The sequence below is a fragment of the Janthinobacterium saanense genome (assembly GCF_014200675.1).
GTDB lineage: Bacteria > Pseudomonadota > Gammaproteobacteria > Burkholderiales > Burkholderiaceae_D > Janthinobacterium.
The window spans coordinates 1-223,644 of the sequence record NZ_JACHCI010000007.1; the positions used below are offsets into that span (position 1 = coordinate 1).

The window sequence follows — 223,644 nt, forward strand, 5'->3', positions numbered from 1 at the left end:
AGTTACCCTCCCGCAGTTGCGCTTCACTTCGCTCACTGTGGTCAGCTCGCGGCGGGACTTGCACCCGCAGGAGTGCGCCCATGCTGGGCGCACCAAAAAAATGGCCCCGCAAGCGGAGCCATTCATATCACATCAGCAGCTATTACGCGTAGCTGCGCAGGCGCAATGAGAAGTCTTGCAGCGACTTGATGCCCGACGCTTCGGCGCGCGTGCACCAGTCTTGCAGCTTGTGCAGCAACTGTTCACGCGTAAAGTGCGAGCGCTCCCAGATGGCGCCCAGCTCCACGCGCATATGGTGCATGGTTTCCAGCGCCTTGCTGTGCTGGAACAGTTCCGACAATTGCTCATGGTGCGCATCGGCCAGCTTGGCCGGTTCGCGCTGCATCAGCTTGCGCGAGGATTTCAGGAAGCGCTTTTCCAGCTGGGCCTTGTCTTTCAGGTGGTCCAGCTCTTCTTTCCAGGCATGCTTGATCGATTTTGCATACTTGGCCATCACGTCATAGCGGTTGGCGATGACTGATTGCAAGGTCTCGAAATCCGCTTCGCTCTTGCCATGAGAAAACTTCGGCTCGGGCGCCAACTTCTTCACCTTGGCCAGGCGCAGTGTTTCCAGGATACGGATATAGCCCCAGCCAATATCGAACTCATACCATTTTGACGACAGTTTAGCCGACGTTGCATACGTATGGTGGTTGTTATGCAGTTCTTCTCCACCGATCAGGATGCCGAAGGGAATGATGTTGGTGGCTGCATCGGCGCAATCGTAGTTGCGATAACCCCAATAGTGACCAATACCGTTGATGATGCCGGCCGCCGTCACGGGAATCCAGATCATTTGCACGGCCCACACGGAAATGCCGATCACGCCAAACAGGATGAAGTTGACCACGAACAGGATGACCACGCCCAGCCAGCTGTACTTGGTGTACAGATTGCGCTCGATCCAGTCGGTTGGCGTGCCATGGCCGTATTTCGCCATGGTTTCCAGGTTTTTGGACTCGGCGCGGTACAGCTCGGCGCCTTCCCAGAAGACTTTCTTGATGCCGCGCGTGACCGGGCTATGCGGATCTTCTTCCGTATCGCACTTGGCGTGATGTTTGCGGTGGATGGCAGCCCATTCCTTGGTGACCTGGCCGGTCGTCAACCACAGCCAGAAACGGAAGAAATGGCTGGGAATGGCATGCAATTCCAGCGCGCGGTGCGCCTGGTGGCGATGCAGGTAAATCGTCACGCTGGCGATGGTGATGTGGGTCACCACCATGGTGTACAGAAAAACTTGCCATGCGGACAAATCGGTAATACCCGTTGCCATGAACTGCAATACTGCGTGTAAAACGGAACTCAATGTCATTACTACTCCAAGTGGACGGGGCGTGTTCACGGTCGCTCCAGTCGGGCTGGAGGTCCGGTAGTGTGATTTTAGGCGTAATTGTACGCGCTAATAGGGACGATCAGGCGAAATTGCGCCTCAAACCTGCTTATGATCAGGTCCTGCTGCGGGCTCGGCAGCTTCTGCCAGCGCGACGGCCGGCATGCCGATAATGCGCAATTCGCGCTGCGGGAACGGTACGGAGACCTTATGTTCCTGCAAGGTACGCCAAATGGCGCGATTGACGTTCGATTTTACCCCGCCCGTGCCATTTTCAGGGTCGGCGATCCAGAAACCGATCTGCAGATCGAGTCCATCGGCGCCAAAGCGCACCAGGGTGGCCGATGGCGGTTTGGTTTGCGACACGCGCGGCACGCTGGCTGCGGCCGCTTCCAGCAAGGGGAAGATAGTATCGATATCGGTGTCGTAGCCCACCGATACGGTGGCAGCCAGCCATACCATGCTGTTCGACAAGGACATATTCTGCACGCCGCCAGAAATCAGCATTTCATTGGGCACGATGGATTCGACGCCATCTCCGCCCAACAGTACGGTATAACGCGTATTAATCTGCGTTACCTTGCCATTGAATTGACCAACGGTAATGACGTCGCCGATGGTCAGGCTGCGGTCGAGCAAAATGATAAAGCCGGAAACAAAGTTGGCGGCAATCTTTTGCAGGCCAAAACCCAGGGCCACGCCAAACGCGCCGCCAAACACCGAGAGCACGGTCAGGTCGATGCCTACCAGCGACAGGCTGACCAGCACGGAAACAAGAATCAGCACGGCGCGTCCTAGGCGCGACATGACCACGCGCAGCGAGGAATGCAAGCCTTGCATTTTCATCAAGCGGTCATCGAGCGCCGTGGCCGCCCACATGGCCAGCACCATCAGCACGGCAACCGAAATACCGGCCTGCAAAATGGCGGCTACCGACACCTTGTTGCGGCCCAGCGGCACCACGATGCCTTCCAGGAAAGCATGCAGGTCTGGCCACAGTCCCGTGATATACAGGGCCATGCCCAGCCACACGACGATGGTGAATACTTTCTCAAGCAACAACATCGTCGGGCTGATCTCGCCATTGCGGGCAAAAATGCGCCGCAGCACATAAAAGCCGAAACGCACCAGCGCCATCGAAGTGCACAGGGGAATCGCAATACCTAGCAGGTGCACGGTCTGGAACCTGGACAGGACATGCTGCGTCACGCCCAGCAGCAATGCCGCCAGCACAGGCGTCAGGATGCGGATAAAACTATGCGTGCGCCGCAAGGCTTCGACACTGACGGGCGCTGATGTGTTCGCTGCGCTTTCGGCGCGCTGGTTCAGGAACTGGCGCAACTGGCGCACCAGCACCCAGCTCAAGGCCAGGCAGGACGCGATCGCCAGCACCTGCCACAGAATGGCTGGCTGACGGAAATCGTCAATAAAATCAGTGATCAGGTTCAGCAGCGGCGTATCGTTCATGGCTGGGGCACTCAGGGTAGTGGAACGGCATGGGCCGCTGGCCCCTGCCATGCGCCAGGCGGGCTGGCTGGATAGTCTTGATGGCAGCCCCTGCCGTTAGCAAGGGCCGCTTGCAGCGTTTACTCGGCTTGCTCGGTTTGCTCGTCGTCGGCCGGTTTTTCATCGGCAAAGACTTTTTTCGGCATCACTTTGCGCTCGAACACGGCGGCGAAGAAACCATCGGTCTGATGCTGGTGCGGCAACAGTTTCAAATAATCGCCCATGTCCAGTTCGATCTTTTGCTCGGCCAGCACCTTGTTCATCGGCACCAGGAAGAAATCGGGATGGGCAGCCAGGAATTGCTCGGCGATCACATCGTTTTCTTCGTTGAGGAAACTGCAGGTAGCGTACACCAGGCGGCCGCCGCCCTTGACCAGGCGCGCCGCGCCCGCCAGGATGGCTGCCTGCTTGACTTGCAGTTCGCCGATCGACGTCGGTTGCTGACGCCATTTCACGTCCGGATTGCGGCGCAGGGTGCCCAGGCCACTACATGGTGCATCGACCAGCACGCGGTCGATCTTGCCAGCCAGACGCTTGATCTTGGCGTCGCGCTCGTGCGCGATCTGCACCGGATGCACGTTCGACAAGCCGCTGCGGGCCATGCGCGGTTTCAGCTTGGCCAGGCGTTTTTCAGAGACGTCGAAGGCATACAAACGGCCCGTGTTGCGCATCAGCGCGCCCAGCGCCAGGGTCTTGCCGCCGGCGCCGGCACAGAAATCGACCACCATCTCGCCACGCTTGGCGCCGACGATCTGCGACAGGATCTGGCTGCCTTCGTCCTGCACTTCGATGGCGCCGCTCTGGAACAAAGGCATGTTTTGCAGTGATGGCTTTTTGACCACGCGCAAGCCCAGCGGTGCGTACGGCGTCGGGGTGCTCAGGATCGGTGCTTCGGCCAGGGCCAGCATCACGTCTTCACGGGTGGCTTTGAGCGAATTGACGCGCAGGTCCAGCGGCGCTGGCGCATTCAAGGCATCGGCCAGCAACATGGTTTCCGCTTCGCCGAACTGGTCGATCAGCTTGTCAAACAACCATTTCGGCATATTGGCGCGCATGGTGGCCGGCATCAGGTTGCGGTCGATCTGCTTGATGCGCTCCAGCCATTCCACTTCTTCTTCCGTCAGGCCGCCCAGCGAATCGGCGCCCATCGCTTCGGCCAGGCCGAGGATGGTCAGCCGGCGCATGGTCGGGCCATTGCCCGCTTCGGCGAAGTCGGTAAAGAACGATTTGTTGCGCAGCACGGCATAAATGCCTTCGGCGATGGCGCCGCGTTCGCGCGAACCGAGGCGCGGATGGTCGCGGAAATAGCGCGACAAGGTGGTGTCGGCTGGCGCCGTAAAACGTAAAATTTCGCGCAATACTTCTTCAGCATTCGCAAGTATCGCTGGTGGCAATCTCATTGTTATTCTTCCTGTAATATTTTATTGAGGGTCCACGCGGACCTGGCCATGCTCGACAGACAGTTTATCGTCGATGAACAGGCGGATGGCGCGCGGGTAAAGCAAATGTTCCTGTACCAGCACGCGCGCCGATAAGCTTTCTTCTGTGTCGCCTGGCAAGACAGGCACCACCGCACGGGCCACGGCCGGGCCATGATCGAGCTCGGCTGTGACGAAATGCACGGTCGCGCCGTGTTCCGTCACGCCCGCCTCGATGGCCTTGCGATGGGTTGCCATGCCCGGAAACAGGGGCAGCAGCGATGGGTGGATATTGAGCATGCGCCCCGCGTAATGATCCACGAATGGCGCTGTCAATATGCGCATGAAACCGGCCAGCACGACCAGGTCGGGCGCAAAGCTGTCGACCACGGCTTGCAGCGCCGCATCAAATGCATCACGGCTGGCATAATCCTTGTTGGCAACGACTGCGGTCGCTATCCCGTGTTCCGCAGCAAACACCAGTCCCTGGGCATCGGCCCGGTTACTGATGACGGCGGCAATACGGGCAGGCCATTGCTCGGCTTGCGCCGCGCGCACGACCGCTTCCATGTTGCTGCCGCGTCCGGAAATGAGGATAACGATATTTTTCATAGCGCGCATTGTACCCGCTATGACGATGCGAATCTAGAAAGGCCGGCATTATTGTTGCGGCGCAGCATACACCAGATCACGCTGGCGCGGTGCGCCGTGCCAGATTTTTACCTCTGCCAGCGCCCTGTTTCAGGGCCGCGTGGGAAGAGTGGGTATTTACTCGAACGAGTAGAAGACGCGGAACGGGACTTTTTTCTCGGCCCAGTAGTCGGCCGCGTCGCGAAACACGTCGAGCAGGGTCTCGCGTGCTTCCTTGTCAAATTTTTGCGTATTCGGCAATTGCTCGAGCACGACCAGGAAACCGGTCTGCTCGCCTGCCTTATGCATGGTGTCCGTCAGGCAGACGCGCAGGGCCTCGAAATTCTTGGACAGACTTTTTGGAAACAGGAATGCTTCTGCGATAATGCCGATCACTTGCTGCTTGGTCAGGCCGGCGTTGCAGTGGGCATATAAAAAGTGCTGCCCGAGACGAATCGCCTCGTCTTGTAATTCGGTCACACGAAAGGCGCGGATGGATTGGACAAGGTTGGGCGGCACGGTTAGTAACAAACTCATTTTTCCCTCAAATCGACCTGTTATGTATGGATCTCTTCAAACTGCGGCAGTTCTTATTCCATCCCGCACGCGGGTCAATGCGCACGCGGTGATTCGATCTGTATCAATTAAGCTAATTTAATTAAACGATTCAGTACGATTTTATAAGCCATACGCGTATTAGGGTAACGTGTTGTTCTGCATGAATCAACCCGAATATGATGTCGAACGCAAGATTTGTTACAAAGCGCCCTATCCAGGGAATCGAACATCGTGTATCGAATGAAAGTGCATGTTACAGACTGTGGGGAGAAGGGCCTTTGCTGTTACATTTTGTTGCCATGTACATCACTACGTCACGAATAGCCGGACTACTATAGCTTCAGGTTAAAAAAATGCCCTGAAAGATACTCTACATAACGAGGTAAGAAATGAACTTGCAAGCCAAATTGTTGATGTCAGCCCTTTGTATCGGTGCTTTGCCACTCGCCCAGGCCGCCGACTTTGAAGATTTCGGCCGCGTCACGCGCGTCGTGCCACAAGTGGAACAGATCAACCGTCCACGCCAGGAATGCCGCACAGAGTACGTGCAGGTTCAGGCGCCGCCGCAACAGCGCAGCGCTGGCGGCTCCATCGTCGGCGGTATCGCCGGCGCCCTGCTCGGCAGCCAGGTTGGTGGCGGTAATGGCCGTACGGCCGCCGCTGCGGCTGGCGCCATCGCTGGCGCCGTGGTCGGTGACCGCGTCGATAACCAGAATAACTACCAGGGTGGCGTGCAGCAACAAGCCGTCCAGCAATGCCGCCAGGTCGATCACTGGGAATCGCGCAACAACGGTTACCAGGTGACGTATGACTATCGTGGCCGTAACTACACGAGCGTCATGTCCTACGATCCAGGCGAGCGTGTACGTTTGCGTGTGTCGATCGAGCCTGCACAACAGTAACTTGCTGTGTGACGGGCAATAAAATGCCGGCCCCGTGAGGCCGGCATTTTTTATGGCGCCCCGGCGCGGGCTATAATGCGGCACACTTTCAGGCCGCCTTATGCTTATCAAACGAAAATCCATCGAACAAGTCGAATCTTCCCGTCCCGCCACGCGCAAGCCGCGCTACGCGCCCGTTACCCTGTCGGAAATGGATGGCGTGCGCTATCTGCATTTCGGCACCGAGTGGGTGCAGGGCGCCATGCGCATCCGCAAGCCGGACTGGCTGGAACTGGAATACGCGCAACAGATGATGGCGTGGATGTTGTGGATCAAGCAACCGCAACGCCTGGCCCAGCTGGGCCTGGGTACGGCCGCGCTGACCAAGTTTTGCTACCGCCAGTTTCCAGAGGCACAGGTCGATGCGATCGAGCTGAACCCTTCCGTGATCGCCATCTGCGCCTCGATGTTCAAGCTGCCGCCCAATGACGAGCAGCTGCATGTGCGCGAAATGGATGCGCTGGATTACGTCAACGACGAAGCCAACCATGGCACGCTCGACGCGCTGCAAGTGGACTTGTATGACGCCACGGCGCGCGGCCCCGTGCTCGACAGCGCCGATTTCTATAGCGCCTGCTGCGCCTGCCTGGCGCCGCACGGCATCATGACGGTCAATCTGTTCGGCGACCACCCCAGCTATGCAAAAAACATCAAGGCGATGAAATTTGCGTTCGAACAGGTGATCTGCCTGCCTGAAGTCCATGATGGGAACGTGGTGGCCATCGCTTTCAAGACCAAAGTCGCGCTCGATGCCGAAGCGCAAGCTGCCTTGCTTGAACGGGCAAAACAGATCGTCACCGACACCAAGCTGCCTGCCAAATCCTGGCTCAAGGGCATACAAAGCACGCTCTCAGCCGGCTAGCCCTCAGGCCGGCGCCCTGAAAGGTTGCCGGCCATGTCTTCTTCCGCTCCCCTGGAGCTAGCACAACTGCTTTCCTGGCTGCAGGAAGATGCGCTGCTGGATATCCAGCAGGCGGCGCTGGTGCGTACTCACGCCGCCGCCCAGCAATCTCTACCGCTACACCCGCTATGCAGCGTGGCCGATTGCAAATTACCCTCCTTAACGCTCGACAGCCTGTGCGCCTGGCTGGCGCGTCGCTCCCACCTGCCGTACTTGCGCATCGATCCTTTGAGCATCGATTTCAGCCAGGTGGCGAACGTGATGACAGCCAGCTATGCGGCCCGTTTCAATATCCTGCCCGTGGAAAGCACGCTGGATCGCATCGTGATCGCCACCGCCCAGCCGTATGCGCTGGCCTGGCAAGCGGGCCTCGGTTCATTGGCGCCACGCAAGCTGAGCCTGGTGATTGCCAACCCGCTGCAGATCGCCGACTATATCGCGCAGTTTTTCAGCCTGGCCGGCTCCGTCAAGGTGGCGCGGCAAGTCTCTACGCAAGACGTGGCGCTGCGCCATAATTTCGAACAACTGGTGGAAATGGGGCGCAATAAAAGCAGCCTCGACGCCAACGACCAGCACGTGGTGCGCATCGTCGACTGGCTATGGCAATACGCGTTTGCCCAGCGCGCCTCGGACATCCATCTGGAACCGAAACGCGATGCAGGCTATGTGCGCCTGCGCATCGACGGCCTGTTGCACCAGGCCTATCAGGTGCCGCCGGTGGTGATGCTGGCGATGACGGCGCGCATCAAATTGCTGGGACGCATGGACGTGGTAGAAAAACGCCGGCCACAAGATGGCCGCATCAAGACACGCAATGCCCAAGGGCAAGAAATCGAGCTGCGCCTGTCCACCCTCCCTACCGCGTTCGGTGAAAAACTCGTGATGCGCATCTTCGATCCCGAGATCGCCATCAAAAGCCTGGCCGAACTGGGCTTTCCACCCATCGACGCCGAGCGCTGGCGGCAATTGACGGCGCACACGCATGGCATCGTGCTGGTGACGGGGCCCACAGGTTCAGGCAAGACAACCACCCTGTACAGCACGCTCAAGGCGCTGGCCAGCAGCGAAGTCAATGTGTGCACGGTGGAAGACCCCATCGAAATGGTCGAGCCCGCCTTCAACCAGATGCAGGTGCAGACGCAGGCAGGCATGGACCTGTCGTTCGCCGACGGCGTGCGGGCGCTGATGCGGCAAGATCCCGACATCATCATGGTGGGGGAGATACGCGACCTGGCCACGGCCGAGATGGCGATCCAGGCCGCGCTGACGGGCCACCTGGTGCTGTCGACCCTGCACACCAACGATGCGCCGTCCGCCGTGATGCGCCTGCTGGAACTGGGCGTGCCGGCCTATCTGCTCGAAGCTTGCCTGATCGGCGTGCTGGCCCAGCGCTTGCTGCGCTGCCTGTGTCCCGATTGCAAACAGCCTGAACCGGCGCCAAGTGTCGCGTTATGGCAGCAACTGACCGGCGGCCAGCTTGAGCGGCCAGACGCCATCTTCGTCCCAGTCGGTTGCCCCTTGTGCCGGCAAAGCGGCTACCGGGGCCGTGCCGGCATTTATGAATTGCTGGGCGTGACAGAACGCTTCAGTCAACTGATCAAGGCCGGCGCCGACCTGCACGCCTTAAGGCGCCAAAGCATACTGGACGGCATGACGCCGCTGCGCATCGCCGGGGCACGCAAAATCATCGACGGCAGCACCAGCATCAGCGAAGTCTTCAAGATCACGGCAGCGCTGCAAGACTAAACTGTTTCCGGATGAAACAAGAAGGCTTTGCATTCCTTGGCAAGTCATATATAATTCGGCCTCTTTCGGGTCGTTAGCTCAGCTGGTAGAGCAGCGGACTTTTAATCCGTTGGTCGCAGGTTCGAATCCCGCACGGCCTACCACGAATGCGCAGTATTAAAAAGCCAATCCACAGGATTGGCTTTTTTCATTTCCAGTGCCTGCAAGTCCCCTTACCAGGGAAGCTTGCAAGTGTTTCAGCCAAGATTAATAACGCGCATCCTTGGGTTTGCCCCCTTTCGGCCAATCATGGATTTTTCCCGGGAAATCGGGACGCGGCATGTGCGTGAAATACTCGGCCACGTCGACGGCGTCCTGGTCGGACAAGTTGCCCTGCCCCAAGGGAAATTTCTGGCCATGGCCCATCACCATATTGGCTTTGACGAAACCGGCCGCCGTGTAAGTCCTGGCCATGCCCGCGCCGATATTGAAGGAACGCTCGCCCCATAACGGCGGGAAGGCCAGCACACCATCGGCGCCCTTGACGCCTTCGCCATAGTCGCCATGACACACTGCACATTGCTGGGCGAAAATTTTCTTGCCGTTCACGGCATTGGGCGCCAGGCTACGGTCGATCCTGGCGATGCCGCGCCCTGGCACATTGTCGCCGGCCTGGGTGGCGCCCTTCATCCAGTCGATATACGCGACCATCGCTTGCATATCGGGCGTGCTCACCGGCAAGGGCGAACCGTGCATGGAACGCTTGAAGCAGCCATTGATGCGCTCCGCCAGGCTGATCACCCGCCCGGCGCGCGGCGCTTCCGATGGGAAAAACGCTGAAATGCCCAGGAAGGGCGAGCCCTTGGCTACCGTACCGCCGTTCAAGTGGCAACTGCTGCAGTTCAAGTCATTGCCCACATTTTTCGGCAAGCGGGCCCTGGTTTCCGTCATCAGCTGCATGCCGCGTATCAATTGCCCGGCGTTGGTCTCTGCCATCAAGGCAGCAAATCGGGGCGTAGAAAAATCGGAAGGCGCAGTCTTGAGCTTTAACTCCTTGCGTACCCTGGCAATCTGCGATGCGCTAACAGCCTCGCCCTGATTGCCCCAGTTGCTGCGCACAAAGCTGAGGATTTCCGCCAGCTCCACATTCGACAGGCTGTCGTAGGCCGGCATGCCGAACGAGCGCGGCGAGTGCTGGGTGACGGCCGATTGCCAGCCCGTCAGCGCGATATGGATCAACGAAGTGGGATCTTTCGATTGCACGGAATGGTTTTGCGCCAGCGGCGGAAAGATATGCTCCACGCCGCGCCCATCGCGCCGGTGGCAGGTGGCGCAAAACTGCGTGTAGCCCAGACCTCCACGGGTGTTGTACAGCGCCGCCTCGGTGGCTTGCGCCACGACCAGCGGTTTTTTCGGCGCAGGGCCGCCAATCTTGTTCGGCGGCAAGCCATGCAGGTATTCCGCCAGCGCTGCCAGGTCGCCATCCGTAAAATACTGCGTGCTGTGCGTGATGACTTCCGTCATGCTGCCGGCCGCCGTGCCGAAACTGTTGCGCCCCGTCTTGAGCAGTTGCACGATGTCGTCAGGCGTCCACAGATTGCGCAAGTTGACGGCGTGCCAGGCATCAAAAGTAAACCCTGCCAGGTATTGATACCCCTTGGGACCATCTTGCCCCATGGTTTTTTCCTGGAAGGCCACGCCACGCGGCGTGTGGCAGGAACCGCAATGGCCCAGGCCCTGGGCCAGATAACTGCCGCGATTCCAGGTGGCCGATTGGCTGGCGTCCGGCTTGAATGGCTCATCCTTGAGGAACAGCGCATTCCAGAAGTACAAGCCCCAACGCATGCTGAAGGGCCACTTCATGTCATTGTCGCGGTTCTGTTGCACCACGGGCGCCACGCCAAGCTGCAAGTACAGGTACAGCGCCTGCATGTCCTCAGGCGTGATCCTGGCGTAGGACGGATATGGCATCGCCGGGTACAGATGGTGGCCATCGGCCGCCACGCCCTTGCGCATGGCACGATTGAATTGCTCGAAGGAATACTTGCCGATGCCCGTCACCGGGTCGGGCGTGATATTGGTGCTGTAGATGGTGCCGAAAGGCGTCTTCAATGCCAGGCCGCCAGCCATGGCCGCGCCTTGTCCATTGGTATGGCAGGCGAAACAATCGCCGAGGCGGGCCACATATGCGCCGCGCTTGATTTGCGCCGCATCAGGTGCGGCAGACCAGGCTGGCCCGGCAAAGCCCAGCATGCCAAACAAGAGGAATGTGCAGAGAATGGTAAAAACAGTAAATAATGATGGTGCAGCAACTGACTTGGCGTTCATCTTAACCCTTTTATTAACAGGGATAAGTTTACGCATACAGGGCCAGTGCCGAAATAAGGTGTTTCATGTGGGTATCTAAGGCATTTCACCTAGATACCCCATAAAAAAATGCGGCCATACACATGGCCGCATTTTCAGTACTGCACTAGAACATCAGTTGAAACTCAGGCCCGTGGCATTGGCATTGCTCAATTTCTTGGCCTTGAAATCGATCACAAAATGATCGCTGGGCTTGGCCGAACCGAGGCCTTTAAAAATGGCAAACACTTGCTTGAACTGCGACTGGAACAGCACGTTGACCGGGTTCTGGTCCGAAGGCAGGTCACCGACCTTGATGATGGCCGCCGGATTGGCCGGGAAAGCGCCCATCAGCACCTTGTAGGCATTGACGCGGGTAGCCCCCATGTCGCGCAGGGCCAGTTCGCCTGCATACACGGTACGGTGGAAGTCGCCGTAGAACTCATACGCGGAAATCGCCGCAAAGTCGTCCAGCTTCAAGCCGGCCGCCGTGGCCAGCGCCGTGGCCTTGACGGTCGCTGCCGCCCAGTCCGCCGTCAACTGGCTTGCCGGCACCACCGTGCCGCTGGCCGTGCCCTTGGCTGCGCAATTGGCCGTCAAGGGCAGCACGCCGGGCACTTGCGCCAGTTGCGCCAGCGTCACCTGGGTTTGCAGCTGCGACAGGATCAGCATTTGCTTCGCATCGAGCGCCATGGCCGCTTCCTTCATTTCACATGGCCAGTATTCATCCATGAAACGCAGGCGCGACAGTTCACCGAAATAGAAGCGCGTGAAGGCGCCATACGAAGTCGTGTCGAGCACGGCACGGTTCCAGCGCTTCTTGATATCGTCTGCTTGCGTGCTGCCTTGCAGGTAATCGTATTCCACCTGGTAGTGCGGGAACAGCTCGTTGAAACGCGGCACCGAATTCAGGGCGACGGTTTGCACGTCGACCGTATCGGCATCCTTGTAATTGACGATCTTGTAGGACGCGCCATACACGGCCAAGGATGGCGACTGCACGTTGACCAGGTAATTGCCAGCGCTATCCTGGTAGTCGTTGGTGCCATTGAAATGCATGTGGCCGCCGATATGCAGGCGCAAGCCCGTGGCCGCCAGTGCCGCCGTGGTGGCTGATTCAGGCACGCGCGCCGTCTGGAAGGCGCCCGGCTTGAACACCGCTTTCATGGCGCCGGTCTGGTTCGCATAAAAATCCATGGTCGGATAATGCGAGAAAGCCATCAGCTGCTTGCCCTGCGCCTTGGCGCGCTCGACCACCGACTTGATCCATTCCATCTGGTGTTTCTTATGCGTCAGCACCTTGTTCCAGCCTGCATTGCCGGCGCCATCGAAACCCTTGAACGATTTCGGATTGGCAGGATCGAAATTGCCGTTCGGAATGTACACATTGGCGTCGATCGACAACAGCCACAGGCCTTTCACCGGCTCCACCAGATAGCTGGCGTCGATGATGCTGCTGCACTTGGTGTACGCCTTGCCCAGCGCTTTTTCGCCGGCCGCCTTGTAGCTGCCGCCTTCGCCTTCGGCGCACATTTCAAACTGGCGGTTCTTCAGGTCGCCCTTCACCACGGCCGCGTCATAGCTGTATTTGTTATCGGCATACTGGCCGAACGGGGTTTCCCAATACAGGTCGTTCTTGTTCGGCATGAAGCCGAAATCGCCCAGCTTGCCGATCAGGCTTTCATAGCCCTGCTCTTTCAGCTGGTCGGTACAGACCACGGCAGGGTCTTTCGATTTGCAGGCTGCATTGCCGGTCGCATAGACCTTCTGTTCCTTGCCATCCTTGCTCAGGAAATCGTTCTTGCCCGCTTCGTCGTCGTCGTACGGCTCGTTAGGGTCGTGGTTGCCCGGCGCGATAAAGAAGCGCATGCCCTTGGCCTGGTATTCACGCAGGATATCATTGATGCCATCGATATTGATCGGCTGGGCATCATCGGAATAATCGCCAGGCAAGGCGACCATGCGGATGCCCTTGCCGTAGGCATCGTCGAGCGCCGAGCGGAAAGCGAAATAGTTTTCGTTGAACAGACGGGTCGACGTCAGTTGCGCATACATGGTGCGGATGGTCGCGTTCTTGCCATCCTTGGTCGGGATGCCGGCAAATTGCGCACTCTTGAAATCGCCATACACGTTTTCAAAGTGCACATCGGTCATGAAAGCAACGCTGGGATTGGCGGGCGCTACCGGCGGTGGCGGCGCCTCGTCGTTGTGGTGGCTGCTGCCGCAGCCAGCCAACAACGCGGCGAACACCAGCGCGCCCGCCGATACCGGGCGCAAGGGGAACTTCTCTATCATGCATTCTCTCCAGAAAACCTGGCATGCTGGGCAAGCATGCCGGCCTGTTAATTTATAAGGAGGTGCAATAATGCCAATAGGAAATTACCTGTTGATGACATGACCATAACTTACAGAAGAAAAAACCGTTAAATACAATTTAGGGCTGCAATAATTCTTCCAATTGCGCATTGCGCCGCGCTGTCAGCAGCGCCAGCCAGGTATCGGCAGAAACCGATGGGTAACGGATAGCGCCATAACGCAGCCAGGCATCGCGGTACACCAGCCACAAACGCTGGGTGGCGCGGATGCCGTCCTTGCTCACGGCGCCAGGGTAGTCCGCCTGCGTCTGCTTCATCACCTTGCCGTACAGCACGTTAAGCTGCTTGTCGAGCGCGGCCGCCCCCACCTTGCCCGGCTGCGGCAACTGGCCTTGCTCATACTGGCGCAAATCATGGGCCAGCAATTCCATCTGCTCCGTATGGGTGTTGATGGCAACAGAGGAACCGATGGTGCCGCCCAGGTCCATTTCGCGCGTCGCGTGGGAAGCTGAAAATTTGTCCGTCGCTTGCTGCAAGGCGTCCAGGGCAGCACGGGCGGCTGGCGGCAATGTGTTATTGAGCTTGCTGCTTGCTGCCACACGCACACGCTGCTTTTGCCGCGAATCAATGCCACTGCAGACACCGATCATGTAGCCGCTGGTAATGTCGTCGCACAAGTCGATCTCGCCATGGGCACCACTGGCATTGAGCTTTTGCAGATGCGCGACACGGCCTTCCATCTCGGCCGGCGCGGCGTCGATGCTGCACGCATGCTTCAACGCCAGCGCCGGGTTGCGCGTGACGCCCAGTCCATTCTGGTACAACATCATCAGCACCGCACTATTCTTTTGCACAAAAGCACATTGCCGTACCGGCTGCCAATCGGCGGCCTTGGGGGCGGACATACTCTTGGTATCGTAATACATATCGATCGGCTCACAACGTTGCAAACCCGCCACGGCAGATGATGGCGGCAAGTCGGCCGCAGGCGGCGCAGCGTTGGCCACCTTCATGCACGCACCATACCAGGCCGACGACTCCGCCTGGCCGACGCCCATGGCGACCACATTCGGATAGGAAGACTGCGCCATAGCTGACTGCGCGGCCAGCAAGGCGAACAGGCCCGGCAACAAAGACTTATTTGAAAATACATGAAGTGACATGGACGGTACGCGACGAAAAAAATGAAAGGCCGAGTGTAACGTAACAAACCACCGCAAGCCCGTCCGCATGACGGGCAAAACCAGCGGTAAATAACGGTTACGGGCGGCCATGGCAGCTTGGCATGCAATGGATCGATGGGCAATAATGTTGCTCGCTATAACTTTTTCAATTCTTTGGACCACGCTCATGACCTCTCCCCGTCTTCGCCGTTCCATCGGCTCCCTGCTGATCGCAGCGGCCTGCGCCTCGCTCGCCTGCGCCGCCGCCGCCCATGCTGCCGACACCACGGCTGCCGCGCCAGCCGCCGCTACCCAACAAGCCAGGCACGCCATCACGCATGAAGACGTGTGGCTGATGAAAAGAGTCGGTGCGCCCATCGCCAGCCCGGACGGCAAGTGGGCCGTGTTTTCCGTGGTCGACAGCGCCTACGACAGCAAGGAGCTATGGTCGGACCTGTGGCTCAAATCGCTGACGGACGAGAGCGCGCCGCGCCGCCTGACTTTCAGCAAGGGTGGCGAAAGCGCTGTCGCCTGGTCGCCAGACAGCCGCCAGCTGGTTTTCGTGGCCAAACGCGAAGGCGATGAGGCCGGCCAGATCTACCGCCTCGACGTGGCAGCCGGTGGCGAAGCCCAGCGTTTGACCTCGCTCACCCTGGGCGCGCGCATGCCGAAATGGAGCCCGGACGGCAAACAATTGCTGTTCATCAGCGACATCTATCCAGGTAACAAGACGGAAGCGGACGTCAAGCAAAGCGCGAAAGAGCGCAAGGAGCGCAAGTACAGCGCGCGCTCGTATGAAACGACGGCGCCCCGCTATTTCGATAAATGGCTGACGGACAAGCAGGTGCGCCTGTTTATCGTCGATGCCCAAGCAGATGCGACACCGCGCGATATTCTGTCGGGCTCGCAACTGGCGGCCTTGCCGGGCTTCGGCGGCGGCCAGGGCGATGAAGGACAAACGCTGGACGCGATCTGGACGCCGGACGGCAAGGGCGTGGTCTTCAATGCCGCCACCAACCGCGATGCGGCCCAGCGTGAAGCAATCCATTCGCAGCTGTACCTGGTGGCGGCAACAGGCGGCGAACCGCAGCGTTTGACGCAAGACCAGCACAGCTACAACAACCTGAAATTTGCCGCCGATGGCAAGACGCTGTTCGCCCTGTCCGATGCCGATACGCCGGGCAAGGTTTACGACGTGAACCGCCTGGCCAGCTTCGCCTGGCCGCTGGTCAGCCCAGCGCCGACCATCCTGACGGCAAAACTGGACCGCTCGATCTCGCGTTATGTGCTGCCGGAAGGCGGCAAACGCATCCTCTTCAGCTACGAACACGCGGGCCTGGAAAAGCTGTACTCGATCGACGTCAAGGGCGGCGAAGTGCGCGACGAGCCATCATTGCCAACCGGCAGCATCAGCTCGCTGAGCAGTGGTGGCAAATCGCTGGTGGGCGTGTGGGAATCGAGCATCAACCCGCCGGAAATCTATGCCTTCAACGGCAAGCAACCGAAGCGTCTGACCTCGTTCAATACGGAAAAAGCCGACAAGATCGACTGGCAGGCGCCTGAACATTTCTGGTTCAAGACGGCCGATGGCCGCCAGATCCACAATATGATCGTCAAGCCCGCCAACTTTGACCCGAACAAGAAATACCCCTTGTTTACCGTCATCCACGGCGGCGCGGCCAGCATGTGGCGCGACCAGTTCGTGCTACGCTGGAACTACCACTTGCTGGCCAAGCCAGGCTATGTCGTGCTGCTGACGGACTACAAGGGCTCGACCGGTTACGGCGAGGAATTTGCCCGCTCCATTCAGTTCGATCCATTGAAGGGTCCGGGCGACGAGCTCAACCAGGGTGTCGATGAAGCGATCAAGAAATACCCGTTCATCGATGCAACGAAACTGGCTGCCGGCGGCGCCAGCTATGGCGGCCATCTGGCCAACTGGCTGCAGGCAACCACCACGCGCTACAAGGCCATCGTGTCGCATGCGGGTGAAATGGACTTGATCATGCAGTGGGGCACCAGCGATGGCGGCTTTGGCCGTGAAACCAATGCCGGCGGTCCGGTCTGGTCCAACCTGCCCGTCTGGCGCGATCAAAGCCCGGTCATGCAAGCAGGCAATCACGAAAAAGGCACAGGTTTTACGACGCCTATTCTGATCACCGTGGGCGAACTGGACTACCGCGTGCCCGCCAACAATGCGCTGATGAACTTTGCCGTGCAACAGCGCCTGAACGTGCCGGCGAAACTGATCGTCTTCCCGGATGAAAACCACTGGATATTGAAGGGCGAGAACAGCCGCTTCTTCTATAATCAAGTGGAAGAGTGGCTGGCAAAATACCTGAAATAATCGCGTCGTTTCTCTCGAAAAGCCAGGCTCCGCTCACGCGGGCCTGGCTTTTTTCATGCCGCCTGCACAGCAGCCTTCTGGCGCCGTATCGCCAGCACCAGCAAGGCGGCCAGCAGGCAGGCAGCGCCGGCGGCAAACAGGGCAGGATTGTAGGTCAGCATCAGGGTACGGATGCGGCCTGCGCCGTAGGCAGCCACGGCGGCGCCCAGTTGATGGCCGGCAAAGATCCAGCCAAACACCATGCCCGCCCTCTCCTTGCCAAAGGTGGCGCCCACCAGTTTCACGGTCGGCGGCACGGTGGCGATCCAGTCCAGGCCATAAAACATGGCGAACAGCGACAAACCGTACAGGGTGAATTCGGAATACGGCAGCCAGAACAGCGACAGGCCGCGCAAACCGTAATACCAGAACAGCAGCTTGCGGTTGTCATAACGGTCCGACAGCCAGCCCGACATGATAGTGCCGAACAGGTCGAAAGCACCCATCATGGCCAGCACCGATGCGGCCGGCACGGCGGACAGGCCCGAGTCGCCGCACAGGGAAATGAAGTGGGTCTGTATCAGGCCATTGGTGCTCAGGCCGCAAATGAAGAAGGTGCCGAACAATATCCAGAAGGTGCGGTTCGTCGCCACGCTGCGCAAGACCAGAAATGGCGTGGCAAAGGTGATTTTTGGCCCTGGCGGCACGGCCAGCGGCGAGGTCGGATCGGCGCCGTAAGCGCGCAAGCCCACGTCTTGCGGCCGGTTGCGCATGCAAAAGAAGGCCAGCACGGCAACGATGGCGCAACTGGCGAAGATGGGCATCACGGCCAGGCGCCAGCCGAAATGTTCGATCAGCCAGGCGCCGACGGGCAGGAACAGCAGCTGGCCGGTGGCGGAACTGGCCGTCAGCACGCCGATCACCAGGCCGCGGTGGGTTTCAAACCAGCGATTGGCGACGACGGCGCTCAATACCAGGGCCGTCATGCCTGAGCCCACGCCCAGCAAGATGCCCCACAACACCACCAATTGCCAGAACTGCGTCATGCGGGTGGCCAGCAACATGCCGGCGGCGATCAGCGACAGCGCCACGCAGATGACGTTGCGCAAGCCAAAGCGTTCCATCAGGATGGCGGCAAACGGTCCCATCAATCCAAACAGTACGAAGCGCACGGCCAGCGCCGAGGAAATCTGCTCGGCATCCCAGCCGAACTCGCGGCTCAGCGGCTGCATCAGGGCACCAGGCAAGCCCAGCGCTGCCGACGATGTCAAGGCAGTTAAAAAGGTGATGATGACGATGACCCAGGCGAAATGTATCCCGCGCCGGTCCAGCCATTGTGATACGGGAAGGGAAAGCATGCTGTCCTCATAAGAAAAATAAGATCGCCTGCTGGCGGTTTTTCCTCATGATATATGATGATCGTAATTTATACAATCGCGATGTTTTTCATGACAAACAAAAAAGGCCGTTGACGGATCTCACTGATCCATCAACGGCCTTGCCTGGCGTGCTAACAAGAAAAGTTATTTGACCTTCAAGCCATTCTTGACATCCGTTACGCCTTCCACGCCACGGGCCAGATCGGCGGCTTTTTGCACTTGTGCCTGCGATGGCACGAAACCGCTCAGCATGACGACGCCGTTGACGGTTTCCACATGCACATCGAGCGCTTTCAAGTCATTGTCCTTGACCAGGTCAGCCTTGATCTTGGTGGTAATCACGGTATCGGCCACCGCTACTTTGGTGCTGCCGGCGGCATTGCGCGTCACGCAAGCGGCCTTGGCTGTCGCATCCATGGCGTCGCAGTTTTCTTTGGCCATAGGGGCAGGATTTTGCGCCACGTTGGTGCCATCGCGGGCACCTGTATTCGCGTCGGCCAGGGCGGCCGTTTTCGCGGCCTTGGCATCATTCATGCAAGTAGTTTTATTGGCGCCTGAACTGTCACCGCACTTGGCCTTGGCCAGGTCATATTCGGCATTGGCGACATCCTTGCGGGCCTTGCCCAATTCGCGCGGCGTGTTGCGGTATTGGGCGACAGCATCTGAATCAGCCTTGGTCCGTGCCACCTTGGCTTCTTCCACGCAGACTTTCTTGGCGTTGCCCGATTGGCTGTCGCAAGCGGCCTTGGCCTGTTTATAGTCGGCCGTAGCCTTATCGGTCATGCTCTTGTAGGTGGCATCCTGTGCATAGGCCGGCGCGGCGGCCAACAGGGCGCTGGCACTGGCGGCCAGTATGAGCGCAATTATTTTATTCATGATGGAGTCTCCATGGGTGAGGTTGATGCCATGATTAGACGCCTGCCGCGCTCAAAGCTCTGTGCGACAACACACCTTGCCCCGCCATCCATCCCACCTGTCCATCATCCTTTGTCGCCGCTCAAGCCTTTTCTCCACAAAACTTGCGCCTGTTCAAATAGCGAGGCAGCACCATCAAATGCATGCTCGCCGCCTGCCAGGACCAGCCACGCTTGCGTGGCGTGCGAACCACCCGCCGCACCCTCCTGCTCCCGTACCGAACCCATCCATGCCAGCACGGCGCCGTAGTCAGCCAGATGACGGCTGTGCATCCATGCCAGCGCCACCAGGTCCGCATAGCCTTCTTCACGGCGCGTTTCACGCAGCTCTGCTGCGCCCATCGACTTGGCAGCAAGATCGACAAAACCGGCCGGCAAAACATGCCAGTTGCCCTGCGCATAACGCTGGCAATGGCCGATCTCATGCGCCGTCATGGCTTCTATCATCAAGCCCCGTTGCTCGACCGGCACACCCTGCAAGACCGCTTCGGCCTGGGCATTGCCGCGCATGGACAGCACCAGCTTGCAGCGCCCGCCATCGAAACCCAGCGCCAGCGGCACGGCATTCGGCGCATCTTGCGGCTGGACAACGATATCGATAGGCAAACCTTGCTCGCGCGCATAGGCGATCACGGGACTACCCGCTTGCAGCCAGCGCGTTTCCAGCGGGGTCAGGCCGGACTGGGCCATGACAGGCAAGGCGATACACAGCATGAGCAGGGGAAGCAATTTCAACATGGAGTCAACACGGAAAACAGAAAACACGGGAAGTTTGCAACTGCAGAGTAAGCGGACAAAATATTTCCACAAGGAAAAACTGGCAACTTTCCAGAGAAAAGACGAAAAAAAAACCGGCGCCGCAGCACCGGTTTTCTAAATTGGCAATCATTGCCCCTTAAAACGTTTATTTCTTGGCTGCCTGCACCTGGTCCAGCGCACGCGCCGTGACGAATTCCGGGCGGATATCGTTCGGCACGGCCTTCATCTTGTCGAGCGCCAGTTGCACTTCCGGGCGGATCACCACGTATTTGGCCATCAGCTCCTTGGCGCGCGCATAATCACCGGTCGCTTCAATGGTCAAAAATTCGCGGTCCAGGTCCATCACGGCCTGCTTGATCCTGGAAAAATCCACGCCAAACTTGCCATCGCCCAGCGACACGAAACCGCCCTTGTCCAGGATGTAATTGAGCTGGATCGCCATGCCGCGCGCATGCGAATCGGTCAGGCCGAAATGCAGGGTGCGAAAGCCCGAGGCGAGGAAGGTGTTGTACAGCTTGCGCTCGGCCGCGTCGCCCTGGCCCAGGGTGTCGTTCAACTGGCCCTTGTCCATCATGTAGCGCAGCGCGTACAGGCCGGTGATGTCGGCCTTGGCTTCTTCGATGGTGGAATAGGTTTCCTTCAAGTCCTGGCGCGGCGTCGAAGCCTTGCCATCGATCTGCGTGGCGTGCGGGCCCAGGCCATGCATGATTTCATGCGCGAGGATGTGCGTGAAGAAGGAATTGAAATCGACGTCCTGCTGCGCTTCCGGCGTCAGCACCAATTTCGAAATCGGCGTCAGGGTGGCCTTGAATTTGGCTTCCTGCACGTTTTTCAGCATCACGCGCTTGGAGCCGCGCGCGCTGATGATGCGCTCGTCGTTGGGCAGGTTGTAGGCCGCCGTCTGCACCGCCATATTGCCGTCACCGGCGCCATACACCTGGTTCACCACCACCATCGGCGCCAGCGCGCCCACTTTCGGATTGCGGTATTGCGCGTCCAGCGGCAGGTTGTCTTCCAGTTCCTGCATATGCCTGGCGAAGAAGTTCAGCTTTTGCGTTTCAGCCTGGTCGCGGATATTCACGTAGGCTTCAAACGCCGCCTTGTAGCCGAACAGTTCATCGTTATACGTTTCGTATGGGCCGATGGTGATATCGACCGGCGCATCGAGGTCCATCCAGGCGAAGTCGGACGGCAGGTAATCGTTGTCGAGGAAAGCCTGGGCGCGCAGGCCGAGGAATTTCTTCAGCGAGGCGTTGTCGGTGGCGGCCGCCGCTTCATTGAGCAGTTTGGCCAGCTGCGTCAATTCCTTTTTGTATTCGTCCGAATACTTGACGGTGCGGTACTGACCGTTCTTATCCGCGCGAATGGTGGTAAAAAACCATTGTGCCTGCTGTTTATCGACTTCCGGCAGACGGTTCATCCAGCTTTCCAGGCTGGCCTTGCTGGCGCCTTGCGGATAAAAATTGCCCGCTTCCGGCTTTTTCTCGGGGATGGCAATACCGGCATACGTGGCGGGCATGAACGATGCATGGCCGTCGAGTACCGACCAGGGGCCCTTGTTGATCCAGAAGTAGTTCAGGCGCGCCTTGCCCAGCGCCGACTTGTCTTTTTTCAGGGCTGCCCACAGCGCCTCATTGCCAGCCCAGCGCTGGCGCAGCTGCAGCACGTCGACCAGCTTGGCCGCTTCGACCAGCTTGGCGATGGCCTTGCGGTCGCCGGCCGACAGCTGCGAGGTATCGGCAGTCAGTGCAACGGGCGCATAACGGGCGCTCATGGCGTTCAATTGCGCTACGGTGGCTGGCGCGCTGGTGGCGGCGCAGGCGCTGCCGACGGCGGCGGCCATCAGCAGGGGGAACAGGATTTTTTTCATGGTGTCTCGGCTGGAACCGCTATCTGAACGGTATTGGATAAACAGCCTCGCATTGTAATCCACGCTGCGCCACCACACCCTGTGCTCTTACCAGACCTTATACACTTGCCCTGTCTGCACGCCTTCCACGCTGCGGCTGTACGCCAGCGCCACGCGGCTGGCCGGCGCCGGTTCGAAACCGTGGAAAAAGGCGCCGTAAGCGTCCAGCGATTCGGTCAAGACGGTCGGGCTGACCACGTTGATGCGCAAGCCGCGCGCCAGTTCGACGGCGGCGCCGCGTACAAAACCTTCGACAGCCGAGTTGGTCATGCTGGCGGCCGTGCCGTAGCGGATAGGCTGGTCCGCCACGATGCCGCTGGTGAGCGTGATCGAGCCGCCATCGTTCAGGTATTCCTGGGCCACCAGGGCCACGTTGACCTGGCCCATCAACTTGCTGTTCAGCCCCACCTGGAATTGCTCAGGTGTAAATTCAGCCAGCGGACCGAAGTGCAGGTTACCGGCCGTGACGATCACGGCGTCAACCTTGCCGATGCGGTGGAACAAGGCACGCACCTGAGCGATATCGCTCATGTCGGCCTGGTGGGCGCCGCTGCGGCTGCCCACTTCGATGATCTCGTGGCGCTGTGCCAATTCCGTATTGACGGCCTTGCCGATGGTGCCGCTGGCGCCGATGATGACGATTTTCATGGTGTTTTCCTGTGTAGTGTTGAACGATGGAGCCAGTATGCGCCCGTATTCAAAAGGAATAAATACGCTAGAATTCACAAGATTACTAACCCATAGTTTGGAATAGAACCGCATGGACAAGCTGCGCAGCATGGAAATCTTTGTCGCCGTGGTTGACCAGGGCAGTTTCACGGCGGCCGCCGACAGCTTCCGCATTTCGCCCGTGATGGTCGGCAAGCACGTGAAATACCTGGAACAGCGGCTGGGCACGCGTTTGCTGACGCGTACCACGCGCCGGCAAAACCTGACGGAAATCGGCCAGCAATATGTGGAACAGTGCCGCCAGATTCTGCTCCAGATCGCGGCCGCTGAAACGGGCGCCGAAGCGATGCGGGCCACGCCGCGCGGCAAGCTGAAGATTTCTGCGCCCGTGTCCTTCGGCAGCGAACGCATCGCGCCACTGATGGCCGACTATCTGACGGCGTATCCTGACGTGAGCCTGGAACTCAATCTGAATGACCGGATGGTGGACCTGGTGGAGGAAGGATACGATGCGGCCATCCGTATCGGCGCGCTGGAAGATTCGAGCATGGTGGCGCGGCCCTTGCGGCCCTACGCGATGGTGATTTGCGCCTCGCCCGATTATCTGGCCAGACATGGTACGCCGCGCACGCCAGGCGACCTGCTTGACCATGAATGCGTGGATTTCATGCAGTGGTCGCGCCATATGCGCTGGCGCCTGTCCGACAAGGAAGCGCGCCACGATGGCGCACCGGCCGAGAGCCGCTTCCGTTCCAACAATGGCCAGGCGCTGCGCATGGCGGCACTGCACGGTTTCGGCATCGTGATGCAGGCCGAAATTCTGCTGGCCGACGATATCGCCGCAGGCACGCTGGTGCCGATATTGCAGGACTATGTGCCGGCGCCGCGCCTGATGCATTTGCTGTATCCGCGCGACCGCCAGCCCACGCCCAAGCTGACGACCTTTATCGACTTCATCATGGAACGCTACGGGCCGGTAGTGAGACCACTACCGGCCACGCTCACGTAACTGGGGCTGTCAGTTCGCCTTGGCCAGTTTGGCCAACTCGCCTTCCGGCTGCCAGCCGGCGCCCAGCGAGCGGGCCACGGCCACCGTCGCCAGCAGGCGCTGGGTCTTGATCTGCACGGCCGCGCGGTCCGCTGCCAGCGAGCTGCGCTGGGCGTCGGTGACGTCCAGGTAGTTCGAGATGCCGCGCTCGTAGCGGGTGCGCGCCACCAGATAGGCGCGCGCCGCCGCTTCCTGCGACACGGCTTGTGCGTCGCCCTGCAACTTGCGCTGCTCCACGTCGGACAAGGCGTCTTCCACTTCGCGCAAGGCGGTCAGCAGCTTGCCTTCATGGTTGGCCACCGCTTCCGCGTAACGGGCTTTCGACAGATCCAGATTCGCCTGATTGCGGCCACCATCGAAGATCGGCAGCGACAACGCCAGCGGACCGACGCTGAACTGGCGCGAACCGCCTTGCGCCAGGTCGCGCAGTTTTTCCGAGGCATAGCCAAAACTGCCCGTCAATTGCAGCGATGGGTAAAACGCGCCTTCGGCCACGCCCACCTGGGCATTGGCCGCGCGCACGCCGGCCACGCTGGAAATGAGGTCAGGACGATGGGCCAGCAGGCTGGCCGGCAAACCGACGGGAATCGACGGCGGCAGCGGCAGCGCGGCCGGATCGGTCACCACCGGCAGCTGCATGGCGGCCGGCGATTTGCCAATCAAGGTGGCCAGGCTGTTTTCCAGCAGGTTGCGCTGGCGTTTGACTTCGTACAGGTCCGCTTGCGCATTGGCCAGTTCAACCTTGGCGCGCGCCAGGTCCAGCTCATTGGTCAAGCCGCCGTTAAAGCGCGCCTCGACCAGTTGCAGCGATACACTGCGCGTATCGAGCGCACCGTTCAGTATCGCCATTTCCGCATCCAGGCCGCGCAACTGCCAGTAAGTATTGGCTACTTGGGAAGACAGGATCAGCAGCACGCCATCGAGGTCGGCTTGCGCACCCAGCGCTTGCGCATCGGACGCTTCGACCAGGCGTTTGACACGGCCCATCAGATCGATTTCATACGACATCGATACGCCAACTTCCACGTCGTTACCGCTGATGGACTGGCCGCCGAAAGCCATGCCCTGGGCAGTCTTGGCCGAGCTGTGCGAATTCGACACCGAGGTGCTGGCATCGAAGCGTGGCCGTTGGCTGGCGCGCGCCGTATTCGTTTGCGCCAGCGCCTGCAGCAGGCGCTCGCCCGCTGCCTTCACGCTGGGGTTGTCACGCAAGGCGCTTTGTTCCAGGCGGTTCAGGGTCTCGTCGTGGTAGATGCTCCACCAGTCAACCGGCAGCTGCGCTTCGCTGGCGGCGCCGGCCGCGTGGCGGAAGCCCGTGTCAGCCACATTCGCGGGCGCCTTGAAATCCTGGCCCACGGTGGTGCAGGCGCTGAGCGCCAGGGCCAGCGAAACGGCCAGCGCAATTTTCGTCATGTTCGTGTATGCGGTTTGCATGATATTTACCTCTTGTTTTTTTTCAGGGACGGTCAATGACCGCCGCCACCGCCACCAGGGGCTTTGAGTTTGTCGGCCAGCCACAGGGGCACGATGCAGGCCAGCAGGATGGCGCCGACGATCAGGAAGCCATCGTTGTACGCCATCACATAGGCTTCGCGGCGCACGATGCTGTCGATCGCCTGCAAGGCCTGGTTGCCGGCCGTGACCGCATCGGCGCCCTTGTCCATGAAGGACGCCGTCAACTGGTCGATGCGCAATTGCGTGGCGCTGGAAAAGGAATTGATTGCCTCGCCCAGACGCTGCGAATGGAAATGTTCACGCGTGCTCAGGGCCGTCGCCAGCAGGGCGATGCCGATCGAACCGCCCAGGTTGCGCGTCATGTTGAACAGGCTCGATGCCGATGGCATGTCTTTCGGCGCCACGCCCTTCATGGCGAAGTTCGACAGGGTCAGCATCACGAAAGGCTGGCCCAGCGCCCGCACCACCTGCGACCACAGCAGCTGATCGTAGCCGGTGGAAGCGTCCATATACGCGTTCATCAGACAGGAACCGCCAAACAGCAGCAGGCCGAACGAACACAAAATACGGTTATCCACCGTCGACGACAGCTTGGCCACGAAGGGCATGATGAATAGCTGCGGCAAGCCCACCCACATGATGACTTCACCAATCTGCATCGGCGAGTAGCCGGCGATCTGGCCCAGGAACAGCGGCAGCAAAAAGGCCGAGCCATACAAGCCCATGCCCATCACGGCCGACAGCACGGTCGCCACCAGGAAGTTGCGCTGGCCGTACAGGGCCAGGTTGACGAACGGTTCGGCGCGCGTGGCGCTGGTCACCACCCAACCCAAAATACCGGCCAGCGCCATCGCGGCAAAGGTGATGATGAAAACGGAATCGAACCAGTCCTTCGAATTGCCCTCTTCCAAGAAAATGGTCAGGCTACCGAGGCCCACGGCCATGCAGAAGATGCCCAGCCAGTCGGCTTTCCATAAGGCCTTCAGGTTCATCGGTTCGCGGTCCAGGCCATAGATCATGCCGAGGATCAGCAGCACGCCGGGCACCCAGTTGATGTAAAAGATCGATGGCCAGCCATACAGTTCGCTCAGGTAGCCACCCAGGGTCGGGCCCATGGCTGGCGCCAGGGTAGCCGTCAAACCAAAGATGGCCATGCCGGTGGATCGCTTCGACGGTGGCAGCTTGAGCATCACCAGGGTGAACGCCATCGGAATCAGCGCGCCGCCCGTAAAGCCTTGCAGCATACGGAAGACGATCATGCTTTCCAGGTTCCAGGCCGTGCCGCACAGGGTGGAGAACAGCAGGAACAAGGTGGTCGTGCCTATCATGTAGGCGCGCAGGCTGAACACGCGCACCATCAGCGCGGTGAGGGGGATGACGATAATTTCAGCCACCAGGTAGGCCGTGGAAATCCACGAGCCCTCTTCCTGGGTGGCCGACAGCGAGCCAAGGATATCCTTGAGCGATGAGTTGGTGATCTGGATGTCGAGCACCGCCATGAAGGCGCCCAGCATGCCGGCGGCGACCGCCAGCCAGGTACGCCCGGAGACTTTCTCGCTGATCACGGGAAACGCTGGCGGTTTCGCCAGTGTGTTGGAGGAGCTGCTCATGGCACGTTAGCGGGCGGCGGTCTGGGCAGGAGCAGCCTGGCCGGCGGTCTTGTCGATACCAGGCTGGTTGATTTCCACTTCGGCGATCACCGACATGCCGGGCACCAGGCGGCCGTTGAGGGCCTTGATGTCTTCCGGCTTGAAGACGATTTTCACAGGCACGCGCTGCACGATCTTGGTGAAGTTACCGGTGGCGTTATCGGCTGGCAGCAGGGCGAATTGCGCGCCTGACGCCGGTGCAAAGCTGTCGACGGTGCCGATCAGTTTTTTACCGGGCATGGCGTCGATGCTCACGTGCACGCTCTGGCCGCGATGCAGGTCGGCCAGTTGCGTTTCCTTGAAGTTGGCCGTGACCCAGACATTGTCTTGCACGATGGCCGTCAATTGCTGGCCAGGCTGCACGCGCATACCCGTTTCCACGTTACGCTTGCCGATACGGCCCGAGACTGGCGCCAGGATGCGGTTGTATTGCAGTTGCTGTTCTGCGTCTTTCAATTGCACGCGCAGCACGGCCACTTGCGCCTTGGCCACGTCGCGCGCAGCCAGGGAGGCGCCGATCTGGGCCTTGGCGGCAACAGCGCTGTCACGGCGGGCGGCCAGGTCAGCCACGGCGCTCGAGCGGGCCGCATTGGCTGCGTCCACTTCCGCTTTCGAGACGGCTTTCATCTGGCCCGTGTACAACTGGCCATAACGGTCGGCATCCTGTTTCGCGCGCAGCAATTGCGCATCGGCCTGGGCGATCTGGGCCTGGGCGCCGCTCGCTTGCGCTTGCGCTTGTGCGATCTGTGCATCGGCCTGCATCACTTGCTGTTCCGCGCTGGCGATCTGCGCAGTGATTTGCTCGGTCTTCACGCGCTGGTCGAATGGATCGAGTTCGGCAATCACGTCGCCCTCTTTCACCATTTGATTATCGTCAATAAATACCTTGGTGACAACGCCGGAAATGCGCGCCGAAACGGGATGCACGTGACCGGAAACGTAGGCGTTTTCCGTTTCCACGAAATAATGGCTGCGATACCACATGCGTGCGCCGGCACCCAGCGCGACCAGCACGATCAGGCCGGCAATGATTTTCACGCGGTTATTCGGTGCAGGGCTGGCAGCAGCGGCGGGCGCGGACGGTGCGGCGGGGGCTGTGGTTGGGGCCGCGGGAGGAATGGCGCTAAGCGCCTTTTGTTCTGCTTGGCCAGGCTGGTTGGACATACTGCGCTCCGAAAATGAAATGATGTAGGTTCATTATTGGACAAAGGAAAGCGCTTGTCAAGAAATGAAACGGTTGCATTTCATTTTAATTTGCACTACAGTGCTAGTCATCACTCACCAACCAAGAGACCCCGAACATGCCTGATCCCGGCCTCAGCGACACCTTGCCCATGCCAACTGATACTGAATACGATAGCGCCGCCATGGAGATGTTTTTCTGCGGCAAGTCTGCGGGGCGTCCACGCGAGGCCGACAAGGAAGCGCGCGCCGAAAACCTGCTGTACACGGCCGGCTGTTTGTTCCTGGAAAAGGGTTATGGCAAAGTGAGCCTGGAAATGATCGCGCGCCAGGCCCATGTGGCGGTACGCACGATTTATGTGAAGTTTGGCGGCAAGTCGGGCTTGTTCAATGCCGTAGTGGAACAACGCCGCGACGCCTACTTTTCCACCATGCCCGCGCTGGAAACAGATATGCGCCCCCTGCCCGCCATCCTGGGCGAGTTCGGCATGCTGTTCCTGCAATTAATCACGATGCCGGCAGCGGTACGCCTTAACCGCATGGTGGTCGCCGAAGCCGCCAGCCACCCGGAACTGGCCGAGACGTTTCACAAAGTGGGGCCAGGACGCACGCGCGACATGCTGACGCGCTTCTTCAGCCGTCCCGAGATCGCTATCCAATTCCGCGCGAAATTGACGCCAGAACAACTGGCCATACATTTACTGAACTGTCTGCTGGACGACCAGATGTCGCGCCTGCTCTTCCCACCGCTGACACAGCCAGACCCGGCGCAACTGCGCAAGCTGCTCGATCACCGTCTCGATCTGTTCTTGCGGGCAACCTTGCGCGCGCCGCTGGCGGCCTGAAAAATCTATTGATCTGCTTGGGGCGCCAAGGGTAGCGCCTGGCTCACCCGGGCATCCACGCCAGCATTGACGGCATTCAGCTTCCCATAGCCATAGGCAATCAGGGCAACCAGGATAATCGTCAGGAAGTTGGTGATCAGGGCGGCGCCGACTTCGGCCAGCCAGCCGTAAATACCACGCTTGGCGGCCAGTTCGCTGCGGTCATGGAACATCCCGCATTCAGCCACCGTCGGATCCGGGCCACCATTTTCCGCCTGCAGATTGATGATCCACTCGACCTTGGTTTGCTTGTACAGTGAATATGCCAAGGCCCCAATAAAATCATTGGGGCCTTTCACCAGCTAATCATAAACGTGCGTCATGACGCATTAAACTCAGGCGGCCAGCAGCTCGCGCGCCTTGGTCATGGCGTCATTCATCTCTTTGACTGAGAATGGGATGGTCGCGCCTTTGATACGCGTTGGAGCAGAGTCAGGATCGGACACAGCATTGCTGGCAATTTCCGCGCCAGCCATCTGCGCCATCAGTTTTTTGTTAATTTGCAGCGCATCGGCAGCGCTAAAAAAATGTCGCATGATTTGCCTCCCGAGTTCATGACCACTGAATTTACACAGGATAGCGCGTTCAACAGGGCCACTCTTAAGCGGCGACAAGCTATCCCTGTTTTACTGCGCGGGCATACCCACGCCGGACGCCTGTGGCGCAGTCGTCTCGCTGCGCTCGTCACTCAAGCCCAGTGCACGCAGGAAAGGCCGGGCTGCCGATGGGCCCTCGACGCCAAACACCGTTTCGCTGCCATCGCGCCGCTCGGGACCGTAACGCATCAGGTCGAATGAGGTTTCAAAGCGCTGCGCCAGGAAATAAGTACGGAAGTAATCGAAGGCAAACACGACCTGGCCATCGGTGCGCGCCAGCAAGCCCTGGGCGTACAGCGGCGACAGCCATTGCTCGGCGGATACGTCCCAGCCTTTGACGGCGCAATAATCGCCGGCAAAGCAGTCCAGCTCATCCTGCAGCAAGAATAGCGTCTTGGCCTCGAACAACACAAAGGCCAGCTCGATCAGGAATTCACGCGCATCGGCCGCTATGCCGACGTCGCTGCGCTTGCCCATCAAACCATCGAAATAGTCGCGTTCACCGGCCAGTTGCGGCAGCAAGGTGGCGAACACATATTCGGCATCGCGCTGGCCCGCATCTCGGCCATCGGGTGTGTACAGCACCGACAAGGCAAAAGCCTTGCTGACTTCATCAAACTCGCGCAACGCTACCGTCCACGGCGTCAGCGGCGCCTTGTCACCGGCGCTTCCCACATCAAATTCCAGCACGGCATACGCGGCCATCTGGCCATGCGGGCTGTAGAGGCTGCCAGGATTACTCTTGAATAAAATGCCCAGCGCTTTCATCAGCGAACTGGCTTCGCCCGTGTGCTGATGGCCATGAAAGACGGCGTGGATATTCTTGTACAGCGCGCGCTGCTCGGCACCCGCATGCTCGTCGGCCGAAAAGAAACTGAAACCCGCGTTGCCCAGCACGCCAGCTGGCGCACCTTGCGTCCGGCTTCCCGGCACCAGATAAAAGCGCGCGCCAGGCAGGCTGGCTGCCTGCAGCAAGGGACGCAGGAAATATTCGTAGACATAGGTGGGGGTCGTGCGGCTATCGGCATCAGCCGCCAGCAGCTGGCCCGTGAAGAAAATCGCATCGATCTGCTTGCCCGCATCGCGGAAGGCGGCCACATCCTGGAACAAAGAGTGCAGCATGAGCGCTTGCTCTTGCTCATCCGCATGGCGCAGGCGTACGTCAGAAATATGGAGGGCGGTAAATTTTTTCATTGTTGCAATACTTTCTCAGCACAGCCAAACTTGACCGAACAATAGCAACTTCATGGCAAAAAGCACACGCCCCAGGTCAAGCATAAGCGAAACATAGTTACAGAGCGATATTGTCCCACTTTTTCCACAGGGAAATACTCACCAATATTCACACTGCGGCGTATAAGTCACAGCGATGGGTATCGAACAGAAACCAACAATAAAAAAACCGGGAACATGTCCCGGTTTTTTGTACTGAAAGTCAATATTGCATCAGCGCTTGCGTGGTGGCGGCAAGTCCGTGCATGTCCCTTCGTAGACTTCCGCCGCCATGCCGATCGATTCGCCCAGGGTTGGGTGAGGATGGATGGTCTTGCCGATGTCGGTGCCGTCGCAACCCATTTCGATGGCCAGCGCGATTTCACCGATCATGTCGCCGGCATGCGTGCCGACGATGGTGCCGCCGATGATGCGATGCGTTTCCGCGTCGAACAGCAGCTTGGTGAAACCTTCAGCGCGGCCATTGGCCACGGCGCGGCCCGAAGCGGCCCATGGGAAGTGGCCCTTCTCGACCTTGATGCCCTTGGCTTTTGCTTCGTCTTCGGTGATGCCGGCCCATGCCACTTCCGGATCCGTGTAGGCGACCGATGGAATCACCTTGACGTCGAAGTGCGACTTCTGGCCTGCTGCCGCTTCGGCGGCCACGTGGGCTTCGTGCACGGCTTTATGCGCCAGCATCGGCTGGCCGACCAGGTCGCCGATGGCGAAGATGTTCGGCACGTTAGTGCGCATCTGGCTGTCGACGTTGATGAAGCCACGGTCGGTCACTTGCACGCCAGCCTTGTCGGCGGCCAGCTTTTTACCGTTCGGGCTACGGCCAACGGCCACCAGCACCAGGTCGTAGATTTGCGGCGCAGGCGCGGTGGCGCCCGCTTCGGCGGCTTCAAACGTGACCTTGATGCCTTCCGGCAGCGCCTCGACGGCCACCGTCTTGGTCTTGGTCATGATGTTGTCGAAGCGTTTTTCATTGAACTTCTGCCAGACTTTGACCGCATCGCGGTCAGCGCCCTGCATCAGGCCGTCCATCATTTCAACCACGTCGATGCGCGCACCGAAGGTCGAATACACGGTCGCCATTTCCAGCCCGATGATGCCGCCGCCAATCACCAGCATGCGTTTCGGGATCTGGCGCAGTTCCAGCGCACCGGTCGAATCGACGATGCGTGGATCTTCCGGCACGAAGGGCAGTTTGACGACCGACGAACCGGCAGCGATGATGGCCTGCTTGAACTGCACGACTTTTTTCGTACCGTCAGCAGCCGTCACTTCGATGTGGTTGGCGGAGAGGAACTGGCCCACGCCCGTGACCACCTGGGTCTTGCGTGCCTTGGCCATGCCGGCCAGACCGCCGGTCATGTTCTTGATAACGCCTTCCTTGTAAGCGCGTACCTGGTCGATGTCGATGGTCGGCTTGGCAAACGTCACGCCCGTGTTCGACATGTGCGCCGTTTCATCGATCACCGACGCCACGTGCAGCAGCGCTTTCGACGGGATGCAGCCGACGTTCAGGCACACGCCGCCCAGCGTTGCATAACGCTCGACGATGACGGTGCTCAGCCCCAGGTCGGCCGCGCGGAACGCCGCCGAGTAACCGCCAGGACCGCCACCCAGTACCATCATGTCGACATCGATATCGACCTGGCCGCTGTAATTGCCGGCCGGGACGATTGCTGCAGCAGGTGCTGCAGCCGGTGCCGCGGCTGGGGCAGGAGCGGCGGCTGGTGCAGCAGCAGCAGCAGGCGCCGGGGCAGCTGCATCAGCTGCCGCATCGACCACCAGCAGCACGCTGCCTTCAGCGATCTTGTCGCCGACCTTGACTTTCAATTCCTTCACCACGCCGGCGTGGGTCGAAGGAATTTCCATGCTGGCCTTGTCCGATTCCACGGTGATCAAGGACTGGTCCAGCTTGATGGTGTCACCCACCTTGACCATCAGTTCGATGACTTCGACTTCCTTGAAGTCGCCGATATTCGGTACTTTTACCTCTACTGTGCTCATCAATCGCTCCTTACAGCAGAATTTTGCGCATGTCGGCCAGGACTTCGCCGAGGTACACGGAGAATCGCGCGCCCATCGCACCGTCGACCACGCGGTGGTCGTAGGACAGCGAGGTGCCCATCATCAAACGTGGCTGGAAGGCCTTGCCATCCCATACCGGCTTGATCGAGGCTTTCGACAAGCCCAGGATGGCGACTTCCGGCGCGTTCACGATCGGCGTGAAGTGCGTGCCGCCGATGCCGCCCAGCGACGAAATGGTGAAGCTGGCGCCCTGCATGTCGGCTGGTTTCAGCTTGCCTTCGCGCGCTTGCAGCGACAGTTCGGTCATTTCCCTGGCGATTTGCGTGACGCTCTTCTGGTCCGCGTTTTTGATCACGGGAACCACCAGGCCGTTCGGCGTATCGGCCGCGAAGCCAACGTTGTAGTACTGCTTGAGGATCAGGTTTTCGCCCTTGGCGTCCAGCGAAGCATTAAATGCCGGGAATTTCTTCAGCGCGGCAACCGAAGCCTTGATGACGAAAGCGAGCATGGTCAGCTTGGCGGCATCCTTGTTCTTCGCGTTGGCAGCATTGGTCTCGACGCGGAACGCTTCCAGGTCGGTCACGTCCGCTTCGTCGAATTGCGTGACGTGCGGGATCATGACCCAGTTGCGGTGCAGGTTAGGACCCGAAATTTTCTTGATGCGCGACAGCGGCAGCAATTCGGTAGCGCCGAATTTGGCAAAATCGAGCGATGGCCATGGCAGCAAGTCAAGGCCCACGCCCGAACCAGCCTTGGCGACCGGCGCCGCATTGGCAGCACCTGGCGCAGCGACCGCGCCCGACATCACGCCCTTGACGAAGTTTTGCACGTCTTCCTGGGTGATGCGGCCCTTAGGACCGGAACCGGCCACGCGGCCCAGTTCCACGCCCAGTTCGCGCGCGAACTTGCGGATCGATGGCGATGCATGCGCCAGCTTGCCATTGACGACGGGCGTAGCTGCAGGGGCGGCAGCAGGCGCTGGAGCGGTGGCCACCGGAGCGCTGGCAACAGCGGCAACTGGTGCGGCAGCTGCTTGCGCCGGCGCTGGCGCAGCGGCGGCAGCAGGAGCGGCGGCTGGAGCAGCACCGGTCGTTTCCACGACCAGCACCAGCGAACCCTTGGCAACCTTGTCGCCGACCTTGACTTTCAATTCCTTGACGATACCGGCGTGGCTCGATGGAATTTCCATGCTGGCCTTGTCCGATTCCACCGTCAACAGCGACTGGTCGACCTTGATCGCATCGCCAACCTTGACCATCAGTTCGATGACTTCGACTTCCTTGAAGTCGCCGATATCGGGCACGGTCACTTCAACCAGCGCAGGCGCGCCGGCAGCGGCGGCCGGTGCAGGTGCAGCAGCGGCAACTGGTGCTGGCGCAGCCACGGCGGCGGCAGGTGCAGGAGCTGCGGCTGGCGCAGGAGCCGAAGCGCTGTCCGCTACTTCCAGCAGCAGGACCAGCGAACCTTCGGCGATCTTGTCGCCCACGTTGACTTTCAATTCCTTGACGACACCGGCGTGGCTCGATGGAATTTCCATGCTGGCCTTGTCCGATTCGACCGTGATCAGCGACTGGTCTACCTTGACCGTATCGCCTGGCTTGACCATCAGTTCAATGATCTCGACTTCCTTGAAATCGCCGATATCCGGGACTTTGACTTCCACAATGCTCATAGCTTGCTCCGTTATTTTATTTGTCAGATGGACTCGCAAACGCGCCAAGGACGTACTTGCGTACGGCCTTGGCGCTATCGAATCCGCACAACGATTACTGGGTCACCGGATTTGGTTTGTTCGCGTCGATGCCGTACTTGGCAATCGCCTGCTCCACCACCGACACGTCGATCTTGCCTTCGTCAGCCAGCGATTTCAACGCGGCCACGGTCACATAATAACGGTTCACTTCGAAGAACTCGCGCAGTTTGGCGCGGCTGTCCGAGCGGCCGAAGCCATCGGTGCCCAGCACTTTGTAGGTGCGGCCCTTAGGCATGAAGGCGCGGATCTGTTCTGCGAAGGCGCGCATGTAGTCGGTCGTGGCGACGATCGGGCCGTCGGTTTCCTGCAACAGCGACGTCACGTACGGCACGCGCTGCTGTTTCGACGGGTTGACCATGTTCCAGCGTTCTGCGTCCTGGCCATCGCGGGCCACCAGCGTCAGCGACGGCGCCGACCAGACGTCTGCAGCCACGCCCCAGTCGTTTTGCAACAGTTCGGCAGCGAAGATCGATTCGCGCAGGATGGTGCCGCAACCGATCAGTTGCACGCGCAGCTTGGCGTCAGCCTGGCCTTCCTGCAGCTTGTACATGCCTTTCAGGATGCCTTCTTCCTGGCCTGGCTTGATGCCTGGCTGGGCGTAGTTCTCGTTCATGATCGTGATGTAGTAGAACACATCTTCCTGATTGGCGATCATGCGGCGCAGGCCGTCCTGCACGATGACGGCGACCTCATGGCTGAAGGTCGGGTCATATGGCATACAGGTCGGAATCGTCGCGGCGAAGATATGGCTGTGGCCATCTTCGTGCTGCAAGCCTTCGCCGTTCAAGGTGGTACGGCCAGCGGTGCCGCCCATCAGGAAGCCGCGTGCGCGCATGTCGCTCGCTGCCCATACCTGGTCGCCGATGCGCTGGAAGCCGAACATCGAGTAGAAGGTGTAGAACGGGATCATGATGCGGTCGTTGGTCGAGTACGACGTCGCCGCAGCGATCCACGAGCTCATGCCGCCTGCTTCGTTGATGCCTTCTTGCAGTATCTGTCCAGCCTTGTCTTCGCGGTAGTACATGACCTGGTCTTTATCGACTGGCTCGTACAACTGGCCGCGTGGGTTGTAGATACCGATCTGGCGGAACAGGCCTTCCATGCCGAAGGTACGCGATTCATCGACCAGGATAGGCACGATGCGCTGACCCAGGCTAGGGTCTTTCAACAGGGTCGAAATAACGCGCACGAATGCTTGCGTGGTCGAGATTTCACGGCCTTCAGGGGTCGCTTCCAGCACGTTCTTGAACGCGTCCAGGGCCGGCACCGGCAGGGTTTCTTCGGCTTTCCGACGGCGCTGCGGCAGGTAGCCGCCCAGGGCCTTGCGGCGCTCGTGCAGGTAGACCATTTCCGGCGCATCGTCGGCAGGCTTGAAGAATGGAATATCAACCAGCTTGTCGTCAGGGATAGGCAGTGAGAAGCGGTCGCGCATTTCGCGCACGGCTTCGTCGTCCAGTTTCTTGGTCTGGTGAGCGGTGTTGCGCGCTTCGCCGGACTTGCCCATGCCGTAGCCCTTGATGGTTTTCACCAGCAGCACGGTAGGCTGGCCCTTGTGTTCCTGGGCGACCTTGAAGGCAGCGTAAATCTTGTGTGGATCGTGGCCGCCACGGGTCAGACGCCAGATGTCGTCGTCGCTCATGTTGGCAACCATTTCCAGCAGCTTGGGATGCTTGCCGAAGAAGTGCTTGCGCACGTAGGCGCCATCCTTGGCCTTGAAGTTCTGGTACTCGCCGTCGACGGTGTCCATCATCACTTGCTGCAGGATGCCATCCTTGTCTTGCGCCAGCAGCGCGTCCCAGCCCGGGCCCCAGATGACCTTGACGACGTTCCAGCCGGCGCCACGGAATTCGCCTTCCAGTTCCTGGATGATCTTGGTGTTGCCGCGTACCGGGCCGTCCAGGCGCTGCAGGTTGCAGTTGACCACGATGACCAGGTTGTCGAGCATGTCGCGTGCGGCCAGGCCGATTGCGCCCAGCGATTCCGGCTCGTCCATCTCGCCGTCGCCGCAGAATGCCCACACCTTGCGGTTGTCGGTCTTGGCGATGCCGCGTGCGTGCAGGTACTTCAGGAAGCGTGCCTGATAAATTGCCATGTGCGGGCCCAGGCCCATCGACACGGTCGGGAACTGCCAGAAGTCAGGCATCAGTTTTGGATGCGGGTACGACGACAGGCCCTTGCCATCGACTTCCTTGCGGAAGTTCAGCAACTGCTCTTCCGACAGACGGCCTTCGAGGAAGGCGCGCGCGTAGACGCCAGGCGAGGAGTGGCCCTGGATGTACAGCAGGTCGCCGCCGTGGTCTTCGGTCGGTGCGTGCCAAAAATGATTAAAACCAATACCCAGCATGTTCGCCAGCGAGGCAAACGAGGACAAGTGGCCACCGAGGTCGCCGTCGGCGCGGTTGGCCTTGACCACCATGGCCATGGCGTTCCAGCGCATCCACGAACGCAGACGCTCTTCGTATTCCAGGTTGCCCGGGCAGTGTGCTTCTTGTTTGGTGGGGATGGTGTTGACGTAGGCGGTGGTGCTGGAGAACGGAATTTGCGAGCCATTGCGGCGGGCCAGGTCGACCAGGCGCTCCATCAAATACTGTGCGCGCTCGGGGCCTTCATTTTCGAGCACGGCTTCGAGTGCGTCCAGCCACTCTTTGGTTTCCTGCAAATCCGGGTCGGTGCCGATCTGCGTCGTTACCTGATTCAGTTGAGCTGACATCTGTTGAGTCTCCTGTTGTGATCGCCCCACCCCGATTTTCCGGATCGCTGTCGGACGGTATTTCGCTGATTATTTACTATTAAGATCAATTAGTGGGGCGATTCTAACAGCGTATTTAGTATTTTTCAAATGGCGATACATGATTTCATATTGTGAAATACCCCTATAGAATTTATGCTGCACCGCCGCAAATTCTGACCGGAAATTAATACTGAAAGAACGTCAATCGCGCCGGTTTCATTCCCACGGCTTTATAATCTGGTTTTCCCTCCCACCAGCCTCTCAGCTCTCATACCATGCCAGCACAACTGATCGACGGAATTGCCCTCTCCCAAAAACTGCGCGCAGAAATCGCCACCCGCGCCGCCGCCCTGACCGCCAAGGGCACGCAGCCCGGCCTGGCCGTGATCCTCGTCGGCGAAGATCCGGCAAGCCAGGTTTATGTGCGCAACAAGGTCAAGGCTTGCGGCGACGTGGGTTTCCACTCGGTGCTGGAAAAGTACGAAGCCGACCTGTCGGAAGCAGCCTTGCTCGCACGCATAGCCAGCCTGAACGCCGATCCGGCCATCCACGGCATCCTGGTGCAAATGCCTTTGCCTAAACACATCAATCCGCACAAGGTGATCGAAGCCATCGCCACCACCAAGGATGTGGACGGCTACTCGGTGCTGAGCGCCGGCGAACTGATGACGGGCTTGCCAGGCTTTCGCCCTTGCACGCCTTATGGTTGCATGAAACTGATCGAAAGCACGGGCGTCGACCTGCGCGGCAAGCACGCCGTCGTCATCGGCCGCAGCAACACGGTGGGCAAACCGATGGCACTGCTGCTCTTGCAAGCGAACGCTACCGTCACCATCTGCCATAGTGCAACACCGGACCTGGGCCACCACACGCGCAACGCCGACATCGTCGTCGCCGCCGTGGGCCGCCGCAACACCCTGACGGCCGACATGGTCCGTCCGGGCGCCATCGTGATCGACGTGGGCATGAACCGCGACGACAACGGCAAGCTGTGCGGCGACGTGGACTTTGCCGGTGTGAAAGAAATCGCTTCGCATATCACCCCGGTGCCGGGTGGCGTGGGTCCGATGACGATTACGATGTTGTTGATGAATACGGTGGAAGCAGCAGAGCGCATTTAAAGAGCATCTGAAAAACGCTCAGGGCAAGGTGCGGTGCCGAAGACAGTACAAATAGTACGGCGAGGCGCTGCAACGCAGCCATGGGCGTTTTCTCGGATGCGCTGGCACGTGGGCGGCTGGTCCGCCCATGACATATATAGACAGGAACAGGATAGCTGATGACAAACACCAACCCACTGCTGGACTTCTCCGGACTGCCCCGCTTCGATGCCATTACCGCCGAGCACGTTACGCCGGCCATCGATGCCTTGCTGGCCCAGGCGCGAACCACCGTGGCCAAGCTGACGTCGCCCGAAACACCGGTCAGCTGGGACAGTTTTGTTGCACCGCAAGATGAGATCGGCGAAACGCTGGGTCGCGCCTGGGGCATCGTCAGCCACCTGAGTAATGTTGTCGATACGCCAGAATTGCGGGCAGCCTTCAATGCCAGCCAGCCAAAAGTCACGGAATTCTGGACCGAACTGGGCCAGAACGAAGTACTGTTCGACAAATTCAAGCAATTGCAGGCCAGTACGGAATACGCCACACTGTCGCCGGCGCGCAAGACCATCGTCGAACACGCGATACGCGGTTTCCGCCTGGGCGGCGCCGAGTTGCCAGAAGATAAAAAAGAACGCTTCGGCGCGATCCAGGAAGAACACGCGGCCGTGTCCACGCGCTTTTCCGAAAACGTGCTCGACGCCACCAATGACTACAAGCTGCTGGTAGACACCGAGGCCGAACTGGCGGGCTTGCCCGACGACGTCAAGCAGGCGGCCCGCGCCGCCGCTGAAAAAGAGGGCAAGAGCGGCTACCAGTTTTCGCTGCACTTCCCTTCGTACTATCCTATTTTGCAATTTGCCGACCAGCGTGCGCTGCGTGAAACCATCTACCGCGCCAACGCCACCAAGGCATCCGAACAGGGCGAGGCCTTCAGTAAAAAGGACGAGTGGGACAATGGCCCGAATATCGTCACCCTGCTGAAACTGCGCGATGAAGAAGCCAAGATGCTGGGTTACAAGAATTTCGCCGAAGTGTCGCTGGTGCCGAAAATGGCGCAAAGCCCGGAACAAGTGATTTCTTTCCTCGAAGACCTGGCCCGCCGCGCCCGCCCTTATGCGGAGCAGGATCTGGCCGAGCTGCGCGCTTTCGCCAAGGACGAGCTGGGCCTGGACGAATTGCAAGCCTGGGACGTGCCTTACGCTTCCGAAAAACTGCAGGAACGCCGTTATGCCTTCTCGGCGCAGGAAGTGAAACAGTATTTTCCTGAACACAAAGTCATCGATGGCTTGTTCCGTCTCGTACAAACCTTGTTCTCGGTCAATATCCTGGTAGACACGGCCAGCGCCTGGCACCCGTCCGTGCGTTTCTACCGCATCGAACGCGATGGCCAGCTGGTGGGCCAGTTCTATCTGGACCTGTATGCGCGCGCCGGCAAGGGCGGCGGCGCATGGATGGATGACGCGCGCGGCCGCCGCTTGCACAATGGCAAGCTACAAACGCCAGTCGCCTATCTGACCTGCAACTTTACTGAGCCTGCCCTGGTCGACGGCGTATTGCAGCCTTCGCTGTTCACGCATGATGAAGTGATTACCCTGTTCCATGAATTCGGCCACGGTTTACATCATATGCTGACGCAAGTCGATGAAATCAGCGTGTCGGGCATTTCCGGCGTGGAATGGGATGCGGTAGAGCTGCCTTCGCAATTCATGGAAAATTTCTGCTGGGAATGGGATGTGCTGCAGCACATGACGGCCCACGTGACGACGGGTGAGCCCTTGCCGCGCGCGCTGTACGACAAGATGCTGGCGGCCAAGAATTTCCAGTCCGGCTTGCAAACCCTGCGCCAGTCAGAGTTTTCGCTGCTCGATATGCATTTGCACTATGACTACAATCCCTTCGGCACACAAAGCGTGCAGGAATTGATCGATAGCGTACGCCGCAAGTTCGCCGTGGTGATACCGCCCGCCTACAACCGCTTCCAGAATTCGTTTGGCCACATCTTTTCAGGCGGCTACTCGGCCGGCTATTACAGCTACAAATGGGCAGAAGTCTTGTCTGCCGATGCCTACAGCGCATTTGAAGAAGCAGCGGCGCTGACAGGTGGCGTGGTCTCGGCGGAAACGGGCAAACGCTTCCAGGCTGAAATTCTGGCCGTGGGCGGTTCGCGCCCGGCGCTGGAATCGTTCACGGCCTTCCGTGGCCGTGAACCAAATATCGACGCCCTGCTGCGCCACAGCGGCATGGCCGCCTGAGCACCATGACCCGCGTCGATTTTCACAGCAATGTGCCAGACAAGCTGGCCTATGCCAGCCGTCTGGTGCGCAAAGCCTATATGGCGGGCAACAAGGTGGTGGTATTGACGGCCGACAGCGAACAGCTGGCCGCCCTGGATGCGGCCATGTGGACCATTTCGCCGACGGATTTCTTGCCGCACGTGGCGGCCGGCGATCCGCTGGCGGTCCACACGCCCATCGTGCTGACCGACAATATGGATGTCGAGTTGCCGCATCACGATATCCTGGTCAATCTGTCGCAGCTGCCTCCGGTCAACTACGCACAATTCCAGCGCGTGTTCGAGATCGTCGCCATGGATGAGCACGATGCCCAGGCCGGCCGCCAGCGCTTCCTGCACTACCGCAAGGCCGGTATGGAGCCGACCCACTTTGTAGCAGGTAAAACATGAGCGAACAGCCATTCGATCCGGGCATCCCCCTGTTGACGGAAGTGCTGTCGGGGCCGGAAGCGCTGCAGCAAGCGGCGTCGCCAGAACCAGCAATGGAGCCGGTGATCGACGTTGCCGAACAACCCGACTGGGACGCCATCGAGCAGCGGCTGACGCAGCGCATCCTGCATCAGGTACAAGGCAAGATCGACCACCTGCTGGAAGAGCGCATCGCCCACGTCTTGCAAACCGCGCTGCAAAACGCCCTGATCGGCATGCGGGGAGCCTTGCGCGAAGACTTGCAGCAATCGCTGGAACATATCGTGGCCCATGCCGTCAGCCATGAGCTGGGCCATCTCCACTCTTCAAAGCATTAATCATCAGGGCAGATGCACGTACTCTGCCCTGAACATTCCCCTACACCATTCCCCCTCCCTGCGCCATTCTTTGGTGCATCTGCGCCGCTAATCTCGGTGCATGACGCCTCACTTTGGTGATTGTCACGACAAACAACACAAAGCCTGAAAAGCGGCTTTTCTCGGCCTGTTTTTTGTTGTACCTTTCTCCACCAGTGCCGCCTTTCGAAGCGGCTTCACGAGACGCCGCCGTATCTTTATCCATTGGAGAATGTTTATGCAGCTCAAGACCAAAGTCCTTCCGCTCGTCATCGCCCTGACCTTCGCCGGCCATGCAGGCGCCCAGGAAATCATCAAGATAGGCCATGTTGCCCCGGTTTCTGGCGCCAGTTCCCATCTGGGCAAGGATAATGAAAACGCGGCCAAGATGGCGATCGAGGACTTGAACGCCAAGGGTTTCAAGATCGACGGCAAGGTCGTGAAATTCGTGCTGGTGGCGGAAGACGATGCAGGCGACCCGAAACAGGGTACGGCGGTGGCGCAAAAGCTGGTCGACGCCAAGGTCAATGGCGTGATCGGCCACTTGAATTCCGGCACCACCATTCCCGCCTCGCGCATTTATTTCAATGCCGGCATTCCGCAGATTTCACCAGCCGCCACCAACCCCACCTACACGCAGCAAAAATTCAACACGGCCTTCCGCGTGGTTGCCAATGACAACAAGCTGGGCGGCACGCTGGGCGCCTATGCCGTGGGCAAGCTGCAAGCGAAGAAAATCGCCGTCATCGATGACCGTACTGCCTACGGCCAGGGCGTGGCCGAGCAATTCGTGAAAGGCGCCAAGAAAGCCTTGCCGGGCGTGCAAATCGTCGGCAAGGAATTTACCAATGCCAATGCGACCGACTTCAACGCGATTTTGACCAGTATCAAATCCAAGAATCCTGACCTGGTCTTCTTTGGCGGCATGGATTCCGTGGCCGGCCCCATGTTGCGCCAGATGAAGGCGCTGGGCATCAAGGTCAAATTCATGGGCGGCGACGGCATGTGCACGGAACCGCTGGGCCAGCTGGCCGGTGACGCGGTCGGCGAAAACATGATCACCTGCGCAGAAGCAGGCGGCGTGACGGGCGCAGAACAAAAAGCCATGGACGATTTCCGCGCCCGCTACAAGCAGAAATACAAGATGGACGTGCAACTGTATGCACCCTATGTGTACGACGCCGTGATGACCATGGCCACCGCCATGCAGGATGCCAAGTCGTCCAAACCGTCCGTCTACCTGCCCTTCCTGACCAAGGTGCACTACCAGGGTGTGACGGGCCCGATCGCCTTCGATGCGAATGGCGACATCAAGGATGGCTCGCTGACCCTGTTCACTTATCGCGGCGGCAAGAAGACCAAGATGGAAGTCGTCAAGTAAGTTGTTGCAGAATGGCAGCCCTGTGCAGGCTGCCGCGCAAAAAAGCGCGCCGGACACCGCTGGCGCGCTTTTTTTCGGCGCAAGCCAGATCTACATGGCGTTGATGATCGCGGCGGCCTGCGCTACCTGATGCGCGGCCAGATAACTGGCTGCGTTGTTCAGGTTTTGCTGTTGCGCCGCATTGCCGGCATACTGGACGCGCTTCTGGTACAAGGCATAAATTAATTGCAATTCACTTTGATTCGAGTTCACGCCGAGCGCTTGCTGCATCGTCGTTAAATAGCTGTAGCCAAACTCCCGCGTCGGTTCGATCATGGTGCCTTCGCCATAATCATTCCAGGTTGCAAGCTGGATATTGTCGACGCCGGGAGCAGCCAATGCTTTGTTGAGCGTCGTCGCAAATGTCGAGCCGTATGGCAATGTCCAGGTCGGGCCCTGCCAGTTACCAGCCGCATAGTAGGTATTAAATCCAGGATACGCGATCCCGAACTTGAGATTCAAGGGATGGTTATTGTAAAAATTATCCAGGCCAGCCATGCCGTCGGAGTAAATCCATGCGAATTCCCCCTTGCCGCTGGAACCAGCCTGGCCGATCTGGTACCACAGCGTCAGGAAGGTGGGCGGCTTGGGGAAGGTCGAAAAGATAGCGTTCCAGTCACTCCCGTTGACGAAGGTTTGCGGCCCGAAATCCAATATCAGCGGCGCGCCATTGATTTGAATGTAGTTGCTTTGCGTAGTGTAATTAGACTTCAGGTAAGCGATGTCTTGCTGAGCCGCAGCCAGCTTATTGGGTATCAGCCCAGCGTCATACGCCATGCCTATATTGTGATCCTCGTACACCATCGCAAAGCTCAAGCCCAGCTTGGCGGTTTGCGCCACGATGGCCTCGGCATTTTGCCGATTCTTAGGATAATCCCACACGTTCTGGCTGCCTGGCCAGTCGATCAAGACGCCATCGACACCGGCATACTTCATCAGCAGCAATTGATATTCGATGATATAGGGATCGCCGGAAGCATATGGCCCGGTTTGCGGATAATAATACGAGGCAATCTGGCGTTTTCCGCTTGCATCGACGATGTCCGGATTTTTATTCGCCATGGTCCAATGCTGGCCCCACGCGCCATTGCCCGATGAGGCCTTGGTTTCAAACCACGGCATCATGTGCATATAGATTTTTTTAGCCGAGCTCTTGGGCACAGCAACGGGGGCGACTTCCGCTTGCACCGATACCGATTTCAGGACCGTATTGCCGCCATCCTCGACAGTCCCGCTGCCGCAGCCGGTGAGCAGACCACCGACCAAGGCCATGCCCAGCATGCTGCTGATTGTTGTTTGCATTTTTTCTCCGTAAAGTGGCACCGTCCGTCAAGACGGCTTTTGGTTTCCAAGTAATCCATTTACATCACTGCAACTACTTGCTAACTTAACCCGAACGGAGCGCCTTGCGCAAGATGCTACCGATAAAAAAAACGCGCAGACCAAAGTCTGCGCGTTTTTTAAGCGTTGAAGTCTATCTCAACTCATTTTTGCGATAACACCCATTTGACCAGAGTGTGGGCTTCCGCTTCGCTCACTTGCGGATTGGCGGGCATCGGAATCGCACCCCAGGTACCGGAACCGCCCTTCATGACTTTTGCCACGAGCTTACCTTCCGCGTCTTTCTGGCCCGCGTACTTGGCCGCCACATCCTTGAATGCAGGACCGACCAATTTCGTGCTGACTGCGTGGCAAGCCATGCAATTCTTTGCTTTCGCCAGGTCAGGATTGGCCATCGCCATTTGCGAGGTCAACGCCGACACTGCCACTACAGCCACCAACATGGAACGATTCATTGTCTTTTCTCCAAAGTTACTTCCTGCGGCATTTTACCGTGTTTCCGCAGGCTCACTACGAGCCCGGATCAAGCGTTTCATCATCGTCAACGGTTGGGCACCTGTATTGTGCCCCGATTCGCGCCGCTATTCCCACTTTGTTTGTAAGGCCTTGTAACGTGCTCACACCTGACAAGGCCGCTGGGGCCGTCTAGCGCTTCTTGAGCTGCGACAAGTCACGCACGGCGCCACGATCAGCCGAGGTGGTCAGGGCCGCGTAGGCCTGCAAGGCTTGCGAGACATAGCGCTCGCGGTTGACGGGCAGCCAGGCTGCCTCGCCCTTCGCTTCCATCGCGGCGCGGCGCTCGGCCAGCGCGGCGTCCGTAATGCGCAGGTTGATGCTGCGCGCAGGAATGTCGATATCGATGAAGTCGCCCTCTTCCACCAGGCCGATGGCGCCGCCTTCCGCCGCTTCCGGCGAAGCGTGGCCAATCACCAGGCCCGAGGAACCGCCCGAGAAACGGCCATCGGTGAACAGCGCGCACGCCTTGCCCAGGCCTTTGGATTTGATGTACGAGGTTGGGTAGAGCATTTCCTGCATGCCGGGGCCGCCTTTCGGACCTTCGTAGCGGATGATCACGACGTCGCCTTCGTGCACGGTGTCGGCCAGGATCGCTTCGACAGCGGCGTCCTGGCTTTCAAACACGCGCGCCTTGCCCGAGAACACCAGGATGCTGTCATCGACGCCGGCCGTCTTGACGATGCAGCCCTTTTCGGCCAGGTTGCCGTACAACACGGCCAGGCCGCCATCTTGCGAATAAGCATGCGCCTTGTCGCGGATGCAGCCCGTGCTGCGGTCCGTATCGACGCTGGCAAAGCGTTCCGATTGCGAAAACGCCGTCTGGGTCGGCACGCCGCCCGGCGCAGCGCGAAACAGCTGATGCACGGCCGGATCATCGGTGCACTTGATGTCGTTTTGCGCGATGGCGTCGGCCAGGGTAGCTGCATGGATGGTCGGCAAGCTGGTGTCGAGCAGGCCGGCACGCGCCAGTTCGCCCAAGATGCCCACGATGCCGCCTGCGCGGTGCACGTCTTCGATATGGTATTTGTCCGTCATCGGCGCCACCTTGCACAAGCAAGGCACCTTGCGCGAAATGCGGTCGATATCGGCCATGGTGAACGGCACTTCGGCTTCGTGCGCGGCGGCCAGCAAATGCAGCACGGTATTGGTCGAACCGCCCATCGAGACGTCGAGCGCCATGGCGTTTTCAAACGCCGCCTTGGTGGCGATCGAACGCGGCAGCACCGAGTAATCGTCCTGCTCGTAATGGCGCTTGGCCAGTTCCACGATCAGCCGCCCGGCGCGCAGGAACAGCTGTTCGCGGTCCGAGTGCGTGGCCAGGACGGTGCCGTTGCCAGGCAGGGCCAGGCCCAGCGCCTCGGTCAGGCAATTCATCGAATTGGCGGTAAACATGCCGGAACATGAACCGCAGGTCGGGCAGGCCGAACGCTCGATTTCCGCCACGTCGGCGTCGGACACCGTGCTGTCGCCGGCCTTGATCATGGCGTCCACCAGGTCGAGCTTGATGATCTTCTGCGTGCCGTTGACCACCTTGATGACCTTGCCCGCTTCCATCGGGCCGCCGGAAATGAAGACCACGGGAATATTGATGCGCATGGCGGCCATCAGCATGCCCGGCGTGATCTTGTCGCAATTCGAGATGCAGACCATGGCGTCGGCGCAATGGGCGTTGACCATGTATTCGACGGAATCGGCGATCAGGTCGCGCGATGGCAGCGAATAGAGCATGCCGCCGTGGCCCATGGCAATGCCGTCATCGACGGCGATGGTATTGAATTCCTTGGCCACGCCGCCGGCTTTTTCAATTTCGCGCGCCACCAGCTGGCCCAGGTCTTTCAGGTGGACGTGACCCGGCACGAACTGGGTAAACGAGTTGACGACGGCGATGATCGGTTTATCGAAATCGCCATCTTTCATGCCGGTGGCGCGCCACAGGGCGCGTGCGCCAGCCATGTTGCGGCCGTGGGTGGTGGTGCGGGAACGGTATTGCGGCATGATGGACCTTCCAAAGTGTTAGTGCCTGACTGCTGGGTTCTGTTACAAGACCCTGCGTGCAGTGGGGGTACGCCAGATTGCCTTGCGCGCGAGCCACTGTCAAATATATGATGCACTGGCCTGTGAGTCGTTTTAGATATCACAGCAATACATTTGCATGGAAACGCATATGAACCTGGAATTGCGCCAGCTGCGCTACTTTATTACCGTGGCCGAAGAATTGCACTTTGGCCGTGCCGCCCTGCGCCTGCACATGACGCAGCCGCCTTTGTCGCAAACCATCATGGCCCTGGAAGAGTTGCTGGGCGCGCCCCTGTTCGTGCGCACGCGGCGCGAAGTGCAGCTGACGCCAGCCGGCGCCGCCCTGCTGCCGGAAGCGCGCCGCCTGCTGGCCCAGGCGCAAGATTTACACTCTCTGGTGCAACGCGCCGCGCAGGGCGAAGCGGGGCGATTGAGCCTGGCGTTCGTGTCGTCGGCCGACTACAGCGTGCTGCCGCCGCTGCTGCGCGCTTATCAAACTGCCTATCCGCAGGTTGCCATACAGCTGCAGGAAGCAACCTCGGACTTGCAGCTCGATGAGTTGCTGCAAGGCCGTATCGATGCAGGCTTGCTGATCCCGCCGCTGCCCGACAAGGCAAAACTGGCGCTCGACTATTTACCCGTGCTGGCCGAACCGCTGGTGCTGGCAGCCCCGTCCGGGCTTGATATATTGCAAACGCCTGGCCCCGTGCGGCTGCAGGATCTGCCGCCGCTGCCCTTGATTATCTTTCCGCGGACCATCTCGCCTGGCCTGCACGACGCCATCGTGGGCGTCTTCCGCGCAGCCGGTATCACGCCGCAGATAGGCCAGGAAGCGATCCAGATGCAAACCATCGTCAGCCTCGTTTCGGCAGGCATGGGCATCGCGCTGGTGCCACAATCGGTATCGAATCTGATGCGGCCCGGCGTAGAATACAGGCCATTGCACGATGCGACGCCGCTGGTGGAAACGGGCCTGGCCTGGCGCCGCGACAATCCATCGTCCGTGCTGCAGGGCTTTTTGGCGCTGCTGCGCAAGCAAATCGATAGTGCATTAAGAGCCGGCTAAGCCGCTCGGGCGCCAGCTCATGCATACTACGCAACAATGATTTAACTTAAGAAAGAATACCGATGCTGATACACCCGATGCCCGACCCGATCGCCATACAAATCGGCCCACTCGCCGTGCACTGGTACGGCCTGATGTATGTGCTGGCCTTTGCCCTCTTTATCGCGCTGGGCCGGGTGCGCATCAAGCAACCGCACATCGCCATCCTCGGCTGGAAAAAGGAGGATCTGGACGATATGCTCTTCTATGGGATGCTCGGGGTGGTGATCGGCGGGCGCCTCGGTGAAGTGCTGTTTTACCGTCCCGAATATTTTGCCCAGAACCCGCTGGAAATCTTCATGGTCTGGCATGGCGGCATGTCCTTCCACGGTGGCTTCCTGGGCGTGATCCTGTCCATGTATTTGTGGAGCCGCAAGGCGGGCCGCAACCTGTTCGACGTGCTCGACTTCATCGCGCCGCTGGTGCCGCTCGGTTACGCAGCGGGCCGCCTGGGCAACTTCATCAATGCCGAACTGCCAGGCCGGATCGCGCCGGAAAGCTTGCCATGGGCCATGCAATGGCCGGGCATTCCCTACCTGGTACACCCGTCGCCGATCTACCAGATGCTGGTCGATGGCATCCTGGTGTTCATCATCCTGTGGCTGTTCTCGCGCAAGCAGCATCCGCGCATCGCCGTCGGCGCCATGTACACCTTGCTGTACGGCTGCGCCCGCTTCTTCACGGAATACTTCCGCACGCCGGATTGGCAAGTGGTGTGGTTCGGCGTGCCGATCACCTCGGGCCAGATGCTGTCGCTGCCGATGATAGTCGGTGGCATCGCCCTGCTGGTCTGGTCGTACAAGAAACGCATCATGGCCACGCCGCCGACCAAGAGTCTGTCCCGGTAGAGTCATACGGCTTATCACAAAGCCCTGCCCCTGCATTACAGGCGTATCTTCAACACTTCCACCTTTTCAGCATTCGTTGAAATAGCACTAAATAATGAAATCATTGAAAAATTTCATTAAAAGTGCTACTTTCAACCTATGCTGAAACAGACACAGAAATCATTAGCAAGCAATCCTGAGGCTGTAGGAATGCTTGCCTGCAAGGAAATCTCGGCGCTGCTCGCTCTGATTCCACACGTACATATTGAGCCTGTCGAAAACAATACACTCGGTAACGCGATCGACTTCGTTATCGACGTCCATACCGGCGCCAATACCGATAATGCCTGGTCTATAGGCTGCGAAGTCAAAACTAACGGACAACCACGCTACGCCGAAACGGCGGTATTAAAGCTAAGGGAGTGGGCTTCCAGCATGCCCGCCAATACGGCCGTGGTGTTCATTGCGCCATACATATCCCCGGCTGTGCGGCAGTTGTGCAAGAGCCGAAAAGTCGGCTATCTCGACTTTGCTGGTAATTGTCTGATTCAATTTTCCAACGTCTATATCGAACGTACCGTCGCCGAAGTGCCGCCCGCGACGCAGCGTGAACTGAAGTCGATTTATAAGCCCAAGTCAGCGCGTGTATTGCATCTTTTGCTCAGCACGGTCGGGCAACATTGGAAAGTGCAGGATCTGGCCGATAAAAGTGGGGTCAGCTTGGGCCAGGTGAGCAATGTCCGGCGAGCGTTGCTGGACAGGGGCTGGGTCTCGATCTCAGATGCGGGAATGCAACTGACCTCACCTGACGCACTCCTTGATGAGTGGCAGGCTATTTACGACGGCCCAGGCGGCAGCACTCATAGTTACTACACGACACTACACGGAAGGGCGCTTGAGGATGCAGTCCGACGCATATTCGCCCGCCAAAACGACTACGCTGGTTCAGTCGCATTGTCCTCTTTTTCCGCAGCAGACTTTATCGCTCCTTATGCCCGAACCGGGAAGACTTATCTATACGCTGACGAATATGGATTGGCAGAGATAGTGCGTGACCTGGCGCTGAAGCTGGCAATGAATGGAAATGTACAAATTACCGTTCCAGCGAGCGACGGCCCTTTTTTGAACCCAGTATCGCCGGCTCCTGATATTGTCTGCACCAGTCCAGTTCAAACATATCTTGACCTTTTTGTCTCGGGAGAACGGGGACAAGAAGCTGCGCAATATCTTCGAGAGGCAAAGCTTCAATGGTGACCAACAATGAAGCACAGCATGCGCGCGATTACGGACCGCGCACGACGGAGGCAGTGAAATCCGTGCTGTTGGAAATAGGCCAGATCCTTGGCTCATATCAAGGAAAATTCATCATCGTTGGCGGATCCGTGCCTTGGCTTTTATTAGCTGCGGAAGATATGCAGCACGTGGGCACTATGGACGTCGATATCGCCCTCTCAGCCGAGGCCTTGGGAGACGGCGAGTACGCACAATTGGTCGAATCCCTGCTCTCTCATGGCTACCATTTTCGAGACGGTCGCAGGAAATTTCAGCTGCACCGTACGGTACCCAGCGCCGATGGCACGGCCGCCATTGATGTGGTCATTGACTTCCTGATGCCAAAGGATGCCGCCATCGTAAAAAATAATCCGCCTCTCGTCGATGATTTTGCCGTCATCCGCGCCAGTGGAGCCGACCTGGCGGTAAAGTACTTTGAGTTGGTGCCGGTACACGGAAACATGCCTGGCGGTGGCACTAACAAGGTGGAAATTGCCGTATGCTCCATACCGGCTTTTCTGGCGATGAAAGGACATGCCATGCACGGACGGCACAAGCAAAAAGATGCCTACGACATCTACTATTGCGTCCGGAATTACCCGAATGGCATCGACGCACTCGCCGAGAAATGCATGGAACTCCTCAGCCAGGAAAGTGGAAAGCAAGGCTATACCTTCATTAATCAAAAATTTGATACTGTCGAAGGCTACGGACCAAGCTGTGTCAAGAACTTTGTCTCGGACTCGGGCGTATTGGACGGACGGACACCCGCAGAGTGGCAGCAAGACGCTTACGGCCAAGTTGATGCCTTGATGCATGCCATGAGACTACGGGAGTGAAACTGGGGTACCCTGACTTTTTCGGACACTCTAGTTTGGTAAACTTCACCAACTGGAAAACATATGACACGCTCAAAAACCTACACACCGGAGCTTCGGGAAGAAGCGGTAAAACTGGTCCTGACACAAGGCCTGACGCTGGAAGATGCCGCGTTGCGCCTGACCATTCCAAAGGGCACGCTGGCCAACTGGGTGAGTGCGGCAAAGCGCGGTACGTCGCCTAAAGTGGCCCCTGGCAGCCGCTCCGTGCCTGAGCTGGAAGCCGAGGTAAGCAAGCTGCGCAAGGAGCTCGCCGAGGCTCGCATGGAGCGCGATATCGTAAAAAAAGCGGCAGCGTACTTTGCGCGGGAGTCGCTGCCAGGTACGCGGTCATGAAGACCTTGCGACTCGAATTTCCCGTCACCGTCATGTGCCGCGTCTTTAGCGTCTCGCGCAGCGGTTTCTACGCTTGGGCGAACGGCAAACCATCGCAGCGGGCGCAGGACGACGCGCGCCTGAAGGTCGCCATCGAGGCCGTGCACGCGCAGAGCCGGCAGACCTACGGCCCGTTGCGCATGCAGCCGGAACTGACGGCGCAGGGCTTTCCGGCCGGCCGTGATCGTATCGTCCGTCTGCGTCGCGAGCTCGCCTTACGCTGCAAGCAAAAGCGCAAGTTCAAGGCCACTACGAACTCGAACCATGACTTGCCGGTGGCCGACAACCTGCTCAATCAGACCTTTGCACCAACCCGGCCGAACGAAGCCTGGGTGACCGACATCACCTATGTAGCCACCGGCGAGGGCTGGCTTTACCTGGCCGGCATCAAGGACGTGTTCACCTGCGAGCTGGTGGGCTATGCGATGGACGAGCGCATGACGCAAACGCTGACGGCAACGGCCCTGTGGAAGGCTGTGCGCAACAAACGTCCTGCGCCGGGCCTGATTCACCACTCCGACCGCGGCAGTCAGTACTGCGCTCATGACTATCAAAAACTGGTGAAGCAGTTCGGCATGCAGCCGTCCATGTCGCGCCGGGGAAACTGCTATGACAACGCGCCCATGGAGAGCTTCTGGGGTAGCCTGAAAAACGAGCTGGTGCACCATCAACGTTACGCCACCCGGGCCGATGCGAAAGCTGCAATACAGGAATACATCAAGCTTTTACAACCGCCAGCGGCGCCACTCGCGCCTCGGCAATGTTCCGCCCGCGTTGTTCGCTGAAAAATTCAGCAAACAGCCACGGGCGGCTTGAAACAAGAGTGTCCGCTATTGACAGTACACCTCAAACCCCAGGCGCTGCCTGCATCAGAGTAATAGCCTCAGGCTTTTAAGCGTTCCACGATCACATCCCATTGCGCCGGCGTCACCGGCGTGATGGACAAGCGGCTGCCTTTCTTGAGCAGCAACATGTCTTCCAGCGCCGCCATCTGGCGCATTTCGGCCAGTGGCAGCAGCGCCGTTTTCTGCAAGCCCTGCACATCGACGCTGATCCAGCGTGGCTGTTCGCGGGTCGCCTTGGCATCGAAATACTTGCCGCCTTCTTCAAACTGGCTGTGATCGGGGTAAGCCGTGCTGGCCACTTCGGCTATGCCCGCCACGCCCGGTTGCGGGCAGCTGGAATGGTAGAACAGCACGCCGTCGCCTACTTTCATGCCGTCGCGCATGAAGTTGCGGGCCTGGTAGTTGCGCACGCCAAACCAGGGCAGAGTGTGTTTCGGCGCCGCCATCAGATCATCGATGCTGACCTCGTCCGGTTCCGATTTCATCAACCAATATTGTTTCATGGGTACTCCCGTATCAAAGCAACAGACGTAAAAAAACGGCTGCGCATCGTATGCTGCAACCGTTTTCAGTTGTATTTCAAGCTTGTACTCAATTCGGCCCCGCCTGTGCCGCTATGCCGGCATCCCGAACCAAACGGTTCAAGGTGGTCACGTTAGTTCAATTTCGGGTTCGTCGAACGAGCGACGCTCACTCCCATCAAACAAAATTCGCAACCGATGCGCATAAATGGTTCAAGGAATATATGGCAATCGCGAACACCGCAGGGTAGGACGAAGTTTACTCCTTTGATCGCGCATCGCAAAGACAAATCGTAGCGATTCGTGCGCTGCTGGCTTAATATTCCATAACAACATCTGACAAAACCGTAGCGAGCGGCAGGGAGTTGTGGTTGAGAAGCGCAGCTGTGCGGATGCACAGCGAGCATCGCAGGCCGCAAATCGCGACGCGCAGCAGGTTTGGTCAGATGTTTAAAAAAGGTTTTCCTGGGGCGTCAGTGCCGTATCGAGCACGGTATGCATGGCGGCGATCTTTTGTTTGACTTCCAGTATCGACAACTCCGACAGCGGACCTTGCGGCGACTTGACGGACAGGAATTCGGCGGCCACGCCCAAGGCGGCCAGCACGGCGATGCGGTCATTGCCCTTGACCTTGCCTGCGTCGCGGATGGCCTTCATCTTGCTATCGAGGTAGATCGCCGCTTCACGCAAGGCGCGCTCTTCACCGTCGGCGCACAGCATGCTGTAGGCCTGGCCCATGATATTGACATCGACACGCGGCATTACGCTTCCTTCCCGTTCTCGGCACTATAATTTTCCGCTTCCGAGGCGGCTTGTTCCAGGCCAGCTTGCACCAGTTCCGGTATCTTTTCCAGCAAGGCCTCTACCCGCTCCTGCGCCTCGCGCATGCGCTGCACATACATGGCGTTGTCGGCGGACAAGGCGATATTGTCCTTGCGCAGTTGCGCGTTTTCACGACGCAGCGCATGGGTCATTTCGGCCAGCAGGCCGATTTTGTCGGATAATTCATTGAATTCGGAAATCATTCCGCCACTATAGGGCGGACGCTCCATGGGCGTCAATCGAATCACACAGCTGTCACACATATTTACACCAATACAGCGCTGTTGTCGTGAAAGAACGGTTTTTCACCCCCCTGGTGGCAGCCGGGCAGCCACCAGAGGTAAGCCACTGCTTACTTCTGGTGGTTCAGGCATTAGCCCTTTTCATGGCCAGGCACGATGTCAAAAGTGTGCGTGCGGTTCTCGCAGGAACGGCGCTGCAGGGTTTGCTTGCCGCCCTTGCCCTCCAAGGTCATCGTCAAGTCGCGGCAGGTGTGGTAGCTACCCGGTTTGGCGCCCGTATTCGATGGCGCCAGGCTCACTTTCAAGGGCACGGGATTGCCCAGGCCCTGGTTGCTCCAGTGGCTGGCCACGCCCTCTGCATTGTCGCGCAAGACGTTTTCGGCAGCGTCGATCAGCGCCTGTTTTTCTTTCGCATTCAGTGTGGCCACCGTGATATCGGACAAAAACGGCGGATAGGCCACGGGCGCCGCGTCCTTGCCCTGCACATCCCAGCGCCCGCTATCTTGTGTACAGGTACGGCGGCTCAGGTCCTGCGTCTTGCCACCGGCCGTGACGATGAATTTCAAGTCGCGGCAGGCGTGCGCCTTCAGGCTGTGTTCGGTCAAGCCGGAGTTGCTGAAGTTATATGTCACCGTCACCAGATGGGACTTGTCGCTGCCGTTATCCCAGACATGGGCTTGCTGGTCGTCATCGTCCTTGTTCAAGTCATTGAACAAATCATTGAGCAGCATGTCCTTTTCCAGCGGCGTCAGGGTGGCGATCGTCAACTCGTCGAGGATGGTGGGCGCCTGGGCATGGGCAGCCCCCATGCAGGCGAAGCCGATGGCGGCGGCGCCAAGCAAACGCAAGAGCGCAGGAGAAAAGAGGGTTGGAATAGATTTCTTTTTCATCATAATTTTAATGTTTGATATGCAATCGCAATCATCTTAGCAAATTTAATAGCCAAAACACTGTAAGCCATCCGTACAGGAACAGGCCCCTCTCATCGTCCATGCTACAGTCGTGTTTGCTGCTGACGCCCGGGAAAGAGGCTTGCGTCAGCGCAAACCCCGTGCAAATGCAGGCTGCACGTAGCGTTTAAGCATATACCCATTCGGAATAAGCTCTTGAATAAGACCCCTACCGTCCCTATAATTAGCATGCGTTAGCACTCGTTAGTAGAGAGTGCTAACAAACTCTTTCCTAGTAATCCTCAAGCAATGATTGTGTTTGCCCAGCGAACTGCAGGCAATGCGACTGGTGGGCGACGCCATGACGCGACCGCCGCAAGACGCCAGGCGACACAAGCATGGACTGGGGCTTACTGAACGGTTGCACCTGTTATATCAATGGCAGTCAACTGAAAGCAGGCCTGGCCTTGTGCCGGGCTGGTTTTACCACTAAGCAATACTTATCCATTGAACTTTAAGGAGTTTTGTATGAATCTGCGCCCATTGAACGATCGCGTTATCGTCAAACGCCTCGACCAGGAAACCAAAACTGCGTCCGGCCTCATCATCCCTGATGCAGCTGCTGAAAAACCGGATCAAGGCGAAGTCCTTGCCGTAGGCAATGGCAAGATTCTCGACGACGGCAAAGTCCGTCCTCTGGATGTCAAAGTAGGCGACCGCGTCCTGTTCGGCAAATACGCTGGCCAAACCGTCAAAGTTGACGGCGATGAGCTGCTGGTCATGCGCGAAGAAGACATCATGGCGATCGTCGTCAAGTAATTGTTTCCACGTTGTAGACATCTTCTACATCCTGAAATTTCTGGAGAATTAACATGGCAGCTAAAGAAGTAGTATTCGGCGACGCAGCGCGCGCCAAGATGGTTGAAGGCGTGAACATCCTCGCCAACGCAGTCAAAGTCACCCTGGGCCCAAAAGGCCGTAACGTGGTGCTGGAACGCTCGTTCGGCGCCCCTACCGTGACCAAAGACGGTGTATCGGTTGCGAAAGAAGTCGAACTCAAAGACAAGCTCATGAACATGGGCGCGCAAATGGTCAAGGAAGTTGCTTCCCGCACCAGCGACAACGCCGGCGACGGCACCACCACCGCTACCGTGCTGGCACAAGCCATCGTGCGCGAAGGCATGAAGTTCGTTGCCGCCGGCATGAACCCGATGGACCTGAAACGCGGTATCGACAAGGCTGTTGCTGCCACCGTGGAAGAACTGGCAAAAATCGCCCGTCCTTGCACCACCACCAAAGAAATCGCCCAAGTTGGCGCGATCTCGGCAAACTCGGACTACTCGATCGGCGAGCGTATCGCTGAAGCGATGGAAAAAGTCGGCAAAGAAGGCGTGATCACCGTTGAAGACGGCAAATCGCTGAACGACGAGCTGGACATTGTTGAAGGTATGCAATTCGACCGTGGCTACCTGTCGCCATACTTCATCAACAACCCGGAAAAACAAGTTGCCGTTCTGGACAGCCCATTCGTCCTGCTGTGCGACAAGAAAATCTCGAACATCCGTGACCTGCTGCCGGTACTGGAACAAGTCGCCAAAGCTGGCCGTCCACTGCTGATCATCGCAGAAGACATCGAAGGCGAAGCGCTGGCTACCCTGGTTGTGAACAACATCCGCGGCATCCTGAAAACCTGCGCAGTGAAAGCACCTGGCTTCGGCGACCGCCGCAAAGCCATGCTGGAAGACATCGCTGTCCTGACCGGCGGCCAAGTGATCGCTGAAGAAGTCGGCCTGACCCTGGAAAAAGTGACCCTGGCCGAACTGGGCCAAGCGAAACGCATCGAAGTGGGCAAAGAAAACACCATCGTCATCGATGGCGCCGGCGAAGCTGCAGCTATCGAAGCACGCGTGAAACAAGTACGCGTACAGATCGAAGAAGCGAGCTCGGACTACGACCGTGAAAAACTGCAAGAGCGCGTCGCCAAACTGGCTGGCGGCGTTGCCGTGATCAAGGTTGGCGCAGCCACCGAAGTCGAAATGAAAGAGAAAAAAGCCCGCGTTGAAGATGCACTGCACGCTACCCGCGCTGCCGTGGAAGAAGGCATCGTGCCAGGCGGCGGCGTAGCCCTGCTGCGCGCACGCGCCAACATCACCGTCAAGGGCGACAATCCTGATCAAGACGCTGGTATCAAGATCGTTCTGCGCGCAATGGAAGAGCCACTGCGCATGATCGTGCAAAACGCTGGCGAAGAAGCTTCGGTCGTCGTGGCAGCCGTATTGGCTGGTTCGGGCAACTACGGCTACAACGCAGCCAACGGCACCTATGGCGACATGGTTGAAATGGGCGTGCTGGATCCAGCCAAAGTCACCCGTTCGGCGCTGCAAAACGCTGCTTCGATCGCATCCCTGATGCTGACGACTGACTGCATGGTCTGCGAAATTGCTGACGACAAAGCAGGCGGCGGCATGGGCGGCGGCATGGGTGGCATGGGCGGCATGGGTGGTATGGACGGCATGATGTAATGCCCTGCTGCCCGGTGCGCAGGCGACGGCGCGCAGGGCAGCATACGCCGGAACAGGACAGACAGGCCAAAAGCTGTTTGCTCCTCCCCGGCGGCCCCACAGCCACTTTCTTCGGAAAGTGGCTTTTTTTTCGTCTTTTTTTGCCCGCTCGCACTTTTTGCTTTAGCATGGCCGCCATCATCCACCTCATGCAAACCGCCATGCCGCCACGCGCCTCTTCTTCCAAAACCGCCATCATTGCCGGCATCCTGGCCGGCCTGCTGGCTGCCGCACTGGGCGCCACCTATGTGTACCAGCATGCGCCATCTGCGCCGCAGGAACGCCCGGCAGCGGCCTCGGCAGGAAAAACGGAAGCGCGCCAGGAAGAGCAGGCCGTCACGGCGCTGATGGCGCTGCCGGAACTGAAGGCCTGGGCCGCGCATATCGAAAAAGCCTCCAGCGGACGCGCGCATGGCGCCGTGATGCTGACGGCCCCCGAGCCACGCCTGGTCGAGGGCCAGTCCTACTATCAGCTGAGCTTTTTTGAAAATACGCCGGAAGCGGCCCACCGCTGGGAAAGCTTCCTCGTCACGCCCGATGGCAAGCATATCCTGGTGGACGACACGGCCAGCGATGAAGTGCTGAGCCTGGAGCGCTGGCGCAAGGAAAGCGCGCCCATGGACCGCGTTGCTACCCAGTAACTAGCCAGTAACAGCGGCAGCCGGGGTGGCGCTTGCGCTGCGCACGCGCGACACCCACCACACCGTCAGCAGCGACAAGCCTGCCGCGACCCAGCCATTGATGCCATAACCGCTGATATGGCCGGCGGCATCCGTCGACAAGGTCATGCCGCCTAGCAAGGCGCCCAGGCCGCTGCCCAATTGCTGCAAGGCCGAATTGACGCTGAGGAAGGCGCCCCGCTTTTGCGGCTGCGGTATGGTGGTCAGCAAGGCTTGCAGGGGGATCGTCCGGCCCGACACCAGCGTCATGAAGAACGGAAACACCAGCAGCAGCGCCAGCAAGGGCAGTTGCGGCAAATGCGTGATCAGCAGCATGGGCAGGATCGACAACAGCGCGATCCAGCGGTAGACCTGCTGCTTGCCGGCTTTATCTGCCCAGCGTCCGATCAGGCGCGCCGTGAATAGCGTGGCGCAGCCGCCCGCCAGATACACCCAGGTGACATCGGCCGGGGCGATACCCAGATTACCCACCAGCACCGGCGAAATAAACGGTATCACCAGCATCGACGCCGTCATGTTGACGATGGACAAGGCAAACGCATCGAGGTGGCGGCGTTCACGGAACAGCGCCAGCAAGTTCGGCAGCACTTGCTTCAACGGCGTTTTCGGCCCCGCCAGATGGGCGTTCAAGGGCGGCAGCACGCGCGAGGCGGCCAGCCAGATCAGCAGCGACAATACCACCAGCAAATAGAACGGCGAAGCCCAGCCAAAGTGTGCGGCCAGCACCACGCCGATCGGCACGCCCGCCACGGCCGCCATCGCAAACGAGGTCATCACGACGCCGGTGGCCGCACCACGCCGTTCGGCCGGAATCACGTCGCCGATAATGGCCATGATGATGGCGCCCAGCACGCCGCCGGTCAGTCCCGCAAACGCGCGCGACCAGATCAGCACATGGAAATTGGGGGCAATCGCGCAGGCCAGGTTCGACACGGTAAACAGGCAAAACATGGCCAGCAGCAGCTTTTTACGGTCGAAGCGGTCGATATACGTGGCTGCCAGCAAGCCGGACAAGCCCGCGCACCATGCATAGGCCGAGACGGCGCCCGACACGGTGGCCGGGCCGATGTTGAAGGCGTGCATCAGCTGGGGCGCCAGCGGCATCATCACCATGAAATCCATGATGACGGTAAATTGCGTCAGGGCCAGCAGCCACAGCAGCCAGCGTTCGCGGGCAGGAGTCAAAGTCATCATCCCAGCTCCTCGATATCGCGTTTAGCCTGGCGCAAGATAGCGCAGATGGCGTCGAGACGGGCCGCGCTCAGCGCGTCATAGCGCCCGCGTGCGATCACGGCGGCCTTGAGTTCATGCATCAATTGGCGCAGATCATCTTCGGCTGGCGCAGCGACCTTGGCGGCAATCGCATCCACGTAGGCGCGGTTCGCTTCCAAAAAGGCCAGGCCTTCCTGCGTGATGCTGTGCAGCTTCTTGTTGCCGTCCAGGCTGACAGCCACATAACCCTGGCCCACCAGCCCATGCATCAAGGGATAAATAGCGCCGGGACTGGGCGCATAACCGCCACCGGCACGCTCTGCGATGGCTTTGATGATGTCGTAGCCATGGCGTGGTTTGTCGGCAATCAGTTGCAGCACCAGGTAGCGCAAGGTGCCCGCATCAAACATTTTGGGGCCGCGCCCCGGCGCACCATGGCCGTGACCATGGCTGTGCTGCAACGCCTGCAGCCGGTGGCCGCCGCGTAGGAAGTGAAGCATGGGACTCCTTAAGATATATCGCAATAAGATATATCTTAATTTGATATAAGCAACCGTGCAAGGTTTACTTTCCCGTGATCAGGTCCGATACTGGACGACATGCCTCCCTTCCACGTGCGCCCCCTTACCGCCGACGATACGCCCGCCTACCGCGCCCTGCGCCTGGCAGGCATCAGCGAATTGCCCGCCACCTTCTGCACCACCTATGCGCTGGAAAGCAGCTTGCCCCTGACACACATCAGCCAGCGCCTGCAAGCGAACCGCTACCAAATAATCTTCGGCGCCTACGATGACGAGCAATTGGTCGCCATGGCCGGCCTGCGCCGCGAACCGATTGCCGTGGTGCATGACAAAGCCAGCGTCTGGGGTGTGTACGTGGCGCCAGACGCGCGCGGCAAGGGGGCGGGCTGGCAATTGCTGCAGGCAGCCATCAGCCATGCCTGCGCCATTCCCGAACTGGCCAAGCTGCGCCTGGCCGTGGCGCAAGACAACCATGCGGCCCTGTCGCTGTATCTGCGCTGCGGTTTTACCCTGGCCGAGGATGCCGCACCGCTGGGCATGCTGCAAATGCAGATGCTGCTGCCGCGGCCTGCCATCGCGGAAACCATATCAAAAAGCGATGTCTTTATGAAAATCAATGACTTACGGAAAGTGGAAAAATAGCGGATAGACCATTTTTCCTGTTGCCATCAAGCTCTTCAGGCCTTAGCATCGCGGCTTATAAAAATACTTAGGAAGAGACCATGTCAACGGCCGAGATAAAAAATGCCAGTGGGCAAATGCCCCGCCAGATACCCTACATCATCGCCAACGAAGGCTGCGAGCGCTTCAGCTTTTATGGCATGCGCAACATCCTCACACCGTTTCTGATCAGCACCTTGCTGCTGATGATACCCATCGATCAGCGCACGGGCGAAGCCAAGCACGTGTTCCACACCTTCGTCATCGGCGTGTATTTCTTCCCGCTGCTGGGCGGCTGGCTGGCCGACCGTTTCTTTGGCAAGTACAACACCATTTTCTGGCTCAGCCTCGTGTATTGCGCGGGCCACGCCTGCCTGGCCATCTTTGAAGATAGCGTCAACGGCTTTTATTTCGGCCTGTTCCTGATCGCCTTCGGTTCAGGCGGCATCAAGCCGCTGGTGGCGTCTTTCGTGGGCGACCAGTTTGACCAGACCAACAAGCACAAGGCCAAGCTGGTGTTCGACCTGTTTTACTGGATCATCAACTTCGGCTCCTTCTTCGCTTCGCTGCTGATGCCGATGTTCCTGCGCGACTACGGTCCATCGATCGCCTTCGGCATCCCCGGCCTGATGATGCTGGCCGCCACCATCGTGTTCTGGATGGGCGCAAAAAAATACGTGCACATACCGCCGGCACCACCGAATCCCGATTCGTTCACCCGCGTGGCCCGCACCGCCCTGCTGGCCCAAGTCGATGGCGGTTCGCGCGCAGGCCTGTACGTGGCCTACCTCGGCGTGGCCGGCGCCCTGTTCTCGTTCTACATGGTGCCCGACTGGGGCTTCGTGATCTCGGCCTGTACCGCGCTGGTGCTGCTGCTGGCCTTCGGCAGCATCGGCACGGCCATGCAGCTGGAACGCGCACGCGGCATCCACCCTGACGAAGCCGTCGAAGGCGTGCGGGCCGTGCTGCGCATCCTGGTCATCTTCGCCCTGGTCACGCCATTCTTCTCGCTGTTCGACCAGAAGGCTTCGACCTGGATCGTGCAGGCCAACACCATGGAAAAACCAAGCTGGTTCCTGCCGGCCCAGATGCAGGCGCTGAACCCGATGCTGGTGATGCTGCTGATCCCGTTCAACAACCTGGTGCTGTACCCGATGCTGAACCGCTTCGGCCTGGAAGCGACCGCCCTGCGCCGCATGACGGCCGGCATCGGCTTTTCCTCGCTGGCCTGGATCGTCATCGGTCTGCTGCAACTGGCGCTCGACAGCGGCAACGCGGTCTCCATCATGTGGCAAATCCTGCCGTATGCGCTGCTGACCTTTGGCGAAGTGCTGGTGTCGGCCACCGGCCTGGAGTTTGCATACAGCCAGGCGCCAGTGTCCATGAAAGGCGCCATCATGAGCTTCTGGAATCTGTCGACCACGGTGGGCAACCTGTGGGTACTGATCGTCAACAAGAGCGTCATGAACGAAGGCGTGATCGGCAAGATCTCGGAAAGCGGCATCAGCGTGACCGCCTTCCAGATGTTCTTCTTCGCCGCCTTCGCCGCCGTCGCCATGCTGGCCTTCGGACTGTATGCGAAACGCTACAAGATGGTCGACAACTACCGCAAGACTGCCTAATTCAGGCGTAGAACGACCTTGCCAAAGGGGCTGGCGCCCAGGCGTGCCAGCCCCACATCCACCTGATCGACGCCGAATACGCTGTCGATCACCGGCACGATGCGGTGCTGCGCTATAAACGCATTCATCCGTTCAAACATGCTGCGCGAGCCCGTCTCGATGCCACGCACATTGATATTCTTGTTCATCACCGTGAAGATATCGAAGGGATTGGTTTCTTCCTGCACCACGCCGATAATCGCCACCGTGCCCTCGAAGGCAACAGCGCGCGTGGCGCGGCGCAGCGAATCGGTCAAGCCCATGTCCAGCACCAGCTGCGCGCCAAGGCCGTTGGTCAGCGCCTGCACCTGCTGATCCCATTCCGGCGTCACGGAAGAATTGATGGCGTCGTCGGCGCCTGCCGCCAGCGCCAGTTTCAGCTTTGCTTCGGTGCGCGACACAACAATCACGCGCGCTCCCAGCGCCTTGGCGAACTGGATCGCAAACACGGCCACGCCACCGGTGGTCTGCACCACCACCGTATCGCCGGGCTGCAGCGTTTTCACTTCCGCCACCGCATGCCAGGCCGTCAGCGCGGCCACCGGCAGGGTTGCCGCTTGCGCATACGATAAAAAATCGGGGCTGGCCACCAGTTCATCTTCATGCAGCTGTATCTTTTCAGCCAGCACGCCATCGCGCCCACGACTGCCCAGCGAACCGCTCAAGCCTTCTGCCGTCAAGGGACCATCGAGCCAGTTTGGCAGCACGGTGGTATTGACCCTGTCCCCCACCTTGAAACGGCTCACGCCTGCGCCCACCGCTTCCACCACACCCGCCGCATCGCTGAAGGGAATGCGGCCTTCGACGGGCGGGCGGAAGCGGTTGCCTTTGACAAAATAGACATCCCTGAAATTGAGGGCAATCGCCCGCACGGTCACCAGCACATCCTGCGCACCGAGCGGCAGCGGTGCTTGCTGTTGGCGCAGCAACTGGCCCTGGCCATCGGTGCGATAAATCGTGTAAGTCATAGCGGCTCCAGAAGAATTTTCAGGAAGCCAGTATCGGCCTGCGCTCAGGGATTAACAATCAGCTTAAAATGCAAAGGTTTATTGCACCAATCGCAAAAGTGGAGCTCAAATGGAAATGCTCAATGAAATGGCAGTCTTCGCCCAGGTGGTCGACAGCGGCGGCTTTTCAGCGGCGGCGCGCCATCTGGGCGTGGCGACATCGGCCGTCAGCCGCCATGTGGCGCGCCTGGAAGCGCACTTGGGCGGACGGCTGCTGCAACGGACCACGCGTTCGCTGTCGCTGACCGAACTGGGCGTACAAGTGCATGCGGCCTGTGTGCGCATGCTCAGCACGGCGCGTGAAGTCCATGTGCTGGCCGGCAGCTACCGCGCCCGGCCGAACGGCGTGCTGCGGGTCAGCGCGCCCATCGTGTTTGGCCAGGTCTGGCTGGCGCCCCGGCTGCCCGCCTTCCTCGACCTGCATCCCGACGTCGATGTACGCGTGACCTTGACCGACCGCACCATCGACCTGGTGGAAGACGGCATCGACCTGGCGATCCGCATCGCGCGCGAACTGGCGCCGGGGCTGGCAGCGCGGCCCTTGTGCTCAATGCGTTATGTGCTGGTGGCGTCGCAAGCCTATCTGGACGAACATGGCGCGCCCGAGGCGCCGGAAGACTTGCTGCGGCACCGCTGCTGTTATCTGGGATATGGCCAGTTCGGCGGGCGCTGGTCCATGCGCAGTAGCGAGCGCAGCGCCAGCATCGATATTCCCGCCCGCATCACCATCAACAATAGCGGCGCCATCATGGCGCTGGTGGAAGCCGATGGCGGCATCGGCCTGGTGCCCGACTTTGCCGCGCAAGCGGCGCTGGCTTGCGGGCGGGTGAAACAGCTGCTGCCGGCATGGGAATTTGACACGCCCTATGCCGGCGCCGTGCATGCCGTCTACACGCCGGGCCGGCACCTGGCCTTGAAGGTGCGGGCCCTGATCGACTACCTGGCGGTGACTTAAGTCGTCACCGTCGGCGCAGCGAGCCCCGTGCGCTCGCGGATCTGCGCCACTTGCTCCGCCACCGCGATCAAGCCGGCCAGCGCCTCTTGCGTGGGAATGCCGTGCCGCGCGGGATCGGCTTCGTAGCGCTCCAGGTAGAGGCGCAAGGTTGCGCCTTGCGTGCCCGTGCCGGACAGGCGCAGCACGATGCGCGAACCGTCCGTCATGATGATGCGCACGCCCTGCTGCGTCGCCACCGAGCCATCGACAGGATCGGTGTAACTGAAGTCATCGGCCAGCGACACCGTGTAGACACCCAAAGTCTGGCCAGGCAATTCTTTCAATTGACTGCGCACGAAGTCCATCAACTGATGCGCGGCGGCGCCGTCGATATCTTCGTAGTCGTGGCGCGAATAATAATTGCGGCCAAAGCGGGCCCAGTGCGCACGCACGATCTCTTCTACCGACTGCTTTTTTTCCGCCAGCAGGTTGAGCCAGAACAGCACGGCCCAGACACCATCTTTTTCGCGCACGTGGTTGGAACCCGTGCCGTAGCTTTCTTCGCCGCACAGGGTGGCCATATCGGAGTCGAGCAGGTTGCCAAAGAATTTCCAGCCGGTCGGCGTTTCGAAGCAGGGAATGCCCAGGGCCGCGGCCACCCGGTCGGCCGCGCCTGAAGTCGGCATGGAACGGGCGATCCCCTTCAAGCCCGCGCGGTAGCCTGGCGCCAGATGGGCATTGGCGGCCAGGATGGCCAGGCTGTCCGAGGGCGTAACATCGAAACGGCGGCCGAGTATCATGTTGCGGTCGCCGTCGCCATCGGAAGCGGCGCCAAAGCCGGGAGCATCGGACGCTGCCATGCGGCCTATCAGTTCATGCGCATTGACGGGGTTCGGATCGGGATGGCCGCCGCCAAAGTCTTCCAGAGGCAGGCCGTTGATGACGCTGCCCTTGGGTGCGCCCAGCAAGCCTTCGAGAATGCGCGTGGCGTAGGGGCCGGAGACAGCGTGCATGCCGTCAAAGCAGATGCGCAGTCCACCCGCAATCAAGGCGCGGATGGCGTCTAAATCGAACAGCCGCTGCATCAGTTCCGCGTAATCGGCGACCGGATCGATCACTTCGATAACCATCTGTTCGATCTGCACCGTGCCCAAAGTATCGAGGTCGATGTCTGGCGTGTCAGCGATGCGGTACTCGCGCAATTGCTGCGTGCGTGCATACACGGCTTCGGTGACTTTTTCAGGCGCCGGTCCGCCATTGGCGATGTTGTACTTGATGCCGAAATCGCCATCAGGGCCGCCTGGGTTATGGCTGGCCGACAGGATGATGCCGCCGCTGGCGCCATGCTTGCGGATCACGCAGCTGACGGCCGGCGTCGACAATATGCCGCCCTGCCCCAGCATCACGCGTGCATAACCATGGGCGGCCGCCATGCGCAGCACCGTCTGGATGGCCGTACGGTTATAAAAGCGGCCATCGCCGCCCAGCACCAGGGTTTTGCCGCTGCAATCGCCCACCGTATCGAACACGCTTTGCACGAAATTTTCCAGGTAGTGCGGTGCGCGGAACACCTCGACCTTCTTGCGCAGCCCCGAGGTGCCCGGCTGCTGGCCGGCGATCGGGACTGTCTGGATGAGTTGAATTGCCATGTTGCCTCCTTGTTAACTCCATATGGTAGCGCATGGCAGGCGGCACGCAAAGCGTTGTACGCGTGCCACGGTGCGCCAGACCGCTTAGCAAGATCACAAAAATCATTGCACTTACTTTATAATGAGAATCATTCTCATATGTGGCAAGCCAGGTTGCCTCACACCAACATCCGGACGCCGTGCTTGCCCACTATTACCAAGAATTGCTGAACTTCTGCTGGCGCAGCTTGCGCAACCGCGAGGCCGCTGCCGACCTGGTACAGGAGAGCTATCTGCGCGTGCTGGGCGTGCAGCACAATTCAGAACTGGGCGAGCAGGCCGTGCGCGAGCCGCGTGCCCTGTTGTACCACACGGCGCGCAACCTGATCATCGACAAGCACCGCCGCGCCGCACTGCGCCAGCACGACGCGCTCGACGCCTTGCCGGAAACCGCCCACCCGTCCGCCCCGCAGCATCTGCAACCGGAACAAGCCCTGGAAGGCAGCCAGGACTGGCGCGCCTGCGTGGACGCCATCGATGCGCTGCCACCACGCTGCCGCGACGCTTTCGTGCTGCACATCTTCGAGGAATTGCCGCATGCGCAGATCGCCGCGCGCATGGGCATTTCCGTGAGCATGGTGGAAAAACACATCGCGCGCGGCATGCTCAGCTGCCAGAAGCAATTGCAATCGCTGCGGGTACCGGCATAATGCGGCCCATGCAACAACCACCATCAGACCACGATTTCGGCCCGTCCGCGCAGGACGAAGCGGCCTTGCGCGCGCACGCCAGCGATGCCACACAAGATCCAGTGACTTTGGCGGCCGCCACCTGGTTCAGCCGCCGCCAGCAGCTGGACGCCGGCGAGCTGGCAGCCTTCGAAACCTGGCTGGCGCAGGACGCCGCCCATGGCCGCGCCTACGCGGCCATGCAAGACACGTACAGCCAAGTGCGCCAGATTCCGCCCGAGATCGCCGCCCGCTGGAAAGTGGCGCCAGCAACAGCGGTATCGGCTCCACGCCGCCACTGGCTGCGCGCCTGGCCCTACGCGGCGGCGGCCATGCTGGCGCTCAGCGTGGGCGTGGGCGGCTATGAATGGTCGCAGCAGCAAGCCAGCTTCACGCAATCGTACGCCACGCAGCGGGGCCAGCGCCTGGCTGTCAATCTGCCCGATGGCAGCAGCTTGCTGCTCGACACGTCCACGCGCCTGAACGTCAGCCTGTATCCGCGCAAGCGCGAAGTGCAGTTGCTGCAGGGCGAAGCCATGTTCCAGGTGCAAGCGAAACAGGGCCAGCCTTTCGACGTGTTCAGTGGGCCGCTGAGGGTCACGGTGGTGGGCACGCAATTTTCCGTCCGCAATACCTTGCCCTACGATGGCAAGCTGAGCGTGGCCGTGCAGCAAGGCCATGTGCGCGTGGCGGGTGAAAGCCACAGCCAGGTCGAGCTGCTGGCCGGCCAGGGCGTGCAAGCCGATGCTGCGGGACAGTTATCCAGCATCTCGAACCTGCCACCCGATAGCGTGGCGCCGTGGCGCAACGGCCGCGTCACGGTCGACAATCTGCCGCTAGGCCAGGTACTGGCCGAATTCGAGCGCTATGGCGACACGGGCCTGGTGCTGCGCGACCCGGCTGTCGCCCGCCTGCACATAGGCGGCAGTTTCAGCCTGACGCAGCTGGACGGCTTCGCCGCCGCCCTGCCCCATCTGCTGCCCGTGCAAGTAGTGCGCAGCAACGGCCGCAGCGAAATCCGTCTGGCGCCCAAAGTGCAAGACCAGCGCCCCTCGGCTCAGCTAGCTGCACCGCTACCCACTCCACGATAAATCTTTTTGCAAATAAATCTCATTCTCAGGTGAGGATGAGGCCGCCTTGTGCGTCTACCTGGTTAATCAATGCTTTTTAAAAATGAATTAACCTGGAGAATGCATCATGTGGCAAGCCCGTTTCAAACCTGCACCGATCGCCCTGGCCGCCATGCTGGCGCTGGGAACGATCAGCCTGGCGCAGGCGCAATCCTTACCCTCCGTCAAACTGAGCATCGCAGCCCAGCCACTGGGATCGGCCCTGAATGAACTGGCGCGCCAGGCTGGCGTGCAACTGCTGTTTTCGCCCGAACTGGTGGCCGGTAAAACCGCGCCTGCCGTCAATGGCAGCCTGAGCCTGCACGATGGCCTGGACCGCCTGCTGGCCGGCAGCGGACTGCAAGCCGTGGTCGAAAACGGCACCGTCACCATCAAGGCGGCGCCCAAGGTTTCCCATGAGACGGCCACCCTGTCGGAAATCACCGTCAGCGCCTATGGCGAGCGCACGGCCACCAGCGATGGCACGGGCAATTATGCGACGCGCGCCGTGACCCTGGCCGGCGCCGAACGCTCGCTGCGTGAAACGCCGCAATCGGTATCCGTCGTCACGCGCCAGCAAATGGACGACAAGAATTTGTTCACCCTGGACCAGGTGCTGGAACAAAGCACAGGCCTGACGCGCATGAACCGCAGCTTCGGCTCGCACGAATTCCTCTCGCGCGGCAATGCACTGTCCTACCTGGTCGACGGCATGCCGGGCGTGGCCGACAACTCCACCGGCTGGCTGATACCCGACATGGCCGTCTACGACCGGGTGGAAATCCTGCGCGGCTCGGCCGGCCTGATCGTCGGCGCCGGCACGCCGGGCGGCGTGGCCAATCTGGTGCGCAAGCGCCCGCGCGCCGAAGCCCATGCCGACGTCACCGTCACGGCCGGCAGCTGGAACCAGCGCCGCGTGGAAGTCGATGCCGGCACGCCCTTGAATGAGGCCGGCACAGTGCGCGGCCGCGCGCTGGTCGCCTATGAAGACCGTGGCTATTTCTTTGACGCCGCCCACAGCCGCATGCCCCTGTTCTACGGCATTATCGAAGCGGACCTCGATGCAGCGACCACCGTGCGCGCAGGCGCGCGCCACCAGCACACGGTGACCGACGGCTACTGGCTGTTTGGCCTGCCCCGCTACAGCGATGGCGCGACTTTGCCGGTGCGCCGCTCCACCTCGCTGGCGCAGGACTGGAACCGCCACGACGCCACCATTGCCGAACTGTTCGCCGACCTGGAACACCGCTTTGCCGGCGACTGGAAAGCCAGGTTCGCCATCAACCGCACCCTGGGCGACTTTGACCAGCAGGCAGCCATCGTGCGCGGCAGCATCGACCCCGCCACACAGCAAGGCGCCCGGCTCTATACGGTCAATTACCGCAAGCAGGACATCGTCACCACGGGCCTGGACGCCAACGTGGGCGGCAGTTTCCAGGCCTGGGGCGGCAAGCATGAATTACTGTTCGGCCTGAACGCCTCGCGCGCCGTCACCAATGACCATTCGGCATCGACTTCTCCCGGCCTGCCATTTGACGTGTTTAACCCAAACAATGCGCTGATCCCGCAACCCGTTCATCCAGCCTGGAGCTCGCTGCCGCATGTGACAGAACAGAATTACGGCGCCTACGCCAGCACGCGCTGGGAATTGCAGCAGGACCTGCATCTGCTGCTGGGCGGGCGTTTGAGCTGGTTCGACAAGAACACCACCGGCCAGCTCGATACCGACCCGGTCAGCCGCTACAAGGAAAGCGCCGAGTTCACGCCGTATGCGGGCGCAGTCTATGACCTCGACCGGCGCTGGTCCGTGTACGGCAGCTACGCCAGCATCTTCAAGCCGCAAAGCCTGTACTACACCCTGGGTGGACAAACATTGAAACCGGTGGTGGGCGACACCTATGAAGCCGGCGTCAAAGGCGAACTGTATGACGGCCGTCTGAACGTGGCGCTGGCCGCCTTCCGCATCAACAAGCGCGACATGGCCGTGTACGACCAGGCGTCCGACGACAGCTGTTTGAAGTGGGATATCTCGGGCAGCTGCTATGTGAATGGCCGGCCGATCCGCAGCACCGGCATCGATGCGGACGTCAGCGGCGAAATCCTGCCGGGCTGGCAGCTGTCGTCGGGCTACACCTATAACGTGACGCGCGCCGAAGGCGATGAAACGCCGCCGTCCGTCACGCCCAAGCACATGCTGCGCGTGTCGACCAGCTACCGCCTGCCCGGCGCGTGGAACCACTGGACCATCGGCGGCGGCGTCTCGGCGCAAAGCGGCTATCGCTACCAGGCGGACGACAATCCCGACATCGGCTTTCGCAATGGCGGGCGCACCGTGTGGGATGCGCGCGCTTCCTACGTGTTCAACAAGAACTGGACGGCCAACCTGAGTATTGCCAACCTGACCGATAAAACCTATTGGGCCGCCACCGGCGAACTGCGCCGCGGTAACTACTTCGGCGAACCGCGCAACATCATCCTGAGCCTGCGCTACACACCCACGCTGGGCCATTAAAAACCGCCTTGTCAGTCCGTTGCCCCTGTCCCTCGCCATGCGCAGGGACAGGGGCATTCCCTCCTTCCTGTTCCTGTACGACTATCCTGCTGCGCCAGGATGGGGCGGCACTTGCCCTTTTCACATCGATAAAATATAATAAGAATCGTTCTCATTCGCAATGAGTGGCCGACGAGCGCCGACTAAACTGCGCAGTGACGACTGATTGCGCCAGCCAGGCCTACGCGCCAAGCAAGCTTCCCACGATACAAACGCTCTGCCGCAAGATGCCAGGCTGCCGCCCCACGGAGCGGCGGCCATTCTTTGATCACCATGACAAGAAATAAGGGACTCACCATGCAACTGACTTCCATCGCCCGCCTCGGCGCCATCACCGCCACCATGCTGGCCAGCGCACTGTTCTGCGGCACGGCCAGCGCCCACCAGATCTGGCTGGAACAAAATGACAAGGTAGCCAGCGTTTATTTCGGTGAATTCGGCGACAACCTGCGCGAAGCCTCGCCTGGCCTGCTGGACAAGTTCACGCTGCAAAACGCCGGCCTGGTGACGGCCAAGGGCACGCAGCCCCTGCAGGCCAGCAAGACCGCAAACGCGTTTGCCCTGAACGGCAGAGTGGCCGCCGGCGAGAGCATCATCGTCGAAGAAAACAGCTATCCATCGTGGGAAGAAAAAAAGGACGGCCAGGTCACGCGCGCCATCTGGATCCCGGCGGCGCGGCTGATCTCCGGCCACCAGGCGCAAACACCGGCGCTGACCCTGGACCTGGTGCCGACCGGACAAGCGGGCCAGTTCCAGGTCAGCTACCAAGGCAAGCCACTGCCGCAGGCCAAGGTCAACGCCGTGGTGCAATCGGGCTGGGCCAAGGAAGCCTACAGCGATGAACAAGGCCTGGTCAGCTTCCCCCTGCCATGGAAGGGCACGTATGTGCTGGAAGTGCACCATGAAGACAAGACGGGCGGCCAGCGCAATGGCGAGGCCTATGCCAAGGCCGTGCTTGTCACCACCCTGAGCCTGGTGCAGCCGCAAGGCGTAGCGCCCATGCCGGCGCCGCCAGCCGCAGCGCCCAGCAAGGACCACGGCTAATCATGCAGGCATCCGCCATCACTGAAAACATGCCACGCCTGCGGCTGTCCGCCGCCGCGATCTACCGCCTCGGCGTGGCCTCGCGCAGCATCGCGGCCATCGCCGGCGGCTATGTGCTGGCGGCGCTGGTCACCATGCTGCTGTCGGTTTGCCTGCCCATGGCGCGCGCCGAAGCCGTCATGACGGCCACCCTGCTGTCGTTTGCCATTTACACCTGCGCCGTGCTCTGGGTCTTCGCCACCGGCAGCGCCCTGCGCGCCTGGCTGGGCCTGTTGATACCGGGCGCCGTCATCGCCGCCATCCTGCAATGGATGGGCGCCTTGTCCTGGAGTCTCGCATGAAAGAAGGTTTTCGCCAGTCGATGGCATGGCTGCATACCTGGTCTGGCTTGTTAGTCTGCTGGATCCTGCTGCTGGTATTTTGCGCCGGCACGGCCAGCTACTACCGCAATGAAATCACCCTCTGGATGCAGCCCGAACTGCACGGCGCGGCCGCCAGCAAGGTCGCCACCGAAGACGCGGCCACGGCCGCGCAGCAAGCGATGCAAGAGCGTGCCGAAGGCGCGCCGCGCTGGTTCATCAGCCTGCCCGGCGAGCGCACGCCCGCCACGCAGCTGGGCTGGAGCAAGCCGTCGAAACCCGGTGAAAAAAAGCGCGGACGGCGCGGCAACTTCCACAGCGAAATGGCCGACCCGGCCACCGGCGAAGTATTGTCCAAGCCGCGCGACACACGCGGTGGCGAATTCCTGTACCGCCTGCATTTCGACCTGCACTATATGCCGGCCATCTGGGCCCGCTGGATCGTGGGCTTTTGCGCCATGTTCATGCTCGTGTCCATCATTAGCGGCATCGTCACCCACAAGCGCATTTTCAAGGATTTGTTTACCTTCCGGCCCAGGAAAGGCCAGCGTTCGTGGCTGGACGCGCACAATGTGACGGCCGTGCTGGCCCTGCCTTATCACCTGATGATCACTTACACGGGGCTGGTCACCTTGATGTTCCTGTACATGCCATCGGGCGCCACGGCTGCCTACAAGGGCGACCAGGACACCTTTTTTGCCGAAGCCTTCCCCGGCGGCTCCAACGACCGCAAGGTGAGCGGCGTGGCTGCGCCCCTGACGCCGTTCGCGCCGCTGGTGCGCCAGGCCGAACAGCACTGGGGTAGCAAGGTTGAACGCATCTCCGTCAACCATCCGGGCGACGCCAACGCCATCATCACCTTGTCACGCGCAGCTGGCCGCGACATGTCGTCGAAGCAGCCGTCGATGGACTTCGATGGCGTCAGCGGCAAGCTGCTGTCGACCAATGGCGACGAGCTGCCCGGCGCCTCGGCCACGCATGGCGTGATGTATGGCTTGCACATCGCCCATTTCGGCGGACCGCTGCTGCGCGCGCTGTTCTTCCTGTCCGGCCTGGCCGGCTGCGCCATGGTTGCCACCGGCGCCTTGCTGTGGGCCGTCAAGACGCGCCAGAAGCAGGCCAAGGCGCTGGCCGCCGGCAAGCGCCCCAGCTTCGGCCTGCGCCTGGTGGAAGCGCTCAATATCGGCGCCATCGCCGGCATCCCGATCGCCTTTGGCGCCTACTTCTGGGCCAACCGCTTGCTGACGGCCGGCATGGAAAACCGTCCGCAAGAGGAAATCGCCTGCTTCTTCGGCGCCTGGGCCCTGGCCGCCATCGTGGCCCAGCTGCGGCCATCGCGGGCCATGTGGCGCATCGAGCTGGCAGCCGGCGCCTTTTTATTCTGCGCGCTGCCCGTACTGAACGTGCTGACGACCGAATCGCACCTGGGCGTGACCTTGTTCATGGGCCGCGGCCCCGCTTCCGTGGCGGCCTTCGACCTGGTGGTGCTGGTGCTGGGCCTGGGCCTGGCGTATGCGGCCTACACACTGAAACCCTTGCCGGCCAAGGCGGTCAAGGCAGCGTCTGCCGCCAAGCCGGCGGCGCCAGCGATGGAGGCCGCATGACGGAGCTACTGGCAAACTTCCTGGTCTTTGCGCTGTGCTACGCGGGCCTATCTTGTTTGTGCCTGGCGATGGACCGCCATTACGCCGACCTGCATGGGCGCGGCGCAGAACCGCCGCCGCAGCTGCGCCGCCGCCTGCAGTGGGGCGGCTGGGCCGCGCTGGCCATCGGCCTGGCCTGGGCCATGCATCTGGCCGGTTTCGGCTACGGACTGGTGTCGTGGGCAGGCAGCCTGACCGGCTGCGGCCTGCTCCTGATCTGGCTGCTGCCATATGCGCCGCAGCAAGCCATGCGCCTGGCGCGTGTCATCGGCGCCACAGCCCTGCTGGCCGCCGTGCTGCTGGCCGTGCGGTAAGGAGCGACCATGCCAGCGAGCCCGTTCGCCCTCTCCCCTGTGCCGCCGACGCAGCTGGACAGCCTTTACAACGCACATCGCGGCTGGCTGGCCCACTGGCTGCAGCGGCGCCTCGGCAACGCCTTTGATGCAGCCGACCTGGCGCAAGACACCTTTGCCCGCTTGCTGGCAGGCAGCCCCGCCCAGCCGCAAACGCCTGCGCTGCGTGCCCCCAAGGCGTATCTGGCCACCATTGCCAAACACCTCTTGATCAACCATTTGCGGCGCCGCTCGCTGGAACAAGCCTGGCTATGCGCGCTGGCCGAGGTGCCCGAACAGCACGCGCCGTCTGCCGAGCAGCAAGCTGAAATTTTGCAGGCCCTGCAAGCGGTCGACGCCATGCTCGATGGCCTCAAGCCCAAAGTACGCACCGTCTTCATCATGGCGCAGATCGAGGGGTACCCATATGCGGAAATTGCGGCCCAACTGGGCATCAGCGAGCGTTCCGTCAAACGCCATATGGCCGAGGCGCTGACCGAATGCGTGCTGCTGGCATGAGCAGCCAGGCGGCAGCACCGCTCTCGCGCAAGGTGGCGCGTGAAGCCGTCGAATGGTATTTGCTCGAGCAATCGGGCCAGGCCACGCCGGACGAGCTGGCCGCGTCGGCACACTGGCGCGCACACGATCCCGAACATGCGCGCGCCTGGGCCAAGGTACAGCAAGTGAGCAAAACCACCGGCATGCTGCCCCCGCAGCTGGCCGCACCGCTGCTGCACCGTCCGCAGCGGCGCGTGGCCATGCAGGCACTGCTGGCGTTGATGCTGGCGCCTGGCGCCTGGATGCTGCTGCGCAGTGGCGTGTTGTCCGACGTGCTGGCCGACTACCATAGCGGCGTGGGCGAACGACGCACTATCCGCCTGCCCGATGGCGGGCGGTTGATGCTCAACACGGATAGCGCCCTGGACATCGCCTACACGCAAAACGAAAGGCTGCTGACCTTGCGCCGGGGCGAACTGCTGGTCGAAACGCATGCCGACCCTCGCCCCTTTTTTGTCGCCACGCGCCATGGCCGCATCCGCGCGCTGGGCACGCGTTTTATCGTGCGCCAGGATGAAAATTGCAGCTACGTGACGGTGCTGGAACACGCGGTGGAAATCGCCCCGCGCGCGCCATCGGCCACCCTGCGCCGGGTGCCAGCGGGCCAGCAAAGCTGTTTTAATGAGGGCCATGCCGACTTGCCCATGCCGGCGCCACCGCAGGCAGATGCCTGGTCGCGCGGCATGCTGGTAGCAAACAACATGCGCCTGGACGACTTCGCCACCGAACTGGCACGCTACCGCCCTGGCTTGCTGCGGGTGGAAGCCTCGGCGGCCAGCCTGCGACTGACAGGCGCCTTCCAGCTCGACGACACCGGCGCCGTACTGGAAAATCTCACGCGCATGCTGCCGGTCGATGTGCTGTACCGCACGCCGTATTGGGTCACCATCACGGCCAGAAAAAATTAATTCTAAAAAGTTGGCCCTTTTTTCAACTGCCGCCTGTCCTGTCCATATCCGCAACGACATCGACTGGAAAGGCAAGACCATGCACCACCCCCAATCTCCCTTGACACCCCTCGCGCGCGCCATCGGCGGCGCCCTCTTGATGCTATCGCTGGCGCATCTTCCAGCCATCGCCGCTGAAACCGCCCCCGCGCCAGCGGCTGCGCCAGCAAGCTACAAGGTCGCCGCCGGCGAACTGTCGCCCGCCATCGCCAGCTTCGCCGTCGACGCCAGGGTCAGCGTGGGCGCTGCGGCCGAACTGCTGCAAGGCTTGCGCACCCGGGGCTTGAGCGGCAGCTACACGGTGCCGCAGGCGCTGGCCCAGCTGCTGGCCGGCACCGGCCTGGAAGCCGTGCCCAGCGGCGAACGCAGCTATGTGCTGCGCAAGGATGGCACCTCATCCAGCGCTACGCCCATCGCCGCCACCCTGGGCGAAGTCGCCGTCAGTTCCAGCGCCCTGCGCGACGGCACCACCGAAGGCAAACGCAGCTACGCCGGCCTGACCAGCGCCACGCGGCTGAACCTGTCGCTGCGCGAAACGCCGCAAGCGGTCAGCATCATCACGCGCCAGCAAATCGAAGACCAGGGTTTGACCACCCTGCAAGACGTGCTGGTGCAGGCGCCCGGCGTGACGGTCGACCGTTCATCGAGCACGCGCGAATACGACCAGGTGTTTTCACGCGGCTTCGAAGTGAGGTCGTATATGTTCGACGGCATCCCGACCAGCAAGAACCTGGAAGCGCGCACCTATGACATGGCGATTTACGACCGGGTCGAAATCATCCGCGGCGCCACGGGCCTGATCAGCGGCACGGGCAGCACGTCGGCGGCCGTCAACCTGGTGCGCAAGCGCCCTGGCCGCAGCTACACCGCCACGGCGGGCGCGCAGCTGGGTTCATGGGACCGCTACCGCCTCGACGGCGACGTCTCGATGCCGCTCAATAGCGACGGTTCGGTACGCGCGCGCCTGGTCGCCGCGCATGAAGACCAGCATTCCTTCATCGACCGCTACCGGCAGAAAAAGGATGTGCTGTACGCGATTGTCGAAGCGGACCTGACGCCATCGACGGTGCTCAGCGCCGGCGTCAACTACCAGAAGGAAAAGCTGAAAGGCGCAGGCCGCGACTTTCCCATCTTCTACAGCGATGGCTCGCAAACCCATTTCCCCCGCTCGATGAACGGTACGGCTGCCTGGAGCACCTACGACCGCGAACAGAGCATGCTGTTCGCCACGCTCGACCATTATTTCGACAATGACTGGATCGCCAAACTGGCCATCAGCCGCAGCAGCAACCAGTACGATGCGCTGCAGGGCTTTTCCGGCAATGGCTATCCGGACCGCGTGACGGGCGCCGGCATGGGCCTGTGGCTGGCCAACTGGCACAGCAAGCCGCAACAGACTTCGCTGGACGCCTACGTCAGCGGCCCGTTCGAGGCTTACGGCCGCAAACATGAACTGGTGCTGGGCGTGAGCACCTCGCAGCTTCAGACGAATGGTCCGATCTACCCTGGCTGGCGCCTGGACGGCTACGATTACACGGTGCCCGATATCCATCACTGGAATGGCGACATGCCGGTGCCCGACTACAGCGGCACGCGCCTGGGCACCTCGTATGACAAGGAACAGGAAAGCGGCTTGTATTCGACCTTGCGCCTGCGCCCGACAGAGGCGCTGTCAGTGATTCTGGGAGCGCGCCTGTCGTACTGGAAGCGCGATATCCGCAGCGACTATTACAACGATGTGCCGCTGTACGACGCCATGCGCGAAAACGGCAAGATCACGCCCTATGCGGGCATCGTCTACGACGTCGACAAGCACTGGTCGGCTTACGCCAGCTACACCAGCATCTTCACGCCGCAAAGCCAGCGTGACGTGAACAGCCATTTCCTGCCGCCGCTGGAAGGCAAGAACTATGAGGTGGGCGCCAAGGGCGAATTCTTCAACGGCAAGCTCAATACCAGCGCCGCCATCTTCCAGCTGCAGCAAGACAATCTGGCCGAAGCCGATCCGGGCAATATCTGGATCATCGGCACGGGCGGCGGCTCCTACGCCTACCATACGGTAAAAGGCGCCACCACGCGCGGCTTCGAGGCGGAAGTGTCGGGCCAGTTGCGCCCCGACTGGCAACTGACGGCCAGCTATGCGTATAGCCGCATCCGCAACGCCGAAGGCCAGCGCATCCAGACCAGCCAGCCGCAAAGCATGGCCAAGCTGTGGACCACCTGGCGCTTGCAACAGGGCCTGCCTGGCCTGACCCTGGGCGGCGGCGTGAACTGGCAGAGCGATATCTATATGGATGACCGGGGACCGAACGGCGAGCGCTTCACGCAGCAGGCTTACGCGGTCGCGGGACTGATGGCGCAATACCAGCTCAGCGCGCAACTGGTGGCCACCTTGAACGTCAACAACGTCTTCGACAAGCGCTATTACTCGACCGGTCTGGGCGGCTACTATGGCGACCCGCGCAACGCCATGCTGACACTGCGCTACAAGTTTTAAGCTGGCGTAGCACTCTTGAGCAGCGCCTCGACGCCGTCCGGCGCCATGGCGCGGCCCAGGAAATAGCCGAAGGCTTCATCGCAGCCCATGGCGGCCAGCAGTTCAAGCTGTTCGCTATTTTCCACGCCGCTGGCGATGGTGCGCAGTTTCAAGGTCTGCGCCATCGCCACGATGGCGCGCACCATCGCCCCCGCTTCATCATGGCCAGGCCCTGGCGGCCGCCCCAGGTCGTCGATAAAACATTTTTCGATCCTGACGGCGTCGGCAGGGAAACGCTTCAGGTAATTGAGCGAGGTGTCGCCGGTGCCGAAATCGCTGATGGAGATACGCATGCCCAGCTGGCGGAACTGGTGCAGTATCAGCTCGCAGTTCTGGTTGCGGTCGATCAGGATGGCGGCCGCGATCTCCAGCTCGATGCAATGACCGGGCACGCCGGCCGCCTCCAGTGCGGCGCTAAAGTGGCGCGCGATGTCGCGCTGGTAAAACTGGCGCGCCGACAGGCTCACGGATACGATCAAAGGCTGGCCCTGCGCGATCCAGCTGCGCGCCTGCTCCACGGCCGTGGCCAGTACCCAGGAACCGACCGGCAGTATCAGCGCGCTTTCTTCCAGCACCGGCAGGAAATCGAGCGGCATCATCAGCCCCAGCTCCGGGTGCTTCCAGCGCAGCAGCGCTTTCACGCCCGTGATCGTACGCGTGCCGAGGTTCATCCTGGGCTGGTAGTACAGCACGAACTCGTTGCGCTCAAGCGCATGGCGCAGCGCCGTCTCGATAATGGTGCGCGAATACGACTGCGTCTGCATGCACGAGGAATAACGCAGACAGGTGCCGGAAGCGCGCCGCTTGGCCGCGTACATGGCCAGGTCCGCCTTTTCAATCAGCGCGTTGACGTCATCGTCGTCATCGGGATACAGGGCCACGCCCACGCTGGCGGCCACCGTCAGGCTGTATTCACCGATGACGAAAGGCGCGGCAATGGCATTGACGATTTTTTCGGCTACCCGTTCGGCGTCCTGCGCCGCATGCAGCTCGGTCAGCAGGATGATGAATTCGTCGCCGCCCTGGCGCGCCACCGTATCGACCTTGCGCAGGCATTGCTGCACGCGCAGCGCAAACTCCATCAGCACCTGGTCGCCCACGTCGTGGCCCAGACTGTCATTGATGGCCTTGAAGCGGTCGATATCGACAAACAGCACGGCCAGCAAGCCCTGGTGGCGGCGCGCATAAGCGATGCCGTGCTCGAAGCGAATCTGGAAATGCAGCCGGTTCGGCAGCCCCGTCAAGCCGTCATGGTGGGCGATGAATTCCAGTTGCGCCTCGGCGCGGCGGCGCGCCGACACGTCGTGCAGCAACAGCACCGCGCCCCCCTGCGCAAGCGGCGCGCAGCTGTATTGCACATCGATGCGCTTGCCGTCGAGATGGCGCAGCAGCACGGCGCCGCGCGCCACTTCCAGCACTTCTTGCTGGATCACGCAATCGCGCACCTGGCGCGCCGCATCGACGGCGACGCCGTCGTGAAACAGCGGCAGCAGCTGCGTCACGGGCGCACCCACGCCATCGCCGGGCGCCAGGCCGCTGAGCGCAGCGGCGCGCGCATTGAGATAATGCACCACGCCGTCCTGGTCGGTGCCGATCACGGCGGCCGGCAGCGCATGCAGCAGCGACAGCGCATGCGCATATCCCTGCGCCTGGGCAGCGCGCAGCACTTCGCCAGCCGCATGGCGCGCGCGCCACCGGCGCAGCGCATGCCATTGCCAGGCCAGCAGCACACTGAAGGTCAGGGCCAGGACCAGGCACAGCAAGGCCAGCAGCAGCGCCGTCATGCCTTACCTTGCAGGCAAAAAGAGGGGAACATGGTTTTCCTTTGCTACACGCGACAGCGCCAGGCGCAGAGACATGCGGAAAGGAAATGATAAAAGAATTGGGCGGGCCTACCACAGAGATTAGGCCGCGCTTGACTGGTGTCAATCCATCAAGAGTCTTGTGCCGCCATTGCCATCTCTGCACGCAACAAAGGGTAGAGCCGGCGATAGCGCGCAAGCCGCTCCTGCAGCACGCCAGACGCTTGCGGCGCAATGGTTTCCTGTACAGCCGGACGCGTGCACACCTGCGACGGCGGCAAGCCCGTCACGGCCATCTGCGCGAGGCGGGCCGCGCCCATGGTGCCACCGGCCACGCCGTGGTCGTGGCGCAACACTTCCAAGCCCGAGGCGTTCGCGCACAGCTGCGCCCAAAAGCGGCTGCGCGAACCGCCGCCCACGAAAGACGCCTGCGTCAGCCGGGTGCCGGCGCTGCGCAGCGCCTGATTGCCATCGGCCATGGCAAACGCCACGCCTTCCATCACGCTGTAGGCCAGCTCGGCGCGGCCATGTTCGGTCGACAGGCCGAAAAAAACGCCACGCGCATTCGCATCGTTGTGCGGCGTGCGCTCGCCGCTCAGGTACGGCAAGAAGATGGGCGCCGTGCGCGCTTCGACGTTTTCGGCCAGGGTCGCCAGTTCGCCGATATCGTTTGATTGCGTCAGCCTGGCCACCCAGCTGAGGCTGGACGCGGCGCTGAGGATCACGCTCATCTGGTGCCAGCGCTCGGGCAGGCAATGGCAGAACGCGTGCACGCCCTGGCCAGGATTCGGTGCAAAGCCATCGCTGCCGGCAAACAGCACGCCCGAGGTGCCCAGCGACAGCAGGCCGGCGCCCGGCTCGACCACGCCCAGGCCGACGGCGGCCGCCGCGTTGTCGCCTGCGCCACCGGCCAGCACCACCGCATGCGAGATGCCCCATTCCTGGCACAGCGACGGACGTATCTGCGCGGCCGCATGGCTGCCCTCAACCAGGCGCGGCATGTGTTCGCGGCCCAGGCCAGTGGCTGCCAGCATGCGTTCAGACCAGTCGCGTCTGGCCACGTCCAGCCACAAGGTGCCGGAAGCGTCGGACATATCGGACACATAATCGCCCGTCAGCCGCAGCGCCACATAATCCTTGGGCAGCAAGACTTTGCGGATGGCGCGGAACAGTTCCGGCTCATGCTTTTTCAGCCACAGCAGCTTGGGCGCCGTGAAGCCGGGCATGGCCTGGTTGCCGGTGATGCTGCGCGACTCGGGCACCAGCGCTTCGAGTTCCACGCATTCGGCGTGCGAGCGCGTGTCATTCCATAAGATGGCCGGACGCAGCACGCGGTCCTGGCCATCGAGCACGGTGGCGCCATGCATCTGGCCCGACAGCGCAATGCCGCGCAAGCCGGAAAACGCCGCCGGCTGGGCGCTGCGGATGGCGGCGATCACGTCCAGGGTGGCGCGCCACCAGTGCTCGGGGTCCTGCTCCGACCAGCCCGGATGGGGGCTGGACACGCGCAGGCTCACGCCGCTGCTGGCCAAGATGGTTTGCGCGTCATCCGTCAGGATGGCCTTGATTTCGGAAGTGCCGATATCGATACCGAGATAAGTCACGATGATTCCACAAAAAGTAATGGGCTAGCGCCCTTTGTCATGCATGAAGGCTGCATCAATCCGGCTCAATGGTAAGCGCGGCGGCAGGGAAAAGGGCTGCATTTCCAGATACTTTTCCCCATTTTGACTATACGCGTACGCCAGCCCAAGCAACGCCGTCAGCCGTGCCGGCGAAAATCGCGGCGATAAATATTGGTATCCTTGCCATCGGGCGGCAAACGCGAATAACGCTCATAACGCAGCCCCAGTTTGTTGAGCAGATTGATCGACACCTGGTTGTGCGGCGCAGTGATGCCGTACACGGTGGCGAGGCCCAGCACATGTTCGGCGTGCTCCATCACGGCGGCCGCCGCCTCGTAGGCATACCCCTGGCCCCAGTAAGGCGGCCGCAGGGCGTAGCCGATATCGGGACCGGGCAAGCTGGTCCGGCGCACCAGGCCGCACATGCCGATGGTGGCGCCATCGCTGCGGCGCTCTATCATGTAGAGCGAATAAGCATGTTCGCGGAACTGGGCTATCGCCCCCGTTTCCAGCGCCGCGCGCGCCGCCTCTACCGTATGGAGCTTACGGTCGCCGATATTGGCCACCCACGACGGGTCGTTGACCAGTTCCAGGTAAAACGCCGCATCATCAGCGGTGACGCTGCGCAGCCGCAAACGGGGCGTTTCCCGGACGATAACAAAGCTCATGCCGGCCACTGCATCGGATCGCTCAGCAACTGGTACATCACGTAAGCGTCGACATAACCGAGGTTGGCGTGGCGGTAAGCCAGCGGCAAGGTGCCGATGACGGAAAAACCCAGCTTCTTCCACAAGGTGACGGCGCCTAGATTGGTGCTGACGACGAAGTTGAACTGCATTGCCAGGTAGCCCGCGCGGCGCGCCTCGTCCATGCAATGCAGACCCAGCATGCGCCCCACGCCCACGCCTTGGGCGGCCGGGTCGACCATGAAAGACGCATTGGCCACATGGTCGCCATGCCCCACCTGGTTGGCGATCAGCTTGTACATGCCCAGCAGGCGCTCATCGCCCATGGTGGCCACAAAACTGCGCACGCCAGGGCCAAACCAGTAAGCATGGCATTGCTCGCGGGTGGTCTCGGCCGTGAAGGTATAGGTTTCGCCGGTGGCGGCCAGCACGCGGAAAATCTGCCACATGTCCTCGAAGTCGGCTTCCACGGCAGGACGAATATCAATTTCTTTCAAGGCAGCTCCAGCAAAGTTCAACAAGTGACAACGATTGTCGGGGATTTGCACAGGGGCGTCCAGTACAACACGTCCATCAGCGCCCCAGGCGGAAGTTCACGCTCTCGGGCCGCCCCGGCAGGGACAAACGGGCATGGGCCGGCGGCGCCTCGCTGAGCACTTTGCCGCGCCGCAGCACCAGCTTGCGCGCCGCCCGCAGGCGCAGCGCTTCGACGGTGGAACCGCAATCGAGTATCACCAGGTCTGCGTGGCAGCCGGGGGCGATGCCGTAACCGTCCAGGCCCAGGATACGGGCCGGCGTCTGCGTCACGGCCAGGAAGCAGTCGTGCATGGCTTGCTGGCCCGTCATCTGCGCCACATGCAGCCCCATGTGCGCCACTTCCAGCATGTCGCCCGAACCGAGGCTGTACCACGGGTCCATCACGCAATCGTGGCCAAACGCGACGGGAATGCCGGCCGCCAGCATTTCGGGCACGCGCGTCATGCCGCGCCGTTTCGGATAACTGTCGTGGCGGCCCTGCAGGGTGATGTTGATGAGCGGGTTGGCGATCGCCGCCACGCCCGCCTCGCGTATCAAAGGCAGCAGCTTGCTGACATAATAATTGTCCATCGAGTGCATGGACGTCAGGTGCGAGCCCGTCACCCTGCCCTGCATGCCAAGGCGCTGGCTGTGATAGGCCAGGGTTTCGATATGGCGCGACAGCGGATCGTCCGATTCATCACAGTGCATGTCCACCATCAGCCCCCGCTCGCAGGCGAATTCGCACAGCAGGCGCACCGATTCGGCGCCGTCGGCCATGCTGCGCTCGAAATGCGGAATCCCGCCCACCACATCGACGCCCATGGCAATCGCCCGTTTCAGGTTGTCGAAGGCGCCGGGACTGCGCAAGATGCCGTCCTGCGGAAAGGCCACCAGTTGCAGATCAAGATACGGCGCCACCTGGCGTTTCACATCGAGCAGCGCTTCGACGGCCAGCAGGCGCGCATCGCAAATGTCCACATGCGAGCGTATCGCCAGCAGCCCGCGCGCCACGGCCCAGTCGCAATACTGCAAAGCCCGCGCCACCAGCGCATCCTGCGTCAGTTGCGGCTTCAGTTCGCCCCACAGCGCAATGCCTTCCAGCAAGGTGCCGGAGGCGTTCACCCTCGGCAAGCCATAACTGAGCGTGGCGTCCATATGGAAGTGGGCGTCGACAAACGGCGGCGTGACCAGGTCGCCGGCCACATCGATTTCCTGCGCCCCCACCACGGGCAGGGCCGGACCGACGGCGGCGATGCGGCCGCCCTCGATGGCGATGTCGACATGCTGGCGCCCATCGGGCAGGCTGGCGTTGCGGATGAGCAAATCCATATCTAGACTCCTGATAGCTGGCGATACGTTGAACTTACTTTTTCTTCCAGTAGGCGAATTCGGTTTCGTAGCACACCGTCTCGATTTCAGCGATCTTGTCCTGCATCGCCGACTGGGCATCGAGGATGGCCTGGTTATAGACGGAAGGGCCGATTTCGCGCACGCAGAAATCGAGCAGCAATTTCGCCTTCAGTTCGCCCACGTCTTCGTCGAGATTCGCGGCGCAATAACGCTGGATGGACGCCAGCAAACGTTGTTCTACTTCCTGCTTCAGTTTAATCGCCATCTTTTATCTTCTTTATAATTTCATCACTGATGCTGCATCGCATCAAACTACAGGCTATCATAGCCATAGCCACAAATTTCACATGAACGTATTGCGCATGCGCAAACTTTCCTTACTTTGCCACCAGCTCTCAAATTGCTTGACGCACGGGACAACAACACAATTAGAAATAACTTTCAACCAACTCGAATCACCGCTAGAATATTCATATTGCGTTGCATCATAAACAGCGTCCAATCAAATTGAAGCACGCCAGACACTTTACAAAACGCACCGGCTCTGGTTTTCGGGATGTGCAGAGCGTTTTGCCAGCATTTTAATCCGTACAAAGGAGTAAATATGTTTTCGCTTCCAGAACAATTTTCCGAAGCCGCGAAATCGCAACTGGAAAATCAGCTGCAGATCTTCAGCACACTGACCAGCAAAGTCTTCGAAAGCGCCGAAAAAATCATCGCCCTGAACCTGAACACCGGCAAGGCGGCCATTTCCCACACGGCGGAAACAGCACAGCATCTGCTGGCAACGCAAGACCCGCGCGACTTCTTCAGCTACAGCACCAGCCAGGCGCAGCCGCAAATCGAAAGCGTGCTGGCCTATAGCCGCCAGCTGTTCGGCATCGCTTCCAGTACCCAGGCCGACTTGCTGGCCTCGGCCAAGGCCAAACTCGACAAGGAAGCTGCGCCCGCTGCAGCAAAGCCAGCCCCGGCAGCGGCAGCGACGCCTGCACCAGCACCAGTGGCGGCCAAACCTGCTCCAGCGCCAGTTCCAGCGGCGGCGCCAGTCGCCACCCCAGCGCCGGCAGCCAAGCCAGCGCCCGTGACAGCGGCGAAACCTGTCGTCAAGGCAGCTCCTGCCCCGGCACCGGTAGCCAAGCCAGTCGTTGCCAAACCCGCCGTTAGCAAACCTGCACCCAAGCCGGTAGCCAAAGCCGCCGCGCCAGTCGTCAAGCCAGCCCCCGCACCAGCACCGGTAGCTGTGAAACCGGCTGTCAAAGCTGCTGTCCAGCCCGTCGCCAGGGCCAGCGCAAAACCTGCCGTCAAGCCGGTCGTCAAGGCTGCGCCACCGAAGCAGCTCGATATATTGAGCGGCAAAGGCAGCCCACGCAAGTAAGCTGCACGCAGGCGCCGGGAGCGGCAAGATAACGGGCTACGGCCCGTTTTTTGCGTCGCCATTATCGTCCTGCTGTCAGCGGATTTATCTGCCTTGTTGTATCCTACGCGTACTTTCTGTGCGCGTGCCCCTCCTTCCGCCCCGCGACACCCCATCATCACAAAAGGTAATACATGAGTTTATCGAGGCTTATCGCCGGCTTCGTGCGCCAGCATTGGCCGTCGTACGCCGCCGCCGCCGTCATGCTGACGGGCGTGGCTGCACTGACCGTCTGGGTACCGCGCCGCGTCGGCGCCATCATCGATGCGCTGGCCGGCCACCGTCTGGCCCCGAACGCGCTGTGGCTGGAGCTACTATCCCTGTTGGCCGCCGGCGTCTGCATTTATTTTCTGCGCGTCGGCTGGCGCATCACCCTGTTCAAGGCGGCCTACCAGCTGGGCGTGATGCTGCGCACGCGTTTTTATACGCGCATGTCGCAGCAGGGCGCCTCGTTTTACCAGGGCCAGCGCACGGGCGACCTGATGGCGCTGGCCACCAATGATATCGACGCCATCGAAATGGCGGCCGGCGAAGCGATGCTGGCCGGCTTCGATGGCACTTTGACATTGCTGATGGTGCTGGGCATCATGCTCCTGGGCGTGGACTGGCGCCTGGCCTGCATCGCCCTGCTGCCGTTTCCCCTGATGGGACTGGCCTTCTGGCGCATTTCCAGCCATATCCACACGGCGTCCACCGATTCGCTGAAACGCTTTGCAGCCCTGAACGACCACGTGCAGGAATCGCTGTCGGGCGTGCGCACCCTGCGTGCGCTGGGACTGGAACAGCGCAGCAGCAAGCAGTTTTCCGAACTTGCCGGCCACGCCGCCAACGCCAGCCTGACGGCGCAGCGCTGGGAAGCGGCTTACGAGCCGGCAGTCGGCCTGACCCTGACGGCCGCCACCGCGCTGACCCTGGGCCTGGGCGGTTATCTGGTGTGGCAAAACCAGTTGACGATAGGTTCACTGACCAGCTTTTCCATGTATCTGGGCCAGCTGATCTGGCCCATGTTCGCCGCCGGCTGGGTGCTGTCGCTGATCGAGCGCGGCCGCGCCGCCTGGCAGCGCTTGCACCCCATGCTGGACGCGCCGCTGGCCATCGACGACCACGGCACCATCGCCAGCCTGACACCTGGCCCCTTGCAACTGGCAGACATCGGCTTTTCCTACGCTGGCCAGACAAAGCCCGCGCTGTCGCACATTGCGCTGCAACTGCAGCCTGGCCAGACCCTGGGCCTGGTGGGCCCGACCGGCAGCGGCAAGTCGACCCTGCTGCGCGTGCTGCTGCGCCAGGTCACGCCGCAAACCGGCACAGCCACCTGGAATGGCCAGCCGCTCGACGCCTACACCCTGCACGCGCTGCGCGCGGCGATCAGCTGGGTGCCGCAGGAATCGTTCCTGTTCTCGGCCACCATCGCCGACAATATCGCCCTGGCGCGTCCGCAAGCGACGCAGCAGGAAATCGAACGGGCGGCGCAGCTGGCCGACATTCACGCCGATATTTTGCAATTCCCCGATGGCTATCTGACCCACGTGGGCGAGAAAGGCATCACCTTGTCGGGCGGCCAGCGCCAGCGCGTGGCCATCGCGCGCGCCCTGCTGGCCGACAACGGCTTGCTGCTCCTGGATGATGCATTGTCGGCGGTCGATACGGGCACCGAAACGCGCATCCTGCAGCACCTGGAAGAACTGCGCATGCGCCGCCCCGAGCGCAGCGCCATCATCGCCAGCCACCGCCTGAGCGCCGTCGTCAATGCCGACCTGATCCTGGTCCTGCGCGATGGCCACATCACTGAAACGGGCAGCCACGACAGTCTCCTGGAGCAGGATGGCTGGTATGCCAGCCAGTGGCGCTACCAACAACTGGAGGCCAGCCTCGATGCCATCTGAGAAAGAGAATTCCGCAGCAAAAACCATGCAAGCCGATACTGAAAAACAGCCGGTGCACCGCCAGGCCCTGCAAGCCATCGGCCTGCTGCGCCGCGCCGCCGCGCCCGACCTGGGCCACCTGAAATGGGCCACCTTCTGGCTGATCATCGCCGCCGGCCTGGAAGTGACGGGGCCTATCCTGGGCAAGGCCCTGATCGACCAGCATCTGCTGCCGCGCCACCTGGACTGGACCCGCATGTCCTTGCTGCTGGCCGGCTGCCTGCTCACGGGCTGGGCTGCCAGCGGCCTGCGCTATCTGCAGCTGGTGCGCCTGTCGGGCCTGGCCATGCGTTCGGTGCAGCGGCTGCGCGAGACGGTTTACCAGCACGTACTGCGTTTGCCGATGAGCTTTTTTGACCGCGCCATCACGGGCCAGCTGGTCAGCCGCGTCACCAACGATACGGAAGCGGTCAAGTCGCTGTACGTGCAGGTGCTGTTCGTGATACTCGACAGTTCCATCGTGCTGATCGGCACCATGGCGGCCATGGCCTGGATGGACTGGCGGCTGATGCTGATCGTGCTGGCCCTGTTGCCGGCCGTGCTGGTAATCGTCTTCCTGTACCAGCGCTGGAGCGCGCCGGCCGTGACGCGCACGCGCGCGCTGCGCAGCGAAATCAATGGCCAGGTCGCCGAATCCATCGGCGGCATGAGCGTGCTGCAGGCGAACAATGCGGAACGCCGTTTCGGCGCGCGTTTTACGGGCATCAATCAAGACCATTACACGGCCCGCCTGCAGGAATTGCGCGCCAACGCCTGGCTGCTGCGCCCTGCCCTCGACATGCTCAATATCGTGCTGCTGGCGGTAGTTATTTTCAGCTTTGGCCGGCGCGACATCGGCGCAGTGGAAGTGGGCGTGCTGTACGCCTTCATCAGCTACATCGCGCGCGTGATCGAGCCGCTGATACAGATCACGATGCAATTTAGCCAGCTGCAGCAATCGGTGGTGGCCACGGCGCGCGTTTCGGCCCTGCTCGACGAAGCGCAGGCGCTCGAACATGCACCCGGCAAGGCGGCGCCGGCCGCGCGCCATGGCGCCAACGACGGCAAGGTGCCGGCGGTGGCGATTTCGCACCTGACGTTTGCGTATATCGACAACCAGCCGGTGCTGCACGACCTGTCGCTGGAGATTCCGCAAGGCGCGTTCTTCGGCATCGTCGGCCACACGGGCAGCGGCAAATCGACCCTGCTGTCCCTGCTGCTGCGCTTTTATCCCGTCACGCAGGGCAGCATCGCCGTCAACGGCATCGCCCTCGACAGCATCGATAACGCGCATTTCCGCGCCGACGTGGGGCTGGTGCCGCAAGACCCCTTCCTGCTGGCTGCCTCGGCACGTGAAAACATCGACATGGGCCGTGGCTACACGCAGGCGCAGATCGAAGCGGCCGCGCGCGCTGCGCATGCGCACGACTTCATCGCGGCGCTGGAACACGGCTACGACACGCCACTGGGCGAAGGCGGCTCACGTTTGTCGTCAGGGCAGAAGCAACTGATCGCGATTGCCCGCGCACTGGCCGGCCAGCCGCGCATCCTGCTGCTGGACGAAGCGACCTCGCGCATCGATAGCCAGACCGAGCAGATCGTGCAGACGGCCCTCGATGAATTGCGCGGCAAGGTCACCATCATCGCCATCGCCCACCGTTTGTCGACCATCCGCGACGCCGACCGCATCATCGTGCTCAACCATGGCCGCATCACGGAAGCAGGGCCGCATGAAGAATTGATGCAAATCGACGGCGGCCTGTACCAGCGTTTGTACCTGTTACAACAGCTGGCCCAGTAAAACTGCCCCTGTCAACACCCCCGGTGTGTATTTTTGCAAAAAACTGCACACGGTATGATATTTCTTGATTGCAACGGAATATAATCTTTGCAGACAAGAGTGCTCAATATGGGGACGGTACGTTGGCAGGCAAACAGAAGATGGCGTTGCAACAGGGAGTGCAGTGGCTGCTGGCCTTGGCCTGTCTGTGGCCGGTGCACGCCGGTGCCCAGGAAGACCTGGAACAGCGCCTGCTGGACGTGCGCGAAGATGGCCGCTTCGTGCCCGACCGCGCCCTGCAGCATCTGCAAGAGATGGAAGTGCAGGCGCGCAGCGCGCCGCTGCCCGTGCGCGCCGAGTTCCTCACTCAACTCAGCAATGCCCGCATGCGCCTGGGGCAAAACGATATCGCCATGCAGCTGGCCGAGGAATTGATCGCCTACGCCAGGAGCAACCTTGACGACGTGGCGCTGGCCAAGGGCTTGCTCAACAAGGCCTATATCAAGTTCGCCATGAACGAGCGCCACATTTCGCACCAGCTGGCCTTCGAAGCGGAAAAAGTCGCCAACCAGACCAATAACCTGTCCGTGCGCGTGCAGGCGATGATAGGCGCGGGCCAGTCCTGGGCCGAGGAAGGCAATTTCCCCCTGGCCCTGGCCAAGCTGCAGGCTGCCGTCGACCTGGCGCGCCAGAGCGACTCACAATGGGACCTGGCCGCCTCACTGAATGCGCTGGCCGTGCTGTACCGGCAAATGCGCGAATACGACAAGGGTTTCCAGGCGCTCGATGAATTGCTGGTCCTCACCAGCAAGCTGGGATCGCCGGGCCGCATGGCGCAAGCAAAAAATACGGAATACGGCCTGGCGCTGGATGCCAGACAACCGGTGCGGGGCCAGCGCGCGCTGCTCGATGCGCTGGCGCTGGAACGCAAGCTCGACGCCAAGGGCATGCTGGCGCCCACCCTGGTCAACCTGTCGGACAGCTATTTGAAACAGGGCGATTACCAGCAGGCTCAGCGCTACGGCAACGAAGCCATCAAGGCGGCACAACTGGTCAACAATGGCCTGATCGAAGCGGCGGCGCACGTCAACATCGGCCAGGCGCAGATCGGCCTGGGACGCCTCGCCGAGGGCAAGCGCAGCGTGGAAGCGGGACTGGCCTATTACGAGCGCACGGCCAACCAGCCCGACATGCAGGAAATCTTGCTGGAATACGGCCAGACCCTGGAAAAGGCCGGCGACATGCGCGGCGCCGTGGCAGCCTATCACCGTGAACGGGGCATTTCAAACCAGCTGTTTGAAAAGCAGCGGCAAAAAGCCGTGTATGAGCTGCAAGAAAAATACGAGGCGGAAAAGAAACAGCGGCAAATCGAATTACTGAGCCGCGAAAACCAGGTGAAAAGCGCCGAAATCGACAACCGCCGCCTGCAACAGCGCATCTGGTGGCTGCTGGCGCTGGTGCTGGCGATGGCGTCCGTCATCGTCGGCATGTTGTACCGCAAGGTGCGCCATGCGAACGTGCAGCTGAACGTGAAGAATCAGGAACTCAAGCGCCAAAGCTCGCGCGATCCGCTGACGGCCTTGTATAACCGCCGCCATTTCCAGGAATTCATGCGCCAGCACGGCAGCCATGTAGGCAAGCTGGCGCAGCGCCAGACTATGGCCGATACGGATGCCGAAATCGTCGGCGCCCTGTTCCTGCTCGACGTCGACCATTTCAAGCAGATCAACGACCACTATGGCCATGCGGCGGGCGACCTGGTGCTGACCACGATTGCCGAAACCCTGCATGACGTGCTGCGTGAAACGGACATGATCGTGCGCTGGGGCGGTGAAGAATTCCTCGCCTTCCTGCCGGCCGTGACGCGCGGCGGACTCGATGACATCGCGCTGCGCATCCTCAACGGCGTGGCCGCGCAAACCGTGCACTACCAGGGGCAGGCGATCAGCGTGCACGTCTCGGTCGGCTTTGCGCCGTATCCGCTAACGCCGCTGGGCCAGCCGCTATCGTGGGAGCGCAGCGTCAACCTGGTCGACATGGCGCTCTACCTGGCCAAGGCGCATGGACGCAACCGCGCCTATGGCTTGCGCCATTTCCAGCGCATGGAAGGCACGACCATGGAAGTGGTGGAACAAGACCTGGAACGCGCCTGGCGCGACGGCTATGTCGACTTGAGCGTGGTGCTGGGCGGCCAGGACGAGGCCCATATGGTCAAGACAGCGGCGGCATCAGCCGAAGCGCTGGATGGCAATGCCGCGACGGATACTGCCGCAGCAGCATAAAAAAAGGCCGGACTGGCCGGCCTTGATCACATTGCTTGCTGCTGTACTTATTTGTGGGCGGCGTCCTGGATTTTTTCGCCCGCTTTTTCCACTTTCTGACCGACGGCATCGGCTGCCTCGTTCATTTTCTTGTTTGCGTCGGCAGTCACCTGGTCAATCTTGGCGCCCGTATCCGAGGCGGCCTGGCTCACGGCAGCGTCAGCCTTGGCGGCGGCATCCTTGATATCGCTATTGGCCTGGGCGGCGGCGGCATCGATTTTCTGGCCAGCCTGTTCAGCCGGGCCCGGAGCGGACACGTCTTCTTTTTTCTGGCAGGCCGCCAGCGCCACGACCATCATGCCGGCAGCGCAGAGTGCCATCAGGTTTTTGCTTGCTTTCATGATATTCCCTTTCTTTGTTATCAAAACGAATAGATCAGTCTTTAATATACACGGGGAAATTCTTTTCAAGCGTACGCTAACGCACATAAGCACACGGTTTGCGGCAGCTTTTAATGCGTGGACGCCGCCGGTGCATCAAGCAAGGAATGCTCGAGCAACTGCGACAGGACCATGCGCAGCGCCTGGATACGTGCTGCCAGTTCCGGCCGTTTATAGCGCTCGGCCGCGATCAGATTGCTTTCCAGGCAGACCCGGTCCGACTTCGCCAGGCAGGCGTCGGCCGCATCGAGCTTGCGGCTGGCCTGCGCCACCTTGATTTTCGCATCGAGTTCCAGCGTATCGGCATCATCGCCATGGCGCTTGACATAGGCGGCCAGCCGCGTAGCCGCCACCTCCAGCGTACCGTCGGCCAGCGCCTGATTGACGGCTGCCAGCGCCGTGGCGCCTTCCTGCGCGGGCCGCTGTTTCTTGTCGCAGGCGGCGCTGGAACTGTTGATGCTGGACTGTAACTGCTTGATCTGCACAGCCGGCGCTCTGGCGCTTTTCAGCGTGGCCAGCGCGCTGCGCGCACCGTCCAGGTCGCACTGGGCCGCCAGCGCCGTGGCCGCCGCTATCTGCTGGGCCACGCTGGCCGGCTTGTCGGACGGCTTGTTGAACAGCCAGATGCCCAGCAGCGCCAGCGCCGCGACGATCCAGGTACGCAGCCGGATGGGCGGACGCGGCGGCGGCACGGAACGGGCAGCCTTGACAGGCTTCGCCGGTGGCGGCTTGGCTGGCGCGGCTGGTGGTGGAATGGGGATGGCAATGGGCGGCGGCACAGGTTTCGGGACCGGGACCGGGACCGTCACCGGCGGCGGCTTCCTTATCTGTACAGGCTTTGCCGGCGCAGGCTCGGCCTTGAGCTCGGCAGCTTGCCGCGTGCCGCAAAACGGGCAATACACCACACGCAGCGGCAATGCCTGGCCGCAAGCGGCCTTGATACAACGTTCATTTACTGGTTCAAACACATTCCAACCCTGGTGACTACCTGCATGCCCATGCCATCCGCGATCTGTGCCGCAGCCATGGCTTCCTTGCCCAATATTACCTCACGATCACGGTTCAGCAGTTTTGCATGCGCCATCCGCTTTTCAGCACATGGCCTTTGACGCCGATCAAACGCTCCAGGACAGCGCGTCCTAAGCTGAATCACCGCAGCACACGCGGCGGCGCAGACGAGGAGGATGCCATGTCAGCCCACCTGATCATCGAAGACGGCCAGCCCTGGTGGTGGGATAGCGCCGATATCTGGGTCGTGCCCGGCAACGATCCGAATGGTCCGCCCGGCGCGCCCGTGGCCGGCAGCAGCAATTACCTGTGGGGCCGCGTGCACAACACGGGCAATAGCGCGTCGAACGGGGTGCGGGTGGATTTTTACTGGGCCGACCCTTCCGGGCTGATCGCCGTCGGCGCCGCCACAGCCATCGGTTCCGCGTTTGCCGACCTGGCGCCCGGCGCCACGCAGGAAGTGCTGTGCCTGGTGCCCTGGTTTCCCGTGATCGTCAATGGCGGCCACGAATGCCTGCTGGCCGTGGCCCATGGCGCAGGCGATATCAATCCCCTGCCCGATCCGCTGCCGAACGGCTTTCTGTTCCAGCCCCAGCAGCACGAACAGATCGCCCAGCGCAATGTTCAGGTGGTACAGGCGGCGCGGCGCGCGCAAATGCTCTCCATCACGGTGGCCGCCCTGGCGCGCCAGGCCAGAAAAGTGGAATTGCATCTGGAACAGGGCGGCGAGTTGGCGCCACGCCTGCTGGCCACCCTGGGGCTGGGGAAATGGCAGCCGGCGAAAGAGACTGCCGTCAGTGCGGGCTTGAGCCGTGAACCCCACTGCAATGATGACGCCGCAGGCGAGCAGAAACTGCTACTCGAGGTGCCGCGCGGCCAGGCCGTGGGCGCCTACCTGAGCCTGCGTGCCGACAAGCTGCCGCCCTATCAGTATGCGCTGCTGCGCGTGCTGGAAAGACAGGATGGCAAGGTATTGGGAGGTATCACCTACCTGATCGTCAGCAGCGAAGACGGTCGTGAGGAGCAGACATCATGAGCGACACGCCCATGCAAGTGTTGACGCGGCCATTCGCAATCGAGCCCGTCACTAATATCATGCTGCCCGATGGCGTGTTCGACAACGCCATCTACGGCTTGCGCATCGCCGCCCACGTGACCAATATGTCGGGCAGCGCACTGAACAACGTCACCGTCTACCTGGAAAGCGTGGGCGATCCCGGCATCGTCCCCGTGGCGCGCACCTTTTTCTTTGCCAGCGTGCCGGCCGGCGCCGCCATGCTGGTCATCTGGGATGCCGACTTCCAGCACGCCGCACCGGGAAAACGCCTGGTCAGCTTTGTCGCCAAGGCCGATGGCTACACGCCGCGCCGCTCGATCCAGCAAATCTTTGTCTCACAGACACGCTTCAATAGCGCCACCAATAGCTACACCTGCACGGTCGAGGAAGGCACGCTGGAACTGTCCAAGCTTCAAGGCCATTTGCCCGGCAAGCGCTGGGGCAGCACGGGTGCTGGCAACGATGGCAACGACAAGGATTGCCGCTGTCCGCCGCAATGGGGGCCAATCGTGCCCACCGGCATGACCCTGGTCTGGACGCCGAATCCCGCTTATTCGGGCACGCACGGGGAATTGCCGTTTTCCGATCCCTGGTGGAAGATACTGGCCATCATCATCGCCCTGATCGCCGCCCTGGTGGCCATCATCGCGGCCGCCCTGGGCGCTGGCAAGGCCAATTTCAGCGTGGGTGGCACGGTGGAGGAAAACGACCCCAGCGTGCATTGCTGCACACCCAAAGGAGCGGTCTCGGGCAAGCCAGAATTCACGGTGGCGGGCGTGGCGTCAGCCATCGCCTCGGGCGCCATCGTGGCGGCCTGTTCCGATCTGGCCGACCCATTCTGGCGCGGGCAGGAAGCCACACCGCCCGCCGCCGGCGAACTGACTCTGGGCGAGCGCGTGGTGGCGCAATGGGTGTTACCGGAAGCGCCCAATGCGGGCCAGCCCTACACGGCAGATATCCGCTGGCAATACGACCGCTTTACCACGGGCGCCAGTTACCACCATGCCGTGAGCGAAACGCAAGTCAATGTGCATGTGGCCGGCCCCGTGGAAACGGATACGCCCGACGTGGTGCAGGCGTTCGAACCCTTGTGGGTACGGGCCAGCTTCCGGCGCGATAATGGCGATCTCTTCCGTGGCAACGAACTGTATGCCTTCGTGCTGTTCCAGGCGCCGCAGGGCCTGTATTTCGTGGAAACATTGACCGATGACGGCCTGGCCTACGATCCCGGCGCCAATGACGGCGTGTATGCCGCCAGCCTGAATTTAAAACTCGCGTATCGGCAGTTGCTGCAATATGGTCAGGATGTGTATGGCACTTGGCGCGTGTTTGTGTTCGCCCAGGACGTCAACCTGACCAAGCCCGGCACGCCGCCGGAAATCGCCGCCCAGCATATCGGCGGCATGTTCATTGCCAGCGCCATCGAAATCACCTTCGACGACAGCCTACCCTGCCCGCTCAAGGCGCAGGCCAGCATCCTGGTGGTGTAGCAGGAATAGCAGGGGAGAAAAACTACACTTTGACGCTATCGACTTTTGGCATCACCGTGCGCGGCACGATCTCGTTTTCCGGGCAGGAGGCGAGCGCATCGGAATAGCTGAGCCAGCGCTTCAGGCTATCCATGCGGCGGATGGTGATGCCCTTGCCATTGATATAGCCGATCTGCTCGAAGTGCACCAGGCTGGTGGTCAGCTTGGACACCGTGGGCGCATTGTCGATCAGCCTGTCATAGGCCTTGCGCGCCTTGTGTTCCCATTTGGCCAGAACCGGGTCGTCGAAACGGTTGCTTTCAAAGTACACGGTGATCGTGCGGTCGTGATTGGCGAAGCCGACGATGGCCGCGCCCTTGCGTATGGCCAGCAAGACATCTTCCTTGACGCCCGTGACAGGCACGAACACAGCTGCGCGTCCATCCGCATCGGGACGCTCCATGGGAATATCTTGTCCAATTATGCTCATTGCTTCACACTCGGCCCGGTTTTATTATCGATGTCTTAATAGATGTGGCAATCATACATTGCCCAAAAGCACTATACAAGACTATCCAGCATCTGCTGGCCAGTTGGCATCTGCACTTATAATGCGCGTTGACTATTTGCAGACGACAGTTCCCCATGACGCCCCAAGATCAAGACCGCAGCAACGACGGCAGCAACGACACCAGCCGCCTCGACGCCATCAGCGCCGCCGCCACCGAAGTGGCCGCCCAAAATGTGGCCGACACCCTGGCCATGGCGATTTGCCACCGGCCCGACGAGCCGGCGCTGGTCGTCTGCGACAAGCGCAGCTGGCTCAACGTGGTGCTGACCGAGGCGTATCGTTTGGCCTTGCCGGACGCCACTTTCATCGATTTCGACGAAGTCACGCCGGAAGCCGTGCTGGCCGCGTTTGCTGCATTGCCTGCCGGCAGCCTGGTGGTCTTGATACAGTCGACCAGCTTCCGCCTGGAAGCCTTCCGCATCCGCATCGAACTGTTCAAGCGCGGCTTGAAAGTGATCGAGCACGTACACCTGTCGCGCATGCCCGGCGTGCAAGGCTTGCACTACATCGCCTCGCTGGCGTATGACCCCGCTTATTACCGGGGCGTAGGCCATGCCTTGAAAGAACGCATCGACCGCGCCCGCCACGGCATGGTCGACAGCGGCGGCGAGCAACTGATCTTCGCCTCGCCTTTCGAAAGCGCCAAGCTCAATATCGGCGACTACAGCGGCATGAACAATATCGGCGGCCAATTCCCGCTGGGCGAAGTGTTTACGGAGGCGCAAGACCTGGAAGCGGTCAATGGCCGCGTGCGCATCCATGTTTTCGGCGATACCAAATTCATGGTCAACCGGCCCGACACGCCGATCACCCTGATCATAGCCAAAGGCCGGGTCACGGGCACAGAGCACGCCACGCCGGAATTTCTGGACATGCTGGAGATCATCCGCGCCCACGAAGGCGAAGTGTGGGTGCGCGAACTGGGCTTCGGCATGAACCGCGCGTTTTCGCGCGAACAGATGGTCAACGACATCGGCACCTATGAACGCATGTGCGGCATCCATCTGTCGCTGGGCGCCAAGCACGGCGTCTATGCCAAGCCCCAATTCAAGCGCAAGGATGCGCGCTACCACGTCGACATCTTTGCCGTCACGGAAGCTGTCTACCTCGACGACGAACGGGTCTATCAGGACGGCAGCTGGCAAGTGTAACTTCCAGTCACCACCACGCACCATCTATTACTCCCCCTCTTGCTGCCCGGACAACGATGTCGATTCTGTACTGACATACAAACAACATCCGGGCAGCCAAATTCCCTCCTCTGTTTATTCCTCTGCTTATTAAAGTTTCCACAAGGAATTATTTAATATATATTCAAGCGCACTGCAGCATTGCCGCCATCACGCGGTGGGACAAAGCGCATACCAAGTATCAACAACACTGCATCGAACTGAATGTATCGAACTGAATACATCAAACGCAGCACCACACGATAACCGGAGAGAAATTGTCATGCCCAGCTTGATCAACAATATGAATATCGGCAAACGCCTGTTACTGGGCTTTGCCGTAGTGCTGCTCTGTTCGCTATTGGCGATCGGCATCGGCATCGCCCGTTTGAGCGCGGTCGCCGACTCCACCAAACAATTGATGGCTGAGCCGTTGGCCAGCGAACGCTATATCAGCGACTGGTATCTGTATGTGTATTCCGGCATCCGCCGCAGCCTGGCCATCGCCAAGAGCAGCGACAACTCGCTGGGCGAATTCTTTGCCGCCGAAGTAGCTGAATCGACCAGCGGTTCGGCCAAGCTGCAAAAGCTGATCGAGCCGGCCATCGATACGCCGGAAGAAAAAAAGATCTGGGCCGAGCTGATGGACTTGCGCAAGCAATACCTGTCGTCGCGCGACGAAGTGCTGGCGCTGAAAAAACAGGGTGATTCCGAGCGCGCTTCGTCCCTGGTCGACAGCAAATATGCACCGGTCGCCAGGGCCTATGCCAGCAAGATCAAGGAATTGCTGCAGTATGAGCGCGACGACATCAACTTGCGCGCGGAAGAAATCCAGAAGATTTATGAAAAAAGCCGCAACCTGATGCTGGCACTGACGGTGCTGATGGTGCTGTTCGTGTTTGTCTGCGCCTGGCTGCTGGCCAAGTCGATCACGGTGCCTTTGGCAACGGCCGTGCAACTGGCGCGCCAGGTGGCCGATGGCGACCTCACGTCCACCGTCAGCAGCACCGCGCTCGATGAATCGGGCCAGTTGCTGCGCGCCCTGGGCGAGATGAATGGCAAGCTGGCCGGCATGGTCAGCGAAGTGCGCCATTCGAGCGACACCATCAACGTGGCCGCGCAGGAAATCGCGGCCGGCAATGCCGACCTGTCGAACCGCACGGAATCGCAGGCCAGCTCGCTGGAAGAAACCGCCAGCTCCATGGAAGAACTGACCAGCACCGTGCGCCAGAATGCCGACAATGCGCGCCAGGCCAATCAGCTGGTGATCACGGCCAGCGGCGTGGCCGGACGTGGCGGCAGCGTGGTCGAGCAAGTGGTCGGCACGATGAATGGCATCAAGGATAGCTCACGCAAGATCGCCGACATCATCGGCGTGATCGACGGCATCGCCTTTCAGACCAATATCCTGGCGCTGAACGCGGCCGTGGAAGCGGCGCGCGCCGGCGAACAGGGGCGCGGTTTCGCGGTGGTCGCCACCGAAGTGCGCAACCTGGCCCAGCGCAGCGCCGGTGCGGCCAAGGAAATCAAGACCCTGATCGTCGACTCCGTGAATCAGATCGAACAAGGTGGCAAGCTGGTCGACGAGGCGGGCAAGACCATGGGCGAAATCGTCAGCAGCGTGCAGCAGGTGGCCGACATCATGGCTGAAATCACCGCCGCCAGCGCCGAGCAAAGCGCCGGCATCGAGCAAGTCAATATGGCCATCACGCAGATGGACCAGATGACGCAGCAAAATGCGGCGCTGGTCGAAGAATCGGCGGCGGCAGCCGAAAGCATGCAGCAGCAGGCCGGTGCGCTGGCGCAGGCAATGGGCGTGTTCAAGACGGGCGCCGCATCCGGTGCGCCGCGCCTGTCCGCCGCCCGCAAAGAAGCCAAGCGCCTGAGCCTGGCTTAAGCAGTCAATCCTGATTATGACCGTAGCGGCTACGCTACGGTCAGTCAGTCGGCGATCCGCAAATTAGTACGCGCCAGTTCCAGGATCTCGTCGCCCCGGCCACTCATGATCGCGCGCAGCGCGAACAGGCTGAATCCCTTGGCTTGCGCCAGCTCGATCGACGGCGGCAGCGCCAGCTCATGCTTGGACGTGACCACATCGATCAACGCCGGGCCGGGGTGGCTGAAAGCCTCCCTCAACGCCGCTTCCACGTCTTCCGATTCCTCCACCCGCACACCATGGATGCCTGCGGCCCTGGCGATGGCCGCAAAGTCGGTCTTGGCAAGATCGACATTGGCATCCAGATAGCCGGCCGCCTTCAATTCCATCGACACAAAACCGAGCAGGCTGTTGTTGAACACGACGATCTTGATCGGCAAATCAAGCTGGCGCGCCGTCAGCAAATCGCCCAGCAGCATCGACAGGCCGCCATCGCCTGACAGCGAGATTACCTGGCGTCCCGGAAACGCGCCCTGGGCTCCCAACGCCTGCGGCATGGCGTTCGCCATCGAGCCATGATTGAACGAGCCATGCAGCTGGCGCTTGCCATTCATCGTCAGGTAGCGCGCAGCCCACACCGTCGGCGTACCCACGTCGGCCGTGAAGATCGCATCCTCGCTGGCGATGTCGTCGATCAGTTTGGCCAGGTATTGCGGGTGGATCGGCCGCCCTTTACCGGCCGGCGTGGCCAGCTCATCGAGCCCCTTGCGCGCCGAGACATAGTGCTTGCGCGCGTTGTTGATGAAACTGCGGTCGGTCTTGCGCTGCAGCTTGGGCAAGGTGGCGGCCACGGTTTCCTTCACCGTGCCGACCAGTCCCAGCGCCAGCGGTGCGCGGTGGCCCAGTTGCGAACCCTTCCAGTCGATCTGGATGATTTTTGCATCGGCGGGATAAAACGGCCGGTAAGGAAAATCACATCCCAGCAGCAGCAAGGTATCGCAAGACATCATCGCGTGATAACCGGAACTGAAGCCGATCAGGCCCGTCATGCCCACGTCATACGGATTGTCATATTCGATGAACTGCTTGCCGCGCAAGGCGTGCACGATCGGTGCGCCCAGCATATCGGCCAGGGCCACCACTTCATCGTGCGCGCCCTGCGTGCCGCTGCCGCACATGATGGTCACCGCTTCGGCATCGTTCAGCATGGCCGCCAAGCGGTCCAGGTCCACCTCGGCAGGCATGGTGCGCGACGGCGCGCTGTGTACCCAGGCCGGTGCTTCTTCGGGGCCGGGACTCAGAGCCACGTCGCCCGGCAGCACGATCACGGCCACGCCCCGTTCCTCGATGGCGGTGCGCATGGCGCGCGCCAGCACGCGCGGGAACTGCTCGGCCGACGACACCACCTCCACGTAATGGCTGCACTCCTTGAACAATTCCTGTGGATGCGTTTCCTGGAAATAGCCCAGGCCGACTTCCGTCGAAGGGATATGCGCGGCGATCGCCAGCACCGGCTGGTGATTGCGGTGGCAATCGAACAGGCCATTGATCAGATGCAGATTGCCCGGCCCGCAACTGCCTGCACACACGGCCAGGCGGCCCGTCGACGCCGCATCGGCGCCCGCCGCAAACGCGGCTGCCTCCTCGTGGCGGGTATGCATCCAGCGTATCGCCTTGTCTTCAGCCAGGCTGTAAGCCAGTCCGTTCAGGCTATCGCCCGTCACGCCCCAGATCCGTTCCACGCCCGCTGCGGCGAGCGTCCGCGCGAGATATCCAGCGATGGTAGTTTTGGCCATGCATGACTCCTGTCTTCGGAAGAGAAAGAATCATTGTGATCCTATCCGCGAAAACAGCGCGTTTCATTCCATAACGTCAAGCTAATCCAGCGCCAGCATGCCGGCCGCCGCCAGTTCGCGATCCCATGGCGGCACGGGCTGGTATTCGGCCACCAGGAAATCGATCAGCGCGCGCACCTTGGGCGACAACTGGCGGCTGGCTGGGTACAGGGCGCTCAAATGATTGAGCGGCAGCGACCAGCCGGGCAGCACGGAGACCAGGCTGCCATCGAGCAACTTGCGCCAGGCGAGGAAGGTAGTGCTGTAGACGATGCCCAGGCCGCGCTGCGCCGCCTGGTGCAGCACCAGGCCATTGTTGGCCGTAAAACCGGCTTGCACGCGCACGCTGATTTCCTCGCTTTTCCCTTCATGCACACGCTGGAAATGCCAGTTCGTGCCATCGGTCAGGTGGCTGAAATGCAAACACTGATGATGCAATAACTCTTGCGGCGTTTGCGGCATACCCCATTGCGCCAGATAGGCGGGGCTGGCGCACAGCACGCCCCGGCACGGCGCCAGCGGGCGCATGGCCAGCGCGCTGCTGTCCGGGATGCCGCCGACCCTGATCGTCAGATCGAAACCGTGGCGTATCGGGTCGAGCAGCGCATCGTCGACAAACAGTTCGGCCTGCACCTGCGGATGCAGCAGGCTGAAACGGGCGACAGCGTCGGCCAGCCAGGCGCTGCCAAAACTCGATGGCGCCTGGATGCGCAGCGGCCCGGCCAGCTCGGCGCCCACCTGCGCCACGTGCGCCACTATGCGCGCCGCTTCCTGCGCCTGGCTGACGGTGGCCATGCACGGCGCCAGGTAGGCGCGGCCAGCATCGGTCAAGCTCACTTCGCGCGTGGAGCGGTGCAGCAGGCGCGCATTCAAGCGCTCTTCCAGTTGCATGATGGTCTTGCTGACCATGGCGCGCGTCAGGCCCAGGCGCTGGCCGGCAGCCGTAAAGCTGCGCTGGCGGGCCACTTCCACAAACACTTCCATCGCGCGTAATTGATCCATACCAAAGATTGTCTTCGCTTCAGCGACAATCTGTCAACCGCCGCATGATTGTTTGCGGGAACGCGGCATCCTACAATGGCGTCTTCTATCTATCCTTCGGAGCCGCCGCCATGCTGACAACTGCACAACAAGAACAATATCAACGCGATGGCTATATCATCCTGCCGGGCTTCAAGGGCGCCGACGAGATCGCCGCACTGCGCGCGCGCGCCGAACAGATTGTCAACGAATTCGACCCTGGCCTGAGCCAGTCCATCTTCACCACGCGCGACCAGGCCAAGAACACCAACGATTATTTCCTCGCCTCCGACAACACCATCCGCTGCTTTTTTGAAGAAGAAGCGTTCGGCCCGGACGGCCAGCTGAAACAGGCCAAGTCCCTGTCGATCAACAAGATCGGCCACGCCATGCATGACCTGGACCCGGTCTTCCGCAGCTTTTCCAGCGACCCGAAACTGGCCGAAGTGGCGCGTGACCTGGGCCTGGCCGATGCGCAAGTGTGGCAATCGATGTACATCTTCAAACAGCCAGGCATAGGCGGCGAAGTGCGCTGGCACCAGGACGCCACCTATTTTGAAACCACGCCGATCAGCGTGACCACCTTCTGGTTCGCGCTGGAAGACGCCACCCTGGAAAACGGCTGCCTGTGGGCCGAACCGGGCGGCCACCGCGGCCCGCTGCGCGAGCGCTTCCTGCGCGATGGCGACGCCGTGCGCGTGGAAAAACTCGACGCCACGCCATGGCCGGACGACAGCACGGCCGTGCCTTTGGAAGTCAAAGCCGGCGCCCTGGTCTGCTTCCATGGCTTGCTGCCCCACTACAGCGCGCCGAACCGCTCGCCGGTCTCGCGCCACGCCTACACCTTGCACGCCACCGATGGCCAGACCGACTACGCCAAACATAACTGGATACAGCGCGATGCCTCGTTCCCGGTGCGGGGCTTCGTCTGATGCGCATCCAGGTCTTTGCCGCCCACTGGGGCAATAACGAGCTGGCGCCGCAAGTGTTTATCGACAAGGTGCTGGCGGCCGGTTTTGACGGCATCGAAATGTCGCTGCCGCTGGACGCCGCCCTGCGCGAAGAATGGACCACGCGCATCGCCAACGCCGGCCTGGAGCTGATCGCCGCGCAATGGGAAACCGTGTTCCACAGCGACTTTGATGCGCACCGCGCCGCCCTGGCCGAACTGCTGGACAACGCCTGCCAGGCGCGCCCGGTGCTGGTCAACACGCATACGGGCAAGGATTTTTATACGCAGGCGCAAAACGCCGAACTGATCGATTTGGCCGCCGCCATCTCGGCCAAACACGGCGTGCCCATCGTGCATGAAATCCACCGCAGCCGTTTCAGCGGCCACCCGATGCTGCTGCTGCCGTATCTGGCGCAGTTTCCCGGGCTGCCGCTGACGGCCGATTTGTCGCACTGGTGCTGTGCCTGCGAATCCTTGCTGGAAGACCAGCCGCAGACGCTGGCGCAAGTGCTGCCGCTGGTGCGCCATATCCATGCGCGCGTAGGCCACTCGCAAGGACCGCAAGTGGCCGACTTCCGCGCGCCGGAAGCCCAGCCAGCATTGGACGCCCACCTGGCCTGGTGGGATGCCGTGGTGGCGCTGCGCCGCGCTGCAGGCGCCGAACGCATGACGTTCACGCCGGAATTCGGCCCCGCGCCGTATCTGCAGACCTTGCCCTACACGCAGCAGCCGGTAGCCGATGCCTGGGAACAGAACGTGGCCATGCTGCAGCTGCTGCGTGCACGCTACGCATAGCCTCCTCCAGTAAGCTATCTCGTTAGGGAACCTCACTGCAGGGGCGTATTCATCTACCGGGATAGCTTGCAGGCGGCGCAGAAAAATACTCGTCCGATTTTCGGTTGTGATGTGATGGATCCGATATGCATACTGGCGCCGTATTCAAGCCAGGAGCCATCCATGTACTTCACACAATTACATCAACAAGCCGAACCACTGTTATTAGCTAACGTCTGGGATGCCGCAAGCGCCCGCGCGGCGCAAGCCGCCGGTTATGCCGCCATCGGCACGTCCAGCGCAGCGATCGCCGATATATTGGGCTATGCCGACGGCGAGGGCATCAGTTTTGCAGAGCTATATGCCCTGGTGCTGCGCTTGCGCGCCGTGAGCGACCTGCCACTGAGCGTGGACATGGAAGCCGGTTATGGCGAAACGGCAGACGCGGTGCTGGACAAGTTGTTCAAACTGGCTGCCGCAGGCGTGGCCGGCATTAATCTGGAAGACAGCATGGTTCGCAACGGCGTGCGTGAATTATTGGACAGTACCGTCTTTGCACAGCGCTTGCATGCCATCCGCACCGGTTTGCAAGCGGCTGGCGTACGCTTATTCCTCAATGTGCGCACAGATACCTTTCTGCTGGGCCTATCGAATGCCCTTGCGGAGACACTGGTGCGCAGCAGGCGTTATGCAATGAGTGGGGCCGACGGCTTGTTCGTGCCCGGCCTCGTGAGTGAAGCCGATATCACCGCCATCGTGGCTGACACATGGTTGCCCCTGAATGTGATGTGCATGCCGGGCCTGCCAGGATTTGCCCGCCTTGCCGCGCTGGGAGTCAAGCGTATCAGCATGGGTAACTTCCTGCATGGACGGATGCAGCAAACCCTGCAACAACTTTATGCTACCGTGCGCAACGAACAATCCTTCCAGGCGGTATTCGACCATGCTGGTCCATGATATCGAGCGCATCGACGCCTACTACCGCGCGCTGATCGAGCGCGCAGCCGATCACGTCGGCATCTTCTACGTCGGCGTGAAAACCACCGGTGTATTTTGCATCGCTACCTGCAGGGCACGCAAACCCAAGCGTGAAAACGTGGTGTTCTACACCGACTTCAAGGACGCACTTGATGCCGGTTACCGGCCATGCAAGGTATGCAAGCCCAGTGAAAACGCCCACACCGCCCCACCCGATGTCGCCGAAGCTATTGCCTGGGTGCGCCAACACCCCAAGGAACGCCTGAGCGACCGCCATCTGAGGGAGCGCAGCCTGAGCCCGGAGCGTATCCGACGCTGGTTCCAACAGCACCATGGCATGAGTTTCCAGGCGTTTCAGCGTTCTTTGCGCATCAATACCGCGCTGGAAGAGCTAAAGGGCGGGCGCCGTGCGACCGATACCGCCTTCGATCATGGCTATAACTCGCTGAGCGGTTTCGGCTACACCGTCAAAAAATTGACCGGCGCCGCGCCGACCAGCGCTGCCCGTGTCATCGTCCTACAGCGCTTCACCACGCCTTTGGGACCGATGTTTGTCTGCGCCAGCGAGCGCGGCATCTGCCTGCTGGATTTTGTCGACAGCCAGGTGCTGGAAAGCAAGTTCAGGGATATACAAAGCTTGCTACAGGCAAGCATACTGCCAGGTGAAAATCAGCACACCCTGCAGGCCGAGCGCGAATTGGGTGAATACTTCGAGGGCACCCGCCATCACTTCGAGTTAGCTCTCGACACCCCTGGCAATACCTTCCAGCAGTCCGCCTGGAAGGCATTGCAAGCTATTTCCTATGGCAGTAGCGCCAGCCATGAAGAACAGGCAGCGAAGCTGGGCCAGCCGCAAGCAACGCAAAGAATAGCCAGCGCTCATGGCGCTAACCGTGTGGCCATTGTCGTACCCTGCCATCGAGTGCTAAGCGCCCATGACAGCAAGCTCGTTCGCCAGCAATGGCTGCTTGAGCACGAGCGGCGGCATAGCAGACAAACTGACTAATCCAGGCTGCAGTTCATCGCCTGTACTGCGTCATTTCATACGGTGTCAGCCAGCACGCTGATACCGTTTAGCCAGAACAAGCTCGCTTGTAATCTAATAGTGCACTATATATACTGTGCACATGGATACCAACACTGCCCCCAATCCCCTGCACCAGGTACCGCGCCTGGACAATCAGCTGTGCTTCGCCCTGTATTCGACCTCGCTGGCCATGAATAAGCTCTACCGCAAACTCTTGCGCAAGCTGGGCCTGACGTATTCGCAATACCTGGTGATGATGGTGCTGTGGGAGCAAGACGGCCTGACCGTTTCCCAAGTGGGTGAACGTTTGTTCCTCGATTCGGCCACCCTGACGCCCCTGCTCAAGCGCATGGAGCAGGCCGGCCTGCTGCGCCGCGTGCGCGCCGCCAGCGACGAACGCCAGGTCATCATTTCACTGACGGAACAAGGGGACCAGTTGCGCGAGCAGGCGGCCACCTTGCCCGAAGCCATATTGAACGCCAGCCACTGCAAGGTGGAGCAAGTTGTAGAAATGAAACAGCAACTCGATCTGCTGCGTGGCAATCTGATGAAAAGTGAGTAAAACAGCACTTTATCCAAGCAAAATCCGGCAGATCGGCAACCCCACCATCGCCGTCGGAAGTTGGATAGAAAAACGCCTTTCTTTATTACAAATTGATAGCACAAGCGTATCACCCTGCGTTTAGAATAGTTGCCACTATTTCTTTATAACAACAATCAGGGTGAGTATGCGTATCTCTTTCGGCCCAGTCGCCTGCCTGGCGCTTTGTTTCACCGTTTCCGCTTTTGCCGCCGAACCGTTCGACGACAAGTTCCGCCAGCTCGAAGAGCTGCTGCCCACCCCGAACACCTACCGCACCGCCTCTGGCGCACCGGGACACGCCTATTGGCAGCAGCGCGCCGACTACGTGATACGTGCCAGTCTCGATGAAGCCAAACGCGAAATCAAGGGCAGCGAAACGATTACCTATCACAATCAGTCGCCCGACACGCTCAGCTATCTGTGGGTGCAGCTGGACCAGAATATCTACAAGCCCGATTCGGACGCGCGCCGCATGCTGACCGCGCCATCGCGCCAGGCCTGGGCAAAGACGGGCGAAGACGGCATGAAATTCGAAGGCTTGCGCGGCATCCTGGCCGGACGCGAGTTCCAGGGCGGCTTCAATATCCGCGCACTGAAAGGCGCCGACGGCCAGCCCCTGAAATACGTGATCAACCGCACCATGATGCGCATCGATTTGCCGCAGCCCTTGAAACCGGGCCAGGACCTGGCATTCCAGATCGACTGGGATTACCGCATCAACGAACAGAAAGTACTGGGCGGACGCTCGGGTTATGAATTCTTCGACGAAGACAAGAACGCCCTGTTTGAAATCGCCCAATGGTTCCCGCGCATGGCGGCCTACTATGACGTGACCGGCTGGCAGCACAAGCAGTTTCTCGGCTCGGGCGAATTCACGCTCGAATTCGGCGACTACGATGTGCAGCTGACGGTACCGGCCGACCATATCATCGCCGCCACGGGCGAGCTGCAAAATCCGCAGGATGTGCTGTCCGCTGCCCAGCGCGAGCGCCTGGAAAAAGCCCGCACCAGCGACAAGCCCGTCATCATCGTCACCCAGAAGGAAGCGGAAGCAGCTGAAAAATCGCTCAGCCGCGCGCAAAAGACCTGGCACTTCAAGGCGGCCAATGTGCGCGATTTCGCCTGGGCGTCCAGCCGCAAGTTCATCTGGGATGCACAGGGCTACAACAAGGGCGACAGCAAGCTGATGGCCATGTCCTACTATCCCAAAGAGGGCAATCCGCTGTGGGAAAAATACAGCACGCAAGCTATTGTGCACACCATCGAACAGTACAACAAGTACAGCATCGCCTACCCTTACCCGACCGCCATTTCCGTCAACGGCCCGGTGGGCGGCATGGAATACCCGATGATCTCGTTCAACGGTCCACGCCCCGTGAAAGACAAGAAGACGGGCGCCGTAAGCTATTCCAAGCGCACCAAATATGGTCTGATCGGCGTCATCATCCACGAGGTGGGGCATAACTACTACCCGATGATCATCAATTCGGATGAACGCCAGTGGACCTGGATGGATGAAGGCTTGAACACCTTCGTGCAATACCTGGCGCAGCAGGCATGGGAAGAAAACTACCCGGCCTCGCGTGGCGAGCCGCGCGAAATCGTCGACTACATGCGTAGCCGCGACCAGGTGCCCATCATGACCAATTCCGAGTCGCTGCTTCAGTTCGGCAACAACGCCTACGCCAAGCCGGCGGCCGGCCTGAACATCCTGCGCGAAACCATCCTGGGCCGCGAACTGTTCGACTACGCCTTCAAGGAATATGCACAGCGCTGGAAATTCAAGCGCCCTACGCCGGCCGACTTCTTCCGCACCATGGAAGACGCGTCCGGCACGGACCTGGACTGGTTCTGGCGCGGCTGGTTCTACACCACCGACCCGGTCGACATCAGCATCGACGGCATCACCGAGTATGGCGTGAGCAGCAAGAATCCGGAGATAGAAAAGGCCTGGAAGAAGGCGCAAAAAGAAGGCGAGCCTATCTCGGTCACGGACCGCAACAACAAGGGCATGCCGCGCCGCGTAGACGCCCACCCGGAGCTGAAGGATTTCTATAACGAGCATGACGATTACACCGTCACCAACAAGGACCGCAACAGCTACGCCGAAACGGCAGCCGGGCTGGAATCGTGGGAAAAAGACTTGCTGAAACAGGGCAAGCATCTGTACCTGGTGGACTTTTCCAACCTGGGCGGCATGGTGATGCCCTTGATCCTGGAAATCGAACTGAAAAGCGGCAAGAAATACATCGAGCGCGTACCGGCCGAAGTATGGCGCTATACGCCGAAGAAAATCACCAAGATCATCGTCACCGATGAGCCGATGGTGGGACTGGTGCAAGACCCGTACTGGGAAACTGCCGATATCGACACCAGCAATAACGCCTGGCCACGCAAGATCACGCCATCGCGACTGGAACTGTTCAAGAGCGAGAAGTCGCCCAAGGATAATCTGATGCGCGACTACCAGACGCCACTCAAGGGCAAGCACAGCGCCGCCAGGGATGACGAGGCGTGAGCAGCTGGCACAGGCTGGCGGCAGCCCTGCTGGTCGCCGTCAGCACGGCTGCCAGCGCCCATAACTACCATATGGGTATCGCCGACGTCAGCTACAACGCCGTCACGGGCAGCACGGAAGTGGTCCACACCTACACGGGCCACGATGTGGAAGCGCTGCTGGCGAACCTGTACCAGCGCCAGTTCGACCTGGGCCAGGAAGACAGCGAAGCGGCCCTGCGCCGCTACGTTGACCAGCAGTTCTACCTCACGTCGCCCGATGGCAAGCGTTTGCGCCTGAACTGGATAGGCATCAAGGTCGATGCAGACAATGTGGTGATCTTCCAGGAGATCGAACACACGCGCCTGGCGCCCGCCACCCGCATCCACAACCAGCTGCTGATCGATTTTTTACCCAGCCAGAAAAACACCCTCAACGTACAGGACAGCGGCGCCATCCAGACCCTGTTCTTCGACCATCAAAACACCGAACTGCCGATCAAGTAATGACGCCACGCCACCTGCCTTTCCTGCTCGCCACCCTCTTCTGCCCTGTACTCTCCCACGCCGACGATATCTTCCAGCGGGTGCTGGTCGATGGCTCGCGCATGAACCAGCTGGGCGTGGCCGATTCGGCCAATGCCGGCAGCGTCACGCAGCAGCAGCTGGAAGCGCGCACCAATTACCGTCCCGGCGAATTGCTCGAAGCGGTGCCGGGCCTGATCGTCAGCCAGCATAGCGGCGAAGGCAAGGCCAACCAGTTTTACCTGCGCGGTTTCAACCTCGATCACGGCACCGACCTGCGCACCACCGTCGACGACATGCCCGTCAACCAGCGCAGCCACGCGCATGGCCAGGGCTGGACCGACCTGAACTTTTTGATCCCCGAACTGGCGATGCGCCTCGATTACAAGAAGGGACCGTATTCGGCCACCGAAGGCGATTTCGCTTCGGCCGGCACCGCCTCCGTCGTGTATGCCAACCGCCTGACGCAAGGACTCGCCAGCGTGGGCCTGGGCCAGAACGGCTTTCGCCGCGCCCTGCTGGCCGACTCGCTCGACGCGGGCCGCGGCAGCTTGCTGTACGCGCTCGAGACGCAGCACAACGATGGCCCATTCACGCACCCGGACCGCTACCACAAGATGAATGGCGTGCTGCGCTACAGCGAAGGGTATGCCAACAACGGTTTTAATATCACGGTGATGGCCTATGACGCCAGCTGGAACGCCACCGACCAGATACCGCTGCGGGCAGTGCAGGATGGGGCGCTGGGCCGCTACGATACGATAGACCCGAGCGATGGCGGCAAGGCGCAGCGCTTCAGTTTGTCTGGCGCCTGGCGCCGCACGGGCGACGATATGTCGAGCAAGGTCAGCACCTATGTGATCGCCAATCGCCTGAGCCTGTTTTCCAATTTCACCTATGTGCTCGATGATCCCATCCATGGCGACCAGTTCGCCCAGCCCGACCGGCGCGTGACCTCAGGCCTGAACGCCAGCCACACCTGGCACCGCCATACGGAAACGGGCAGCAGCGACACCACCATCGGCCTGCAGCTGCAAAACGATAATATCCACAATGGCTTGTACAGCACGCAGGCGCGGCAAATACTGTCGACCACGCGGCAAGACCATATCGTCGAATCCAGCCTGGGCCTGTATGCAGAAAACAGCACGCGCTGGTCGCCCTGGCTGCGCACGGTGGCTGGCGTACGCGCCGACGCCTACCGTTTCGACGTGCGCAGCGACCGGCTGGAAAATTCAGGCAAGGCCAATGACCATTTGTTCAGCCCCAGCCTGAGCGTCATCGCCGGGCCATGGCAAGACACCGAAGTGTATGCCAACGTCGGCAACGGCTTTCATAGCAACGACGCGCGCGGCACCACCATCCGGGTCGATCCGAAGACGGGCGAAGCCGTCGACAAGGTCACGCCGCTGGTGCGCTCGCAGGGCCTGGAACTGGGTCTGCGCAGCGCCATCATCCCGGGCTTGCAAACGAGCTTGTCGCTGTACCGCCTGGACTTCGATTCGGAACTGCTGTTTGTCGGCGACGCCGGCGCCACCGAGGCGGGCCGCCCCAGCCGCCGCTATGGCGTGGAATTCTCCAGCTACTACAAGGCAGCCAAGTGGCTGTCGCTGGACCTGGACCTGGCCTATGCGCGCGCCCGCTCGCGCGGCGAGCGTGGTGATGACGTCGCCGGCGACTTTATCCCCGGCGCCATCGAGGGCGTGGCCCAGCTGGCCATGACGGTCACGCCGCAAGGCCCGTGGTCAGGTTCGCTGCGCCTGCGTTACTTCGGACCACGCCCTTTGATCGAAGACAATAGCGTGCGCTCATCGGCCAGCGTGGGCTTGAATGGCCGCCTCGCTTACCAGATCGACAAGCGCTTGCGCGTGGAGCTGGAAGGTTTTAATCTGAGCAATCGGCGCGACTCGGCCATCGACTACTACTATGCCTCGCGCCTGCCCGGCGAAGCGCAGCCGGTCGACGATATCCACTTCCACCCCGTGGAATCGCGTTCCCTGCGCCTGACCCTGGTCAAGAATTTTTAAACCAACAAGAATAATTCTTATCGGCGCCGCACAGGAAACGCCAGCAAGTCGTAGAATGCCAGGCTGGACCAACTTGATAGCGGCCGTCTTCCGGCCGGCACCGACATGAGCACTTCCGCCCCGATCTTTACCGACCCGTCCCAGTTGAAGGACGCCTTGCGCGATGACGGTTATGCCGTGCTGCGCCCGCAGGACGTGGCGGCGCTGGCCGGCTGCCCGCTAGCTGCGCTGCGCGCACTCGAATCGAGCTGGAATAGCCTGGCGCTCGACAATTACCTGAAGGATGGCGGCCGTTACCGCCGCCGGCGCCATTCCTGCTTCGTGCAGGATGGCGACAAGCTGACACAGACGGCGCATCGCCCGCACTGGCAGCCGGTGGAATACAACGCCCTGCACGGCGGCATGCACCGCTTGTTCGAACCGGTCGAACCCGCCATCGCGGCGCAAGCGGCCTGGCAGCAGTTGATACGCGCACTGGGCAATACCTGTTCCGAAGTGCGCGGCAGCCAGCCCTGGTTCATCGAGGCGCACCAGTTCCGCATCGATACCACGGACGGCATCGGCCGCCCGACCCCGGAAGGCGCGCACCGCGACGGCGTCGATTTTGTCGCCGTGCTGCTGATAGGGCGTGCCAATATCAAGGGCGGCGAAACCCGTATCTTCGAAGCAGATGGCCCGAATGGCAAGCGTTTCACCCTGACCGAACCATGGTCGCTGCTGCTGCTGGACGACGCCACCGTGATCCACGAATCGACGCCCATCCAGCCAATCGGCCCCGAGGGCCATCGCGACACCCTGGTGATTACTTACCGGGCTGGACAGTTCCAGGGCGAAAATCAGCCCATCGTTCCACCTGCAGGGCTGGCAAAATAGTTACCTGGATATTACTTTTACAGACTTAAATCCGATATAGTCTTACGATGACGATATTGCGCACCAGCCGCGCGCCAGCATCATTACCCTGCATTCCAGGAGAGGTCGATGGACTCCAACAACCAAATCAAGCCCGACGAAATCGAGATCCTGATCGTCGAGGATAGTCCGACCCAGGCGGAGCGTCTGCGCCGCCTGATCCAGTCCCTGCATTACAACGCCCGCGTGGCCGCCAATGGCCAGCTGGCCCTGGCCGCTATCCGCGAGCGCAAGCCGCACCTGGTGCTGTCCGATATTGTCATGCCGGAAATGAACGGCTATGAGCTGTGCCGCGCCATCAAGTCCGATCCTACCCTGCGCGATATCCCCGTCATCCTGGTCACCTCGCTCAACGATCCGAAGGACATCATCCGCGGCATCGAGTGCGGCGCCGACAATTTCATCCGCAAGCCCTACGCGGAAGACTATCTGCTCAACCGCATCAGCCACATGCTGATGAACCAGAAGCTGCGCAAGAACCAGAATGTCGAAATCGGCATCGCGCTCTACCTGGGAGACCAGAAACACTTCATCAATGCAGAACGCCAGCAAATCCTCGACCTGCTGATCTCCACCTATGAACAGGCGGTACAGGTCAATGGCGAATTGCAGGCGCGCGAACGGCAGGTCATCGAACTCAATATGCGCCTGGCGCACCATGCGGCCGAACTGGAAACCACCAACCGCGAAATCGCCCTGAAAAACCTGGAGCTGGCCGAGGCCAGCCGCATGAAATCGGCCTTTATCGCCAATATGTCGCACGAGCTGCGCACGCCGCTGAACGCCATCATCGGCTTTACCGGCGCGCTGCTGATGAAGCTGCCGGGACCATTGACCTCGGACCAGGACAAGCAGCTCAACACCATCCGCGCCAGCGCGCGCCATCTGCTCTCGCTGATCAATGACATTCTCGACGTGGCCAAGATCGAGGCAGGCAAGCTGACACTGTCGATCGAAGCCATCACCTGCCAGGAGCTGATCACCGAAGTGGCGGAAACCTTGCGCCCGCTGGCCCAGCAAAAAGGCCTGGCGCTGGAAGTGGACGTGGGCGAACAAGCCATCGTGATCGACACGGACCGCCGCGCGCTGACGCAAATCCTGATCAACCTGCTCAATAACGCCATCAAATTTACGGAACAGGGCAGCGTGCGCATCAGCCTGGCCCAGCGCGAGGAAGACGGCGCGCAGATCACGGAAATGAGCATCGCCGACAGTGGCGCCGGCATCAAGGAAGAAGACCAGGCCAAGCTGTTCCAGGCCTTCTCGCAGCTCGACTCCACCTCCACCCGCCACGTGGAAGGCGCGGGACTGGGACTGTATTTGTGCCAGAACCTGGCCAGCGCCATCGGCGGCACCCTGCTCTTCCATAGCGACTACGGCTCCGGCAGCACGTTTACCCTGTCCCTGCCGGGCAAGAGCTGAGATCATTAAAAAAACAAGATGAGTTTTTTGATATTTTAGCCAAATCGTCACCGTAGTTTTACCGTATTGCACTGCACCATTTTTGGAGATATAGTGTTCATGTCTCCTCCAATTCGTTCCTCGAACATTGGATTCAGCCCGCGCCCTTACCGGCCAGCGGGCTTTTTTTTATGGTGGCGCCTGAGCAACCCTGCTGCGCGTCGTCGTCTGTAGCCTGCGGTGCTCGCTGCACGCAATGTGCAGTTCCGCTCCTCGGCCACACCTGAATCCGCTCGCGACGGTTTTCTCAGGTGCTATTACCTGTACACCAAAGACCTTATCACAATAACTAAATCAAACGATTTAGTTATATCAATCGTTTGAGATATGTGATTAAATCTCAGCCATGATAGAAAAAGATAATCCCCACACTCCAGGCGCCGACGATGGGCGCAAGCCCCGTTCCGATGGCGAGCAATCGCGCGAGCGTTTGCTGCATAGCGCCATCCGCCTGTTTGCCGAACAGGGTTACGCCAATACTTCCACGCGCGAACTGGCGCAGGCGGCCGGCACCAATGTGGCCGCCATCAGCTATTATTTTGGCGACAAGGCTGGCCTGTACCGCGCTGTTTTCGCCCAGTACGCGGTTGATCCGCAAGTCAAGATCGCCCGCTACGACCAGCCCCACTTCAGCTTGCGGCTAAGCCTGGAAGGCTTTTATGCACAACTGCTGGCGCCCATGCTGCAGAGCGGTCTGGTGCGCGACTGCCTGCGCCTGTGGTTCCGCGAAGTGCTGGAGCCGACCGGCTTGTGGGCGCGTGAGTTCGAGCAGAATATCCGTCCCGAACACGAGGCGCTGACCCGCGTGCTGGCGCGCCACCTGGGCGCGCCCGAAGACAGCGACGATATGCACCGGCTGGCCTTTTCTATCGCTGCGATGGCGCTGCAGCAGATGATAGCCGGCGACGTCCTGCGCGCGCTGCGGCCGCAATTGCTGGCAACGCCGCAGGCTACCCAGGTCTGGCTGGCGCGCATGGTCGACTATGCGCTGGCGATGGCCGAAGTGGAACGGCAACGCCTGCATCTCTCCCCACCAAACGACGCAAGCACTACCGCAAAAGGATCGGCATGAACAGGATCAAGGGTGCGCTGGCCACCGGCATGCTGCTGGCACTGGGCGGCTGCGCCGTGCAGGGCCCGCCAGCAGCGGCAAGCAGCAATACACCACCGCAATGGCATACGCCGCTGCCGCATCATGGCAATCTGGCCGACCTGGCCAACTGGTGGCAGCGCCAGGGCGACAGCCTGCTGGTAGAACTGATTAGCGACGCACAGCAAGCCAGCCCGGATATCGCCACCGCCCACACGCGCATCGTGCAGTCGCGCGCCGACCGCATCGCCAGCGGCGCCGCGCTGGCGCCCACCCTGGACGCCAGCGGCAGCGTGGTGCGCACCAGCCAGCAATCGCTGCAGCCAAGCGGCACTACTTCTCAGCTGGCCTTGCAGGCTAGCTGGGAAATCGACGTCTTCGGCGCCAACCGGGCAGCGCGCGACGCGGCCCAGGCCCGCTACGAAGGCGCGCAGGCACTATGGCACGATGCGCGCGTCTCGGTCGCCGCCGAAGTGGCCAAGCAGTATTACGCGCTGCGCGCCTGCCAGCAATTGCAAGCCGTGGCAGAACAGGACGCGAGCTCGCGCGCAGATTCGGCGCGCCTGACAGAGCTGAGCGCCAGGGCCGGTTTCGAAGCGCCGGCCAATGCAGCGCTGGCCCGCGCCAGCGCCGCCGAAGGCGCCAGCCGCGCCATCGACCAGCGCACCAGCTGCGATATCGCCATCCAGGCCCTGGTAGCCCTGTCGGCCATGCCCGAAGACACGCTGCGCCAGAAACTGGCAGCGACGCCGCTGGTGGCGCCTGCACCGGTGCCGATTGCCGCGCTGCCGGCGCAAACGCTGCGCCAGCGGCCCGATATCTTCAACGCCGAGCGCAGCGTGGCCGCCGCCAGCTTCGAAGTGGCCGGCGCCAGGGCCCAGCGCTACCCGCAACTGAGCCTGACCGGTTCCATCGGCACCGGCAATTTCCGCGGCGGCGGCAGCAGCATCACGGCCAGCACCTGGAGTGTTGGCCCGCTGGCGGTCAGCCTGCCCATCTTCGACGGCGGACGCCGCCGGGCCCAGGTCGACGCGGCAGCTGCGCGCTACGACGAAGCCGTGCTGACCTACCGCGCCGATGTACGCCAGGCCGTGCGCGAAGTGGAAGAAGCACTGCTCAATCTGCGCAGCACGGAAGAACGCAGCAGCCATGCGCAAACGGCTTTGGAAGGGTATCGCCTGTCGTTCGTGGCGACTGAAGACCGCTACAAGAATGGCCTGGCCAGCCTGATCGAACTGGAAGATGCGCGCCGCACGCGCCTGGCCGCCGAAAACACCGTCGTCACCCTGGAGCGCGACCGCAGCACCGCCTGGGTAGCCTTGTACCGCGCCGCTGGCGGCGGCTGGAACAGCAATCTGGCTACCACCACCACGCCCTGACCGGCCGCAAAAAACTGACGCAAACACCATGAAAAAACTGACATTGAAACCGATCGCCATCGTCCTCGCCGCCCTTGTCATAGTGGCCGGCGCTGGTTTTACGCTGTACACGCCAGCATCCAGGGCGACCGATAGCAAGGAGAGCGCGCAAAAGCCGGCGCTGACCGTCACCTCGGCCAAACCGCAGCCAGCCAGCCTGCCCATCAAACTGAGCGCCAACGGCAACGTGGCCGCCTGGCAGGAAGCCGTCATCGGCAGCGAATCGAATGGCTTGCGCCTGACGGAAGTGCGCGTCAACGTGGGCGACGTGGTGCGCGCCGGACAAGTGCTGGCCGTGTTCTCGAACGACACGGTGAACGCCGACCTGGCGCAAGCGAAGGCGGCGGTGCAGGAAGCGCAGGCGAATGCCGCCGAGGCGGCCGCCAATGCGCAGCGCGCCCGCTCACTGCAAAGCACGGGCGCCATCAGCGCGCAGCAGATCACGCAATACCTGACGGCTGAACAGACGGCCAATGCGCGCATTGCATCAAGCAAGGCCCAGCTGGCAACGCAAGAGCTGCGCCTGAAATACACGCAGGTGGTGGCGCCCGACAGCGGCATCATCTCCTCGCGTTCAGCCACCGTCGGCTCGGTGGTGGGCGCCGGCACGGAATTGTTTCGCCTGATACGCCAGGGCCGCCTGGAATGGCGCGCCGAAGTGACAGCCACGGAACTGCTGAAGTTAACACCGGGCACGCTGGCTGAAGTGACGGCCGCCAATGGCAGCGCCCTGACAGGCAAGGTGCGCATGATCGCCCCCACCGTTGATCCGCAATCCCGTACTGCCCTCGTCTACGTAGACCTGCCAGCATCCACCGGCGCCAACGCGCCATTCAAGGCCGGCATGTATGCGAGTGGCACTTTTGCGCTGGGCGCGTCAAACGCACTGACCGTGCCGCAGCAAGCGATCGCCATACGCGACGGTTTCAGCTATGTCTTCCGCCTGAAAGCCGACCAGCGCGTCAGCCAGATCAAGGTAGAACCGGGCCGGCGCCTGGCCGACAGCATCGAGATTTTGTCCGGCATCACGGCCGATACCACCATCGTCGTCAATGGCGCCGGCTTCCTCAACGACGGCGACCTGGTACGCAATGTTACGCTCCCAGTCGCCAGCGCAAAAAAATAAGGACAGGCCATGAATTTTTCCTCCCTGTCGATCAAGAATCCGATACCGGCCATCATGCTGTTTGCGCTGCTGAGCCTGGCCGGGATGCTGGCCTACAAAGCCAATCCGGTGCAGGATTTCCCCGACATCGAACTGCCCATCGTCACCGTCAATGCGGTGCTGCCCGGCGCCGCGCCGGCCCAGCTGGAAACGGAAGTGGCGCGCAAGATCGAGGATTCCGTCGCCACCTTGCAAGGCGTGAAGAACATCTACACCAAGGTGCTCGATGGCACGGTCACGGTGACCGTCGAGTTCATCCTAGAAAAGCAGATCCCCGAAGCCGTCAATGACGTGCGCGATGCGGTGGCCAGGGTCAAGGCAGACATGCCGGCCGAACTGCGCGACCCTACCGTCACCAAGGCCACCACGGCGGGCCGCGTGGTACTGACCTTTATCGCCAGGCCCAGGGAAGGCGCCAGCAATCCCCTGGATGCAACCGACCTGTCCTGGTTCGTCGACAATACCGTGTCCAAGCGCTTGCTGGCAGTGCCCGGCGTGGGCGCCGTCAACCGCGTGGGCGGTGTCTACCGCGAAATCCAGGTGGAGCTTGACGAAGAACGCATGGCCGCCTTGAAGGTGTCGGCGCTGGACGTGTCGCGCCAGCTGCGGCTGGTGCAGCGCGAAGCGCCGGGTGGACGCGGCGACGTCAGCGGCGCCGAACAATCGGTGCGCACGATCGCCACCGTGCAGACGGCCGATGAATTGTCGCGCATCGACTTGCCGCTGCCGGACGGCCGCCATGTGCGCCTGGACCAGGTGGCCACGGTGCGCGACACGATCGCCGAACCGCGCGCGCTGGCCCAGCAGAATGGCAAGACCGTGGTCGCCTTTGACGTATTCCGCACCAAGGGTGCCAGTGACGTCACGGTGGCCAAGGGCGCGCGCGCCGCCATCGCCCAACTGCAAAAGGAAAACCGGAACATCGTGCTGGAACAGGCGATCGACAATGCCGTCCCTGTCGAAGAAAATTTCGATGGTTCGATGGAGCTGCTGTACGAAGGCGCACTGCTGGCCGTGCTGGTGGTGTGGTGGTTCTTGCGCGACTGGCGCGCCACCCTGGTGGCCGCCGCCGCCCTGCCCTTGTCCGTGATGCCGGCTTTTTTGGGCATCTACTGGTTTGGCTACACGCTCAACACCGTCACCTTGCTGTCGCTGGCGCTGGTGGTGGGCGTACTGGTCGATGACGCCATCGTGGAAATCGAGAATATCTCGCGCCATCTGCGCATGGGCAAGACGCCGATGGAAGCGGCGATGGAAGCGGCCGATGAAATCGGCATGGCGGTGATCGCCACCACCTTCGCGCTGGTGGCCGTGTTCCTGCCGACCGCCTTCATGAGCGGCATCCCCGGCCTGTTCTTCAAGCAGTTCGGCTGGACCGCCGTGCTGGCTGTACTGGCGTCCTTGCTGGTGGCGCGCCTGCTCACGCCCATGATGGCGGCCTACATATTGAAGCCCTCGGTGCACAAGGAAGAACAGGATAGCTGGCTGATGACGCGCTACCTGGCCGTCATGCAATGGTGTTTGCGCAACCGGGGCATCACGGCACTCGCCTCGGCCCTGTTCTTTGCCGCTTCCATCGCCCTCGTGTCGCTGCTGCCGACCGGCTTCGTGCCGGCCGCCGACCGTTCGCAAACGCAGATCAACCTGGAACTGCCGCCCGGCTCCACCCTGGCCGAAACCCAGGCCGTGGCGGCCCAGGCGCGCGATGCCGCCATGCAGGTACCTGGCATCACCGACGTGTTCAGTTCAGTCGGTGGCGGCTCCAGCGGCAATGCCTTTGCGCCTGGCGCCTCCGCCGAGGCGCGCCGCGCCGTATTGACCCTCACCACCGTGCACCGCACCAAGCGCAAGGAATCGATGGCGGAGCTGGAAGCGCAGCTGCGCCGCAAGCTCGATAATATTCCCGGCGCCCGCTTCACGGTAGGCCCGCCCGACACGGGCGTCAAGATGCAGCTGGTGCTGCGCTCGGAAGACCCGGTCGCGCTGCTGGCGGCGGCGCAAAAAGTCGAACGCGAACTGCATGGTTTGAAAGGCATCGGCAATGTCAATTCCAGCGCCTCGCTGGTGCGCCCGGAAATCATCGTGCGCCCCGATTTCGCCAAGGCTGCCGACCTGGGCGTGACGGCGGCCTCGATCGGTGAAACGGTGCGCGTGGCCACCGCCGGCGACTACGATACGGACATGACGAAGATGAACCTGCCGGAACGCCAGGTGCCGATCCGCGTCAAGCTGCCCAACAGCGTGCGGGCCGACCTGGCCGCCATCGAAAGGCTGACCGTGCCGGGCAAGAATGGCCCTGTGCGCCTGGCCAACGTGGCGGCCGTCACCATGGAAAGCGGTCCGGCACAGATCGACCGCCTGAACCGCAGCCGCAATGTGACCTTGAACGTGGAACTCGGGTCACGCACCCTGGGGGAATTGAACAAGGAAGCGCGCGCACTGCCATCGATGAAAAACCTGCCGCCATCCGTGAAGATCGCGGAACTGGGCGACGCGCAGGAAATGGCCTCGCTGTTCGCCAGCTTCGGCCTGGCCATGCTGATCGGCGTGCTGTGCATCTACTGCGTGCTGGTGCTGCTGTTCAAGGACTTCATGCAGCCGATGACGATTCTGGCGGCGCTGCCGCTGTCGATCGGCGGCGCCTTCGTGGCGCTGCTGCTCACGCACAGCGCGCTGTCGATGCCGTCGATGATAGGCCTGATCATGCTGATGGGGATCGTCACCAAGAACTCGATCCTGCTGGTCGACTATGCGATATTGGCGCGTGAAGCAGGCATGAACCGTTTCGACGCGCTGGTCGACGCCTGCCACAAGCGCAGCCGCCCCATTTTGATGACCACTATCGCCATGGGCGCCGGCATGATGCCACTGGCGCTGGGCTGGGGCGCCGACCCCAGCTTCCGCTCGCCGATGGCGATCACCGTCATCGGTGGCCTGATCACCTCGACGTTGTTAAGCCTGCTGGTGGTGCCAGCCGTGTTCACCCATGTCGACGACCTGGAGCACTGGCTGCAAGGCCAGGCGGCAAAACTGCGCCATAAGGCGCCCGCGCAGCATGATGAGCAGCGGCTACTGGAGAAACAGGAGCGAGCCTGATTTTTAAAAAAAGCCCTTCCAGGGCAAGCCGGCGAGTGGACGGACCATCCACCATGCCACATCGCTGGCCGCTATCTGGCATACTGCGCGCATTCTTAATGAACGCATCTTGCCCTGCCTATGAATTACCGCACTCCGTTCACCGTGCTGATGGCCTGCGCCATGCTAGTGGCCTGCTCGGATAAAACCGCCGCCACGGCCGATGTCGCCGCCGCTGCGCCTGCCCCAGCAGCCGAAACCGAAGCCGTTTCCGCGCCAGCGCCAGCGCCAACGGCGCCAGCCAACGAAGACAGGAACGAGGTCGTGAAATCCGACATCGACCGCGCACGCGAAGCAGAATTCATGCGCGCCGTGTTCGGCAAGGACTACCGCGCCGACAGCGACGACGCGCTGGCCGACCTGAGCGACCCTGAGCAGCATGTCGACAAACTCAGTTATGTCGTCAGCGCCGTCGCCTCCAAACTGCTGGGCAATGGCCGCGCCGTGCTGGTGGCGAATGCGGAAACGGCGAACACGGAAGGCACAGCCGAATCGGCGCACGTCACGCAAGGCTTGTTGAACGTGTTTTTCCTCACGCAAGCCGGCGAAGGAAAATGGAAGGTGAGCGAGCGCGTGGAAAATATCGCCGCGCTGGGTTCATCGGGCCAGCTGGGCGACGTGCAATGGACGCGTTTGGGACAGGATAAACTGGGCCTGGCGATCCGTCACGGCTATACGGGCCAGGGCTATACCATCAACCAGCTGGCCTTGTTCGAGGTGGGCGATGGCGAGGTCACCTTGCTGACCCAGGGCATCGACCTGCACTCCGATAATCTGGGCGCCTGTACCGAGGAAATGGAGGAATGCTGGGACGTCAGCGGCAACTGGCGCTTCGCCACCGCACAGGGCGGCGGCAAGCACGATGACTTGTTGATCGACTTCAGCGGCTTCACGGAAAAAATCAAGGCCGGCGTCAAGCTCAAACCGGACCAGGATCCACCGCGCACGTCCACGCTCATCACCGCCCAGGCGCGCTACGTTTTCGACGGCAAGACCTATAAACTGGCCGAAGGACGTAACCCGGTTCCGGGCGTATAAGTGTAAGACCCGGTGTAAGACCCGATGTCAGGCCGGGTTTCAGGTCTACCCCAGGCGGCGCAGCAAGGGCTGGTACATATCGCGCGTGTGGCGGCTCCAGCGCTGCATGGCCTGGTCCAGTTCCACGCGCAATTGCGCCGCCAGTTCGCGTTCGCCATTGCTGGCCGCCCAGATCGCATATTCGGCACGGCATTCAAAACTGCCGAAACGCGTCAGCGCATCGTCGAATGCGGCCTTGGCCTCGCTGTTGCGGCCCGTATCGGCCAGCGCGCGCGCCGTCAGGATGGCTACTTGCTCGGGGCGGAAATGCGGGTCTTTGCTGCGGATGAATTCCAGATGCGGCAGCGCCTTGACGCCTTTGCCACTTTCCAGCCAGGCACGCGCCGCGCTGTAACGGATTTCCAGGTCCGATGAAAACACCCCTTGCGTACAAGTTTCATAGATAGCAGCCGCTTCTTCGGCGGAACCGGTTCCCAGCAAGGCACTGGCCAGGCGCATCTGGTTTTGCGCCGTCGGCGTGTACTCGAAGGCGGCGCGCGCATCGCGCAATTCGCGGCCAGGGTCCAGCGTCTTCGCAGCCACCGACACAGCCTTGCGCGCGCCGCGCTGCAAGCCCGATGACGGCAGATAAATCGCCACAAAATACACCACGCTGCCCAGCAGCGGGAACATGAACAGGATCAGCAGCCAATACAGCTGCTGCCCGTTGCGCACCACATGGACCGCAAAAAAAATCGCGATCAGGATATGGATGCCTATGCCAAAAATCGTCATGCTACAGCCTCGTTCCTGGTAAATTAAATGTGGGTTATTTTATCAACAATGCGACCAGTTGCCCTTTAGGACAGCATATTACACCGCCCCTCGCAGCAAGTGCTGAGCAATGGCTTAAGCAAGGACTCAAAGGCTAAGGTTGGGCCGACCAGCCACCACCCATGGCGCGGTACAGGTCGACGGAGGCGACCAGGATGCGCGTTTTCAATTGCAGCAAGCCCACGTCGGCGCTGTACAGAGTGCGCTGGGCGTCGAGTTCTTCCAGGTAGGAGGCGTAGCCGTTGCGATAGCGGTTGTGCGCAATGCGCAGGGTATCAAACGCCGTGGCGCGGCGCGCCGCATTTTCCACCGCCTGCTGCTGCAGGCGGTGGATGGCGCCCAGGCTGTTTTCCGTTTCGGCAAACGCATTCCTCACCACGTTTTCATAGGTGTAGGCCAGCTGGTCGCGCTGCGCGCCGGCCGCATCGGTCTGGGCCTGCACCCGCCCGCCATCGAACAGGGGGCCGGACACCAGCGCCGTCAAATTCCACAGGGCGATCGGTGCATGCACGAAGTCGTGCAGGGTCGTCGTCTGCCCGCCGCCAGCGGCGCTCAGCTTGAACGAGGGCAGCAACTGGTCGCGCGTAGCCGCCAGGCTGGCATTCGATGCTGCCAGATTATGTTCGGCGCGCGCGATATCTGGGCGCCGGCGCAGCAAGCCGGACGGCAGGCCGGCCGGCACCGGCGGCGGCGTCAGGCTGGCCAGTTCCCGGCCCCGTGCTACCGTCCCGGGATTGCCGCCGACAAGCAGCGCCAGCGCATTTTCCTGTTCAAAAATCTGCCGCTGCAACTGCGGCACCTGTTCGGCCGCCGCATGGTATTCCGACTGTGCCTGCAGCCATTCCAGCTGCGAGCTGTAGCCCACCTCATACTGTTTGCGGGCCAGTTCGCGCGACTGCTCGCGCAATTCCAAGGTCGATTGCGTCAACACCAGCTGGGCGTCGAGGCCACGCAGATTCAGATAGGCCGTGGCCACGCTGGCGGCAATCGACAAGGCGGCCGCATCCAGGCTGGCCTGCTCGGCGCGATAAGTTTCGCCGGCCGCGTCGCGCAGCTTGTCATCCCTGCCCCAGACATCGATTTCATAGCTGGCCTGCAGCTCGGCCTGGAAGACATTCGTCATGTAGGGCGCACCCGTATAGTCCAGGGTGCGCGTGCGGGTGGCCGAGCTATCGAAGCCAAGCGCCGGCGCGCGGTTGGCGTTGGCCTGCGCCAGGCGCGCACGGAACTCCTGCACTCTGGCGCGGGCCACGCGCAAATCGCCATTGTGGACCAGCGCGGTCGCCACCAGCTCGCTCAATACCGGGTCGCCAAACGCCTGCCACCACAGCTGCTCGACCTGGGCTGACCCGGCCTGCGCACCATCGGCTAGGGCACGCCAGCCCGAGGGCAGTTGCAGGTTTGACGCCGGTTGCGGCGGCGCCTTGGCAGCGCAGCCAGCCAGCACCAGCGCACCAGCGACGAGCATCTGGCGGCGCTTCATGGCGCAGCCTTGGCAGGCGATTTTTTCGGCGGTGGCGGCGGGGGTGCCGGGTTGGTGGCCGAGTCATTCAGCATGGCGGAAGTATCCACGCTAACCACCACCGACATGCCGGGCACCAGCCGGCGCGCATTGGCCTGGCCCGCATCGATGCGGATGCGCACGGGGATGCGCTGGGCAATCTTCAGGTAATTTCCGGTCGCGTTATCGGGTGGCAGCACGGAAAATTCCGAACCCGTGGCCGGCGAGATGCGCTCCACCTGCCCCGTCAGCACGGCGCCGTTCAGGGCGTCGACGTGGAAGGTGGCGCTCTGCCCTTCCTGCACGCCGTTCATCTGCGTTTCCTTGAAATTGGCGATCACCCACATCTGGCGCGGCACCAGCGCCATCAGCTGCGCGCCGGAGTTCACGAACGCTCCGTCGCGCACCGTCACCTGCCCCAGCTGGCCATCGTAGGGCGCCACGATGCGCGTGTTATCGAGATCGATCTTTGCCGCCTTCACGGCGGCCTGCGCGTTCGCCACGGCTGCTGCCAAAGCTTGCCGGTTGACCACTACCGTCTGCACATTCTGCTGCGCGATATCGAGGTTGGCCCTGGCCTGCGCCAGCGACGCGGCCATCTGCGCCTGCGTGGCGCGCGACTGGTCGTGTTCGCGCTGCGACAGCGAACCGTCCGCCACCAGTTGCTCCACCCGATTCAGGTCGGCGCTGGACTTGCGCGCCTGCGCTTCGGCATTGGCCAGCGCCGCCTGGTTGACGGCGATGCCCGCTTCGGAACTGGCACGCTGCTGCGCCCAATTCGACAAGGCTGCCTGCTGCGCCGCCAGCTGGGCTTGCGCCTGCTCGTAGCGCTGCTGGTACGTGCGGTCGTCGATGCGCACCAGCAGCTGGCCCGCCTTCACATCCTGAAAATCCTGCACCAGCACTTCCGTCACATAACCGGACAACTGCGTGCCGATGATCGTCACCTGCCCCCGCACGGTAGCGTTTTCGGTGGTGACGATGGGGCTGGTGAATGGCGGCAGGCGCCATGCATACAGCACGATCAGCACGCCCACCAGCGCCACCGAGGCAAAGGCAATCGCGGACAGCCATTGATGGCGGCGGTCTGGCTGCGGCGGCGTCAGAGATGCAGCCACGGATGCAGCCGCAGGGGCAGCGGCAGGGGCAGCTGGCGTGGTCTTGTTATCTTCTGTCATTGCTCGGTTCCGAATTGGTAATGGGGACGATGGCCATGGCGCTTTGCGCATCATGCACTGGGCCCACCAGGCGCCGCGCGCCGATGGTGATGCTGGTCCAGAACTGGCTGACCAGCAGCCATAGCAGGGTCGCGATGGCGACGCCGGCGATCATCAAGAAAACATCGTTATAGGCCAGCACATTGGCTTCGCGCGTGGCGGCGGCGCCCAGCCGTGCCACGCCCTGGGCGCCGCGCAGGGCCGGGTCGGCCAGCACGCTGCCATACGCGGCCGCGCCCGACTGCACGCGCGTAGCCACTTGCGGGTCGAGCATGGTCAGCTGTTCGACCAGGTAGCTGGAATGGTATTTTTCGCGCGCCGTCTGGATGGTGCCGACGATGGCCGTGCCCACCAGGCCGCCCATATTCTGCGTCATGGTAAACATCACGGAAAAACTGACCAGGTTGCGCGGCTCGGCGATCACGGCGCCCATGCCCGCCACCATGGTGGGACCGATGAAATAGGTGCCGCCAAAGGCCAATAAAAACTGGCTCAGATACATATTGGCGGGCCGCGTCTGGCTGGTGGCGTGGGCGTCGATCAGCGCGCCGATGGCGATCAGCGCCAGCGCGAACATCAGCGAGCGGTTCAAGGTGGCAGGATTGATCGTGATGGCGCTCAGCAGCAAGCCCGCCACGCTGCCGCACAACACCACGATGAAGAGGTGTTGCATCTGGTCCGTGTTCAGGTTCAGCGCCTGCAGAAAACCCACGGCGCCCGTCGATTCAGATAGCACGATGCGAAACAGCAGCACCGACAAAAACAGCTTGGCGATCTTGCCGGTCGTGAGCCAGCGCGTGTTGAGCAGCGGGCGCGCGCGGTTATGTTCGATCGCCAGCGCAGCGACGATCAGCACGATGGAACACGCCAGGCAAATGCCGACCCAGCGCGCCTCCAGCCACCAGGCCGTGCGGCCCTGCGCCAGCACCGCGCACAACAGGGCCACGCCGGGCGCAAACAAGATAAAGGTAAGGAAGTCGAGCGGCTCGAACGATTGCACCCGGTCGCCAGGCGGCAGCTTCAAGGCCAGCACGCAGCCCAGCGCCACCAGGGTCAGGCCCAGCTCGAACAGATACAAGCCGTGCCACTCGCCGATCTGCAGCAGTTCGGAGGTAAACACGCGCGCCAGCGGCAGCGCCAGCTGCGCAAAACCCAGGCCCAGCACCACGCCCTTCAAGCGATGCCGCGCAGGAAACGCCTGCAAGGTGTAATACAGGCCCAGCACGCCCAGCGCGCCGCCCACCATGCCATGCGCGGCGCGCACGGCGATGGCTGACGACAGGCTGTTCGCATACAGGTGGGCAAAGGTCACCAGCGCATACAGCACCAGAAAAATTTCGGTGAACAAGCGCAAACCAAACTGCTGGCGAAACTTCACCAGCAGCAGATTCATGGACACGATGGTCATCACGTAAGCGGCCGGCAGCCACTGCATCTCGGCCGCGTACGCCCCCAGCGAACCTTGCAGATTGAGGATATTGGCCGTCACCAGACCATTGCCCAAACCGCCCGTCAGCGCGACGATCAGGCCGACGACAAAATACGCGACACGTTTCGGCGTCGTATGTTCGGGCGTCGATGGGGAACCGGGCAAACTGGGGCGCTCACCGGGCGCCCAGTTCCTGGGGGTATAGGCATCCTTATCCATACGGCAAGCATATCACCGCAGGCTGCTTTAACCGGTTAAATTGACGAGTAGTGTGGCAAAAAAACCGGGGTCAGACCCGGCGGGTCTGACCCCGGAATTCACACTCTGGGCGGATCCGTCTCGCGCGCAAAATCCCTGTGCGCCGCCAGCGCGTGCTTGAAAGCCGCCACGGCTTTCACCACCTCGCCCGATGGCGCAACGATGATGGACGGGTCGGGCTTGCCATCAGGCAGGGTCACCGGCACGCCGGCGTGGTCCAGCAAACCCTTGCCTGCAGCTATCACCAGCATGGGCTTGCAGTGGCGGTATTGCAGGCGCACGAAGTCGAGCGCGTTGGCGTCGCTGCTCAGTTGCTGCGCGCCCGCGCCGTCGGGTATCACCACGGCGTCGAATAGCACGGACGGCCCCGTCTCCAGCGATACTTCCACCGCCAGTGGCGGGCCACCACTCGTGTCCACCTTGCCCAAGTGACTGCCGACCAGGCGCGGCACGGCCCCATCGGCCAGCAAGGACGCATAGATGCTGCGCGCCTGAGCACCATCGCTGCCTGGCCCGACCAGTATCGCCACGCGCAAGGTATGGATGGCCGTCTTGCCGGGACGGAAAGTGAGCGACAACTCCGGCGATGGTGGATAACTGGGGATGGTCACAGTAGGCAACGGTGGCGGCAGGGCCAGACCCAGGCCATCGGCCACGCGCTGCGCCAGGGTTTCATTCACATTGCGCAAGCCGGCCAGCATGCGCAGGCGGATGGCTACCGTCTGCACCTTGCTCAGCTCAAAACGGAAGGCATGCACGATATGGTCTTGTTCGGTGGCCGTCTGGCTGATCCAGAACAGCCGCGCCTGGCCATAATGCTCGGCAAATTTCTCGGGCTTGCCGCGCACCTTGTCGCCATCGCTCAGCGCGGGGAAACTGTTGAAACCCTTGCTGCCCGCCTGGAAAGGGCAGCCACCCGCCAGCGAGTTGGGCTCATACGCCACCCTGCCCCGGTTGATGGCCTGGCGGTGGATGCCATCGCGCTGGTTGTTGTGCACGGGCGCCAGCGGCGCATTGATGGGAATTTCATGGAAGTTGGCGCCGCCCAGGCGCGTGATTTGCGTGTCGACATAGGAGTGGATGCGCCCCTGCAGCAGCGGATCGTTACTGAAATCGATACCGGGAATGATGTGCGCGGTGCAGAATGCCACCTGTTCCGTCTCGGCAAAGAAATTATCGGGATTGCGGTTCAAGACCATCTTGCCGACCGGAATCAAGGGAACCAGTTCTTCCGGTATCAACTTCGTGGGATCGAGCACATCGAAGGGGAATGCTTCGGCCTGCTCTTCCGTGAAGACCTGGAACGCCAGCTCATACTCGGGATACTCGCCGCACTCGATGGCTTCCCACAGATCGCGCCGGTGGAAGTCGGAATCGGCGCCGCTGAGCTTGACCGCTTCATCCCATACCAGCGAATGCGTGCCGGCCATTGGCGACCAGTGGAACTTACAGAACACGGACTGGCCCTTGGCATTGACCAGGCGGAAGGTGTGCACGCCAAAGCCCTGCATCATGCGGTAGCTGCGCGGTATCGCCCGGTCGGACATAACCCACATCAGCATATGCGTGATTTCCGGCGACAGCGAGGCAAAGTCCCAGAAAGTATCGTGGGCGCTGGCCGCCTGCGGGATGCCATTATTGGGTTCAGGCTTGACGGCGTGTATCAAGTCGGGGAATTTCATCGCATCCTGGATGAAGAAGACGGGAATGTTGTTGCCGACCAAGTCCCAGTTGCCCTCATCCGTGTAAAACTTCACGGCAAAACCGCGCACATCGCGCGCCGTATCGGTGGAACCGCGTTCGCCAGCCACCGTGGAAAAACGCACAAACACGGGCGTGCGCTTGCCCGCCCTGGAAAATGGCGCGGCGCGCGTCAGCTTGCCTTGTTCCTTGTAGCATTCGAAGTAGCCGTGGGCGGCAGAACCGCGCGCATGCACGACGCGTTCGGGGATGCGCTCATGGTCGAAATGCGTGAGCTTTTCACGCAAGATGAAATCTTCCATCAGGGTGGGGCCGCGCAAGCCCGCCTTCAGCGAGTTCTGATTGTCACCCACCGGCACGCCCTGGTTGGTGGTCAGCACGCAGCCGCTATCGTCGGCGCGGGCCCGGTCCAGCGCAGCATTTTGTGCATTCTGGCCCAGCGCTGGCTGGCCTTCGCCCACTTTCGGCGAGCTAATGTTTTCACCTGCCGTACTGGCGGTGGCCAAGGCTTCCCCCACGCTGACATGCACGCCTTCGCTGGGCGTGCGCGCCGCCTCGCCGAACTGCCCGGCCAGGTTGGGATTGTCGGGCATGGCGCTAGCCAAAGCCTGGCTGGCGGCCGCCTTGCGCAGCAAGCCGCTGGTGTCCGCACCCTTGCTGCCCAGGCTGCCTGGCGGCTCGCTGCTGGAAGGGCCGGACTGGGTGCTCAATACAGAGCCTGCGCCATCAGTAGGCGGCGCTTTTTTGTTGTTGGTAGCCATATATCTCCTCTGAACAGGCTGCGCGCTCGCATACCGTAAGGAGACCGGTGATGCCAGCGCACAGCGATCAAAACAATGTCGGAAATGGAAACCGCATGCAACACCACTCACCATGCTTGCGGCAGCATGAAAATGGACGCAGTACCGATCTGCCATCACGGCGAACCGGCACTGCGTCCATCAGAGCATCAACCTGATTCCTGCAGGCTTATTTGCGCGAACTCAACAGTTTTGATAATCCATAACCAGCAGCGGCGGCGATCAGCAGCGACACGGCCGGACGTTCGCGCACATACTCGCGGCCCGAATCACTCGCGCGCTGGCATGCGGCGCTCAACTCCTTGCCTCGCGCCAACAAACGGCCCGACGCGCTGGCGACGGTATCGCTGGCTTGCTCGATAGCATCGCCCACCTGGTCCAGGCCATCGTGGGCGCGGGTTGCCACCTTGTCGACCAGCGGCTGTGCCTGGTCGGCAACTTTATCGATGGTGCTATGCAAGTCCTTGCGGGCATCCTGGGCCGTACCATTGAGATCGGAGCTGGCTTTTTCAATCGCATTCATGATGGCATCCTTTTTGTAGTGAATAAAGTTGGCTAACGCTAGTACTTACAATAGTGCGATTGACGATCACACACCGTGCGCTGCCTCACCTTCACGTGCATGAGCGTGAAAAAAACCGGCGGCCTGATGGGGCCGACGGGTTTCGAGGGTTTTCACCTTGTATGCGGGCTTGCGCTCGGCAGCGGGCAAGCTGGGGCTTAGCCATCACCGCCTCGACGCCTTCTGCCATAGCCAACCCCGAACACCATCTGTAGCTCTCTGGGCAGCATCCGCGACAGGTCCAGGCTGACCAGTGCGCTGAAAAACTGTTACTGCTGCTGGCGCATAAGCCAGTATTAAGGAGAGAATTTTTGATTTGACCTTACTAGTAGGAAAGCCCAAAACTTCAGACAAAAAATCAAAAACGATATTTTTCATTAAATATTATTTACATACACAGACTCACGGATCCGGTGAAACAAAACTGCTATTTGAACTTCATGGCCTAAAAAGAAGACAAAGTAATACGTTGCAGATTAAAACGGCGGCTTTATCATGTCTCCTCCATGCTGTAAAGTACGCACTTCCCGATCAGTGGACTCACTCCACAATAAAGCAGCTCATGGCAATCAAGAAATCCGAACTCTACTCTTCCCTTTGGCAATCGTGCGACGAATTGCGCGGCAGCATGGACGCCAGCCAGTACAAGGACTACGTGCTTGTACTCCTGTTCGTCAAATACGTATCTGACAAGTATGCTGACACCTATTACGCACCAATTACGATCCCGCCTGGCGCCAGCTTCAAGGACATGGTCGCCCTGAAGGGCAAGTCTGATATTGGCGACCAGATCAACAAGAAAATCATCGGTCCGCTGGCCAAGGCCAACAAGCTGTCGGATATGCCGGACTTCAACGATCCGAGCAAACTGGGCAGCGGCCAGGAGATCGTCGACAGGTTGACGAACCTGATCTCCATCTTCGAGAACAAGGCACTCGACTTCAGCAATAACCGTGCAGAGGGTGATGACATCCTGGGTGACGCCTATGAGTACCTGATGCGTCACTTCGCCGCTGAAAGCGGCAAGAGCAAAGGACAGTTCTACACGCCCTCAGAAGTGAGCCGCATCATGGCGCAAATCATCGGCATTCGTAGTCCGAAAACGAATAGCGGTACTACTGTCTACGACCCGACCTGCGGCTCCGGGTCGCTCTTGCTGAAAGTGGGTGACGAAGCGCACGCCAAAGTGACACTGTACGGCCAGGAAAAAGATGCGGCAACATCCGGCTTGGCGCGCATGAACATGATCTTGCACGATAACCCCACAGCGGAAATCAAGCAGGGCAATACCATCGCCAATCCGCTGTTTACTGCCGAAGACGGTCCGCTCAAGACCTTCGATTACGTCGTCGCCAATCCGCCGTTCAGCGACAAGCGCTGGAGCACCGGCATCGATCCACTCAATGATCCGCACGAGCGCTTCCAGTATTTCGGCACGCCACCCGCCAAGCAGGGCGATTACGCCTATCTGCTGCACATTATCCGCTCGCTCAAGACCACTGGCAAAGGCGCTTGCATCTTGCCACATGGCGTGCTGTTTCGAGGCAATGCCGAAGCCGATATTCGCCGCAAGCTGATTCTTCAGGGCTATATCAAAGGCATCATCGGTTTGCCGGCCAATCTGTTTTACGGTACGGGCATTCCTGCCTGCATTATCCTGATCGACAAGGAAAATGCACAGCAGCGCAAGGGCATCTTCATGATCGACGCCAGCGCCGGCTTCATTAAAGACGGTCCAAAGAACCGGCTGCGCGACTGCGACATCCATCAGATCGTTGATGTATTCAACCGTAGCGATGAAAGCGACCCTAAATACGCTCGCATGGTCAGCATCGCGGAAATCGAAAAAAACGACTATAACCTCAACATCCCACGCTATATCGACAGCCAGCAAGCCGAGGATATCCAGGACATCGAAGGCCATCTGAAAGGCGGTATACCCATCGGCGACATAGATGCCTTGCAAGCATACTGGACGGTATGCCCACAGCTGCGACAAACCTTGTTCAAGACCAAGCGTCCCGGTTACCTTGACCTTGCCGTGACCAAGCAAGCCATCAAGCCACGCATCTATGAGCATGCGGAATTTGTCACCTTTATCGACAGCATGAATGTCCTGTTCGCCGACTGGCAACAACGCAGCACATTAACGCTCAAGAGCCTGCAAGCTGCTTGCCATCCAAAGATCATCATCAATGATCTGGCCGAAGACCTGCTCATGCACTATGCTGAAAAGCCACTGATCGACAAATATGCGGTGTATCAGCACCTGATGGATTACTGGGCCACGACTATGCAGGATGATTGCTACCTGATCGCCGCCGATGGCTGGAAGGCACTTACCTATCGCATCATCGAAATCAACAAGAAAGGCAAGGAGATTGACAAGGGCTGGGCTTGCGATCTGCTGCCGAAACAACTGATTGTCGAGCGCTACTTTGCCAAACAGCAAACCGCCATCCGCGAGCAGGAAACGGCGCTGGAAAACATCGCCGCGCAAATGGCTGAAATGGAAGAAGAACATGGCGGCGACGACGGCGCCTTCGCCGAACTCGACAAGGTGAATAAAGCCAACGTCAGTACCCGCCTGAAAGAAATCAAGGGCGACAAGGAAGCCATGGACGAAGCTAAGGCGCTGCAAGCCTGGCTGAAACTTGCCACCCAAGAAGCAGAACTCAAAAAGAACTTGAAAGATGCCGAAGCCGAACTCGATGCCCTAGCCTACGCCACATATCCGACCTTAGGCGAAGCCGATATCAAGACGCTAGTGGTAGAGAATAAATGGATGGCGGCAATCTCCGCCGCAGTGCATGGCGAAATGGACCGCATCAGCCAAACGCTCACTCAACGCATCAAGGAGCTGGCCGAACGCTATGAAAGCACCTTGCCAGCGCTGACTGCCGAAGTCGCACGCTTGAGTGAAAAAGTTGCAGCACACCTGAAGAAAATGGGATTCCAGCCATGAGCAAGAAATCCGTGATTACCGTGCAGGGCGCCAGCATCAGTATCCTGAAGCAGGATGCGTCGGACTACATCTCGCTCACCGATATCGCCCGCTACCGCAATACGCAAGAGCCTTCTTCCATCATTAACAACTGGATGCGTAGCCGCAGCACCATAGAATTCCTTGGCCTGTGGGAAAAACTGAGCAACGCAAATTTTAAACCCCTCGAATTCGACAGGTTTAGAAACGAGGCTGGGAGCAACTATTTTGTCCTCTCGCCTCAACGCTGGATTGAAGCCACGCAGGCAGCCGGCATCACTTCGAAGTCAGGCCGGTACGGCGGAACTTACGCGCACCGCGATATTGCGTTTGAATTTGCATCATGGATCTCTTCCGAATTCAAACTCTACCTGATCAAGGAATTCGATCGTCTGAAAAATGACGAGAACCATCGATTGTCGCTAGCCTGGAACCTCAACCGTACGCTGTCCAAGCTTAACTACCGCATCCATACCGATGCGATCAAGGAGCATCTGATTCCAGCCGCGATTACGCCTGAGCAAGCGCGTATCACCTATGCCAGCGAAGCCGATGTACTGAACGTCGCCATGTTTGGCCAGACCGCCAAGGCCTGGCGCGACACTCACCCCACGGCAGCCGGCAATATGCGCGACGATGCCAGCATCGAGCAACTGCTGGTGCTCGCCAACCTGGAAAGCCTGAACGCCGAATTCATCCACATGGGCTTGGCACAAGGCGAGCGCTTGCAAAAACTCAACGATGTCGCCATCCGCCAGTTACGCAGCCTGACGAGCCATATTGCCCTGCAAGCGCTGGGGGCTGCAGAAAATGAGGTAAAGAAATGAGCGCGCCACTGCGGGAGGGGTATAAGCAGACTGAGGTGGGAGTGATTCCGGAGGATTGGGAAAGTGGCACCATCAAATCACTTGCGGCCTCAGTTAGCAACGCTATTGTTGGCGGGCCGTTTGGTTCTGATCTCGTATCGCGTGATTATGTGGACGATGGTGTGCCGGTCATCCGAGGACAGAATATGGGACGGCGTTGGCTTAAAGGCCCTTACGTTTTTGTGACAGACAAAAAGGCAGCCTCCCTTGAAGCAAATCTGGCGCGTCCAGGTGACGTATTATTTACGCAGCGAGGTACATTAGGACAGGTCAGCATCGTTCCTGATATACCTTTCCGCCGATATCTTGTTTCACAGAGCCAAATGAAAGTCACGCTGAATAGCAAGATCGCTGACTCAAAATTTCTCCTATGTTGGTTTGTTAGTGAGCGTGGACAAGAGACCATTCGACTCAATACTATTCAGACGGGTGTGCCCCATATTAACCTTGGTATTTTGCGTGGCTTAACTGTACCTATTCCACCTATACGCGAACAAGAAGCCATCGCAGAGGCGTTAAACGACGTGGATGCACTTATCGAATCACTGGAACAACTGATCATAAAGAAGCGTCACCTCAAACAAGGCACCATGCAGGAATTGCTTACCGGGAAAAAGCGTTTACCAGGATTTAGCAGCAAGTGGGAAGTAAAACTATTGGATACCATATCTGAAATCCGCAGCGGGGGTACACCAAGCACTAACCAAGCTGAATTTTGGGATGGCAATGTTCTATGGTGCACTCCGACCGATATTACCGCTCTCAAAGGATTTAAATACTTAACGCATACATCAAGAACGATTAGCGACCGAGGCTTAAAGTGTAGTTCTGCGGAATTAATTCCTGCGGGCTCTATTCTGATGACATCACGAGCCACAATTGGTGAGTGTGCAATCAATGTAGTTCCAGTAGCAACCAATCAGGGCTTTAAGAACTTTACTCCATTCCAAAACACTGACGGTGATTTCTTATATTATCTTCTACAGACAAAAAAACAGGAATTTATTAGTCTTTGTGGCGGCAGTACTTTTTTGGAAATAGGCAAGAATAAACTGGCATCTTTTGAAATAGAATTACCAAAAGAGAAAAGCGAACAAACCGCCATCGCCACCGTCCTCTCCGACATGGACACCGGGATTGCTGAACTTGAAGCACAACTCGCCAAAACCCGCACCCTCAAACAAGGCATGATGAACGAACTACTGACAGGAAAGATACGATTGAAATGACCACAGGCCAGCCAGAACGCACTACGCAAGACCGCGTCGTCAACCTGTTCCGTGATGAGCTGGGCTATCGGACGCTCGGTAACTGGAGTGGCCGCGCGAACAACAGCAACGTCGAAGTCGGGTTGCTGACAGCCTGGCTGGCCAAACGCGGCTACAGTGCGGCGCAGATCGCGCGGGCACTCGACCGTCTGCAGGCCGAAGCGGGTAATGCCAACCGTAAGCTCTACGACAACAACAAGGCCGTGTATAGCCTGCTGCATTATGGCGTGCAGGTGCAGGCGGCTGTGGAAGAGAACAGTGAAACGATCTGGCTGGTCGATTGGAATGATGCAGAGCAAAACGACTTCGCCATCGCCGAAGAGGTCACGCTGCATGGCAGCCACGAACGGCGGCCTGATATCGTTATTTACGTCAACGGCATTGCCGTTGGTGTGCTGGAACTGAAGAATAGTCGCGCCGACATAGGAGAAGGCATACGGCAAAGTCTGTCCAATCAGCAAGCGGACTTCAATGCATGGTTCTTCAGCACTGTGCAGTTCATTTTCGCCGGTAATGATTCCCAGGGACTGAAATACGGAACGATCAAGACACAGGAGAAATATTTTCTGAGCTGGAAGGAAGATGAGACGGACAATAGCCGTTTCAAGCTCGACAAATACTTGCTGAAGATGTGCGACAAAACGCGTCTGATCGAATTGATGCACGACTTCGTGCTGTTTGACGGTGGCATCAAGAAGCTGCCCCGCGCGCATCAGTACTTCGGCATCAAGGCGGCGCAAGAGTACGTGCAGCGCCGCGAGGGCGGCATCATCTGGCATACGCAAGGTAGCGGCAAGAGCATCGTGATGGTCTTGCTGGCCAAATGGATACTCGAAAACAAACCCCATGCCCGTGTGGTGATCGTCACCGACCGCGATGAACTGGACAAGCAGATCGAAAGCGTTTTCATTGCTGCCGGTTACCCGATGACCCGCGCCAGCAGTGGACGCAATCTGATGTCCAAGCTCAACCAGGCTACGCCGCGCTTGCTGTGTTCCCTAGTACATAAGTTCGGAAGGAAGGGAGTCGACGACTTCGAACAATTCATCAAGGATCTGCAAGCCCAGCCTTGCCCAGTTGTCGGTGAAATTTTTGTCTTCGTCGATGAATGCCATCGTACACAAAGCGGCAAGTTGCACCGCACAATGAAGGCATTGATGCCCGAGGCAGTATTTGTCGGCTTTACCGGCACCCCTCTGCTCAAGCAGGACAAACAGACCAGTTTGGAAGTATTCGGCCGCTACATTCATACCTACAAATTCAGTGAGGCGGTCGAAGATAAAGTGGTGCTTGACCTCCTGTATGAAGCGCGCGATATCGACCAGCGCCTTGGCTCCGTCAAAAAGATCGATGCATGGTTCGATGCCCATACAAAAAACTTGAACGACTGGCAAAAAGCCGCCCTGCGTGAGCAATGGGGCACGATGCAGAAAGTATTGAGCTCAAAGTCGCGCATGCATCGGGTCGTGGCTGACATCGTATTTGACTTTAGCGACAAGCCCAGTCTGTCCAATCAGCGCGGCAACGCCATCCTCGTCGCCTCCAGCATTTACGAAGCCTGCAAGTATTTCGAGCTGTTCCAGGGTACGCCCTTCAAAGGAAAATGCGCGGTCGTTACTTCCTATAACCCGCAGACACAGGACATTACGCTGGAAGAAACGGGTGCCGATACCGAGACAGCCAAGCAGTTCATCTACAACATTTACACGGCATTGCTACAAGACGTGGCGGCGCTACCTGGAAAATCCAAAACAGAAAGCTACGAAGACCATGCCAAGATGTTGTTCAAGGAACAGCCAGCGAATATGCGCCTGTTGGTGGTGGTCGATAAGCTCTTGACTGGCTTCGACGCACCAAGCTGCACCTATCTCTACATCGACAAAAGCATGCAAGACCACGGCTTGTTTCAGGCAATCTGCCGTACCAACCGGCTTGATGGTGAAAACAAGGACTTCGGTTACATCGTCGACTACAAGGATTTGTTCAAGAAAGTGGAAAATGTCATTGCCGTGTACACGTCCGAACTGGACAACAGTGCTGGCGGCGCCAGCCCTGAAGTGTTGCTGCAAGATCGCCTTGTCAAGGGCCGCGAGCGCCTGGACAATGCATTGGAAGCAATCGCGCTGCTGTGCGAACCGGTGGCTCCGCCACAAGGCGAGCTTGAACACATACATTACTTCTGCGGCAATACCGAAATCGCAGGCGACTTGAAGGCACATGAAACGCAACGCGTTGCATTCTACAAAGCAATGGTGGCATTGGTTCGGGCCTATGCGAATATCTCGGATGACCTGGCCAGTGCCGGGTACAGCGACGTTGGTATCGAACGCATCAAACTGGCCATTGACCGCTATCTGAAGCTACGCGAGACCATCCGTAATGCGTCCGGTGAAAAGTTGGACACAAAAGCCTATGAAGCCGATATGCGCCACCTGATCGATACCTATATCGAAGCAAGCGAGCCAAGAACGATTTCCCCATTCGATAATATGTCACTGCTGGAATTGATCGTGAAAACCGGTATAGCGAACGCGATCAATAGCCTGCCGGCTGGACTCAAGGGTAGCAAGGAAGCAGTCGCCGAAACCATCGAAAATAATGTCCGCAGCAAGATCATCAAGGAACACCTGAACGATCCAATCTATTACGCAAAGATGTCGGCCCTGCTCGATGAAATCATCGCCGCGCGCAAGGCCAAAGCAGTTGAGTACGAGAAATACCTACAGCGGGTCGCAGAACTGGCCAAGCGCGTTGAGGCGGGGCAAGCGGATGACACTCCCGTGCAACTGAATACGCGAGGACGGCGTGCCTTGTACAACCTACTACAACAAGAGGCAGCTGGTACTTTTGAAGCGGCAGAATCAGCGGCGTACTATAACGGTGCTGAAGCAAACAGTGTACTGACACTGGCTATCAAAATTGATGAAGAAGTCAAACGGGTGCGCCCCGATGGCTGGCGTGGCGTTCAAACCAAGGAAAACGTCATCAAAGCTACTTTGTACGGGATTTTGCATGATGTGGACAAAGTCGAACGCATTTTCCCCACCCTTCGACAGCACCAGGAATATTAATTTATATGCAATTTATGCTGGGCGATATCACTGTTGATGTCATACAGAAGGATATCAAGAACCTCCACCTGAGCGTTCATCCACCTGCTGGAAAGGTGCGCATCTCCACGCCCATGCGCATGGACCTCGACACCATTCGTGTATTTACCATCAGCAAGTTGGCATGGATCAAAAGCCAGCAAAAAAAATTGCGGGAGCAGGAAAGGGAAACGCCCCGGGAATACCTGGAACGGGAAAGCCATTATGTTTGGGGCAAGCGTTATCTGCTTAAGTTAGTCGAAAAAGACGCTGCTCCCAACGTTGAACTCAAGCATAACAAGCTGGTTTTGCAGTTAAGGCCTGCGGCAAACCAGGCGAAAAGGCAGGAGGTACTAGACGCATGGTATCGCGAGCAACTGAAAGAAGTCGTTCCGCACCTGATTGCCAAGTGGGAAAAAATCATAGGCGTGAAGACTGGGAAGTTCTTCGTGCAGAAGATGAAAACCAAATGGGGCAGTTGCAGCCCCGTTAAAAAGAATATCCGCATCAACACCGACCTGGCCAAAAAACCGTTGCAGTGCCTAGAATACATAGTGGCACATGAGCTTACGCATTTACGGGAGCGTAGCCATAATGAACACTTCACTGCACTCATGGATGCCCATATGCCTCAGTGGCGACAGTATCGCGAAATGCTCAATAAGCTACCGCTTACGTATCAACAATGGGACTATTGATGCAGGAGCGATCTTCATACCTGACAAATACGTCAACAAATGCGCAAAACAAAAAACCCGCTAACTTTTACAAGTTAGCGGGCTTTTTGATGAAACTTGGTGCCGCTTGCCGGAATCGAACTGGCGACCTTTTCATTACGAATGAACTGCTCTACCAACTGAGCTAAAGCGGCGAAGACCCGTATTCTACAAACAATGCACAAAATTTGCTAGAGTCAACGCGATCTTTTTTCGTTTTTCTGGGTGGCAGGTAGCAACTCCGCCCAACATCGTGCAAAACGTCCTTATTCTGCGTGATAGGCGGTCACGCGGGCCACTTCGTCTTTCGAACCGAGGAACACCGGCACGCGCTGGTGCAGCTTGTGCGGGGCGATGTCCATGATGCGCTGCTTGCCGTCGGTGGCGGCGCCGCCGGCTTGTTCTACGATGAAGGCCATCGGGTTCGCTTCGTACATCAGACGCAGCTTGCCTGGCATCGAGGTGTCGCGCAGGTCGGCCGGGTACATGAAGATGCCGCCGCGGTTCAGGATGCGGTGCACGTCGGCCACCATCGAGGCGATCCAGCGCATATTGAAGTTGCTGCCGCGCGGGCCCGTGTCGCCGGCCAGCAGTTCGTCGACGTAGCGTTTCACCGGTGGATGCCAATGGCGCGCGTTCGACATGTTGATGGCGAATTCCTTCGTCGTCGGCGGAATCTGCATATTGCTTTGCGTGAGTACCCACGAACCCATCTCGCGGTCCAGGGTGAAGCAGTTCACGCCATTGCCGAAGGTCAGCACCAGCATGGTTTGCGGGCCGTACACGGCGTAGCCAGCGGCCACTTGCTTGGCGCCTGCCTGCATGAAGTCCTGCTCGCTCGGTTCACCCATGCCTTCCGGCGCTTTCAGAACGGAGAAAATGGTGCCGATCGAGACGTTGACATCGATGTTCGACGAGCCATCCAATGGGTCGAACAGCAGCATGTATTCGCCTTTGGGATAGCGGTTCGGGATCGGGTGGATCGATTCCATTTCTTCCGACGCCATGGCCGCCAGGTGGCCGCCCCATTCGTTCGCTTCCAGCAGGATTTCATTGGAGATGATGTCCAGCTTTTTCTGTACTTCGCCCTGCACGTTTTCCGTGTCGGCCGTGCCCAGCACTTCGCCCAGGGCGCCCTTGCTGACGGAATGGCTGATGGTCTTGCAGGCGCGCGCGACGACTTCGATCAGCAGGCGCAGTTCGGCCGGGATGCTGTTGTTCGAGCGCTGCTCTTCAACCAGGTATTGCGTAAGACTGATGCGTTTCATGAAACCCCTTTGGTTTAGTGTTTATTTTTTGCGTAACCCAAGGCAAATGCTGGGGTCAGACCCGAAGGGTCTGACCCCGTAATCAGCCGTCGGTTGAATTAATTTGCCAATGCCTTGCTGACCACTTCCCGCACGTCATTCGACAGGCTGGCCTGGCCGGCGACTTTTTCCAGCGCCGTCCGCATATGGTTTTGCAGGGCCGGCACGTAACGGCGCCAGCGGTCCATGGAGCGCGCCAGGCGGGCGGCTACTTGCGGGTTCAGGGCGTCGAGCGCGATCACCTGCTCGGCCCAGTAGGCGTAGCCGCTGCCATCTGGCGCGTGGAATTGCGATGGGTTGCCATTGGTGAAATTGAAGATCAGGCTGCGCGCGCGGTTAGGATTTTTCAAGGTGAAGGCGCTGTGCGTCATCAGCTTGCGCACGCCATCCACGTTGGTGGTCGGTGCAGCTGCCTGCATGGCGAACCACTTGTCGATCACCAGCGCTTCGTTTTCAAAGTCGGCATAGAAGCTGGCCAGCGCCGCTTGCGCGTGGCTGGCCGAACCGGAATGTATCAGAGCGCCCAAGGCGGCTGCGCGGTCGGTCATATTGCCGGCGCTGTCGAACTGCTGCTGCGCCAATACCAGTTCGGCTGCTTCGGGCGCGATCAGCAGATAGGACAAGGCCAGGTTCTTCAGCGCGCGCTTGCCGGCCGACAGGGCGTCGGGGCTGTATTCGCCCGGCGTCTGGTTGGCGTGGTATTGCGCGAGTAATTCCGGCTTCAGGGCCGCTGCCAGGGTGCGGCGCATGAACTGACGGGCCGCGTGGATCGCTTGCGGATCGACGTGGGCCAAACGTTCGGCGATGATGGTCTCGGACGGCAAAATCAAGGCCAGTTCGCGGAAGGCCGCATCCAACGTCTCGTCGGCCAGCAGCGCGCGCTGCGCTTCGATAAAGGTCTCGTCCAGTTCCAGCGTTTCTCCGGTAGCCACGGCAGCCGTCAGTTTCAGCAAACGCTCCATCGCCAGGCGCTGGCCTGCTTCCCAGCGGTTGACTGGGTCGCTGTCGTGGCGGAACAGATGCAGCAGTTCGGCATCGCTGTAATCGTATTCCAGCACCACGGGCGCCGAGAAATCGCGCAGCAGCGATGGCACCGGCGCTTCGTCCACGCCCGTGAAACGGAAGGTTTGCGAGGCCTGCGTCAATTCCAGCACGATGCTGGTGGCGCCGTCAGCATCCACACCCTCCACCTGCAGCGGCAGGTCGCGGCCATCCTGGCCCAGCAAGCCCACCGTGACGGGGATATGGAAAGGCAGTTTTTCTGCCTGGCCTGGCGTGGCGGGGCAGCTTTGCGTGAGGGTCAAGCTAAACGTCTTGCTGGCAGCGTCGTACTGGGTGGAAGCTCTCAGCACCGGCGTGCCGGCCTGGCTGTACCAGCGCTCGAACTGGCTGAAGTCGCGGCCATTCGCGTCGGCCATGGCGGCGCGGAAATCGTCGCACTGCACGGCCTGGCCATCATGCCGCTCGAAGTACAGGTCCATGCCCTTGCGGAAACCATCGCGGCCCACCAGGGTCTGGTACATGCGTACCACTTCCGCGCCTTTTTCGTAGATCGTCACCGTATAAAAATTATTGATCTCGACAAAGGAATCGGGACGCACCGGGTGCGCCATCGGGCCCGCGTCTTCGGGGAATTGCGCCTGGCGCAAGGTGCGCACCTGGTCGATACGCGTGACGGCGCGGCCGGTGTCCGTGCCTATCATGTCGGCCGAGAATTCCTGGTCGCGAAATACCGTCAAGCCTTCTTTCAGCGACAGCTGGAACCAGTCGCGGCACGTCACGCGGTTGCCGGTCCAGTTGTGGAAGTATTCATGGCCCACCACCGCTTCGATGCCTGCGTAATCGACGTCGGTTGCCACGCGCGAATTGGCCAGCACATACTTGGTGTTGAAGATGTTCAGGCCCTTGTTTTCCATCGCGCCCATATTGAAGTCGCCCACGGCGACGATCATGAAGCGGTCCAGGTCCAGCTCCAGGCCGAAACGCTCTTCATCCCAGGCGATGCTGTTCTTCAGCGACTGCATGGCGTAATCGGTCTTGTCGAGATTGCCGTCTTCCACCCACACTTGCAGCAGTACTTCGCGGCCCGACTTCAGGCTGTAGCGCTCTTCCTGGCAGACCAGGCGGGCGGCAACCAGCGCGAACAGGTAGGATGGCTTCTTGAACGGGTCTTCCCATTTGGCGTAATGACGGCCATCGCCGAGGTCGCCCTCTTCGATCAGATTACCGTTCGACAGCAGCACCGGGTATTGTTCCTTGTCGGCACGCAACATGACGGTGTATTTCGCCATCACGTCCGGGCGGTCCGGGAAGAAAGTAATGCGGCGGAAACCTTCCGCTTCGCATTGCGTGAAGAAATTATGGTTAGACACGTACAGGCCGGACAGCGAGGTATTGTCTTGCGGCGACAGCACAGTTTCGATGTCGAGCTGCACCTCGTCGGGCGCTTTCGGTATCGTCAGGCTGCTGGCTGTTAACTTGTACTGCGATGGCTTCAATACCTTGCCGTTCAGGCGCACTTGCACCAGTTCGATATGTTCGCCGTGCAATTCGATGCTGCGGCTCTTGCTGGCCGGGTTGTGGCGCATGCTGATACGGCTCGCCACTATCGTACGGGCGGGGTCGAGATCAAAACCAAGTTCGACACTGTCGACCAGGAAGCTGGGCGGCGTGTAGTCTTTGCGATAAATCGTCTGAGGGCTGTCTGTGCGCATAGGGATTTGAGTGGGAGCGGGGGGCGAAGCCCTATTTTACCAATACCAGCCCGCCAGTGCCTGATTCGCAGGCAATTCCAGCGGCTAACTTGAGATTTGCTTACCCCAGTACATACCGGGTAACAATCTGTAATAATGAATGGCAATGGAATGGCGTAGTCTTACACTACAAGTCGATGAATTGCGTCTACTAATGTATTGCATCTTTTGTGTAGGAGATCATGCAATGAGATACCTGGCTATTTTAATGACCGCGCTGACCGTGTTATTGACCGGTTGCGCCACCACTATCAGCAGCGATGTGACGGCCTTCCACGAGTGGCCGGCAAATCTGCAGGATAAATCGTATGTGTTCGTCACGCCATCGCCAGAGAACGATACGCTGGAATACCGCAACTACCAGAATCTGGTGCGCGCCGAACTGGCGAAACAGGGTTTTGGCGAAGCGTCCGGTCCTGACAGCGCCAACCTGCGCGTGTCGATGGGCTTTTCCACCACCGACTTCCCTGAGCGCGTGCTGCAAGCTGCCGACCCCTTCTTTTATGGTCCCGGCTACTGGCCTGGCCGTTATGGCTACCGCTACGGCGCATGGCCAGGCTACGGCCGCTTCGGCTACAGTCCTTTCTATGGCTACGGCCCGATGGACATGGAAGAGAGCATACGCCACAAATACGAACGCGAACTGCGCGTGACGATTGATGACCGCAACGGCAAGAAACTGTATGACGTCACCGTGCAATCGTCGAGCACCAAGCGCGCCACGCCGCAAGTGATGCCAGCGATGGTGGCCAGTGCCTTTGCCGACTTCCCAGGACGTAGCGGGGTTCCTCGCAAGGTCGAAGTTAAAGTGGAATAAATTGTAGCGTTCAAAAAAACCGGCCCGCGAGCCGGTTTTTTTTACGTCTGTACATCTAGGAGTAATACGCTTCAGCCGACAAGGTGATCACGCCGATCAGCCCTACAGCCAGTATCAGAACGATCAGCAGGCGACCGAATTTGGGGGAACCCTCACCGCTGCCGCTCATGGCAGGATGATGGTGGAACCGGTAGTCTTGCGCGCTTCCAGGTCGGTATGTGCCTGGGCGATATTGGCCAGGTTGTAGCGCTGCTTGATCTCGATCTTCACTTCGCCGCTATTGACCACGCCAAACAGCGAGGTGGCCATCTCTTCCAGGTTGTTGCGGTTCGATGCATAGCTGAACAGCGCAGGGCGCGTGATGAACAGCGAGCCGCGCGAGGCCAGTTCCGTCAAAGAAAATGGCGGCACCGGGCCGGACGCATTGCCGAAGCTGACCATCATGCCCAGCGGCGCCAGGCAATCGAGCGAACCGATAAAGGTATCCTTGCCGATGGAATCGTAGACCACAGAGACGCCCTTGCCGCCCGTGATCTCGCGCACGCGCTCGACGAAGTTTTCCGTGTTGTAGTTAATGACGTGGGTCGCGCCATGCGCCTTGGCCAGCGCTACTTTTTCATCGGAACCAGCCGTGCCGATCAAATTCACGCCCAGCACCTTCGCCCATTGGCAGGCTATCAGGCCGACGCCGCCAGCGGCTGCGTGGAACAGCACCGTGTCACCGGCCTTCAGCGCCACCGTGCGGTGGAACAGGTATTGCACCGTCAAGCCTTGCAGCATCATGGCGGCGGCCGTATCGAAGCCGATGCGCTCGGGCAGCACCAGCAGCAAGGCCGCGGGCAAGTTGCGCTGCTGGGCGTAAGCGCCATTGATGCGCGCTGCGTAAGCCACGCGGTCGCCCACCTTCACTTCGGTGACGCCCTCGCCCACCGCCTCGACGATGCCCGCGCCTTCGACACCCAGGCCCGAAGGCAGCGGTTGCGGATACAGGCCGGTGCGGAAATACACATCGATAAAGTTCAGGCCGATGGCTTCATGCTTAACGCGCGCCTCGCCCGGGCCGGGCGGCGGCAGTTCCACGTCAACATACTCCATCACTTCGGGACCGCCTACGCGCTGTATGCGGATGGCCTTGGTAGTAATCGTAGCGCTCATGATGATCTCCTTAAAATCAGGCCGCTGCCCTGGCCTGCAATTGCAATTGCGACAGCACCAGATGCGCCGTCGACAGATTCGTTGCGCAAGCCACGTTGTGCACGTCGCAGGCGCGTACCAGAGCGTTGATGTCCGGTTCATGCGGCTGCGGCGTCATCGGGTCGCGCAGGAAGATCACGCAATCGATCAAGCCTTCCACCAGCATGGAGCCGATCTGCAAGTCGCCGCCAAACGGACCCGAATGCTTGCGCTCGACCGTCAAGCCCAGTTCGCTGATCAAACGGCCACCCGTGGTGCCCGTGGCCGACAGTTCACAACCTTGCAGGAAGTCCAGGTATTCGCCCGCCAGGGTAATCATGTCATCTTTTTTCTTGTCGTGGGCAATCAGGGCGATGCGTGTTTTCATGATGGGTCCGTGAGGTGTAGGAATAAGGAAATTACTTCTTCTTCGACAGCATGTAAATGCCGGCCAGTACCAGGCTGGTACCAGCCAATTGCCAGTTGGTAATCGGTTCATCGAGAATCATGGCGCCCAGGAACAAGGTCGAGACGGGGCCTATCATGCCAGCCTGCGAAGCGACCGGCGCGCCGATGCGTTCGACGGCGATCATGGTCATGAAGACGGGCATTACCGTACAAAAAATACCGTTGATCAAAGACAAGCCATACACGGCCGTGGGCTGTATCAGCAGCCCCACGGGGCGCAGGATGAAGAACTGGGCGATGCAGGCAAAACTGGCCACGCACATGGCATAGCTGACCAGGCGCATGGAGCCGATGCGCTTTACCAGTTCGCCCGAGCCCAGCAGGTAGACGGCATAGGCGCAAGCCGAACCCAGCACCAGGGTCGAACCCAGCGCCACATTGCTGGCGCCACCCTGCAAATCATGCACGAACACCAGCACGATGCCGCAATACGAGGTGAACAATGCCAGCCACTGCAAGCGGCTGATGGTCTGCTTGAAATACACGGTGGTAATCAGGAGCACAAAAGTGGGCGTGAGGAATAAAATCAGCCGTTCCAGGCCCACGGAAATATATTGCAGGCCCAGGAAATCGAGATAACTGGACAGATAATAGCCAACCAGCCCGAGGCCGATCAAACGCAGGCGGTCGCCATTGGACAGCGGCGGCTCGGTGCGCATCTGCCAGTAAGCGATCACGGCAAACACGGGCAAGGAAAAAATCATCCTGAAGGCGATCAGGGTGACGGCGTCGATCTGATAGCGGTACAGCAGCTTTGCAACGATGGCCTTGGTGGAAAACAGCACCGCCCCGCCTACCGCGATGGTCAAGCCACCGAGATAGACGGAACGGGAAACGGATGGGGAGGAGGTGGATGGGGAACTGGAGCTCATCCCAGGATTGTAATGGCAAAAGGCAAAGGCGGTCTCATGACGAGATGACTACCGCCACCGTTCCCGCGCTCACCGTTGCCGTCGTCACCCGCGCAATCACCTCCGCCGGCGCCTTGCCAGCCACCAGCTTGTTAACCTGCTTGAACTGCGCCACCAGTTTGCCGGGTGTCAGGGTGACCACCGTGTAGCCCTGCGCATCCGTATTGACATGCTTGAGCCAGGGGTTGTTGCCCAGGCCGGACAGTTGCTGCGCCAGCCCCAGCAAGCTGGCATTGAAGTCAGTGCTTGCTCTCAAGCCCGGCAGCACGGCCACCACCGTGGCAGCCAGCTGCGCCTCGGGTACGCCCTTGGCGGCCAATGCCCCTTGCAGCTGCACCCGCACCTGTTCCAGCAAACTGTCCACGCTGGGCGCGGCCTTGCCCATGGTGTAGTCGAGCAGGTTGACATCGACATGCACGCTGCCAACGCCCGTCACGGGAATGTCCAGCGGATAACGCACCATGGCGCTGATCGCGCCCAGCTTGCCGGCGGCTGCGTTGAAATAGCTGAAGAAGGAATCCGAGCTGACGCCCGCCGTTACCAGGTCGACGATCACAGGTGTGCCACCGCCAGCTGCATCGAAATCGTCATTGACGGTGCCGGCAAAGAAGGAATGGATGTCCCCGGTAATGGCCACCACGTTGTCGATGGCGTTGTTTTTCAGATACGCCATCAAGGCCTTGCGCTCGCTGTTATAGCCATCCCACTGGTCGCAATTGAGCAGGAAGCGTGTAAAAAACGGCGCCATGCCCGCTTGCTGTCCTGTTTCCACCACAAAGCGCGAGGCCGCCTTGTTGGCCAGCACGTCGGGCTTGATGTAGCCAAAGGCGATCACTTGCGCGGCGGCTACCGGTGTAGCGCAATTGTAGGCCGCCACTGTGATGCCAGCCCGGGCCGGGTTCAGGCCGGCGCCCAGGGCAGCGGCATGTTGCGCATCGGCATTCCCGGCAGCGCCAGCGATCGCCTTGGCCGCTGCCTGCGCCAAACTCGCCGATGCGCCTGCCGTGGAAGCAGCAACGATGGCCGAAGCCAGGGGCACGCTATGGCCATCGCTTTGCAAGATATTGCTGATGGACTGGGCCAGTTTGGGCATCGCGTCCAGCGCCAGCAGGGTGGCGACCATCTCGCTGCCATTCAGGCCCATGCGCAGCAGGGACACTTCATTGCCCCACAGCTTCCAGGTGGCGGTCGATGCCTTCATCTTGCTTTTCCACCACGCGCGCTGGGTGGTGCCCAGCATGCCCACGGCCGCGAGCGGATCGGCTCCCGCCTTGCTGGCAGCGGCCATCTTTTGTGCTTCGATGCTGTCGAAGACAGGCTGCGATACCAGATAACGGCTGCCGATGCTGCCCAGCGGCTTGCCGGTGGCCGGGTTGATGGTGGCTTCGGGAATGATGTGGTCGGCACGGTACAGGCGCTCGTCCGTCATCACCAGCTGCATCAACTGGCCAAACTGGAAATCGCGGTAAATGCGGATATTCTGGAAACCGCTGGCGTCGGCGTCGAACATGATGTCGGCCGGCATGTATTCAAACCAGGCCTGGCTGGCGCCACGGCGGCGGTTGGGCTGGTGCAAATCGCTGCCATCAGCCGCCGTGATGCCTTCATAGGTCGATGCATCTTGCCAGGCGTCGTCCGTGAATTCATGGTCGTCCCAGATGGCGATGAAGGCAAAACGCTCATGCACGGCTTGCAAGCGTGTGTCGCTGCGGTATTTTTTATACAGATAACGGTAATCGGCCACGGTGGTGGCGTACTGGGCGCCCGACTGTCCATGCATGAAAGTGCCATCAGGAAACTTCAACTGATCGTGGCGACCTTCCACGGCGCCGCTCTGGAAGGCCTCACCCACGGTTTCATAGATGTAATCGCCCAGGTGGACGATGAAATCGAGCTGTTCATGCTCTGCGATATGCGCCAGCGCGCCCCAGTGGTTGACGCTCCAGTCCTGGCAAGTCAGGTAGGCAAACTGCAATTGCGCCACGTCTGCCGTGGCGGCGGGCGCCGTCTTGAAGCGGCCCACGTTCGAGCGCACGTCGCCGGCGATGAATTGGTAAAAATACACTTGACCTGCTTGCAAGCCCGTCACCTTGTGGCGCACGGTGTTGTCAAACTCGGCCTTCAAGGGCAGGCTGGCGTCGACGATGGGTCTGCCAGCCAGGGCTGTATTGCTGCCCAGCAGAGCCGTATTGTCGACAGCGACCACGATCAGGCGCACGGCCACCGGCACGCCACCAGGCAGGACGGCCCCGGCAGGATCAACGCTGGCCGGCACCACGCGCGTCCACAGCATGGCGCTGTCCGGGCGCGGGTCGCCGGACGCCACGCTTTGCGGGAAAGCCCAGTCGGCGCCCGCCGCCAGCGGCACGCCATCATCGCCCTGCATCAGGCTGGCGCAGCCGGCCAGGCCCGCCGTGGCCACCGAAACGGTAAGAAAACCGCTCAATGCGCCGCCGAATTTCAGGAATTGCCGCCTATCCATATGACTTGCCATGATACTCAGTTCCCAATGTGTACCGAAAGCGCGTCACTCTAGCAACAGAATGTGTCGGCTTGATGACCGCCCCATGCCGCTTTGAGAGGTGCTGATATGCTAAAATGTCGGCCACAATTGAACCCCCGTCTAAGGAAGATTCGACATGGCAGGACATAGCAAATGGGCCAACATCAAGCATAAAAAAGCTGCCACGGATGCCAAGCGCGGCAAAATATGGACGCGCCTGATCAAGGAAATCACGGTCGCGGCCCGCATGGGCGGCGCCGATATCGCAGCCAATCCGCGTTTGCGCCTGGCGGTGGACAAGGCGGCTGACGCCAACATGCCTAAAGACAACGTCCAGCGCGCGATCAACCGCGGCAGCGGCGGCGTCGATGGCGCCAACTATGAAGAAGTCCGCTACGAAGGCTACGGCGTGGGCGGCGCAGCCGTCATCGTCGAATGCATGACGGACAACCGCGTGCGCACGGTGGCCGAGGTACGCAATGCCTTCAACAAGAACGGCGGCAATATGGGCAACGAAGGCTCGGTCGCATTCATGTTCCAGCACTGCGGCCAGCTGCTGTTCGCACCGGGCACCGACGAAGACAAGCTGATGGAAGCGGCCCTGGAAGCGGGCGCCGAAGACGTCATCGCCGATGAAGAAGGCGGCTTCGAAGTGCTGACCCCCGTACACGATTTCGCCACCGTCAAGGAAGCGCTGGAAGCGGCCGGCTTCAAGGCTGAAGTGGCCGAAGTGATCATGAAACCGGCAACGGAAACCGTCTACACGGGCGACGACGCGATCAAGATGCAAAAGCTGATCGATGCGCTGGAATTGCTGGACGACGTGCAAGAGGTCTTTACCAACGCCCTGATCGAAAACTAAGCAATCATCCAAGGGCGGCGACGCTGCCCTGCAACCTACACTGAACGAAGCTTCCCTATGAAAATTCTGGTAGTCGGCTCTGGCGGCCGCGAACACGCACTGGCCTGGAAACTGGCCCAGTCCGAACGCATACAGATGGTGTATGTCGCTCCGGGCAATGGCGGCACCGCGCGCGATGCGCGCCTGGTCAATCTCGACATCAGCGACCCGCAATTGCTGGCCGACTTCGTTCAGAAGGAACACATCGGCCTGACCGTGGTCGGCCCTGAAGTACCGCTGGCCGCCGGCATCGTCAACCTGTTCCGCTCGCGCGGTCTGAAAATCTTTGGCCCGACCAAAGAGGCGGCGCAACTGGAATCGTCGAAAGACTTCGCCAAGGCCTTCATGCAGCGCCACGGCATTCCGACGGCTGCCTACCAGACGTTTTCCGACGTCGCGCCTGCGCACGCCTACGTCGACGCCATGGGTGCGCCCATCGTCATCAAGGCTGACGGCCTGGCCGCCGGCAAGGGCGTGGTGGTCGCCATGACCCTGGAAGAAGCGCATCAGGCAGTCGACATGATGCTCGCTGATAACCAGTTCGGCGACGCCGGCGCGCGCATCGTCATCGAAGAATTCCTGGCCGGCGAAGAAGCCAGCTTCATCGTCATGTGCGATGGCAAGAACATTCTGCCGCTGGCCACCAGCCAGGACCACAAACGCCTGAAAGACCATGACCTGGGCCCGAACACGGGCGGCATGGGCGCTTACTCGCCTGCCCCTATCGTCACGCCAGCCATGCATGCGCGCGTGATGCGCGAAATTATCGTTCCGACGATACAGGGCATGGCCAAGGATGGCATCACGTTTACGGGCTTCCTGTACGCCGGCCTGATGATCGACGACAAGGGCACGCCAAGAACGCTGGAATTCAACTGCCGCATGGGCGACCCGGAAACGCAACCGATCATGGCCCGTCTGAAAACAGACCTGGTCACCGTCATGGAACACGCCGTCAACGGCACCCTGGACGCGGTGGAACTGGAATGGGACCGCCGCACCGCCGTGGGCGTGGTGATGGCCGCCGCCGGCTACCCGGACGACCCTGTCAAGGGCGCGGCTATCGGCGACATCCCGGCTGAAACGCCAGACTCCGTCACCTTCCATGCGGGCACCCGTATCGTTGATGAACGCCTGGTGACCAATGGCGGGCGCGTGCTGTGCGTGGTCGGCCTGGGCGACAGCGTCAAGATGGCGCAAAAACAGGCCTATGAAACGGTGGAAAAAATCCATTTCGACGGCGCGCAATACCGCCGCGACATCGGCTGGCGCGGCTTGAAACATTAAGATGGCATGGAGCGCGTCGCAAGGCGCGCTCCCCACGGATTCTCCCTGTTTAGCCACAGCTCCCCAGCCCGGCCTATCACAAAAACCCGCAACAGGGTACAATCCGTCCTTACTTTTTCACTTCGGCCTCGTCGGCCCGTGCGATGTCGTCAACTCCCTCTCCTTCGGCAGTCAAAGCCTATCTGCTTGATTTGCAAAGCCGTATCGTGCAGGCGCTCGAAGCGCAGGATGGCAAGCCGTTTTTGACCGATAGCTGGCAGCGCCCCGAAGGCGGCGGCGGTATTTCGCGGCTGATTGAAGAAGGACATGTATTCGAGCGTGGCGGCGTGAATTTTTCGCACGTGACCGGCGCCGCATTGCCGCCATCGGCTGCTGCCGCGCGCCCGGAATTGAAAGACAAGCCATGGGAAGCGATGGGCGTGTCGCTGGTGCTGCATCCGCGTAATCCGTATGCGCCGACGGTGCACATGAATGTGCGTTTTTTCAGCACCGTAAATGCCAGCGATGAACCGGTATGGTGGTTTGGCGGCGGCATGGACCTGACTCCCTACTATGGCGATACGGACGACGTGAAGCATTTCCACCAGGTGTGCCACGATGCGCTGGCACCGTTTGGCGAGGAGCTGCATCCGAAGTTCAAGCAATGGTGCGATGAGTATTTCTACCTGAAGCACAGGCGCGAAGCGCGCGGCGCGGGTGGGATCTTCTTCGACGATTTCAACGCCGCCAGTTTCGAACAGAGCTTTGCTATGCTGCGCAGCGTGGGCGACGCTTTTGTGCCAGCCTACGTGCCGATCCTGGCGCGCCGCAAGGACACGCCGTATGGCGAGCGCGAACGCGATTTCCAGGCTTACCGGCGCGGCCGCTACGTGGAATTCAACCTGGTGTTCGACCGCGGCACATTGTTCGGCCTGCAGTCGGGCGGACGCACGGAAGCGATCCTGATGTCGATGCCGCCCATCGTCAAATGGCGCTATGATTGGCATCCGGAAGCAGGCAGTCCCGAAGCGGCGCTGTATACTGACTTCCTGGTGCATCGCGACTGGCTCAAGGCGTGACCGAAGTTAGCACGGCGTGTGTGGCGCTGCTGGGCGGCAGCTACGATCCGGTACATGATGGTCACGTTGCGCTGGGCGCCTATTTTGCCAGCCTGCTGCAAGCCGATATGCTGCGCGTGATACCGACCGGCGCACCCTGGCAAAAAGGCAGCCTGGGCGCCAGCGGCCAGCAACGCGCCGAGATGGCGGCCCTGGCCTTTGCCGGCTTGACGGTACCGGTCACGATAGATTGCCAGGAAATCGAGCGCAGCGAACAGGGCCTGGCGACCTACTCCATCGATACCTTGCGCCAGGTGCGGACCGAACTGGGGCCGCAGGTTTCCATCGTTTTCCTGATGGGCGCCGACCAGCTGCAGCGGCTCGCGACATGGCGCGAATGGCAGCAATTATTTGAATACGCTCATTTTTGCGTCGCGGCCCGCCCCGGCTTCGCGCTGAATGACACAGCAATGCCGCAGGTGGTCGCCGACGAATTTTCGCGCCGCCTGGGCACGCTGGAACGCATCCGCAACACGCCGCACGGTCTGACTTATCTGGCACAAGACTTCGCGGTGGATATCTCCGCCACCGAAATACGTGCGGCATTACACGGTGGGACGCGGGCGAACTCGCTTGTTTCCCCGCTAGTGCTAGACTATATTGAACAACATAATTTATACAAAAGCTAAATGGACATCAAAAAACTGCAAACTCTCGTCGTTGACGCCCTTGAAGACGTCAAAGGCCAGGACATCGCTGTCTTCGAAACGAGTCACCTGACCAGCCTGTTCGACCGCATCGCGATCGTCTCGGGTACTTCGAACCGTCAAACCAAGGCGCTGGCCGCCTCGGTGCGCGACAAGGTCAAGGAAGCCGGTGGCGACATCATCGGCATGGAAGGTGAAGACACCGGTGAATGGGTACTGGTTGACTTGGGCGACATGATCGTCCACATCATGCAAGCACCTATCCGCGCCTACTACCGCCTGGAAGAAATCTGGGGCGACACACCGATCAAGCTGGGCGCCGCCAAGCGTGCGCCGAAAAAAGCCGCCGGCGACGAGCCGAAGAAAGTCAGCGGCCATCTGGCAGCAAGCAAGGCCAAGGTCGAAGCATCGCCAGTGATCGAGAAAAAAACACCGGCCAAGAAAACCACGGCAGCGTCCGCCGCCAAGAAAGCGCCAGCCAAAAAAGCCGTCGCTTCCAAAGCTGTCGGCAAAACCGTGAAAGTCGCGCCAACCAAGACCGAGGCGGCTGCCGTCAAAGCCCTGAAAGCGCTGCCAGAGAAAAAAGTACGCGCCCCACGCGCGGCCAAACCGGCAGCGGATGCAGCACCGGCAAAAACCGTGATCAAGCGTATCAAAAAAGTCGAAGCGTAAGCCTCGATGCAGCTCATCATTGCTGCGGTTGGCCATAAAATGCCGGCCTGGATAGAGACGGGCTTCGCGGAATACGCGAAGCGCATGCCGCCGGAATTGCGCATCGTGCTGAAAGAAATCAAGCCCGTTGAGCGTTCCGGCAGCAAGACCGCCGCCACCGCGATGGCGCTGGAACGCGAACGCATCGAAGCCGTGCTGCCGAAAGGCGTGCGCATCATCGCCCTCGATGAACGCGGCAAGGACCTGACCAGCGTCGGCCTGTCGCAGCAATTGATGGCGTGGCAGCAGGATGGCCGTGACACGGCTTTCCTGATCGGCGGCGCCGATGGCCTCGATCCCGAACTGAAAGCGCGCGCCGAAGGCATGCTGCGTATTTCCAGCATGACCCTACCGCATGGCGTGGTGCGCGTGATCCTCGCCGAGCAGCTCTACCGCGCCTGGTCCATCACGCAAAACCATCCCTATCATCGCGTCTGAATTCCTCATGCAACTGGCCGACAAGAAGATCTATCTCGCCTCGAAAAGCCCGCGCCGGCGCGAACTGCTGCAACAGATCGGCATCGATTTTGAATTGCTGCTGCTGCGCAGCGACGGCCCGCGCGGCGCCGACGTCACCGAAGAAGTCTGGCCTGGCGAATCCGCACTCGACTACGTGGCGCGCGTCGCCAATGAAAAAGCCGCGTTTGCATTAACAGTGCTGGCCATGCGGCGCCTGCCGCCACGCCCCGTGCTGGCGGCCGACACCACCGTCACCATCGACGGCGAGATACTCGGCAAACCTGCCGACCGCGCCGAAGCGCAAGACATGCTGCGCAGGCTGTCGGGCCGCACGCACCAGGTGTTTACCTCGATCGCCGTGCACGCCGAAGGCATGGCCGAGCAGCGCACGCAGATTTCACAAGTGCGTTTTGCTGTGCTCACGCCCGCCTCGATTGCCGCCTATTGCGACACGCCCGAGCCCTATGACAAGGCTGGCGCCTACGGCATCCAGGGCAGCGCCGCGCTGTTCGTCGAGCATATTGAAGGCAGCCATTCCGGCATCATGGGCCTGCCCCTGTACGAGACGGCACAATTACTGCGACAAGCGGGTTTGCCCCTGCCCTGAACCCTGTATGATGTCATTCGTTCCATCTACTTCTGCGCCTACATGAACGAAGACATCCTGATCAATATCACTCCGCAAGAAACCCGCGTCGCCCTGATCCTGCAGGGCGCCGTGCAAGAGCTGCACATCGAGCGCACGCTCACGCGCGGCCTGGCCGGCAATGTGTACTCCGGCAAAGTGGTGCGGGTATTGCCCGGCATGCAATCGGCCTTTATCGATATCGGCCTGGAGCGCGCCGCCTTTCTGCACGTGGCCGACATCTGGGAAGCACGCGGCCACGACGGCCAGAACGCCACGCCGGCGCCGATTGAAAAGATTTTGTTCGATGGCCAGGTGCTGACGGTACAAGTGATCAAGGATCCCATCGGCACCAAGGGTGCCCGCCTGTCGACGCAGATTTCCATCGCCGGACGCATGCTGGTGTATCTGCCGCAAGACAAGCATATCGGCATCTCGCAGAAAATTGAAAAGGAAGCGGAGCGCGAACTGCTGCGCACGCGTTTGCAAAGCCTGCTGCCCGCCGATGAAAAAGGCGGCTACATCGTGCGCACGATGGCGGAAGACGCCTCCGACGCCGACCTGAAAGCCGACGTGGATTATCTGCGCAAGACCTGGAGCACCATCGTGCACGGCGCGCGCACGCGCCCGGCCACCAGCCTGCTGCACCAGGACTTGAACCTGGCGCAGCGCGTGCTGCGCGATTTCGTCGGCGATGAAACGGCCACCATCCAGGTCGATTCGCGCGAAAACTACGTAAAACTGCGCGAGTTCGCGGAAATCTACACCCCCAGCGAATTGACGCGCTTGCAGCACTACACGGGCGAGCGTCCGCTGTTCGACCTGTACGGCGTGGAAGAAGAAATCCTGCGCGCACTGGGCCGTCGCGTGGACCTCAAATCAGGCGGTTACCTGATCGTCGACCAGACCGAAGCGATGACCACCATCGACGTCAACACGGGCGGTTTTGTCGGCGGCCGCAACTTCGCCGACACCATCTTCAAGACCAACCTGGAAGCGGCGCACGCCATCGCGCGCCAGCTGCGCCTGCGCAACCTGGGCGGCATCATCATCCTCGACTTCATCGACATGGATAATGCCGAGCACAAGAATGCCGTGCTGGCCGAACTGAAACGCACCCTGTCGCGCGACCGCACCAAGGTCTCGGTCAGCAATTTCTCGCCATTGGGCCTGGTGGAAATGACGCGCAAGCGCACCCGCGAGTCGCTGGCCCACATCCTCTGCGAACCCTGCCCCGCCTGCGCCGGCAAGGGGCAAGTCAAGACTTCGCGCACCATCTGCTATGAAATCCTGCGCGAACTGCTGCGGGAAGCCAAGCAATTCAACCCCCGCGAATTCCGCATCCTCGCCTCGCAGGAAGTGGTCGACCTCTTCCTCGAAGAAGAATCACAACACCTGGCCATGCTGGGCGACTTCATCGGCAAGAAGATTTCACTACAGGTGGAGCGCGCCTACCATCAAGAGCAATACGACGTGATTTTGATGTAGAACATCTATCAAGCATACGCCGCATTGCAGCCCCTCCACGGACTCAGTTCGTGCGCAAGGCAGGCTTGTGCGCGCTGCTTTTCTGGGAGCGGGCATCGAGACTAAAAGCACCGGCGCCAAAGTAAGTGATCTGCAAGAGTCCGCCCGCCATCATCACATTCTTCAGGAAATGGATCATCTGGTTCTGGTCGGCAAAGTTATGGTGAAATACCAGCGCCGTCGCCAGGCTGAACAGCGCCATGATCAGCGAGGCCAGGCGGGCCTGGTAACCTGTCAATAGCAGCAGGCCACCGCCCACTTCCACCACTACGGCGGCGATATAGGCCAGGGATGCCGCCGGCAAGCCAGTGGAAGCGATATACGCTACCGTGCCGTCATGCGCGGCCAGCTTGCCCAGGCCACTCATCAGGAATGGCGCACCGATCAAGATGCGGCCCAGCAACGGCAAGTATTTTTGGTTTTCCATCATCAGCTCCTTAAGTGTAAAAAAATATCAAAATAAAAAATCAGTGGATAAAGTCAGCCTCAACCGGTTTCCACCATGACCAGTTCCGTATCTTCCAGTGCAAGAATGTCCATCGCGGCCAGTTGCGTGATGACCGCCCCGTCGAGTGGCTCCATGACCTCCCCTTCGACTTCGATGCGGCCGGACGCCACCACCAGATAAGCCTGCTGCGCTGCCTGCAAAGGCTGCTGCACCCTTTCGCCAGCCTTTAAGGTGGCGCACAGCAAACGGGCATCGGCCCGGATCGTCATGGCGCCCTTGTCTTGTGCGTAGCCACTGGCAAGCACGGCAAAGCGGCCCGAGCGGTCATTGAGGGGAAAAGCCCGGCTATCCCAGGCAGGCAAGCCCCCTGCTTCACGTGGCAACAACCAGATCTGGTATAGCCTCAGCGGCTCCTCCCCCTGATTGAACTCCGTGTGGCGGATGCCCGTGCCTGCGCTCATCACCTGCACATCGCCGGCGTGCAGCAAGCCTTCCGAGCCCAGGTTGTCGCGGTGGCTTAGCGTTCCCTGGCGTACATAGGTGACGATTTCCACGTCACGGTGGCCATGCAGGGGGAAGCCGGAACCTGGCGCAATCTCATCGTCATTCCAGACGATGAGCGGGCCCAACGGAACATGCCCCTGCGTCGCATCGGGACGCACCTGAAAGTGATAGCGGGCACGCAGCCAGGCCAGATCGGCTTTGTCCAGTGCGTCCCAGCGTCGATGAGAAATCATTTGCTCTCCTGCCTAGTCATAACGTTGCGATAGGAAGCATCTTAGGATCGCAACGATCGCTTGCATATCTCCTGATTTGCAAAGCATCGTTGCTCACAATAGAATGATGTCAATCTATTGGAAGAAGGTAGCGCGTGTGGACCACATTTCAGACCTCAACGATCTGCGACTTTTTGCGGAAGTCGTGACGCACGGCAGCTTTACGGCGGCGGCGCGCTCACTGGGCTTGCAAACGTCGAAACTGAGCCGCCGCGTGCGGGCGCTGGAAGAGGAACTGGGCGTGCGGCTGCTGAACCGCACCAGCCGCAGCCTGTCGCTGACGGAAACCGGGCGGCAGTTTCATCTGCACTGCCTGGCGCTGGTGGCCGAATCGAAGGCGGCCAGGGAAATCATCGATCAAACCCGCACCACGCCGCAAGGCACGGTGCGCATCAGTTGCCCGGTCGCCTTGCTGAGCTCAGGCGTGGCCGACATCATTTCGCGCTACGCGCTGGCCTACCCCGAGGTACAAGTGCTGGTCGATGCCAGCAACCGCCTGGTCGATGTGATCGAAGAGGGGCTCGATATTGCGCTGCGCGTCAGGATACCGCCGCTGGAAGATAGCGAGCTGGCAGTGCGCAAGCTGGGACTGTCGACCTTTATCCTGGTGGCCAGCCCGGCCTTGAGCGCACGCCATGGCGCCGTGGCATCGCTGGCGTCATTGCAGGACTGGCAGACCCTAAGCCTGGCCAGCAACCGTGAGCGCCATACCTGGAAACTATACGATGGCAACGGCCAGGCGTACTCGCTCGAGCATCGCCCGCGACTGGCGACCGATGATTTATCGAGCTTGCGGACGGCCGCGGTGCTGGGCGTCGGCGTGGCCATGCTGCCCAGGGAATTGGTCGACGACGCACTGCGCAGCGGCCAGCTGCAGCAATTGCTGCCTGAGCTGGCATCAAAAGCGGGGCTGGTGCACGCCGTGTTTCCCACCCGGCGCGGCATGGTGCCGGCCGTGCGCCAGTTGCTCGATGCACTCGCGGATGGCTACACAAAACTCAGCGCCAGCCGCTGAGTTGGATGGATGCTCAAGCGGCACGCCGCTCGCGGGCCAGCACGATGATGACGACCGTCACCGCGATGATGCCCAGCAGCGTATCGGCGCTCGCGCTGATATGCGCATAATCGATGCCAACCAGAACGAAGACCGCGTAAAACATGGCCATGTAAGCGAGGTAGATCAGCACGCCCGGCCATACGGCGGGCGGGACGCGTAACGAGGGAGCGATGTCGGTTTTGTGAGTCATGTCCAAGTTCTATGCCTTATAGGAAAAATTGTCCCGAGGATCGGGCAGGGGCGAGAATCTCCGCTCGAGCACAAACAAACCCATTAAGGTTTAAATTAAACCATTATGGTAGAAATTAAATGTAAAAGAGGCATGCAGACTGTAGTCAGAAACGATAGTCCGGAGTAGCAGGATGAGGAGAGAACGGCGGCGCTGCGGCTGGCGAAACAGCGCGGCATATCGGGGAAGATGGAAACTACCCGCTGACTTGGCGCCAGCGGGCTGAACAACAGACTTATTCGGCAGCCGGATCCAGGTAAAACACCGCATACACTTTCAAGGGCGTGGTTTCAGTGGCTTTTTCCGAGCGCACGACGGAACAGTCATCGGCGGCCAGGCTGCGCCAGTTTTGCACGCCGGCCTTGGCGAACATGGCGTGTGCGGGAGCGTTGGCGGCCAGGTCCAGCACCAGGCAGGCGTTGCGCGGGCCGGCGCCATAGTTGACGGAGCGAATTTCGATGCCGAAAGTGCTCATCCACGGTTCCCACAAGCCTTTTTCCTTGCCGGCTGCGATGCGGTCCAGCATGTCGCCGAAACTCAAGCCTTTCTTGACCGTGCTGCGCAAGGCGTCCAGCGATGGCGCCAGGCGGGGATCGGGCTGCTTGTTGCCGGCGCGGATTTCGGCAATCGCCTTCAATTCCTTGATGATGGCCGCATCGCGTTCCGTGTAGTCGCGCATGCGCGCGTAAAAATCGGCGTCGAGAAAGGGATTGACGGTCAGCTTGGCGACACCCTCTTCGCGGCGTTTGGTGGGAGGCGTTTTGGTTTTAGTCATGGCGATAGAGGGGCAAAATACGTTGAAGGCCGCAGTGTACCACCTTGCGATGGCGCTATCGCCGCAAAAACAGGCTCAGGCCCGCGGTGGCGCCGTCGATTCGCGCACCACCAGCTCAGGTTTCAAACGCACGTCCAGCACGGAAGACTCGGGCGATTCGATGGTTTGCAGTATCAAGCGGGCTGCCTCCGTGCCGATGCCGTGGTGGCGGATGCGGATGGTGCTGAGCGGCGGCCGTATCAGGTCCATATACGGCATGTCATTATGGCCCACCACGGAAATGTCTTCGGGGCAATTCAAGCCCAGTTCGCGGATGGCGTCGTAGCAGCCGATGGCCACCAGGTCGCTGCCGGCCACCACCGCCGTCGTTTGCGGCGACTGGCGCAGCAATTCCAGCAAGGCCGCCTTGCCGCATTCGCGCGAATAACCGCTGCTTTCAAACACGAAGGCCTGCGAGGGATCGAGTTCGCTGGCCTGGATGGCCGCCAGGAAACCGAGCCGGCGCACATGGCCGGTGGACAGGTTTTCCGGGCCGGCGATGTGCGCGATATGGCGGTGGCCCAGCGCCAGCAAATGTTCCACGGCCAGCCGCATGCCGACCAGGTCATCGCTGACGACGCAGGAAGCGACGCCCGTTTCATCGCTGCGGTTCACGGTGACCACCGGCACGTTCTGGTCGATGCACATCTTGATAACAGGGTCGTGGCGGCGCGCGGTGGCCAGGATCAGGCCATCGACTTGCTGCCCCAGCAGGCGGTTGATGACAAACAATTGTTCTTCTTCATCGGCACCCACGTTGGCGACGATCGCCAGATAGCCATGCTTGCGCAAGCCTTCTTCGATGCCCAGCAAGATGGGCGGAAAGACGGCATTGGTTATGTCGGGCAAGACCACGCCGATGATGCGCGACTTGCGCGTGACCAGGGTCGAGGCGGCCCGGTTCGGGCGGTAGCCCAGCCGGTTCGCTTCGGCCAGCACGCGCTTGGCCACTTCCACGCTGACCTTTTGCCGCGTTTCCGGATTCATCACGCGCGAGACGGTGGAAAAGTGCACGCCACTGGCCCGCGCTACATCGCTTAAGGTGGGGTTCTTGTTTGTCATGGGCTTCCCGAATCGCAATACGCTGATTTTATCGCAAAACATGGGGTTTTCGTAAAAAACCGAGCAAACGCTTGCATTGACCCACCCCCATAAGTGAAGAGCGTTTTTAATAAGCTTGTCATGAATAGGGGGTTGACAGCGTGCAAGCGCTTGCATAACATGGACCGGACTTACCACTCGGGCCGCGCAGGCCCATCCCAGAATTCTTATGTCTACCTCGCACAGCAAGCCCGACCACGAAACCTTCAACCTGAAAGAAGCCGCCCTCGCCTATCACGCTGAACCCCGCGCCGGCAAGATTTCCGTCACACCAACAAAACCGCTGGGCGACGCCCGCGCCCTGACCCTGGCCTATTCGCCAGGCGTGGCCTTTGCCTGCGAAGCGATCGTCGAAGATCCACGCAGCGCCGGCACCTATACTTCGCGCAGCAACCTGGTGGCCGTGATCACCAACGGCACGGCCGTGCTAGGCCTGGGCGATATCGGCCCGCTGGCCAGCAAACCGGTCATGGAAGGCAAGGCTTGCCTTTTCAAGCAATTCGCCGACGTCGATGTGTTCGACATCGAACTGGCTGAAAACGATCCCGACCTGTTCATCGATACCGTGGTGCGCATGGAGCCGACCTTCGGCGGCATCAACCTGGAAGACATCAAGGCGCCAGACTGCTTCTACATCGAGCAGCAATTGCGCAAGCGCATGAATATTCCTGTCTTCCACGACGACCAGCATGGCACCGCCATCATCGTCGCGGCCGGCATTCTGAACGGCCTGGAACTGGTCGGCAAGGATATCGGCAAGGTCAAGGTCGCCGTGTCCGGCGCCGGTGCGGCCTCGATCGCCTGCCTGGACCTGCTGGTCTCGCTGGGCCTGAACAAATCCCTGCTGAAAGTATGCGACAGCCAGGGCGTGATCTATCCAGGCCGCGATGCCAATATGGAAGAGAACAAGGCGCGCTACGCAAACGACACCAGCGACCGCGACCTGGCAGACGCCATGGTTGGCGCCGACATCTTCATCGGTGTTTCCAAAGGCGGCGTGGTCAGCACGCAGATGGTTGAATCGATGGCGGAACGTCCATTGATCTTCGCCCTGGCCAATCCGCACCCGGAAATCGCGCCAGAGAAAGTGCACGCCGTGCGCAGCGACGCCATCGTCGCCACCGGCCGCTCGGACTATCCGAACCAGATCAACAATGTGCTGTGCTTCCCTTACATCTTCCGTGGCGCGCTCGATGTGGGCGCCACCACCATCAACGAAGAAATGAAGCTCGCTTGCGTGCGCGCCATCGCTGCGCTGGCCAAGGAACCATTGCCGGGTCACACCACCAGCGCGCTGACGCCGCTGCAACTGATTCCATCGCCGTTCGACGAACGCCTGCGCAGCTGGGTTGCCCCAGCCGTATCGCAAGCGGCAATCGACACCGGCGTGGCGACACGCGCGCCAGCAAAGGCGTGATGCACCTGGCAGGCATGGCCCTGTCATGATGTTGTTTTAGCAAGTTACCATTGCTTACAAAAAACCATGGATGGGAATCCATGGTTTTTTGCCTTTCTAGGCCTGAGAATGCATGAAAAGTTATCAGGTGAAGAAGTTTTTGGAGGAATTTTTGCAGGTATCTTCGATTACAATGGCGCCTACTTTATGTTGCTACTGTTGCTACACAGGCAATGATGCGCGTTACCAAGGATATCCATGCTCGGTTTGACTTCTGTTTGTGTTTTCCTCTTTTCAGCCCTGGCCCTGACAATCAGCAGTGGTTATTCCTTCGGCGCCGTGGGCCTGCTACTGGCCAGCATCTATCTGTTATGGAAACGCCCCCGCCTGGATCTGCAGCGCCGCGACTATCTGCTGATCGCCACCCTGCTGCTGTATTTCAGCGTCTACGCAGCCAATATGCTGTATCACGGCGATCCGATGCGCGAATTCGACATGCCCGTGCGTGCCTTGCTGGCCGTCCCCGTCTTGCTGCTGCTGCTGGCCTACCCGCCACGCGCGGCCGCCTGGTGGTCTGGCGTCGCCGTCGGCGCCATTGCCGGCGCAGCACTGGGCTTGTGGCAACTCCTGATATTGCATGTGGACCGCCCAGACGGTTCTGCCAGCAACGCGATTCACTACGGCAATGTCAGCATTTTGCTGGGCATGCTTTCCCTGTGTGGCCTGGCCTGGGCACGCCAGCAACGCCATACACTGGCCTGGACGATGCTGCTGATCGCCGGCGGCATGGCGGGTGTCATCGGATCCATCGTCAGCGGTAGCCGCGGCGGTTGGCTGGTGCTGCCTGTCTGCGTCTGCCTGTTTGCCAGCCAATATATCAAGGGACGCCGCAAGCATTTGCTGCCCGCCATCCTGGCGGCCTTCATCGCCATCGCAGCCGTGGTGGCGTATGCCTTGCCAGAGTCCCTGGTGCGCGAACGGGTCGAAGTGGCGGTCGATGACGTGCAGAAATTCAATCAAACCGACAATGTCACGACGTCGATCGGACAAAGGATAGAAATGTGGCGCACGGCATTGATCCTGTCCCGAGAGCATATCTGGATAGGCCTGGGCCGCACCGGTTACCTGGCAGGCAAAAAGATACTGGCCGATGAAGGCAAGATGGACAGGGCCATCCTTGAACACACCAACGCCCACAACGATTACTTCGATGCCCTGGTCAAGCGCGGCCTGACCGGCCTGGCTACCCTGCTGGCCTTCTTCTTCCTGCCCCTGAGTCTGTTTGCGCGCGCCCTGCGCAACAGCAATAGCAACTCGCGCCCCTACGCCCTGGCAGGCGTGGTGCTGTACAGCTGTTATCCGATTTTCGGCTTGACGACCAGTTCGCTCACCTTGAATATCGGCATTATCATGCTGGTATTCCCGATGGTGATACTGTGGCCGCTGCTGCGCCAGCATGAACGCGCCGCTTGACTGCCCGGCACCTGACCGTTTTATCTCTTTCTTGCCAGAAACTGGATCGCCATGCTCACGCCTGACCTGAAACGGCTCACCGCGCTGCACGCGCCATATAAAAAACATCTGGCGCTGGCGTTTATCGCGATGATCGTCACCGCCGGTACCGAACCGCTGCTGCCGTATGCGCTCAAGCTGCTGCTCGATAACGGTTTCGGCGGCAAGGTCAATTTCTCGTTCTGGCTGGTGCCGCTGATCGTGATCGGCATCTTTGCCATCCGCGGCGCATCGACGTTCGCCAGCAGTTACCTGATGAGCTATGTGTCCACGCGCATCCTCAACGCATTGCGGCGCATGATGTTTGCCACCATGCTCAACCTGCCGATCGACTTCTACAGCAGCAATACGGTAGGCAAAGTCATCAATTCCATCATGTTCGAAGTGCAGCAAATCATCGACATGGTGACCAAGGTCTTTACCTCCATCGTGCGTTCTTCGCTGACCGTGCTGGGCCTGCTGGCCTGGCTGCTGTACCTGAACTGGGTGCTGACCCTGGTCACCCTGGTACTGCTGCCGCTATTGACTTTTGTCGTACGCACCACCGGCAAACGCCTGAAACAACTGAACCGCGACTCGCTGGCCGTCAACGCCGACCTGACCCAGGTGATCGAGGAAACCACGCGCGCCCAGCAAGTCATCAAGATTTTCGGCGGCCAGGACTATGAAAAGTCGCGCTTCGAACAGAGCGCCGAGCAGTTGCGCCGCTACAGCATGCGCATGACCAGCACGTTTTCGGCCACCGTGCCCATCACCCAGGTCATCACGGCAGCGGCCGTGGCACTGGTGATCGTGATGGCCTTGTTCCAGTCGGAACACGGGCAAATCACGGTCGGCGGTTTTGTTTCCTTCATCACCGCCATGCTGATGCTGCTGACACCCTTGAAACAGCTGGCCGAAGTCAATGGTCCCTTGCAGCGCGGCATGGCCGCCGCCGAAGAGGTCTTCTTGCTGATCGACAAGACGCCCGAGCGCACGGGCGGCCAGCAGCTCGCGCAACGCAGCGTAGGCCAGATCGATTTCAGCGATGTCGGGTTTTGCTATCCAGGCCATCAGGAAGTGGCCTTGCAAAATATCAACTTGAGTATTGCGCCGGGCCAGACGGTGGCCTTTGTCGGCATGTCCGGCGGCGGCAAATCAACACTGGTCAGCTTGCTGCCCGGCTTTTATTCCGTCAGCAGCGGCCAGATCCTGCTCGACGGCCAGAATATCGACGAGATCGCGCTGACCAGCTTGCGCAGCCAGATCGCCATGGTCAGCCAGCAAGTGGTGTTGTTCGACGACACCCTGGCCGCCAATATCGCCTATGGCGATGCAGCGCCAGACCGGCAGCGCATCGTGGCCGCCGCCGCAGCGGCCTTTTTGTCCGACGTGATCGATGGCTTGCCGCAAGGCCTGGAAACCCGCCTGGGCGACAACGGCTCGCGCCTGTCGGGCGGTCAGCGCCAGCGCGTGGCCATCGCCCGCGCGATTTACAAGGATGCGCCCATTTTGATCCTCGACGAAGCGACCTCGGCGCTGGACACGCAAGCCGAACGTGCCGTGCAAGCCGCGCTGGAGCACCTGATGCAAGGCAGAACGACCCTGGTTATCGCGCACCGCTTATCCACGATTGAACGTGCAGACCGTATCGTGGTATTGTCACATGGGAAAATAATGGAAACTGGTAGTCACCAACAATTATTGGTTGCCAATGGCGCCTATGCCAATCTGCATCGCCTGCAATTTTCCCAGCAAGTGGCCTGACACTGATTCGACACTGAAGACTGCTTACCTGAACCTGTAACTATCCATGACACCTTTGATTCCTGCCGACCTACTTGCGAAGTCGGAAAAAATTCTATTCATCGCCCACCTGGCACTGGGAGATTTCACTTACCTGCAAAATGGTTTTCGTGCATTTGCCGCAGCCCATCCCCATCTCGACATCCACTTGTGGATCGATGAGGTCAGGCGCACTGCCGATGCCACGCAATGGGAAGGTTTGCGCAACTATTCGCTGTACGACTGGGTCGAGCAATCCGGTCTGTTCGCCAAGGTGTACCGCAAAACCTACAGCCCGGCGCTGTATGAAGCGTCGGTACGCGAAGCACAGGCGGAGCACTATCCCATTATCGTTTCCCTGGCACATGTACGGCCGCAACAGTATGCAGACCTGGCCCGCCGCATCAATCCCGAAAGCATGCTGATAGGCACCCGCAAGCGCCTCAACCTGCTACGCCCATGGCATTATTTCTCTTACCGCAAGCTCGATGCCGTACTGGCTTGCTATGCGGGCGCTGATGTGGGCGAGCACCATATCAGCAGCGTCTATGCAGACTGGTTCCAGCAATTGAGCGGCATCGATATTCCCGTCGCCGAGCGCTACCCGTTTGTCCACATTCCCGAAGCCGCCCTGCAACAGGCGCGGGAACAACTGGCCACCTGGGGCTTTGATACGCGCAAGGGTCCCTTGGTACTGCTCAATCCCTTTGCCAAGTCGCACAAGCGCAGCTGGCCGCTGGAGCGCATTGCCGAGCTTATTACCCGCATGCAACAGCAAGCAAAATGGGCCGATGCCTGTTTTCTGATCAATGCCATGCCGCAAGAGCTGGCCAAGGTGAACGCCATGGCGCAAGCGCGCGGCTTGCAGCGCACGCACGCGTTCAGCGCCGTCGACAACTTTTTCCAGCTGCCGGCCATGCTGGCCCAGTGCGATTTGATTATTTCAGTCGAGACATCGATCATGCATCTGGCCAACGCCGTGCATGTGCCCGTGATTGCGCTGATGCGCAAGAAGAACCCGGAATGGGCGCCTTTCGATAGCGCCAACAGCACCGTCATCACGGTGGCGCGGCGCAGCGACTGGGTCAAGGCTATTCCAGTGGATCAAGTGTTGCAAGCCATCGCTTGATCCTGACGCAGGCTGGGCGCTCAGGCGTCCAGCATGCTGATACGTACCAGATCGGCCACGTTATCGACACCGAGCTTGTCCATCAAACGCGCCTTGTGCACTTCCACTGTGCGCACGGAAATGCCCAGCAGCGGCGCGATCTCGCGGTTATGCTGGCCCGTCACCACCAGTTGCATCACTTCCCGCTCGCGCGGCGTCAAGCCGTCGAGCAAGGCCAGGCTATGCGCCTGGCGCTGCAGGCGGCCGCGCGTTTCCGCCTCGCGCGACAATGCTTCGTCGATGGCAGCCATCAGTTTGTCATGGTCGAACGGTTTTTCCAGGAAATCGCTGGCCTGGGCCTTGAAGGCCTGGCGCGCCAGAGTCACATCGCCATGACCGGTGATAATAATTACCGGAAGCAAGCATTCAAGCTCCGTCAAGCGACGCTGCAGTACCAGTCCATCCATGCCTGACATGCGTATATCGATCAGCAAACAACCCGCCCATTCGCGGCGCCAGCCCTGCAGGAAATCTTCGCCGCTGGCGAACATGGCCGTCCGGTAACCACGCACGCCCAGCAGCAAACCTAGCGCGTCGCGCACGGCGGGGTCATCATCAACAATAAACACCGTTAAATTACTTTTCACCATATTCCTCTAGGAGTCGGTCGTCCCCGCCAGCGGCAGGATGAATCTGAACATGCCGTGCGTGCCGACCTCCGCCCACAATGTGCCGCCATGCGCCTCGACAATCGCCCGGCTGAGCACCAGGCCCAGGCCCAGGCCACTGGCCTTGGATGATACAAACGGTTCAAACAGGCGCGCCGCCAGGCTACTGGAAACGCCGGCGCCGCTATCTTCAACCGACAGGCGCAAGCGCCCGCCCCCCAGCCGTTCCGCCGACAGATCGATGCGGCGCAAGCCGCGCGGCACGCCGAGCACCGAATCCTGCGCATTGGCCAGCAGGTTGCGCAGCACCAGCTCCATCTGCAAACGGTCTGCATTCACCGCCAGCGGCGGCATCTGGCCCACTACCAGCTCGATGCCGTGCTCGTGGAACTGCGGCGTGAACTGGCGGCTGATGCCGGCGATCAACACGCCGACCTCGATGGTTTCCAGCTGCATGGCGCCGGTACGGAAGAAATCGCGCAGGCGCCGCACCACTTCGGCCGCCCGGCCCGATTCGACGATCATATGGCCGATGGCGCTTTTCAGGATATCGCCGCTTTCGCCCCGCTCCAGCAGGTATTCGCAAGCCTTGCCATAAGTCGACAGCGCCGTCAGCGGCTGATTCAATTCATGCGCCAGGGCGGCCGCCATTTCACCGGCGGCGGCCAGGCGCATGGTGTGCTTGAGCTCATCGGCCACCTTGCGCAGCTCGTCGACGACGATGCCGATAAAAAAGCCCACCAGCGCCAGCACGGCATCGAGCAATTGCAATTCGTAAAACTGCAGATTCACCGCATGCGACCATTTGACCATGGTGATGATGCCTAGTTGCAAGACAAACACCATCAGCGCCGTGCCATACAGACCCTGGCGCGAGGCAGCCCAGATCAACGGCAGGAAGAGGAAGTAAAAATGCTTGTAATCGGAGCGCACGATGGAGCCGAACACGCTCCACAGCACAAACATGGCCAGCGCCAGATAGCCCAGCGTTTCCCAGCGCCACACGGTTTCTTTCAGGCGCATGCGGCCACGCTCGCTGACCAGCATCCAGATCAGCGGCATCGACACCACCAGCCCCACCATATCGCCGATACCAAAGCGCAAGGCAGCCGAACTCCATTCGCCTGGCGGTATCTTGCCCGTCAGCGACAGCAGCGAGATATAGCCTAGCGCATTGAGCATGGTGCCGGCCAGCACAATCACGGCCCAGATCGCCAAACGGCGGCGGTTGTCGAAGATGTCGCCGCTGCTGAAACGGCGGCGCAGGGCCTCGCCTATGGTGCCATAACCCACGATCAGCCATGCCGAGGACAACAAGGTCAGGGGCCAGCCGGCGGGCAGGCCGCGCACCAGGCATTCGCCGGCCAGCAAGGCGATAAACCAGGGCAAGGCCGCCTTGCGGCCATAGACCAGCCAAAATACCAGGCCCAGCGCCGGGTCCGGATTCCAGGGGGTAATGTTGAGGCCGTACAGCGGGTCGATATACGTCGCCCAGTCGAATAACAGATACAAGCCGACAAAGGCGGGATACGGCAGGTAGCGGGACAAGGATGGGCGCATGGAATTGTTTTCTGACTGTCCAGCATTATGCATCTCATCCGTGCGACATGCTATGCCGCATTGCGTTATAAGCACTCCCGATTCCATTGATACAACAACTCCGTGTCGGTGCGGCTACACGGACGGCGCCAGCGGCAAACGCACCTCGACCAGCAAGCCCTGGCCGCCATTGGCGCGGTGCAGCTGTATCGTGCCGCCATGCTGCTGCACCACCGACGCAACGATCGCCAGGCCCAGGCCGCTCCCCGGCTGCGACTGCTGCGGCGCACGGAAAAAGCGGTCAAACACGCGCCCGTACAGCGCCGGCGGTATGCCCGGCCCCTGGTCGGCCACGTGCAATACCGCCTGGCCCCGTTCCGCATGCAAGGACACCGTCACACTGCTGCCGCGCGGACTGTATTTGATGGCGTTTTCCACCAGGTTATCGATCAGCGACACCAAGCTCTCGCGTTGCCCCAGGACGTACTGGGAGGCACCGGCTTGCAATTCAAGCTCGATGCCACTCAATTGCGCCAGGCCAGACAAGGCGGCCAATCGATCCTGCAACAAAATATCGAGTGCCTGCGGCAGCGGCTGGCGGCCCGTCTCGGCCTGCACTTCGCTGCGCGTCAGTTGCAGCAACTGTCCCACCAGGCGGGCCGCGCGGTTGCCGCTATTCAAGATGCCATCCAACAATTCCTGCTGATGCGGGGCATGCGCCTGGCTTTGCAAGGCTTCCACGTTGACGCGCATGGCCGCCAGCGGCGTGCGCAATTCATGGGTCGCGTCGGCAATGAAGCTGCGCTCGCGCGCGGCACTGGCGTCCACCCGCTGCAACAAGGCATTGATATTGTCGACCAGCGCCGCCAGTTCGCCGTGCGGCGGCTTGAAGGTCAGCGGGCGCAAGTCCTGCGGCCCACGCGCGGCCACTTCCTGCGCCACCTTGCGCCACGGCCGCATCGCCAAACGGATCGACAGCCACGCCGGCAAGAGCAGAAAGGGCAGGCTGATCAGCAATGGTAGCAAGTAATACCCCCGTGAATTGATGGTGACGAAGAACTGCCATGGCCCGCCCAGCTCAAGCACCGTCACGCGCGTGCTGCCCTCGACCAGGCTGCGGCTGCGCCAGGGCTGACCCTTGACGTAGACTATTTCCATTTTTTCAGGACCGGCGCTGCGGATACCGCTGGGTGTATCGGGCGACTTGTAGACCAGCTTGCCATCGCGCCAGACCAGGATGCGCGGCGCCAGTTCCTGCACCTGCCCCTGTTCAAACTCTTCGCGCAAGGCTTCGTCGATCGCGCGCAAGCTTTGCTGCTGGCGCTGCGGCTGATCGGCCAGGTTGTCGGCCACGCTGATAATGGCACGCAACACGCTGCGCGTCACATTGCTGCCTTCACCGCTGCCCTCGAACAGCACATAGGCAACCGCCAGGCTCCACAGCACAGTCAGCATCAGCATTTGCGCCAGCATCAAACGGCGCACCAGGGTCGGGCGCCATAGCAGGTTCCAGCAGCGGCGCATCATGCTGAAGTACCGGCCACAGGCATGGAATCGCCCTGCTGGTCGATGACATAACCGACGCCGCGCACGGTGCGGATATAGCCTTCGCCTATCTTGCGGCGCAAATTGCCCATGTGCACATCGAGCGTATTGCTGGCATTGGCCAGGCCACCCGGCAAGATATGCTCTTCCAGCACGCGCCGGGTAATCACGCGGTTAGCCCGCATCAACAAGGTTTTCAGCAAGGCATATTCGCTGGCCGTCAGCTCCACGGCCCGCCCATGCACGCTGACACGGCGCGTCGGCACTTGCAGCAGCAGGCCGCGCAGTTCGATGGTATCGCCATCAAAGCCATAGCTGCGGCGGGCCAGCGCACGCACGCGCGACAGCAGTTCGGCCAGCACGAAGGGTTTCACCAGATAATCATCGGCGCCGCCATCGAGACCCCGCAAACGTTGCTCCAGCGTATCGCGCGCACTGAGGATCAGCACCGGCAGGCGCGCCGCGCGCAAGCGGGCCAGCAAGTCGAGGCCATCGCCGTCGGGCAAGCCCAGATCGAGCAGCACCAGTTCGCAGCTATCCTGGTCCAGGCTGCGCGCCGCATCCTCCAGGCTGCGTACCCAGACCACTTGCATGCCCTGGTCACGCAAGGCGATCCGCACGCCGTTGCCCAGGTCCATATCATCTTCAATCAGCAGTATTTTCATACCGACATTAAACCATCACAAGCTGAAGAATAGTTAAAGGCCGGCCGGCACATAGCAGGCTTGCCAGGGCGTGCTGCATCTTCATGCAATCTTCATCAATGACTCATCTTTCCTTCATGGCAAGCACCGATACTGGCTAGCGTCAATCGAGCCACTCCGGCCTCGGTTCTCCACCTGATGGAACCTATCATGCAAGCAACTACTTTTCTGCCTTCCCGCCTGGCCATGGCGGGCCTGTTTCTTCTGCCGCTGTCTGTCATGGCGGCAGATACTGTGCCCGGCAACGTACTGACCGTGGGCGGTGGCGCGGCCGTCGTGTCCAGCTATTCCGGCTCGGACAAGCTCAACGCCGTACCTTTCCTTGTGATCGATTACAGCATGGCCAACGGTTTCTTTGCCAGCTCCATGCGCGGTATCGGTTATGGCGGCCAGGCTGGCCCATTCAGCTATAGCGCCGCCCTCGGCTACCGCGGCGAACGCGACGACCATAAACGCAGCGGCTTCAATGGTTTCGGCGGCAGCGACTACCTGAAAGGCATGGGCAAGGTCAAAGGCAATGCCAGCGCCCTGCTGAGCATGGCGTATTCACCGATTCCTGGCGTGCAACTGAGCGTGTCTAGCGATATTCCTTTAAATAACCGCGACAACGGCGCCAATCTGAGCTTGGGCGCAGGCGGCCAGGTCTACAGCAGGAACGATAGCCGGGGCGTGCCACAAGACACTGTCAGCCTGGGCGCACAAGCGGGCTGGGGCGAGAAAAAATACATGCAAACCATGTATGGCGTGACGGCAAGCCAGGCGAGCAATACGGCGTTCAAACAATACGCTCCCAAAGGCGGTTTTTATGAAGCACAGGCCACCGTCAGCTGGGAACACCGCTTCGATGCGCAATGGGGACTCACCGCCATGGCCGGCGTCACGACGCTGATCGGCGACGCCCGCAAGAGCCCGATCGTGCAGCGCAAGACGGCACCGACAGGCGCCATCTACGCCACCTATCGCTACTGATATCGGCAGGCATAAGGGAAACACGTACGCCATTTCGCCAATTTACAGGGGAGGCCACGCTGGCTAAGATGAAGCAATACTAATTATTTACATATCGTCATCACATGCAAGCTGCGCCCCCTCATCCGCAACGCCAGGACCACGCCGATCACGGCGTGCCGGCGCATGCCGACGCGGCGCAACAGAGCCTGCTGTTGCTGGTCCCTATCAAACGCGCGGAAGACATCATCTTCGGCGCCCGCTACGCCCGTCGCCTGCAGGAATGGGGCATCAGCGTCAAGGTCAACCTGCTGCACGTTACCCCGGCAACCCCGCGTACCGGCGTCGTCGGGCTCGGTGACAGCAGTACGAGCGAGGCTGCCGCCGCGCAGTTAATGCAAGAGGCCGGCTTGTACCTGAGCCGCTCTCATCTCGAATTCTCTACCTTCATTTCCTCCGGTGACGTGGCTTTTACGATACTGGATACAGCCGAATTGCTTGGCTGCCATGAAGTCATCTTGCCAGCGCCCAAACCCCGCCACTGGCCACGCCATTTCTCGGGCGACCTCGCCCGCAAACTGGCACGCGATAGCCGCAGCGCCATCGTCCTGCAAGCAAACCAGGATGGTGTCGGCGGTCCCGTTCCCGTCTGAGCGGCCATCCGCGGCGCAGACGCCCTATATTCTTGATTTTGGAAAAGCGCCAGATGACGCCATCGATTACCCTGTCTTCGGGTTTGACAGAAACCCACGGCGGTTTTGTCCGCCGCCTGCGTGAAGCGCTGAAGCTGCAACTGCGGGCGCGCTGGCAACACAGCCAGACACGCGACTGGCTGCAATTGTTGAACTCGCATCCAGTCTTTCACGATCTGGTGCAAGCTTATCCACACGTAATCCATAAAGTGTACCGCGACTACCTGAGCAAAAAACTCAGCTGCCGCCAGCGTGTGGATGTACTCATAGAACACTATCATTTCATCCTGCAACAGGGTTGGGGCAATTTGATGGCCCAGGCTGCCCGTGGCCCCGTGCACCTGGGTGCGGTCACAGGCAAGTCCGGCGCCTTGTACCATCTGCAACTGTGTTCGCTGCATCCGATGGACCGCGAAGGCGAAATGGTCTTGCAGCTGACCGATAACGATGAAGTGCTCTATACGGTGGCCTTCACCTTCTTTGGCGCGCCACAGCGCACTGGCATGGACGTGGGTATCGGCTGCATACAAGGGCCGCGTGGCGGCCAGGAAGGGCTGCGCCGTGTACGCGAAGCAACCCGCGACCTGCATGGCTTGCGGCCCAAGAATTTGATGATACGTTTGGTGCGCCAGCTGGGCTACGTGCATGGTTGCCGCAAGGTAATTCTGGTTAGCAATGAGAACCACGCCGTGCACCAGTCTGCCAAAAAAAGAGGACGTTTGTTTGCGAATTACAATGAGTTGTGGCATGAGCTCGGCGCCCTGCTGCGTTCGGATGGTGATTTTGAATTGCCATGCGAAGACTTGCCCATGCCGGTAATGGAAGAAATCGCGTCGAAAAAACGCTCGGAAATGCGCAAGCGCCATGAGATCACCCTGGAGCTCATCAACTGCCTGCGCAGCGGCCTGGACGCTCACCGCCGACCGACGCCAATGCCAACGCCACAGCAAGTGGCCGCCAACGATGCACAGCAAGTGGAAGAAGACGACTACGAGGCCGCCGTCGCTTGATGCGCCCTGGGGAGCGGCTGGCGCACGCCATAAAAACCGTGGTCCGCACAATCCTGTTACGCTAGACCATATCGGCTTGCGCACAGCGCCGGCCGCTTTCCCCAACGCTTACAAGGAGGCAAGTCATGCGCGTAGATATCTACCGCCGGGCCGAGCACGACGGCATTTTTTCCTATCTCGCCGTGCCGGAAGGAAAGAATATTCCTGAAGAAGTGACCAATACCGACTGGCAACTGGAAGCGCAAGCCAGCGAAATTGAGGACGAAGCCGATGCCTTGCCCGGTTACCATATTGAGCAGCCGCACCAGCAAATCGCCGCCAAGGGCTACGCGATCACCGGCCTGAAAGATATGTAAACGACAAAAGCCAAACCCGATCTGCATCCGGTTTGGCTTTTTTGTGTCAGATAGAGGCAGCTTAGTATTCGACCGCCACTTCTTGCGCCCCCAATAGCTGTTCCAGCGCCGTCTGCAATTCATCCGATGGCGCCACCTTCCACTCATCGCCAAATTGCAGCACGCAGCTGACGCCTTGCGGACTGACGCGCGCAGCGATCGGCAAGCCCGTCTCGGCGCGGTGCGGCATGATCACCTCGCGGATACGGCGCGCATCGAGCGTGGCTGGCAAGACCAGTCCCAACTGGCGGCCATATTGCACGCGCGCAGCGATGATGTCGAAAGCGCTCTCGGCCGTAATGCGCAAGCCACCCGAAAAACGGTCTTCCGAGACCTTGCCCACCACCGCCAGGAATTCGTCTTCCTTGAAGATTTTCCTGTTCGCGTCAAACAGTTCACCATACACCGTCACCTCGACCGTGCCGCTCTTGTCATCGAGCGTGACGATCAGGATCTTGCCGCGCTGCGTCATCTGCGTGCGCAAACCCGTGATGACACCAGCCATCATGCGCGGTTCACGCGAGGGCGACAATTCCGACAGTTTGGTGCGGGCAAAACGGCGTGCCTCGGGCGCGTAGGAATCGAACAGATGGCCGGACAGATAAAAGCCCAGGGCAATCTTTTCTTCCGTCAAACGCTGTTTATCACTCCAGGCGGGCACCTTGACGTACTCGGGCGGCGCCACCATGTCGCTGTCGTCGCCGCCGAACAGGCTGACCTGATTTGCCGCCTTGGCGGCCTGGTCGGCGCACTCCATGGCGAACGCCACGGAAGCGAGCAGGATGGCGCGGTCGATCTTCAGGCAATCGAAAGCGCCGCTGCGTATCAGGGATTCGATGGTGCGGCGGTTGATCTGCTTCTTGTCGACCCGCTTGCAGAAATCGAACAGGCTGGTAAATGGCCCGCCCGCCTCGCGCGCGGCAATGATGGCCTCGATGGCGTTCTGGCCCGAGCCTTTCACGGCGCCCAGGCCGTAGCGGATCTGCGTGACCTTTTTGCCACTGATGGACGGCGCTTCACCGCTCGGCATGAAGCGGTAATCCGATTCATTGATGTCTGGCGGCAACAAGGTCAGCTTGCAGATTTCCAGCGTGTCTTCCACCAGGATCTTGATCTTGTCCGTGTCATCCATGGCCAGCGACAAGTTGGCCGCCATGAAGGCGGCCGGATGGTGCGCTTTCAGATAGGCCGTGTGGTAGGACAGCAAGGCGTAGGCGGCGGCGTGCGATTTATTAAAACCGTAGCCGGCGAACTTTTCCATCAAGTCGAAGATCTCGTCGGCCTTTTCGGCCGTCAAGCCATCTTTCGCCGCACCGGCGCGGAAAATCTCGCGGTGCTCGGCCATCTCTTCGGCTTTCTTCTTGCCCATCGCGCGGCGCAGCATGTCGGCGCCGCCCAGCGAGTAGCCGCCGACGATCTGCGCCATCTGCATCACCTGCTCCTGATACACCATGATGCCGTAGGTTTCGGACAGAATCGATTCCGTGCGCGGATCGGGATAGTCAAAACGTTCGCCGTGCTTGCGCTTGCAGAAGTCGGGAATCAGGTCCATCGGGCCAGGACGGTACAAGGCGACGAGCGCGATAATGTCTTCAAAACGGTCGGGACGCGCGTCTTTCAGCATGCCCTGCATGCCGCGCGACTCCAGCTGGAACACGGCCACGGTCTTGGCCTTGGTCAGCAAATCGTAAGATGGCTTGTCGTTCAGCGGCAAGGTTGCCAGGTCGAAGTTGGCTTGCGCCGGATCGAGCTGCTTGATGTAGCGCACCGCGCGGTCAAGTATTGTCAGCGTGGTCAGGCCCAAGAAGTCGAACTTCACCAGGCCGACGGCTTCCACGTCATCCTTGTCGTACTGCGACACCACGCCCGAATCGCCACCTTGCGTGTACAGCGGGCAAAAATCGGTCAATTTCCCAGGGGCAATTAACACGCCCCCCGCGTGCATGCCGATATTGCGCGTAATGCCTTCGACCTGCTGCGCCAGGTCCAGCAACTGCTTGACCTCTTCCTCGTTTTCCAGGCGCTCCTTGAGCAGCGGCTCTTCCTCGATGGCGTCGGCAATCGACACCGGCTTGCCCGGCTTGAACGGAATCAGCTTGGAAATGCCGTCGCAAAAGTTGTAGCCGAAGTCCATCACGCGGCCCACGTCGCGGATCGCGCCCTTGGCCGCCATGGTACCGAAGGTGGCGATCTGCGAGACCGCCTCCTTGCCGTACAAATCCTTGACGTGCTGGATGACGCGGTCGCGCCCTTCCTGGCAAAAGTCAATATCGAAGTCGGGCATGGAAACGCGTTCAGGGTTCAAAAACCGTTCGAACAGCAAGTTGTATTGCAGCGGGTCCAGGTCGGTAATCAGCAGCGAATACGCCACCAGCGAACCGGCGCCCGAACCGCGGCCCGGGCCGACGGGCACGCCGTTTTCCTTGGCCCACTGGATAAACTCGGCCACGATCAGGAAGTAACCGGGGAATTTCATGTTGCAAATCGTGTCGGTCTCGAATTTCAGGCGCGACTCGTAGCGCGGGCGCTCTTTTTCGCGCTTTTCAGGATCGGGATACAGTTGCAGCAAGCGTTTTTCCAGGCCGGCCTGCGACTCGGCAACGAGAAACTCGTCGATCGTCATGCCGGGCGGCGTGGGGAAATTCGGCAATTGCGGCTTGCCCAGCACCAAGGTCAGATTGCAGCGTTTGGCGATTTCCACCGAATTGGCCAGCGCGGCCGGCAAGTCGGCGAATAGTTCCGCCATGTCCGCTTGCGACATGAAACGCTGGCTGTCATTGAAACGCTTGACGCGCTTGGCGTTGGCCAGCATCTCGCCTTCGGCGATACAGGTGCGCGCTTCGTGGGCGATAAATTCTTCGGGGGAAATAAATTGCACCGGATGCGTAGCCACCACCGGCAAGCCCAGCTTGGCCGCCAGGGCCACCGCATGGCGCACCTGCGCTTCCTGGTTGGCCTGGCCACCGCGCTGGATTTCAATATAAAAGTGACCGGGGAAAATCTCGGCCCAGCGCTGGGCGTTGCGTTCCGCCAGCGCCAGGTTGCCATTTTCAATCGCCACGCCGACGTCGCCAAAATGCGCACCCGACAGGGCGATCAAACCGTTGGCCGCGCTTTCGCCCGGATACAGCTCGTAGTGATTGGTGGCCAGCGCCTGCAGCCATTCGATGCGCAGCTCGGCGCGCCCCTTGTACTGGTTGGTCAGCCAGGCGGTCGACAGCAATTCGCACAGTTGCAGATACCCCATGCGGTTCTTGGCCAGCAGCAACAAACGCGAGGGCTTTTCACGGTTGTCGTCATTGGTGATCCATACATCGACGCCGACGATGGGCTTGAGGCCCTTGCCACGCGCTTCCTTGTAGAACTTGACCATGCCAAACAGGTTGGACAGATCGGTGACGGCCAGCGCCACCTGCTTGTCCTTGGCGGCCGCCTTCACCACGTCGTCGATACGCACCAGGCCATCGACGATCGAGTACTCGGAGTGCACGCGCAAGTGTACAAATCCCGGGCCCTGCGGGGCGTGTTGTAAAGAGTGTGGCGCACCCGCCGGGACGCCGGCTTCCTGCATTACCATTTCCATCCTGTCTACCCATCCTGCAAAATTCAATGGGGTCTATTCTACCGCGTCACAGCCCCCACCCACAGACGCAGAGCGCCGCGGCAGGTAAGAAATTATGCCCGGCCACGTTTGCCCGGCACGCCCGGTGGCGTGGCAATACGTCCAAAGGTGGGTATCACCGCCAGACTGTCAGGCTTATAATATCGGCTGTTCAGTCTAACCCGATCGCCATCATGCAAGCCACACCTTCCCTTTCCGCCGCCGCCAGCCCCTTGACCGCTGCGCCCGCCGACAGTTTTGTCAATATTGCAGCGTATAAATTCATCACGCTGGACGATACGGAAGCCATGCGCCCCTTGTACCAGGAGCAATGCCTGACACTGGGCCTGAAAGGCACCATCCTGCTGACGCCCGAGGGCATCAATATGTTTCTGTCCGGCACGCGCGAGCACATCGACGCTTTCCTGGCCTGGGTGCGCAGCGACGCCCGCCTGGCCGATCTGGAATGGAAGGAAAGTTTGTCGAATGAGCAATCCCACAAGCGCATGCTGGTGAAGCTGAAAAAAGAAATCATCACCATGCGCATGCCGCTGATCAAGCCGGAACTGGGCCGCGCGCCGTCGGTCGACGCGCAGACATTGAAACGCTGGCTGGACGCCGGCGTCGATGATGCGGGCAAACCGGTGGTGATGATGGAAACGCGCAACGCCTTTGAAGTCGATGTCGGAACGTTTAACAACACCCTCGATTATCGTATCGACAAGTTTACCGAATTCCCGGCCGTCGCTGCCGCGCACAAGGATGAACTGGAAGGCAAGACCGTGGTCACCTTCTGCACGGGCGGCATCCGCTGCGAAAAAGCCGCCATCCACATGAAGGAAATCGGCTACGACAGCGTGTACCAGCTCGACGGCGGCATCCTGAAGTATTTTGAAGAAGTGGGCGGCGACCATTACACGGGCGACTGCTTCGTGTTCGACTACCGCACCGCCCTCAACCCGAAACTGGAACCAACGGAAACCGTGCAATGCTTCGTCTGCCGCGCCGTCGTCACGCCGCGCCAGCAGCTGGCGCCGGAATACGTGTACGAAGTGTCTTGCCCGCATTGCTTTCATCAAAAGAACGCCTGATAAAGAAGCTGGCAGAGGCTGGCAACAGCCTTCATCGTTTATAATACGGCAATTTTCAGCATTGATTAGGGATAGCTTCCACCCGACAGGCGGCCTGCCCCATTGCTGTTCCTGCGGGCATCCGCGCACCATTATTCCGATAGAAACACATGAGCACTGACGTCATCAAGTCCGATTCCACGCTCACAAGCCGGCTTGTTTTCCTCGACTATTTACGCATCTTTTCTTTCGTCAGCGTGTTAATCGGGCATAAATTCTATGCTCAATTGAGCGCCTGGGCCGACAATCCGCAATTCCATGCGACCCCCAGGTTATTGCTGCAACTGATATTGCCGGCATTCTGGAATGGCGGCACCGGTGTCGCCGTCTTTTTCATTATCTCCGGTTATATCATTACTCATGTGCTGATCCACGAATCCACCGGCACGTTCCTGCTCAAGAGAATTTTCCGGATTTATCCGCTGTACGTGGTTGCCGTCATATGTCAATTACTGGCCGACCATTATCTGTTTCATCAGCCATTTCCCGGGTTGCGCATCGTCGCGATTCAGCTGTCGCTGCTGGGAGACTGGCTGCAAGCACCGTACGCGCTGGCTGGCGTCGAATGGACCTTGCGCATTGAAATTGTATTTTATCTGTTGATGGCAGCCCTGAAATCGGTCGGCCTATTAAACCGCTTCCGCCCGCTATTGCCATGGGTATTGCTGGGTGCCTCATTCGGATTGAGCATGATCAACCCCATCCCGTCTTTCGGTGGAGTTTTCATTGCGTACTTCACCATTTACGCCCCGATTCTTTTTATCGGTGTCTTTTATTATATGTTCGAGAAAAAAGAAATCCCGCTGCTGTTGCTGCTGTTTTTCACCGCTGCCATCCTGTACCAGTATTTCGGGCAGATCGCCTTGTACTGGCCAACCTGGCTAGGTTCCCACTTTATCAGCATCGCAGTGGCGATCTTCAGCGCTGCCTGGCTATACCGGGCTCGCTTGAAACCAAGCCCGGTGGTATTACTGCTGTCAAATTTGACGTTCGCGGTATACCTGTTCCACAACTGGGCATGGAATCCGATCAAGATGGTGTTCGCCAAACTGTCGATCAACGTGCTGCCGCCCGATATACAAGCATTGTTCGGCCTCTTCATTCTCAGTTATCTGATGCACAAAATCGTCGAAAAGGGTGGCGTCAAACTGGGCCAGCGCCTGCTGCAAAGGCTGGGTCAGCGGCGCAGGGGCATGCCTGCCGGTTTGTCCAACACGGCAGTTTGATGGCGGCGGCTCACAGCCGCTGCAATATGCCGGCCGCGTCGAAACGCGCATCCCAGGAATGGCCGATACGAAATTGTGCGATCTGCGCGGCATCGTCACGGTGCGCCAGCGCCTGCGCCACCTGCGCCGCCAGGTCGCCCTGCGGCTCGGCCAGGAACACGCCGGCCTCCCCTTCGCGCATCGCCATTTCGCCAAAGCGGGTCGACAGCACCGGCAATCCCAGCGCCCGGTATTCATAATATTTGATCGGATCGACCGAATCGGTCAGGGTGGTGCGCTTGAACGGGATCAAGCCAACCGAGAAACTTTGCATGAAGCGGATCGCCTGGCGGTGTTCGCAGGCCGGCAATAATTCTATATTGTCCGGCAGCTGCGCCGGCACGGCGCCGAACACGGGGCCAATCAGGCGCACCGGCAGATCCGGATTAGCGCGCGCCAGCGCAATCACCAGTTCCCAGTCAAACCATTGCGCGATAGTACCCACGTAACCGAGCACCGGCTGTTCCGGGCGCGGCGGCAAGGCATCGGGCGGTGGCAAGGTTTCGAAGGCGCAAGCATTCAAGGCCAGATGCAGGCGCTCGCCGCAATCGGCAAACCGCCTTGCCAGCAAGCTCGACGATACCGTCACCTGCCCCGCCAACGCCGCCACCGCCCGCTCGCTGCGTTCCATGGCATGCCTGGAGTAACCGCGATAAAAGGCCGGAAAGTCGTCCATCACATCGAACAACGATGGCAGTTGCGGATGGCGGCGCAGGATGTCCAGTGCCAGTTTGGAAGGTTTTCCAATCGCCAGCAGACACTTGCCGCTGGCGCTGAAGCGCTCGATGGCCAGCAAGACCGGTTGCCACAGCAAGCCATTGAGCCAGGCTGAACCTGGCAGCGGCTCGATCGGCAAGGCGCGCGGCTGCAACACTGTCAACCACGGTGGCGTGGGCCTGGCGGCTTGCGGCGCGGCGATGGCGGTCTTGATGCGCCGAAAATCGCCGGGCGCCGGCAGCCGGGTAGGATAGGGGTCTATCCACAGCACCTGGCCACCGGTTCTGGCATGAAACCATTCGACGAATTTATGCGGGCGCTGTGCAAAACTGCTCCACGGAAGTGGAGACAGGTAAATCAGACATGTCATGCAAAGTGCCCGCGCAGCACTTCGACGATGCGCTCGGCGCCATGTCCGTCGCCATACGGCGAAATGCCGCGCGCCATGGCGCTGTAGGCGGACGCATCGTCGAGCAGCAACTGGGCTTGTTCCACGATGCTGTCGTAATGCGGGCCGACCAGCTTGACCACGCCTTGCTCGACGGCTTCCGGACGTTCGGTTTCGTCGCGCAAGACCAGCACCGGCTTGCCGAGCGCCGGCGCTTCTTCCTGCACCCCGCCCGAATCGCTGATGATCAGGTAGGAGCGCTTCATCGCCGCGACGAACGGCGCGTAGTCCAGCGGTGCGCACAGGTGGATATTGGCGCGCCCGCCCAGCACTTCATACGCCACATCCTTGACGTTCGGGTTCGGATGCACCGGATACAGGAATTGCACGTCCGGATTGCGCTCGGCCAAGGTCTGGATGGCGCGGCAGATATCGCGGAATGGCGCGCCGAAATTTTCGCGGCGGTGCGAGGTGATCAGGACCAGGCGCTTGTCCGGGTCGAGCTCGATGCCCAGTTCCAGTTCGCGGTTGGCGGTCATCAGCAAGGCGTCGATGACGGTATTGCCGGTGACGATGATATCGCTGTCGGGCGCGCCTTCACGCAGCAGGTTCTGGCGCGAACCCTCGGTCGGCGCGAAATGCCAGCGCGCCAGGCGGCCGGCGATGACGCGGTTGGCTTCCTCGGGGAAGGGATTTTGCATATCCCAGGTGCGCAAGCCCGCTTCGACGTGGCCGAACGGAATGCGGTGGTAAAAGCAGGCCAGCGCCGCCGTCATGACGGTGGTGGTGTCGCCTTGCGCCAGCAGCACGTCCGGTTTTTCGGCCAGCAAGACTTCATCGAGTTCCAGCAACAGCCGCGCCGTCAGCGTGGTCAGGGCCTGGTTAGGGCGCATGATATTCAAGTCGATATCCGGCGTGATGCCGAAGAAGTTCAAGACCTGGTCCAGCAAATCGCGGTGCTGGGCAGTAGCCAGCACGCGTACGTCAGCCCACGGCTGCTGCTTCAGCGCCAGGATCACCGGCGCCATCTTGATCGCTTCCGGACGGGTGCCGACGGCACAGATAATTTTAATTTTCGACATAGGATTCCTATCTACTGCGCGACCACATCGGGGCGCCATTAACATCAGACTGCTGGTTTGCGACCACGCAAGACCCACCGGCTCAGGAAGAACGTCAGCGGTATCATCACCACCAGGACCAGCAACGGAGCCAGGTGAGCGGGAATCCGCAAGCGTTCAATCAACACTCCAAGCAATAGTGCTGAAGTGCCATACTGCACAACATACACAACTGGATAGGTAAACAACCCTTTCCAGCTCAAGGGCGTCTTGAATACGATACTGGCGTTGAACCAGTACGAAAAAACAATGCCGCTGGCATAAGCGAGTGCATAAGCAATCTGATAAAAGAATAATTTTTGCAACAAAAAATACAGGCCGTATGTCAGGCCTGTATTCAGCAATCCACCAACCAGAAAGCGCAGCCAATATTGCATCTTGCTAGAAATGGTGATCATGCTCAGGCCGTTTTTCCGCTTTTCGCCTCGGCTACGAAATCCGAGTAATTACGGATGTAATCTGCAGCATCATAATAGTCAGAGGCAAATACCAGCAAAATCGCATCGGCGGAATAGCGGTACTGGATACCCCAGGTCATCGGCGGCAGATACAAGCCCATGTTGGGTTTATCAAGCAACATTTCTTCGCGCTTGTCACCATCGTCGGCGACCACCCGTACACTGCCTTTGACGGCAATCAGGAATTGGTGACAGTTACGGTGCGCATGTTCACCGCGCGTTTCAGCCGTCGGCACATCATAGACCATGAAATAGCGGCGCGGCACGAACGGAATTTCGCGTTCAAACTCGCCGACCGACAAGCTGCCGCGCATATCCGGCACGGCACGGAAGGTATGCAAGGTAACGCCCTTGATCTGAGTCGGCGCGACACCAGGCTCGGCAGCGCCCGAGGGCAGCCTGGCAGCTCTGGAGGAGTCTGCAGTGTCCGCGTAACCGACGATCTTGGCCGGATTGCCTACCACGATGGCATGCGGCGGCACAGACCGGGTAACCACCGCACCGGCGCCGACCATGGCGTTCTGGCCGATGGTCAAACCGGGCAGGATGGTCGCATTGGCGCCGATCGATGCACGCGCAGCGACTGTCGTACGCAAGAACGTTTCAGGAAACTGCTTGCTACGCGGAAAGCGATCGTTGGTAAACGTAACGTTCGGTCCGATAAACACATCGTCGTGCACTTCCAGGCCATCCCACAACTGCACGCCGCATTTGATGGTGACACGGTCGCCGACCGTCACATCGTTTTCGATAAAGACCTGATCACAGATATTGCAATCCTTGCCCAGCACCGCACCCGGCAAAATATGCGCAAACGCCCATACGCGGGTACCGGCGCCAATATGCTTGCTTTCGCATAAAGCATTTTGATGTACAAAATAATCCATCGTATCCCTCTTATCCCTCTTTATTGGCCGAACTGCTGGACACGCATCGGTATTGCCAGCGGCCGGCTCTTGGTATTTTCATAAGCACGCCAGGCATAGGAACCGACGATGCCAAGGCCAAACAGATTCACCGCACCGAGAAACACGATCGCCGTCATGGTCATGGCATAACCTGGCACGGCGATCCATCCGGACAAGCGTGCCACACCGACGCCCAGGCCAAACAGCGCCGCCAGCAAGGCGGTCGTGCCGCCAACCCGTATCAGCAAACGAATCGGCAAATCGGTGAACGCAAACACGCTATCCATCATGTAGTTGACCTTTTTCCTGAAGGTCCAGGCGGACTTGCCGTGCTGGCGCTCCTGGCGTACATAGGTAATATGCTTGCGGCGGAAACCCAGCCAAAACAGTTGCGCAATCAGCGAAGTGTGCTGCTCGTCGAGCGTCAACAGCGTATCGCGGAACACCTTGTTACAGCCAAATACATCGACTCCGCCAACCGGCACCTCGGCGACGACATAGCGGCGGTACAAGCCCCAGAATATCTGCGACGGCACACGCGTCATCAGCGGATCCATACGGCCCTCGCGCGATCCCAGCACCACGTCGGCCTCGTCGGCGCGCAAAACCTGGTCCATTTGCAAAACCAGTTCCGGTGGCTCCTGCAAATCTGCAGCCATCACCGCGAACCGCTCACCCTTGGCAAGCTGCAAGCCCGTGCGGATGGCGGCAAAGGAACCGAAATTACGAGAAAGCAATATCAGCTGCGATGTGAAGCCGCAACCCGGCAAAGCGTCGCGCAGCAGCTCATAACAGCGGTCCGGACTGCCGTCGATCACAAATACGGCTTCGAAATCGCCGTCGATCGAGCGTCGCAAGCCATCCACCGCTTGCAGCAAATCAGGAATCGATCCTTCGTTTTTATATACCGGAATCACTAATGAAAGCACGCAAACTCCTTTCAGCGCTGAAAATAAGCACTGACGGCGGCAATCACCTGTTCCACCTGTTCATCGCTCATGCCGGGGAAGCACGGCAGGCTGACCACCGTCTGGCTGGCCGCCTCGGTCACCGGCAAGGCGCCGGCGATACGGGCGCCGGGATAGGCCGGCTGGCAATGATCAGGTATCGGATAATGTGCATCGGTGGCGATGCCCTGTTCCTTGAGGAATTCGCGGAAGGCGTCGCGTCCATCGATCCTGATTACATACAGGTGCGCGACATAATCGTCGCCAATAGCCGGCAATGCCAGTATTGGAAAGGCAGCAAAAGCGGCGTTGTAGCGGCTGGCGATACTGCGCCGCTCGGCGTTCCAGCGATCCAGCAAGGGCAGTTTTTCATTCAGGATGGCGGCCTGCATTTCATCCAGGCGGCTGTTACGGCCGCCCTGTACCACGACTTGATATTTGGATGACCAGCCGTACTGGCGCAGCGTGCGCAAGCGCGCATTCAGTTCGCCGTCGCGGCACACGATGGCGCCGCCATCGCCCAGCGCGCCAAGATTCTTGGTCGGATAAAAACTGAAGCAGGCAGCGTCTCCCCAAGCGCCGGCCATGCGGCCATCGCGCCGCGCGCCATGCGACTGGGCGCAATCCTCAATCAGGGCGACGCCGGCCTTGCGGCACAGCGCCTGCAAGGCATCCATGTCGGCCAGTTGGCCGTAAAGGTGGGTCACGATGACACACTTTGGCTGCTGCGCCAGCGCCACCTGCAGCGTTTCAGCCGTCATCGTCATGCTGGACGGGTCGACATCGACATACAGCGGTACCGCGCCGATCGCGTGGATCGCCGTACTGCTGTAGAAGCCGGCATTGGCCACCGCCACCACCACATCGTCGCGGCCGACACCCAGACCGCGCAGCGCAATTTCCAGCGCATCGCTGCCATTGGCCACGGAGACGCAATGCTCGACGCCGACATAAGCGGCGAACGCACTTTCAAAATTTGTCACTTCCTGGCCGAGCACATACCAATGCCGTGTCAGCACACGCTTGAGCGCACCCTCAAAATCGAGCGAGGCATTCGCCGCCACGTCGGAAAACAAGTTAATCATTCAAAAACTCCTATTAAGTGCTTTTCATTGTACGCAATGGTAGCAGGCCCAGCTTGGCTGAAAATCCATCTTTAAGCTTCATCGCCCGTTTTTCAACCAAATGCCAAGATAGAAATCCGCACAACAATGCCAACATACATGAGTACATGCAGTTTTCCATGCCAGATAAACGCGGGAAATAATGGGCTACCAATTGCTGCGATGGCCATCCATACAAATACACGCCGTAGGAATAATCCCCCCAGCGGTCCAGCCACGCAAATTGTGCATAAAAACTGACGACGCAGAAAAAAGTGCTCAGCAGCAAAATGTAGGCGAACGGAAAACGATCCGTGCCCAAGGTAATGCCAGCCAGAAACAGTGCCACCAGTAAATAAAATGGACTGACCGGTACACTGTCACGATTGATATATAAAAAAGCCCCGATACAAAACAACAAGCAGACATGGCGGCTGGTCGAATTATTGAACAAGGACGGCGTCAGCTCGGGCGCAGACCAGAGAGCCACGATACCGACAAAAAATACCACATTGAATAGCGCCCGGTGGCGCAGTATCCCCAACAGATAAAAGCCCAGCAAGAAAATGTACAGCCACACCTCGATCAATACTGACCAGATCGATCCGTTGACGGCATGATCGCTATGGGTTTCAAATACGCCCGGTAGAAAAAAGCCACCGCGAAAAGTGCCTGCCAGCCCCGTGAAATATGACCAGACATCAGGATGCCGTAGATATTCGCCCAGCGGCAGAGTCGTCAACACGGAACCCATGACAAACGTCACCAGCAGCAGATTGACCCACAGTGCCGGATAGATACGTAATATTCGCGCGACCAGGTATCGCCGGACGCCCCCCTTCAGGATACTGGCGGTGACCAGGAAACCGCTGATCAGGAAAAACAAGTCAACCGCAACGCCGCCACTGAAGGCGTAATTGGTGGTCCGCGTGACCCAGTCGGCTGGTGTGCCTGCCACGATGGCCGGAGTATGCCCATAGATCACGGTAAATGCCGCCAGCAGGCGAATCAAGGTGAGATTGTTATGCTTGCCAACAAATAGATTACCCAGCGTCGTCATTTCAGCGCCTCCAGATGGATGGCCACGCAGTCTACGGGCATTCCGAGAGTGGTCTCAACGACAATAGTCTTGCCAGCCGAACTAGCCGCGCCAGAAACCAGGCCGGCGTATACGGGCGAGGCCGGGTCGGCCAGCACATACCATGTTGCATGCAAACCCATCACATGATCGAGGTAGCTGCCGCCATGCATATACCACGGCGAAAAAGTATCAGCGCCGCTGACACATACCTTGCCAACATGATTGATCTGATCTTTTTGGGAGGCCAACGCGGCCAGAACATGTCGATTTGACATTCCTACTTCGTCATACCAGCTGGCGATGCTGTCGCGTCCGCTACGGTCGAACAGCGACACCAGGATCACCAGTAGCAGGAAGATGCTGGTCGCAAAAACCTTTGCGCTACGCTCGCTTGCAGAAGTAAAAGCCTGCACCAACTCGAACAAAGCCGCGTAACAGGCTGCCATCAATAATGGCAGCCAGATCAGTTCGTAATAAGCATTGACATGGTTGGGCAGTACCGAATATGGCAACATGACACTGAGCATGGCGGCCAGCAGATAAGCGGTCTTGGGCACGGCCCGGGTACGCAGGATCAGCACCAGAGTGGATACCAGCACGAATACAAACACGGTGCAGATCGTCCTGCCATGCTGCCCCAGCGCCGGATGCCCTCCGCCCAGCAAGTAACGCCAGATGGTATGGGCAATGCCGGTTGGCGTCGCATCAATGAAATAAGGTGCAGCGGTGTCGCTCATGCCAAGAAAACTCGACGCAGCCATGAACTTGGCACCGGCGATCAGCAAGCCCGAGATCAGCAGCGCGATCCCGCTCCAGGCGATCATGCGCTTGCGCTGTCCGCGCGCCTGCAGCACGGCATACGCCGCCGTTACCGCATACAGCACCACAAAATCTTCCTTTGCCAATACCGACAAAACCAGCAGCAGCAGCGACCACTGCAATGCGCCGCGCCCTGGCCGCGTCACTTCGCGCAACAGCGCCCACGCCGCCGCCACACCAAAGCAGCCCGACAGCATATGGGTGACCATGCCAGTGTAGCGCGCATACTCGGCGATCACAGGTGTCGCAAAGCAGACCACCGCAAATAACAGCAGCGCTATCCAATAGTTTGCCGGACGGATGACTTCGCAGAGTAACTTCCAATTCAGCAACACAAAGACCAAACTCAGCAAACGTATGCTCCAGATCAGCCACTCGGGGCCCATCTGCGCCAAACCCTGGATCAAAAGGGTCGAAAACGGCCGTATCCACACCCAATTCCAGACATTTCCACCAGAGCCATAGTTGGAATAATCATCATGGTGTACGGGTACCGCGGAAGGTGCATAATGCGCTCCCAGCCCATAGGCGGACAGGTAAAAAACCACGCCCATCAGAAAGAGCGCGAGCAGCATCGTTGTCGCACCGTTACGCCACTTGCCTGCGATTGCCTCCAGCGAACCAGCATTCTTCAAATCATGCATCAAACTACATCCCGTTCATAATTATGTGGCACCCATGGGCCCCACTTGGCTTCATAGGTCGCTTTATTTTGCTCGAACAAGGCTTGCCGGTCGCTGCTCCTGACCTTGTTGAACGAGGCCGACAAATGGTGGTGGATAAACACGTCTTCGGCACACACGATGCGCAATCCCAGTTGTTCGATGCGGCGGCAATAATCGTCATCCTCGAAGAAGCCACGGCCAAACACTTCATCGAGGTCGCCGACCTGTTGATATACGCTGCGCGGTAACATCACGCAAAAGAATGCTGCCGTGGGCAGCGGGAACAACTGACCGATATGGCTGCGGGTATAACGCCCGGTTTCCAGCAGCATCTCCTCCATATTGCTATAACTGGTCTGGATCTTCGCCTGGTTGCCGATATTATTGGTCACCGGACCGATCAGGCCGATACCGGGATCGCGCTGCAAATGCTTGAACATCGTGCGCACCCAGCCTGGCGTGACATAGGTATCATTGTTCAGCAAGACCAGGTAGTCACCAGAGGCGACCGCCAGCCCTTGATTATTGGCGGCGGCAAAACCGCGGTTATCATCGTTCAGGATCAGCTTGCGGTTCGATGCACCGCTTACCCATTCCTTGAGGAAGGCTGGCGAGCCATCCGAGGAAGCGTTATCGACTACGATGATTTCCAGCGGCGCATGCTGGGTATGCAGCTCCAGGCTGCTCAGGCAGGCGCGCGTGAAGTCGATATTGTTATAGGTGACCACGATCACGCTGACCATCGGATCGCGCGCAGCCGATTCGGCCTCGCTGATCAAGGCGCGCGCGCGATGGTTCCAGGTTTGTTCCTGGGCAAAATGCTGGCGTTGTGCGATGGCGTCCGGCCCATCATTGTCTTGCAACACCTGTGCGACGGCCGACAGGAAACCCTCGGTATCCTGGCCCACCCGCACCAGGCCATCGAATTGCCGCATTTCCGGCAGGTCGACCGAGACCACCGGCTTGCCGGCGCTCAGGTATTCATACACCTTGACGGGATTGGTCGCCAGCGTCAGCGGAATCACCTTGAACGGCAACAGGCAGACATCGAAGGCGTGCAGATATGCCGGCAATTGTGCATACGGCATTTCGCCGGTCATCACCACATTCGGCAAATGCGCCAGCTTGCCCTTGGCGTCAACCGTATCGGCGCCGATCAGCAGGATGCAGCAATCGCTGAAACGCCGCGCCAGCGCTTCGACCAGCTCCAGGTCGAACCATTCGGCAATTGCGCCGTAGTAGCCGATCACCTTGCGGCCCTGCGGCTCCGTGTAAATAGTGCCTGGCCGCTGCGCGAAATGGGCAAACTCGCCGGCGTTACGGATCAGTGCGCGGTGCGGTGCATGCTGCGCCACCACGTCGTCGAGCCAGGCCGAGGTGGTGATGGTCAGATCGGCATTGCGCATCAGCGCACGTTCCAGTTCCAGCACCGCTTCGGCCGTATTGCCAAAGCCTTCGTGGTGGTCCATGCAGTCGTAGATGACGCGGCTGTTCGGCAACACTGCCGCCACGTCGTACCAGAACGGATGGTCGATCAGCGACACGATGCTATGCGAATTGGCCCAGTCCAGCACTTCCCCCAGGCTGCCGCGCAATTGCTGCACGATATCGTGGTTCGGTACAGAAGTGTAAATCACCGGCGCGCCGGCGGCATACAGGCGGATCTGGAACAGCCGGCCCGCGCTGTCGAGCTGTTCCTGCTCGAAACCGGCGCGCGTATCGTCGACCAGGTTGACCGATACATAAAACACCCGCCGGCCGGACTGGGCCAGCGCCTGTGCCAGCTGTTGCGGACGCTGATGACGGAAATGCCAGTCGATCACGCCCCAGACGATGTAGTCCGGCGCATCGGCTTGCTGCACTGCCGGCCTCAAAGCCGGCGGGTCGAACGGACGCGACACCAGCACCTGCTTGCGCACCGCGGTGTAAGGCTGGACCACGGTTTTACGGTAGGTGCCGAGCAGTGTACGCTTGACGCCTTCCGGCAAGGGCAAAGCATGATATACCTTGCGCAAACCGCGCAGCAATTTCTGGCGGTCTTCGCTGAGCAAGCCGTAACGCCACAAACGGGCGCCAAACCGCAGCGGCCCGGTCAGGCGCCAGGAGCGCGTGTTGCGCATATGGTCGAGCACTTTTTGCGCAGCTTGCTGGGCTGCTGCCGAATGGCTGAGGTTATTGATTTCCGCCGTCGAGTCAGCAACGCTCTTGAGCAGGCTGGTGTTTTCAGTGGCAGACGTTTGCAACTGCTGATGCAGATTGACGATGTCAGCGGCAAGCGTATCGGCCTGCCGCCGCAATTCCAGTATATGCGTATCACGTTCGATCAACAGTTCATGCAGGTGACGCGACTGCGCGTCCTGATGACGCGACTGTTCCTCCTGGTGGCGCGACTGCTCCTCCTGGCGGCGCGACTGCTCCTCCTGGCGGCGCGACTGCTCCTGCATGTGGTACGACTGTTCCTCCAGCTTACGCGACTGTTCCTGCAGGTGGCGCGACTGCGCGCTCTGGTCGTCTTGTTCAATCCGATAGTCTTGCAGGCACATTCTGCGCTGGTCCAGCCAGGCGGGCGCCGCATACACCAGGATCACTTGCTCGCCGCGCCATAAGGTATTGGGCAGCGGACGGCAATCGATGACGCGCGACCAGGCCAGGCGGAATCCATTGTCCAGCACCAGTGGCAGATTTTCAGGAAGGAAAGAGTAAAAATGCTCGTCGATACGGTCGCGTTCGCGGTAAGGCAAGGCCAGTACGATGGCCTTACTTGCGCGCTGCCCCAGAATGCCCAACACGTCGTAAGGCCGATGGAAATGTTCCAGCGTATTCGACGAAAACACCACATCAAACTTCTTGCAGCCGGCCTGGGCTGCGGCCAGCCAATCCTCGTTGAGAAACTCGATGGCTGGATAACGCTGGCTGGCCTGTTCGATGGCCACCGCCGAAAAATCCACCCCGCTCAACTGCCCTGCATCGATATAACTGGCCAGCACATCGGTGCCGTCGCCCTGCGCACAGCCCCAGTCGACCAGGCTGAGACGATCGCGCCGGATTTCATCGAACAGCCAGTGCGGCAGGCTTTCTATCGCCAGACGGGCAAAGAAACGTGACTGGCGAGGTCCCTCGAAGGACTCCCAATCGGTCGAAAAGCGGCCGTCCCAATAGGTGCCGGTATTGATTGTAGTAACGTCTGTCATTTACTTGAGCAAAATAGAGTGCTGGATGGGAGGCTGAAATTGTCCAAAAAGGCGCGCATCGGATAAGGATGAAAAATAATGGGCGCCTTCGACGTATTCATAATAATGAATATCGCTGTGCTGCCGATTTTCCAGTGCAGCGACCAATAAATATTTACCCGTCAACAAATAGTTATTAAGTTGGAACGATACGCTAAAACGTTCGGTATCGGGCAAGACTTTTCCATCAAAGTCATGTGTTGTGGAAACAATCAGATCGCTGCCCTGCAAATCCTTGATCGAAAAGGCGACACTTAAATGCTCGCGAGAAATACCCGCCGGGATATGCAAATCGATACGGACTTCGATCGCACTATTCCAGTAATGCACATTCTTGCGTTCGCCATCTACATCGAGCACCGAGGCTGACAGGATGCTGCCCTTGTGCGATCCCCAATGGGTCACCGGGCGCGCATCGAGCAAGATGACGGCCTCTTCACCAGCGATGGCTGGCAACGCACTACTCTGCGGCAAGTCTTGCTGCTGGCGTTCGATTTCCGCCTGCAGCACCTCTTCCTCGCTCTGCTCATCACGGAACATGAATTCCATATACCGCCCGGTCACCGGAAACACGTCGCCCTGCTCGACCAGCCTGCCCTTGTCCAGCCAGACCACTCGCTCGCACAAGGTGCGGATCGAGCCGACATCATGGCTGACAAACAGGATGGTGGTGCCGCGCTCCTTGATTTCCTTGATGCGCCGCATGCACTTGGCGACAAAACGGGCATCGCCCACCGACAAGGCTTCATCAACGATCAGGATGTCCGGATCGACATGGATGGCGATGGAAAATGCCAGCCGCGCATACATGCCGCTCGAATACGTCTTGACCGGTTGGTCGAGGAAGTCGCCGAGTTCGGAAAATTCCAGCACTTGCGCCATGCGCGCCTGCATGTCTTGCGCCGGGAAACCCAGGATGGCGGCGTTCAGCATGACGTTTTCACGCCCGGTGAATTCGATGTTGAAGCCCGCGCCCAGTTCCAGTAGCGCAGCCACGCGGCCGTGCGTGACGACGGTGCCGAAGCTGGGTGCAACAGTGCCGCATATCATTTGCAGCAAGGTCGACTTGCCGCTGCCGTTACGGCCAATGATGCCCACCGTCTCGCCGCGCTTGACGGAAAACGAGGCATCGCGCAAAGCCCAGAATTCACGGAAATATTGTTTTTTGCCGCGCCCCAGCATTTGCAGCAGGCGGTCACGCGGCCGGTCGTAGATATGGTAGCACTTGCTCAAGCCCTCTACCTGAATCGATATATCAGAGGACATCGGCAAATCCCTTTCGCGTCTTTTGGAACCAGGCAAAACCCAGCCAGGCCACCATCAGGGTAGCCAAGGCGTACAGCGACAGCATGCCGAAGTCGGGCAGCTTGCCCCAAAATAAAATATCACGCGTCATTTCGACGGCCGGCGTCAAAGGATTGAGCAGCAGCAAATGGCGATATTTTTCCGGCAGCGAACTGACCGGATAAAAAATCGGCGTCAGGAACATCAGCACCGTGGTCACCATGCCGATAAACTGGCCGACATCGCGCAGGTAAACACTCAGCGACGCCAGCATCCAGCTCAGGCCCATGATGAACAGCATCAGCGGCAAGACGATCAGGGGCAGCAGCAACACCGTCAGGTGCGGCACGCCGAACAGCAGCGCATACGCGGCCAGCCACACGCCCAGGCTGATGATGAAATGGAAGAAAGCCGAACCGGCACTCACCCAAGGCAATATTTCCAGGGGAAATACCACTTTCTTGACGTAATTGGCATTCGCCATGATCAGGCCGGGCGCGCGGTTGATACACTCTGAAAACAGATTAAAAATGATCAAGCCGGCAAACAGCACCAGCGCGAACTCCGTTTTTGAGTCGCTGCCGGCATTCCAGCGCGCCTTGAAGACCACGCTGAACACGAAGGTGTAGATGGTCAGCATGAAGACGGGATTGAAAAATGACCACAGGATGCCAAGTACCGAGCCGCGGTAGCGGCCGATGACTTCGCGTTGTATCAATACCAGTAACAGGCCGCGATTACGCCACAGGCTGGCCGCCATTTCCCTGGGTGAACTGGAAAAATGGCGCATTAATTGAACATTTCCGACTCGCTAAAGGCCGTGCCCTGTGCATCCTTGGCCGACAATACTGCCGGGCCAGCCAACGGCCATTCGATCGCCAGCGTGGCGTCGTCCCAGGCGATGCAGCGTTCATGTTGCGGCGCCCAATAATCGGTGGTCTTGTATAAAAATTCAGCGCTCTCGCTCAGCACGGTAAAGCCATGGGCGAAACCTTCGGGCACCCACAGCTGTTTCTTATTTTCAGCACTTAATATCACGCCATACCACTGACCGAACGTGACGGAGTGACGGCGCAGATCAACGACGACATCGAATACTTCACCGGCAATAACACGCACCAGCTTGCCTTGTGGCTGCTGGATCTGATAATGCAAGCCACGCACGACATTTTTTTCAGAACGGGAGTGATTATCTTGCAAAAAAGACACTGATCTACCCACTGCAGCTTCAAATTGCGCATGGTTATAGCTTTCAAAGAAAAACCCGCGCTCATCACCAAACACCTTGGGTTCGATGATCAACACATCCGCAATCGGACTGGCGATCACATTCATGCTACTTTCCCTTCTTTCAGCAAACGCTGCAAATACTGGCCATAACCATTCTTGGCCAGGGGCTGGGCCAGGCGCGCCAGCTGCGCCGCGTCGATAAATCCTTTGCGGTATGCAATCTCTTCCGGGCACGCCACTTTCAAGCCCTGGCGATGCTCTATCGTCGCGATAAAGTTGCTGGCCTCAATCAGGCTTTCATGCGTGCCCGTATCGAGCCACGCGTAACCACGCCCCATGATCTCGACATTCAATTGCTGGCGCTCCAGATAAATCCGGTTGACGTCAGTAATTTCCAGTTCGCCACGCGCCGATGGCTGCAGTCCTGCAGCAATCTCGACGACTTGGTTATCGTAAAAATACAGGCCAGTCACCGCATAGTTACTCTTCGGCACCAGCGGCTTTTCTTCCAGGCTGGTCGCCTGGCCATAGGCATCGAAATCGACTACGCCATAGCGCTCCGGATCCTGCACGTGATAGGCAAACACGGTGGCACCGGACCGGTGCGACGACGCTTGTTCCAGCTGAAGCTGCAAATCATGACCATAAAAAATATTATCGCCAAGCACGAGTGCACAAGCGCCATCGCCAATAAAATCCTTGCCGATAATAAAAGCTTGCGCCAAACCATCAGGACTTTCCTGCACCGCATATGTGAGCTTCAGGCCCCATGCGCTGCCATCACCCAGTAATTGCTGAAAACGTGGCGTATCCTGTGGCGTCGAGATAATCAAAATCTCGCGTATGCCAGCCAGCATCAAGGTAGTGAGCGGATAATAAATCATCGGCTTGTCATAGATCGGCAACAATTGCTTGGACACTGCCATGGTGACGGGATACAAGCGCGTCCCCGATCCTCCGGCCAGGATGATGCCTTTACGTTCAGTCATGATTATTTTTCCAGAAATTCGGTCAGCATACGGCTTACACCGATACGCCAGTCAGGCAGGGTAAGGTCAAATGCCTGTTGTACTTTTTGCAGGTCGAGGCGGGAGTTTTTCGGGCGCGGCGCAGGGCTGGGAAAAGCATTGCTGGCGACTGCCTCAATCGCGCCTGGCCCCACTTTCAAGTCCACGCCGGCCTGGCGCGCCTGCTCAATCACAAAGCTGGCATAGCCGTGCCACGAGGTGTGTCCTGCTGCGGCAAGATGGTAAATGCCGCCCAGTTCAGGGTGGCCACGCATGGCGCGGATCGCATGCGCACTGACGTCGGCCAGCAAGTCGGCGCCGGTCGGCGCACCAATCTGGTCATCCACCACCGACAGGCGTTCACGTTCGGCCGCCAGGCGCAGCATGGTTTTGGCAAAATTGCCGCCACGCGCCGCATAGACCCAGCTGGTACGGAAAATCAGATGGCGGCAGGCCGATGCAACGATCGCCTGCTCACCTTCGAGCTTGGTCTTGCCATACACGCTGAGCGGCCCGGTCGGATCGCTCTCAGTCCAGAGGCGCTCGCCACTGCCATCGAACACATAATCGGTGGAGTAATGCACCAGCAGGGCGCCGCTGCTTGCGGCTACGCGCGCCAGCACACCGGGCGCCAGCGCATTGACAGTGCGGCACGATTCAACATCGCTTTCCGCGCGGTCGACCGCGGTATACGCGGCCGCATTGACGATCACATCGGGCGACAGCAGACGCACGGTGTCGGCGAGACCGTCGAGGTCACGCAAGTCACCGCAAGGATCGCGGCTGTCGCTACCCAGTGCCGTGAGTTCGCCCAGAGGCGCCAGGCTGCGCTGCAATTCCCAGCCTAGTTGACCGTTTTTACCCAACAACAGAATTTTCATGCGCTGCGTCCCGTATAGTTCTTCTCCAGCCAGTCGCGGTACACGCCCGATTGCACATCCGCCACCCATTGCGCATTATCCAGATACCATTGCACCGTCTTGCGGATGCCAGTATCAAACGTTTCGGCCGGTTTCCAGCCCAGTTCAAGCGCGATCTTGCTGGCGTCGATCGCATAGCGGCGGTCATGGCCGGGACGGTCCGTGACATAGCTGATCTGCTGCCGATAGCTGGCGCCGTCAGCACGCGGACGCAATTCATCGAGTAGCGCGCAGACGGTATCGACGATCTCCAGATTCGGCTTTTCATTCCAGCCACCGATGTTATAGACCTCGCCGGTCCGGCCCGCCTCCAGCACGCGCCGGATCGCACTGCAATGATCCTTGACGTACAGCCAGTCGCGAATTTGCTGGCCATCGCCGTACACTGGCAAGGGCTTGCCGGCCAGCGCGTTGACGATCATCAAGGGAATCAGTTTTTCAGGAAAATGATAGGGACCGTAGTTATTCGAACAATTGGTCGTCAATACCGGCAAGCCATAGGTATGGTGATACGCCCGCACCAGATGGTCGCTGGCCGCCTTGCTGGCCGAGTAAGGGCTGTTCGGCTCATAGCGGTGCTGCTCGGTAAACGCCGCCGCCTCTGGCGACAGCGAACCATAGACTTCATCGGTGGAGACGTGCAGGAAGCGGAATGCCGCCTTGCCGCCATCATCGAGCGTGCCCCAATACGCGCGCACGGCTTCGAGCAAATGAAAGGTGCCGACGATATTGGTTTCAACAAAGGCGGCCGGACCATGGATGGAACGGTCGACATGGCTTTCTGCGGCGAAATTGAGCACCGCGCGCGGCTGGTGCTGGGCCAGCAAGGAAGCCAACAGGACACTGTCGCCGATATCGCCGTGCACAAACAAGTGACGTGGGTCATTTTGCAAGCTGGACAAATTTTCCAGATTGCCTGCATACGTCAAGTTATCCAGATTGATCAGCAACTCATCGGATTGCGCCAGCCAGTCCAATACAAAGTTACTGCCAATAAAACCGGCTCCGCCGCTTACAAGTATGGTCATTCGATTATATTTTATTGAAAATTGCTGCTAAAAAAAGGGCCAGATTTCCTGCAGTACTTTGCCGATGCACACGCGAGCGTTTCATTAACCAAAGCCGGGGCAATAACCAGGTATTTCTGGCAGCCGAGAAATCGTCGAGTATGAGCTGGTTTTCTGGCGTCAAGCGATGACGCAAACGCTGCAGTGACTCGATATTGCGGTCGTTCCAGCTACGGAACCAGCCGTTCCATAGCCTTTGTACACGCGAAAAACGTGCTGACCAACTGATATTGGTACCCACCAGGTTGCCATCGTGCTGGCGGTAGCGCAGCGATGGGCAGGCGTCGTAAAAAACCTTGCCACCACAGCCGCTGACGACCATATATGCCCAGCAATCATGCGATACCACATCAACATCATGGCCTGCGTCGCGTAATAATTTTCGCGCAGCATTATTAAACACCATGGTATTACCACCACCAATACTTTGTATTAAAGAATTGGAAAAACTCGGTGGCCGGGTAAACAAGGGAGACGTTCCAATCGGGGTATTGTCTACATCCACTAATAATGCTCGGGAACAATAAAGCGCAGGAATATCAGACGGTACGCTACGCAACCAATCGACTGCCCGCTGCAATTTATCCGCTTCCCAGATGTCATCCTGATCCGAATAGGCGTAATAATCGGCACGAATACCGGCGTCACAACTGAGTGACAGAAAGTTGGCTGCAAAGCCCTGGGCTGGTCCGGCATGGGTAGACAAGCGTGTATGACCCCATTTTTCCTGATATTGTTCAAGAATCGCATGGGTATCGTCCAGCGAACCGTCGTCGGACGCCCACACTTCCCAATTGGGATAGCTTTGCGCCGCAAAGGAATCGAGCTGATCCGCCAAGAAATGCTGGCCATGGTAAGTACACAACAAAATGGCGACTTTTGGCAGATCGACAGGCTGGCGCAATGCGGCGGTACTTGCGTGCTGCATGGTAACGGCTGCATGCAAAGCCGCTACACGGGCAAGCGGCCTCCCCAGCAGGACGCCATTCACTTCGTTCGATACCACTCTATTCAATTGGCTCACGCTTATTCGCCTCCACTCTGACTCATTCCGCCGATGCGCGGGGCACATCCGGCAGGAAGTATCGCAGATGCCAGCGTTTTTTTATAAGCTGGTAACATCATGTAACAATACAAACTCACTCAATGATTTTAACATCAACAAAAATACATCCCTGTCGCGCACAAACCCTTTACAAAAATAAAACGGCATGCATGTAACAAAGCACTTTCCAATCGATGGATTGGAAATGAATATTGTACGGAGTTAATTATTTGCAAACAATACAAATGAGCAATAAACTGGCCTACAAGCCAGTTTATTGTCATTCAAGGCTGAAATAAATCAACAGCACCCAGATAGACCATGGCGCTGTGATATCGGGAGGCGGCGAAGGTGGCCCCAAGCCCCTGAGACGGGATTACTGCTTCGGCAAGCCGCCGAGCAAAGCCGCCAGCTTTTGCTTGGGTTTGACTGGTGGCAAATTATTATTCACGACTGGTGCCGCCGTCTTGGCCGGCTCATATGGCTTGAGGAACCAGGGATCGGTTTTTTCGCGGCGGGCGCCGGGGCTGAATGCCGGACGGCTGCCGCGCTCGGCCGGACGCGCTGGCGCATCGCTGCCATGGCGGCTGTCCGAGGAACGCGCCGGATGCGGCTCGCCGCCTTCCGTACGGCGTGGCGGACGGCGTTCGCTATCGTTGGCGCGTGCCGGGGCTGGATTAAAACCGGCCAGTTCACCGCGCTTGATGGTTTGCTTGATCAGCTTTTCGATATCGGCCAGCAAGCGCTCGTCTTTATCGGAATAAATCGAGATGGCGTCGCCCGAGGCGCCGGCGCGGCCCGTGCGGCCGATGCGGTGCACATAATCTTCTGCGTTATACGGCAAGTCGAAGTTGATCACGCACGGCAAATCCGAAATATCAAGGCCGCGGGCCGCCACATCGGTAGCGACCAGCACGTCGATCTCGCCCTTCTTGAACGCTTCCAGCGCGGCCATGCGTTCCTGCTGGCTCTTGTCGCCGTGAATTGCGGTGGCACGCATGCCCTCTTGCTCCAGCACGCGGGTCAGGCGCGAGGCGCCGATCTTGGTATTCGAAAACACAATTACTTGCTTCAGGTCACGCTGACGCAGCAAATGGGCGACCAGCGCATGCTTCTGGTCTTCCGTTACTTTATAGACCACTTGCGTGACCTTGTCGGCCGTCTGGTTGCTGCGCGCCACTTCGATGGTCAGCGGATTGTTCAGGAAGGTATTGGCCAGCTTCTTGATTTCCGGCGAGAAGGTTGCCGAGAACATCAGATTTTGCCGCTGCTTCGGCAACAAGTTGATGATGCGTTGCAAGTCTGGCAAGAAACCCATGTCCAGCATGCGGTCGGCTTCGTCCATGACCAGCATCTGCACCTGGCCCAGGCTGATATTTTTCTGCTCGATATGGTCGAGCAAGCGGCCCGGCGTGGCAATGACGATTTCCACGCCATTGCGCAGGATCACCGTTTGCGGCTTCATGTCCATGCCGCCAAAGACGACGGTCGAGCGCAGCGGCGTGTGCTTGGCGTAGGCCTGCACGTTTTCGGCCACCTGCACCGCCAGTTCGCGGGTCGGGGTCAGGATCAGCGCGCGCACCGGATGGCGGGCGGGCGACATGCTGCTGCTGGCATGGGCCAGCAGCAACTGGATGATAGGCAGCGAGAAGCCGGCCGTCTTGCCGGTACCCGTCTGCGCGGCGCCCATTACGTCGCGGCCTTGCAAGACCACCGGTATGGCTTGCTCCTGGATCGGAGTCGGATGGGTGTAACCCTGCTCGGTCAAGGCGCGCAAAATGTCGGGGGCGAGGCCGAAATCGGCAAAACTCACGGTGGGGGCAGCGGGGGCAGGCGCGGGGGCAGCGGCAGGTGCCGGTGCAGAAGCGGCGTCAGGCGTAGGAGTCGATTCGATTTCAGACATAAATTTTCTGGTGTGCCTCCGCACTGCGGAAGCCATGCTTTCTCAATAAACAACATTACGGGGCGCGGCAGCTCCGTTTTGCAAGCCATGGATCATCGTTCTTGCGGCACCTCCGTGCCCCGGGACATGCTGTACGGCGAGTGCGGGAGCGTTGAGGAGATGTGCTGCGATGGCGGCGGAGATTGCGCCGGCGGAACATCGCGCGCAGAAGATACAATATCAGTGCTGTAAACGATACCCTAATTCGATGCAACTGTACACGGAAACCGTGATTTTTGAGCAAAAACCGTTCCAGCGGCGCACGGTTTGTATGGCCCTCGCGCCTGCTACACTGCCAGCCATGACGACCACTCCCCACGATCCGCAGCCACAGCCGCCTGCCAAGCCTGGCAATGACGAATGCTGCCATAGCGGCTGCACCTTTTGCGTGCTGGAAATGTACCAGGAAGACCTGGCCACCTATGAAGACGCGCTGCGCGCCTGGCAGCAGCACCAGGCGGCCGCAGTACCGAAGCCGCGGAAAACCCGCAAGACCCCTTAAAAGCTTTCCCATTCATCGGCCGGCGCGCCAGCCGGCTTGCGCGGCGCCAAGCGGGGCTGGGCCACTGCCGTGACTGGCCCTGTAGCCGGCTTCACCACTGGCGCTGCCGGCACTGCTGCTGCGCGCGGCGCAGCCTGGAAAACCGCGTGGTGCGCGGCGTCGAGCTTGAACACGCTGACCACCTGCGTCAAGCTGGCCGCCTGCTCCTGCATCGATTCTGCCGCGGCTGCCGCCTCTTCAACCAAGGCCGCATTTTGCTGCGTCACCTGGTCCATCTGGGCAATCGCCTGGTTGACCTGCTCGATGCCCGCGCTCTGCTCGGCGGTGGCGGCGGTGATCTCGCTCATGATATCGGTCACGCGCGTGATGCTGGCCACGATATCGTCCATCGTCATCCCCGCCTGGTTCACCAGCGCCGAGCCGGCCTCGACTCTTGCGACAGAATCGCCGATCAGCACCTTGATATCCTTGGCCGCCGCCGCCGAGCGTTGCGCCAGATTGCGCACTTCGGTCGCCACCACGGCAAAACCGCGCCCCTGCTCGCCTGCGCGCGCCGCCTCGACGGCCGCGTTCAGCGCCAGGATATTCGTCTGGAAGGCGATACCGTCGATCACGCCGATGATGTCGACAATCTTGCGTGACGAGGCATTGATCGACGCCATCGTGCCCACCACTTCGCCCACCACCTTGCCGCCTTCGACGGCGATGCTGGCCGAGGTCAGCGCCATGGTATTGGCCTGGCGCGCATTGTCCGCATTCTGGCGCACGGTCGAGGTCAATTCTTCCATCGACGACGCGGTTTCTTCCAGCGAGCTGGCTTGCTGCTCCGTGCGCGACGACAAGTCCTGGTTGCCGGCCGCGATCTGGCTGGAGGCGGTGGCGATGGTGTCCGTGCCACTCCTCACCTGCCCCACCAGGTCTTGCAGACTGGCATTCATGTCTTTCAGGGCTGCCATCAATTGCCCGGTTTCATCTTGTGACGTCACCACGATGTGCGCCGTCAAGTCGCCAGCCGCCACCTGCCGCGCCACACCGACCGCCGCGTTGAGCGGGCGCGACACCGTGCGCGCCACCCACAGCGCCAGCACGAAACCGAGCGCCACGATCCCCAGCAGCAAGCCAAGCACTGCAGTACGCGAAGCGGCATAGGTGTCATCGGCGCTGGCGCTCGAACGTGCGCCACCGTCGGTATTGAGCTTCACCAATTTATCGAGCACGCCCGTCATCTCTATCATGATCTTGGCCGATGGCCCCACTGCCAGCGCATTTGCTTCCTCTTTCTTCATGCCGCGCGACAAGACCATCATGGTCTCGTGCACACGCATGAATTGCGTGTTCAAGGCCAGCAGCTGCTCAAACAGTTCCGGCTCGCCCGGTTCGGAAATCAAGCTGCGGTACGTGGCCAGATCCTCCTTCAGCTTGACACCGGTGGCAGCCAGGCGCTGCTCATTGGCTGCCATGTCGGCCTCCTGGACCGACAACATATGCGCCAGCTCCCAGCGGCGGAAATCGCCCATGTCGCTGCGCAGGAACAGGGCCGCCTCCACGCTGGGCATCCAGTTGCGCGACAGGTCACTGGCGGCGTCATGAATACGCGCCATCGCGAAAATGGCCGAGACACCCAGCGCAGCCGTCAGCAACAGCACCGCGCCAAACGACAGCAGCAGCTTGTTGGCGATTTTCAGATCAAAAAACCATTTCATGCATTGCTTCCTTCATCAAACTATTTATGGGGGGGCGTGACAGCCGCACGCGGCAAAAAACGTGGACAGGAGGTGCAAGTATCACGAAAAAGACGGCATCCAACTGGGAGTCCATACTCAAATGCAAGTCGATTTGCTCAATAGCAAGATTTTATCATTGCCTGACATAGTGGCAAAAAAGATTGCAGGCCATCACTGCCAAATAAGCGCCTTTTTCTTGCTTTACATCATATGTTCGTCAAACTTCGTCTATTTCCACACGGAAATTACCATCGGCTAAGCCATTTTCCGCGTAGGAGCCGGATGACATGGGGCAATGTTCCTAGCCTACATAAGGACGTCGGCTCATCCGATGCCAGCCAGCGCGGCCAGCCCTTATAGTAGATACATCAATTCGAACAAGTGCAATGCCAGCAAAGCAGGCAAGCAGCGACAAGCAAGCCATCCAACAAAACCAGAAGATGAGGCCAAACATGTACAAAGCTTATAGCAACCTGACCCCGGCAACGAACACCACCCCAGTCACCGCGCACGACTGGAAAGCCGCTTCCACGCCGTCCATCGCGCCAGCCACGCCAGTGATCAGCATCACGGGCGCCCAACAAAACGAATTGCTGCGCGCCTTGTCACGCAGCGACCTCGAACGCCTGTTTTGCCAGCTTGAACTGGTCGCCCTGCCAGTCGGCAAGCACTTGTTTGATTTCGGCGACAAAATCGATTACACCTACTTTCCTACCAATGCCATCGTTTCCCTGCTGTATGTCATGGAAGACGGCGCCACCACCGAGATCGCCGTGGTCGGCCGCGAAGGCGTGGCGGGCGTGGCGCTGTACGAAGCCGAGCGCGCTACCTGCACGGCAGTCGTGCAAAGCGCCGGTTACGGCTACCGCCTGAAAACAGCTTTCCTGCGTGAAGTCTTCAATGAAGGCGGCGCGCTGGCCAAATTGCTGATGCGCTACACCAGCGCCATGTTCGCCCAGATGGCACAAAACGTGGTCGGCGGGCGCCATTGCAGCATCGAACAAAAGTTGTGCCGCTGGCTGCTGGACCGCCTCGACCGTTCCCTGTCGAACGAATTGAAAGTCACGCAAGACACCATGGCCAATATGCTGGGGGTGCGCCGCGAAAGCATTACCGTCACGGCCCGCAAGCTGCAGGACGAAGGCTTGATACAGTACCGCCGCGGCACGGTCGAAGTGCTGGACCGTGCAGGCCTGGAAGCGGCGGCCGGCAATTGCTACAAGGCCGCCCGCGCCGGCTTTGAACAATTCCGCAGCGATATCAGCGCAGCCAATTAAACGCTGAAAGCTGCTGCGCCTCACCTGAAAGCACGCTACGGCGTGCTTTTTTTATGCCCGTGCGCTTAGCGCTCCAGCGACGACTCCGCCACCAGCCATTCGCGAAACGCCTTCAGGGGCGGATACATTGCGCGTTCGACGGGCCAGGCCAGGTAATAATGTTCGGCGCTTGCCATCGGCAGCGGAAACACGGGCACCAGCTTGCCGCTGTCGAGTTCCTGCTGGATCAAAAAACTGGGCAGCAGCGACACGCCAACACCCACCATGGTCGCTTCGGCGATGGTGGCAAACTGGTCGAACAGCATGCCGTGCGCCGCACCGCGCGAGCTGCCATGCAGGGAAAACCACTGTTCCCAGGCGTCGGGCCGCGTGCTCAGATGCAGCAGCACCTGCTGACGCAAATCGTCGGGATGCTGAAAACCCACGCGCGCCTTCAATTCAGGACTGCACACGGGCAGTACTTCTTCAGAGCGCAGCAGCGCCAGCTCGGCCTCCGGCCAATGGGGATGGCCGAAGTGGATCGCGGCGTCGAAACTGGCCGTTCGAAAATCGAAATACGAGAGCTGCGTTTTCAGGTTCAGCATCACGCCCGGATGCTGCGCAAAAAAACGCGGCAAACGGGGCGCCAGCCAGCGGCTGCCGAAAGTGGGAAGAATCGCCAGGTTCAGCGTGCCACCATCCGGGTTGGAACGGATATTGAGCGAGGCCGCGCGGATACGCTGCAGCGCGTCGCCGATTTCGCGTGCATACAGCTCACCGGCCGGCGTGATGCGCAATGATTGATTTTCACGCACGAACAGACGCGCTTCCAGTTGTTCTTCCAGCGCCTTGACCTGGCGGCTGACGGCGCTCTGCGTGAAATTGAGTTCCTGCGCCGCAGCCGTGATGCTGCCCAGGCGTGCCACCGCCTCAAACGCGGACAGCAAGGCAACAGAGGGAAGAAAGCTACGCGGGGTTTGCATGGGTCATACCGTTTCAGAATGAAGTCTTGAGTAAACAGCTCAGCTACTGCGCTGCGGCGTCGGCATAATTGTATTCCGAATATGCCGGTGCGTCGTGCCCAAAAACTCGCGCCAGCCGCCGCAAAAACAATCTCACCCAAACAACAGTCCCGTGCCAGCGAAGGAAAGCATCATGCAAGCCCAATACGTTCATCCCGACGACATCCGCAGCCAGTTCTCGCAGGCCATGTCGGCCATGTACCGTGCCGAAGTGCCCCAGTACGGCACCTTGCTCGAACTGGTCGCCGACAGCAATGCCGATGTATTGGCGCAAAACGCCGGCTTGCAGGCGCTGCTCGAACGGCGTGGCGAAACGGGGCGCCTGAATATCGAATACCACGGCGCGATCCGCCTGGGCACCGCCGCCGAACTATCCGGCATGCGCCGCGTGTTTGCCGTAATGGGCATGCAGCCGGTCGGCTACTACGATCTGTCGGTGGCCGGCGTGCCCGTGCACGCGACCGCCTTCCGCCCGATCGACGATGCGGCGCTCAAACGCAATCCCTTCCGCATCTTTACTTCGCTGCTGCGCCTGGAACTGATCGAAGACGCGGCGCTGCGGGCCGAGGCCGAACAAATCCTCGCCGCCCGCCAGATCTTTACGCCGGGCGCGCTGGCACTGCTGGACGCGCACGATCTGCAAGGCGGCCTGACAAAAGAGCAGGCCACGCAGTTCGTCGAACAGGTACTGGAAACCTTCCGCTGGCATCAGCAGGCGACCGTCTCGGACGCGCAATACCAGCATCTGCACGACGCCCACCGTTTGATCGCCGACGTGGTCAGCTTCCGTGGCCCGCACATCAATCACCTGACACCGCGCACGCTCGACATCGACGCCGTGCAAGCCGGCATGCCCTTGCGCGGCATCGTGCCAAAAGCCGTCATCGAAGGCCCGCCGCGCCGCGCCTGCCCGATTTTGCTGCGCCAGACCAGCTTCAAGGCGCTGCAGGAAACCGTGCTGTTTAGCGGCGCTGATGGTCAAACTGTGCAAGGCCAGCACACGGCGCGCTTCGGTGAAGTGGAACAGCGTGGCGCCGCCCTGACGCCGCAAGGCCGCCAGCGCTACGATGAACTGCTGAACGCCGCGCGCAGCCACGTGCCGGCGACCAATACCCCGGCCTATACGAAAGCGCTGCAGGACATCTTCAAGGATCTGCCCGACGACTGGGACGCCATGCGCGAACAGGGCCTGGCTTACTTCCGCTACAGCGCCACCCCGGCCGGACTGGCGGCGCAAGCTGCGCCTGCTGGCTCGATCGGCGAGCTGCTGGCCAGCGGCCTGCTGCAATGCGACCCCATCCTGTATGAAGACTTCCTGCCCGTCAGCGCGGCCGGCATTTTTCAATCGAATCTGGGTGGCCCTGCCGGCGCAGCTTATGCGACACGTTCAAACCGCGATCAATTCGCCGAAGCGCTGGGCCAGCAACCGCACGACGAACTGGCCCTGTACGCCAGCGCCGAACTGGCCTCGCTGCAGCAAGCCTTGAGCGACCTTGGCCTGCATCAGGACGCGGCCGCATTGCTGCAATCCTGATCGATGACGACCTCCATTCTTCCACAGCGCCTGGCGGCCTTCCTCTCCGCACTGGCCGCCAGCGGCTACCGTGGCGACATCGCGTCAGATATCGCCACGCGCGCCGTGTTCGCCACCGATAACAGCATCTACCAGCTGCTGCCGGCGGCCGTGCTGTACCCGCGCGAAGGCGAAGACCTGAACCACATCGTGCGCCTGGCCGCCAGCGCCGAATACGGGCCGATTCCGCTGGCGCCGCGCGGCGGCGGCACCGGCACCAATGGCCAATCCTTATCGAGCGGCGTGGTCGTCGACACCTCGCGCCACATGAACGGCATCGTCTCTTTCGATGCCGAACGGCGCCTGGTGACGGTGCAGCCGGGCGTGGTGCTGGACCAGCTCAATGCCTACCTGAAGCCGCACGGGTTATTCTTCCCGCCGAATGTGTCAACCGCCACCCGCGCCACCCTGGGCGGCATGGTCGCCACCGACGCCTCGGGCAAGGGCTCGCGCATCTATGGCAAGACCTCGGACTATATCGAGGCCATGGACATCGTGCTGGCCGATGGCAGCGACTGGTCCGTGGCAGACATCGACGATAACACCAGCGCCACCGTCGCCGCACGCACTGACATGGCCGGCGCCATCCACCGCGAAGTGCGCCGCGTCGTCACGCAGCAGCGCGAGCGCATTGCCGCGATTTTCCCGAAAATGAACCGTGGCCTGACTGGCTACAACCTGCAGCATGTGCGCGGCACCGACGGCGCTTTCCGGCTGGCCTATCTGCTGGCCGGTTCCGAAGGCACCCTGGCGCTGACCAAACAAATCACCTTGCGCGTGATTGCACGCCCCAGCCACCGGGCGCTGGTGGCGGTGCGTTATGCGCATTTCCAGATGGCCCTGGCCGACGTGCAGCGCCTGGTCGCGGCCGAACCGGCAGCGATTGAAATCCTCGACGACAAGGTACTGGGACTGGCGCAGCAGGACGTGATCTGGAGCGGCATCGAAAACGTGCTGGGCGGGACCACGGCGCAGCCGGTGCTGGGCCTGAATTTTGTCGAATTCGTCGGCGACAGTGCGGCCGCCGTGCAAGAACAGGTAGCGCGCCTGGAAGCACTGCTGGCCGATGGTTCGGAGCGGGCGCTGGACTGGGCCGTCGTCACGGATGCGTCCACCGTGGCGCAATTGTGGACCTTGCGTGAAAAAGCCGTGGGTTTGCTGGGCCGCCTGGGCGGCGCGCGCCAGGGCACGGCCTTTGTCGAAGATACCGCCGTGCCGCCAGAAAAACTGGCCGACTATGTGGCCGAATTCCGCGCCCTGCTCGACAGCCACGGCCTGGCCTATGGCATGTTCGGCCACGCCGACGTAGGCTGCCTGCATGTGCGCCCCCTGCTGGACATGAAAAACCCGTTTGATGCCGCACTGATACGCCCGATTTCCGATGGCGTGGCCGCGCTGACGAAAAAATATGGCGGCCTGCTGTGGGGCGAGCATGGACGCGGATTCCGCGGCGAATATTCGCCGTTTTTCTTTGGCCCGGAACTGTATGCGGAACTATGCCGCATCAAGGCCGTGTTCGACCCGCAGAATATCTTCAATCCAGGCAAGCTGGCCACGCCAGGCCCGCAAACAGCGCTACATAAAATCGACCGCATCGACATGGTGCCATTGCGTGGCCAGGCTGATCACCAGATCGATGCGGTGCGCATGCAGGCTGTCGAACGGGCCGTCGCCTGCAATGGCAATGGCGCCTGTTTTTCCTGGGATGCCAGCGACCCGATGTGCCCCTCCTACAAGGCCACGCGCGACCGCACGCAATCGCCGAAAGGGCGCGCCACCTTGCTGCGTGAATGGGCGCGCCTGGATAGCGTGCAACAAGCCGCGCCATCCGAAGCCGGCGCCACCGCATTGCAGGCGATGGAAACAGAGCTCAAGACTTCCTTGTCGACCTGCTTGTCATGCAAGGCGTGCGCCAGCCAGTGCCCGGTGCGGGTCGATATACCCGCCATGAAGTCACGCTTTTTGCAGCACTACCACCAGCGCGTGCCCCGCTCGCGGCGCGACCGCCTAGTGGCCCGCATGGAGCCTTTGCTGGCGTTAGCCTCCAAGGCGCCGGCGCTGGCCAATCTGCTGTCGCAAAACCGCGTCACTGGCGCCATCTTGCGCAAAATGTTTGGCCTGTCCGACCTGCCGGCGCTATCGACCAGGCCGGTGCAAGGTAAAGGCGACAAGCTGCACCCTTCGCAGCCGCAAGCCCTGCAGAAATTGGCAGTCTTGCCGTCAGATGAAAAGCCGCGCCACGTTATCCTGCTGGAAGACAGTTTTACCAGCAGTTTCGACACAAGCGCCGCGCAGGCCGTGCACGATGTACTGACGCTCTTGGGCTACCGCGTGCACCTGGCCAGCGCGACTGCCAACGGCAAGTCGCTGCATGTGCTGGGCATGCTCGATCAATTTGCGCCCGTCGCCGAAACGGCCCGCTCCTGGCATGGCCAACTGGCGGCCACAGGATTGCCTTTGCTCGGCGTGGAAGCGGTAACGATGCTGATGCACGAGCATGAGTACAAAGTAGACGGCAAGGTAGCCGGCGCCGCCGAAACGCAGGTGCAATCGGTCGATCAATTCCTGTCCACCGAGCTGGAAGCGGGCAGGCTGCACTGGCCGCAATCCACACCCGCTGCAGCAAGCGCGCCGTTTCGCCTGTTCCTGCACTGTACCGAAAAGACGGCACGCCCGCGCACCGGCAGCCAGTGGAGCAAGGTCTTTCACGCCGCCGGCCTGCAGACCGAGGTGCAGGCGACGGGCTGCTGCGGCATGGCCGGCCTGTTTGGCCATGAACAGGAACATGTGGCCATGTCGTCGCAGTTGTTCGACCTGAGCTGGGCCCCGAAACTGGCCGGCGCAGCGCCGGCGCAGGTACTGGCCAGCGGCTTTTCCTGCCGCTGCCAGACCGAGCGCCAGGCCGGCTTCCGCCCCCGCCATCCGGCCGAAGCACTCTTGGCGCAGTTGCGCGCAGCGGGGTGCAGCTAGGCGCATTTATTCCCCCACTATTTGGCAGCACCCGATATGATTAAAATGATAAACACTGGAGACATGCATGAAAATAGACGCAGCACCCCTGGCACCACCGATGACTGAGATAGAAAGCGATCGCCTTTACCGGCGCATCGCCTTGCGCCTGATTCCCTTTCTATTCCTGGCCTATCTATTTGCGCTGATCGACCGCACCAACGTCGGTTACGCCAAACTGCATTTCATGAACGATCTGAACCTGACCGAAGCCGATTATGGCTTCGGCGCAGGCCTGTTCTACGCTGGCTACATCCTGCTGGAAGTACCGAGCAATATGCTGCTCGAGCGCGTCGGCGTGCGCAAGACCCTGTTCCGCATCATGGTCGTGTGGGGCATGGCGACCATGCTGATGGCCTTTGTCACGTCGCCGGTGCAATTTTTCGCCATGCGCTTCCTGCTGGGCGTGGCCGAAGGCGGTTTCTATCCTGGCGTGCTGCTGTTTTTGACTTACTGGTTCCCCGCGCAGCGCCGTGGCCGCGCCTTTGCGCTGTTCCAGATGTCCAACCCCATCGCCGGCATCAGCGGCTCCCTCATCGCCGGCTGGACCATGACCTCGATGGACGGCGTGTTCGGCCTGCATGGCTGGCAGATGCTGTTCCTGATGGAAGGCATACCGCCTATCCTGCTCGGCTTCCTGGCCCTTTACGTGCTGACTGACAAGCCGGAAAAAGCCAAGTGGCTGTCGACGCGCGAAAAGGCGCAGATCGTGCACGATATCGGCCCCGCACCCGCGCCCGACCCGGATGGCAAAAGCAATCTGCAGCGCACCCTGCGCACGCCGATGGCCTACCTCCTGGCCATGGTGTATTTCACGCAGCTGTCTGCCGTCACCCTGATTTCACTGTGGGGGCCCAGCGTGCTGAAAGAACTGGGCATCACCGATGTGAAATCCATCAGCCTGATCTCGGCCTGCACTTACCTGGCGGGCTTTGCCGGCATGTATCTGATCGGCCGCCATTCGGACCTGAAACTGGAACGCTACTGGCACTACATCTGCTGCGCCTCGGCGATCGGTATCGGCGCCTTGCTGCTGGCGACCTTCCACACCAACCTGACCTTTGCGATTGCCTGCTACACCCTGATCGTGATCGGCATCTTCGGCAGCTATGCCGTCTTCTTCACGATTCCGGCCACGCTGTTCGACACGCGCATCAAGGCGACCGGCATCGCGCTGATCACCATGCTGGGCAGCTCAAGCGGCTTCTTCATGCCATGGGTGATCGGCCTGATCAAGAACGAAACAGGCAGCATCTTCTACGGCGTCGCCGCCACCGGCGCGCTCAGCCTGTGCGGCGCCTTGCTGGTGCTGTTTTTCGTGCCGATGAATGTGGAGAAGGCCAGCAAGCCATAAACCAATCATCAGTGAGCATGATCAAGGCACGCCACCCGGCGTGCTTTTTTCATTGCGGCAGGCGCTACAATAGCCACACTCCACCGTCATGAAAGTAGTAATGAAAGATATTGATTGCACCGGCCTGCTACACATCCGTGTGCTGGCAGGCGAAAATGAGGACGGCCCCGTATTCGAATCGCTGCCCGCCCGCCAGATCGACGAACACGTCTACGAACTGCTGGCCTCGCCCGGCCTGACCCTGAACCTGGCGCGCGGCGACGTCATCAACATCGCCAACCCGCTGGCGCCCGCCCAGGTGCTTAAACGCGGCGGCAACTTCTGCATTCATATTTACGCCGACGACACCCCACAAGCTGCCGTCGACCAGCTCGCACGCGAAGTGCAGGAACAACTGGGCGGCACCCTGGACGGCCAATACGAAGGCAACCTGACCTTCAGCGTCCCCAGCCGCCACGGCATCTACAACATCAACGGCCCCTTCGACGCCTTCCGCGACGCGACGGGGATCGAGTGGTACTTTGCCAATATCTACGTCAATCTGGAGGATGACGATGATGAGACTTTATTAAACTGGTGGCTCGAAGAACAAGCTTGACTGGTATGCCCGCACGTTATGCGGCGGCCCCTCCCGAAGGATGACTACCATCACCCATCCGAGCTTCCGTACTGCCTGCGCTAAAAAAAACCCGGCAGCGAGCTACCGGGGCTTAAAGGAGAAGTACCAAAACCTGGCGCGCAAGCTGTTTTCGTTGCACGCTATATTGACCGTGAAGGGCAGACGCTTTATCGCGCCATCGTCACCGCATTGAGCAACAGCCACGCAGAGTGTGGCAGCCATTGCTCTACCCAGCGCCATTGATTTTCATCGGGACCGGGCGCAAAAACGATGCCGCGCGCGGTGCTGCTGTCGGTGGCGCCAGTAATGCCGTTCGAAACACCGCCCTTGGTCATCGGGCCGGCGCTGTCGGCATCGGGCGGATTGCGTACGCCGAAGCCATGCAGCATGCTCATGCCGTAGGGGTTGCGGCCCAAGGTCCAGTCGACCTGGTTCTGGGCGAATTCGGCCAGATTGGCGCTGATGCCAAATGCGCCTGCAGCTTGCGGCGCGGCTGCCCGGCCGCCAAGAATTGCGGCGGTGCTGAGCGAGGACAGGCGCGCGCTTTCACCTTGCCACCAATAGCCGGTCTCATTGTCATGAGGCATGAAGAAACCTTCGTAGACTTTCCTGGAAAGCTGGCCCTTGTCATAGGTGCGGAAGGTCTGGCGCGCATAGTTATACGGATTGACGACCTTGCTGTCGAGACGCAGTTGCGCGTCGAGCGCGGTGGCAATCGTCTTTTGCGCGCGCGCAATGCGTGCCGCATCCGTTTCGATTTCACGGTAATACACCAGGCTCAGTATCGGCAAGCCCGCTTCAACGCCATGGTAATAGGGACGACTTCCCTTGTCGCTGATGAACCAGCCATCGGCCGTCAGCCGGCCGCTCAGCTTGCCGGCGCGGATGCGCGCTGCCGCCAGGTATTGTTGTTCGTGCGTTGCATGGTACAACTCGGTCGCAGCCATCAACGCGGTATAGTCGTCAATGATGTTTTCCTTGCCGTCGTAACAGTATTCGAGGTTGTGGACCTGCAGATGCTCAAATGCGCGCCTGGCGTCGGCCAGATAGGTTTCAGCGCTGAACTCGCCGTGCGCGCCGCTGCTTTTGGCGAGAATGGAGGCGCGCGCCAGTGCCGCGATGGCCATGCCGCCGCCAGCGCGGAATGACGATTTGTAGCTTTTGCTGTATTTGCCGTCGAGTCCCTCAAAGCCGGTAACCATGCGTTCGGCATTGTCGGTGCCCCATTTGTCGAACACGGTAGTATAAAAGTAGCCTTGTGGATCAAGGATGCGGTGCAGATAATCGGCGCCCCAGAAGGCTTCGTCCAGTACTTTCGCCTCCAGCCCCGCCTTGCGGTACAGTTGTGGTGAGGCCGACGCTGTTTTTGCCAGCACCCAGGTCACCATCGATGCCTGTTGCGGATTGAAGAAATTAGCGTAGGAAAGATGCGACAGATATTTTCCTTCGTCGCCGCCCGCGTCGTTCCAGCCGCCCCAGACATCGGCGTAGCGCTGGCTATCGTAGATGCGCAGGTGGCGGTCCTTGATATTGGTATTGCGGCTGCTGTGGAAGTAGGCCAGCAAACTGCTGGCGGTGGCGTTGAACAAGGCGTTCTCTTGCACGATGACGGGAGCCGATACGGCTTTTTCTCCGCCCAGTTCAGCTTCGATCACATAGCTGCCAGCTTCGCTATCCTGTGAAAAATCGGCGACAAAGTAGTGTTTGCCGGCGCCCCATTCGTCAAACGCGGGTAGCGCGGTCAAGTTGCCCTTGCTGCTTTCCTTGCCGTCCCGCAGCACGCGATAACTGCCGCCGCTTTGCTGTCCCAGATATTCGACGATGGCTTTCTTGGGGCCATGCGCTTCCAGCGAAACCTGGTTGACTTGCACCGAGATCAATGCGGCAGCGGCGGCATCAGCGGCCTGGGCGGGGGCCACGGCAAACAGGGAACTCAGGAGCAGGGTCAGCAGGGGGACGGACAAATTATTTTTTAAAGCAGCGTGGGATGGGTATCGCATGTTGAGCCTTATAGTTGATTCATGTCATATTTTCTATTGTGCTTTTAGAATACCATCAGAAATAAATACAAACAATGATTGTAAGAAATGTTTTTCATCGGCGCCGGCTGCGTTAAATGCTTTTACGGGCGCGCTGGTCATGCGCCCCGGGAGCGATGGTCGGGTATCATGGTAGTTTTCGAAGAAGATTTTTATTGACATGAAAAGAAACATTAGCCGTGGAGCAACACAACAATCCAGTGCGCCGTATAACCGGCGCGTGGTGTTGGATTTGATACGGCAACAAGGATCAATTTCCCGGAAGGAAATTGTCGATGTGGTGGAGCTCAGCCCGCAAACTGTTGCTAATATAACCAATGACCTGGAAGCAATCGGCTTGATCGTGGCGCGCCGCCAAAAGGTCGAAAATTCGCGCGGCCAGCCACCGATTGAATTCACGCTCAATCCGGACGCCGGCGCATCGATCGGCATCAGCCTGGAGCCAGGCAGCGCCTCGGCAGCACTGGTCAACCTGGTCGGCGACGTACTGGCGCGCTGCAAAGTCGAGGTCGACACCCGTGATTCCAACCGGGTGCTGGCGGCAATGGTGTTGTTAGTTGGCAACTTGCGGCGCAGCGCCAGCGGACGGATCTGGGGCATCGGCGTCGCCATGCCGGGGCCGCTGGTGCCGACCGAAATCAGCTTTGTCGGACCGACCGTACTGGAAGGCTGGAGCGATATGTCGGTGCTCGACGACCTGCGCGATGCCGTCAATCTGCCGGTTTTCTACAGTGTCGACAGTGTCGCCGGCGCCTTGGGCGAAACCCTGTTCGGCATGGCCAGGGCGATGGATAATTTCTTTTACATGCATTTTGGCATGGGACTGGGCGGTACCCTGGTGGTGAACCGGGCGGCCTACCGCGGTGCGAATGGCAATGCAACGGAAATCGGCCATATCCCGGTGGTGCATGGCGGCACGCCTTGTTACTGCGGCAATACGGGATGCCTGGAGCGCTATGTTTCCTTGCACTCGCTGGCCGAAGCGCTGAGCATCGACGATCGCGGCGTGCACGAACTGCCGTTCGCCGACTGGATCAGCGACGCCAGCCAGACGGCCTTCCACGCCTGGTGCAAGCAGGCTGCCGCGCGGCTGCGCGATGCGATCGGCATCATCGAAAACATGCTCGATCCACGCACCATCATTATCGGCGGCTCGGCGCCGAAGGTACTGGTCGAGCATCTGGTCAGCCTGGCCCAACCGCTGTTGAAGTCGGTGCGTGGTGGCTTGAGCGGTGGTGGCGAGCGCATCCTGTTATCGCAAAAACAGGAGGATAGTTCCATCTTGGGGGCCGCAGTGTTGCCCTTATACGACATGCTGGCACCCAATATTGATGTACTGCAACACGACCGCCGCGCAGAGGCAGATATGGCGGAATTACTAGGGCAGCGTGGTGCAGCGCGCGGGGGTAGTCTGTAGAAAAATACTTACATCCATTGGATTTAATTATTGACGTAGTGAGAATGGCAATTTATATTTATTGCCATGGACACTATAAAACCCCACCTCAGTATTATTGGAGATCTCGGCGTTGACCTCGTCATGGGATCGATCGATGGATGGCCGCAGATCGGCACGGAAGTCATCATGTCGCGCAGCGAGTTGCGCGCAGGTGGTTCCGGCGCCAATGCAGCTCTCGCGATGCGCCATCTCGGGCAGCCGGCACACCTGATCTCGGCGGTCGGCAACGACGACTTCGGCACCTGGCTGGGCACCCAGTTCCACCAGCTGCGCAGCGACTTCCAGGTATGCCCGGTACCGTCGACGGTATCGGTCGGCATCATGCATGCCGACGGCGAACGCAATTTCTTCACCACCCAGGGCCATCTCGAACACCTGTCGCCCGGCTACGCACTGGAGCAATTGCCGCCAGCTGCCTGCCCGGGTTCCATCGTCCTGTTCACCGGCGTATTTTTGCTGCCAGCGCTGCGCCGCGACTACCCCTACCTGATGAACACCGTCGCATCGCTGGGCTACCAGGTGGCGCTCGACACCGGCTGGCCTTCCGACAACTGGAACGCGGATAACCGTGCCGAATTCGCCACGTGGCTGCCACTGTGCGACCACTTGCTGATCAACGAACTCGAAGCACTCAGCATCACCGATACCTCCAACCTCGACAGCGCCATCGCCGCCCTGTCCGCCGGACTGAAACCCGGCGCTACCCTGGTCGTCAAAACCGGCCCGCGCGGCGCCATCGGTGTACAGAACAACGAGCTGATCGAGCATGCCTCCGAAACCGCCGCCATCTTCGACACCATCGGCGCGGGCGACTCCTTCAATGCCGGCTATCTGGCCGCCCGCCTGCAAGGCGCTTCCTTGCCACAAGCCTTGTCCACAGGCTGCCGCGCGGCAGTCGCCATCCTGACCCGTTTCCCCCGTCACACCATCGTTCCCGGCGAATTCGCGTCGGTGCTTACCCACGGCTAGTTCACACAAGATTAATAAAAGACAAGAGACAAATCATGAAAAATCGCCGCCTGCTAATCCTGTACATCATGTTGATCTGGTTCGTCATTTCCTTTGTGACCAACCTGATCGGGCCCTTGATGCCGATCATTATTAATGACTTCCATCTGAGTTTGGGCATGGCCGGTTTCCTGCCATTTTCATTTTTCCTGGCCTACGGCTTGATTTCGATTCCAGGTGGCATATTGGTTGAACGCAAGGGCGCCCGCAGCACCTTGCTGATCGCCTTTGGCTTGAACTTCCTGGGCAGCCTGGCGATTGCGCTCAAGCCCGAGTATGGCTTCGTGATCGGCGGCTTGTTCGTCATTGGCCTGGGCATGGCGCTGCTGCAGGTGGTGATCAATCCCCTGTTGCGCATCACTGGCGGCGAGTCCCAATTTGCTTTCTTCTCGGTGATGGGGCAACTGGTGTTCGGCCTGGCGTCATTTGTCAGCCCGGTGGTGTTCCAGTGGCTGATGGAGCGCCCTGGTGCGGCCGGTTCGGCGCTGGTGTGGGTCACGTTTTACTGGGCGTTTTCGGGACTGTTCTTCGCCCTGATCGCCATCAATTACAGCTTGCCACTGCCACGCGTGGAATTGAACGAATCGGAAAAAGCGGGCGGCTGGAACGCTTACCGCGAACTGTTGAGCCGTAAAGATGTGCGTCTGTTTTTCCTCGGCATCGTCGCCTACGTCGGCACCGAGCAAACGCTGGCGAACTGGATGTCGCAATTCCTGATCACCTACCACAACTATGCAGCAACCGGTGCGGCAGCGGACGCGGTGGGCCAGTTCTGGGGCCTGATGTCGGTGGGTTGCCTGGTTGGCCTGGTGCTGCTGAAACTGCTCGACTCCAAGATCGTGCTGGCCATCTTTTCAGTGATGGCGCTGGGCTGTGTGGCGCTGGCACTGTATGGCACGGCTGCTGTTGCGATCCTGGCTTTCCCGGCCGCCGGCTTCTGCCTGTCGGTGATGTTCTCGGTGATCTTCTCGCTGGCGCTCAATTCCGTGCCACGCCATCAGGGCGCCTTTTCCGGCATCTTGTGCACCGGCATCCTGGGTGGCGCGGTAGTGCCGTTGCTGGTGGGCCAGCTGGGTGACCACATTGGCCTGCGCGCCGCAATGAACGTGGTGTTCGTGACCTTGGGCTTTATTTTCGCGATCAGCTTCTGGGCCCGGCCATTGATCAGCAACGAAACGACCGGCTGGTTCAAATCCGGCAAGCGCCTGGCTGCTCGCCGGCAGGGCGCCGAGTAACACATGAACCAAGCCATGCAATAACACATTAAACAGCAGCAAAGATTGCTAGACACCCTCCCCCCGTGACCGGGGGGCTGATTTTAAAAATAACTCAACCACAAGAGTAGTCGGAGAAACACATGCATATCGTAACTCGCGCACATCGCGTACACCGCACCCCTGTCGCCCTCGCCGTCGCCATGGCGCTCAATAGCCTGATCGGTGTCGCCCAGGCGCAGCAGGCCCGTGCGCCGGAAGCCCCCGGCGCCACCGATGCGCCGCTGGAACAGATCGTCGTGACCGGCGTGCGCGCCTCGCGCGAAAAATCGCTGGTCAAGAAACGTGATGCCGATTCCGTCATGGATGTGGTCACTGCCGAGGATCTCGGCAAACTGCCGGACAAAAATATCGCCGACGCGGTGCAGCGCTTGCCCGGCGTTAATATCAGTTCCGGTTCCGGTGGACAAGGTGGCTTTTCCGAGAACGACCGCGTCAGTATCCGCGGCACCAACCCCAGCCTGACGCAAACCACGGTCAACGGCCACACCATCGCCACCGGCGACTGGTATGTCGGCGACCAGAGCGGTACGGTAGGACGCAGCGTCAGCTTCACCTTGCTGCCGTCGGAAATCGTCAGCTCGGTGGAAGTATTGAAAAGCGCGCAGGCCGACCTGATCGAAGGCGGCACCACCGGCAGCGTCAACATCGTCACCCGCAAACCGCTCGATTTCAAGAAAACCCTGACCCTGGAAGCCACGGTGCAAGGCATGTATGCCGACTTGCCCGGCAAGACGGCGCCGCATGCAAATGCCTTGTTGAACTGGCGCAACGAAGACAAGACCTTGGGTTTCATGCTGCAAGCGTTTTCCGAGTCGCGCAATGAGCGCCGCGACGGCCAGGAACTGTTCTTGCTGGGACAGGGCACGATCAGCCATCCAGACGTCATCGCCGCGCATCCGGACTTGAACGGCGTGGCTTACCCGGCGCAAATCGGTTCCTCGCTGTTCACCCAGAAGAGCCAGCGCCGCGGCGCCCTGTTCGACGTGCAATTGAAGCCAAGCCGCGACCTGACCCTGGAAGCGAATGGCTTTTACTCGCACTTCAGCGGCACCAACCTCGATACGAATTACCTGGCCAATCCGACCGGCCTGCTGGAAAACGGCATCTCGCCGACCAGCTATAAAGTGGTCAACAACACCCTGGTATCGGCCATCTTCCCGAAAACGAATTTTGATCCGTCCGGCGTCAGCCCCGGCGCCGACCAGCCTATCGCCGGTTTGCGCGATTCGATCTACCGCCCGAAAGCAGCGTCGATGGCGTCCTACCTGGACCTGTCGGCCAAATACCGCCCCAACAAGCAATGGCAACTCAGCAGCCAAGTGGGCTACACCAAGGGCCTGGGCGAAACGCCGCATGACTATGGCCACGAAGCATTCCTGATCAACTCGCCGATGTCCTACCAGATGCATGGCAAGGGCGGACCGGCCGATGTCGCCTTCCCCGGCGTCGATACCGGCAATTTCAACAACCCGGCCAATGTCACTAATGGCGGCAGCTGGTCCAGCTCCTATCATGTGGCCGACAGCGAAGCCTACGGACAGCTCGATGCGCTGGTCGACCTGGACCATGGTTATCTGGAAAGCGCCAAGTTCGGCGTCCGTTACGCCTCGCACAAGCGCCAGTCGGAAGGCCGCAATTTCGGCTGTTCGGCCGATGCCAACAATGTCTGCTTTACCAATCCGGGCCAGACCTTGCCGTTGCCGGCCTGGTCGGGCACCGTTTCACCAGGCAATTTTGGTAGTGGCCTGGGCGGCGGCTCCGGCTTCCTGTCGCGTTTCTGGACCCTGGAACCGAACGCCATCGCCGCCTGGCAAAACACCTACAACAACGTCGACCTGGGACCGAATTACCAGGGCAACTTTACCGTCAAGGAAAAAGTCGCCGCCGCCTACGGCATGGTGAACCTGGCCGGCGAACACTGGCGCGGTAACGTTGGCGTGCGCGTGGCCAATACCCGCCAAAGCAGTGCGGGCTACAATTTCGACGAAGCCAATCTGCCGGTGGCTTCCACGGTGGAACACCATTACACCGATGTGTTGCCTAGCGCGAACTTCAAGTTTGACCTGAACAAGGACCTGGTAGCCCGCCTAGCCGCCTCGAAAACCATGTCGCGCCCCGATTATTCGGCACTGACGCCAGCCGTCACGCTGAACAACATCAACGGCACCGGTTCGGGCGGCAACTCGGAATTGAAACCGATCCGTTCGAATAACTTCGATGCAACGCTGGAATGGTATTACGCGCCCCGTTCGCTGGTATCAGTGGCCGGTTTCTACATGGACATGCCTTCGTACGTCACGTTCGGCTACAACACCCGCCGTTACCTCAATACCTCGACCAACCAGTTCGCCGATTTCGTGATCACCTCGCCATTCAATATCGCGGCCAAGAACAAGGGCGTTGAACTGGCCTGGCAGCAACCGCTGTGGGGAGATTTCGGCGCGCTGGTGAACTACACCTATGCCAACGGCCGCACGTCGGACGGCATGGCCCTGGTCGGTTCCTCGGCAAACACCTTTAACACCGAGCTGTACTACGAGAAAGACGGTTTCAGCACCCGCCTGGCTTATACCTACCGCTCCTCTTTCCTGGTCGGCCTGGCCAATGTCTCGCCGCAATATGCAGCCGGCCTGGGAACGCTGGCAATGTCGCTCAATTACAAGGTCAACGATAACGTGACCATCACCTTCGATGCCTTGAACCTGAACAATCCGGTCTTGAAGTATTACGCCAACGCCGAACGACCGCAGGCATTTTATTCGAGCGGCCGACAGTTCTTCCTCGGCGTCCGGTTATCCAACTAATTAGCTGCCAGTAACTTCGCCAGCCCCCTCTGGCGAAGCACGGCATCACCCTGTCCTTCATTGCAGTTGAAAAAAATATCCTGTCCCGGGAGGACGGATATCGCCAGATGATGTGTCATTCAGCGATAACGCGCACCCAGAACAGGCTTACCCCGAGCATTTTGCTCACTGTCGTTAAACCTGGAGAACCATATGATGAAGCAACATTTCACAAAATTGGCCGTTTGCATGACAAGCGCCGTCCTGCTCACCGCTTGTGGCGGCAGCAACGATACGGCCGGCAGCAGCAACCAGCTGGCGGCCAGCGTGGTCGCCGTCGGCGGCCCGATCAACCATGACGCCTTCTTCCCTGCCGCGACGCTGCAGTTCCTGAAGGACAAAACGGGCCTGGACGGCGAACAGTGGGACAACATCATGCGTTTGGTCAACAAACCAGAGCAGGATACGGTCGACTGGAACAAGTTTTATGGATACTGCGAAAACATCAATGACGACCGTGGCTACACCATCGGTATTTTCGGCGCCACCACCGGCGGTTCGAACGATGGCCACCCCGATGGCCCGGCCTTGTTTACCGCCTTCGATGCCGCTAATGGCTCGACGGCGCCTAGCGTTGCGGGCGGCCTGGCGCGTGCCGGCGTGCATGGCGCCATGAACGGCAACATCCTGAAAATCACCGATAAAGCGAAAGTGTTTTGCAAGCAGATCAATAGCCTGCAAAGCAATCCTGCCTGGCAAGACGCGATGTGGAAAACCTTCTACAGCGTCTACATACAGTACGCCGTACAGCAAGCTGGGCAGCGCGGTTTTGCCAGCGCACTGACCATCGGTTCCTTTATCGATACTGCCTTGAACCAGGGCGCCGATGGCGGCGTCAATACCCTCGAAGGCTTGTTGAAACGCAGCACCGGTGCAGACGAAGCATCGTTCCTGACCAGTTTCTACGCCCAGCGCACGAAAGTCGTCGATACCAGCCAATTTAACCAGGCACCGAACGGCGCCAACCGCGTCAAACAGTGGAGCACCTTGAAAGACCAGGCCTACTTCACGCTGAAGAACGCAGACGACGCCGTGGCGAAAGCAACCACCTGGACCTTGAAATAAGCGATTCTGATCGTTAATCATTACCCTTTACCACGGCCAGCGGCCGTGGTATTCCACCCGCCCTACGGTATCCCCGCCCCCTCCGCACAACTGAAGAAAACTTGCTTGGCTACAATTTTCAAGCTACCATCCGAAAATTAGTATCGATGGAAAGTATTTATATTAAATTATTTCATCGACAGCGTTTTCACCATCAGGCTATTCACCAAGGGATATCCATGCTTTCAACAACAGATAGCGTGCTCAAGAAATACGTGCTGGCGGCCAGCATGCTGTTTGCCTGTGCTCCATATGCCCAAGCGCAATATGTCGGCGTCACCTTCGGTTTCAACTACACCTCGCAAACCGAAATCCTCGGCCCCGATACGGGCACCTACAATACACCGCTGTATAACCCGGACCCGAAAAATCCCGATGGCACCTGGGATGCCTGGGTGCGCGAACTGGGCGAGGCCGGGGTCGATTTTGTCGCGCCCAATGTGCGCGGCGCCTACCCTATCGCCAAGTGGAGCCCGGCAGGCATGGCGCCCATCGTCAAGGCCTTGAACCAGACCGGGCTGGCCGGCCAGATCAAGGTCGCGCTCTTCGATGACAACGCCGCCTCATGGACGGAGCAATGGAACCAGGCCAAGCACAATTCCCTGCCCTTCGACATCGGCAACCCGGCCAACTGGACCTATATTTATGACACCAACTACAAGGTGTTTTTTGAAACCATTCCTGACGCCAACCGTTTCAAGATTGACGGCAGGCCAGTGATCATTATCTGGACGGGCAACCAGGCAACCGTCACCAACGAGCAGGGCAATTACTCGGCCGCCATGCGCTATGTGCGCCAAAAGTGCATGCAAGATTTTGGCTTCAATCCCTACATCATCGTCAACACGGATGCGCTGAAAAACGACACCACCCTGGCCGCCGTGGTCGATGCCGCCCAGGCCTGGTCGGGCGGTGGCACCTCGACCCTGACCGACTTCAACCGCAGCAAAATCGGCGTCGCCTTCCCGGGCCTGTTCGCACCGACATCGCCCACCTTCCGGGACCCCGACCATGGCAAGACTTTCGATACGGCATTGAAGAACACGGCCGATGCGGGCGCCCTGCTGACACTGGTCGAAGGCTTCACCGATTTCCTTGAAAACGCCTCGGTGTTCCGTGTCCGTAACCTTGATGAGCAAGGACAGCCGCTGAGCTATCAGCAAACCCTGTATGACTACCCCAACCAGCGCATCAACGTCCTGCGCGCCCATAGCCGCAACCCATTTAATGCCGACCTGAAATTCGCAGCGGCCGGCGCCGATTACTTTGGCGGCGCCAATGGTGGCAATGGCAAGACCAACTTCTACCGCAACGGCAACATCGCCATCGAACCAACAGGCGACACCGGCGGCGGCGTCAACGTCGGCTCCATGCAAAACGGCGAGTGGCTGGAATGGGAACATGTCCCCGTGAAAGCCAACTCCCACTTCCAGGTGCGCATCGCCACACCCAGCGTGGGACGCCAGATGCACTTCGTCATCGACGGCGTCGCGCAACCTTCACAAACCTTGCCCAGCACGGGTGGATGGCAAACCTGGACAACCGTCGACTTCGGCACGCTGGGGCTGAGCAGCGACTCTTACCATACCGTACGGATTGTTTTTGATAACGGCGGGGTTAACTTCAATTGGTGGAAGTCTTGAGATAAGGACAGTCAATAAAAAGGGTTAGCGCCAGGCTAACCCTTTTTTCAAGCTGCTACAGCATCAACTCAGCGTGCCCTGACATCTTGCAGCGACCGCTTGAACACCTTCAAATCCTTGGCTGCAAAAAGCTGATTTCTCCCCACTGCACTTGATGTTTTGATCTTGCCGGACGCCACGTACCGACGGAAGGTAGAGATCGATACGTCCAAATACTCCGCCGCTTCTGCGGCAGTAAACTCAACCCCTGCCAGGTGGCCAAATACTTGATCATGGGAAAAATTTTGACCTTGCACATTCGGCTCGGCGAGCAAGGCAAAAAACTTTGCACGCTCTGTCGTTGCCAGCTGCGTAAAATTCTTATAGACAGCTTCCGCGGTAACTTCGCTCATACGGCCCTCACGATTTCAAATACTTCTTCAGGCTTGCATAGAAATTCTCATGCGTCCCGATTTGATAAAAATCAATAAACAAGAGCTCTATCTCTACGCCTCCCGCCTTGAGCTCCTCTTCTGCAGGAGGACGGTAAGCGATTAAATACTGCTGACGATTGTGTGTAAATTTATAGACCCGGATACCCTGCAGGTCGCCAGACTTCGCCTCACCGAGACGAGGATGCTCACAGACGAACTCAACCGCATCTTCAATGACCATTTGAAACGGCCCTGATTGCTTTTTTACAAATTTCTCGAAGGGAGATTTGTAGATGGGTTTCATTTTTTGAGTTCTATACTGCTCAAAAATGAGTATATATGATGTCAATCGTACTTACAATAATAGATTGAATTCAGGTACTTGAAGAAGCAAGCGCCTGCAGCCGGCTAACATCGCCGCAAGTCAGAACAGTAACCAGAACCGGCGCAGCGCAGCTAAGGTGTTTACTTCGCATACAGCAGCGCCCTCTCCTCGCCTAATCCCGCGTCAGCACTTCCAGCAATTCAATCTCAAACACCAGATCAGCATTCGGCGGTATCAAGCCCACCTGGCGCTCGCCATACGCCAGCTGCGCCGGCACCCACAGCTTGCGTTTGCCGCCGACCTGCATGCCTTTCAAGCCGATAATCCAACCCTGAATAACCTTGTTGTTGCTCAGCACGCACTGGAACGCGGCGCCGCGCTGGTGCGAGGAATCGAACTCGGTGCCGTCTTCCAGCCAGCCACGGTAGTGGGCTTTAATCAGCGCGCCGCGCTCGGCGGCCTTGCCGGTGCCGATTACGATGTCTTCGATTGTCAGTTCTGTCGTCATGGTCTGTGTCTTCCTGTAAAAGTATGCCCGCAGCGATGCTGCAGGCGCCATGCAAAAAGCCCCGGCAGTTACCTGGCGGGGCTTTGTTGTTCGCAAGTCATTGGGTGGCATTGCAATAACTGACGCAAATCAAATGTCATCCAGCGGCTATTGCTTTGCCATCTTGCCCTATTCGAAAACGAAACCATCCACGAATGCGCCATCCTGGTAGATAATTCTTTCGTTCAAAACCATGACGGTGTGGCCCTGCAAGCCGACATAACCGCCCAAACGGTTTTTTGCGTTATATTCGTAGAAGGAGCACCAGCCAAACACCGGTGTTCCCAAGCCTTTCTTTTTGCCGCATTTCACTGGCTCTGACACGACGAATTGGGTCACACTGGCCGGATCATACAAGTTACGCTCAAAACTACGACGCAGGAGTTGCTCGATATTTGCTGGCTTCTTGCCGAAATCCCCTGCAGCCATTTGTGCTGGAGATGGATCAGGCGACAGACTTTGGCAGCCCGAGAGCACGATCACAGCAATAAGAGCACCCAAATATTTCATCATTTTTTACCTTTCACCATCAAGAGAAACCTATGGCAACATTTTAGGAGATTTCTTATTTTAGATGTGGAATTTGCTTTATAAAAATAACAAAAAATCCCCGGCAGTTACCTGGCGGGGCTTTCACTTTACTGCTCAAAATTCTGGTGGACCTCCCGTGAGTCGAACACGGCACCAACGGATTATGAGACACATGCTCTATTGCATAAATCACAAAACCAAGAGAGATTTTTCACAAAAAAATGTCCTGCATTAAGAACTAATTCTCTCCGAAAAACCTCCAGCTGAGCGAACTATAGTGAAGTATTCTTTCACATAGTGACCATCCGATTGCATACCGCTACTATCGCGGATCAGTTCATTCTTAATTGTATCTGGAAATTTAGCCATTGAAACGGGATTAACACGTGACAACATGCTATCTGACAAAAAAATTAAATTGGTATAAGTTCTCAAAACAGAAACAGGAGAAACAGTTACCACACTAAGCTCCCCATTATTATTATATTTTTCATATGAAAATACCCCGCCATTACCCTGCGACGTAATTCTACTATAATCAGACTCTTCAAAAATCCCCTTTTTAGTAAAAATCGTATCATAAAAACTAGGCGACCTCTGGTAAAGCATACACAAGTAAATAAGCAAATGAATAGTTGATTAGCGCTGATCTTCATCTTTGCCGAACCGTCCTGCCTGCCAATGGTCCAACCTAGTGCAGCATAACGCTGCCGATACCAACGGGGGC

General features: G+C 59.9%; 182 protein-coding genes, 2 tRNA genes, 1 other RNA gene and 2 pseudogenes. 93 read left to right on the plus strand and 94 right to left on the minus strand.

From position 1 onward, the window contains the following. Positions 1 to 142: 142 nt before the first annotated feature. The 5 genes from HDE72_RS11750 to HDE72_RS11770 form a co-directional block, all read right to left on the minus strand. Positions 143 to 1,351, minus strand: coding sequence for a DesA family fatty acid desaturase (locus HDE72_RS11750; RefSeq protein ID WP_183740904.1), 1,209 nt, complete (start codon positions 1,349 to 1,351; stop codon positions 143 to 145). Between the two features lie 117 nt (positions 1,352 to 1,468). Then, the gene (locus HDE72_RS11755) at positions 1,469 to 2,836 is read right to left on the minus strand and encodes a mechanosensitive ion channel family protein (RefSeq protein ID WP_183740907.1); all 1,368 of its coding nucleotides are present in this window, start codon (positions 2,834 to 2,836) and stop codon (positions 1,469 to 1,471) included. Between the two features lie 119 nt (positions 2,837 to 2,955). Continuing rightward, on the minus strand, positions 2,956 to 4,275 hold the full coding sequence (locus HDE72_RS11760) for an RsmB/NOP family class I SAM-dependent RNA methyltransferase (RefSeq protein WP_183740910.1): 1,320 nt from the start codon (positions 4,273 to 4,275) through the stop codon (positions 2,956 to 2,958). Positions 4,276 to 4,296: 21 nt separating this feature from the next. Continuing rightward, positions 4,297 to 4,905 carry a phosphoribosylglycinamide formyltransferase gene (gene purN, locus HDE72_RS11765; protein WP_183740913.1) on the minus strand — a complete coding sequence of 203 codons (609 nt, stop codon included), beginning with the start codon at positions 4,903 to 4,905 and terminating at the stop codon, positions 4,297 to 4,299. A gap of 156 nt (positions 4,906 to 5,061) precedes the next feature. After that, a complete protein-coding gene (locus HDE72_RS11770) occupies positions 5,062 to 5,460 on the minus strand; it encodes a barstar family protein (protein ID WP_183740916.1) in 399 nt (132 codons plus the stop codon). 410 nt (positions 5,461 to 5,870) lie between these two features. Here HDE72_RS11770 and HDE72_RS11775 point away from each other — a divergent pair, with 410 nt between their 5' ends. The 4 genes from HDE72_RS11775 (at position 5,871) to HDE72_RS11790 (ending at position 9,212) form a co-directional block, all read left to right on the plus strand. Continuing rightward, positions 5,871 to 6,383 carry a glycine zipper 2TM domain-containing protein gene (locus tag HDE72_RS11775; RefSeq protein WP_183740919.1) on the plus strand — a complete coding sequence of 171 codons (513 nt, stop codon included), beginning with the start codon at positions 5,871 to 5,873 and terminating at the stop codon, positions 6,381 to 6,383. Between the two features lie 100 nt (positions 6,384 to 6,483). Beyond that, positions 6,484 to 7,284: a class I SAM-dependent methyltransferase gene (locus tag HDE72_RS11780; protein WP_183740923.1), complete on the plus strand. Its 801-nt coding sequence runs from the start codon at positions 6,484 to 6,486 to the stop codon at positions 7,282 to 7,284. 33 nt (positions 7,285 to 7,317) lie between these two features. Continuing rightward, complete coding sequence (locus HDE72_RS11785) at positions 7,318 to 9,069, plus strand: GspE/PulE family protein (RefSeq protein WP_183740926.1); 1,752 nt, start codon at positions 7,318 to 7,320, stop codon at positions 9,067 to 9,069. Between the two features lie 67 nt (positions 9,070 to 9,136). After that, positions 9,137 to 9,212, plus strand: a tRNA-Lys gene (locus tag HDE72_RS11790). Positions 9,213 to 9,315: 103 nt separating this feature from the next. Here the strand turns inward: HDE72_RS11790 and HDE72_RS11795 are convergent. The 3 genes from HDE72_RS11795 to HDE72_RS11805 form a co-directional block, all read right to left on the minus strand. Beyond that, on the minus strand, positions 9,316 to 11,301 hold the full coding sequence (locus HDE72_RS11795) for a c-type cytochrome (RefSeq protein ID WP_183741313.1): 1,986 nt from the start codon (positions 11,299 to 11,301) through the stop codon (positions 9,316 to 9,318). A gap of 228 nt (positions 11,302 to 11,529) precedes the next feature. Beyond that, a complete protein-coding gene (locus HDE72_RS11800) occupies positions 11,530 to 13,689 on the minus strand; it encodes a metallophosphoesterase family protein (protein WP_221291249.1) in 2,160 nt (719 codons plus the stop codon). A gap of 139 nt (positions 13,690 to 13,828) precedes the next feature. Next, on the minus strand, positions 13,829 to 14,800 hold the full coding sequence (locus HDE72_RS11805) for a lysozyme inhibitor LprI family protein (protein ID WP_183740929.1): 972 nt from the start codon (positions 14,798 to 14,800) through the stop codon (positions 13,829 to 13,831). A 259-nt stretch (positions 14,801 to 15,059) separates the two neighbouring features. Here HDE72_RS11805 and HDE72_RS11810 point away from each other — a divergent pair, with 259 nt between their 5' ends. After that, entirely contained in the window at positions 15,060 to 17,219 is a 2,160-nt protein-coding gene (locus HDE72_RS11810) for a dipeptidyl-peptidase 5 (RefSeq protein ID WP_183740932.1), read from the plus strand. Positions 17,220 to 17,272: 53 nt separating this feature from the next. On the opposite strand, the gene HDE72_RS11815 is transcribed toward HDE72_RS11810, so the two are convergent. From HDE72_RS11815 to HDE72_RS11835, 5 genes are all read right to left on the minus strand, one after another. Continuing rightward, positions 17,273 to 18,556: an MFS transporter gene (locus HDE72_RS11815; protein ID WP_183740934.1), complete on the minus strand. Its 1,284-nt coding sequence runs from the start codon at positions 18,554 to 18,556 to the stop codon at positions 17,273 to 17,275. Positions 18,557 to 18,721: 165 nt separating this feature from the next. Further along, complete coding sequence (locus tag HDE72_RS11820; RefSeq protein ID WP_183740938.1) at positions 18,722 to 19,453, minus strand: BON domain-containing protein; 732 nt, start codon at positions 19,451 to 19,453, stop codon at positions 18,722 to 18,724. Between the two features lie 104 nt (positions 19,454 to 19,557). After that, positions 19,558 to 20,229 carry a hypothetical protein gene (locus tag HDE72_RS11825; RefSeq protein WP_183740941.1) on the minus strand — a complete coding sequence of 224 codons (672 nt, stop codon included), beginning with the start codon at positions 20,227 to 20,229 and terminating at the stop codon, positions 19,558 to 19,560. A gap of 166 nt (positions 20,230 to 20,395) precedes the next feature. Further along, on the minus strand, positions 20,396 to 22,120 hold the full coding sequence (locus HDE72_RS11830) for a dipeptidyl-peptidase 3 family protein (RefSeq protein WP_183740944.1): 1,725 nt from the start codon (positions 22,118 to 22,120) through the stop codon (positions 20,396 to 20,398). An 87-nt stretch (positions 22,121 to 22,207) separates the two neighbouring features. Then, entirely contained in the window at positions 22,208 to 22,807 is a 600-nt protein-coding gene (locus HDE72_RS11835; protein WP_183740947.1) for a short chain dehydrogenase, read from the minus strand. A gap of 112 nt (positions 22,808 to 22,919) precedes the next feature. Here HDE72_RS11835 and HDE72_RS11840 point away from each other — a divergent pair, with 112 nt between their 5' ends. Then, positions 22,920 to 23,837 carry a LysR family transcriptional regulator gene (locus HDE72_RS11840; protein WP_183740950.1) on the plus strand — a complete coding sequence of 306 codons (918 nt, stop codon included), beginning with the start codon at positions 22,920 to 22,922 and terminating at the stop codon, positions 23,835 to 23,837. A 9-nt stretch (positions 23,838 to 23,846) separates the two neighbouring features. Here HDE72_RS11840 and HDE72_RS11845 read toward each other — a convergent pair whose 3' ends face one another. Genes HDE72_RS11845 through HDE72_RS11855 form a run of 3 tightly spaced genes read right to left on the minus strand, consistent with a single transcriptional unit; the run spans position 23,847 to position 28,144 of the window. Then, entirely contained in the window at positions 23,847 to 25,310 is a 1,464-nt protein-coding gene (locus HDE72_RS11845) for an efflux transporter outer membrane subunit (protein WP_260176639.1), read from the minus strand. Positions 25,311 to 25,342: 32 nt separating this feature from the next. Continuing rightward, positions 25,343 to 26,941 carry a DHA2 family efflux MFS transporter permease subunit gene (locus HDE72_RS11850; RefSeq protein ID WP_183740953.1) on the minus strand — a complete coding sequence of 533 codons (1,599 nt, stop codon included), beginning with the start codon at positions 26,939 to 26,941 and terminating at the stop codon, positions 25,343 to 25,345. 6 nt (positions 26,942 to 26,947) lie between these two features. Next, a complete protein-coding gene (locus HDE72_RS11855; protein WP_183740955.1) occupies positions 26,948 to 28,144 on the minus strand; it encodes an HlyD family secretion protein in 1,197 nt (398 codons plus the stop codon). A gap of 137 nt (positions 28,145 to 28,281) precedes the next feature. Here HDE72_RS11855 and HDE72_RS11860 point away from each other — a divergent pair, with 137 nt between their 5' ends. Beyond that, positions 28,282 to 29,007 (plus strand): TetR/AcrR family transcriptional regulator, encoded by a 726-nt coding sequence (locus HDE72_RS11860; RefSeq protein ID WP_183740958.1) that lies wholly within the window; start codon positions 28,282 to 28,284, stop codon positions 29,005 to 29,007. Between the two features lie 5 nt (positions 29,008 to 29,012). Here HDE72_RS11860 and HDE72_RS11865 read toward each other — a convergent pair whose 3' ends face one another. The 6 genes from HDE72_RS11865 to aceE form a co-directional block, all read right to left on the minus strand. Next, a complete protein-coding gene (locus HDE72_RS11865; protein WP_183740961.1) occupies positions 29,013 to 29,345 on the minus strand; it encodes a hypothetical protein in 333 nt (110 codons plus the stop codon). A gap of 36 nt (positions 29,346 to 29,381) precedes the next feature. Next, positions 29,382 to 29,660, minus strand: coding sequence for a hypothetical protein (locus HDE72_RS11870; protein WP_183740964.1), 279 nt, complete (start codon positions 29,658 to 29,660; stop codon positions 29,382 to 29,384). A 12-nt stretch (positions 29,661 to 29,672) separates the two neighbouring features. Then, the gene (locus tag HDE72_RS11875) at positions 29,673 to 30,836 is read right to left on the minus strand and encodes an STAND family AAA ATPase (protein ID WP_183740967.1); all 1,164 of its coding nucleotides are present in this window, start codon (positions 30,834 to 30,836) and stop codon (positions 29,673 to 29,675) included. A 252-nt stretch (positions 30,837 to 31,088) separates the two neighbouring features. Beyond that, complete coding sequence (lpdA, locus tag HDE72_RS11880) at positions 31,089 to 32,873, minus strand: dihydrolipoyl dehydrogenase (protein ID WP_183740970.1); 1,785 nt, start codon at positions 32,871 to 32,873, stop codon at positions 31,089 to 31,091. 10 nt (positions 32,874 to 32,883) lie between these two features. Further along, entirely contained in the window at positions 32,884 to 34,566 is a 1,683-nt protein-coding gene (gene aceF, locus HDE72_RS11885) for a dihydrolipoyllysine-residue acetyltransferase (RefSeq protein ID WP_183740972.1), read from the minus strand. A gap of 94 nt (positions 34,567 to 34,660) precedes the next feature. Next, positions 34,661 to 37,357 carry a pyruvate dehydrogenase (acetyl-transferring), homodimeric type gene (gene aceE, locus HDE72_RS11890; protein WP_183740975.1) on the minus strand — a complete coding sequence of 899 codons (2,697 nt, stop codon included), beginning with the start codon at positions 37,355 to 37,357 and terminating at the stop codon, positions 34,661 to 34,663. 296 nt (positions 37,358 to 37,653) lie between these two features. Here aceE and folD point away from each other — a divergent pair, with 296 nt between their 5' ends. The 4 genes from folD (at position 37,654) to HDE72_RS11910 (ending at position 41,520) form a co-directional block, all read left to right on the plus strand. After that, a complete protein-coding gene (folD, locus tag HDE72_RS11895) occupies positions 37,654 to 38,499 on the plus strand; it encodes a bifunctional methylenetetrahydrofolate dehydrogenase/methenyltetrahydrofolate cyclohydrolase FolD (protein WP_183740978.1) in 846 nt (281 codons plus the stop codon). A gap of 158 nt (positions 38,500 to 38,657) precedes the next feature. Further along, the gene (locus HDE72_RS11900) at positions 38,658 to 40,733 is read left to right on the plus strand and encodes a M3 family metallopeptidase (protein WP_183740981.1); all 2,076 of its coding nucleotides are present in this window, start codon (positions 38,658 to 38,660) and stop codon (positions 40,731 to 40,733) included. Between the two features lie 5 nt (positions 40,734 to 40,738). Then, positions 40,739 to 41,164 (plus strand): DNA polymerase III subunit chi, encoded by a 426-nt coding sequence (locus HDE72_RS11905; protein WP_183740984.1) that lies wholly within the window; start codon positions 40,739 to 40,741, stop codon positions 41,162 to 41,164. After that, positions 41,161 to 41,520: a hypothetical protein gene (locus tag HDE72_RS11910; protein WP_183740987.1), complete on the plus strand. Its 360-nt coding sequence runs from the start codon at positions 41,161 to 41,163 to the stop codon at positions 41,518 to 41,520. Before HDE72_RS11905 ends, HDE72_RS11910 begins: the two co-directional genes overlap by 4 nt. Positions 41,521 to 41,560: 40 nt before the next feature. Here the strand turns inward: HDE72_RS11910 and HDE72_RS11915 are convergent, their stop codons facing one another. Continuing rightward, positions 41,561 to 41,764, minus strand: a complete 204-nt coding sequence (locus tag HDE72_RS11915; protein WP_183740990.1) for a hypothetical protein — start codon at positions 41,762 to 41,764, stop codon at positions 41,561 to 41,563. A 12-nt stretch (positions 41,765 to 41,776) separates the two neighbouring features. Between HDE72_RS11915 and HDE72_RS11920 the strand changes: the two genes are divergently transcribed. Further along, positions 41,777 to 42,919, plus strand: a complete 1,143-nt coding sequence (locus HDE72_RS11920; RefSeq protein WP_183740994.1) for a branched-chain amino acid ABC transporter substrate-binding protein — start codon at positions 41,777 to 41,779, stop codon at positions 42,917 to 42,919. Between the two features lie 90 nt (positions 42,920 to 43,009). Here the strand turns inward: HDE72_RS11920 and HDE72_RS11925 are convergent, their stop codons facing one another. The 3 genes from HDE72_RS11925 to ilvD form a co-directional block, all read right to left on the minus strand. Beyond that, positions 43,010 to 44,260 carry a glycoside hydrolase family 99 protein gene (locus HDE72_RS11925; protein ID WP_183740997.1) on the minus strand — a complete coding sequence of 417 codons (1,251 nt, stop codon included), beginning with the start codon at positions 44,258 to 44,260 and terminating at the stop codon, positions 43,010 to 43,012. 182 nt (positions 44,261 to 44,442) lie between these two features. After that, positions 44,443 to 44,754 carry a c-type cytochrome gene (locus tag HDE72_RS11930; RefSeq protein WP_183741000.1) on the minus strand — a complete coding sequence of 104 codons (312 nt, stop codon included), beginning with the start codon at positions 44,752 to 44,754 and terminating at the stop codon, positions 44,443 to 44,445. 190 nt (positions 44,755 to 44,944) lie between these two features. Then, complete coding sequence (ilvD, locus tag HDE72_RS11935; RefSeq protein WP_183741003.1) at positions 44,945 to 46,810, minus strand: dihydroxy-acid dehydratase; 1,866 nt, start codon at positions 46,808 to 46,810, stop codon at positions 44,945 to 44,947. A gap of 169 nt (positions 46,811 to 46,979) precedes the next feature. Between ilvD and HDE72_RS11940 the strand changes: the two genes are divergently transcribed. The 5 genes and pseudogenes from HDE72_RS11940 to HDE72_RS11960 all read left to right on the plus strand — a co-directional run bounded on the left by HDE72_RS11940 (position 46,980) and on the right by HDE72_RS11960 (position 52,104). After that, positions 46,980 to 47,897: a LysR family transcriptional regulator gene (locus HDE72_RS11940; RefSeq protein WP_183741006.1), complete on the plus strand. Its 918-nt coding sequence runs from the start codon at positions 46,980 to 46,982 to the stop codon at positions 47,895 to 47,897. Between the two features lie 62 nt (positions 47,898 to 47,959). Continuing rightward, positions 47,960 to 48,784, plus strand: coding sequence for a prolipoprotein diacylglyceryl transferase (gene lgt, locus HDE72_RS11945; RefSeq protein ID WP_183741009.1), 825 nt, complete (start codon positions 47,960 to 47,962; stop codon positions 48,782 to 48,784). A 138-nt stretch (positions 48,785 to 48,922) separates the two neighbouring features. Then, complete coding sequence (locus HDE72_RS11950) at positions 48,923 to 50,017, plus strand: type IV toxin-antitoxin system AbiEi family antitoxin (RefSeq protein WP_183741013.1); 1,095 nt, start codon at positions 48,923 to 48,925, stop codon at positions 50,015 to 50,017. After that, on the plus strand, positions 50,011 to 50,874 hold the full coding sequence (locus tag HDE72_RS11955) for a nucleotidyl transferase AbiEii/AbiGii toxin family protein (protein WP_183741016.1): 864 nt from the start codon (positions 50,011 to 50,013) through the stop codon (positions 50,872 to 50,874). The genes HDE72_RS11950 and HDE72_RS11955 overlap by 7 nt, the downstream gene beginning before the upstream one ends. A 63-nt stretch (positions 50,875 to 50,937) precedes the next feature. Further along, a pseudogene (locus tag HDE72_RS11960) lies at positions 50,938 to 52,104 on the plus strand (IS3 family transposase). A 67-nt stretch (positions 52,105 to 52,171) separates the two neighbouring features. Here the strand turns inward: HDE72_RS11960 and HDE72_RS11965 are convergent. From HDE72_RS11965 to HDE72_RS11985, 5 genes are all read right to left on the minus strand, one after another. Then, positions 52,172 to 52,636: an EVE domain-containing protein gene (locus HDE72_RS11965; protein WP_183741029.1), complete on the minus strand. Its 465-nt coding sequence runs from the start codon at positions 52,634 to 52,636 to the stop codon at positions 52,172 to 52,174. A 92-nt stretch (positions 52,637 to 52,728) separates the two neighbouring features. Then, positions 52,729 to 52,906: non-coding RNA, 6S RNA (gene ssrS / locus HDE72_RS11970), on the minus strand. Between the two features lie 198 nt (positions 52,907 to 53,104). Further along, positions 53,105 to 53,416, minus strand: coding sequence for a cell division protein ZapA (locus HDE72_RS11975; RefSeq protein ID WP_183741032.1), 312 nt, complete (start codon positions 53,414 to 53,416; stop codon positions 53,105 to 53,107). After that, on the minus strand, positions 53,416 to 53,679 hold the full coding sequence (locus HDE72_RS11980) for a DUF904 domain-containing protein (RefSeq protein WP_183741034.1): 264 nt from the start codon (positions 53,677 to 53,679) through the stop codon (positions 53,416 to 53,418). The genes HDE72_RS11975 and HDE72_RS11980 overlap by 1 nt, the downstream gene beginning before the upstream one ends. 170 nt (positions 53,680 to 53,849) lie before the next feature. After that, positions 53,850 to 54,611, minus strand: a complete 762-nt coding sequence (locus HDE72_RS11985) for a hypothetical protein (protein WP_183741036.1) — start codon at positions 54,609 to 54,611, stop codon at positions 53,850 to 53,852. A gap of 525 nt (positions 54,612 to 55,136) precedes the next feature. On the opposite strand from HDE72_RS11985, the gene groES reads away from it, so the two are divergent. The 3 genes from groES to HDE72_RS12000 all read left to right on the plus strand — a co-directional run bounded on the left by groES (position 55,137) and on the right by HDE72_RS12000 (position 57,810). Next, positions 55,137 to 55,427, plus strand: coding sequence for a co-chaperone GroES (groES, locus tag HDE72_RS11990; RefSeq protein ID WP_010400979.1), 291 nt, complete (start codon positions 55,137 to 55,139; stop codon positions 55,425 to 55,427). Between the two features lie 53 nt (positions 55,428 to 55,480). Beyond that, complete coding sequence (gene groL / locus HDE72_RS11995) at positions 55,481 to 57,130, plus strand: chaperonin GroEL (protein ID WP_183741038.1); 1,650 nt, start codon at positions 55,481 to 55,483, stop codon at positions 57,128 to 57,130. A gap of 167 nt (positions 57,131 to 57,297) precedes the next feature. Continuing rightward, positions 57,298 to 57,810: a hypothetical protein gene (locus tag HDE72_RS12000; protein WP_260176641.1), complete on the plus strand. Its 513-nt coding sequence runs from the start codon at positions 57,298 to 57,300 to the stop codon at positions 57,808 to 57,810. Here the strand turns inward: HDE72_RS12000 and HDE72_RS12005 are convergent, their stop codons facing one another. After that, the gene (locus HDE72_RS12005) at positions 57,811 to 59,043 is read right to left on the minus strand and encodes an MFS transporter (RefSeq protein ID WP_183741041.1); all 1,233 of its coding nucleotides are present in this window, start codon (positions 59,041 to 59,043) and stop codon (positions 57,811 to 57,813) included. Next, positions 59,040 to 59,561, minus strand: coding sequence for a PadR family transcriptional regulator (locus HDE72_RS12010; RefSeq protein WP_260176642.1), 522 nt, complete (start codon positions 59,559 to 59,561; stop codon positions 59,040 to 59,042). Before HDE72_RS12010 ends, HDE72_RS12005 begins: the two co-directional genes overlap by 4 nt. A gap of 99 nt (positions 59,562 to 59,660) precedes the next feature. Between HDE72_RS12010 and HDE72_RS12015 the strand changes: the two genes are divergently transcribed. Next, the gene (locus HDE72_RS12015) at positions 59,661 to 60,224 is read left to right on the plus strand and encodes a GNAT family N-acetyltransferase (RefSeq protein WP_183741044.1); all 564 of its coding nucleotides are present in this window, start codon (positions 59,661 to 59,663) and stop codon (positions 60,222 to 60,224) included. Positions 60,225 to 60,304: 80 nt separating this feature from the next. Further along, complete coding sequence (locus tag HDE72_RS12020; RefSeq protein ID WP_260176643.1) at positions 60,305 to 61,864, plus strand: POT-type proton-dependent oligopeptide transporter; 1,560 nt, start codon at positions 60,305 to 60,307, stop codon at positions 61,862 to 61,864. Here HDE72_RS12020 and HDE72_RS12025 read toward each other — a convergent pair. Continuing rightward, positions 61,861 to 62,871 carry a zinc-dependent alcohol dehydrogenase family protein gene (locus HDE72_RS12025; protein WP_183741046.1) on the minus strand — a complete coding sequence of 337 codons (1,011 nt, stop codon included), beginning with the start codon at positions 62,869 to 62,871 and terminating at the stop codon, positions 61,861 to 61,863. The two genes, HDE72_RS12020 and HDE72_RS12025, sit on opposite strands and share 4 nt — an antisense overlap. Positions 62,872 to 62,980: 109 nt before the next feature. Between HDE72_RS12025 and HDE72_RS12030 the strand changes: the two genes are divergently transcribed. Continuing rightward, the gene (locus HDE72_RS12030) at positions 62,981 to 63,865 is read left to right on the plus strand and encodes a LysR family transcriptional regulator (RefSeq protein ID WP_260176644.1); all 885 of its coding nucleotides are present in this window, start codon (positions 62,981 to 62,983) and stop codon (positions 63,863 to 63,865) included. Here the strand turns inward: HDE72_RS12030 and HDE72_RS12035 are convergent. Beyond that, positions 63,862 to 65,493 carry an alpha-D-glucose phosphate-specific phosphoglucomutase gene (locus tag HDE72_RS12035; RefSeq protein WP_183741048.1) on the minus strand — a complete coding sequence of 544 codons (1,632 nt, stop codon included), beginning with the start codon at positions 65,491 to 65,493 and terminating at the stop codon, positions 63,862 to 63,864. The two genes, HDE72_RS12030 and HDE72_RS12035, sit on opposite strands and share 4 nt — an antisense overlap. Before the next feature lie 179 nt (positions 65,494 to 65,672). On the opposite strand from HDE72_RS12035, the gene HDE72_RS12040 reads away from it, so the two are divergent. From HDE72_RS12040 to HDE72_RS12085, 10 genes are all read left to right on the plus strand, one after another. Then, entirely contained in the window at positions 65,673 to 66,182 is a 510-nt protein-coding gene (locus HDE72_RS12040; RefSeq protein WP_183741050.1) for a sigma-70 family RNA polymerase sigma factor, read from the plus strand. Positions 66,183 to 66,190: 8 nt separating this feature from the next. Next, positions 66,191 to 67,291 (plus strand): FecR family protein, encoded by a 1,101-nt coding sequence (locus tag HDE72_RS12045; protein ID WP_183741052.1) that lies wholly within the window; start codon positions 66,191 to 66,193, stop codon positions 67,289 to 67,291. 106 nt (positions 67,292 to 67,397) lie between these two features. Further along, a complete protein-coding gene (locus HDE72_RS12050) occupies positions 67,398 to 69,821 on the plus strand; it encodes a TonB-dependent siderophore receptor (protein WP_183741054.1) in 2,424 nt (807 codons plus the stop codon). A 336-nt stretch (positions 69,822 to 70,157) separates the two neighbouring features. Further along, positions 70,158 to 70,904: a DUF4198 domain-containing protein gene (locus HDE72_RS12055; RefSeq protein ID WP_183741056.1), complete on the plus strand. Its 747-nt coding sequence runs from the start codon at positions 70,158 to 70,160 to the stop codon at positions 70,902 to 70,904. 2 nt (positions 70,905 to 70,906) lie between these two features. Beyond that, entirely contained in the window at positions 70,907 to 71,245 is a 339-nt protein-coding gene (locus tag HDE72_RS12060) for a DUF3649 domain-containing protein (RefSeq protein ID WP_183741058.1), read from the plus strand. After that, the gene (locus tag HDE72_RS12065) at positions 71,242 to 72,867 is read left to right on the plus strand and encodes a PepSY-associated TM helix domain-containing protein (RefSeq protein WP_183741060.1); all 1,626 of its coding nucleotides are present in this window, start codon (positions 71,242 to 71,244) and stop codon (positions 72,865 to 72,867) included. The genes HDE72_RS12060 and HDE72_RS12065 overlap by 4 nt, the downstream gene beginning before the upstream one ends. Further along, entirely contained in the window at positions 72,864 to 73,220 is a 357-nt protein-coding gene (locus HDE72_RS12070; RefSeq protein ID WP_183741062.1) for a DUF3325 domain-containing protein, read from the plus strand. Before HDE72_RS12065 ends, HDE72_RS12070 begins: the two co-directional genes overlap by 4 nt. A gap of 9 nt (positions 73,221 to 73,229) precedes the next feature. After that, the gene (locus tag HDE72_RS12075; protein ID WP_183741064.1) at positions 73,230 to 73,757 is read left to right on the plus strand and encodes a sigma-70 family RNA polymerase sigma factor; all 528 of its coding nucleotides are present in this window, start codon (positions 73,230 to 73,232) and stop codon (positions 73,755 to 73,757) included. Further along, positions 73,739 to 74,704 (plus strand): FecR domain-containing protein, encoded by a 966-nt coding sequence (locus tag HDE72_RS12080; protein ID WP_183741066.1) that lies wholly within the window; start codon positions 73,739 to 73,741, stop codon positions 74,702 to 74,704. The genes HDE72_RS12075 and HDE72_RS12080 overlap by 19 nt, the downstream gene beginning before the upstream one ends. A gap of 79 nt (positions 74,705 to 74,783) precedes the next feature. After that, on the plus strand, positions 74,784 to 77,240 hold the full coding sequence (locus tag HDE72_RS12085; protein ID WP_183741068.1) for a TonB-dependent siderophore receptor: 2,457 nt from the start codon (positions 74,784 to 74,786) through the stop codon (positions 77,238 to 77,240). Here the strand turns inward: HDE72_RS12085 and HDE72_RS12090 are convergent. From HDE72_RS12090 to HDE72_RS12115, 6 genes are all read right to left on the minus strand, one after another. Continuing rightward, positions 77,237 to 79,063: a putative bifunctional diguanylate cyclase/phosphodiesterase gene (locus tag HDE72_RS12090; protein WP_183741070.1), complete on the minus strand. Its 1,827-nt coding sequence runs from the start codon at positions 79,061 to 79,063 to the stop codon at positions 77,237 to 77,239. The genes HDE72_RS12085 and HDE72_RS12090 overlap by 4 nt on opposite strands. 149 nt (positions 79,064 to 79,212) lie before the next feature. Then, positions 79,213 to 80,685, minus strand: a complete 1,473-nt coding sequence (gene xylB / locus HDE72_RS12095; RefSeq protein WP_183741072.1) for a xylulokinase — start codon at positions 80,683 to 80,685, stop codon at positions 79,213 to 79,215. Positions 80,686 to 80,843: 158 nt separating this feature from the next. Next, positions 80,844 to 81,374, minus strand: coding sequence for a GNAT family N-acetyltransferase (locus tag HDE72_RS12100; RefSeq protein WP_183741074.1), 531 nt, complete (start codon positions 81,372 to 81,374; stop codon positions 80,844 to 80,846). Continuing rightward, complete coding sequence (locus HDE72_RS12105) at positions 81,371 to 81,889, minus strand: GNAT family N-acetyltransferase (protein ID WP_221291250.1); 519 nt, start codon at positions 81,887 to 81,889, stop codon at positions 81,371 to 81,373. The genes HDE72_RS12100 and HDE72_RS12105 overlap by 4 nt, the downstream gene beginning before the upstream one ends. Positions 81,890 to 81,965: 76 nt before the next feature. Next, a complete protein-coding gene (locus tag HDE72_RS12110) occupies positions 81,966 to 83,240 on the minus strand; it encodes an amidohydrolase family protein (RefSeq protein ID WP_183741076.1) in 1,275 nt (424 codons plus the stop codon). Between the two features lie 34 nt (positions 83,241 to 83,274). After that, on the minus strand, positions 83,275 to 83,526 hold the full coding sequence (locus tag HDE72_RS12115; RefSeq protein ID WP_183741078.1) for a DUF2164 domain-containing protein: 252 nt from the start codon (positions 83,524 to 83,526) through the stop codon (positions 83,275 to 83,277). Between the two features lie 339 nt (positions 83,527 to 83,865). Between HDE72_RS12115 and HDE72_RS12120 the strand changes: the two genes are divergently transcribed. From HDE72_RS12120 to HDE72_RS12135, 4 genes are all read left to right on the plus strand, one after another. After that, on the plus strand, positions 83,866 to 84,636 hold the full coding sequence (locus HDE72_RS12120; protein WP_183741080.1) for a phasin family protein: 771 nt from the start codon (positions 83,866 to 83,868) through the stop codon (positions 84,634 to 84,636). 173 nt (positions 84,637 to 84,809) lie between these two features. Next, the gene (locus tag HDE72_RS12125) at positions 84,810 to 86,561 is read left to right on the plus strand and encodes an ABC transporter transmembrane domain-containing protein (RefSeq protein WP_183741084.1); all 1,752 of its coding nucleotides are present in this window, start codon (positions 84,810 to 84,812) and stop codon (positions 86,559 to 86,561) included. Between the two features lie 25 nt (positions 86,562 to 86,586). After that, on the plus strand, positions 86,587 to 88,380 hold the full coding sequence (locus HDE72_RS12130; RefSeq protein ID WP_183741093.1) for an ABC transporter ATP-binding protein: 1,794 nt from the start codon (positions 86,587 to 86,589) through the stop codon (positions 88,378 to 88,380). A 140-nt stretch (positions 88,381 to 88,520) separates the two neighbouring features. Beyond that, the gene (locus HDE72_RS12135) at positions 88,521 to 90,641 is read left to right on the plus strand and encodes a tetratricopeptide repeat-containing diguanylate cyclase (protein ID WP_260176646.1); all 2,121 of its coding nucleotides are present in this window, start codon (positions 88,521 to 88,523) and stop codon (positions 90,639 to 90,641) included. A 47-nt stretch (positions 90,642 to 90,688) separates the two neighbouring features. Here HDE72_RS12135 and HDE72_RS12140 read toward each other — a convergent pair whose 3' ends face one another. Further along, positions 90,689 to 91,021, minus strand: coding sequence for a hypothetical protein (locus HDE72_RS12140; protein WP_183675512.1), 333 nt, complete (start codon positions 91,019 to 91,021; stop codon positions 90,689 to 90,691). A gap of 110 nt (positions 91,022 to 91,131) precedes the next feature. After that, positions 91,132 to 92,028, minus strand: a complete 897-nt coding sequence (locus HDE72_RS12145; RefSeq protein ID WP_183741095.1) for a hypothetical protein — start codon at positions 92,026 to 92,028, stop codon at positions 91,132 to 91,134. A 221-nt stretch (positions 92,029 to 92,249) separates the two neighbouring features. Here HDE72_RS12145 and HDE72_RS12150 point away from each other — a divergent pair, with 221 nt between their 5' ends. Both HDE72_RS12150 and HDE72_RS12155 read left to right on the plus strand, forming a co-directional pair. Next, complete coding sequence (locus HDE72_RS12150) at positions 92,250 to 93,104, plus strand: hypothetical protein (RefSeq protein ID WP_183741097.1); 855 nt, start codon at positions 92,250 to 92,252, stop codon at positions 93,102 to 93,104. Continuing rightward, positions 93,101 to 94,615 (plus strand): hypothetical protein, encoded by a 1,515-nt coding sequence (locus HDE72_RS12155; RefSeq protein WP_183741099.1) that lies wholly within the window; start codon positions 93,101 to 93,103, stop codon positions 94,613 to 94,615. The genes HDE72_RS12150 and HDE72_RS12155 overlap by 4 nt, the downstream gene beginning before the upstream one ends. 22 nt (positions 94,616 to 94,637) lie before the next feature. Here the strand turns inward: HDE72_RS12155 and HDE72_RS12160 are convergent, their stop codons facing one another. Next, complete coding sequence (locus HDE72_RS12160; protein WP_183741101.1) at positions 94,638 to 95,057, minus strand: hypothetical protein; 420 nt, start codon at positions 95,055 to 95,057, stop codon at positions 94,638 to 94,640. 182 nt (positions 95,058 to 95,239) lie between these two features. Between HDE72_RS12160 and HDE72_RS12165 the strand changes: the two genes are divergently transcribed. After that, positions 95,240 to 96,316 (plus strand): M29 family metallopeptidase, encoded by a 1,077-nt coding sequence (locus HDE72_RS12165; protein WP_183741103.1) that lies wholly within the window; start codon positions 95,240 to 95,242, stop codon positions 96,314 to 96,316. A 301-nt stretch (positions 96,317 to 96,617) separates the two neighbouring features. Next, a complete protein-coding gene (locus HDE72_RS12170; protein ID WP_183741105.1) occupies positions 96,618 to 98,231 on the plus strand; it encodes a methyl-accepting chemotaxis protein in 1,614 nt (537 codons plus the stop codon). Positions 98,232 to 98,275: 44 nt separating this feature from the next. Here the strand turns inward: HDE72_RS12170 and poxB are convergent, their stop codons facing one another. Both poxB and HDE72_RS12180 read right to left on the minus strand, forming a co-directional pair. Beyond that, positions 98,276 to 100,006, minus strand: coding sequence for a ubiquinone-dependent pyruvate dehydrogenase (poxB, locus tag HDE72_RS12175; RefSeq protein ID WP_183741107.1), 1,731 nt, complete (start codon positions 100,004 to 100,006; stop codon positions 98,276 to 98,278). 81 nt (positions 100,007 to 100,087) lie between these two features. Then, positions 100,088 to 101,047 carry a LysR family transcriptional regulator gene (locus tag HDE72_RS12180; protein WP_260176647.1) on the minus strand — a complete coding sequence of 320 codons (960 nt, stop codon included), beginning with the start codon at positions 101,045 to 101,047 and terminating at the stop codon, positions 100,088 to 100,090. A gap of 110 nt (positions 101,048 to 101,157) precedes the next feature. Here HDE72_RS12180 and HDE72_RS12185 point away from each other — a divergent pair, with 110 nt between their 5' ends. The 15 genes from HDE72_RS12185 (at position 101,158) to HDE72_RS12255 (ending at position 120,646) form a co-directional block, all read left to right on the plus strand. Beyond that, positions 101,158 to 101,997: a phytanoyl-CoA dioxygenase family protein gene (locus tag HDE72_RS12185; RefSeq protein ID WP_183741109.1), complete on the plus strand. Its 840-nt coding sequence runs from the start codon at positions 101,158 to 101,160 to the stop codon at positions 101,995 to 101,997. Beyond that, entirely contained in the window at positions 101,997 to 102,812 is an 816-nt protein-coding gene (locus HDE72_RS12190) for a sugar phosphate isomerase/epimerase family protein (RefSeq protein ID WP_183741112.1), read from the plus strand. The genes HDE72_RS12185 and HDE72_RS12190 overlap by 1 nt, the downstream gene beginning before the upstream one ends. Before the next feature lie 162 nt (positions 102,813 to 102,974). Continuing rightward, the gene (locus tag HDE72_RS12195) at positions 102,975 to 103,748 is read left to right on the plus strand and encodes an isocitrate lyase/PEP mutase family protein (protein ID WP_183741114.1); all 774 of its coding nucleotides are present in this window, start codon (positions 102,975 to 102,977) and stop codon (positions 103,746 to 103,748) included. Then, entirely contained in the window at positions 103,657 to 104,775 is a 1,119-nt protein-coding gene (locus HDE72_RS12200; protein ID WP_260176649.1) for a bifunctional transcriptional activator/DNA repair enzyme AdaA, read from the plus strand. The genes HDE72_RS12195 and HDE72_RS12200 overlap by 92 nt, the downstream gene beginning before the upstream one ends. A gap of 121 nt (positions 104,776 to 104,896) precedes the next feature. After that, a complete protein-coding gene (locus tag HDE72_RS12205) occupies positions 104,897 to 105,358 on the plus strand; it encodes a MarR family winged helix-turn-helix transcriptional regulator (RefSeq protein ID WP_183741116.1) in 462 nt (153 codons plus the stop codon). 166 nt (positions 105,359 to 105,524) lie between these two features. Further along, entirely contained in the window at positions 105,525 to 107,897 is a 2,373-nt protein-coding gene (locus HDE72_RS12210; RefSeq protein WP_183741118.1) for a M1 family metallopeptidase, read from the plus strand. Continuing rightward, positions 107,894 to 108,382: a DUF6702 family protein gene (locus tag HDE72_RS12215; RefSeq protein ID WP_183741120.1), complete on the plus strand. Its 489-nt coding sequence runs from the start codon at positions 107,894 to 107,896 to the stop codon at positions 108,380 to 108,382. The genes HDE72_RS12210 and HDE72_RS12215 overlap by 4 nt, the downstream gene beginning before the upstream one ends. Then, entirely contained in the window at positions 108,382 to 110,427 is a 2,046-nt protein-coding gene (locus tag HDE72_RS12220) for a TonB-dependent receptor (protein WP_183741122.1), read from the plus strand. Before HDE72_RS12215 ends, HDE72_RS12220 begins: the two co-directional genes overlap by 1 nt. Before the next feature lie 105 nt (positions 110,428 to 110,532). Then, on the plus strand, positions 110,533 to 111,300 hold the full coding sequence (locus tag HDE72_RS12225) for a 2OG-Fe dioxygenase family protein (protein ID WP_183741124.1): 768 nt from the start codon (positions 110,533 to 110,535) through the stop codon (positions 111,298 to 111,300). Positions 111,301 to 111,408: 108 nt separating this feature from the next. Continuing rightward, a complete protein-coding gene (locus tag HDE72_RS12230) occupies positions 111,409 to 112,761 on the plus strand; it encodes a hybrid sensor histidine kinase/response regulator (protein ID WP_183741126.1) in 1,353 nt (450 codons plus the stop codon). 385 nt (positions 112,762 to 113,146) lie between these two features. Further along, positions 113,147 to 113,872 carry a CerR family C-terminal domain-containing protein gene (locus tag HDE72_RS12235; RefSeq protein WP_183741128.1) on the plus strand — a complete coding sequence of 242 codons (726 nt, stop codon included), beginning with the start codon at positions 113,147 to 113,149 and terminating at the stop codon, positions 113,870 to 113,872. After that, complete coding sequence (locus HDE72_RS12240) at positions 113,869 to 115,269, plus strand: efflux transporter outer membrane subunit (protein WP_183741130.1); 1,401 nt, start codon at positions 113,869 to 113,871, stop codon at positions 115,267 to 115,269. Before HDE72_RS12235 ends, HDE72_RS12240 begins: the two co-directional genes overlap by 4 nt. A 28-nt stretch (positions 115,270 to 115,297) precedes the next feature. Next, a complete protein-coding gene (locus HDE72_RS12245) occupies positions 115,298 to 116,434 on the plus strand; it encodes an efflux RND transporter periplasmic adaptor subunit (RefSeq protein WP_183741132.1) in 1,137 nt (378 codons plus the stop codon). A gap of 9 nt (positions 116,435 to 116,443) precedes the next feature. Further along, positions 116,444 to 119,569: an efflux RND transporter permease subunit gene (locus HDE72_RS12250; RefSeq protein WP_183741134.1), complete on the plus strand. Its 3,126-nt coding sequence runs from the start codon at positions 116,444 to 116,446 to the stop codon at positions 119,567 to 119,569. Between the two features lie 120 nt (positions 119,570 to 119,689). Next, a complete protein-coding gene (locus HDE72_RS12255) occupies positions 119,690 to 120,646 on the plus strand; it encodes a hypothetical protein (RefSeq protein WP_183741136.1) in 957 nt (318 codons plus the stop codon). Positions 120,647 to 120,691: 45 nt separating this feature from the next. On the opposite strand, the gene HDE72_RS12260 is transcribed toward HDE72_RS12255, so the two are convergent. The 6 genes from HDE72_RS12260 to HDE72_RS12285 all read right to left on the minus strand — a co-directional run bounded on the left by HDE72_RS12260 (position 120,692) and on the right by HDE72_RS12285 (position 128,888). Next, on the minus strand, positions 120,692 to 121,420 hold the full coding sequence (locus HDE72_RS12260; protein WP_183741139.1) for a hypothetical protein: 729 nt from the start codon (positions 121,418 to 121,420) through the stop codon (positions 120,692 to 120,694). A 133-nt stretch (positions 121,421 to 121,553) separates the two neighbouring features. Continuing rightward, complete coding sequence (locus HDE72_RS12265; protein WP_183741141.1) at positions 121,554 to 122,942, minus strand: efflux transporter outer membrane subunit; 1,389 nt, start codon at positions 122,940 to 122,942, stop codon at positions 121,554 to 121,556. Continuing rightward, positions 122,939 to 124,138 (minus strand): HlyD family secretion protein, encoded by a 1,200-nt coding sequence (locus tag HDE72_RS12270; RefSeq protein ID WP_183741143.1) that lies wholly within the window; start codon positions 124,136 to 124,138, stop codon positions 122,939 to 122,941. The genes HDE72_RS12265 and HDE72_RS12270 overlap by 4 nt, the downstream gene beginning before the upstream one ends. Beyond that, positions 124,125 to 125,825, minus strand: coding sequence for an MFS transporter (locus HDE72_RS12275; protein WP_183741145.1), 1,701 nt, complete (start codon positions 125,823 to 125,825; stop codon positions 124,125 to 124,127). The genes HDE72_RS12270 and HDE72_RS12275 overlap by 14 nt, the downstream gene beginning before the upstream one ends. A 98-nt stretch (positions 125,826 to 125,923) precedes the next feature. Beyond that, positions 125,924 to 128,326, minus strand: a complete 2,403-nt coding sequence (locus HDE72_RS12280) for a catalase (RefSeq protein ID WP_183741148.1) — start codon at positions 128,324 to 128,326, stop codon at positions 125,924 to 125,926. 208 nt (positions 128,327 to 128,534) lie between these two features. After that, positions 128,535 to 128,888 carry a hypothetical protein gene (locus tag HDE72_RS12285; RefSeq protein ID WP_183741150.1) on the minus strand — a complete coding sequence of 118 codons (354 nt, stop codon included), beginning with the start codon at positions 128,886 to 128,888 and terminating at the stop codon, positions 128,535 to 128,537. 355 nt (positions 128,889 to 129,243) lie between these two features. On the opposite strand from HDE72_RS12285, the gene HDE72_RS12290 reads away from it, so the two are divergent. The 5 genes from HDE72_RS12290 to HDE72_RS12310 are packed head-to-tail and all read left to right on the plus strand — an operon-like array spanning position 129,244 to position 137,831. Beyond that, positions 129,244 to 131,892 carry a type I restriction-modification system subunit M gene (locus tag HDE72_RS12290; RefSeq protein ID WP_260176651.1) on the plus strand — a complete coding sequence of 883 codons (2,649 nt, stop codon included), beginning with the start codon at positions 129,244 to 129,246 and terminating at the stop codon, positions 131,890 to 131,892. After that, a complete protein-coding gene (locus HDE72_RS12295) occupies positions 131,889 to 132,737 on the plus strand; it encodes a KilA-N domain-containing protein (protein ID WP_183741152.1) in 849 nt (282 codons plus the stop codon). Before HDE72_RS12290 ends, HDE72_RS12295 begins: the two co-directional genes overlap by 4 nt. Beyond that, a complete protein-coding gene (locus HDE72_RS12300) occupies positions 132,734 to 134,005 on the plus strand; it encodes a restriction endonuclease subunit S (protein WP_183741154.1) in 1,272 nt (423 codons plus the stop codon). Before HDE72_RS12295 ends, HDE72_RS12300 begins: the two co-directional genes overlap by 4 nt. After that, positions 134,002 to 137,115 (plus strand): type I restriction endonuclease subunit R, encoded by a 3,114-nt coding sequence (locus HDE72_RS12305; protein WP_183741156.1) that lies wholly within the window; start codon positions 134,002 to 134,004, stop codon positions 137,113 to 137,115. The genes HDE72_RS12300 and HDE72_RS12305 overlap by 4 nt, the downstream gene beginning before the upstream one ends. A gap of 5 nt (positions 137,116 to 137,120) precedes the next feature. Further along, a complete protein-coding gene (locus HDE72_RS12310) occupies positions 137,121 to 137,831 on the plus strand; it encodes a M48 family metallopeptidase (protein WP_183741158.1) in 711 nt (236 codons plus the stop codon). A 97-nt stretch (positions 137,832 to 137,928) separates the two neighbouring features. Here the strand turns inward: HDE72_RS12310 and HDE72_RS12315 are convergent. The 3 genes from HDE72_RS12315 to pepN form a co-directional block, all read right to left on the minus strand. Beyond that, positions 137,929 to 138,004: transfer RNA gene (locus tag HDE72_RS12315), tRNA-Thr, on the minus strand. 111 nt (positions 138,005 to 138,115) lie between these two features. Next, the gene (locus tag HDE72_RS12320) at positions 138,116 to 139,117 is read right to left on the minus strand and encodes a class 1 fructose-bisphosphatase (protein WP_183741160.1); all 1,002 of its coding nucleotides are present in this window, start codon (positions 139,115 to 139,117) and stop codon (positions 138,116 to 138,118) included. Positions 139,118 to 139,215: 98 nt separating this feature from the next. Then, the gene (gene pepN / locus HDE72_RS12325; protein ID WP_183741162.1) at positions 139,216 to 141,870 is read right to left on the minus strand and encodes an aminopeptidase N; all 2,655 of its coding nucleotides are present in this window, start codon (positions 141,868 to 141,870) and stop codon (positions 139,216 to 139,218) included. Between the two features lie 247 nt (positions 141,871 to 142,117). Between pepN and HDE72_RS12330 the strand changes: the two genes are divergently transcribed. Next, positions 142,118 to 142,726 (plus strand): DUF4136 domain-containing protein, encoded by a 609-nt coding sequence (locus HDE72_RS12330; RefSeq protein ID WP_260176652.1) that lies wholly within the window; start codon positions 142,118 to 142,120, stop codon positions 142,724 to 142,726. Between the two features lie 165 nt (positions 142,727 to 142,891). Here HDE72_RS12330 and HDE72_RS12335 read toward each other — a convergent pair whose 3' ends face one another. The 4 genes from HDE72_RS12335 to HDE72_RS12350 are packed head-to-tail and all read right to left on the minus strand — an operon-like array spanning position 142,892 to position 147,760. Beyond that, positions 142,892 to 143,881 (minus strand): quinone oxidoreductase family protein, encoded by a 990-nt coding sequence (locus HDE72_RS12335; protein ID WP_183741166.1) that lies wholly within the window; start codon positions 143,879 to 143,881, stop codon positions 142,892 to 142,894. Positions 143,882 to 143,897: 16 nt separating this feature from the next. Continuing rightward, the gene (locus HDE72_RS12340) at positions 143,898 to 144,287 is read right to left on the minus strand and encodes a methylglyoxal synthase (protein WP_183675442.1); all 390 of its coding nucleotides are present in this window, start codon (positions 144,285 to 144,287) and stop codon (positions 143,898 to 143,900) included. Between the two features lie 31 nt (positions 144,288 to 144,318). Further along, the gene (locus HDE72_RS12345) at positions 144,319 to 145,239 is read right to left on the minus strand and encodes a DMT family transporter (RefSeq protein WP_183741168.1); all 921 of its coding nucleotides are present in this window, start codon (positions 145,237 to 145,239) and stop codon (positions 144,319 to 144,321) included. A 34-nt stretch (positions 145,240 to 145,273) separates the two neighbouring features. Further along, the gene (locus tag HDE72_RS12350) at positions 145,274 to 147,760 is read right to left on the minus strand and encodes an alkaline phosphatase D family protein (RefSeq protein WP_183741170.1); all 2,487 of its coding nucleotides are present in this window, start codon (positions 147,758 to 147,760) and stop codon (positions 145,274 to 145,276) included. 157 nt (positions 147,761 to 147,917) lie between these two features. On the opposite strand from HDE72_RS12350, the gene HDE72_RS12355 reads away from it, so the two are divergent. The 8 genes from HDE72_RS12355 to rng all read left to right on the plus strand — a co-directional run bounded on the left by HDE72_RS12355 (position 147,918) and on the right by rng (position 154,996). Next, positions 147,918 to 148,643, plus strand: coding sequence for a YebC/PmpR family DNA-binding transcriptional regulator (locus tag HDE72_RS12355; protein ID WP_183741172.1), 726 nt, complete (start codon positions 147,918 to 147,920; stop codon positions 148,641 to 148,643). A gap of 57 nt (positions 148,644 to 148,700) precedes the next feature. Then, positions 148,701 to 149,969, plus strand: coding sequence for a phosphoribosylamine--glycine ligase (gene purD, locus HDE72_RS12360; RefSeq protein ID WP_183741174.1), 1,269 nt, complete (start codon positions 148,701 to 148,703; stop codon positions 149,967 to 149,969). A 143-nt stretch (positions 149,970 to 150,112) separates the two neighbouring features. Then, complete coding sequence (hemF, locus tag HDE72_RS12365; RefSeq protein WP_183741176.1) at positions 150,113 to 151,027, plus strand: oxygen-dependent coproporphyrinogen oxidase; 915 nt, start codon at positions 150,113 to 150,115, stop codon at positions 151,025 to 151,027. Beyond that, positions 151,024 to 151,695, plus strand: a complete 672-nt coding sequence (gene nadD, locus HDE72_RS12370; protein ID WP_183741179.1) for a nicotinate (nicotinamide) nucleotide adenylyltransferase — start codon at positions 151,024 to 151,026, stop codon at positions 151,693 to 151,695. The genes hemF and nadD overlap by 4 nt, the downstream gene beginning before the upstream one ends. Then, positions 151,696 to 152,385, plus strand: a complete 690-nt coding sequence (gene rsfS / locus HDE72_RS12375) for a ribosome silencing factor (protein WP_183741190.1) — start codon at positions 151,696 to 151,698, stop codon at positions 152,383 to 152,385. Between the two features lie 6 nt (positions 152,386 to 152,391). Then, on the plus strand, positions 152,392 to 152,862 hold the full coding sequence (gene rlmH / locus HDE72_RS12380; RefSeq protein WP_183675424.1) for a 23S rRNA (pseudouridine(1915)-N(3))-methyltransferase RlmH: 471 nt from the start codon (positions 152,392 to 152,394) through the stop codon (positions 152,860 to 152,862). A gap of 7 nt (positions 152,863 to 152,869) precedes the next feature. Continuing rightward, positions 152,870 to 153,490 (plus strand): Maf family protein, encoded by a 621-nt coding sequence (locus HDE72_RS12385; RefSeq protein WP_183741192.1) that lies wholly within the window; start codon positions 152,870 to 152,872, stop codon positions 153,488 to 153,490. Positions 153,491 to 153,532: 42 nt separating this feature from the next. After that, positions 153,533 to 154,996 (plus strand): ribonuclease G, encoded by a 1,464-nt coding sequence (gene rng / locus HDE72_RS12390; protein ID WP_183741194.1) that lies wholly within the window; start codon positions 153,533 to 153,535, stop codon positions 154,994 to 154,996. A gap of 43 nt (positions 154,997 to 155,039) precedes the next feature. Here rng and HDE72_RS12395 read toward each other — a convergent pair whose 3' ends face one another. Both HDE72_RS12395 and HDE72_RS12400 read right to left on the minus strand, forming a co-directional pair. Continuing rightward, positions 155,040 to 155,462 (minus strand): DoxX family protein, encoded by a 423-nt coding sequence (locus HDE72_RS12395; RefSeq protein ID WP_183741338.1) that lies wholly within the window; start codon positions 155,460 to 155,462, stop codon positions 155,040 to 155,042. Between the two features lie 59 nt (positions 155,463 to 155,521). Then, positions 155,522 to 156,220, minus strand: a complete 699-nt coding sequence (locus HDE72_RS12400; protein WP_183741203.1) for a pirin family protein — start codon at positions 156,218 to 156,220, stop codon at positions 155,522 to 155,524. A 136-nt stretch (positions 156,221 to 156,356) separates the two neighbouring features. On the opposite strand from HDE72_RS12400, the gene HDE72_RS12405 reads away from it, so the two are divergent. Continuing rightward, positions 156,357 to 157,274, plus strand: coding sequence for a LysR substrate-binding domain-containing protein (locus tag HDE72_RS12405; protein WP_183741205.1), 918 nt, complete (start codon positions 156,357 to 156,359; stop codon positions 157,272 to 157,274). 13 nt (positions 157,275 to 157,287) lie between these two features. On the opposite strand, the gene HDE72_RS12410 is transcribed toward HDE72_RS12405, so the two are convergent. The 3 genes from HDE72_RS12410 to HDE72_RS12420 all read right to left on the minus strand — a co-directional run bounded on the left by HDE72_RS12410 (position 157,288) and on the right by HDE72_RS12420 (position 159,421). Continuing rightward, positions 157,288 to 157,506, minus strand: coding sequence for a hypothetical protein (locus tag HDE72_RS12410; RefSeq protein ID WP_183741207.1), 219 nt, complete (start codon positions 157,504 to 157,506; stop codon positions 157,288 to 157,290). Between the two features lie 274 nt (positions 157,507 to 157,780). Next, positions 157,781 to 158,320, minus strand: coding sequence for a hypothetical protein (locus HDE72_RS12415; protein ID WP_183741209.1), 540 nt, complete (start codon positions 158,318 to 158,320; stop codon positions 157,781 to 157,783). A gap of 75 nt (positions 158,321 to 158,395) precedes the next feature. Then, positions 158,396 to 159,421: a LacI family DNA-binding transcriptional regulator gene (locus HDE72_RS12420; RefSeq protein ID WP_183741211.1), complete on the minus strand. Its 1,026-nt coding sequence runs from the start codon at positions 159,419 to 159,421 to the stop codon at positions 158,396 to 158,398. A 208-nt stretch (positions 159,422 to 159,629) separates the two neighbouring features. Between HDE72_RS12420 and HDE72_RS12425 the strand changes: the two are divergent. The 4 genes and pseudogenes from HDE72_RS12425 to HDE72_RS12440 form a co-directional block, all read left to right on the plus strand. Then, positions 159,630 to 160,859: pseudogene (locus tag HDE72_RS12425) on the plus strand (malic enzyme-like NAD(P)-binding protein); the annotation flags it as partial. A gap of 255 nt (positions 160,860 to 161,114) precedes the next feature. Then, positions 161,115 to 162,329: an O-antigen ligase family protein gene (locus HDE72_RS12430; protein ID WP_183741215.1), complete on the plus strand. Its 1,215-nt coding sequence runs from the start codon at positions 161,115 to 161,117 to the stop codon at positions 162,327 to 162,329. 51 nt (positions 162,330 to 162,380) lie between these two features. Beyond that, entirely contained in the window at positions 162,381 to 164,114 is a 1,734-nt protein-coding gene (msbA, locus tag HDE72_RS12435) for a lipid A export permease/ATP-binding protein MsbA (protein WP_183741217.1), read from the plus strand. 46 nt (positions 164,115 to 164,160) lie between these two features. Then, positions 164,161 to 165,261: a glycosyltransferase family 9 protein gene (locus tag HDE72_RS12440; RefSeq protein WP_183741219.1), complete on the plus strand. Its 1,101-nt coding sequence runs from the start codon at positions 164,161 to 164,163 to the stop codon at positions 165,259 to 165,261. 20 nt (positions 165,262 to 165,281) lie between these two features. Here the strand turns inward: HDE72_RS12440 and HDE72_RS12445 are convergent, their stop codons facing one another. The 4 genes from HDE72_RS12445 to HDE72_RS12460 form a co-directional block, all read right to left on the minus strand. Further along, entirely contained in the window at positions 165,282 to 165,869 is a 588-nt protein-coding gene (locus HDE72_RS12445) for a response regulator transcription factor (protein WP_311736827.1), read from the minus strand. A 27-nt stretch (positions 165,870 to 165,896) separates the two neighbouring features. Continuing rightward, positions 165,897 to 167,468, minus strand: a complete 1,572-nt coding sequence (locus tag HDE72_RS12450) for an ATP-binding protein (protein WP_183741223.1) — start codon at positions 167,466 to 167,468, stop codon at positions 165,897 to 165,899. 114 nt (positions 167,469 to 167,582) lie between these two features. Next, complete coding sequence (locus tag HDE72_RS12455; RefSeq protein ID WP_183741225.1) at positions 167,583 to 168,974, minus strand: sensor histidine kinase; 1,392 nt, start codon at positions 168,972 to 168,974, stop codon at positions 167,583 to 167,585. Further along, positions 168,971 to 169,657, minus strand: a complete 687-nt coding sequence (locus tag HDE72_RS12460; protein WP_183741227.1) for a response regulator — start codon at positions 169,655 to 169,657, stop codon at positions 168,971 to 168,973. Before HDE72_RS12460 ends, HDE72_RS12455 begins: the two co-directional genes overlap by 4 nt. Before the next feature lie 189 nt (positions 169,658 to 169,846). On the opposite strand from HDE72_RS12460, the gene HDE72_RS12465 reads away from it, so the two are divergent. The 4 genes from HDE72_RS12465 (at position 169,847) to HDE72_RS12480 (ending at position 172,702) form a co-directional block, all read left to right on the plus strand. Beyond that, complete coding sequence (locus HDE72_RS12465; RefSeq protein ID WP_183741229.1) at positions 169,847 to 170,665, plus strand: MipA/OmpV family protein; 819 nt, start codon at positions 169,847 to 169,849, stop codon at positions 170,663 to 170,665. Positions 170,666 to 170,769: 104 nt separating this feature from the next. Beyond that, positions 170,770 to 171,297: a universal stress protein gene (locus HDE72_RS12470; RefSeq protein ID WP_183741231.1), complete on the plus strand. Its 528-nt coding sequence runs from the start codon at positions 170,770 to 170,772 to the stop codon at positions 171,295 to 171,297. Positions 171,298 to 171,350: 53 nt separating this feature from the next. Beyond that, positions 171,351 to 172,346 (plus strand): VirK/YbjX family protein, encoded by a 996-nt coding sequence (locus tag HDE72_RS12475; RefSeq protein ID WP_183741233.1) that lies wholly within the window; start codon positions 171,351 to 171,353, stop codon positions 172,344 to 172,346. A gap of 125 nt (positions 172,347 to 172,471) precedes the next feature. Continuing rightward, entirely contained in the window at positions 172,472 to 172,702 is a 231-nt protein-coding gene (locus HDE72_RS12480; RefSeq protein WP_183741235.1) for a DUF6139 family protein, read from the plus strand. A 61-nt stretch (positions 172,703 to 172,763) separates the two neighbouring features. Here HDE72_RS12480 and dnaE read toward each other — a convergent pair whose 3' ends face one another. Continuing rightward, on the minus strand, positions 172,764 to 176,312 hold the full coding sequence (gene dnaE / locus HDE72_RS12485; protein ID WP_183741237.1) for a DNA polymerase III subunit alpha: 3,549 nt from the start codon (positions 176,310 to 176,312) through the stop codon (positions 172,764 to 172,766). 224 nt (positions 176,313 to 176,536) lie between these two features. Here dnaE and HDE72_RS12490 point away from each other — a divergent pair, with 224 nt between their 5' ends. Together HDE72_RS12490 and HDE72_RS12495 are read left to right on the plus strand one after the other, a co-directional pair. Further along, entirely contained in the window at positions 176,537 to 177,433 is an 897-nt protein-coding gene (locus HDE72_RS12490; RefSeq protein ID WP_183741239.1) for a sulfurtransferase, read from the plus strand. Positions 177,434 to 177,582: 149 nt separating this feature from the next. Next, a complete protein-coding gene (locus HDE72_RS12495; RefSeq protein WP_183741241.1) occupies positions 177,583 to 178,698 on the plus strand; it encodes an acyltransferase family protein in 1,116 nt (371 codons plus the stop codon). A gap of 10 nt (positions 178,699 to 178,708) precedes the next feature. Here HDE72_RS12495 and HDE72_RS12500 read toward each other — a convergent pair whose 3' ends face one another. From HDE72_RS12500 to HDE72_RS12580, 17 genes are all read right to left on the minus strand, one after another. Then, positions 178,709 to 179,824 (minus strand): glycosyltransferase family protein, encoded by a 1,116-nt coding sequence (locus HDE72_RS12500; RefSeq protein ID WP_183741243.1) that lies wholly within the window; start codon positions 179,822 to 179,824, stop codon positions 178,709 to 178,711. After that, positions 179,821 to 180,924, minus strand: a complete 1,104-nt coding sequence (gene wecB / locus HDE72_RS12505; protein ID WP_183741245.1) for a non-hydrolyzing UDP-N-acetylglucosamine 2-epimerase — start codon at positions 180,922 to 180,924, stop codon at positions 179,821 to 179,823. The genes HDE72_RS12500 and wecB overlap by 4 nt, the downstream gene beginning before the upstream one ends. Before the next feature lie 44 nt (positions 180,925 to 180,968). Then, a complete protein-coding gene (locus tag HDE72_RS12510; RefSeq protein ID WP_260176653.1) occupies positions 180,969 to 181,361 on the minus strand; it encodes a GtrA family protein in 393 nt (130 codons plus the stop codon). A 2-nt stretch (positions 181,362 to 181,363) separates the two neighbouring features. Next, entirely contained in the window at positions 181,364 to 182,308 is a 945-nt protein-coding gene (locus HDE72_RS12515) for a WxcM-like domain-containing protein (RefSeq protein ID WP_183741247.1), read from the minus strand. A gap of 20 nt (positions 182,309 to 182,328) precedes the next feature. Then, positions 182,329 to 183,258 (minus strand): glycosyltransferase family 2 protein, encoded by a 930-nt coding sequence (locus tag HDE72_RS12520; RefSeq protein WP_183741249.1) that lies wholly within the window; start codon positions 183,256 to 183,258, stop codon positions 182,329 to 182,331. Between the two features lie 11 nt (positions 183,259 to 183,269). Beyond that, entirely contained in the window at positions 183,270 to 184,361 is a 1,092-nt protein-coding gene (locus HDE72_RS12525) for a DegT/DnrJ/EryC1/StrS family aminotransferase (RefSeq protein WP_183741251.1), read from the minus strand. A gap of 13 nt (positions 184,362 to 184,374) precedes the next feature. Beyond that, entirely contained in the window at positions 184,375 to 185,439 is a 1,065-nt protein-coding gene (locus HDE72_RS12530) for an acyltransferase family protein (protein ID WP_183741253.1), read from the minus strand. Next, positions 185,436 to 186,923, minus strand: coding sequence for a hypothetical protein (locus tag HDE72_RS12535; protein WP_183741255.1), 1,488 nt, complete (start codon positions 186,921 to 186,923; stop codon positions 185,436 to 185,438). The genes HDE72_RS12530 and HDE72_RS12535 overlap by 4 nt, the downstream gene beginning before the upstream one ends. Beyond that, entirely contained in the window at positions 186,923 to 190,135 is a 3,213-nt protein-coding gene (locus HDE72_RS12540; protein ID WP_183741257.1) for a glycosyltransferase, read from the minus strand. Before HDE72_RS12540 ends, HDE72_RS12535 begins: the two co-directional genes overlap by 1 nt. Further along, the gene (locus HDE72_RS12545) at positions 190,136 to 191,440 is read right to left on the minus strand and encodes an ABC transporter ATP-binding protein (RefSeq protein ID WP_183741259.1); all 1,305 of its coding nucleotides are present in this window, start codon (positions 191,438 to 191,440) and stop codon (positions 190,136 to 190,138) included. Further along, positions 191,430 to 192,248, minus strand: coding sequence for an ABC transporter permease (locus HDE72_RS12550; RefSeq protein ID WP_183741261.1), 819 nt, complete (start codon positions 192,246 to 192,248; stop codon positions 191,430 to 191,432). The genes HDE72_RS12545 and HDE72_RS12550 overlap by 11 nt, the downstream gene beginning before the upstream one ends. After that, positions 192,248 to 192,793: a dTDP-4-dehydrorhamnose 3,5-epimerase gene (gene rfbC, locus HDE72_RS12555; protein ID WP_183741263.1), complete on the minus strand. Its 546-nt coding sequence runs from the start codon at positions 192,791 to 192,793 to the stop codon at positions 192,248 to 192,250. Before rfbC ends, HDE72_RS12550 begins: the two co-directional genes overlap by 1 nt. Continuing rightward, positions 192,790 to 193,677, minus strand: coding sequence for a glucose-1-phosphate thymidylyltransferase RfbA (rfbA, locus tag HDE72_RS12560; RefSeq protein ID WP_183741265.1), 888 nt, complete (start codon positions 193,675 to 193,677; stop codon positions 192,790 to 192,792). Before rfbA ends, rfbC begins: the two co-directional genes overlap by 4 nt. Before the next feature lie 2 nt (positions 193,678 to 193,679). After that, positions 193,680 to 194,576, minus strand: coding sequence for a dTDP-4-dehydrorhamnose reductase (rfbD, locus tag HDE72_RS12565; RefSeq protein ID WP_260176657.1), 897 nt, complete (start codon positions 194,574 to 194,576; stop codon positions 193,680 to 193,682). Continuing rightward, a complete protein-coding gene (rfbB, locus tag HDE72_RS12570) occupies positions 194,573 to 195,643 on the minus strand; it encodes a dTDP-glucose 4,6-dehydratase (RefSeq protein WP_183741269.1) in 1,071 nt (356 codons plus the stop codon). The genes rfbD and rfbB overlap by 4 nt, the downstream gene beginning before the upstream one ends. A 4-nt stretch (positions 195,644 to 195,647) precedes the next feature. Continuing rightward, a complete protein-coding gene (locus HDE72_RS12575; RefSeq protein WP_311735231.1) occupies positions 195,648 to 196,706 on the minus strand; it encodes a glycosyltransferase family 2 protein in 1,059 nt (352 codons plus the stop codon). Between the two features lie 397 nt (positions 196,707 to 197,103). Beyond that, positions 197,104 to 198,630 carry a DEAD/DEAH box helicase gene (locus tag HDE72_RS12580; protein WP_183741271.1) on the minus strand — a complete coding sequence of 509 codons (1,527 nt, stop codon included), beginning with the start codon at positions 198,628 to 198,630 and terminating at the stop codon, positions 197,104 to 197,106. A 340-nt stretch (positions 198,631 to 198,970) separates the two neighbouring features. Between HDE72_RS12580 and HDE72_RS12585 the strand changes: the two genes are divergently transcribed. Then, positions 198,971 to 199,171 (plus strand): oxidoreductase-like domain-containing protein, encoded by a 201-nt coding sequence (locus HDE72_RS12585; protein WP_260176658.1) that lies wholly within the window; start codon positions 198,971 to 198,973, stop codon positions 199,169 to 199,171. On the opposite strand, the gene HDE72_RS12590 is transcribed toward HDE72_RS12585, so the two are convergent. After that, positions 199,168 to 200,874 carry a methyl-accepting chemotaxis protein gene (locus HDE72_RS12590; RefSeq protein WP_183741273.1) on the minus strand — a complete coding sequence of 569 codons (1,707 nt, stop codon included), beginning with the start codon at positions 200,872 to 200,874 and terminating at the stop codon, positions 199,168 to 199,170. The two genes, HDE72_RS12585 and HDE72_RS12590, sit on opposite strands and share 4 nt — an antisense overlap. A gap of 473 nt (positions 200,875 to 201,347) precedes the next feature. Between HDE72_RS12590 and HDE72_RS12595 the strand changes: the two genes are divergently transcribed. Next, positions 201,348 to 202,172, plus strand: a complete 825-nt coding sequence (locus HDE72_RS12595; protein WP_260176659.1) for a Crp/Fnr family transcriptional regulator — start codon at positions 201,348 to 201,350, stop codon at positions 202,170 to 202,172. Between the two features lie 65 nt (positions 202,173 to 202,237). On the opposite strand, the gene HDE72_RS12600 is transcribed toward HDE72_RS12595, so the two are convergent. Then, a complete protein-coding gene (locus HDE72_RS12600; protein WP_183741275.1) occupies positions 202,238 to 203,134 on the minus strand; it encodes a LysR family transcriptional regulator in 897 nt (298 codons plus the stop codon). Positions 203,135 to 203,306: 172 nt separating this feature from the next. Between HDE72_RS12600 and hglS the strand changes: the two genes are divergently transcribed. The 4 genes from hglS to HDE72_RS12620 all read left to right on the plus strand — a co-directional run bounded on the left by hglS (position 203,307) and on the right by HDE72_RS12620 (position 209,707). After that, positions 203,307 to 204,707, plus strand: coding sequence for a 2-oxoadipate dioxygenase/decarboxylase HglS (gene hglS, locus HDE72_RS12605; RefSeq protein ID WP_183741277.1), 1,401 nt, complete (start codon positions 203,307 to 203,309; stop codon positions 204,705 to 204,707). A gap of 3 nt (positions 204,708 to 204,710) precedes the next feature. Continuing rightward, positions 204,711 to 207,716 carry an FAD-binding and (Fe-S)-binding domain-containing protein gene (locus HDE72_RS12610; protein ID WP_183741279.1) on the plus strand — a complete coding sequence of 1,002 codons (3,006 nt, stop codon included), beginning with the start codon at positions 204,711 to 204,713 and terminating at the stop codon, positions 207,714 to 207,716. Between the two features lie 67 nt (positions 207,717 to 207,783). Then, positions 207,784 to 209,109, plus strand: a complete 1,326-nt coding sequence (locus HDE72_RS12615; protein ID WP_183741281.1) for an MFS transporter — start codon at positions 207,784 to 207,786, stop codon at positions 209,107 to 209,109. A gap of 100 nt (positions 209,110 to 209,209) precedes the next feature. Further along, positions 209,210 to 209,707, plus strand: coding sequence for a DUF4265 domain-containing protein (locus HDE72_RS12620; protein ID WP_183741283.1), 498 nt, complete (start codon positions 209,210 to 209,212; stop codon positions 209,705 to 209,707). Between the two features lie 188 nt (positions 209,708 to 209,895). On the opposite strand, the gene HDE72_RS12625 is transcribed toward HDE72_RS12620, so the two are convergent. Further along, a complete protein-coding gene (locus tag HDE72_RS12625; RefSeq protein WP_183741285.1) occupies positions 209,896 to 211,692 on the minus strand; it encodes a glycoside hydrolase family 9 protein in 1,797 nt (598 codons plus the stop codon). A gap of 235 nt (positions 211,693 to 211,927) precedes the next feature. On the opposite strand from HDE72_RS12625, the gene HDE72_RS12630 reads away from it, so the two are divergent. From HDE72_RS12630 to HDE72_RS12655, 6 genes are all read left to right on the plus strand, one after another. Beyond that, a complete protein-coding gene (locus HDE72_RS12630) occupies positions 211,928 to 213,184 on the plus strand; it encodes an ROK family transcriptional regulator (RefSeq protein WP_183741287.1) in 1,257 nt (418 codons plus the stop codon). A gap of 123 nt (positions 213,185 to 213,307) precedes the next feature. Continuing rightward, on the plus strand, positions 213,308 to 214,195 hold the full coding sequence (locus tag HDE72_RS12635; protein WP_183741289.1) for a carbohydrate kinase family protein: 888 nt from the start codon (positions 213,308 to 213,310) through the stop codon (positions 214,193 to 214,195). Positions 214,196 to 214,230: 35 nt separating this feature from the next. Next, positions 214,231 to 215,469, plus strand: a complete 1,239-nt coding sequence (locus tag HDE72_RS12640; RefSeq protein ID WP_183741291.1) for an MFS transporter — start codon at positions 214,231 to 214,233, stop codon at positions 215,467 to 215,469. A gap of 122 nt (positions 215,470 to 215,591) precedes the next feature. Beyond that, positions 215,592 to 218,315 (plus strand): TonB-dependent receptor, encoded by a 2,724-nt coding sequence (locus HDE72_RS12645; RefSeq protein ID WP_183741293.1) that lies wholly within the window; start codon positions 215,592 to 215,594, stop codon positions 218,313 to 218,315. Between the two features lie 228 nt (positions 218,316 to 218,543). Then, positions 218,544 to 219,419, plus strand: a complete 876-nt coding sequence (locus HDE72_RS12650) for a chitosanase (protein WP_260176660.1) — start codon at positions 218,544 to 218,546, stop codon at positions 219,417 to 219,419. A gap of 218 nt (positions 219,420 to 219,637) precedes the next feature. Then, positions 219,638 to 221,101, plus strand: a complete 1,464-nt coding sequence (locus HDE72_RS12655; protein WP_183741297.1) for a DUF5010 domain-containing protein — start codon at positions 219,638 to 219,640, stop codon at positions 221,099 to 221,101. A 68-nt stretch (positions 221,102 to 221,169) separates the two neighbouring features. Here the strand turns inward: HDE72_RS12655 and HDE72_RS12660 are convergent, their stop codons facing one another. The 5 genes from HDE72_RS12660 to HDE72_RS12680 all read right to left on the minus strand — a co-directional run bounded on the left by HDE72_RS12660 (position 221,170) and on the right by HDE72_RS12680 (position 223,526). Then, entirely contained in the window at positions 221,170 to 221,493 is a 324-nt protein-coding gene (locus HDE72_RS12660) for a helix-turn-helix domain-containing protein (protein ID WP_183741299.1), read from the minus strand. Between the two features lie 7 nt (positions 221,494 to 221,500). Further along, complete coding sequence (locus HDE72_RS12665) at positions 221,501 to 221,818, minus strand: type II toxin-antitoxin system RelE/ParE family toxin (protein WP_183741302.1); 318 nt, start codon at positions 221,816 to 221,818, stop codon at positions 221,501 to 221,503. A 193-nt stretch (positions 221,819 to 222,011) separates the two neighbouring features. Then, entirely contained in the window at positions 222,012 to 222,347 is a 336-nt protein-coding gene (locus HDE72_RS12670) for an FKBP-type peptidyl-prolyl cis-trans isomerase (RefSeq protein ID WP_183741304.1), read from the minus strand. A gap of 168 nt (positions 222,348 to 222,515) precedes the next feature. After that, a complete protein-coding gene (locus HDE72_RS12675) occupies positions 222,516 to 222,899 on the minus strand; it encodes a hypothetical protein (protein WP_183741306.1) in 384 nt (127 codons plus the stop codon). A gap of 249 nt (positions 222,900 to 223,148) precedes the next feature. After that, the gene (locus tag HDE72_RS12680) at positions 223,149 to 223,526 is read right to left on the minus strand and encodes a hypothetical protein (RefSeq protein WP_183741310.1); all 378 of its coding nucleotides are present in this window, start codon (positions 223,524 to 223,526) and stop codon (positions 223,149 to 223,151) included. Positions 223,527 to 223,644 lie beyond the last annotated feature (118 nt).

What these genes read in the sequence shown, in the direction of transcription:
- HDE72_RS12340 (WP_183675442.1), bottom strand. Translation starts at nt 144,287, where the DNA reads ATGAAAACACGCATCGCCCTGATTGCCCACGACAAGAAAAAAGATGAC.
- HDE72_RS12645 (WP_183741293.1), top strand. Translation starts at nt 215,592, where the DNA reads ATGCATATCGTAACTCGCGCACATCGCGTACACCGCACCCCTGTCGCC.
- HDE72_RS11975 (WP_183741032.1), bottom strand. Translation starts at nt 53,416, where the DNA reads ATGCCGCGTGTCGATGTCAATATCATGGGCCAGGCCTACAGCATGCTG.
- HDE72_RS11925 (WP_183740997.1), bottom strand. Translation starts at nt 44,260, where the DNA reads ATGCAAACAACAATCAGCAGCATGCTGGGCATGGCCTTGGTCGGTGGT.
- HDE72_RS12480 (WP_183741235.1), top strand. Translation starts at nt 172,472, where the DNA reads ATGCGCGTAGATATCTACCGCCGGGCCGAGCACGACGGCATTTTTTCC.
- HDE72_RS12240 (WP_183741130.1), top strand. Translation starts at nt 113,869, where the DNA reads ATGAACAGGATCAAGGGTGCGCTGGCCACCGGCATGCTGCTGGCACTG.
- HDE72_RS11795 (WP_183741313.1), bottom strand. Translation starts at nt 11,301, where the DNA reads ATGCTGGGCTTTGCCGGGCCAGCCTGGTCTGCCGCACCTGATGCGGCG.
- HDE72_RS12400 (WP_183741203.1), bottom strand. Translation starts at nt 156,220, where the DNA reads ATGATTTCTCATCGACGCTGGGACGCACTGGACAAAGCCGATCTGGCC.
- HDE72_RS12670 (WP_183741304.1), bottom strand. Translation starts at nt 222,347, where the DNA reads ATGACGACAGAACTGACAATCGAAGACATCGTAATCGGCACCGGCAAG.
- HDE72_RS12160 (WP_183741101.1), bottom strand. Translation starts at nt 95,057, where the DNA reads ATGGAGCGTCCCGATGCGGATGGACGCGCAGCTGTGTTCGTGCCTGTC.
- HDE72_RS12035 (WP_183741048.1), bottom strand. Translation starts at nt 65,493, where the DNA reads ATGGCAATTCAACTCATCCAGACAGTCCCGATCGCCGGCCAGCAGCCG.
- HDE72_RS12140 (WP_183675512.1), bottom strand. Translation starts at nt 91,021, where the DNA reads ATGAAAGCAAGCAAAAACCTGATGGCACTCTGCGCTGCCGGCATGATG.
- hglS (WP_183741277.1), top strand. Translation starts at nt 203,307, where the DNA reads ATGCAAGCCCAATACGTTCATCCCGACGACATCCGCAGCCAGTTCTCG.
- HDE72_RS12465 (WP_183741229.1), top strand. Translation starts at nt 169,847, where the DNA reads ATGCAAGCAACTACTTTTCTGCCTTCCCGCCTGGCCATGGCGGGCCTG.
- HDE72_RS11800 (WP_221291249.1), bottom strand. Translation starts at nt 13,689, where the DNA reads ATGATAGAGAAGTTCCCCTTGCGCCCGGTATCGGCGGGCGCGCTGGTG.
- HDE72_RS12135 (WP_260176646.1), top strand. Translation starts at nt 88,521, where the DNA reads ATGGCGTTGCAACAGGGAGTGCAGTGGCTGCTGGCCTTGGCCTGTCTG.
- HDE72_RS11855 (WP_183740955.1), bottom strand. Translation starts at nt 28,144, where the DNA reads ATGTCCAACCAGCCTGGCCAAGCAGAACAAAAGGCGCTTAGCGCCATT.
- HDE72_RS11780 (WP_183740923.1), top strand. Translation starts at nt 6,484, where the DNA reads ATGCTTATCAAACGAAAATCCATCGAACAAGTCGAATCTTCCCGTCCC.
- HDE72_RS12475 (WP_183741233.1), top strand. Translation starts at nt 171,351, where the DNA reads ATGACGCCATCGATTACCCTGTCTTCGGGTTTGACAGAAACCCACGGC.
- HDE72_RS12665 (WP_183741302.1), bottom strand. Translation starts at nt 221,818, where the DNA reads ATGAAACCCATCTACAAATCTCCCTTCGAGAAATTTGTAAAAAAGCAA.
- HDE72_RS12680 (WP_183741310.1), bottom strand. Translation starts at nt 223,526, where the DNA reads ATGCTTTACCAGAGGTCGCCTAGTTTTTATGATACGATTTTTACTAAA.
- HDE72_RS12115 (WP_183741078.1), bottom strand. Translation starts at nt 83,526, where the DNA reads ATGGCGATTAAACTGAAGCAGGAAGTAGAACAACGTTTGCTGGCGTCC.
- HDE72_RS12335 (WP_183741166.1), bottom strand. Translation starts at nt 143,881, where the DNA reads ATGAGCGCTACGATTACTACCAAGGCCATCCGCATACAGCGCGTAGGC.
- HDE72_RS12170 (WP_183741105.1), top strand. Translation starts at nt 96,618, where the DNA reads ATGCCCAGCTTGATCAACAATATGAATATCGGCAAACGCCTGTTACTG.
- aceE (WP_183740975.1), bottom strand. Translation starts at nt 37,357, where the DNA reads ATGTCAGCTCAACTGAATCAGGTAACGACGCAGATCGGCACCGACCCG.
- HDE72_RS12075 (WP_183741064.1), top strand. Translation starts at nt 73,230, where the DNA reads ATGCCAGCGAGCCCGTTCGCCCTCTCCCCTGTGCCGCCGACGCAGCTG.
- HDE72_RS11750 (WP_183740904.1), bottom strand. Translation starts at nt 1,351, where the DNA reads ATGACATTGAGTTCCGTTTTACACGCAGTATTGCAGTTCATGGCAACG.
- HDE72_RS11980 (WP_183741034.1), bottom strand. Translation starts at nt 53,679, where the DNA reads ATGATTTCCGAATTCAATGAATTATCCGACAAAATCGGCCTGCTGGCC.
- HDE72_RS12430 (WP_183741215.1), top strand. Translation starts at nt 161,115, where the DNA reads ATGCTCGGTTTGACTTCTGTTTGTGTTTTCCTCTTTTCAGCCCTGGCC.
- HDE72_RS12010 (WP_260176642.1), bottom strand. Translation starts at nt 59,561, where the DNA reads ATGCTTCACTTCCTACGCGGCGGCCACCGGCTGCAGGCGTTGCAGCAC.
- HDE72_RS12285 (WP_183741150.1), bottom strand. Translation starts at nt 128,888, where the DNA reads ATGAATGCGATTGAAAAAGCCAGCTCCGATCTCAATGGTACGGCCCAG.
- HDE72_RS12110 (WP_183741076.1), bottom strand. Translation starts at nt 83,240, where the DNA reads ATGGATTTGCTCATCCGCAACGCCAGCCTGCCCGATGGGCGCCAGCAT.
- HDE72_RS12300 (WP_183741154.1), top strand. Translation starts at nt 132,734, where the DNA reads ATGAGCGCGCCACTGCGGGAGGGGTATAAGCAGACTGAGGTGGGAGTG.
- HDE72_RS12495 (WP_183741241.1), top strand. Translation starts at nt 177,583, where the DNA reads ATGAGCACTGACGTCATCAAGTCCGATTCCACGCTCACAAGCCGGCTT.
- HDE72_RS11775 (WP_183740919.1), top strand. Translation starts at nt 5,871, where the DNA reads ATGAACTTGCAAGCCAAATTGTTGATGTCAGCCCTTTGTATCGGTGCT.
- rlmH (WP_183675424.1), top strand. Translation starts at nt 152,392, where the DNA reads ATGCAGCTCATCATTGCTGCGGTTGGCCATAAAATGCCGGCCTGGATA.
- HDE72_RS12025 (WP_183741046.1), bottom strand. Translation starts at nt 62,871, where the DNA reads ATGACTTACACGATTTATCGCACCGATGGCCAGGGCCAGTTGCTGCGC.
- HDE72_RS12420 (WP_183741211.1), bottom strand. Translation starts at nt 159,421, where the DNA reads ATGACAAACAAGAACCCCACCTTAAGCGATGTAGCGCGGGCCAGTGGC.
- HDE72_RS12515 (WP_183741247.1), bottom strand. Translation starts at nt 182,308, where the DNA reads ATGGATTATTTTGTACATCAAAATGCTTTATGCGAAAGCAAGCATATT.
- HDE72_RS12355 (WP_183741172.1), top strand. Translation starts at nt 147,918, where the DNA reads ATGGCAGGACATAGCAAATGGGCCAACATCAAGCATAAAAAAGCTGCC.
- HDE72_RS11810 (WP_183740932.1), top strand. Translation starts at nt 15,060, where the DNA reads ATGACCTCTCCCCGTCTTCGCCGTTCCATCGGCTCCCTGCTGATCGCA.
- folD (WP_183740978.1), top strand. Translation starts at nt 37,654, where the DNA reads ATGCCAGCACAACTGATCGACGGAATTGCCCTCTCCCAAAAACTGCGC.
- HDE72_RS12265 (WP_183741141.1), bottom strand. Translation starts at nt 122,942, where the DNA reads ATGAAGCGCCGCCAGATGCTCGTCGCTGGTGCGCTGGTGCTGGCTGGC.
- HDE72_RS12000 (WP_260176641.1), top strand. Translation starts at nt 57,298, where the DNA reads ATGGCCGCCATCATCCACCTCATGCAAACCGCCATGCCGCCACGCGCC.
- HDE72_RS12155 (WP_183741099.1), top strand. Translation starts at nt 93,101, where the DNA reads ATGAGCGACACGCCCATGCAAGTGTTGACGCGGCCATTCGCAATCGAG.
- rsfS (WP_183741190.1), top strand. Translation starts at nt 151,696, where the DNA reads ATGGACATCAAAAAACTGCAAACTCTCGTCGTTGACGCCCTTGAAGAC.
- HDE72_RS11900 (WP_183740981.1), top strand. Translation starts at nt 38,658, where the DNA reads ATGACAAACACCAACCCACTGCTGGACTTCTCCGGACTGCCCCGCTTC.
- HDE72_RS11840 (WP_183740950.1), top strand. Translation starts at nt 22,920, where the DNA reads ATGGACAAGCTGCGCAGCATGGAAATCTTTGTCGCCGTGGTTGACCAG.
- HDE72_RS12450 (WP_183741223.1), bottom strand. Translation starts at nt 167,468, where the DNA reads ATGCGCCCATCCTTGTCCCGCTACCTGCCGTATCCCGCCTTTGTCGGC.
- HDE72_RS12345 (WP_183741168.1), bottom strand. Translation starts at nt 145,239, where the DNA reads ATGAGCTCCAGTTCCCCATCCACCTCCTCCCCATCCGTTTCCCGTTCC.
- HDE72_RS11875 (WP_183740967.1), bottom strand. Translation starts at nt 30,836, where the DNA reads ATGAAAAAATTTACCGCCCTCCATATTTCTGACGTACGCCTGCGCCAT.
- purD (WP_183741174.1), top strand. Translation starts at nt 148,701, where the DNA reads ATGAAAATTCTGGTAGTCGGCTCTGGCGGCCGCGAACACGCACTGGCC.
- HDE72_RS12415 (WP_183741209.1), bottom strand. Translation starts at nt 158,320, where the DNA reads ATGACTAAAACCAAAACGCCTCCCACCAAACGCCGCGAAGAGGGTGTC.
- dnaE (WP_183741237.1), bottom strand. Translation starts at nt 176,312, where the DNA reads ATGCAGGAAGCCGGCGTCCCGGCGGGTGCGCCACACTCTTTACAACAC.
- HDE72_RS11825 (WP_183740941.1), bottom strand. Translation starts at nt 20,229, where the DNA reads ATGTTGAAATTGCTTCCCCTGCTCATGCTGTGTATCGCCTTGCCTGTC.
- HDE72_RS12330 (WP_260176652.1), top strand. Translation starts at nt 142,118, where the DNA reads ATGACCGCGCTGACCGTGTTATTGACCGGTTGCGCCACCACTATCAGC.
- HDE72_RS12015 (WP_183741044.1), top strand. Translation starts at nt 59,661, where the DNA reads ATGCCTCCCTTCCACGTGCGCCCCCTTACCGCCGACGATACGCCCGCC.
- HDE72_RS12100 (WP_183741074.1), bottom strand. Translation starts at nt 81,374, where the DNA reads ATGAGCTTTGTTATCGTCCGGGAAACGCCCCGTTTGCGGCTGCGCAGC.
- HDE72_RS12490 (WP_183741239.1), top strand. Translation starts at nt 176,537, where the DNA reads ATGCAAGCCACACCTTCCCTTTCCGCCGCCGCCAGCCCCTTGACCGCT.
- HDE72_RS11910 (WP_183740987.1), top strand. Translation starts at nt 41,161, where the DNA reads ATGAGCGAACAGCCATTCGATCCGGGCATCCCCCTGTTGACGGAAGTG.
- HDE72_RS11950 (WP_183741013.1), top strand. Translation starts at nt 48,923, where the DNA reads ATGCTGAAACAGACACAGAAATCATTAGCAAGCAATCCTGAGGCTGTA.
- groES (WP_010400979.1), top strand. Translation starts at nt 55,137, where the DNA reads ATGAATCTGCGCCCATTGAACGATCGCGTTATCGTCAAACGCCTCGAC.
- HDE72_RS11760 (WP_183740910.1), bottom strand. Translation starts at nt 4,275, where the DNA reads ATGAGATTGCCACCAGCGATACTTGCGAATGCTGAAGAAGTATTGCGC.
- HDE72_RS12550 (WP_183741261.1), bottom strand. Translation starts at nt 192,248, where the DNA reads ATGCGCCATTTTTCCAGTTCACCCAGGGAAATGGCGGCCAGCCTGTGG.
- HDE72_RS12045 (WP_183741052.1), top strand. Translation starts at nt 66,191, where the DNA reads ATGCAACAACCACCATCAGACCACGATTTCGGCCCGTCCGCGCAGGAC.
- HDE72_RS12055 (WP_183741056.1), top strand. Translation starts at nt 70,158, where the DNA reads ATGCAACTGACTTCCATCGCCCGCCTCGGCGCCATCACCGCCACCATG.
- HDE72_RS12510 (WP_260176653.1), bottom strand. Translation starts at nt 181,361, where the DNA reads ATGATCACCATTTCTAGCAAGATGCAATATTGGCTGCGCTTTCTGGTT.
- HDE72_RS12655 (WP_183741297.1), top strand. Translation starts at nt 219,638, where the DNA reads ATGCTTTCAACAACAGATAGCGTGCTCAAGAAATACGTGCTGGCGGCC.
- groL (WP_183741038.1), top strand. Translation starts at nt 55,481, where the DNA reads ATGGCAGCTAAAGAAGTAGTATTCGGCGACGCAGCGCGCGCCAAGATG.
- HDE72_RS12630 (WP_183741287.1), top strand. Translation starts at nt 211,928, where the DNA reads ATGAAAAGAAACATTAGCCGTGGAGCAACACAACAATCCAGTGCGCCG.
- HDE72_RS12525 (WP_183741251.1), bottom strand. Translation starts at nt 184,361, where the DNA reads ATGATTAACTTGTTTTCCGACGTGGCGGCGAATGCCTCGCTCGATTTT.
- purN (WP_183740913.1), bottom strand. Translation starts at nt 4,905, where the DNA reads ATGAAAAATATCGTTATCCTCATTTCCGGACGCGGCAGCAACATGGAA.
- lpdA (WP_183740970.1), bottom strand. Translation starts at nt 32,873, where the DNA reads ATGAGCACAGTAGAGGTAAAAGTACCGAATATCGGCGACTTCAAGGAA.
- HDE72_RS11955 (WP_183741016.1), top strand. Translation starts at nt 50,011, where the DNA reads ATGGTGACCAACAATGAAGCACAGCATGCGCGCGATTACGGACCGCGC.
- rfbA (WP_183741265.1), bottom strand. Translation starts at nt 193,677, where the DNA reads ATGACTGAACGTAAAGGCATCATCCTGGCCGGAGGATCGGGGACGCGC.
- HDE72_RS12385 (WP_183741192.1), top strand. Translation starts at nt 152,870, where the DNA reads ATGCAACTGGCCGACAAGAAGATCTATCTCGCCTCGAAAAGCCCGCGC.
- HDE72_RS12120 (WP_183741080.1), top strand. Translation starts at nt 83,866, where the DNA reads ATGTTTTCGCTTCCAGAACAATTTTCCGAAGCCGCGAAATCGCAACTG.
- msbA (WP_183741217.1), top strand. Translation starts at nt 162,381, where the DNA reads ATGCTCACGCCTGACCTGAAACGGCTCACCGCGCTGCACGCGCCATAT.
- HDE72_RS12275 (WP_183741145.1), bottom strand. Translation starts at nt 125,825, where the DNA reads ATGGATAAGGATGCCTATACCCCCAGGAACTGGGCGCCCGGTGAGCGC.
- HDE72_RS12615 (WP_183741281.1), top strand. Translation starts at nt 207,784, where the DNA reads ATGAAAATAGACGCAGCACCCCTGGCACCACCGATGACTGAGATAGAA.
- HDE72_RS12005 (WP_183741041.1), bottom strand. Translation starts at nt 59,043, where the DNA reads ATGATGACTTTGACTCCTGCCCGCGAACGCTGGCTGCTGTGGCTGCTG.
- HDE72_RS12260 (WP_183741139.1), bottom strand. Translation starts at nt 121,420, where the DNA reads ATGACGATTTTTGGCATAGGCATCCATATCCTGATCGCGATTTTTTTT.
- HDE72_RS12675 (WP_183741306.1), bottom strand. Translation starts at nt 222,899, where the DNA reads ATGATGAAATATTTGGGTGCTCTTATTGCTGTGATCGTGCTCTCGGGC.
- HDE72_RS12650 (WP_260176660.1), top strand. Translation starts at nt 218,544, where the DNA reads ATGACAAGCGCCGTCCTGCTCACCGCTTGTGGCGGCAGCAACGATACG.
- HDE72_RS12500 (WP_183741243.1), bottom strand. Translation starts at nt 179,824, where the DNA reads ATGACATGTCTGATTTACCTGTCTCCACTTCCGTGGAGCAGTTTTGCA.
- HDE72_RS11985 (WP_183741036.1), bottom strand. Translation starts at nt 54,611, where the DNA reads ATGATGAAAAAGAAATCTATTCCAACCCTCTTTTCTCCTGCGCTCTTG.
- rfbB (WP_183741269.1), bottom strand. Translation starts at nt 195,643, where the DNA reads ATGACCATACTTGTAAGCGGCGGAGCCGGTTTTATTGGCAGTAACTTT.
- HDE72_RS12165 (WP_183741103.1), top strand. Translation starts at nt 95,240, where the DNA reads ATGACGCCCCAAGATCAAGACCGCAGCAACGACGGCAGCAACGACACC.
- HDE72_RS11770 (WP_183740916.1), bottom strand. Translation starts at nt 5,460, where the DNA reads ATGAGTTTGTTACTAACCGTGCCGCCCAACCTTGTCCAATCCATCCGC.
- HDE72_RS12640 (WP_183741291.1), top strand. Translation starts at nt 214,231, where the DNA reads ATGAAAAATCGCCGCCTGCTAATCCTGTACATCATGTTGATCTGGTTC.
- HDE72_RS12205 (WP_183741116.1), top strand. Translation starts at nt 104,897, where the DNA reads ATGGATACCAACACTGCCCCCAATCCCCTGCACCAGGTACCGCGCCTG.
- HDE72_RS12295 (WP_183741152.1), top strand. Translation starts at nt 131,889, where the DNA reads ATGAGCAAGAAATCCGTGATTACCGTGCAGGGCGCCAGCATCAGTATC.
- HDE72_RS12255 (WP_183741136.1), top strand. Translation starts at nt 119,690, where the DNA reads ATGAATTACCGCACTCCGTTCACCGTGCTGATGGCCTGCGCCATGCTA.
- HDE72_RS12410 (WP_183741207.1), bottom strand. Translation starts at nt 157,506, where the DNA reads ATGACTCACAAAACCGACATCGCTCCCTCGTTACGCGTCCCGCCCGCC.
- HDE72_RS12250 (WP_183741134.1), top strand. Translation starts at nt 116,444, where the DNA reads ATGAATTTTTCCTCCCTGTCGATCAAGAATCCGATACCGGCCATCATG.
- HDE72_RS11830 (WP_183740944.1), bottom strand. Translation starts at nt 22,120, where the DNA reads ATGAAAAAAATCCTGTTCCCCCTGCTGATGGCCGCCGCCGTCGGCAGC.
- HDE72_RS12090 (WP_183741070.1), bottom strand. Translation starts at nt 79,063, where the DNA reads ATGACGGCGCTGCTGCTGGCCTTGCTGTGCCTGGTCCTGGCCCTGACC.
- HDE72_RS12620 (WP_183741283.1), top strand. Translation starts at nt 209,210, where the DNA reads ATGAAAGATATTGATTGCACCGGCCTGCTACACATCCGTGTGCTGGCA.
- HDE72_RS12050 (WP_183741054.1), top strand. Translation starts at nt 67,398, where the DNA reads ATGTGGCAAGCCCGTTTCAAACCTGCACCGATCGCCCTGGCCGCCATG.
- HDE72_RS12020 (WP_260176643.1), top strand. Translation starts at nt 60,305, where the DNA reads ATGTCAACGGCCGAGATAAAAAATGCCAGTGGGCAAATGCCCCGCCAG.
- wecB (WP_183741245.1), bottom strand. Translation starts at nt 180,924, where the DNA reads ATGTCGAAAATTAAAATTATCTGTGCCGTCGGCACCCGTCCGGAAGCG.
- ilvD (WP_183741003.1), bottom strand. Translation starts at nt 46,810, where the DNA reads ATGCCGCAATACCGTTCCCGCACCACCACCCACGGCCGCAACATGGCT.
- hemF (WP_183741176.1), top strand. Translation starts at nt 150,113, where the DNA reads ATGTCGTCAACTCCCTCTCCTTCGGCAGTCAAAGCCTATCTGCTTGAT.
- HDE72_RS12060 (WP_183741058.1), top strand. Translation starts at nt 70,907, where the DNA reads ATGCAGGCATCCGCCATCACTGAAAACATGCCACGCCTGCGGCTGTCC.
- HDE72_RS12235 (WP_183741128.1), top strand. Translation starts at nt 113,147, where the DNA reads ATGATAGAAAAAGATAATCCCCACACTCCAGGCGCCGACGATGGGCGC.
- HDE72_RS12130 (WP_183741093.1), top strand. Translation starts at nt 86,587, where the DNA reads ATGCAAGCCGATACTGAAAAACAGCCGGTGCACCGCCAGGCCCTGCAA.
- HDE72_RS12455 (WP_183741225.1), bottom strand. Translation starts at nt 168,974, where the DNA reads ATGATGCGCCGCTGCTGGAACCTGCTATGGCGCCCGACCCTGGTGCGC.
- HDE72_RS12600 (WP_183741275.1), bottom strand. Translation starts at nt 203,134, where the DNA reads ATGCAAACCCCGCGTAGCTTTCTTCCCTCTGTTGCCTTGCTGTCCGCG.
- HDE72_RS11805 (WP_183740929.1), bottom strand. Translation starts at nt 14,800, where the DNA reads ATGGCGCAGTCTTCCTATCCGAATGTGGTCGCCATGGGCGTCGGCCAG.
- HDE72_RS12280 (WP_183741148.1), bottom strand. Translation starts at nt 128,326, where the DNA reads ATGGCTACCAACAACAAAAAAGCGCCGCCTACTGATGGCGCAGGCTCT.
- rfbD (WP_260176657.1), bottom strand. Translation starts at nt 194,576, where the DNA reads ATGAAAATTCTGTTGTTGGGTAAAAACGGTCAACTAGGCTGGGAATTG.
- HDE72_RS11820 (WP_183740938.1), bottom strand. Translation starts at nt 19,453, where the DNA reads ATGAATAAAATAATTGCGCTCATACTGGCCGCCAGTGCCAGCGCCCTG.
- HDE72_RS12545 (WP_183741259.1), bottom strand. Translation starts at nt 191,440, where the DNA reads ATGTCCTCTGATATATCGATTCAGGTAGAGGGCTTGAGCAAGTGCTAC.
- HDE72_RS11940 (WP_183741006.1), top strand. Translation starts at nt 46,980, where the DNA reads ATGAACCTGGAATTGCGCCAGCTGCGCTACTTTATTACCGTGGCCGAA.
- aceF (WP_183740972.1), bottom strand. Translation starts at nt 34,566, where the DNA reads ATGAGCATTGTGGAAGTCAAAGTCCCGGATATCGGCGATTTCAAGGAA.
- HDE72_RS12530 (WP_183741253.1), bottom strand. Translation starts at nt 185,439, where the DNA reads ATGACGACGCTGGGTAATCTATTTGTTGGCAAGCATAACAATCTCACC.
- HDE72_RS11755 (WP_183740907.1), bottom strand. Translation starts at nt 2,836, where the DNA reads ATGAACGATACGCCGCTGCTGAACCTGATCACTGATTTTATTGACGAT.
- HDE72_RS12225 (WP_183741124.1), top strand. Translation starts at nt 110,533, where the DNA reads ATGAGCACTTCCGCCCCGATCTTTACCGACCCGTCCCAGTTGAAGGAC.
- HDE72_RS12065 (WP_183741060.1), top strand. Translation starts at nt 71,242, where the DNA reads ATGAAAGAAGGTTTTCGCCAGTCGATGGCATGGCTGCATACCTGGTCT.
- HDE72_RS11845 (WP_260176639.1), bottom strand. Translation starts at nt 25,310, where the DNA reads ATGCAAACCGCATACACGAACATGACGAAAATTGCGCTGGCCGTTTCG.
- HDE72_RS12395 (WP_183741338.1), bottom strand. Translation starts at nt 155,462, where the DNA reads ATGGAAAACCAAAAATACTTGCCGTTGCTGGGCCGCATCTTGATCGGT.
- HDE72_RS12200 (WP_260176649.1), top strand. Translation starts at nt 103,657, where the DNA reads ATGGACGGATGCAGCAAACCCTGCAACAACTTTATGCTACCGTGCGCA.
- HDE72_RS12310 (WP_183741158.1), top strand. Translation starts at nt 137,121, where the DNA reads ATGCAATTTATGCTGGGCGATATCACTGTTGATGTCATACAGAAGGAT.
- HDE72_RS12590 (WP_183741273.1), bottom strand. Translation starts at nt 200,874, where the DNA reads ATGAAATGGTTTTTTGATCTGAAAATCGCCAACAAGCTGCTGCTGTCG.
- rfbC (WP_183741263.1), bottom strand. Translation starts at nt 192,793, where the DNA reads ATGAATGTGATCGCCAGTCCGATTGCGGATGTGTTGATCATCGAACCC.
- HDE72_RS12585 (WP_260176658.1), top strand. Translation starts at nt 198,971, where the DNA reads ATGACGACCACTCCCCACGATCCGCAGCCACAGCCGCCTGCCAAGCCT.
- HDE72_RS11930 (WP_183741000.1), bottom strand. Translation starts at nt 44,754, where the DNA reads ATGAATCGTTCCATGTTGGTGGCTGTAGTGGCAGTGTCGGCGTTGACC.
- HDE72_RS12195 (WP_183741114.1), top strand. Translation starts at nt 102,975, where the DNA reads ATGTACTTCACACAATTACATCAACAAGCCGAACCACTGTTATTAGCT.
- HDE72_RS12080 (WP_183741066.1), top strand. Translation starts at nt 73,739, where the DNA reads ATGCGTGCTGCTGGCATGAGCAGCCAGGCGGCAGCACCGCTCTCGCGC.
- HDE72_RS11920 (WP_183740994.1), top strand. Translation starts at nt 41,777, where the DNA reads ATGCAGCTCAAGACCAAAGTCCTTCCGCTCGTCATCGCCCTGACCTTC.
- HDE72_RS11860 (WP_183740958.1), top strand. Translation starts at nt 28,282, where the DNA reads ATGCCTGATCCCGGCCTCAGCGACACCTTGCCCATGCCAACTGATACT.
- HDE72_RS11905 (WP_183740984.1), top strand. Translation starts at nt 40,739, where the DNA reads ATGACCCGCGTCGATTTTCACAGCAATGTGCCAGACAAGCTGGCCTAT.
- HDE72_RS12125 (WP_183741084.1), top strand. Translation starts at nt 84,810, where the DNA reads ATGAGTTTATCGAGGCTTATCGCCGGCTTCGTGCGCCAGCATTGGCCG.
- HDE72_RS12270 (WP_183741143.1), bottom strand. Translation starts at nt 124,138, where the DNA reads ATGACAGAAGATAACAAGACCACGCCAGCTGCCCCTGCCGCTGCCCCT.
- HDE72_RS12150 (WP_183741097.1), top strand. Translation starts at nt 92,250, where the DNA reads ATGTCAGCCCACCTGATCATCGAAGACGGCCAGCCCTGGTGGTGGGAT.
- HDE72_RS12210 (WP_183741118.1), top strand. Translation starts at nt 105,525, where the DNA reads ATGCGTATCTCTTTCGGCCCAGTCGCCTGCCTGGCGCTTTGTTTCACC.
- HDE72_RS11850 (WP_183740953.1), bottom strand. Translation starts at nt 26,941, where the DNA reads ATGAGCAGCTCCTCCAACACACTGGCGAAACCGCCAGCGTTTCCCGTG.
- HDE72_RS12245 (WP_183741132.1), top strand. Translation starts at nt 115,298, where the DNA reads ATGAAAAAACTGACATTGAAACCGATCGCCATCGTCCTCGCCGCCCTT.
- lgt (WP_183741009.1), top strand. Translation starts at nt 47,960, where the DNA reads ATGCTGATACACCCGATGCCCGACCCGATCGCCATACAAATCGGCCCA.
- HDE72_RS11815 (WP_183740934.1), bottom strand. Translation starts at nt 18,556, where the DNA reads ATGCTTTCCCTTCCCGTATCACAATGGCTGGACCGGCGCGGGATACAT.
- HDE72_RS12580 (WP_183741271.1), bottom strand. Translation starts at nt 198,630, where the DNA reads ATGTCTGAAATCGAATCGACTCCTACGCCTGACGCCGCTTCTGCACCG.
- HDE72_RS12180 (WP_260176647.1), bottom strand. Translation starts at nt 101,047, where the DNA reads ATGGATCAATTACGCGCGATGGAAGTGTTTGTGGAAGTGGCCCGCCAG.
- HDE72_RS11835 (WP_183740947.1), bottom strand. Translation starts at nt 22,807, where the DNA reads ATGAAAATCGTCATCATCGGCGCCAGCGGCACCATCGGCAAGGCCGTC.
- poxB (WP_183741107.1), bottom strand. Translation starts at nt 100,006, where the DNA reads ATGGCCAAAACTACCATCGCTGGATATCTCGCGCGGACGCTCGCCGCA.
- HDE72_RS12470 (WP_183741231.1), top strand. Translation starts at nt 170,770, where the DNA reads ATGCAAGCTGCGCCCCCTCATCCGCAACGCCAGGACCACGCCGATCAC.
- HDE72_RS12070 (WP_183741062.1), top strand. Translation starts at nt 72,864, where the DNA reads ATGACGGAGCTACTGGCAAACTTCCTGGTCTTTGCGCTGTGCTACGCG.
- HDE72_RS12540 (WP_183741257.1), bottom strand. Translation starts at nt 190,135, where the DNA reads ATGACAGACGTTACTACAATCAATACCGGCACCTATTGGGACGGCCGC.
- HDE72_RS12230 (WP_183741126.1), top strand. Translation starts at nt 111,409, where the DNA reads ATGGACTCCAACAACCAAATCAAGCCCGACGAAATCGAGATCCTGATC.
- HDE72_RS12635 (WP_183741289.1), top strand. Translation starts at nt 213,308, where the DNA reads ATGGGATCGATCGATGGATGGCCGCAGATCGGCACGGAAGTCATCATG.
- HDE72_RS12220 (WP_183741122.1), top strand. Translation starts at nt 108,382, where the DNA reads ATGACGCCACGCCACCTGCCTTTCCTGCTCGCCACCCTCTTCTGCCCT.
- HDE72_RS12660 (WP_183741299.1), bottom strand. Translation starts at nt 221,493, where the DNA reads ATGAGCGAAGTTACCGCGGAAGCTGTCTATAAGAATTTTACGCAGCTG.
- HDE72_RS12535 (WP_183741255.1), bottom strand. Translation starts at nt 186,923, where the DNA reads ATGCATGATTTGAAGAATGCTGGTTCGCTGGAGGCAATCGCAGGCAAG.
- HDE72_RS12190 (WP_183741112.1), top strand. Translation starts at nt 101,997, where the DNA reads ATGCGCATCCAGGTCTTTGCCGCCCACTGGGGCAATAACGAGCTGGCG.
- HDE72_RS12350 (WP_183741170.1), bottom strand. Translation starts at nt 147,760, where the DNA reads ATGGATAGGCGGCAATTCCTGAAATTCGGCGGCGCATTGAGCGGTTTT.
- HDE72_RS12440 (WP_183741219.1), top strand. Translation starts at nt 164,161, where the DNA reads ATGACACCTTTGATTCCTGCCGACCTACTTGCGAAGTCGGAAAAAATT.
- HDE72_RS11785 (WP_183740926.1), top strand. Translation starts at nt 7,318, where the DNA reads ATGTCTTCTTCCGCTCCCCTGGAGCTAGCACAACTGCTTTCCTGGCTG.
- pepN (WP_183741162.1), bottom strand. Translation starts at nt 141,870, where the DNA reads ATGCGCACAGACAGCCCTCAGACGATTTATCGCAAAGACTACACGCCG.
- HDE72_RS12185 (WP_183741109.1), top strand. Translation starts at nt 101,158, where the DNA reads ATGCTGACAACTGCACAACAAGAACAATATCAACGCGATGGCTATATC.
- HDE72_RS12610 (WP_183741279.1), top strand. Translation starts at nt 204,711, where the DNA reads ATGACGACCTCCATTCTTCCACAGCGCCTGGCGGCCTTCCTCTCCGCA.
- HDE72_RS12085 (WP_183741068.1), top strand. Translation starts at nt 74,784, where the DNA reads ATGCACCACCCCCAATCTCCCTTGACACCCCTCGCGCGCGCCATCGGC.
- HDE72_RS12595 (WP_260176659.1), top strand. Translation starts at nt 201,348, where the DNA reads ATGTACAAAGCTTATAGCAACCTGACCCCGGCAACGAACACCACCCCA.
- HDE72_RS11915 (WP_183740990.1), bottom strand. Translation starts at nt 41,764, where the DNA reads ATGGATAAAGATACGGCGGCGTCTCGTGAAGCCGCTTCGAAAGGCGGC.
- HDE72_RS12460 (WP_183741227.1), bottom strand. Translation starts at nt 169,657, where the DNA reads ATGAAAATACTGCTGATTGAAGATGATATGGACCTGGGCAACGGCGTG.
- HDE72_RS12030 (WP_260176644.1), top strand. Translation starts at nt 62,981, where the DNA reads ATGGAAATGCTCAATGAAATGGCAGTCTTCGCCCAGGTGGTCGACAGC.
- rng (WP_183741194.1), top strand. Translation starts at nt 153,533, where the DNA reads ATGAACGAAGACATCCTGATCAATATCACTCCGCAAGAAACCCGCGTC.
- HDE72_RS12305 (WP_183741156.1), top strand. Translation starts at nt 134,002, where the DNA reads ATGACCACAGGCCAGCCAGAACGCACTACGCAAGACCGCGTCGTCAAC.
- HDE72_RS11965 (WP_183741029.1), bottom strand. Translation starts at nt 52,636, where the DNA reads ATGAAACAATATTGGTTGATGAAATCGGAACCGGACGAGGTCAGCATC.
- HDE72_RS12320 (WP_183741160.1), bottom strand. Translation starts at nt 139,117, where the DNA reads ATGAAACGCATCAGTCTTACGCAATACCTGGTTGAAGAGCAGCGCTCG.